The organism is Sinorhizobium sp. GQ132 (assembly GCF_059758575.1).
In genome coordinates this window covers 229,798-454,808 of record NZ_JCAXDX010000001.1, presented here as the reverse complement: position 1 = coordinate 454,808, position 225,011 = coordinate 229,798, and the positions used below count along the sequence as shown (strand labels likewise).

219 protein-coding genes, 1 tRNA gene and 3 pseudogenes (2 of these 223 only partly in view) are annotated in these 225,011 nt (G+C 62.7%); 143 read left to right on the top strand and 80 right to left on the bottom strand.

All coding sequences use genetic code 11. The features are described 5' to 3' along the window. Nucleotides 1-321, bottom strand: partial view of an L-threonate dehydrogenase gene (gene ltnD, locus AC6CIG_RS02095; RefSeq protein WP_127708088.1) — the 5' portion only. The gene continues 585 nt to the left of window position 1, outside the view; 321 of the gene's 906 nt are visible here — the first part of the coding sequence; it begins with the start codon at nt 319-321; the stop codon falls past the left edge of the window. Between the two features lie 142 nt (nt 322-463). Here ltnD and AC6CIG_RS02090 point away from each other — a divergent pair, with 142 nt between their 5' ends. From AC6CIG_RS02090 to AC6CIG_RS02050, 9 genes are all read left to right on the top strand, one after another. Beyond that, complete coding sequence (locus AC6CIG_RS02090; RefSeq protein WP_102761656.1) at nt 464-1,468, top strand: LacI family DNA-binding transcriptional regulator; 1,005 nt, start codon at nt 464-466, stop codon at nt 1,466-1,468. A gap of 15 nt (nt 1,469-1,483) precedes the next feature. Then, nucleotides 1,484-2,161, top strand: a complete 678-nt coding sequence (gene otnC, locus AC6CIG_RS02085) for a 3-oxo-tetronate 4-phosphate decarboxylase (RefSeq protein ID WP_102763629.1) — start codon at nt 1,484-1,486, stop codon at nt 2,159-2,161. A 189-nt stretch (nt 2,162-2,350) separates the two neighbouring features. Next, on the top strand, nt 2,351-3,115 hold the full coding sequence (locus AC6CIG_RS02080) for a FadR/GntR family transcriptional regulator (protein ID WP_102761658.1): 765 nt from the start codon (nt 2,351-2,353) through the stop codon (nt 3,113-3,115). A 43-nt stretch (nt 3,116-3,158) separates the two neighbouring features. After that, nucleotides 3,159-4,142 (top strand): D-erythronate dehydrogenase, encoded by a 984-nt coding sequence (gene denD, locus AC6CIG_RS02075; RefSeq protein WP_102763628.1) that lies wholly within the window; start codon nt 3,159-3,161, stop codon nt 4,140-4,142. 1 nt (nt 4,143) lies between these two features. Beyond that, entirely contained in the window at nt 4,144-4,920 is a 777-nt protein-coding gene (locus AC6CIG_RS02070; RefSeq protein WP_102763627.1) for an SDR family oxidoreductase, read from the top strand. A gap of 84 nt (nt 4,921-5,004) precedes the next feature. Beyond that, the gene (locus tag AC6CIG_RS02065) at nt 5,005-6,072 is read left to right on the top strand and encodes an ABC transporter ATP-binding protein (RefSeq protein ID WP_018096270.1); all 1,068 of its coding nucleotides are present in this window, start codon (nt 5,005-5,007) and stop codon (nt 6,070-6,072) included. Nucleotides 6,073-6,206: 134 nt separating this feature from the next. Next, nucleotides 6,207-7,511: an ABC transporter substrate-binding protein gene (locus AC6CIG_RS02060; protein WP_018096271.1), complete on the top strand. Its 1,305-nt coding sequence runs from the start codon at nt 6,207-6,209 to the stop codon at nt 7,509-7,511. An 88-nt stretch (nt 7,512-7,599) separates the two neighbouring features. Continuing rightward, nucleotides 7,600-8,532 (top strand): carbohydrate ABC transporter permease, encoded by a 933-nt coding sequence (locus AC6CIG_RS02055; RefSeq protein WP_010976183.1) that lies wholly within the window; start codon nt 7,600-7,602, stop codon nt 8,530-8,532. Nucleotides 8,533-8,545: 13 nt separating this feature from the next. Continuing rightward, nucleotides 8,546-9,445: a carbohydrate ABC transporter permease gene (locus tag AC6CIG_RS02050; protein WP_003526374.1), complete on the top strand. Its 900-nt coding sequence runs from the start codon at nt 8,546-8,548 to the stop codon at nt 9,443-9,445. A gap of 7 nt (nt 9,446-9,452) precedes the next feature. Here AC6CIG_RS02050 and AC6CIG_RS02045 read toward each other — a convergent pair whose 3' ends face one another. Continuing rightward, nucleotides 9,453-10,109, bottom strand: a complete 657-nt coding sequence (locus AC6CIG_RS02045; RefSeq protein WP_102761663.1) for a DUF6064 family protein — start codon at nt 10,107-10,109, stop codon at nt 9,453-9,455. Nucleotides 10,110-10,146: 37 nt separating this feature from the next. Next, nucleotides 10,147-11,061 carry an aldo/keto reductase gene (locus tag AC6CIG_RS02040; protein WP_127708086.1) on the bottom strand — a complete coding sequence of 305 codons (915 nt, stop codon included), beginning with the start codon at nt 11,059-11,061 and terminating at the stop codon, nt 10,147-10,149. A 313-nt stretch (nt 11,062-11,374) separates the two neighbouring features. Between AC6CIG_RS02040 and AC6CIG_RS02035 the strand changes: the two genes are divergently transcribed. Continuing rightward, nucleotides 11,375-11,896 carry a hypothetical protein gene (locus tag AC6CIG_RS02035; RefSeq protein ID WP_164866737.1) on the top strand — a complete coding sequence of 174 codons (522 nt, stop codon included), beginning with the start codon at nt 11,375-11,377 and terminating at the stop codon, nt 11,894-11,896. Nucleotides 11,897-12,556: 660 nt separating this feature from the next. Here AC6CIG_RS02035 and AC6CIG_RS02030 read toward each other — a convergent pair. Beyond that, a complete protein-coding gene (locus AC6CIG_RS02030) occupies nt 12,557-12,679 on the bottom strand; it encodes a hypothetical protein (protein WP_013850378.1) in 123 nt (40 codons plus the stop codon). Nucleotides 12,680-13,033: 354 nt separating this feature from the next. Between AC6CIG_RS02030 and asnB the strand changes: the two genes are divergently transcribed. The 9 genes from asnB (at nt 13,034) to AC6CIG_RS01985 (ending at nt 21,969) form a co-directional block, all read left to right on the top strand. Next, nucleotides 13,034-14,971, top strand: coding sequence for an asparagine synthase (glutamine-hydrolyzing) (asnB, locus tag AC6CIG_RS02025; RefSeq protein ID WP_498322135.1), 1,938 nt, complete (start codon nt 13,034-13,036; stop codon nt 14,969-14,971). A gap of 26 nt (nt 14,972-14,997) precedes the next feature. Further along, nucleotides 14,998-15,264 carry an acyl carrier protein gene (locus AC6CIG_RS02020; RefSeq protein ID WP_010976177.1) on the top strand — a complete coding sequence of 89 codons (267 nt, stop codon included), beginning with the start codon at nt 14,998-15,000 and terminating at the stop codon, nt 15,262-15,264. A gap of 27 nt (nt 15,265-15,291) precedes the next feature. Further along, nucleotides 15,292-16,839, top strand: coding sequence for a class I adenylate-forming enzyme family protein (locus tag AC6CIG_RS02015; protein ID WP_018099072.1), 1,548 nt, complete (start codon nt 15,292-15,294; stop codon nt 16,837-16,839). Beyond that, nucleotides 16,836-17,840: an NAD(+) synthase gene (nadE, locus tag AC6CIG_RS02010; protein WP_437416444.1), complete on the top strand. Its 1,005-nt coding sequence runs from the start codon at nt 16,836-16,838 to the stop codon at nt 17,838-17,840. The genes AC6CIG_RS02015 and nadE overlap by 4 nt, the downstream gene beginning before the upstream one ends. A 777-nt stretch (nt 17,841-18,617) precedes the next feature. Beyond that, a complete protein-coding gene (locus tag AC6CIG_RS02005) occupies nt 18,618-18,869 on the top strand; it encodes a YjiS-like domain-containing protein (protein WP_018099069.1) in 252 nt (83 codons plus the stop codon). A 319-nt stretch (nt 18,870-19,188) separates the two neighbouring features. Further along, the gene (gene minC, locus AC6CIG_RS02000) at nt 19,189-19,938 is read left to right on the top strand and encodes a septum site-determining protein MinC (RefSeq protein ID WP_018099068.1); all 750 of its coding nucleotides are present in this window, start codon (nt 19,189-19,191) and stop codon (nt 19,936-19,938) included. A 92-nt stretch (nt 19,939-20,030) separates the two neighbouring features. Continuing rightward, complete coding sequence (minD, locus tag AC6CIG_RS01995) at nt 20,031-20,846, top strand: septum site-determining protein MinD (RefSeq protein WP_003526353.1); 816 nt, start codon at nt 20,031-20,033, stop codon at nt 20,844-20,846. Further along, on the top strand, nt 20,843-21,106 hold the full coding sequence (gene minE / locus AC6CIG_RS01990; protein ID WP_003526351.1) for a cell division topological specificity factor MinE: 264 nt from the start codon (nt 20,843-20,845) through the stop codon (nt 21,104-21,106). Before minD ends, minE begins: the two co-directional genes overlap by 4 nt. A 392-nt stretch (nt 21,107-21,498) precedes the next feature. Continuing rightward, nucleotides 21,499-21,969 carry a hypothetical protein gene (locus tag AC6CIG_RS01985; RefSeq protein WP_498322132.1) on the top strand — a complete coding sequence of 157 codons (471 nt, stop codon included), beginning with the start codon at nt 21,499-21,501 and terminating at the stop codon, nt 21,967-21,969. On the opposite strand, the gene AC6CIG_RS01980 is transcribed toward AC6CIG_RS01985, so the two are convergent. Then, nucleotides 21,959-22,618, bottom strand: coding sequence for a response regulator (locus tag AC6CIG_RS01980; protein ID WP_102764556.1), 660 nt, complete (start codon nt 22,616-22,618; stop codon nt 21,959-21,961). The two genes, AC6CIG_RS01985 and AC6CIG_RS01980, sit on opposite strands and share 11 nt — an antisense overlap. After that, nucleotides 22,615-24,027 carry a sensor histidine kinase gene (locus AC6CIG_RS01975; RefSeq protein WP_018099065.1) on the bottom strand — a complete coding sequence of 471 codons (1,413 nt, stop codon included), beginning with the start codon at nt 24,025-24,027 and terminating at the stop codon, nt 22,615-22,617. Before AC6CIG_RS01975 ends, AC6CIG_RS01980 begins: the two co-directional genes overlap by 4 nt. A 275-nt stretch (nt 24,028-24,302) precedes the next feature. Here AC6CIG_RS01975 and AC6CIG_RS01970 point away from each other — a divergent pair, with 275 nt between their 5' ends. The 3 genes from AC6CIG_RS01970 to AC6CIG_RS01960 all read left to right on the top strand — a co-directional run bounded on the left by AC6CIG_RS01970 (nt 24,303) and on the right by AC6CIG_RS01960 (nt 26,894). Then, the gene (locus tag AC6CIG_RS01970) at nt 24,303-25,061 is read left to right on the top strand and encodes a hypothetical protein (protein WP_498322130.1); all 759 of its coding nucleotides are present in this window, start codon (nt 24,303-24,305) and stop codon (nt 25,059-25,061) included. Nucleotides 25,062-25,082: 21 nt separating this feature from the next. Then, nucleotides 25,083-25,904, top strand: a complete 822-nt coding sequence (locus AC6CIG_RS01965) for an EAL domain-containing protein (RefSeq protein ID WP_498322128.1) — start codon at nt 25,083-25,085, stop codon at nt 25,902-25,904. Nucleotides 25,905-26,162: 258 nt separating this feature from the next. Continuing rightward, nucleotides 26,163-26,894 carry a L,D-transpeptidase gene (locus AC6CIG_RS01960; protein ID WP_498322127.1) on the top strand — a complete coding sequence of 244 codons (732 nt, stop codon included), beginning with the start codon at nt 26,163-26,165 and terminating at the stop codon, nt 26,892-26,894. Between the two features lie 135 nt (nt 26,895-27,029). Here AC6CIG_RS01960 and AC6CIG_RS01955 read toward each other — a convergent pair whose 3' ends face one another. Next, nucleotides 27,030-28,151 (bottom strand): GNAT family protein, encoded by a 1,122-nt coding sequence (locus AC6CIG_RS01955; protein WP_018099061.1) that lies wholly within the window; start codon nt 28,149-28,151, stop codon nt 27,030-27,032. Further along, complete coding sequence (locus AC6CIG_RS01950; RefSeq protein WP_026169049.1) at nt 28,148-28,882, bottom strand: N5-glutamine methyltransferase family protein; 735 nt, start codon at nt 28,880-28,882, stop codon at nt 28,148-28,150. The genes AC6CIG_RS01955 and AC6CIG_RS01950 overlap by 4 nt, the downstream gene beginning before the upstream one ends. Before the next feature lie 217 nt (nt 28,883-29,099). Here AC6CIG_RS01950 and AC6CIG_RS01945 point away from each other — a divergent pair, with 217 nt between their 5' ends. Then, nucleotides 29,100-30,410 (top strand): lipopolysaccharide biosynthesis protein, encoded by a 1,311-nt coding sequence (locus AC6CIG_RS01945; RefSeq protein WP_498322125.1) that lies wholly within the window; start codon nt 29,100-29,102, stop codon nt 30,408-30,410. Further along, on the top strand, nt 30,407-31,552 hold the full coding sequence (locus AC6CIG_RS01940; RefSeq protein ID WP_018099059.1) for a hypothetical protein: 1,146 nt from the start codon (nt 30,407-30,409) through the stop codon (nt 31,550-31,552). Before AC6CIG_RS01945 ends, AC6CIG_RS01940 begins: the two co-directional genes overlap by 4 nt. A gap of 161 nt (nt 31,553-31,713) precedes the next feature. Here the strand turns inward: AC6CIG_RS01940 and AC6CIG_RS01935 are convergent, their stop codons facing one another. Further along, nucleotides 31,714-31,962: a FitA-like ribbon-helix-helix domain-containing protein gene (locus AC6CIG_RS01935; RefSeq protein WP_026169048.1), complete on the bottom strand. Its 249-nt coding sequence runs from the start codon at nt 31,960-31,962 to the stop codon at nt 31,714-31,716. A gap of 171 nt (nt 31,963-32,133) precedes the next feature. Here AC6CIG_RS01935 and AC6CIG_RS01930 point away from each other — a divergent pair, with 171 nt between their 5' ends. Next, nucleotides 32,134-33,036: a dihydrodipicolinate synthase family protein gene (locus tag AC6CIG_RS01930; protein WP_498322124.1), complete on the top strand. Its 903-nt coding sequence runs from the start codon at nt 32,134-32,136 to the stop codon at nt 33,034-33,036. A 52-nt stretch (nt 33,037-33,088) separates the two neighbouring features. Here the strand turns inward: AC6CIG_RS01930 and AC6CIG_RS01925 are convergent, their stop codons facing one another. Next, on the bottom strand, nt 33,089-33,565 hold the full coding sequence (locus AC6CIG_RS01925) for a LysE family translocator (protein ID WP_498322122.1): 477 nt from the start codon (nt 33,563-33,565) through the stop codon (nt 33,089-33,091). Nucleotides 33,566-33,945: 380 nt separating this feature from the next. Here AC6CIG_RS01925 and AC6CIG_RS01920 point away from each other — a divergent pair, with 380 nt between their 5' ends. The 8 genes from AC6CIG_RS01920 to AC6CIG_RS01885 all read left to right on the top strand — a co-directional run bounded on the left by AC6CIG_RS01920 (nt 33,946) and on the right by AC6CIG_RS01885 (nt 43,906). Beyond that, nucleotides 33,946-35,562 carry a GumC family protein gene (locus tag AC6CIG_RS01920; RefSeq protein ID WP_437407589.1) on the top strand — a complete coding sequence of 539 codons (1,617 nt, stop codon included), beginning with the start codon at nt 33,946-33,948 and terminating at the stop codon, nt 35,560-35,562. Nucleotides 35,563-35,574: 12 nt separating this feature from the next. Continuing rightward, on the top strand, nt 35,575-36,906 hold the full coding sequence (locus tag AC6CIG_RS01915) for an O-antigen ligase family protein (protein ID WP_498322120.1): 1,332 nt from the start codon (nt 35,575-35,577) through the stop codon (nt 36,904-36,906). Beyond that, nucleotides 36,899-37,654 (top strand): polysaccharide deacetylase family protein, encoded by a 756-nt coding sequence (locus tag AC6CIG_RS01910; RefSeq protein WP_437416441.1) that lies wholly within the window; start codon nt 36,899-36,901, stop codon nt 37,652-37,654. The genes AC6CIG_RS01915 and AC6CIG_RS01910 overlap by 8 nt, the downstream gene beginning before the upstream one ends. Before the next feature lie 10 nt (nt 37,655-37,664). Beyond that, on the top strand, nt 37,665-38,894 hold the full coding sequence (locus tag AC6CIG_RS01905) for a glycosyltransferase family 4 protein (protein ID WP_498322118.1): 1,230 nt from the start codon (nt 37,665-37,667) through the stop codon (nt 38,892-38,894). Nucleotides 38,895-39,121: 227 nt separating this feature from the next. After that, nucleotides 39,122-40,291, top strand: a complete 1,170-nt coding sequence (locus AC6CIG_RS01900) for a glycosyltransferase family 4 protein (RefSeq protein WP_498322426.1) — start codon at nt 39,122-39,124, stop codon at nt 40,289-40,291. After that, a complete protein-coding gene (locus tag AC6CIG_RS01895) occupies nt 40,288-40,677 on the top strand; it encodes a hypothetical protein (RefSeq protein ID WP_026169046.1) in 390 nt (129 codons plus the stop codon). Before AC6CIG_RS01900 ends, AC6CIG_RS01895 begins: the two co-directional genes overlap by 4 nt. Before the next feature lie 29 nt (nt 40,678-40,706). Then, nucleotides 40,707-41,750, top strand: coding sequence for a glycosyltransferase family 2 protein (locus tag AC6CIG_RS01890; protein WP_127709520.1), 1,044 nt, complete (start codon nt 40,707-40,709; stop codon nt 41,748-41,750). Next, nucleotides 41,747-43,906, top strand: a complete 2,160-nt coding sequence (locus tag AC6CIG_RS01885) for a glycoside hydrolase (RefSeq protein ID WP_498322117.1) — start codon at nt 41,747-41,749, stop codon at nt 43,904-43,906. The genes AC6CIG_RS01890 and AC6CIG_RS01885 overlap by 4 nt, the downstream gene beginning before the upstream one ends. A gap of 2 nt (nt 43,907-43,908) precedes the next feature. On the opposite strand, the gene AC6CIG_RS01880 is transcribed toward AC6CIG_RS01885, so the two are convergent. The 3 genes from AC6CIG_RS01880 to AC6CIG_RS01870 form a co-directional block, all read right to left on the bottom strand. After that, nucleotides 43,909-47,124, bottom strand: a complete 3,216-nt coding sequence (locus tag AC6CIG_RS01880; RefSeq protein ID WP_498322116.1) for an efflux RND transporter permease subunit — start codon at nt 47,122-47,124, stop codon at nt 43,909-43,911. Between the two features lie 3 nt (nt 47,125-47,127). Then, entirely contained in the window at nt 47,128-48,246 is a 1,119-nt protein-coding gene (locus AC6CIG_RS01875; protein WP_498322114.1) for an efflux RND transporter periplasmic adaptor subunit, read from the bottom strand. Nucleotides 48,247-48,575: 329 nt separating this feature from the next. Next, a complete protein-coding gene (locus AC6CIG_RS01870; protein ID WP_498322112.1) occupies nt 48,576-50,108 on the bottom strand; it encodes a M10 family metallopeptidase in 1,533 nt (510 codons plus the stop codon). Between the two features lie 94 nt (nt 50,109-50,202). On the opposite strand from AC6CIG_RS01870, the gene AC6CIG_RS01865 reads away from it, so the two are divergent. Further along, a complete protein-coding gene (locus AC6CIG_RS01865) occupies nt 50,203-50,460 on the top strand; it encodes a hypothetical protein (protein ID WP_498322111.1) in 258 nt (85 codons plus the stop codon). A 161-nt stretch (nt 50,461-50,621) separates the two neighbouring features. Here the strand turns inward: AC6CIG_RS01865 and ocd are convergent, their stop codons facing one another. Continuing rightward, complete coding sequence (gene ocd / locus AC6CIG_RS01860) at nt 50,622-51,689, bottom strand: ornithine cyclodeaminase (protein ID WP_498322110.1); 1,068 nt, start codon at nt 51,687-51,689, stop codon at nt 50,622-50,624. 126 nt (nt 51,690-51,815) lie between these two features. Here ocd and AC6CIG_RS01855 point away from each other — a divergent pair, with 126 nt between their 5' ends. From AC6CIG_RS01855 to AC6CIG_RS01845, 3 genes are all read left to right on the top strand, one after another. Then, a complete protein-coding gene (locus AC6CIG_RS01855; protein WP_018099044.1) occupies nt 51,816-52,277 on the top strand; it encodes an Lrp/AsnC family transcriptional regulator in 462 nt (153 codons plus the stop codon). Nucleotides 52,278-52,403: 126 nt separating this feature from the next. Then, nucleotides 52,404-52,973, top strand: a complete 570-nt coding sequence (locus AC6CIG_RS01850; RefSeq protein ID WP_152513730.1) for a DUF922 domain-containing Zn-dependent protease — start codon at nt 52,404-52,406, stop codon at nt 52,971-52,973. A gap of 242 nt (nt 52,974-53,215) precedes the next feature. Next, entirely contained in the window at nt 53,216-53,755 is a 540-nt protein-coding gene (locus AC6CIG_RS01845; protein ID WP_102761688.1) for a DUF992 domain-containing protein, read from the top strand. Here AC6CIG_RS01845 and AC6CIG_RS01840 read toward each other — a convergent pair. From AC6CIG_RS01840 to cyoA, 5 genes are all read right to left on the bottom strand, one after another. Then, nucleotides 53,739-54,536 (bottom strand): SURF1 family protein, encoded by a 798-nt coding sequence (locus tag AC6CIG_RS01840; protein WP_498322108.1) that lies wholly within the window; start codon nt 54,534-54,536, stop codon nt 53,739-53,741. The two genes, AC6CIG_RS01845 and AC6CIG_RS01840, sit on opposite strands and share 17 nt — an antisense overlap. A gap of 114 nt (nt 54,537-54,650) precedes the next feature. Then, entirely contained in the window at nt 54,651-55,052 is a 402-nt protein-coding gene (cyoD, locus tag AC6CIG_RS01835; RefSeq protein ID WP_102761690.1) for a cytochrome o ubiquinol oxidase subunit IV, read from the bottom strand. Beyond that, on the bottom strand, nt 55,049-55,681 hold the full coding sequence (cyoC, locus tag AC6CIG_RS01830) for a cytochrome o ubiquinol oxidase subunit III (RefSeq protein WP_437405841.1): 633 nt from the start codon (nt 55,679-55,681) through the stop codon (nt 55,049-55,051). The genes cyoD and cyoC overlap by 4 nt, the downstream gene beginning before the upstream one ends. Next, entirely contained in the window at nt 55,678-57,687 is a 2,010-nt protein-coding gene (gene cyoB, locus AC6CIG_RS01825; RefSeq protein ID WP_102761692.1) for a cytochrome o ubiquinol oxidase subunit I, read from the bottom strand. Before cyoB ends, cyoC begins: the two co-directional genes overlap by 4 nt. Nucleotides 57,688-57,724: 37 nt before the next feature. Further along, entirely contained in the window at nt 57,725-58,885 is a 1,161-nt protein-coding gene (gene cyoA / locus AC6CIG_RS01820; protein ID WP_498322107.1) for a ubiquinol oxidase subunit II, read from the bottom strand. A 298-nt stretch (nt 58,886-59,183) separates the two neighbouring features. Here cyoA and AC6CIG_RS01815 point away from each other — a divergent pair, with 298 nt between their 5' ends. The 3 genes from AC6CIG_RS01815 to AC6CIG_RS01805 all read left to right on the top strand — a co-directional run bounded on the left by AC6CIG_RS01815 (nt 59,184) and on the right by AC6CIG_RS01805 (nt 61,287). Further along, the gene (locus tag AC6CIG_RS01815) at nt 59,184-60,524 is read left to right on the top strand and encodes an MFS transporter (RefSeq protein WP_498322105.1); all 1,341 of its coding nucleotides are present in this window, start codon (nt 59,184-59,186) and stop codon (nt 60,522-60,524) included. Between the two features lie 202 nt (nt 60,525-60,726). After that, the gene (locus tag AC6CIG_RS01810) at nt 60,727-60,915 is read left to right on the top strand and encodes a DUF3008 family protein (RefSeq protein WP_003526298.1); all 189 of its coding nucleotides are present in this window, start codon (nt 60,727-60,729) and stop codon (nt 60,913-60,915) included. 213 nt (nt 60,916-61,128) lie between these two features. Further along, nucleotides 61,129-61,287 (top strand): hypothetical protein, encoded by a 159-nt coding sequence (locus AC6CIG_RS01805; RefSeq protein ID WP_018099036.1) that lies wholly within the window; start codon nt 61,129-61,131, stop codon nt 61,285-61,287. A gap of 38 nt (nt 61,288-61,325) precedes the next feature. Here the strand turns inward: AC6CIG_RS01805 and AC6CIG_RS01800 are convergent, their stop codons facing one another. Further along, nucleotides 61,326-61,847 carry a sigma-70 family RNA polymerase sigma factor gene (locus tag AC6CIG_RS01800; RefSeq protein WP_018099035.1) on the bottom strand — a complete coding sequence of 174 codons (522 nt, stop codon included), beginning with the start codon at nt 61,845-61,847 and terminating at the stop codon, nt 61,326-61,328. 232 nt (nt 61,848-62,079) lie between these two features. Between AC6CIG_RS01800 and AC6CIG_RS01795 the strand changes: the two genes are divergently transcribed. The 4 genes from AC6CIG_RS01795 (at nt 62,080) to AC6CIG_RS01780 (ending at nt 63,784) form a co-directional block, all read left to right on the top strand. Further along, nucleotides 62,080-62,361, top strand: coding sequence for a DUF1236 domain-containing protein (locus AC6CIG_RS01795; protein WP_018099034.1), 282 nt, complete (start codon nt 62,080-62,082; stop codon nt 62,359-62,361). 132 nt (nt 62,362-62,493) lie between these two features. Further along, on the top strand, nt 62,494-62,757 hold the full coding sequence (locus tag AC6CIG_RS01790) for a hypothetical protein (protein ID WP_102761696.1): 264 nt from the start codon (nt 62,494-62,496) through the stop codon (nt 62,755-62,757). 296 nt (nt 62,758-63,053) lie between these two features. Next, complete coding sequence (locus AC6CIG_RS01785) at nt 63,054-63,530, top strand: CBS domain-containing protein (protein ID WP_018099032.1); 477 nt, start codon at nt 63,054-63,056, stop codon at nt 63,528-63,530. Next, the gene (locus tag AC6CIG_RS01780) at nt 63,524-63,784 is read left to right on the top strand and encodes a DUF982 domain-containing protein (RefSeq protein ID WP_018099031.1); all 261 of its coding nucleotides are present in this window, start codon (nt 63,524-63,526) and stop codon (nt 63,782-63,784) included. The genes AC6CIG_RS01785 and AC6CIG_RS01780 overlap by 7 nt, the downstream gene beginning before the upstream one ends. Nucleotides 63,785-63,813: 29 nt before the next feature. On the opposite strand, the gene AC6CIG_RS01775 is transcribed toward AC6CIG_RS01780, so the two are convergent. From AC6CIG_RS01775 to AC6CIG_RS01745, 7 genes are all read right to left on the bottom strand, one after another. Beyond that, nucleotides 63,814-64,116: a DUF6074 family protein gene (locus AC6CIG_RS01775; RefSeq protein ID WP_018099030.1), complete on the bottom strand. Its 303-nt coding sequence runs from the start codon at nt 64,114-64,116 to the stop codon at nt 63,814-63,816. Between the two features lie 399 nt (nt 64,117-64,515). Further along, nucleotides 64,516-65,298 carry an SDR family oxidoreductase gene (locus AC6CIG_RS01770; RefSeq protein WP_102761698.1) on the bottom strand — a complete coding sequence of 261 codons (783 nt, stop codon included), beginning with the start codon at nt 65,296-65,298 and terminating at the stop codon, nt 64,516-64,518. Beyond that, nucleotides 65,295-65,666, bottom strand: coding sequence for a hypothetical protein (locus AC6CIG_RS01765; protein WP_164866837.1), 372 nt, complete (start codon nt 65,664-65,666; stop codon nt 65,295-65,297). Before AC6CIG_RS01765 ends, AC6CIG_RS01770 begins: the two co-directional genes overlap by 4 nt. Before the next feature lie 103 nt (nt 65,667-65,769). After that, the gene (locus AC6CIG_RS01760; protein WP_102761700.1) at nt 65,770-66,192 is read right to left on the bottom strand and encodes a low affinity iron permease family protein; all 423 of its coding nucleotides are present in this window, start codon (nt 66,190-66,192) and stop codon (nt 65,770-65,772) included. Between the two features lie 157 nt (nt 66,193-66,349). Beyond that, nucleotides 66,350-66,598, bottom strand: a complete 249-nt coding sequence (locus tag AC6CIG_RS01755) for a DUF982 domain-containing protein (RefSeq protein ID WP_013850416.1) — start codon at nt 66,596-66,598, stop codon at nt 66,350-66,352. Beyond that, the gene (locus AC6CIG_RS01750; RefSeq protein WP_003526277.1) at nt 66,576-66,857 is read right to left on the bottom strand and encodes a DUF982 domain-containing protein; all 282 of its coding nucleotides are present in this window, start codon (nt 66,855-66,857) and stop codon (nt 66,576-66,578) included. The genes AC6CIG_RS01755 and AC6CIG_RS01750 overlap by 23 nt, the downstream gene beginning before the upstream one ends. Before the next feature lie 109 nt (nt 66,858-66,966). Continuing rightward, nucleotides 66,967-67,218 carry a DUF982 domain-containing protein gene (locus AC6CIG_RS01745; protein WP_013850417.1) on the bottom strand — a complete coding sequence of 84 codons (252 nt, stop codon included), beginning with the start codon at nt 67,216-67,218 and terminating at the stop codon, nt 66,967-66,969. Between the two features lie 354 nt (nt 67,219-67,572). Between AC6CIG_RS01745 and AC6CIG_RS01740 the strand changes: the two genes are divergently transcribed. From AC6CIG_RS01740 to AC6CIG_RS01725, 4 genes are all read left to right on the top strand, one after another. Next, nucleotides 67,573-68,670, top strand: a complete 1,098-nt coding sequence (locus tag AC6CIG_RS01740; protein WP_498322101.1) for a DUF475 domain-containing protein — start codon at nt 67,573-67,575, stop codon at nt 68,668-68,670. A gap of 208 nt (nt 68,671-68,878) precedes the next feature. Further along, nucleotides 68,879-69,223 (top strand): hypothetical protein, encoded by a 345-nt coding sequence (locus AC6CIG_RS01735; RefSeq protein WP_411922935.1) that lies wholly within the window; start codon nt 68,879-68,881, stop codon nt 69,221-69,223. 257 nt (nt 69,224-69,480) lie between these two features. Further along, nucleotides 69,481-71,229: a type I secretion system permease/ATPase gene (locus tag AC6CIG_RS01730; protein WP_498322100.1), complete on the top strand. Its 1,749-nt coding sequence runs from the start codon at nt 69,481-69,483 to the stop codon at nt 71,227-71,229. Continuing rightward, nucleotides 71,226-72,545 (top strand): HlyD family type I secretion periplasmic adaptor subunit, encoded by a 1,320-nt coding sequence (locus AC6CIG_RS01725; RefSeq protein ID WP_018099024.1) that lies wholly within the window; start codon nt 71,226-71,228, stop codon nt 72,543-72,545. Before AC6CIG_RS01730 ends, AC6CIG_RS01725 begins: the two co-directional genes overlap by 4 nt. Nucleotides 72,546-72,649: 104 nt before the next feature. Here the strand turns inward: AC6CIG_RS01725 and AC6CIG_RS01720 are convergent, their stop codons facing one another. Continuing rightward, nucleotides 72,650-73,423, bottom strand: coding sequence for a GntR family transcriptional regulator (locus AC6CIG_RS01720; protein ID WP_498322098.1), 774 nt, complete (start codon nt 73,421-73,423; stop codon nt 72,650-72,652). Between the two features lie 212 nt (nt 73,424-73,635). Here AC6CIG_RS01720 and AC6CIG_RS01715 point away from each other — a divergent pair, with 212 nt between their 5' ends. From AC6CIG_RS01715 to AC6CIG_RS01670, 10 genes and pseudogenes are all read left to right on the top strand, one after another. Further along, nucleotides 73,636-75,021: a 6-phospho-beta-glucosidase gene (locus AC6CIG_RS01715; RefSeq protein ID WP_498322096.1), complete on the top strand. Its 1,386-nt coding sequence runs from the start codon at nt 73,636-73,638 to the stop codon at nt 75,019-75,021. After that, entirely contained in the window at nt 75,018-75,953 is a 936-nt protein-coding gene (locus AC6CIG_RS01710; protein ID WP_033047840.1) for a carbohydrate kinase family protein, read from the top strand. Before AC6CIG_RS01715 ends, AC6CIG_RS01710 begins: the two co-directional genes overlap by 4 nt. Nucleotides 75,954-75,988: 35 nt before the next feature. Continuing rightward, nucleotides 75,989-77,251, top strand: a complete 1,263-nt coding sequence (locus tag AC6CIG_RS01705; RefSeq protein ID WP_498322094.1) for an ABC transporter substrate-binding protein — start codon at nt 75,989-75,991, stop codon at nt 77,249-77,251. Nucleotides 77,252-77,341: 90 nt separating this feature from the next. Beyond that, on the top strand, nt 77,342-78,454 hold the full coding sequence (locus AC6CIG_RS01700; RefSeq protein WP_018099019.1) for an ABC transporter ATP-binding protein: 1,113 nt from the start codon (nt 77,342-77,344) through the stop codon (nt 78,452-78,454). Beyond that, nucleotides 78,451-79,344: a carbohydrate ABC transporter permease gene (locus AC6CIG_RS01695; protein ID WP_018099018.1), complete on the top strand. Its 894-nt coding sequence runs from the start codon at nt 78,451-78,453 to the stop codon at nt 79,342-79,344. Before AC6CIG_RS01700 ends, AC6CIG_RS01695 begins: the two co-directional genes overlap by 4 nt. A 10-nt stretch (nt 79,345-79,354) precedes the next feature. Next, nucleotides 79,355-80,230: a carbohydrate ABC transporter permease gene (locus AC6CIG_RS01690; protein WP_018099017.1), complete on the top strand. Its 876-nt coding sequence runs from the start codon at nt 79,355-79,357 to the stop codon at nt 80,228-80,230. 144 nt (nt 80,231-80,374) lie between these two features. Continuing rightward, on the top strand, nt 80,375-80,812 hold the full coding sequence (locus AC6CIG_RS01685) for a hypothetical protein (protein WP_018099016.1): 438 nt from the start codon (nt 80,375-80,377) through the stop codon (nt 80,810-80,812). Nucleotides 80,813-81,118: 306 nt separating this feature from the next. Beyond that, nucleotides 81,119-82,397: pseudogene (locus tag AC6CIG_RS01680) on the top strand (DUF763 domain-containing protein). A gap of 130 nt (nt 82,398-82,527) precedes the next feature. Beyond that, nucleotides 82,528-82,797: a hypothetical protein gene (locus AC6CIG_RS01675; protein ID WP_086017526.1), complete on the top strand. Its 270-nt coding sequence runs from the start codon at nt 82,528-82,530 to the stop codon at nt 82,795-82,797. Between the two features lie 78 nt (nt 82,798-82,875). Then, nucleotides 82,876-83,052, top strand: coding sequence for a hypothetical protein (locus tag AC6CIG_RS01670; RefSeq protein WP_498322092.1), 177 nt, complete (start codon nt 82,876-82,878; stop codon nt 83,050-83,052). Between the two features lie 9 nt (nt 83,053-83,061). Here AC6CIG_RS01670 and AC6CIG_RS01665 read toward each other — a convergent pair whose 3' ends face one another. After that, nucleotides 83,062-83,394 carry a hypothetical protein gene (locus tag AC6CIG_RS01665; protein WP_018099012.1) on the bottom strand — a complete coding sequence of 111 codons (333 nt, stop codon included), beginning with the start codon at nt 83,392-83,394 and terminating at the stop codon, nt 83,062-83,064. 141 nt (nt 83,395-83,535) lie between these two features. Here AC6CIG_RS01665 and AC6CIG_RS01660 point away from each other — a divergent pair, with 141 nt between their 5' ends. Next, the gene (locus AC6CIG_RS01660; protein ID WP_026169042.1) at nt 83,536-83,751 is read left to right on the top strand and encodes a hypothetical protein; all 216 of its coding nucleotides are present in this window, start codon (nt 83,536-83,538) and stop codon (nt 83,749-83,751) included. 17 nt (nt 83,752-83,768) lie between these two features. On the opposite strand, the gene AC6CIG_RS01655 is transcribed toward AC6CIG_RS01660, so the two are convergent. Further along, the gene (locus AC6CIG_RS01655) at nt 83,769-84,308 is read right to left on the bottom strand and encodes a cupin domain-containing protein (protein WP_498322090.1); all 540 of its coding nucleotides are present in this window, start codon (nt 84,306-84,308) and stop codon (nt 83,769-83,771) included. A gap of 140 nt (nt 84,309-84,448) precedes the next feature. Here AC6CIG_RS01655 and AC6CIG_RS01650 point away from each other — a divergent pair, with 140 nt between their 5' ends. Then, nucleotides 84,449-85,171, top strand: a complete 723-nt coding sequence (locus AC6CIG_RS01650) for a glutathione S-transferase (RefSeq protein WP_100671529.1) — start codon at nt 84,449-84,451, stop codon at nt 85,169-85,171. Between the two features lie 3 nt (nt 85,172-85,174). On the opposite strand, the gene AC6CIG_RS01645 is transcribed toward AC6CIG_RS01650, so the two are convergent. After that, on the bottom strand, nt 85,175-85,816 hold the full coding sequence (locus AC6CIG_RS01645; RefSeq protein WP_275599317.1) for a UdgX family uracil-DNA binding protein: 642 nt from the start codon (nt 85,814-85,816) through the stop codon (nt 85,175-85,177). 86 nt (nt 85,817-85,902) lie between these two features. Then, nucleotides 85,903-87,708, bottom strand: a complete 1,806-nt coding sequence (treZ, locus tag AC6CIG_RS01640) for a malto-oligosyltrehalose trehalohydrolase (protein ID WP_498322089.1) — start codon at nt 87,706-87,708, stop codon at nt 85,903-85,905. Nucleotides 87,709-87,850: 142 nt separating this feature from the next. On the opposite strand from treZ, the gene glgX reads away from it, so the two are divergent. Then, nucleotides 87,851-89,947: a glycogen debranching protein GlgX gene (gene glgX, locus AC6CIG_RS01635; protein WP_102761716.1), complete on the top strand. Its 2,097-nt coding sequence runs from the start codon at nt 87,851-87,853 to the stop codon at nt 89,945-89,947. Further along, nucleotides 89,940-91,082, top strand: a complete 1,143-nt coding sequence (locus AC6CIG_RS01630) for a DNA topoisomerase IB (protein ID WP_498322087.1) — start codon at nt 89,940-89,942, stop codon at nt 91,080-91,082. The genes glgX and AC6CIG_RS01630 overlap by 8 nt, the downstream gene beginning before the upstream one ends. A gap of 192 nt (nt 91,083-91,274) precedes the next feature. Here the strand turns inward: AC6CIG_RS01630 and AC6CIG_RS01625 are convergent, their stop codons facing one another. Beyond that, nucleotides 91,275-92,012 (bottom strand): BON domain-containing protein, encoded by a 738-nt coding sequence (locus AC6CIG_RS01625; protein ID WP_102761718.1) that lies wholly within the window; start codon nt 92,010-92,012, stop codon nt 91,275-91,277. Nucleotides 92,013-92,181: 169 nt separating this feature from the next. On the opposite strand from AC6CIG_RS01625, the gene AC6CIG_RS01620 reads away from it, so the two are divergent. The 4 genes from AC6CIG_RS01620 (at nt 92,182) to AC6CIG_RS01605 (ending at nt 93,696) form a co-directional block, all read left to right on the top strand. Then, nucleotides 92,182-92,346 (top strand): hypothetical protein, encoded by a 165-nt coding sequence (locus AC6CIG_RS01620; protein ID WP_018099003.1) that lies wholly within the window; start codon nt 92,182-92,184, stop codon nt 92,344-92,346. Nucleotides 92,347-92,440: 94 nt separating this feature from the next. Then, nucleotides 92,441-92,740, top strand: a complete 300-nt coding sequence (locus AC6CIG_RS01615) for a DUF2934 domain-containing protein (RefSeq protein ID WP_102761719.1) — start codon at nt 92,441-92,443, stop codon at nt 92,738-92,740. Between the two features lie 73 nt (nt 92,741-92,813). Continuing rightward, nucleotides 92,814-93,254: a CBS domain-containing protein gene (locus AC6CIG_RS01610; protein WP_010976090.1), complete on the top strand. Its 441-nt coding sequence runs from the start codon at nt 92,814-92,816 to the stop codon at nt 93,252-93,254. A 73-nt stretch (nt 93,255-93,327) separates the two neighbouring features. Then, entirely contained in the window at nt 93,328-93,696 is a 369-nt protein-coding gene (locus AC6CIG_RS01605; protein ID WP_018099001.1) for a hypothetical protein, read from the top strand. Nucleotides 93,697-93,812: 116 nt separating this feature from the next. On the opposite strand, the gene AC6CIG_RS01600 is transcribed toward AC6CIG_RS01605, so the two are convergent. Beyond that, nucleotides 93,813-94,247, bottom strand: a complete 435-nt coding sequence (locus AC6CIG_RS01600) for a DUF4168 domain-containing protein (RefSeq protein ID WP_100671545.1) — start codon at nt 94,245-94,247, stop codon at nt 93,813-93,815. 307 nt (nt 94,248-94,554) lie between these two features. On the opposite strand from AC6CIG_RS01600, the gene AC6CIG_RS01595 reads away from it, so the two are divergent. From AC6CIG_RS01595 to AC6CIG_RS01575, 5 genes are all read left to right on the top strand, one after another. After that, nucleotides 94,555-94,947: a RidA family protein gene (locus AC6CIG_RS01595; RefSeq protein ID WP_102761720.1), complete on the top strand. Its 393-nt coding sequence runs from the start codon at nt 94,555-94,557 to the stop codon at nt 94,945-94,947. Nucleotides 94,948-95,082: 135 nt separating this feature from the next. Then, nucleotides 95,083-96,081 (top strand): TRAP transporter substrate-binding protein, encoded by a 999-nt coding sequence (locus AC6CIG_RS01590; protein ID WP_102761721.1) that lies wholly within the window; start codon nt 95,083-95,085, stop codon nt 96,079-96,081. 84 nt (nt 96,082-96,165) lie between these two features. Next, nucleotides 96,166-96,642 carry a TRAP transporter small permease gene (locus AC6CIG_RS01585; RefSeq protein ID WP_102761722.1) on the top strand — a complete coding sequence of 159 codons (477 nt, stop codon included), beginning with the start codon at nt 96,166-96,168 and terminating at the stop codon, nt 96,640-96,642. Further along, nucleotides 96,639-97,919 carry a TRAP transporter large permease gene (locus tag AC6CIG_RS01580; RefSeq protein WP_102761723.1) on the top strand — a complete coding sequence of 427 codons (1,281 nt, stop codon included), beginning with the start codon at nt 96,639-96,641 and terminating at the stop codon, nt 97,917-97,919. Before AC6CIG_RS01585 ends, AC6CIG_RS01580 begins: the two co-directional genes overlap by 4 nt. 36 nt (nt 97,920-97,955) lie before the next feature. Beyond that, complete coding sequence (locus tag AC6CIG_RS01575; protein ID WP_102761724.1) at nt 97,956-99,200, top strand: Zn-dependent hydrolase; 1,245 nt, start codon at nt 97,956-97,958, stop codon at nt 99,198-99,200. Nucleotides 99,201-99,253: 53 nt separating this feature from the next. Here the strand turns inward: AC6CIG_RS01575 and AC6CIG_RS01570 are convergent, their stop codons facing one another. Continuing rightward, nucleotides 99,254-100,174, bottom strand: a complete 921-nt coding sequence (locus AC6CIG_RS01570; RefSeq protein ID WP_102761725.1) for a LysR family transcriptional regulator — start codon at nt 100,172-100,174, stop codon at nt 99,254-99,256. A 158-nt stretch (nt 100,175-100,332) separates the two neighbouring features. Beyond that, nucleotides 100,333-101,142: a class I SAM-dependent methyltransferase gene (locus AC6CIG_RS01565; RefSeq protein ID WP_498322082.1), complete on the bottom strand. Its 810-nt coding sequence runs from the start codon at nt 101,140-101,142 to the stop codon at nt 100,333-100,335. Nucleotides 101,143-101,247: 105 nt separating this feature from the next. On the opposite strand from AC6CIG_RS01565, the gene AC6CIG_RS01560 reads away from it, so the two are divergent. From AC6CIG_RS01560 to AC6CIG_RS01545, 4 genes are read left to right on the top strand one after another with little or no spacing between them, the layout of a single operon-like run. Continuing rightward, nucleotides 101,248-102,372 carry an ABC transporter substrate-binding protein gene (locus AC6CIG_RS01560; RefSeq protein ID WP_102761727.1) on the top strand — a complete coding sequence of 375 codons (1,125 nt, stop codon included), beginning with the start codon at nt 101,248-101,250 and terminating at the stop codon, nt 102,370-102,372. 53 nt (nt 102,373-102,425) lie between these two features. Beyond that, nucleotides 102,426-103,562 carry an ABC transporter substrate-binding protein gene (locus tag AC6CIG_RS01555; protein WP_102761728.1) on the top strand — a complete coding sequence of 379 codons (1,137 nt, stop codon included), beginning with the start codon at nt 102,426-102,428 and terminating at the stop codon, nt 103,560-103,562. Beyond that, a complete protein-coding gene (locus AC6CIG_RS01550) occupies nt 103,559-104,629 on the top strand; it encodes a FecCD family ABC transporter permease (protein WP_033047834.1) in 1,071 nt (356 codons plus the stop codon). Before AC6CIG_RS01555 ends, AC6CIG_RS01550 begins: the two co-directional genes overlap by 4 nt. Next, entirely contained in the window at nt 104,623-105,384 is a 762-nt protein-coding gene (locus AC6CIG_RS01545) for an ABC transporter ATP-binding protein (protein ID WP_018098989.1), read from the top strand. Before AC6CIG_RS01550 ends, AC6CIG_RS01545 begins: the two co-directional genes overlap by 7 nt. 24 nt (nt 105,385-105,408) lie before the next feature. Here AC6CIG_RS01545 and rfbC read toward each other — a convergent pair whose 3' ends face one another. Beyond that, a complete protein-coding gene (gene rfbC, locus AC6CIG_RS01540; RefSeq protein WP_102761729.1) occupies nt 105,409-105,948 on the bottom strand; it encodes a dTDP-4-dehydrorhamnose 3,5-epimerase in 540 nt (179 codons plus the stop codon). 201 nt (nt 105,949-106,149) lie between these two features. Here rfbC and AC6CIG_RS01535 point away from each other — a divergent pair, with 201 nt between their 5' ends. Genes AC6CIG_RS01535 through AC6CIG_RS01525 form a run of 3 tightly spaced genes read left to right on the top strand, consistent with a single transcriptional unit; the run spans nt 106,150 to nt 108,258 of the window. After that, nucleotides 106,150-106,638 (top strand): acyltransferase, encoded by a 489-nt coding sequence (locus tag AC6CIG_RS01535; protein ID WP_018098987.1) that lies wholly within the window; start codon nt 106,150-106,152, stop codon nt 106,636-106,638. Further along, nucleotides 106,638-107,480: an NAD-dependent epimerase/dehydratase family protein gene (locus tag AC6CIG_RS01530; protein WP_102761730.1), complete on the top strand. Its 843-nt coding sequence runs from the start codon at nt 106,638-106,640 to the stop codon at nt 107,478-107,480. The genes AC6CIG_RS01535 and AC6CIG_RS01530 overlap by 1 nt, the downstream gene beginning before the upstream one ends. Nucleotide 107,481: 1 nt before the next feature. Then, nucleotides 107,482-108,258, top strand: a complete 777-nt coding sequence (locus AC6CIG_RS01525) for a cephalosporin hydroxylase family protein (protein WP_102761731.1) — start codon at nt 107,482-107,484, stop codon at nt 108,256-108,258. 521 nt (nt 108,259-108,779) lie between these two features. On the opposite strand, the gene AC6CIG_RS01520 is transcribed toward AC6CIG_RS01525, so the two are convergent. Genes AC6CIG_RS01520 through rfbF form a run of 3 tightly spaced genes read right to left on the bottom strand, consistent with a single transcriptional unit; the run spans nt 108,780 to nt 111,853 of the window. Beyond that, nucleotides 108,780-110,012, bottom strand: a complete 1,233-nt coding sequence (locus AC6CIG_RS01520) for a class I SAM-dependent methyltransferase (protein ID WP_102761732.1) — start codon at nt 110,010-110,012, stop codon at nt 108,780-108,782. A gap of 6 nt (nt 110,013-110,018) precedes the next feature. Further along, a complete protein-coding gene (rfbG, locus tag AC6CIG_RS01515) occupies nt 110,019-111,089 on the bottom strand; it encodes a CDP-glucose 4,6-dehydratase (RefSeq protein ID WP_102761733.1) in 1,071 nt (356 codons plus the stop codon). Beyond that, complete coding sequence (rfbF, locus tag AC6CIG_RS01510) at nt 111,086-111,853, bottom strand: glucose-1-phosphate cytidylyltransferase (protein WP_026168955.1); 768 nt, start codon at nt 111,851-111,853, stop codon at nt 111,086-111,088. The genes rfbG and rfbF overlap by 4 nt, the downstream gene beginning before the upstream one ends. Before the next feature lie 242 nt (nt 111,854-112,095). On the opposite strand from rfbF, the gene AC6CIG_RS01505 reads away from it, so the two are divergent. From AC6CIG_RS01505 to AC6CIG_RS01485, 5 genes are all read left to right on the top strand, one after another. Further along, complete coding sequence (locus AC6CIG_RS01505; RefSeq protein WP_102761734.1) at nt 112,096-113,535, top strand: FAD-binding oxidoreductase; 1,440 nt, start codon at nt 112,096-112,098, stop codon at nt 113,533-113,535. Between the two features lie 42 nt (nt 113,536-113,577). Then, the gene (locus tag AC6CIG_RS01500; RefSeq protein ID WP_102761735.1) at nt 113,578-114,999 is read left to right on the top strand and encodes a pyridoxal phosphate-dependent decarboxylase family protein; all 1,422 of its coding nucleotides are present in this window, start codon (nt 113,578-113,580) and stop codon (nt 114,997-114,999) included. 168 nt (nt 115,000-115,167) lie between these two features. Further along, entirely contained in the window at nt 115,168-115,635 is a 468-nt protein-coding gene (locus AC6CIG_RS01495) for an EF-hand domain-containing protein (RefSeq protein WP_164866832.1), read from the top strand. Between the two features lie 81 nt (nt 115,636-115,716). Beyond that, nucleotides 115,717-116,082: a DUF488 domain-containing protein gene (locus AC6CIG_RS01490; protein ID WP_102761737.1), complete on the top strand. Its 366-nt coding sequence runs from the start codon at nt 115,717-115,719 to the stop codon at nt 116,080-116,082. 342 nt (nt 116,083-116,424) lie between these two features. Next, the gene (locus AC6CIG_RS01485; RefSeq protein WP_018098276.1) at nt 116,425-116,700 is read left to right on the top strand and encodes a hypothetical protein; all 276 of its coding nucleotides are present in this window, start codon (nt 116,425-116,427) and stop codon (nt 116,698-116,700) included. 332 nt (nt 116,701-117,032) lie between these two features. Here AC6CIG_RS01485 and AC6CIG_RS01480 read toward each other — a convergent pair whose 3' ends face one another. Then, a complete protein-coding gene (locus AC6CIG_RS01480) occupies nt 117,033-117,833 on the bottom strand; it encodes a class I SAM-dependent methyltransferase (RefSeq protein ID WP_018098277.1) in 801 nt (266 codons plus the stop codon). 336 nt (nt 117,834-118,169) lie between these two features. On the opposite strand from AC6CIG_RS01480, the gene AC6CIG_RS01475 reads away from it, so the two are divergent. The 4 genes from AC6CIG_RS01475 (at nt 118,170) to AC6CIG_RS01460 (ending at nt 122,815) form a co-directional block, all read left to right on the top strand. After that, a complete protein-coding gene (locus tag AC6CIG_RS01475) occupies nt 118,170-118,826 on the top strand; it encodes a hydrolase (RefSeq protein ID WP_146032664.1) in 657 nt (218 codons plus the stop codon). A gap of 138 nt (nt 118,827-118,964) precedes the next feature. Continuing rightward, entirely contained in the window at nt 118,965-119,213 is a 249-nt protein-coding gene (locus tag AC6CIG_RS01470) for a XapX domain-containing protein (protein ID WP_102761738.1), read from the top strand. Beyond that, nucleotides 119,210-121,147: an amidohydrolase gene (locus AC6CIG_RS01465; protein ID WP_102761739.1), complete on the top strand. Its 1,938-nt coding sequence runs from the start codon at nt 119,210-119,212 to the stop codon at nt 121,145-121,147. Before AC6CIG_RS01470 ends, AC6CIG_RS01465 begins: the two co-directional genes overlap by 4 nt. Before the next feature lie 78 nt (nt 121,148-121,225). Next, nucleotides 121,226-122,815 carry an MFS transporter gene (locus AC6CIG_RS01460; protein ID WP_437407604.1) on the top strand — a complete coding sequence of 530 codons (1,590 nt, stop codon included), beginning with the start codon at nt 121,226-121,228 and terminating at the stop codon, nt 122,813-122,815. 45 nt (nt 122,816-122,860) lie between these two features. Here AC6CIG_RS01460 and AC6CIG_RS01455 read toward each other — a convergent pair whose 3' ends face one another. The 4 genes from AC6CIG_RS01455 to AC6CIG_RS01440 all read right to left on the bottom strand — a co-directional run bounded on the left by AC6CIG_RS01455 (nt 122,861) and on the right by AC6CIG_RS01440 (nt 126,655). Continuing rightward, nucleotides 122,861-123,790: a LysR family transcriptional regulator gene (locus AC6CIG_RS01455; protein WP_102761741.1), complete on the bottom strand. Its 930-nt coding sequence runs from the start codon at nt 123,788-123,790 to the stop codon at nt 122,861-122,863. A 215-nt stretch (nt 123,791-124,005) separates the two neighbouring features. Continuing rightward, nucleotides 124,006-124,824, bottom strand: coding sequence for a non-homologous end joining protein Ku (gene ku / locus AC6CIG_RS01450; RefSeq protein WP_018098283.1), 819 nt, complete (start codon nt 124,822-124,824; stop codon nt 124,006-124,008). A gap of 122 nt (nt 124,825-124,946) precedes the next feature. Further along, nucleotides 124,947-125,831 carry a non-homologous end joining protein Ku gene (gene ku / locus AC6CIG_RS01445; RefSeq protein WP_102761742.1) on the bottom strand — a complete coding sequence of 295 codons (885 nt, stop codon included), beginning with the start codon at nt 125,829-125,831 and terminating at the stop codon, nt 124,947-124,949. Between the two features lie 170 nt (nt 125,832-126,001). Beyond that, nucleotides 126,002-126,655, bottom strand: coding sequence for a hydrolase (locus tag AC6CIG_RS01440; RefSeq protein WP_102761743.1), 654 nt, complete (start codon nt 126,653-126,655; stop codon nt 126,002-126,004). A 155-nt stretch (nt 126,656-126,810) separates the two neighbouring features. Here AC6CIG_RS01440 and AC6CIG_RS01435 point away from each other — a divergent pair, with 155 nt between their 5' ends. Together AC6CIG_RS01435 and AC6CIG_RS01430 are read left to right on the top strand one after the other, a co-directional pair. Further along, nucleotides 126,811-127,704 (top strand): LysR family transcriptional regulator, encoded by an 894-nt coding sequence (locus AC6CIG_RS01435; protein ID WP_102761744.1) that lies wholly within the window; start codon nt 126,811-126,813, stop codon nt 127,702-127,704. A 150-nt stretch (nt 127,705-127,854) separates the two neighbouring features. Next, nucleotides 127,855-128,985: a Fic family protein gene (locus AC6CIG_RS01430; RefSeq protein ID WP_102762459.1), complete on the top strand. Its 1,131-nt coding sequence runs from the start codon at nt 127,855-127,857 to the stop codon at nt 128,983-128,985. A gap of 403 nt (nt 128,986-129,388) precedes the next feature. On the opposite strand, the gene AC6CIG_RS01425 is transcribed toward AC6CIG_RS01430, so the two are convergent. The 5 genes and pseudogenes from AC6CIG_RS01425 to AC6CIG_RS01405 all read right to left on the bottom strand — a co-directional run bounded on the left by AC6CIG_RS01425 (nt 129,389) and on the right by AC6CIG_RS01405 (nt 131,273). After that, the gene (locus AC6CIG_RS01425; protein ID WP_280951616.1) at nt 129,389-129,493 is read right to left on the bottom strand and encodes a transposase; all 105 of its coding nucleotides are present in this window, start codon (nt 129,491-129,493) and stop codon (nt 129,389-129,391) included. 29 nt (nt 129,494-129,522) lie between these two features. Further along, entirely contained in the window at nt 129,523-129,906 is a 384-nt protein-coding gene (locus AC6CIG_RS01420; protein ID WP_280951617.1) for a transposase, read from the bottom strand. A gap of 70 nt (nt 129,907-129,976) precedes the next feature. Then, nucleotides 129,977-130,279, bottom strand: a complete 303-nt coding sequence (locus tag AC6CIG_RS01415) for an IS110 family transposase (RefSeq protein WP_245425136.1) — start codon at nt 130,277-130,279, stop codon at nt 129,977-129,979. Between the two features lie 259 nt (nt 130,280-130,538). Further along, nucleotides 130,539-131,006 (bottom strand): amidohydrolase family protein, encoded by a 468-nt coding sequence (locus AC6CIG_RS01410; protein ID WP_127709502.1) that lies wholly within the window; start codon nt 131,004-131,006, stop codon nt 130,539-130,541. Continuing rightward, nucleotides 130,945-131,273, bottom strand: a pseudogene (locus AC6CIG_RS01405) (DUF6065 family protein). Before AC6CIG_RS01405 ends, AC6CIG_RS01410 begins: the two are co-directional and overlap by 62 nt. Before the next feature lie 179 nt (nt 131,274-131,452). Here AC6CIG_RS01405 and AC6CIG_RS01400 point away from each other — a divergent pair. Then, on the top strand, nt 131,453-131,731 hold the full coding sequence (locus AC6CIG_RS01400) for a hypothetical protein (protein ID WP_498322075.1): 279 nt from the start codon (nt 131,453-131,455) through the stop codon (nt 131,729-131,731). A 47-nt stretch (nt 131,732-131,778) separates the two neighbouring features. Here AC6CIG_RS01400 and AC6CIG_RS01395 read toward each other — a convergent pair whose 3' ends face one another. The 6 genes from AC6CIG_RS01395 to xylF all read right to left on the bottom strand — a co-directional run bounded on the left by AC6CIG_RS01395 (nt 131,779) and on the right by xylF (nt 137,265). After that, on the bottom strand, nt 131,779-132,036 hold the full coding sequence (locus AC6CIG_RS01395) for a hypothetical protein (RefSeq protein ID WP_234841214.1): 258 nt from the start codon (nt 132,034-132,036) through the stop codon (nt 131,779-131,781). Between the two features lie 237 nt (nt 132,037-132,273). Next, on the bottom strand, nt 132,274-133,413 hold the full coding sequence (locus AC6CIG_RS01390; RefSeq protein ID WP_498322073.1) for a DUF6538 domain-containing protein: 1,140 nt from the start codon (nt 133,411-133,413) through the stop codon (nt 132,274-132,276). Between the two features lie 279 nt (nt 133,414-133,692). Further along, nucleotides 133,693-133,769: transfer RNA gene (locus AC6CIG_RS01385), tRNA-Arg, on the bottom strand. 181 nt (nt 133,770-133,950) lie between these two features. Continuing rightward, entirely contained in the window at nt 133,951-134,736 is a 786-nt protein-coding gene (locus tag AC6CIG_RS01380) for an ATP-binding cassette domain-containing protein (RefSeq protein ID WP_102762462.1), read from the bottom strand. Between the two features lie 14 nt (nt 134,737-134,750). Beyond that, nucleotides 134,751-136,112: a sugar ABC transporter permease gene (locus tag AC6CIG_RS01375; protein WP_080636707.1), complete on the bottom strand. Its 1,362-nt coding sequence runs from the start codon at nt 136,110-136,112 to the stop codon at nt 134,751-134,753. Nucleotides 136,113-136,227: 115 nt separating this feature from the next. Beyond that, nucleotides 136,228-137,265, bottom strand: coding sequence for a D-xylose ABC transporter substrate-binding protein (gene xylF, locus AC6CIG_RS01370; protein WP_102762463.1), 1,038 nt, complete (start codon nt 137,263-137,265; stop codon nt 136,228-136,230). A gap of 385 nt (nt 137,266-137,650) precedes the next feature. Here xylF and AC6CIG_RS01365 point away from each other — a divergent pair, with 385 nt between their 5' ends. Together AC6CIG_RS01365 and AC6CIG_RS01360 are read left to right on the top strand one after the other, a co-directional pair. Next, nucleotides 137,651-138,862: an ROK family transcriptional regulator gene (locus AC6CIG_RS01365; RefSeq protein ID WP_102762464.1), complete on the top strand. Its 1,212-nt coding sequence runs from the start codon at nt 137,651-137,653 to the stop codon at nt 138,860-138,862. A gap of 119 nt (nt 138,863-138,981) precedes the next feature. Next, nucleotides 138,982-141,345, top strand: a complete 2,364-nt coding sequence (locus AC6CIG_RS01360; protein WP_102764510.1) for a bifunctional diguanylate cyclase/phosphodiesterase — start codon at nt 138,982-138,984, stop codon at nt 141,343-141,345. A 64-nt stretch (nt 141,346-141,409) separates the two neighbouring features. On the opposite strand, the gene iolG is transcribed toward AC6CIG_RS01360, so the two are convergent. The 3 genes from iolG to AC6CIG_RS01345 form a co-directional block, all read right to left on the bottom strand. Beyond that, a complete protein-coding gene (gene iolG / locus AC6CIG_RS01355; RefSeq protein ID WP_102762466.1) occupies nt 141,410-142,402 on the bottom strand; it encodes an inositol 2-dehydrogenase in 993 nt (330 codons plus the stop codon). 282 nt (nt 142,403-142,684) lie between these two features. Further along, nucleotides 142,685-143,092 carry a type II toxin-antitoxin system VapC family toxin gene (locus AC6CIG_RS01350; RefSeq protein ID WP_102762467.1) on the bottom strand — a complete coding sequence of 136 codons (408 nt, stop codon included), beginning with the start codon at nt 143,090-143,092 and terminating at the stop codon, nt 142,685-142,687. Then, nucleotides 143,092-143,346, bottom strand: a complete 255-nt coding sequence (locus AC6CIG_RS01345; RefSeq protein ID WP_018098297.1) for a type II toxin-antitoxin system Phd/YefM family antitoxin — start codon at nt 143,344-143,346, stop codon at nt 143,092-143,094. Before AC6CIG_RS01345 ends, AC6CIG_RS01350 begins: the two co-directional genes overlap by 1 nt. A gap of 214 nt (nt 143,347-143,560) precedes the next feature. Here AC6CIG_RS01345 and AC6CIG_RS01340 point away from each other — a divergent pair, with 214 nt between their 5' ends. Next, nucleotides 143,561-143,803 (top strand): hypothetical protein, encoded by a 243-nt coding sequence (locus AC6CIG_RS01340; protein WP_026168958.1) that lies wholly within the window; start codon nt 143,561-143,563, stop codon nt 143,801-143,803. Between the two features lie 3 nt (nt 143,804-143,806). On the opposite strand, the gene AC6CIG_RS01335 is transcribed toward AC6CIG_RS01340, so the two are convergent. Continuing rightward, on the bottom strand, nt 143,807-144,259 hold the full coding sequence (locus AC6CIG_RS01335; protein WP_102762468.1) for a hypothetical protein: 453 nt from the start codon (nt 144,257-144,259) through the stop codon (nt 143,807-143,809). A 64-nt stretch (nt 144,260-144,323) separates the two neighbouring features. Then, nucleotides 144,324-145,304 carry a LysR family transcriptional regulator gene (locus AC6CIG_RS01330; RefSeq protein WP_100670719.1) on the bottom strand — a complete coding sequence of 327 codons (981 nt, stop codon included), beginning with the start codon at nt 145,302-145,304 and terminating at the stop codon, nt 144,324-144,326. 272 nt (nt 145,305-145,576) lie between these two features. Between AC6CIG_RS01330 and chvE the strand changes: the two genes are divergently transcribed. The 6 genes from chvE to araD all read left to right on the top strand — a co-directional run bounded on the left by chvE (nt 145,577) and on the right by araD (nt 154,030). Next, on the top strand, nt 145,577-146,644 hold the full coding sequence (gene chvE / locus AC6CIG_RS01325; RefSeq protein WP_100670072.1) for a multiple monosaccharide ABC transporter substrate-binding protein: 1,068 nt from the start codon (nt 145,577-145,579) through the stop codon (nt 146,642-146,644). A 191-nt stretch (nt 146,645-146,835) separates the two neighbouring features. After that, nucleotides 146,836-148,371, top strand: a complete 1,536-nt coding sequence (gene mmsA / locus AC6CIG_RS01320) for a multiple monosaccharide ABC transporter ATP-binding protein (protein WP_018098302.1) — start codon at nt 146,836-146,838, stop codon at nt 148,369-148,371. Further along, on the top strand, nt 148,371-149,585 hold the full coding sequence (gene mmsB, locus AC6CIG_RS01315) for a multiple monosaccharide ABC transporter permease (protein ID WP_018098303.1): 1,215 nt from the start codon (nt 148,371-148,373) through the stop codon (nt 149,583-149,585). Before mmsA ends, mmsB begins: the two co-directional genes overlap by 1 nt. A 146-nt stretch (nt 149,586-149,731) precedes the next feature. Then, entirely contained in the window at nt 149,732-150,727 is a 996-nt protein-coding gene (gene araD1 / locus AC6CIG_RS01310) for an AraD1 family protein (RefSeq protein WP_102762621.1), read from the top strand. A 72-nt stretch (nt 150,728-150,799) separates the two neighbouring features. Then, nucleotides 150,800-152,233, top strand: a complete 1,434-nt coding sequence (locus AC6CIG_RS01305) for an aldehyde dehydrogenase family protein (RefSeq protein ID WP_102762469.1) — start codon at nt 150,800-150,802, stop codon at nt 152,231-152,233. 57 nt (nt 152,234-152,290) lie between these two features. Further along, nucleotides 152,291-154,030, top strand: a complete 1,740-nt coding sequence (gene araD, locus AC6CIG_RS01300; RefSeq protein ID WP_018098306.1) for an L-arabinonate dehydratase — start codon at nt 152,291-152,293, stop codon at nt 154,028-154,030. 437 nt (nt 154,031-154,467) lie between these two features. Here the strand turns inward: araD and AC6CIG_RS01295 are convergent, their stop codons facing one another. The 4 genes from AC6CIG_RS01295 to AC6CIG_RS01280 all read right to left on the bottom strand — a co-directional run bounded on the left by AC6CIG_RS01295 (nt 154,468) and on the right by AC6CIG_RS01280 (nt 158,025). Next, complete coding sequence (locus AC6CIG_RS01295; RefSeq protein ID WP_102762470.1) at nt 154,468-155,286, bottom strand: transglutaminase family protein; 819 nt, start codon at nt 155,284-155,286, stop codon at nt 154,468-154,470. 16 nt (nt 155,287-155,302) lie between these two features. Next, nucleotides 155,303-156,244 carry an alpha-E domain-containing protein gene (locus AC6CIG_RS01290; protein ID WP_102762471.1) on the bottom strand — a complete coding sequence of 314 codons (942 nt, stop codon included), beginning with the start codon at nt 156,242-156,244 and terminating at the stop codon, nt 155,303-155,305. A 4-nt stretch (nt 156,245-156,248) separates the two neighbouring features. Continuing rightward, nucleotides 156,249-157,643: a circularly permuted type 2 ATP-grasp protein gene (locus AC6CIG_RS01285; protein ID WP_164866842.1), complete on the bottom strand. Its 1,395-nt coding sequence runs from the start codon at nt 157,641-157,643 to the stop codon at nt 156,249-156,251. A gap of 208 nt (nt 157,644-157,851) precedes the next feature. Then, nucleotides 157,852-158,025: a hypothetical protein gene (locus tag AC6CIG_RS01280; RefSeq protein ID WP_018098312.1), complete on the bottom strand. Its 174-nt coding sequence runs from the start codon at nt 158,023-158,025 to the stop codon at nt 157,852-157,854. Here AC6CIG_RS01280 and AC6CIG_RS01275 point away from each other — a divergent pair. The 3 genes and pseudogenes from AC6CIG_RS01275 (at nt 158,024) to AC6CIG_RS01265 (ending at nt 159,691) form a co-directional block, all read left to right on the top strand. Beyond that, on the top strand, nt 158,024-158,944 hold the full coding sequence (locus AC6CIG_RS01275) for a DMT family transporter (RefSeq protein ID WP_102762473.1): 921 nt from the start codon (nt 158,024-158,026) through the stop codon (nt 158,942-158,944). The genes AC6CIG_RS01280 and AC6CIG_RS01275 overlap by 2 nt on opposite strands. A gap of 97 nt (nt 158,945-159,041) precedes the next feature. Beyond that, nucleotides 159,042-159,239: pseudogene (locus AC6CIG_RS01270) on the top strand (efflux RND transporter permease subunit); the annotation flags it as partial. After that, nucleotides 159,236-159,691 (top strand): DUF411 domain-containing protein, encoded by a 456-nt coding sequence (locus AC6CIG_RS01265; protein WP_100670080.1) that lies wholly within the window; start codon nt 159,236-159,238, stop codon nt 159,689-159,691. The pseudogene AC6CIG_RS01270 and the gene AC6CIG_RS01265, both read left to right, overlap by 4 nt. Before the next feature lie 140 nt (nt 159,692-159,831). Here AC6CIG_RS01265 and AC6CIG_RS01260 read toward each other — a convergent pair whose 3' ends face one another. Beyond that, on the bottom strand, nt 159,832-161,346 hold the full coding sequence (locus tag AC6CIG_RS01260; RefSeq protein WP_102764509.1) for a DEAD/DEAH box helicase: 1,515 nt from the start codon (nt 161,344-161,346) through the stop codon (nt 159,832-159,834). A gap of 597 nt (nt 161,347-161,943) precedes the next feature. On the opposite strand from AC6CIG_RS01260, the gene AC6CIG_RS01255 reads away from it, so the two are divergent. Further along, nucleotides 161,944-162,396, top strand: a complete 453-nt coding sequence (locus AC6CIG_RS01255) for a host attachment protein (protein WP_102762475.1) — start codon at nt 161,944-161,946, stop codon at nt 162,394-162,396. 21 nt (nt 162,397-162,417) lie between these two features. On the opposite strand, the gene mnmC2 is transcribed toward AC6CIG_RS01255, so the two are convergent. Further along, nucleotides 162,418-163,137, bottom strand: a complete 720-nt coding sequence (gene mnmC2 / locus AC6CIG_RS01250) for a tRNA (5-methylaminomethyl-2-thiouridine)(34)-methyltransferase MnmC2 (RefSeq protein ID WP_102762476.1) — start codon at nt 163,135-163,137, stop codon at nt 162,418-162,420. Nucleotides 163,138-163,176: 39 nt separating this feature from the next. Here mnmC2 and AC6CIG_RS01245 point away from each other — a divergent pair, with 39 nt between their 5' ends. From AC6CIG_RS01245 to uraH, 6 genes are all read left to right on the top strand, one after another. Beyond that, nucleotides 163,177-164,307, top strand: a complete 1,131-nt coding sequence (locus AC6CIG_RS01245) for an NAD(P)/FAD-dependent oxidoreductase (RefSeq protein WP_102762477.1) — start codon at nt 163,177-163,179, stop codon at nt 164,305-164,307. A gap of 135 nt (nt 164,308-164,442) precedes the next feature. Continuing rightward, on the top strand, nt 164,443-165,240 hold the full coding sequence (locus tag AC6CIG_RS01240) for a DUF1045 domain-containing protein (protein ID WP_102762478.1): 798 nt from the start codon (nt 164,443-164,445) through the stop codon (nt 165,238-165,240). 78 nt (nt 165,241-165,318) lie between these two features. Next, nucleotides 165,319-166,248: an allantoinase PuuE gene (gene puuE / locus AC6CIG_RS01235; RefSeq protein WP_102762479.1), complete on the top strand. Its 930-nt coding sequence runs from the start codon at nt 165,319-165,321 to the stop codon at nt 166,246-166,248. After that, nucleotides 166,248-166,751 (top strand): 2-oxo-4-hydroxy-4-carboxy-5-ureidoimidazoline decarboxylase, encoded by a 504-nt coding sequence (uraD, locus tag AC6CIG_RS01230; RefSeq protein WP_102762480.1) that lies wholly within the window; start codon nt 166,248-166,250, stop codon nt 166,749-166,751. Before puuE ends, uraD begins: the two co-directional genes overlap by 1 nt. Nucleotides 166,752-166,847: 96 nt before the next feature. Continuing rightward, the gene (locus AC6CIG_RS01225; RefSeq protein ID WP_102762481.1) at nt 166,848-167,351 is read left to right on the top strand and encodes an ureidoglycolate lyase; all 504 of its coding nucleotides are present in this window, start codon (nt 166,848-166,850) and stop codon (nt 167,349-167,351) included. A gap of 5 nt (nt 167,352-167,356) precedes the next feature. Beyond that, nucleotides 167,357-167,719, top strand: a complete 363-nt coding sequence (gene uraH, locus AC6CIG_RS01220; RefSeq protein WP_102762482.1) for a hydroxyisourate hydrolase — start codon at nt 167,357-167,359, stop codon at nt 167,717-167,719. A 290-nt stretch (nt 167,720-168,009) separates the two neighbouring features. Here uraH and AC6CIG_RS01215 read toward each other — a convergent pair whose 3' ends face one another. The 7 genes from AC6CIG_RS01215 to AC6CIG_RS01185 form a co-directional block, all read right to left on the bottom strand. Further along, nucleotides 168,010-169,146, bottom strand: a complete 1,137-nt coding sequence (locus AC6CIG_RS01215; protein ID WP_102762483.1) for an alpha-hydroxy acid oxidase — start codon at nt 169,144-169,146, stop codon at nt 168,010-168,012. A 113-nt stretch (nt 169,147-169,259) separates the two neighbouring features. After that, nucleotides 169,260-170,576, bottom strand: a complete 1,317-nt coding sequence (gene guaD / locus AC6CIG_RS01210; protein WP_102762484.1) for a guanine deaminase — start codon at nt 170,574-170,576, stop codon at nt 169,260-169,262. After that, entirely contained in the window at nt 170,573-171,805 is a 1,233-nt protein-coding gene (locus AC6CIG_RS01205; protein WP_102764508.1) for a urate hydroxylase PuuD, read from the bottom strand. The genes guaD and AC6CIG_RS01205 overlap by 4 nt, the downstream gene beginning before the upstream one ends. 87 nt (nt 171,806-171,892) lie before the next feature. Then, nucleotides 171,893-172,792: a LysR substrate-binding domain-containing protein gene (locus tag AC6CIG_RS01200; RefSeq protein ID WP_164866828.1), complete on the bottom strand. Its 900-nt coding sequence runs from the start codon at nt 172,790-172,792 to the stop codon at nt 171,893-171,895. Nucleotides 172,793-173,119: 327 nt separating this feature from the next. Beyond that, nucleotides 173,120-175,453 (bottom strand): xanthine dehydrogenase molybdopterin binding subunit, encoded by a 2,334-nt coding sequence (gene xdhB / locus AC6CIG_RS01195; RefSeq protein ID WP_018098330.1) that lies wholly within the window; start codon nt 175,451-175,453, stop codon nt 173,120-173,122. Between the two features lie 192 nt (nt 175,454-175,645). Beyond that, entirely contained in the window at nt 175,646-177,133 is a 1,488-nt protein-coding gene (xdhA, locus tag AC6CIG_RS01190) for a xanthine dehydrogenase small subunit (protein WP_018098331.1), read from the bottom strand. A gap of 27 nt (nt 177,134-177,160) precedes the next feature. Beyond that, complete coding sequence (locus AC6CIG_RS01185; RefSeq protein WP_018098332.1) at nt 177,161-177,937, bottom strand: 3-hydroxybutyrate dehydrogenase; 777 nt, start codon at nt 177,935-177,937, stop codon at nt 177,161-177,163. 297 nt (nt 177,938-178,234) lie between these two features. Here AC6CIG_RS01185 and glpK point away from each other — a divergent pair, with 297 nt between their 5' ends. From glpK to bacA, 10 genes are all read left to right on the top strand, one after another. Next, complete coding sequence (gene glpK, locus AC6CIG_RS01180) at nt 178,235-179,728, top strand: glycerol kinase GlpK (protein WP_018098333.1); 1,494 nt, start codon at nt 178,235-178,237, stop codon at nt 179,726-179,728. A gap of 214 nt (nt 179,729-179,942) precedes the next feature. Continuing rightward, a complete protein-coding gene (locus tag AC6CIG_RS01175; protein ID WP_498322067.1) occupies nt 179,943-180,266 on the top strand; it encodes an ArsR/SmtB family transcription factor in 324 nt (107 codons plus the stop codon). Beyond that, the gene (locus AC6CIG_RS01170; protein WP_498322066.1) at nt 180,263-180,694 is read left to right on the top strand and encodes an SRPBCC family protein; all 432 of its coding nucleotides are present in this window, start codon (nt 180,263-180,265) and stop codon (nt 180,692-180,694) included. The genes AC6CIG_RS01175 and AC6CIG_RS01170 overlap by 4 nt, the downstream gene beginning before the upstream one ends. A 58-nt stretch (nt 180,695-180,752) precedes the next feature. Further along, the gene (locus AC6CIG_RS01165; RefSeq protein WP_498322064.1) at nt 180,753-180,974 is read left to right on the top strand and encodes a hypothetical protein; all 222 of its coding nucleotides are present in this window, start codon (nt 180,753-180,755) and stop codon (nt 180,972-180,974) included. 10 nt (nt 180,975-180,984) lie between these two features. Then, nucleotides 180,985-181,452 (top strand): DUF1801 domain-containing protein, encoded by a 468-nt coding sequence (locus AC6CIG_RS01160; protein ID WP_498322062.1) that lies wholly within the window; start codon nt 180,985-180,987, stop codon nt 181,450-181,452. 27 nt (nt 181,453-181,479) lie between these two features. Further along, the gene (locus AC6CIG_RS01155) at nt 181,480-181,911 is read left to right on the top strand and encodes a DUF1801 domain-containing protein (protein ID WP_018098337.1); all 432 of its coding nucleotides are present in this window, start codon (nt 181,480-181,482) and stop codon (nt 181,909-181,911) included. A 173-nt stretch (nt 181,912-182,084) separates the two neighbouring features. After that, complete coding sequence (locus AC6CIG_RS01150) at nt 182,085-183,128, top strand: LLM class flavin-dependent oxidoreductase (protein ID WP_102764507.1); 1,044 nt, start codon at nt 182,085-182,087, stop codon at nt 183,126-183,128. Nucleotides 183,129-183,200: 72 nt separating this feature from the next. Beyond that, nucleotides 183,201-183,950 carry a type I methionyl aminopeptidase gene (gene map / locus AC6CIG_RS01145; RefSeq protein WP_102764506.1) on the top strand — a complete coding sequence of 250 codons (750 nt, stop codon included), beginning with the start codon at nt 183,201-183,203 and terminating at the stop codon, nt 183,948-183,950. 168 nt (nt 183,951-184,118) lie between these two features. After that, a complete protein-coding gene (locus tag AC6CIG_RS01140; RefSeq protein ID WP_164866826.1) occupies nt 184,119-185,384 on the top strand; it encodes an MFS transporter in 1,266 nt (421 codons plus the stop codon). Between the two features lie 152 nt (nt 185,385-185,536). Further along, nucleotides 185,537-186,799, top strand: a complete 1,263-nt coding sequence (bacA, locus tag AC6CIG_RS01135; RefSeq protein WP_033047727.1) for a bacteroid development protein BacA — start codon at nt 185,537-185,539, stop codon at nt 186,797-186,799. A gap of 9 nt (nt 186,800-186,808) precedes the next feature. Here bacA and AC6CIG_RS01130 read toward each other — a convergent pair whose 3' ends face one another. Continuing rightward, a complete protein-coding gene (locus AC6CIG_RS01130) occupies nt 186,809-187,813 on the bottom strand; it encodes a polysaccharide deacetylase family protein (protein ID WP_498322061.1) in 1,005 nt (334 codons plus the stop codon). 159 nt (nt 187,814-187,972) lie between these two features. On the opposite strand from AC6CIG_RS01130, the gene AC6CIG_RS01125 reads away from it, so the two are divergent. The 4 genes from AC6CIG_RS01125 (at nt 187,973) to AC6CIG_RS01110 (ending at nt 191,641) form a co-directional block, all read left to right on the top strand. Beyond that, nucleotides 187,973-188,557, top strand: coding sequence for an NnrU family protein (locus AC6CIG_RS01125; protein WP_018098343.1), 585 nt, complete (start codon nt 187,973-187,975; stop codon nt 188,555-188,557). A gap of 86 nt (nt 188,558-188,643) precedes the next feature. Further along, nucleotides 188,644-189,312 (top strand): tetratricopeptide repeat protein, encoded by a 669-nt coding sequence (locus AC6CIG_RS01120; RefSeq protein WP_018098344.1) that lies wholly within the window; start codon nt 188,644-188,646, stop codon nt 189,310-189,312. A 118-nt stretch (nt 189,313-189,430) separates the two neighbouring features. Further along, nucleotides 189,431-190,861 carry a ribosome biogenesis GTPase Der gene (der, locus tag AC6CIG_RS01115; protein WP_018098345.1) on the top strand — a complete coding sequence of 477 codons (1,431 nt, stop codon included), beginning with the start codon at nt 189,431-189,433 and terminating at the stop codon, nt 190,859-190,861. 324 nt (nt 190,862-191,185) lie between these two features. After that, nucleotides 191,186-191,641, top strand: a complete 456-nt coding sequence (locus AC6CIG_RS01110) for an RrF2 family transcriptional regulator (RefSeq protein WP_033047739.1) — start codon at nt 191,186-191,188, stop codon at nt 191,639-191,641. A gap of 72 nt (nt 191,642-191,713) precedes the next feature. Here AC6CIG_RS01110 and AC6CIG_RS01105 read toward each other — a convergent pair whose 3' ends face one another. Then, nucleotides 191,714-192,910, bottom strand: coding sequence for an SfnB family sulfur acquisition oxidoreductase (locus AC6CIG_RS01105; protein ID WP_018098347.1), 1,197 nt, complete (start codon nt 192,908-192,910; stop codon nt 191,714-191,716). A 564-nt stretch (nt 192,911-193,474) separates the two neighbouring features. On the opposite strand from AC6CIG_RS01105, the gene AC6CIG_RS01100 reads away from it, so the two are divergent. The 5 genes from AC6CIG_RS01100 to AC6CIG_RS01080 all read left to right on the top strand — a co-directional run bounded on the left by AC6CIG_RS01100 (nt 193,475) and on the right by AC6CIG_RS01080 (nt 199,628). Then, entirely contained in the window at nt 193,475-194,878 is a 1,404-nt protein-coding gene (locus tag AC6CIG_RS01100) for an FAD/NAD(P)-binding protein (protein WP_102764504.1), read from the top strand. A 133-nt stretch (nt 194,879-195,011) separates the two neighbouring features. Continuing rightward, nucleotides 195,012-196,475: an FAD/NAD(P)-binding protein gene (locus AC6CIG_RS01095; RefSeq protein WP_102764513.1), complete on the top strand. Its 1,464-nt coding sequence runs from the start codon at nt 195,012-195,014 to the stop codon at nt 196,473-196,475. Between the two features lie 177 nt (nt 196,476-196,652). Beyond that, entirely contained in the window at nt 196,653-198,020 is a 1,368-nt protein-coding gene (locus AC6CIG_RS01090) for an NfeD family protein (protein WP_018098350.1), read from the top strand. A gap of 76 nt (nt 198,021-198,096) precedes the next feature. Next, entirely contained in the window at nt 198,097-198,867 is a 771-nt protein-coding gene (locus AC6CIG_RS01085) for a slipin family protein (RefSeq protein WP_018098351.1), read from the top strand. Nucleotides 198,868-199,142: 275 nt separating this feature from the next. Next, nucleotides 199,143-199,628: an NUDIX hydrolase gene (locus tag AC6CIG_RS01080; RefSeq protein ID WP_127709493.1), complete on the top strand. Its 486-nt coding sequence runs from the start codon at nt 199,143-199,145 to the stop codon at nt 199,626-199,628. Between the two features lie 24 nt (nt 199,629-199,652). On the opposite strand, the gene AC6CIG_RS01075 is transcribed toward AC6CIG_RS01080, so the two are convergent. The 4 genes from AC6CIG_RS01075 to nirB are packed head-to-tail and all read right to left on the bottom strand — an operon-like array spanning nt 199,653 to nt 206,219. Beyond that, nucleotides 199,653-200,783, bottom strand: coding sequence for a siroheme synthase family protein (locus AC6CIG_RS01075; RefSeq protein ID WP_018098353.1), 1,131 nt, complete (start codon nt 200,781-200,783; stop codon nt 199,653-199,655). Continuing rightward, nucleotides 200,755-203,412: a nitrate reductase gene (locus AC6CIG_RS01070; protein WP_127709491.1), complete on the bottom strand. Its 2,658-nt coding sequence runs from the start codon at nt 203,410-203,412 to the stop codon at nt 200,755-200,757. The genes AC6CIG_RS01075 and AC6CIG_RS01070 overlap by 29 nt, the downstream gene beginning before the upstream one ends. A gap of 2 nt (nt 203,413-203,414) precedes the next feature. Beyond that, nucleotides 203,415-203,753 carry a nitrite reductase small subunit NirD gene (nirD, locus tag AC6CIG_RS01065; RefSeq protein WP_018098355.1) on the bottom strand — a complete coding sequence of 113 codons (339 nt, stop codon included), beginning with the start codon at nt 203,751-203,753 and terminating at the stop codon, nt 203,415-203,417. Between the two features lie 3 nt (nt 203,754-203,756). Further along, nucleotides 203,757-206,219 (bottom strand): nitrite reductase large subunit NirB, encoded by a 2,463-nt coding sequence (gene nirB / locus AC6CIG_RS01060; protein WP_018098356.1) that lies wholly within the window; start codon nt 206,217-206,219, stop codon nt 203,757-203,759. Between the two features lie 738 nt (nt 206,220-206,957). On the opposite strand from nirB, the gene AC6CIG_RS01055 reads away from it, so the two are divergent. The 15 genes from AC6CIG_RS01055 to AC6CIG_RS00985 all read left to right on the top strand — a co-directional run. Continuing rightward, nucleotides 206,958-207,935, top strand: a complete 978-nt coding sequence (locus AC6CIG_RS01055; protein WP_102764500.1) for a C4-dicarboxylate TRAP transporter substrate-binding protein — start codon at nt 206,958-206,960, stop codon at nt 207,933-207,935. 168 nt (nt 207,936-208,103) lie between these two features. After that, nucleotides 208,104-208,616, top strand: coding sequence for a TRAP transporter small permease (locus AC6CIG_RS01050; RefSeq protein WP_026168964.1), 513 nt, complete (start codon nt 208,104-208,106; stop codon nt 208,614-208,616). Beyond that, nucleotides 208,613-209,926 carry a TRAP transporter large permease gene (locus tag AC6CIG_RS01045; protein ID WP_018098359.1) on the top strand — a complete coding sequence of 438 codons (1,314 nt, stop codon included), beginning with the start codon at nt 208,613-208,615 and terminating at the stop codon, nt 209,924-209,926. The genes AC6CIG_RS01050 and AC6CIG_RS01045 overlap by 4 nt, the downstream gene beginning before the upstream one ends. An 86-nt stretch (nt 209,927-210,012) precedes the next feature. After that, the gene (locus AC6CIG_RS01040; RefSeq protein WP_018098360.1) at nt 210,013-210,564 is read left to right on the top strand and encodes a MaoC family dehydratase; all 552 of its coding nucleotides are present in this window, start codon (nt 210,013-210,015) and stop codon (nt 210,562-210,564) included. A 243-nt stretch (nt 210,565-210,807) separates the two neighbouring features. Next, on the top strand, nt 210,808-211,875 hold the full coding sequence (locus AC6CIG_RS01035) for a LacI family DNA-binding transcriptional regulator (protein ID WP_498322055.1): 1,068 nt from the start codon (nt 210,808-210,810) through the stop codon (nt 211,873-211,875). Nucleotides 211,876-211,905: 30 nt separating this feature from the next. After that, nucleotides 211,906-212,652, top strand: a complete 747-nt coding sequence (locus AC6CIG_RS01030; protein ID WP_018098362.1) for a transporter substrate-binding domain-containing protein — start codon at nt 211,906-211,908, stop codon at nt 212,650-212,652. Between the two features lie 72 nt (nt 212,653-212,724). Further along, nucleotides 212,725-214,374: an amino acid ABC transporter permease gene (locus AC6CIG_RS01025; RefSeq protein ID WP_018098363.1), complete on the top strand. Its 1,650-nt coding sequence runs from the start codon at nt 212,725-212,727 to the stop codon at nt 214,372-214,374. A 25-nt stretch (nt 214,375-214,399) separates the two neighbouring features. Then, entirely contained in the window at nt 214,400-215,068 is a 669-nt protein-coding gene (locus AC6CIG_RS01020; protein ID WP_127709536.1) for an SDR family oxidoreductase, read from the top strand. Nucleotides 215,069-215,081: 13 nt separating this feature from the next. After that, the gene (locus AC6CIG_RS01015; RefSeq protein WP_127709489.1) at nt 215,082-218,108 is read left to right on the top strand and encodes an aminotransferase class III-fold pyridoxal phosphate-dependent enzyme; all 3,027 of its coding nucleotides are present in this window, start codon (nt 215,082-215,084) and stop codon (nt 218,106-218,108) included. Between the two features lie 105 nt (nt 218,109-218,213). Then, nucleotides 218,214-219,389, top strand: coding sequence for an ABC transporter ATP-binding protein (locus AC6CIG_RS01010; RefSeq protein ID WP_127709487.1), 1,176 nt, complete (start codon nt 218,214-218,216; stop codon nt 219,387-219,389). Continuing rightward, entirely contained in the window at nt 219,382-220,614 is a 1,233-nt protein-coding gene (locus AC6CIG_RS01005; RefSeq protein ID WP_018098367.1) for an ABC transporter substrate-binding protein, read from the top strand. The genes AC6CIG_RS01010 and AC6CIG_RS01005 overlap by 8 nt, the downstream gene beginning before the upstream one ends. Before the next feature lie 12 nt (nt 220,615-220,626). Continuing rightward, nucleotides 220,627-221,586: a carbohydrate ABC transporter permease gene (locus AC6CIG_RS01000; RefSeq protein ID WP_127709485.1), complete on the top strand. Its 960-nt coding sequence runs from the start codon at nt 220,627-220,629 to the stop codon at nt 221,584-221,586. Further along, a complete protein-coding gene (locus tag AC6CIG_RS00995; protein ID WP_498322051.1) occupies nt 221,579-222,391 on the top strand; it encodes a carbohydrate ABC transporter permease in 813 nt (270 codons plus the stop codon). Before AC6CIG_RS01000 ends, AC6CIG_RS00995 begins: the two co-directional genes overlap by 8 nt. Before the next feature lie 3 nt (nt 222,392-222,394). Next, nucleotides 222,395-224,131, top strand: coding sequence for an amylo-alpha-1,6-glucosidase (locus AC6CIG_RS00990; RefSeq protein WP_018098370.1), 1,737 nt, complete (start codon nt 222,395-222,397; stop codon nt 224,129-224,131). Further along, a protein-coding gene (locus tag AC6CIG_RS00985) for a LacI family DNA-binding transcriptional regulator (protein ID WP_018098371.1) crosses the window boundary here: on the top strand, nt 224,113-225,011 show its 5' portion. 136 nt of this gene lie beyond the right edge of the window; the window shows 899 of its 1,035 coding nt (coding positions 1-899); it begins with the start codon at nt 224,113-224,115; its stop codon lies beyond the right edge, outside the window. The genes AC6CIG_RS00990 and AC6CIG_RS00985 overlap by 19 nt, the downstream gene beginning before the upstream one ends.

Below are 225,011 nucleotides of genomic sequence, written 5' to 3'. Positions count from 1 at the left end.
CGCCAGGTCGCGCGCGATCGCCGGATCCATTGTCGCGGACGATATGAAGACGGCGCCGGGCTTCATCGCGTCTGCAACACCATCCCGGCCGAACAGAACGGCTTCGGTCTGCGCGCCGCTCACGACCACCGAAACGACGATGTCGGCGCCCGTCACGGCTTCGCCTGGCGTGCCCGCTCCGCGACCGCCTTCGGCAACGAAACGTTCCACTGCGGGCGGGGCAACGTCGTAGCCAGACACGTCGAGGCCCGCGCTTTTCAGCGAGCACGCCATTCCGAAGCCCATCGAGCCGAGCCCGAGCACTGCGATCTTCGATGCCATTTCGTCTCCTCCAGTTGCCGGTCACTCGTTCTAGGGATTATTGGCAGCGCTGCCAACCAATATTGGTAGCGCTGCCAAAAAAATCCGCCTACGAAGTCGATGAGAGCCGTGAACGGTCTCGTTAAACTGGAACAGGCGCGAAGTGGCGACGGACTTCAAGCAGCAGACACCCGTAACGCTCGCAGAGGTGGCGGAAGCCGCGGGCGTGGGTGAAAGCACGGTTTCCCGCGTGCTGCGCAATCACGGCTCGTTCTCCGGCAAGGCCCGCGAGCGCGTGTTGGATGCGGTCGAGCGGCTTGGCTACGTGCCGAACCGGATCGCCGGAACCTTGGCCTCGGCCGGGTCCCGCCTCGTCGCCTTCGTCATCCCGTCGCTCACCAACATCGTGTTCCCGGACGTGCTGCGGGGGGCAGGCGCCGTTCTGGAGGAAAATCGCTATCAGGCCGTCTTTTCCGTGACGGACTATGAGCCGGAGCGCGAGGAGGCCCTCGTCGCCGCCATGCTCGCCTGGCGGCCGACGGCGGTGATGCTTGCCGGCTTCGAGCATACGGAAGGCACGCTCAAGATGCTGCGGGCGAGCGGCTGTCGCGTCGTCGAACTGCTCGACATCGACGGGAGCGCCATAGACCTGGCGGTCGGCTTTTCCAATCGTGAGGCGGGTCGGGCGAGCGCCGAATTCCTGTTGAAGCGCGGTTATCGCCGGATCGGCTATGTCGGCCACGATCTCGACCGCGACACACGCGCCGGCAAACGCTTCGACGGCTTCCGTGAAGCGCTGAACCTGGCCGGCGTCGCCCTTGTGGATCGGGAAATCCGTCCGGGCGCTTCTTCGGTTGGAAGCGGGCGGACGGGGCTCGATCAGCTTCTTCGAAGGGCGCCGGGACTCGATGCGGTCTATTTCTCGAACGACGACATGGCGCTCGGCGGATATTTTCATTGTCTTGCATGCGCCATTTCCGTCCCAACCAGGCTCGCCCTTTTCGGCCATAACGGCCTCGATATCGGCCAGGCCACGCCGCAGCCTCTGACGACCATTCGCACGCCTCGCGTCGCGACGGGAAAGCTGGCGGCCGAGTTGGTCATCAACGATCACCCGTCTCACATCGCCGATCTTGGATTTGAACTGATGGAAGGCGATACAGCCTGAACGAAAGGACCACCAATGTCCGAAACGCGTCTTCGCGAGGAAATCTGCCGCTACGGCCGCTCTCTCTTCGAGCGGGGCCTGACCCCCGGCTCTTCCGGAAACATATCGATGAAACTCGATGACGGCGGCTGGCTGGTGACGCCCACCAATGCCTCGCTCGGCTTCCTCGATCCAGCGCGTATTTCGCGCCTCGATGCCGGCGGCCGGCTTGTCTCGGGCGACAAGCCGACCAAGGAGATCCCGCTTCATTCCGCCCTCTACGAGACTCGCGGCAGCGCCCGTGCCATCGTGCATCTCCATTCGACCCACGCGGTCGCGCTGACGATGCTGCCGGAGATCGATCCGCAAGCGGCCCTTCCGCCGATGACGCCCTATTACCTCATGCGGGCCGGGGAGACTGCGCTCGTGCCCTATTACCGCCCCGGAGACCCGGCCGTCGCCGATGCGATCCGCGGGCTTGCGGGCAAATATTCCTCCGTGCTGCTTTCCAATCACGGTCCCGTCGTCGCCGGCGACAGTCTGGAGGCCGCGGTCTTTGCGACGGAGGAACTGGAAGAGACCGCAAAGCTCTACCTGTTGCTGCGCAACCTCAATCCCCGCTATCTCAGCCCGCAGCAAGTCGCCGATCTTGCCAAAACCTTCAGCCTCGACCTGCCGTCGCTCGGCGACCATGAGGGACATGATCACGGATAGAGTGCCTCCTTGCATCTATTCACAACCGGGCTGGTTCCGCGTTTTGCCGCTCACACGGCGCCGCACAACGGCGCCGTGCATTATTGGTGCGCTGCCGCAACGAACATGTCTTGACCGCACCTTCCGACAAGCCCTCTATTCGTCATACTGATCTGCTGGACCAACCAGTGGATCAGTTGGGAGGCCGCGGTGAACGGAAGTCCAATCCTCACGCATATGCCGAAAGTCGGGAAGAGCCTCGAACGCCGTACCGCGCGCGACCTCATCGCCGACAAGCTTATGGTGCTGGTTGCGACCAACATGCTGAGGCCCGGCGACGTGCTGCCGGGCGAACGCGAGCTTGCGAGCGTGCTCCATGTGAGCCGCGAAACCGTGCGCGGCGCAATCCAGACGCTGGCGGCGCGCGGTGTGGTCGAGGTGTCGCAAGGAAGCCGAACCCGCGTCGGGAATGTCGATCTCAGCCATGTCACGGTGACGATCGCTTCTCCGAACGCGATCGACAGCTACGATCTCGAGGACGTTCACGCCGCAAGGCTCCATATCGAGTTGAAGGTGGTCGGCGACGCGGCCGAAAACATCGACGAAGAGGCGCTGCGCAAGCTTGACAGCCTTCTCGATGCGCAGAAGATCTGCGGTGACGACGCAATGCGCTTTCTGATCTGCGACCGCGAGTTCCACGTGGCGATCTACCGGGCCTGTGGCAATCCGCTGCTCTCCGATTTTGTCACCGACCTTTACACCTATATGATGGATTACCGGCGCAGCGCCATGTCACGGCCGGGAGCAATCGAAGCGAGCTACAAGGATCACAGCGACATCGTCGCCGCCTTGAGGCGGCATGACCGGGCGGCCGTCATTGCCGCCTTTCACCATCATCTGATCCGGATCTATGAAACGACGAAGGCTCTGCTGGCGGACGAGGAGGCAGACGGAACGAACAGAAAGTCAAGCTGAGCAGGACCGACCGGGTGGCTGAACAGGAGGAGGTTCGCCGAAAATGCATGTAATGGTCATAGGTGCCGCCGGCATGATCGGCCGGAAGCTGGTCGAAAGGCTGGCCGCGGAGCCCGGATGTCTGGGACGCGAGATCGCCAGCCTGACGTTGGCTGACGTGGCTGAGCCGCCCGTGCCTCCGGCGCTTTCGTCGCTTGCGACGACGCTTGCCATCGACCTGTCTACCGAGGGCAGCGCAGAGCGCCTGATCTCGTCGCGGCCCGACGTGATCTTCCACCTCGCGGCGATCGTCTCGGGAGAGGCGGAGGCCGACTTCGACAAAGGCTACCTGGTCAATCTCGACGGCACGCGTGCGCTCTTCGAGGCGATCCGCCGCGAGGGACAGCGCGAGCGCTACCTCCCGCGCGTCCTCTTCGCCTCCTCTATCGCCGTCTTCGGCCAGCCGTTCCCGGAAAAGATCGGCGACGAATTCCTCACGACGCCGCTCACCAGTTACGGGACGCAAAAGGCGATCTGCGAGCTGCTGCTCGCCGATTATACCCGCCGCGGCTTCTTCGACGGTATCGGCATTCGGCTGCCGACCATCTGCATACGGCCCGGAAAGCCGAACAAGGCCGCATCCGGCTTCTTTTCCAACATCCTGCGCGAGCCGCTCGTCGGCCAGGAGGCTATCCTGCCGGTGGACGAGAATGTCCGGCATTGGTTCGCGAGCCCGCGCTCGGCCGTGGGCTTCTTCATCCATGCGGCGCGAATGGATACCGATATCATCGGACCGCGGCGGAACCTCACCATGCCGGGGCTTTCGGCGCTGGTCGGCGAGGAGATAGAGGCGCTCGGCCGCATTGCCGGCCGGAAGGCCGTGGGCCTCATCCGCCGCGAACCGGACCCGGTGATCCGCACGATCGTCTCCGGCTGGGCGACCGACTTCGATGCTCGCCGTGCCCGAGAACTCGGCTTTACGGCCGAAAGCAATTTCGACGAGATCATCCGCATCCATATCGAAGACGAACTCGGAGGAAGGATCTGAGATGGCGCAGGCGAAGGGATCGGGCGAGGGCAGGATCGCGCTGGTCACGGGCGGCGGGACCGGTGTCGGCCGGGGCATAGCCCAGGCCTTGAGTGCGGAAGGCTACAGCGTCGTCATCACCGGCCGCCGTCCGGATGTACTCGAGGCCGCGGCCGGCGATATCGGCGGGCGGACTGCCAATATCGTCCGCGCGGTCGTCTGCGACGTCGGCGATCCGGATCAGGTCGCGGCTCTCTTCGCCGCCGTCCGGGCGGAATTCGGCCGGCTGGACCTCCTCGTCAACAATGCCGGCTCGAACGTGCCGCCCGTGCCCCTCGAAGAGGTGACCTTCGAACAGTGGAACGGTATCGTCGCGGCGAACCTGACGGGCGCCTTTCTGTGTACGCAACATGCCTTCCGGCTGATGAAGGCGCAGACGCCGCGCGGGGGCCGGATCATCAACAACGGCTCGATTTCCGCGCAGACGCCGCGGCCCAATTCGGCGCCCTATACCGCGACCAAGCACGCCATTACCGGCCTCACGAAATCGACGGCGCTCGATGGCCGGATGCACGACATCGCCTGCGGTCAGATCGACATAGGCAATGCTGCGACCGACATGACGGCACGGATGAGCACCGGCGTGCTGCAGGCCAATGGCGAGGTTGCGGCGGAGCCGACGATACCGATCGAGCACATCGCCGAGGCGGTCGTCTACATGGCGAGCCTGCCGCTCTCGGCCAATGTTCTAACAATGACCGTGATGGCGACCAGGATGCCGCTGGTCGGCCGCGGATAAAAAGAGGTTTTCAGCCTGGCGCGATCGCGCAAACGATGAATTTGGCGGCCGCAAGGGTAAAGATCAGTTCTGGGAGGAACGCAAATGGCAGGCGTGGATTTTGTCGATGTTCGGAAGTCCTTCGGTGCTTTCCCTGTCATCAAGGGCGTGAACATCGAGATCGAGGACGGCGAGTTCGTCATTCTCGTCGGCCCTTCCGGTTGCGGCAAATCCACCTTGCTGCGGATGCTGGCGGGTCTCGAAAACATCACCGCGGGCGAAATTCGCATCGGCAATCAGGTGGTCAACCGATTGCCGCCGAAGGATCGCGACATCGCCATGGTGTTCCAGAACTACGCGCTCTATCCGCATATGACTGTCGCCGACAACATGGCGTTCTCCCTGATGCTGGCAAGCAGACCCAAATCCGAGATCGACAAGCGCGTCGGCGTGGCGGCCGAAATCCTCGGCCTTTCGAAGCTGCTGGACCGTTATCCGCGTCAGCTTTCCGGCGGTCAGCGACAGCGTGTCGCCATGGGGCGGGCGATCGTGCGCGACCCGCAGGTGTTTCTCTTCGACGAACCGCTTTCCAATCTCGATGCGAAGCTGCGCGTCGCCATGCGCGCCGAGATCAAGGAATTGCATCAGCGGCTGAAAACCACGACCGTCTACGTGACGCACGACCAGATCGAGGCGATGACCATGGCCGACAAGATCGTCGTCATGCATGACGGCATCGTCGAGCAGATCGGCGCACCGCTCGAGCTCTACGACAACCCCGCCAATCTCTTCGTGGCCGGTTTCATCGGCTCGCCTGCGATGAACATGCTCAAGGGCCGCCTCGATCCGGACAATCCGAATGCCTTCCTCACCGCCGACGGAACGGCTCTGCCCGTGGCGCAGCCGGCGGCAGCGGCCCAAGGGCGCGATCTCGTCTACGGTCTCAGGCCCGAATACATGGCGCTCGACCCGAACGGGCTGCCGGCAGAAATCGCGGTGATCGAGCCGACCGGCTATGAGACGCAGCTGATCGCAAGGCTCGGCGGGCACGATGTGACCTGTGTTTTCCGCGAGAGGGTGAATGCCAAGCCCGGCGAAACGATCCATCTCGCGATCGATGCCGCGCATGTGCACTTGTTCGACGCCGGAACGGGACGGCGGCTGGTCGGCTGACGTCGCTGACGGAGGGAGGAGCCTTCGCGGCCCATAAAGATGCCAGGCAATCGCCGGCATCGCTCAAGCCGCATTCGCCAAGCGGGACGGTGAATGCCGGAGGAAGACGCTCCCGCATTTTGAGGAGGAGTAGCATGCCGATAAAGAGACGTGATTTTCTCGCAACCTCCGCCGCACTCGCCGGCGTTGCGGGTCTGGGCATCCGCCCGTCCTTCGCGCAGGCCGAGCCGAGCTACAAGCCGGAGGAGGGGGCAAGCCTCAGGCTTCTCAGATGGACGCCCTTCGTCAAGGGCGATGAAGACGCCTGGATCGCCAACACCAAGAAGTTCACCGAAGCCACGGGCGTCGAAGTCCGCATCGACAAGGAAAGCTGGGAGGACATCCGGCCGAAGGCGGCGGTTGCCGCCAATGTCGGCTCCGGTCCGGATATGGTGATGTGCTGGTTCGACGACGCACATCAATATCCCGACAAGCTCGTCGACCTGACGGAGCTCGCCGACTATCTCGGCAACAAATATGGAGGATGGTACGACGGCCTGAAGGGGTATGCGAGCCGCGACGGCCAGTTCATCGCCATGCCTCTGGCCGCGATCGGCAACGCCGTCTGCTACCGCGAGAGCCACATGAAGGCGGCCGGCTTCAGTGAATTCCCCAAGGACACGGCCGGCTTTCTCGAACTCTGCAAGGCCCTCAAGGCCAAGGGAACCCCGGCCGGTTTCCCCCACGGCAAAGCGGTCGGCGACGGCAACAACTACGCCCATTGGCTGCTGTGGAGCCATGGCGGCAAGATGGTCGACGAGAGCGGCAAGGTCACGATCAACAGCCCGGAGACGCTCGCAGCGGTCAACTACGCAAAGTCGCTATACGAGACCTTCATCCCGGGCACCGAAAGCTGGCTCGACATCAACAACAACCGCGCCTTCCTTGCGGGCCAGGTATCGCTGACGGCAAACGGCGTCTCGCTCTACTATGCGGCCAAGAAGGACGCGGCCCTTGCGGAGCTTGCGGCCGACATCCGCACGACCAACTTCCCCGTCGGTCCGGTCGGCCAGAGCGTCGAACTCCACCAGACGAGCTCGATCCTGCTCTTCAAGCACAGCAAGTATCCCGAGGCCGCCAAGGCCTATCTCAAGTTCATGATGGAAGCCGACCAGATGAACGCCTGGATCGAGGGATCGAGCGCCTATTGCTGCCAGCCGCTGAAGGCCTTTGCCGACAACCCGGTCTGGACCTCGGACCCGATCCACGCGCCCTATGCGCGCGCCTCGGAGACGCTGCGGCCGAACGGCTACGCCGGACCGCTCGGCTATGCCTCGGCAGGCGTAATGGCCGATTACGTCCTGGTCGACATGTTCGCCAGTGCGGTCACCGGCCAGGCAACGCCGGAAGACGCCATCATCGAGGCCGAACGGCGGGCGAACCGCTATTATCGCGTCTGACCCCCGCGGCCCACGGGCCGCCTCAAAGCCGGCAGCAAACGCTGCCGGCAAATGCCTCGAGATCCGTTCCTCCAGCCGGAGAAGCCCGATGTCCTCCATAACGCCGTCCGGAAAGCCATCCACCACGGCTTCGCTGATGCAGAACAACAATGTGCTCGGCTTCCTGTTTATGCTGCCGGCAGCCGTCTTCCTGATCTGCTTTCTGACCTATCCGCTCGGGCTGGGCGTCTGGCTCGGCTTCACCGACACACGCATAGGCCGCGACGGCGTCTTCATCGGGATCGAGAATTACGAGTTCCTGGCCCGGGATTCGGTCTTCTGGCTCTCGGTCTACAACACGCTGCTCTACACCTTCGTGGCGTCGATCCTGAAATTCGTGCTCGGACTCTGGCTGGCGCTGCTGCTGAACGAAAACCTGCCTTTCAAGTCCTTCTTCCGCGCGATCGTGCTCCTGCCCTGGGTCGTGCCGACGGTGCTTTCGGCGCTCGCCTTCTGGTGGATCTACGATTCGCAGTTTTCCATCATCTCCTGGTCGCTGATGCAGCTCGGGATCATCGACGGGCCGATCAACTTCCTGGGCGACCCGAACAACGCGCGCGCTTCCGTTATCGCCGCCAATGTATGGCGCGGCATTCCCTTCGTGGCGATCTCGCTTCTGGCCGGCCTGCAGACGATCCCGGCTTCGCTGCAGGAGGCAGCCTCGCTCGACGGCGCCACCAGCTGGCAGCGTTTCCGCTATGTAACCCTGCCGATGCTGACCCCGATCATCGCGGTCGTCATGACCTTCTCGGTGCTCTTCACCTTCACCGATTTCCAGCTGATCTACGTGCTGACCAAGGGCGGGCCGGTCAATGCAACCCACTTGATGGCGACGCTCTCGTTCCAGCGCGGCATTCCGGGCGGGCAGCTCGGGGAGGGGGCGGCGATCGCCGTCGCCATGATCCCCTTCCTGCTTGCCGCCATCATGTTCAGCTTCTTCGGTCTGCAACGCCGCAAATGGCAGCAGGGCGGCCAGGATTGAGCGGGAGGACAAAATGAACACGACCACACGAACCGACGACGAGGTGCTCACCGACACGGCCGAGGGCATGAGCTATCTGAACCGCCTGCCGCGGCGGATCGTCGTGCTTTACCTGCCGATGGCGGTCTTCGTCTTCGTATTGCTCTTCCCCTTCTACTGGATGGCGATCACGGCGGTGAAGCCGAACGCGCAGCTGACCGACTACAACAATTACAGTCCTTTCTGGGTGGTCCGTCCGACGCTCGACCACATCAAGTATCTGCTCTTCGAGACCTCCTATCCGGGCTGGCTCTGGAACACGATGCTGGTGGCCGTAGGCTCGACCATCCTGTCGCTGGCTGCATCGGTTTTCGCGGCCTATGCGATCGAGCGGGTGCGCTTCACCGGCGCGCGGCCCGTCGGGCTGCTAATCTTCCTCGCCTATCTGGTGCCGCCGTCGATCCTGTTCATTCCGCTCGCCTTCATCGTCTTCAAATTCGGCATCTACGATTCCAAGCTGGCGCTGATCTTCACCTATCCGACGTTCCTCATACCGTTCTGCACATGGCTCCTGATGGGCTATTTCCGCTCGATCCCCTTCGAACTGGAAGAAAGCGCGCTGGTGGACGGAGCCACGCGCTGGCAGATTTTGGTCAAGATCATCCTGCCGCTCGCCGTGCCGGGCCTGATATCGGCCGGCATCTTCGCCTTCACGCTCTCGTGGAACGAGTTCATCTACGCGCTGACATTCATCCAGTCCTCGGAAAACAAGACAGTACCGGTCGGCGTGCTGACGGAACTGGTGCGCGGCGACGTCTTCGAATGGGGCGCACTGATGGCGGGCGCACTCTTCGGTTCGCTGCCCGTGGTCATTCTCTACTCCTTCTTCGTCGATTATTACGTCTCGTCGATGACGGGAGCGGTGAAGGAGTGAGCTTCCGTCAACGTCTGACGACGAGGAGGACAGATGTCGCGACGATCACCGCGAATGGCACCCAGGCGCCTGCATCCTCCATGGCCAGAAGGGTGAGTGCGCTGAAGACGCACCAGAGGACTGGAATGGGCAGAAGCAGCCACAGCTTCTGCGGCATGAGCGCCAGGAGGGCGCCGAGGGTCACGGCAACGGTCGGGTCCGGCATTGCCCCGAAGATTTCGGCCGAGGCGGGCGCGCGGCCGGCAAGCAGCGGGCCGAAAGGATAGCCGAGCGAGCCGAAGACCATCAGGCCGATGCCGCCACGGCGGCGCAGTCTGTTCGCGGGCAATACGCCGCCTTGCGTCCACCGGACCGCGAGAAGCAGCAGACCGGCCTGCAGCATGAAGGCCGCCGTCGCATAGGACATTGCCCAGTTTATGGTGGAGTAACGCAGCCAGAGAAATTGCCACGCGCAGAAGAGCCAGGCCAGGGCGAGCGTCGCCATGGCCGCGGCGCGGGCGCGCCGTCCGTCCGTCGCAGTGGCGAAAAGGATGGCAAGCGCGCCCGCGACGAAGACCGGCTGAAGCGGCCAGAGTCCCTGATTGTAGCGTTCGACAAGGCGGAAATAGACGCGCGGCGAAAACATCAGGAAATCCGCGAGCGTGTAGGTCCCCCAGTCCGACATCACGTCAAATCCGTATCATGCGCGACAGGATCGTGCTTCACAGCGCCTCCACATAGGCGGCCATGCGGCGGCGCAACTTCTCGTCGGGCAGGATGCCTCTGGTAGCCTCCAGGTTCTCCCGTACATGGTCGACGCGCGTAGTCGCGGGGATTGCGCAGGTGACCGCCGGATGCGAAATGATGAACTTGAGGAGAAACTGCGCCCAGCTGCGGGCCCCGGTCTCGGCAAGCCAAGCCGGCAACGGTTCGTCTTCGACCTGTCGGATCAGATCGCCCTGTCGGAACGGCCGGTTGACGATCACGGCAATGCCCTTCTCCTGCGCCAGCGGCAAGATGCGCTCCTCCGCCTCGCGGTCGAGGATATTGTAGGTGACCTGGACGAAATCGATCGGCCGGGTCGCCATGACCTGCTCGATCTCGCGGTGCCTGCGCCCCTCCGAGGTGGTGATGCCGACATAGCGCAGCCGGCCTGCCGCCTTCATGTCGAAGAGCGCGGGCAGGTGCTCTTCCCAGGAGACGAGATTGTGAACCTGCATGAGATCGAATTTCTCGACGCCCCAGTATTCCTTCGATGCCTCGATCTGGGCGGCGCCTTCGCCGGGGTCCGATATCCAGACCTTTTCCGCCGAGAAGAGCCGCTTCGGATGTCCGAGCTTACGGAGGCCGTAGCCGATGGTCGGCTGGGACGATCCGTACATCGGCGAGGAATCGATCATCCGACCGCCGCCTTCGAAGAAGGCAGCGATCACGGCGGCACATTCGTCCATCAGGACGGGGTCGTCTCCGACGTTGAAAGTGATCCAGGTGCCGAGGCCGACCAGCGGCAGCGCTTCTTTGCTCTTCGGTATGACCCGCGTCGTGAGGTCGGCAGCCTGGCCCCACGCCCGCGGCATGAGCGGCAGCGACATACCGATACCTAGCCCCTGAACGACTGCGCGCCGCGTGAAGGTCATCGCTCGCTCCCTTCGACCTGAAGCTCTGAAGCCTGTGGCTCATGGGGCGGGATAATAGCCCCTGCGGCGCTACTCTGCAGCCACGAAGTCGTGAGCGCGGTGCAGTTAAAGACCGTGGAAGGATCGAGAGGCCGGCTCCGAGCACGGTGAATTCTGGCCGCCGAGCCTGAATTCGATCGCCGTGACGCTGCCCGGCGGACCGCTGGGTGTGTTTCGGCGGGCGCGGTGGTGCCGCCCGATATGGCGGAATTTCGGATCGTCGATAGTGGAACGCGATGATCGGTAATCTGGGGGACGAAGCGGACTAGCTCCTATGCGCATTCCGCGGAATCGCGGAGGGCTCCAGTTCATTGATACCGTCGATGCGCTGATCGTTCGCAGGAACGGCCTCGATCTCGAGATTGTGCTTTGCATGGCGCATGTGCTGCCATTCCTTCTCGAGGCGCAGGAATACGTCCGTCGGCATGAATTTTCTCTGCATTCGACCCTCCACGCGGCTGCGTCGAAGAACACGCAAGGAACTGCTTTGTTCCCGCGCCATTATGCAAAACGTGAAAATATAGCGTCCTGGTATGCCTCGAACTGGCCTGACCCGATAGGTGAACCCGCGCTGCTGCTGATCGGTTATGCGGCGGGGTCCACCTATCGTCCCCTCGAAACTGGTGAGGCCGCCTCCTCAATAGCATTCGGCGGTCGGCCTCAAGGCATACGCCTCAACCCGGATTTCACTCCCGGGGCGCGCTCGCGTCAAGGTTTAGCGTTTACTCAATTCGAGTTAGAAAAGATGTATCGGGCGCGTTTGCCTGCCGGGCAAGCCGAATGCGCGACGGCCTAAGTCCTGTTGAGATTCGGGCCACCCGCCGCTTGTTTGATCGCCTCATTCCTGTGCTCGTCACAGGAATCCAGCCAGGCCAAGTCTTTGGGCTGAAAGAACGTTTTCCGCGCCGCAGACGCGGCGCTGCTGGATCCCTGTGACGAGCACAGGGGGATGAGGTCGGAGAGGGTGCGGCCCCTCGGCGCGGTTCATAAACCGGGAAGATAGCGAGGCGGCGCGGAAAGTCGCCGGTCACGCCCGTGTACAGCGTCCCGCTTCGATTCTATGCCGGAATGTGGACGTGACCTTTCATTGCGGGACAGGTTGACCATCCCTCGCACATTCCCAAGCTGAAGTTGTGATAGCCGTACATCCCCGGTCCCTCATTCCTGTGCTTGTCACAGGAATCCAGCCAGACCAAGTCCTTGGGCTGAAAGAACTCTTCCGCGCCGCAGACGCGGCGCTGCTCTCATCCCTGTGACGAGCACAGGGACGAGGCAAAGGAGAGATTGCAGTCCACCGATACGCCTCCTACTGCGCCGCGCGTCTTATGAGACGCGCACGCTCGGCACTCAAGGAATTCAAGCGCATCGCCATGCGTGCCGACAAACCGACCAGAGCTTCAACGCCATTATCCATCTCGCAGCAGCCGTTATAAACTCGAAATGAATCTCAACAGGCCTAGATGGTCTGCAGCGTCCAGGATGCCGCGCCGGCGATAAGCCCAAGGGCGAGGGCAATGGCGATCGCATATCTCATCATCTTCATCCGACGTGTCCGCTCGCCGGTCCAATCGTAGCTCATCATGTGCTCCGAGATGTGCAGCTCAAACGTTAAGATTGGACGCTTTTTCTTAACAAAATGGAAACTACGCGGTTCCACGCCTCGGCCCCTGCAATGTGAAAGAACCTGGGCGGCGCGCGGTCCCGTTATCCATCCGTTCAGATTGCATGATTTGTTGGTGCGTCCAATTTTAGTAAAATATGCGTAAAAACGTATCAAAGTAAATGTGAATATTAGGCGGGCGAGGATGCGGTGATTATTATCGAGGTCAAGAAGACAATTTACCATTATTGAAAAAAGCCCCGCTGATTAACTATTCTCGCCGGTATTCAGTTTATATTTAGGGTGTCATTGCGGGCGTGAGAGCGAATAGGCATGTGCGGATTCGGCGGGTATTTTGGTTCAATACGGGACGGTAAGCCCCTTCTCGAGAGGATGACGGCCGCGATCGGCCACCGCGGGCCGGACGAGCTTGGGCTCTTCACCGTGCCGGGTGCGGGCCTCGGTCATGTTCGGCTGTCGATCGTGGGGCTCGGGGACGGCCAGCAGCCGATGTCCGACCCGAGCGGCGAGCTGACGATCGCCTTCAACGGCGAAATCTTCAACTATGTGGAGTTGCGCGACGACCTGCGCGCCAGGGGCCGCCGTTTCCGCACCTCCAGCGATACGGAGGTGATCCTCCATCTTTACGAAGAGATGGGCGCGGATTGTCTTTCCCTCCTCAACGGCGACTTCGCCTTTGCGATCTGGGACGCACGCCTACGCCGGATGGTGCTCGCGCGCGACCGCATGGGTGTGCGTCCACTGTTCCACACGTTGAAAGGCGGCACGCTCTATTTCGCATCCGAGGTCAAGGCGCTCCTCGAAGTTCCGGGGGTCTCCGCAGAGATCGACCCGATAGCGCTCGACCAGATATTCACCCTGTGGGCGCCGATCGCGCCGCGCACACCCTTCCGTGACATCCACGAGCTCGAGCCCGGGCATCTGATGATCGCCGATCAGAACGGCATCACGACACGGCCCTATTGGCAGCTCGATTATCCGGACCGCGACGAGCGCTCTGCCTACGCGGAGGAAAGCCGCGCTGCGGAGGAACTGCGCGCGCTCCTGACGGACGCGACGCGGATCCGCATGCGGGCCGATGTGCCCGTCGGAGCCTATCTTTCCGGCGGCCTCGATTCGTCCATAATCTCGGCGTTGGCGGCTGGGATGACGTCCCAAGGCTTGCGCACCTTCTCCGTCACCTTCGACAGCGCGGAGCATGACGAAAGCGCATTCCAGGAGGAGATGGCAGCGGCACTCGGAACCGAGCACAGGGCTGTCGCATGCCGCGCCGGTGACATCGCCAGGGACTTTCCCGATGTCATCCGCTTTACGGAGAAGCCGATCATCCGCACGGCGCCCGCACCGCTCTACAAATTGTCCGGCCTGGTGCGCGAGGCGGGTCTGAAAGTAGTGCTGACGGGCGAGGGCGCCGACGAGGTGTTCGCCGGTTATGATATCTTCAAGGAAGCGCGCGTCCGCCGTTTCTGCGGCCGGCAACCCGGCTCGCGCATCAGGCCGCACCTCTTCCGCAAGCTCTACCCCTATCTGCCCGGTTTGCAGCAGCAGTCGGCCGAGTATCTCGCCGCCTTTTTCGGCGCCGGCGACGTTGCCCTCGACGACCCGCTCTTTTCGCATCGGCCACGCCTCAAAGGCACGGCGGCAACCAAGATGTTCTTCTCCTCGGACCTGCGCGCCGAACTCAAGGGTTATGATGCGGCGGAAGAATTGGTCAGCCGGCTCCCCGCCGCCTTTGGCCGCTGGCATCCGCTGCATCAGGCCCAATATCTCGAAAGCCGCTTCCTGCTGCCCGGATATATTCTCTCGAGCCAAGGCGACCGCATGGCGATGGCGCATGGGATCGAGGGCCGTTTCCCGTTCCTCGACCACCGCCTCGTCGAATTCGCCGCAAAGCTGCCGCCGGACATGAAACTCAGAGGGCTCGTAGAGAAGCATATCCTGCGCGAAGCGACGAAAGATCTGCTGCCGCCGGCGATCGGCCGGCGGACGAAGCAGCCCTATCGCGCTCCGGACAGCCACTCCTTCAGCGGCGCGGGCGAACTCGATTACGTGCGGTCGGCCATGAGCGAGGACGCGGTCGCCGCCGGTGGGCTCTTCAACGCCAAAGCGGTAACGAAACTCTACGAGAAATGCCAGTCGCGCCCGGCCTCCGGTTTCCGCGACAACGCGGCCTTCGTCGGCGTCCTCTCGACGCAACTCTGGCTGCAGACATTCACCGGCACCAGCCTTCGCAAGGCTGAGGCCGCGTAAAAACCCTTGGAGAAAAGGAAAGTGGAATGACCCAAGCGATTAAGGACAAGGTCAAGGCATTCGTCATCGAGAACTTTCTCTTCGGCGACAGCGCATACGAACTCGCCGACGACGCTTCGCTGATCGAGAACGACATCATCGATTCGACCGGCGTTCTGGAACTGGTGGCCTTCATCGAAGACGATTTCGGGATCGTGATGGCCGATGCCGACATCGTCCCGCAAAATCTCGACTCGCTCGCGCGGATTTCGGCGTTCATCGAAGCGAAAGCCGCCGTGCCGGTCTCGGCGTAAGCGGCGAAGGGCGGGGGCATCACCATCATGCGGTTCGAGCAATTCCTCATCAGGAACGCCGCGGCAAACGGGGCAAAGACGGCGCTGGTCACCGATCGCCGGCGGCTAGGCTATGCCGAACTCGACGATCTTTCGAGCCGCCTCGCCGCCGCTCTTGCCGAAAGCGGCGTGAAGCGGAACGACCGGGTTCTCGTGTTCATGGACAATTGCTGGGAGGCGGCCGTCGCGATCTTCGCGATCCTCAAGACCGGTGCGACCTTCAGCCCGATCAATGCTTCGACCAAGGCGGACAAGCTTGCCTATATCGTCGCCGATTGCGAGGCGGCGGCTATCCTGACGCAGGCCAAGCTGATGCCGGTCGTTGCCGAGGCGCTGGCGCTTGCTCGGGGCCATGCGCCATTCGTCGCTTCGACCGCGGGTCCGGGGGGGCGCATCCCGGACGGTGCCGCTTCCTTTGAGGAGTGCCTCACGGTTGCGCCCGCACCCGTCCGCCACGGCGGCATCGACGTCGACCTCGGCATGCTGATCTATACCTCGGGGTCGACGGGCCGTCCCAAGGGCGTGATGATGACGCATCGCAATATCGATGCGGCTTCGGAGTCGATCACCTCCTATCTCCAGAACACGCCTGACGACATCATCCTGAACGTGCTGCCGCTCGCCTTCGACTACGGGCTCTATCAGCTGCTGATGGCGATCCGGCTCGGCGCGACGCTCGTACTCGAAAAGTCATTCGCCTTCCCGCAGGCGATCTTCGACCGTATCCGGACCGAAGGGGTTACCGGCTTCCCGCTGGTGCCGACCATGGCGGCAATGATCTTGCAGATGCGTGACCTCGAACCCGGCTTTCTCCCGAGCCTTCGTTTTCTCTCCAATACCGCGGCAGCACTGCCGCCGGCGCATATTGCCCGCCTGAGGGAGCTTTTCCCGGGCGCCCGGCTCTATTCCATGTACGGACTGACGGAATGCAAACGCTGCACCTATCTGCCGCCGGAAGAGCTCGACCGGCGGCCGGGTTCCGTCGGGATCGCGATACCGAACACCGAAGCCTTCGTGGTCGATGACGAGGGAAACCGGGTACCGCCCGGTGTACCTGGCGAACTGGTCATCCGCGGCCCGCATGTGATGCAGGGCTACTGGCGCAATGACGCCGCGACCGAGCGCATGCTCCGCCCCGGCCCTAATCCATGGGAAAAGGTGCTTCACACCGGTGACCTGTTCCGTACCGACGAGGAGGGTTTCCTCTATTTCGTCGGCCGCAAGGACGACATCATCAAGACGCGCGGCGAAAAGGTGGCGCCCAAGGAGGTCGAGACCGTGCTGCATGCGCATCCCGGAATTGCCGAGGCCGTGGTCATCGGTGTTCCCGATCCGGTGCTTGGGGCCGCGATCGGCGCTCTCGTCGTGTTGTCGGACCCGACGCTGACGGAGAAGGACATCATCCGTCATTGCAGCCGCCATCTCGAGGATTTCATGGTGCCGAAGATCGTCGAATTCCGCACCGAATTGCCGAAGACGGATACAGGAAAAGTGAGTCGCCGCCTTGCGGCCGAAACATTGGAGCCCGCAGAATGAATATCCGACCGGACCAGAACAGGCTCGTCTTCTCGGCCGACACGCTGAAAATCGACGAAGCTGCGGAAGCCGAACGTATAGTTGCCGGATTGCGGGCCCAGTTGCGCAGCCTGCGCAAACGCGGCCTCGTCCTCGGCCTTTCCGGCGGCATCGATTCGAGCGTCTCGGTCGCGCTGGCCGTGCGCGCCGTCGGTGCGAAGAACGTCTTCTGTCTCTTCATGCCGGAAAACGATTCCGATCCGGAAAGCCTGCACCTCGGCCGGCTGGTCGCCGAGAGGTTCGGTGTCGAGGCGGTGGTCGAGGACATCGGACCGACGCTCGACGCCATGGGCTGCTATCAGCGGCGTGACGCCTTCATTCGCGAACTCGTCCCGGATTACGGGCCGGGCTGGGCGTCGAAGATCGTCATCGCCAATGCGCTCGAAGGCGACGGCTACAACATTTCCTCGCTCGTGGTGCAGAACCCCGAGGGGAAGCAGACGAAGCTGCGCATGCCGCCTTCCGTCTATCTCGGCATCGTCGCCGCGACGAACATGAAGCAGCGCACCCGCAAACAGATCGAATACTACCATGCCGACCGGCTGAACTTTGCCGTGCTCGGTACGCCGAACAGGCTGGAATACGATCAGGGCTTCTTCGTCAAGAACGGCGATGGCGCGGCGGACGTCAAGCCGATCGCCCATCTTTACAAGTCGCAGGTCTATGCGCTTGCCGGTTATCTCGGCGTTCCCGAGGAAATCCGGCGCCGGCCGCCGACCACCGACACCTATTCGCTCGAGCAGACGCAGGAGGAGTTCTATTTCTCGCTGCCTTATGACCGAATGGATCTGTGCCTCTTCGGCCTCAACAACGGGCTCAGCGCCGACGAGGTCGGACGCGCGGCAAATCTGGGCGCGGCTCAGGTCGAGCGCGTCTGGGCGGATATTGCCGCCAAGCGCAAGGCCACGCGCTACCTGCATCTCGGGCCGCAGCTGGTGCAGCCGGTCGAGGAGATCGAGTAAGAATCCGATCGCACGCCCCGTCCCTGAACGGGGCGTGCGATCGGCCGGCTTTATTGAGAGGGTGCAGGTGTCGTCGGTGCCGGTGCCGGTTCTGTGGGCGCGGGCTCCGTCGTCGCGGGGGGAGTCGTTTCAGTCGCGGGGGGCGTTTCAGCCGTCCCGGGCATGAAGAATATGACCGCGAGAATGATAATCGCGAGCACGATAATGCCAATGATAACGTTGCGGTTCATGATGTTTTCTCCGCTGCTGACGATCATCTTCGATTGACTGCACGACGGCGAGTAGAGAAGCGGCCGCCCTGCGTTCAACCGGAGATGCGCCGTTAGGGTAACATGAGTCTCGCCAAGCAATAATAGATGCAGTTGAACGACGTGCCCTGCCGCACGGATGCGCCTTCTCATGGGAAGACTGTTGTATTCCCGCAACAGGGATGAAGCACCGATTGCAATTCGAAATTGAGTACTTGCCGATCGGCCGGTCTCGTGCGAGGATCACCTCATCCGCAATTCAAATCAGAGGAGGCGTAAGATGAATTCCAATCTCGTGTTTGTGCGCCTCTGTGGCGGAACGGCTATCGTGCCTTCGATGCGACGCGCATCTGGCTTCAGCCGCTACTGATCTGAGGCTCACAAGCCCGCATCTCCGCCATTTGGCGCTTCCCTTTTAACTGACGTGACCGGCTGACGGGACAATTGTTCGCATTGTTGCGTTCCGCATCCGCACGTCTTTTGATCCTCGAAAGGACCTGGCCGCATCATCGCGCCGGAACGGACAGTCATGCGTGAACCACAAGCAATAGTTGTCGAACCCCTCGCGGCGGCGGCCGATGAGCTTTACCGCAAATTCGGCGTCTGGAAGACCGCACGAGCACTGATGTCGGCCGCATGGAGGCGCCGTCAGGCACAAAACCAGATCTCTCACCTGTCGAATCGGATGCGCCGCGATATCGGCCTTCCGGAGGCGGAGGAGGAATTTCCCATCTGGGACACAGACGCCTTCATCCAGGCCGGGGCAAGGCGTCCGGATTGACCTGGAGGCAAGCCCTGAGAAGTGCGGGGGGAGAGGTTCACAGGGTTTCTCTCCCCCGATTTCGGCGGCAGCGGTCAATTCTTCCCGCATGGGAATCCCGCCTTCGTCAGCCCTGTGCAAGCTCCCCTCGTCACCATGCTGCCTAGAACTGGTCGCCGGTTCCGTCGAGTCTCATCTTGGACAGACGGTCTCGCGCGTGACGGAAATCTTCACGTCGTGCAGGGGCGAAACGGACCGAAGATCAGGCAAAGAAGGAGGCCCGGTTAACTGTTTGTTAACCATGGCTCGCCTACATCTTGGCAACCAAAAATTAACGAAGATGACCAAAGTGCTAACAGACGCTCGCTCGATCCGCATCAAGGGCCGCTCCTTCCTGGCGCTGGTGCTTTCCCCGGAACTGCCGCTCGACTGGTGGCTTGGCCGGCTCGATGACCTCGCTTCGCGTTCGGCGGGCTTCTTCCTGGGGCGCCCGGTGGTGCTCGACGTGGCGGATCTCGAGATCGACCGGAAACAGTTGAAGAGCCTGCTCGACGAGCTCGGCCAGCGCAATGTCAGGGTCATGGGGATCGAAGGCGGACGTCCCTCGCTTTTCGAGCCCGGGATGCCGCCTGCCATGAAGGGCGGCCGGCCGGCTCCCGATTTCGAAGTGCCCGAGGCCGATCCGGCCGATCCGCCGAAGGCCGGCAAGGGAAAGGCCGCTGCGCCGGTGACATCGGAGGACGTTCAGCCGGTTCGGGCGACGGCATCGATCATCGTCCGGGAACCGGTTCGGTCCGGACAGTCGGTCATCTTCCCGGAAGGCGACGTGACGGTGGTCGGCTCCGTCGCATCCGGCGCGGAGATCGTCGCAGGAGGTTCGGTCCATATCTACGGGACGCTTCGAGGGCGGGCGCTGGCAGGCTCGGTCGGAAACGCGTCTGCGCGCATCTTCTGCCGCCGACTCGAAGCGGAACTGCTGGCAATCGACGGCGTCTACAAGACGGCCGAGGACATGGCCCCCAATCTGCGGGGGCAGTCGGTCCAGCTGTGGCTGGAAGGCGATTCGATCATGGCAGAAAGACTGAACTGAGCCGGTCGCCGGCTGATTTATAGAATTAGAGCGGGGATGCGGGCGGAAACCGCTCGCAGTTTTCCTCCCGCTCTGACAACAGGAGCGGGAAGATGGCGAAAGTAGTTGTAGTTACATCTGGAAAGGGCGGCGTCGGCAAGACGACGTCAACCGCCGCACTGGGTGCGGCGCTGGCGCAGCGCAACGAGAAAACGGTCGTTGTCGATTTTGACGTCGGGCTGCGCAATCTCGACCTCGTCATGGGCGCCGAGCGCCGGGTCGTCTACGACCTCGTCAACGTGATCCAGGGCGACGCGAAGCTGCCGCAGGCGCTGATCCGCGACAAACGGCTCGACACCCTCTTCCTGCTGCCGGCATCGCAGACCCGCGACAAGGACAGCCTGACCCCCGAGGGCGTCGAGCGGGTGATGGAAGAGCTCAAGAAGCATTTCGACTGGATCATTTGCGACAGCCCGGCCGGGATAGAGCGCGGCGCGACGCTCGCGATGCGCCACGCCGACCTCGCCGTCATCGTCACCAATCCGGAAGTCTCCTCGGTCCGCGACTCCGATCGCATCATCGGCCTGCTCGATGCCAAGACCGAAAGGGCAGAGCGCGGAGAGCGGGTCGAGAAGCACCTGCTGCTGACGCGCTACGACGCCGTCCGCGCCGAGCGCGGCGACATGCTCAAGGTCGATGACGTTCTCGAGATCCTGTCCATCCCGCTCATCGGAATCGTTCCGGAGAGCATGGACGTTCTCAAGGCTTCCAACCTCGGTGCCCCGGTGACGCTCGCCGACAGCAGCAGCGCTCCGGCGCGCGCCTATCTGGATGCCGCGCGCCGCCTTGCGGGGGAAACGGTGCCGATGACCATTCCCGGCGAGAAGCGCGGCTTCCTGGGCAAGATATTCGGACGGAGGGCAGCATGAGCATTTTCCGTTTCTTCAGCAAGCAGACCTCGGCGCCGACGGCGCGCGAGCGCCTGCAGGTGCTGCTGGCGCATGAGCGGGCGTCGGTCGGCCAGTCGGACCTCGTTGCGGTGCTCCGGGAAGAAATTCTCGCGGTCATCGCCAAGCATGTCCAGGTCGACCGCGACAAGGTTAACGTCACGATGGAACGCGGCGAGCACGTCACCACGCTCGAAGTCGACATCGAAATCCCGATGAAAGCGGGCGTGCGGGCGGCCTGATCCGGCCGCGTCGGCCGGCCGCAGCGCCACCATGGCCCGGCCAGGTTGCGCGATGGAAACCGCATGGATATCCCTTCCTGCAGCCTCTCGTTCGGGAGGCTGCAGTACGGCTTTCGCCTGGCCACCGCGCCCCGTCGTCGGACTTTGGTCCGAATCATATCGGACGATCGTCCGGCCGGCGAAAGCGAAACGTCTGAGACACCCCGATTGCAGTTGACGCACCGGTCAGACCGTGACCAAAGATGGCGCAACAGCCGGCGAAAGCGAATGTCGAGCTTTCCCGGTGGACTGTTGTCGGGTCGGCGGCGACGCCGACGGTCGGTGATAGCGTCAAGGCATTCGCGAGACCGCGATCAGGCGCATCCCGGTAAAAACTCTTCAGGAGGAGCGTGATGGTCACGCGTCGAAACTTTCTTGCAGCACTGTGCTGGGTTTCGGTCGGCCTTCCCATCGCCGTATCGCCTTACAAAATCGCGCTGTCGGGCTCAGGCATTGAACTGGAACCGCAATCCGCTCTCGCCAAGGGAGGTGGTAGCGGCGGGCGCGGCGGTGGCGGCGGTGGCGGCGGCGGCGGAAGAGGCGGTGGCAATGGCGGTGGACGAGGCGGTGGCAACGGCGGCGGAAACGGGGGCGGCGGCGGAAACGGTAAGGGCGGCGGCAATTCGAATTCCGGCCGGGCAAGCGGAAGAGCAACGACGTCCGTAGAAGGGGGCGGCTCCATCCTGCGCGTACGTCACCGGGACGGCATCAGCGAGGTGATCGAAGGCGCCCGTTACATCATGAAGGATTCGCGCGGGCGCACGATTGTCAACCGGCGTGCAACGTCGGCCGACCGGAAACGGCTTCTGTCCTTCATTGACTGACCGGACGCCAGTCGAGCGCGTCGCGCAGTACCATGGCGGCCTCCGTCCGGTTGGCGACGTCGAGCTTCGCCATGATCTGCGTCATGTGATGTTTCACCGTTTTCTCGTGCAGATCGAGCTTTCGGGCAATCTGCTTGTTGCTCATTCCCGAGGCGACGAGGTGCAGGACCTCCTGTTCGCGCCGCGTCAGCTCGGCAACGAGGTTGGATTTGGCCGGTGCGGGATTGGCCAGCTGGCCCGTCAGCAGCTTGGCGGAAAGGGTGGGGGCGACATAGCTCTCGCCTGAGGCGACAGTGCGAATGACGTCCGCCAGCGCCCTCGCACCGATCCCCTTGAGAAGGTAACCTTTCGCGCCTTCCTTGAGAGCTGCAGCGACGTCGTCATTCGCCTCGGAAACGGTCAGCATGACGATCTTTTGTGAGGGCGCGACGCTCAGGATCGCCGGAATGGCGTTCAGCCCGCCGCCCGGCATGGAGATGTCGAGCAGCATCACATCAGGGTTGAAATTTTGCGCAATCGCGATCGCCTCGTCCCGCGACCCGCCTTCGGCGACGACCTCGAACCCGTCGATCTCCGACAGGCTCCGTGTCACACCCTCCCTGAACAAGGGGTGGTCATCGACCACGGCTACTCGAATTCCCGTCATCATGCCTGCTCCGTTTCCTCAAAACCGATCGACATCCGGACAATCGTGCCGGGCGCGTTGGGGTTGATCTCGAATGTTCCGCCGAGGCTCTCGACTCGGCCTTCAAGGCCCGCGAGGCCGAGGCTCGTCGGCCGTACGTCTTTGGGGTCGAAGCCCGGCCCGCCGTCTGCAACCTCGACGGTAACCTTGTCACCCTTCGTGCTCTGCGTCACGCGCTGCGCGATGCCGCCGCCGTGACGGTAGGCATTGTTAAGCGCTTCCTGCACGAAACGGTATATGCAGATCTTCGCCGATGCCGAAAGGCGCTCGGGCGGGTCGGTCATCGACAACTCCACGGTGGTTCCCGTTCGTTGTTCATGGGCGTGGACGCAGCGCTCCAGAATTTTCCTCAGGCCGGCGGTCTCTATCTGCGGCAGGACCAGCCCGCTGCACAGCGTTCTGATCTCGTTCATCGCTTCGTCGAGGCTGCCCTTGATGGCGGCGATCTCACGCTCGCGCAGTTCGGCGGGCGTCTTGGGGCTGACAAGCTTGTTGCTGTCCAGTCGCAGCGAAGCATAGGCCACGAGTTGCGCCGGCCCGTCATGCAGATCGGCGCCGATCCGCCGCAACAGGGTCTCGTTCAGCGCGGTCGCTCGCTGGGAGGCCTGGCGCAGGCGCCCGCGCAGTGTCTCGTTCTGCGCAAGCAGCGCCGAAAGCTCGTCGACGCGCTGCGCAAGCGCATGGCGCTGCTTCTCTATCGTTCTGCTGCCGCGCAGGACGATGGCCGAAAGGGCGATGAAGAAGGCGAGCGTGAAGCCGGCAACGGCGAGCCAAGTGTGAAGCCTCGCCCGATTGAGGCTCTGCTCGAATTCGTCGGCAATCTCGTGGAACTCCGAGACGGCGACCACCTCGCCGGACCAGGGTTGGAGAAGGGGATTGTAGATCTCCAGGAGAGGACTGCTCGAAAGGCGCTCCGTCTCGCCGTCGGCCTCGTCGAGAGGCATGAAACGAGCGACCATGCCGCCGTCGAATGCTGCCGTCAGCTCCGGACCCAGCTCATACTTCTGACCGACCATGGCCTTGTCGCTCGAATAGAGTACGGTGCCGTCGGCGCGCCAGAGGCGAAATGACGCAAGCCGATCACCCAAAGCGCCCTGCCCAAGCGTTTCGTCAAGCGCCCGTGCCACCGAATCGTCGAGCACCTGCGTCGTTTGCATGTCAGGCAGGAGCGGCGCAATCACGCTGTCGACATAGAGCGCCGTGGTGGCCGCGGAGTTGCGCGTCACGGCGTCCTCTATAAGGCTCGTCACGAAGGCGCCGACGACGAGCATCGCCGCAGCGGCTACCGAGCCACCGATAATGAGGAACTGCTTCGCCAGCGGCTGAGAGTTCCACCGTCTGATGAGGTCGTCGACGTGCACGAGAGATCTCACGATGGCCCGCTCAATTCGTCGCCGGCACTGCTGCGTTCTTTGCAACCGCCAAATTAGCATTTCCGGCCGGCCGGTCAACGCGCGCCATCCCTTACCCCTTGGTCATAGCGCATCTTGGGACTTTTGACGACCGAGCCCACGGACCTAAGTCCAATCAACCGGCGCATTGGTCCGGCGGCGGTGGAACCCGCACCAGTTGCACGCTATCGCTTAATCAATTGCAGCAGAAAATCGGCCGCAGCAACAACGGCCGCGACTTTCGATAGGAGGCCCTCATGCCTATTTCCAAATTCGTCGGACGAGGTCTTATTGCGCTGGCGCTCGCAGGCGCTCCCCTGGCGGGCCTTGCACCCGGCATGTCGGACATCGCATTCGCCAAGGGCGGCAATGGCAACGGTGGCGGCAATGGTGGCGGCGGCAACGGCAATGGTGGCGGCAATGGCGGCGGCCACGGCAATGGCGGCGGCCACGGCAAGAGCGGAAGCCACGGCAATAGCGGAAGCCACGCGAAAGCCCGATCCGATTCGGGCAGATCGGGCGGCGAGCGCGTGGGCACGCCGCGCTTCCTCCAGGACCTGTTCAAACAGGGCAGAAAGTCCGGAAAAGCGGCGACCGGCAAGTCCGGGAAGTCCGGCAAGGTCGTCAAGGCCAGGGCCACGGAAAAGGTTGTCCCGACGCCGAAGCCCAAGAATCCGCGGGCCGAAACGGCAAAGCTGAGCTCGCTCGGGCGGAACTATCACGCCTACCTGAACTCGAACGATCCGCGGATGGCGGCAATCTCCGCCTATGCGATCGCCTATGCCGAGTTTGAGGCGGAGTTCGGCTCGGACGTCATTCCGACCGATCCGGCTCTCAGCGATGAAGCGCTGCGCGAGGCGATTGCGAGCTTCACGAATGGCGGCGAAGTGACGGATGCGACACTTGAGGACGTCAAGGAAACGCTTGGCGTCGGATCGTCCGTCGGGAAGATAGACGATATTCGTGAGCACCTTCTCGACACGACGCCCGATGAGGACGTCGTGATCGAAAACTGACCGAGCGAGGCGCGTCGCCGGATGGAACATCTGAGAAGATTCGACCGTGTCGTCGGCGCCGTGACCCAAGCGATGCGGGAGGGGCGGATAGGCTTCTCGCTGCAGCAGGTCAATGCGGTCGACGATACGGGCGAGGTGCTCTATTCGGAATGCCTCGGCAGACTCGTAGAACGTGACGGAGCGGTCAGGACGAGCGAGGAATTCACTGCGTTTCTCGAAGCGTCGGGACGCGTTGCGTCATTCGATCGATACATGCTCGGTCTCGCATTCGAGTGGCTCGACTGCAATCCGTCAGGCGTTTTGGGTTGCGATATCTCGGCCGGGAACATTCTCGACGAGAACACTTGGTCGGAACTCTACGATCTGCTTTCGCGAAATCGGGAAATGGCCTCGCGCCTGGTTCTCGAAATAACGGAGTGCCTGCCGCTGGCTACCCTGCCGATGGCCGCGGAGTTCATCGAAGGCGCGCGCGAACTGGGCTACAGAATCGCCCTGGACAGTTTCGGAACGGGCCACTCGACGCCGGAATCGCTGTTGTCCGTCCCCGTCGACATCGTGAAACTAGACGCATTCTTCATCGGCCGCGGCCAGGGCCAGGGCAAGGGCGGGAGCAAGGGGTTCCTGCATCATTTGGTGGGGCTCGCTTCCTGCGTTGCGCCGACGGTGGTCGTCGACGGCATCGAGACCTACGGACAGCTCGAAGCCGTCAAAAAGGCCGGCGCAACGCATGTGCAGGGCTTCCTTCTGTCCGAGCCGACGCTTTACCCCGTCTATTGCGGCCAGCCGGCGCCGCTGCCGGCCGCCATACGCAGATCTGCGGGATCGCGGCAGCTGCATTCCTAGGCACGGTGCTTTCAGGCCGGGTCGACTAAAAGCATGAACCTGATCAAATCCAGGAATAGAGCGGAATGCGGGCGCAAAACCGCACACACCTCACCCCTCCAGCTGGCGGGCTGCCGACTTCGTCACTTCTAAACCTCCGACGACCCTCCGCGCGATGCTGCAGATATCGCACATGTGATTGGCCGTGAGTTTGGCAATCCAGGCGAGTCGGCTACACGTCTACACCCGACCCCTTTTCTCTCTTCGTACCTGCTTGAGATGTTTAGCAAAATTCAATTACGACGACGCACGCTTCTTCTGGGAGCGATCTCCGCAACAGCAGCCGTCGCGGGGTGCTCGACCTCTGCGCCGCAAGCCCAGCGCGCTCCCGTGCCGCGTCTGGTGAGCCGCCCGATCGGGGTGGCGAGCGATGCCGAACTGGAAGCCAGATATGCTGCCGTCGAAGATGGCGGACATTTCATTCCGGCAGTTCCCTATAGGGAGATGGATCCGAAATATTTTCGCCAGCGGGTGCCGGACCCCACCGGCGAACCGGCGGGGACGGTCGTCGTAGACACGCCCGGGCGGTTCCTCTACCTCATCGAGCCTGGCGGAACGGCGATGCGCTACGGCGTCGGAATTGGGCGCGAGGGCTTCGCCTGGCAGGGCGAAGGGATCATACACTGGCGCCAGCCCTGGCCGCGGTGGAAGCCTCCGGCCGATATGATCGCCCGCCGGCCGGAACTCGAAAAATACTCCGTCGAAAATGGCGGCATGGCCCCCGGCATAGACAATCCCTTGGGTGCCCGCGCGCTCTACATCTTCCAGAACGGGCAGGACACGCTGTACCGTCTGCACGGCACGCCGGAATGGAAATCGATCGGCAAGGCAGTTTCGTCAGGGTGCGTTCGGCTGGTGAACCAGGACGTCATCGATCTTTACAAGCGTGTACCCTATCACGCCAGGATCGTCGTCTATCAAAAGCCGCTCGCCGAGAAGCTTCAAGTCTAGCTGTCGAGATTCGGGATGCCCGCCGCGATTGTTTGAGGATTTTAGGCCGACCCGGCCTGAAATCATCGTGATTTAGAGCACTTCGAACGGCGCATCCCCGGACGCAAGACCGCTCTGCGCCTTCCTGGAAGTGCTTTAGATCCGGTTGAACGTCCCGCCGATCAGCCGGCTCCAGTGTTCCCCCGCCAGCCCGTTGATGAACCCTCGTGCGTGACGGAAAGCGTCGACGAGTTCCTCCTCGCGGGAGTGGACGACGGTCGAGGCGGCATGAACGAAGCCGATACGGCGGCCCATCATGGCTTCAAGCAGCGCCGGCTGGGTTCGACCGCGAACAGCAGCGGCGCCGCGCGCGGCCGCGTGCTCTATCAGGCAGTCAAGGATCGGCCCGGCCTGTCCCGGCTGGGCGAGGACCTGGAGAACCCTGGCAGTTCCGCCGGGCTGCAGGTGGTAGAAAAACGCTCCGACGGGCGCACCACTTCGCGTCCTGACGGCCGCAAGCACCGGCTCGCCGAATTCCGGCTTCTTCTCCGCGTCTTCGAGGATATGGTCTAGCTGACCCTCGGTCCAGGCCGGCTGCACGGCAAACTGCCTGGTCAATGGTGCGAAGAGCTCGGCAAAGCCATGCCGGTCGATGTCGGCGACCTGCAACGGTCCCTGGGGGGTGGCGGCCTCGGGCACGCCCGACCAGCGCAGCTCGCCGCGTCGCAACTTGCCGCGATGACGGCGGTCGAATGCATGAGCCAGCGGCCGGAGTGCGCGGGCGGGTCCGAACCGGCTCGCGACGAGATCGAGGCCGAAGGATGCGGGCCGGATGACGCGTATCCAGTCGAGGCTGTATTGCGGCAGCACGACGCCCCGCAGCTTCGTCCACATCTGCGTCGAAACTTCGCTCGCCGTTTCGCTGAAGGAAAGGTCCTGCGGTCCTGCAAGGAACGCTTTCAGCAGCCGCGCGCCGGCCATCGGATCGCTTTCGCGCCCTTCGACCATCAGCGAGCCGCAGATGGCGGCGCGCAATGCCCTGCCGCGATACGTCATGGCCAGAGTGTTCGCTCCGACGAAGCCGGAAATCCGGCCGTCATCGTTGCTATACACGAGCGGGCGTATTTCCGGGTCGTTGCCTGGGGCATCGATATAGAGTTGCCGAAGATATTCGATGAACGCAGGCGGCGGCTCCTCCGCGCTGTTGCGGAAGACCTTCTGGAAAAGCCGCGCGACAGCCGGGATATCCTCGGCTGCGAGCGAACGGATGTCGCTCATCTGTCTGCCCCGTCAGCCGCGGCGGCTGCCGCTGCATCGCCCAGCCTGCGCGCCAGTGCGACTCGTGGCTTTCCGGCCGAGTCCTCGGCGAATGTCACTGCCTCATAGGCCTTCGTTCGGGCGAGAAGCGCCGTGGCCTGGCGATCCTGTCCCTCTCCGAACTCGAAGAGAAGCCAGCCGCCCGGCTTTAGGAAGGCGGCGGCTTCGCGGATCAGCCGCTGATGGATGGATATGCCGTAGGGCCCGCCGTCGAACGCCTCCCGCGGCTCGCTTGCGAGAAGATGCGCGCTATCGCCCTCCAGTCGGGATGTCGAGATATAGGGCGGGTTGCAGACGATCATGTCGACGGCACCCGCGAGGTCCTCTCCCGCGAGGGCCGCGAACAGGTCGCCCTGGCGGATGACGACGCGGTCTCCAAGCGAGAGGCGCTCGACATTGCGCCGCGCAAGCGCGACCGTGCTGTCGGTGAGGTCGGCACCCCAGACACGCGCGAGCGGCACCTCCGCGGCGATCCCCAGAGCGAGGTTCCCGGATCCGCAGCACATGTCGATCACGGTCGCCGGTCCGGCGCGCTCGGTCAGGATCGCTGCTGCGTTCCGCCCGAGGAGTTCGGTCTCCTCCCTCGGCACGAGCACGTCCGGCGCCAGTTCGAGGTCGACGCCCATGAATCGTACGATCCGTGGCGCGCGACCCTCGGTCTGGCCGTCAAGATGATTGTCGCCCTGCAGCACGACGGCTCCTTCGGTTATCGGATGGGATGTCGGTCCGGCGCACACTAGCGCGTGCAGGTAAACGGAAGCTGAAATGCAGGGCGTCCGACAACACATGGCGTCACAAAGCTTATGTTAACCGGCCAATCACTTATCCTCGCTAGTGTGCGCCTCAATCGGCGAGGTGCGGGTCGCAGCCCGGTGCCGGCCCCTAAGTCTTTTTGTCAAGGCAGAACGGATGGTCTCGGAAGGTGTAACGGAACAGCGCGGTGACAGACCATTCCTGCCGATGGTCATGTCCTATCTCGCCTCCGGCGGCAGTCTGGTTCTCGGTTCTGCGGCGCAACTCCTTACCTTTGCCATCCTTGCCCGCTGGCTCGGCGTCCACGAGTTCAGCGTTTTCGTCGCAATTACTGCGGTCGCCAATATAGCCGTCCATCTCTGCGGGCTCGGGGCGATGGAATGCCTGGTGCGTCGGGTCGCGCGCGACCGCGCGATCTACCCGCAGATGCTCGGACACAATGTCATCCTGACGGTGGCGAGCGGGGCAGCCCTGGTCCTGTTGGGAGCGGTGGTCCTGCCGTTCTTCTTCACCCTTTCGCCGGATCCCGTGACGAACGTCGCCGTGATCACGCTGATGCTCGTCACCAATATCCTGCTGGTCCGGGTCATCGTGCTCACCGAGCAGATCTTTATCGCTCACACGGATTTTGCCTCCGCCAACAAGGTCGTCGTCGGTTTTGCGGCGGCGCGCACGGTTGCGGCGGCACTTGCCTGCATCGCCTTCGGCGTCACCAGCGTCGCATCCTGGGCGGTGTGGCAGTTTCTGTGCCATGTCCTCGTGGCGCTCTTGTGTATGCGGGCAATCCGGAGACTCGGTGCGCCGCGCTACCGCATCGTGCGGGAGGAACTCCCGCAAGGCCTTTACTTCAGCATTCCCTTCATCCTGCGTGCGCTGCGCCAGAATGCCGACCTGCTTGTCCTGAGCCTCGTCACCACCGCCGAGGTCGTCGCAAGCTACAGTGTCGCTCGCCGCATGCTGGAGAGCAGCTATCTTTCGGTGGAAGCGCTCAACCGGCTCATCTACCCGGGTTCGGCGAGGGCGACGGCGGCGGGGCTTCACCACGCCCTCCATCGGGTGCGCCGGGTGCTCGCTGCCGCAATCGTCATCAGCCTGGCTGCGGCCGTCACCGTCTTCGTTCTGGCGCCGGTCCTGCTCTACCTCTTCGGCAAGGACTATCTCTCGCTGGTCGGCTTCGTCAGAAGCCTCTGCTGGGTCGTGGTGCCGCTCGCTATGTGGTCCGTCGCGGTCGAGGCGCTCGGTGCCTCCGGCGCACACGCCGCCCGCGCGACCGTCATGGGGCTCGGCAGCATCGCCGGTGCCGGCCTTGCCGCATGGGCAAGCTGGTACGCCCCGCCGATGGGAACTTTCCTGTCCTTCTACGCAATCGAAATCGCGATGGTCGTCGCCTCCTGGAGCGTGTTCCTGCACTTCGTGCGGCGCGACCGCCGCCAGGCTGCGCTCACTCTTGGAGCGGGCGCCATATGACGATGGAGGCGAATGAACTACGCGTATCCGAGAGCGTGCCGGCCGATGCAGGGCAGCGCCGCGGTACGCGGCCCATGGCGCCCGACGACGTTCCGGCGGTCGGACGGCTTTTCAACAGGATTTTCCGAAGGCACGATCAGGCATCCGATGACCTCGGATGGTATCTCGAGACCGTCTTCTTCGGCAGCCCTCACTATTCTCCGGAACTCGGCAGCGTCGTGCACGAGAACGGTGCTAACGGCATAGACAGCGCCATACTCTCGGTACCGATGGCGTTTATGATCAATGGCCGCCCGACCATGGCCCGCCTTCTCTGTGCCTTCATGGCGGATGGCAAGGCCGGCGCCGTTGGAGCGGCACGTCTTGCGCGCACCATGCGGGCGGCTCGCCAGGACATGTGCTTCTCCGACAATGCGTCGCCGGTCAGCGCCGACCATTGGGTTGCGGGAGGCGGCATCGTCCTGCCGATCCAGAGCCTCGAATGGCAGCGCTCGTTTCTGCCGTTGACCGCGGCGGCGATCCTTGCGGGCCGTCACTTCCCAATCGCGCGCTCGCGTGTTCTCGTCGGCGTCCTCAGGCCGATTGACCGTGCACTGCGCCGGTTGCGGCCCTCCATGCGCCCGACGGCCGAGGGGGAATGCAGGAGCGAGGCAGCGGGCGTCGAAGAGTTCCTCCAATGCGCGAGCCCGATGCTGGAACGCTTTGCGATCCGCCCGGCCTGGTCGCCAGCCGAATTCGACTGGCTCGTGCGCGTCGCTTCGATGAACCGCAACCTCGGGACGCTCCAGTGCAGGAAAGTCGTTCTGCCGGACGGTCGCACGATCGGCGCCTTTCTTTTCTTCGGCAAGCAAGATGCCGCGGCCACGGTGCTCAATCTCGTCTGCGAGGAGGGGCGTGAACGCGACGTCGCCGCGGCGATGTTCGCGCAGCTCGATGCGGAAGGCTATGCCGTGGCGGTCGGCATGGCTCAGCCGTTCCTGATGAACGCTATCTCGCGCCAGCGATGGCTGTCATTCCGGCACCGCGGTTACTTCTGCATGGTGACCCGCCATGCGGACCTCAAGGAAGCGGCAGAGCGCAACGACATCTATATCGGCGGCCTCGCCTCGGAGACCTGGAGCCGGCTGCTGACGGATTTTTAGCGTTGGTATTTTCAGGGCCGATGATCCCAGGGATTGATGATAGTTACACCGGTGTCGGCGAAATCCGCGACATTACGGGTTGCCACGGAGGCGAGCCAGGCTCTACCGCGACGGAGAGGGTGGGTGCCAACAGCTCCGACGGCACATTGGTATCGAGATAATCACTCGGAGAAATCCGGTGCGTAGCGGATGGGCTCGCGCTGCGGAAGGTCAAGTGTGACGCCTGCGAGAGGCGCCATTCGGATGCGGATTACTGTAGCGAGATTGGCCGGTCGGTTTTCGGTAGTCGAAAGCGCGGCGCGAAGGATGTCCCGCGCTTCGTCCTCCATCGAACGCCCATGCTCGGCGGCGCGAATGCGCAGGCGCTTCTTGAGCCCGTCATCGAGGTTGCGGATGGTCATGTTCGCGATGCGGCTTCCTTTCTTCATTGATGGCAATTTATCGTTGACTGCAGCGGGCGGCAACACGCCTACGAGTGACCCGGAGCCGGCTGCCGACGGATTTTTGCTTGCATGTCTTGCGGGCGATCATTCGCGGTTATAGAGCGAGGCCTGTTCTGACGCAGTCGATGGGAAATGACGATGGCACCTGCGGCTTTTTTTGATGGCCTGTCAGCGTTCCCGCCCACACCCGCCGATGTGGGCGGCAAAGTTTCGGAAGAGGCGCTGTCGCGACTGCTCGAGCGTATCCGACTAGCACGCGCGGACTCGATTGGATTGCTCGGCAGTACAGGGGCTTACGCATTTCTCTCGCGCGGTGAACGGCGACGGGCAGTGGAGATCGCTGTGGAATGCGTGGGAGGCAGAGTTCCCCTCATCGTCGGCGTCGGCGCACTCAGGACCGACGAGGCTCAGGCGCTCGCGCGCGACGCGAAGGAAGCCGGGGCAGATGGACTTCTCTTGGCTCCCGTATCCTACACGCCTCTGACTGAGGAGGAAGTTTATCAGCATTTCGTTGCCGTTGCCGGCGTTTCCGACTTGCCGCTCTGCATCTACAATAATCCGGGCACGACCAAGTTCGTTTTCAGCGAGGAACTGATCATACGGCTCTCGAAGGTGCCGAATATTGCCGCAGTGAAGATGCCGTTGCCTGCCGACGGAGATTTCGCGGGTGAGATCGCTCGACTGCGTGCGAACACGTCTGCAGCTTTTGCTATCGGCTATAGCGGCGATTGGGGCGCAGCAGGTGCGCTCCTGTCCGGTGCTGATGCGTGGTTCAGTGTCGCGGGCGGGCTTTTGCCCGTGGCTGCAACGAAACTCACTCGGGCGGCGAAAGGGGGCGATCGCGCGGAAGCGCATCGGATCGACACCGCATTTCAACCCTTATGGGCACTGTTCAAGGAGTTCGGCAGTTTCCGCGTGATCTACGCTATCGGGAGCATCCTCGGGCTGTTTCAGGCATTGCCCCCGCGGCCGATTTTGCCGCTCGGACCTCGTGACAATGTACGGGTAGAGGAAGCTGTTCAGAAACTGATCGACTTTTAAGAGTGCTCTTGAGGAATTACGCTTTACCCGGAGGTGCTCCAGCCGGTCCTGATCATCGGTGAAGGGCGGGCGCGACTGGAGAAAGCAGCAACCGTATGCCAAGCGCGATCATGATGCTGCCCGCAATGCGCTGCTGCCACGCCACAAAGGCACTGCTGTGCGACAACCAATTGCTGAATGTGCCTGAGGTGAGGGCCACCGCACCAAGGACCAGCAGCCCGGTGGCTTTCATCGTCACTCCGAGGATGAAGAATTGCAGGGCCGGCGATCCGGCGGACGGTTCCACGAACTGCGGAAGGATCGCGAGCATAAAGGAAAGCGACGTCGGATTCGTCAGATTGCAGATCACACCCTGCCTGAAGGGGGCGAGAAGCGATGGAGACGTGGCGCGGCCCGGCGCTCCGGGCAGGAAGATCTTACTGCTGGCCGCCAAGAAACGCACCCCGACATAAATGAGATAGGCCGCTCCGATAAATTGCATGGCCTTGTAGAGGAGCGGCGAGGACGCCACGACCGTGGCAAGGCCCATAGCAAGCAAGGGTATCTGGCGAGGCCCGCCGCGACGCATCCGATAGCGGTTGCAAGCGCAGCCTGTCGGCCCTGGCCGATGCCGCGGCTGATGACAAGCATCATGTCCGGGCCGACTCCGGACAATTGATAGGCAAGCACGGCGGCCAGAAACGCGGCATAGCTGGTCAGGTCGGGCATCTACAGAAACTGTGGAAGCAGGTCGAAGTTCCCCAGCGGAAACGAACCAGTGCCCGTAGAGGAGCATCGGCCTGCCGAAAAGGTTACCGCCCGAACAGTTCCGCTTAACCGAATATTCACCCTGCCGGCCCTAAATCTGCATGGGGAATTGCTTATACGGCAATAAGCACCTTGGTGGCTCCGGGGGGATGGGGAAAGCGGATGTATCGGCGCAGCGAGCCCGAGGGATTGGGATTACGCCTTGAAAGGCCACATCAGCGCCTTCGCGCGGGCGGAGGGTCGTTGCTCGACCTCGTGCCCGCGGTAACGGAAGAGGCCGCCGCTCGCGAAGAGGCCCCCGCGGAGGCAGAGGATGGCGCCTCCGCCCGCGTGGTTGATATTCCCGGTCCCGCCCACCAGGCGCGCGCTCTTGAGGAGCAGCCGTCCTCCGTCGCGGATTTCTTCCCGCAACTCCACCTCCTGGGCAGCATCGGGGTCAATGATCTCATCGCGTGGCTGCGCAACGGCGCCCGCTGGATCGTGCTCGCGCTCGTCCTCTCGGTTGCCGCCGCCTTTGCCTATGCCGTGGCGGCGACGCCGCGATACACGGTCTATACCGATCTCGTGGTGGACCCTTCCAATCTCAACGTCGTCAGCGACGACGTCTTTACGACCAATCCTCAGCGCGACGCGCAGTTGTTGGAGGTCGAAAGCAAGCTCCGGATACTGACCTCGCGCAACGTCCTCCAACGCGTCATCGACGAGCTGCGGCTTGCGGACGATCCCGAATTCGTCAGGCCGACATTCCTCGACTGGATGAAGACGCTCATTGCCCCGCGGGACGCCAAGGCGGACAAGGAACTGGCGGCCATGCGCGCTCTGTCCGAGAGGGTCGAGGCGCGCCGGGAGGAACGTTCCTTCGTCGTGATCCTGAAGGTGTGGAGCGAAGACCCGGCCAAGGCAATCGCCCTTTCGGACGCGATCGTCGAGGCATTCGAGGCTGAACTCTTTCAGTCGGCCGCCGAGAGCGCCGGCCGGGTGGCGCAGAACCTGAACGAACGACTCGATGAGCTGCGGCGCAACGTCACCGAAGCGGAGAAGAGGGTCGAGGATTTCCGGCGTGAGAACGGCCTGCAATCCACCAATGGCGAGCTCGTCAGCAACCAGCTTTCGAGTGAGCTCAACACCCAGGTTCTCGACGGTCAGCAGCGTTTCATCCAGGCGGAAACGCGTTACAGGCAGATGAGTGCGGCCGTTGCCGAGGGCCAGACCGCCAGCGCCTCGGTGTTCGAGTCGGCAAACATGACCAATCTGCGCCAGCAGTATAATGCCTTGCAGCAGCAGATCGGCTCCATGCAGCTCACTTATGGCGAGCGGCATCCGCGGCTCGTTGCCGCGCGCTCGGAGCGCACGGCGCTGGAAGCGGCGATGAAGGATGAAGCCCGCCGCATTCTGGAGCGCGCGAAGGCCGACTTCGACCGGGAGCAAAAGGCGCTCGATGCGCTCCGCGGCAAGGCGGATGACGAAAAGTCGAACGTCTTCACCGATAACCAGGCCCAGGTGCAGCTTCGTGACCTCGAACGCGACGCGCGCAGCAAGGCGGCGATCTACGAAACCCATCTGGCACGCGCGCAGCAGATCACCGAACGCCAGCAGATCGACACCACGAATATTCGCGTCATCTCGCGGGCCCTGCCGCCCAATGCGCGAAGCTGGCCCCCGCGTACCTTGATCCTGCTGATCGGCGGCGCCGTTCTGGGTCTCGCAATCGGCATCGCCGCGGCACTTGCCCTCGGCTTCTGGAAATTCCTTCGCGGCAAGACCCACGTGGCTGCCTGAGGAGCCCGGGAGATGGATCGCGCGGGCTACGGAGAGGTCGAGCCGACGAATGCGGTAAAGACGCGTGTCGGTACCGTGCTGTTCATGGCGATCTTTCTGTTCTTCTGGATCTCCATCAATCCATTCGTGGATCTGACGGGCGAGGCGGTGCTGGACCCTTCCGCCGGCAATTCCAACCGGCTGAACCAGATCATCTCGCTCCTGCTTTTCACCGGAATGCTGGGCTACGGCCTGGTCCACCCTTTGCGGCAAACGATCCTGCAGCCGCGCGCGCTGCTGGCGATTCTCCTTTCTTGGTTCATCTTTGTTTCGCTGTTGTCGGCGCATCCGATGCTCGGCATCAAGGGTGCGATCCTCGCGTTGATGGTTACCGTCAATGCCAGCATCTACCTGTTGTTGCCCGCTTCGGAACGCCACTTCGCCAAGATGCTCGGCATCGGCATCCTCATCATGCTCGCGGTCGCCTACTACGGCATCGTCTTCAAGCCGTTGCTCGCGATCCATCAGGCGTCAGAACTGCGCGAGCCGATGAATGCCGGCCTGTGGCGCGGCCACTTTCCCCACAAGAACAGCGCCGCGGCTGCCATGGTGATCGCAGCCTTCATCGGCCTTTACGTCATGAACGTCTGGTCGAGGTTTGCCGGGATCGTCATCGTCGCGCTGTCCTTCGTCTTCCTCGTCAATACCGGGGGTAAGACGTCGACCGCAATGCTGCCGGCCATTCTGCTGCTCGCGCTCATATTCGAGAAGGTGCGCTTTCTCCGCCTCCCGATTGCCGTCGGCGGCGTCGGTGTTTTTAATCTCTTCGCGGTGGGCTCCGCCGTCTTCTCCCCGCTCGGCGAATTCATCAGCGGGCTCGGCATCGATGCGACCTTTACCAATCGCGCCGATATCTGGCGTTTCGCCTTCGGTGCGCTCGCCGAACAGCCTCTCACGGGCTATGGCTTCAAGGCCTTCTGGCAGACGGAAGAACTGGTCTATAGCGGCGGCTCGGTCGAGACCTGGGCCGTCGCTGCCGCCAACGGTCACAATTCCTATCTCGACATTGCCCTGATGACGGGCTTCCCGGGCCTCGCCCTGACCCTGATCTGGATCCTTTTCCTGCCGCTTCGAAAGATCGCCCGCATCGCTCCGGAGCGCGAGCATTCGCATCTGACGAGGCTGTTCGTCCGCATATGGCTCTACACGATCTTCAACGCCGGCCTCGAAAGTCTCTTCTTCGAGGGCGGGAGCCTTCTGTGGTTCACATTCATGGTCGCGCTCTATGGACTGTCGTTGCAGTCGAGCGCGGAACTGGCGGCTGCTCCTGCACGCGTTCGTCAGGGGAGGGTAGCGCATGCTTGAGAAGCTGAGCGGGCTCGGTCCGCTCGTCGACAGGCTGGCGAACCGGGCGATCTGGAAGCTGGCGGGAGCCCGGCGCCGGTTGGAGACGGAGGTTCCGCTCGTCTCCTTCACCTTCGACGATGTCCCCGACAGCGCACTTGGCGCGGGCGCAGCCATCCTCGAGAAGTATGGAGTCCGCGGCACCTTCTATATTGCGGGCGGGCTAGCCGGGCAGGTGGAGCCGGATCGAAGGCTGATCACGCCCGAAGGGTGCAGCGAGTTGCTCGCCCGCGGACACGAAATCGGCTGCCACACCTTCGCCCACCGGAGATTGCGTGACATTGCCGGCCTTGGCACCGATCTCGACCGTAATGCCGAGTACCTGAAGCAGGTCGGCGTTTCTCCGGCTGCATCGAATTTTGCTTTCCCCTACAACGCTGCCTGGCCGTTGGCACGGGCCGAGCTCCGCCGCCGCTACCGAACGTGCCGGGCAGGGGGCGAGGACATCAACCGCGGTGCCGTCGACCCGATGATGCTCAAGGGCGTCGAGATACGCCAGCCGGAGGATAGGGCGCGCGCGCTGACGCGCTGGATAGACGATGTCGCTGAGCGTCCCGGCTGGCTGATCTTCTTCACTCACGACATTGCCGCGCAGCCCACGAACTACGGCTGCACACCCGACACCTTCGACCATCTGGTCCGCTACGCCGCCGAAAAGGGATGCTGCATCCTGCCCGTCGACAGCGCCGCTGACCGGATCGGCTGGTAAGGAGGCTCTGGTGACCGGGAAGCGCCTTCTTGCGATCAACAACTATTTCTACCGCCGCGGCGGAGCGGAGGCGGTCTTCTTCGACCATATGAGCATGTTCGGCGAGATCGGCTGGGACATCGTTCCCTTCGCCATGCAGCATGATCTCAACGAATTCTCGCCCTGGTCGGATTATTTCGTCTCGGAGATAGAATACGGCCGCCGAACCGGTCTCCTGCGGAAGGCCGTCCAGGCGGCGAGCGTCATCTATTCGCTCGAGGCGCAGCGCAATCTCGGCCGGCTCATAGAACGCGCCCGCCCTTCGGTCGCCCACGCGCACAATGTCTATCATCACCTGTCGCCGGCGATCTTCTCGACCCTGAAAGCCGCCGGTATTCCGGTGGTGATGACGGTCCACGACCTGAAGCTCGCCTGCCCCTCCTACAAGATGCTGCGGGACGGCAGGGTATGCGAGGACTGTCGCGGCGGCAGGGTCTACAATGTCCTGCGTCATCGCTGCGTGAAGGGTTCCGCCCCTCTGAGCGCGGTGGTGCTCGCGGAAACGGTGCTGCACCGCTTGCTCGGGCTCTACCGCGGCAAGGTGGACAGGCTGGTCGTGCCAAGCCGCTTCTATCTGGAAAAGCTCGCCGAATGGGGTTGGCCGCGCGAGAAGATGGTTCATATCGCCAATTTCGTCGATGTCACGGCTCTTTCCGGTGATTGGCCGGAGGGCGATTATTTCGCCTTTGCCGGCCGGTTGGCGCCGGAAAAGGGCCTCACGACCCTGATCAAAGCGGCGGCTTTGTCCAACCAGCGGCTGGTCATCGCCGGCACCGGTCCGGAGGAGCAAACACTTCGCCGCCTCGCGGCCGAGCTCAAGGCGAACGTGACTTTCGCCGGCTATCTCTCGGGCGAGAAGCTGCACAGGCTGATCGGCGAGTCCCGCGCGCTCGTGCTGCCGTCGGAATGGTACGAAAACGCGCCGATCAGCGTGCTCGAAACCTACGCGCTCCGGCGCCCGGTGATCGGCGCGGCGATCGGCGGGATTCCGGAAATGGTCAGGGAAGGCGAGACCGGTCTGCTTGCGGCTCCGGGGGACGCCGGGGACCTCGCCAGAGCTCTGAGCGAAATGGCGGCACTTTCGCCGGCGGAACGCGCCCGCATGGGGGCGGCCGCCCGGTCCTGGGTCGCGAGCGAATTCTCCGCCGCCGCCTACCGCGAGAGGACGCTCGATCTATATGGGACGATCGGCGTCGCCTGAGGCTTCTCCTCCGTTCCTCATTCCTGTGACGAGCACATTCGCAACGCTCGCCCATCACCGTCTGTTTTTCGGTCAGACCTCTACGAATCTAATGACCGTCTTACCGGGATGGTAAGTCTTTTGCTCGTAAAAGATGCGAATTGGGTTATCGCTGGGGCGCAACAACCATGAGCAGAAGATCGGGGGTTTCCCGAGATCGACCTTCGGCAGGGCCGGATGCCTCGGCAATGCCGGGCGGGGCAACCGCGAGCATGCCTGCAAGCGCTTATCGTGCACTGCCGACAGAGCGCCGCCGCGTGATGATGCTCGGGCTTCGTGGCATTCCGAACGTTCAGGGCGGCGTCGAAAAGCACGTGGAGATGCTTGCAGGCAGGCTGGTCGCGCATGGTTGGGATGTCGAAGTCGTCGGACGACGGCGCTATCTTCCGGTTCCCGCGCCGCAATCGTGGAACCGAATTCGCGTCACTCCCCTCTGGTCTCCACGTATGATGGCGCTCGAGGCCATCGTCCATACCTTCCTCGGTGTATGCTATGCGGCGCTGCGGCGCCCGGATATCCTGCACATCCACGCCGTCGGCCCGGCGCTCCTGGTACCGCTCGCCCGGCTGATGCGCCTGAACGTCGTCGTGACCCACCACGGCTACGACTACGACCGACAGAAATGGGGGGCTTTCGCCAGGAGGATGTTGCGAGCGGGTGAACGCATGGGCATGCGGCTCGCGCAAGGCCGCATCGCAATCTCCAGGGATATCGCCGACACGATGGGCGAACGCTATCGCGTACCGGTGTCTTTGGTGCCGAATGGTGTCACCGTTTCGCGCCCCAGCGGCGAAACCGGCATTCTCGGCGAATTCCGTCTGTTGCGACGGCGCTATATCCTGCTTGCGGCGCGGCTTGTTCCGGAGAAGCGGCAGATCGATCTCATCCAGGCATATGCAAAACTTGAAAATAGCGGATTCGATCTCGTGCTTGCGGGCGGTGCGGAATTCGCGGGCGCCTACGAAGAGGAAGTACGGGTGCTGGCCAGCCGCGTGCCGGGCGTCGTCCTGACGGGGTTCCAGACTGGCGATCGCCTGGCGGAACTCTTCGCCAATGCGGCGCTCTTCGTGCTGCCGTCGAGCCATGAAGGCATGCCGATCGCGCTTCTGGAGGCGATGGCCCATGGTCTCCCGGTTCTGGCAAGCGACATCGTTGCCAACCGGCAGCTCGGTTTGCCCGCCGGCGATTATTTTCCGCTGGGGAACGTCGACGCGCTTTCGTCTGCCATCGCCGAAAAGATCGCCAATCCCCCCGACGAACAAGAGGTGCTCGCGCAGACCGAGCGCGTCGAAGCCGTCTATAGCTGGTCGAGCGTGGCACTGAAGACGCTCGACGTCTACCGAGCGGTGACGAAATGAATGTCAGGCGCATCGCATCAGTTCTTGCGTGGCTGCTTCTTGGCGTCATTGCCTATTCGACCCTCTCTCCGCTCGACCTGCGCCCGCACATGGGCAGCTCGGTGCAGGTTGAACGGTTCGGAGCATTCGGGCTGACGGGTCTCATGTTCGCGATCGCCTATCCCCGGCACGTGTTCGCCGTTCTGGCGGCTATGCTCGCGGCTGCAATCGGGCTGGAACTGACGCAGATGCTTGCCGCCGACCGCCATGCACGGTTGATCGACCTTTCGGTCAAAATGGCGGGGGCCGGCTGCGGCGTCGGCGCCGGCTGGCTGCTTGTCCGCCTTTGGTACCGGTTCCAGCCGAAAATCGCGGGCATGAACCAAAGCGCAAACCACCGCGGATAGACCTTCGCCGCGCGATTTTGGGGGCTCTCTTGACCATATCCATCATCATCAAGACGTTGAATGAAGAAAAGCGGATTGCCGCAACCGTCGAGAGCGCGCTCGCAGCGCTTCAGGACATGGGCGGCGAGGTCATCATCGCCGACAGCGGCTCCTGCGACCGCACGGTCGAGATCGCCTCGCAGTATCCCGTCATCATCGCCCAGATCGCCCCGCCCGCGCGACCGAGCTGCGGCATCGGCCCGCAGCTCGGCTTCCAGCATTCCCGCCATGATTACGTCTGTCTCATCGACGGCGACATGCTGCTCGATGCTGCCTTCCTCAAAGACGCCGTCCGCTTCCTGGCCGACAATCCGGCCATGGCGGGCGTTACCGGACATGTGGAGGAAATGCACATCTCGAACCTCGAATTCGCGCGTCGCGTCAGTCGCAATGCGCCGGAGAACCGGACGGGTCCGATCGATCGCATGAACGGCGGCGGGCTCTACAGGCGCAGTGCCGTCGAGGACGTCGGCTACCTCTCGGACCGCAACCTGCACGGCTACGAGGAATTCGATCTCGGCATTCGCCTCAGAAGTGCCGGGTGGGGGCTTTACCGGCTCGACCGCCGTTTCGTGCAGCACTTCGGCCACACGGTCAATTCCTACCGGCTGCTCGTTCGACGCTGGAAGACCAAATATCTTTACGGGATAGGCGAGCTTCTGCGCGCTTCTCTCGGCAAGCCCTATTTCTTTCAGCTGTTGCGGGAACTGCCGGAGCTGAAACTCTGGGCTCTCGTCTATCTCTGGTGGCTCGCCTGCCTCGGCCTGATCCTGCTGCTGCCCGATACGCTCACGGCCCTCGCCGCCGTCTGCGCGAGTTTCGCGGCCGCCGTTCTCGCCGTCAGCTTCCGAAAGGGCGGCTTCAGCATGGGCCTCTATACGGTCGTCGCCTGGTTCTTCCATGCGGCCGCCCTTCCTGTCGGCTTCCTGCGAAGCCGGCGGCTACCTGCCGAACCGATCGAAAGCACGATCCTCGCAAAGGCCCCTCTCGGGGAGTCCTCTCCCCGTGAACCGGTTCTCGGAAAGACGGCATGAGGAGGCCATCGCTCGCGGCGGCGCTGCTTTGCACGTGGCTGCCCCCGGCCGCAAGTGCCTCTGAATGGGTGCCGGTTCGCGAGGTCTCGCTCGAAGTCCGCGCCCGCAGTCCGCTCGATTTCTCGTCCTTGCTGCCGAACGCTTCGATCGACGCGAACAGCCGCCTCGTTGCAGGTCCGGATGGCCGGCTGGCCTTTGCCAGGGCGCCGGAACAACCGGTCAGAATGCTATGCGCGTCGCTCGCCTGGAGTCCGGCATCCGGCGGCTTTCCGGACCATGACGGCGCCGAGCGCTACGCCCGCCAGCTTGCGATGCACGGATACAACATCGCCCGGCTCCATTTCGTCGATGCCAGCCTTATGTTCGGCAGGCAGAAGGATTTCGATTTCGATCCGGAGACGCTGGATCGTGTCCACTACCTGCTGGCGGCGCTGAAGCGCAACGGCATCTACTGGATCATCGATGGACTTTCGTCTCCGCGCGGCGCCTACGGCGGCCACGACGACCGATGGGATGCAAACGGCGATCTCAAGCTCCGGCTGCATCTCGACGAAGAGGCCGTTGCGCACTGGAGCAAGCTGCAGGAGACGTTTCTCGCGAGCGTCAATCCCTATACGGGGACGGCGACCATCCGCGACGACGCGCTCGCGCTGGTGATCCTTGCCAATGAAAACGGCATGGAGTTCGACAGCGTCGTGCGTGAGCGGCCCGAAAAGCCCGCCTATGACGAGGCGCTGGCGGAACCATTCAACCGCTGGCTTTCGGCACGCTACGGCACCACGGAAGCGCTCGCGAGCGCCTGGGGAGATCTCGGTGCCGACGAGCGGGTCGAAACGGCATCGGTGAGGCTTCCCGCCAATCGCTACGCAGACGGTCCGCGGATGCGCGATCTTCAGGCCTTCTTCGTCGGGACCGAGCGCGCCTCCGCCGCACGCATGAGCCAGGTCCTGCGCGATTTGGGCTATCGCGGCCTGATCAGCACCTACAACAATTGGCCGACGGTGCAGACGGCGCTCAGCCGGCGCGATCTCGACGCCGTGACCATGAACACCTATCACGATTGGGTCGGGGGTTATTCTGCGGGAAGCGCCTTGACGCAGGCAAGTTCGCTTGCAGACGGCGCCAACTACATGCGCATGATCGCCGCGGCGCGGTGGCTTGGAAAACCTTTCATCGTCAGCGAATACGACCATCTCTTCTGGAACCGCTATCGCTACGAGGCGGGCCTGACAATGCCGGCCTACGCTGCACTCCAGGGCTGGGACGTGCTTTGCCGTCACGGCCACGGGCCGATCGCGCTCGCCTATGGCGAACCGTTTCCGCACAAGAAGGCGATGCTTCCCTATGCGATTGCGCTCGATCCCGTGGCGCGTGCCGGCGAGACGCTCAGCGCACTCGTCTTTCGTCGCGGCGACGTGACGACCTCCGCCATTACGATCCCCTTCCCAATTCGCGGCGAGGAGGATCTCGGCGAGGACATGCAGGCCCGCGAGCCGGAGCGACTGACCGATCTGGCGCTGGTCGGGCGCATCGGCCTGCTGCGGGCAGACCCGACCGGTGGAGAAAGCGGTGTCACGCAACCGCGCGACCGGGACGCCGGAACAATCCTTGCCGCACTCCGCGACGAACATATGCTCGCGACCGAAAATCGCACCGACACCACAAGCGGAGTCTACGAAAGCGATACAGGCCAGGTCCTGCTCGACCGCCGGGCAGGGCAGCTCCGTGTTTCGACGCCCGCTACGGAAGCTGCAGCCTTCTCCTCTCTGCGTGAACCGATCGATCTCGGTCTCATGCGCATCGGACAGGCGGACGGCAACGGTCTCGTGGCGCTTTCGGCTATCGACGCTGAAGGCACGCTTTCCGAAAGCCGGCGCCTTCTTTTGATCTTTGCAACCGATGCGCAGAACACCGGCATGGTCTTTCGCGACAGCGAAGAGAAGGTGATCGAGGATTTCGGCGCGCTGCCGGTGAGAATCCGGAAGGGCTATGTCGATCTCGAACTGGCACGAACCGCTGCCAGATGGAGCGTGTCACCGGTAGGCCTGGACGGCACCGTCTATCCGCCCGTCGACAGCGGCAGCGGGCGCGTCGCCTTCCGCCTCTCGAACGACACGCCCTATGGGCCCACTCCCTATTTTCTGGTGGAGATGTAGGCTCAGCCGGCAGCGCCCCGGTCGTGTCCGGCGGGCCGAGCCGGTTCGGCTCCCTTTTGGTGCCTGGCATCTTCTGCCGCATCGCCTGCCGTGTGTGACGACAGGCCGGCGAGCTTGTGGCCCCTCTCGCGCAGCCACTGGAATACGACATAGAGCGCCGGAATGATGAAAATTCCGAGGAGCGATGCGGCGAGCATGCCCCCGGCAACCCCCGTACCGACGGCACGGCGGCTGAGCATGCCGGCGCCCTCGGCCGTGACGAGCGGGATCAGCCCCATGATGAAGGCGAAGCTGGTCATCATCACCGCACGGAAACGGGTACGCGCGCCCTCCACAGCGGCATCGACGATCGGCACCCCCTTCTCCCGCTGGAACTTGGCGAATTCGACGATCAGGATCGCGTTCTTGGACGCGAGCGCGATCAGCACGACCAGGCCGATCTGGGCATAGATGTCGAAGGAGAGCCCTGCCAGCAGCACGGCGACGAGAGCGCCTGCTACGCCGACGGAGACCGAAAGCAGAACCGGTATGGGGATCGTCCAGCTTTCGTAAAGAGCCACGAGGAAGAGATAGGCGAAGAACAGGGCCAGCGCGAGGATCACCGTCGTCTGGCCCGCGGCTTCGAGTTCCTGCAGTGCCGTCCCCGTCCACTCGAAGCTGTAGCCCGGCGGCAGGGTGGCGGCGGAGACCTGTTCCATTGCGGCCAGCGCCTCCCCTGAGGAGACGCCCGGCGCCGGCTGGCCGTTGAGCGTGATGGAGCGGTAATTGTTGTACCGCACGATCGATTGCGGCCCGACGATGTAGTCCACGCGCGCGACCGAGGCCACCGGGACCATATCGCCCGCGGCATTGCGTACATGCAGCCGGGAGATGTCGTCGACCGCATCGCGATCCGCTTCGGCCGCCTGCATGGTGACTTTCCAGCTCCGGCCGAAAAGATTGAAGTCGTTGACGTAATAGGATCCGAGCGTGCCCTGCAGCGTCGCGAAAAGATCGCTCACAGAGACACCGAGCGCCTGCAGGCGATCGCGGTCGAGATCCAGATAGAGCTGCGGCGAGCTCGCGGAATAGGTGCTGAATGTAGGTCCGAGCTGCGGATTCTGGTTGGCGGCAACCATCAATCCGCCTGCCGTCGCGGCAAGCTCGGCCGGCGATCGGCCCTGGAGGTCAAGCAGCTGATACTCGAAGCCGGAGCCGGTGCCGAGACCGATAATGGGCGGCAGGTTGAAGGCGAAAACCTGGGCATTGCGGATTGCCGCACCCTTGGCCATCACCGTGCCGATCGCGGCATTGACAGATGCGCTTTCGCTCTGGCGTTCGGCGAAGGGCTTCATGGTCACGATCGCAAACGCGCTGCTGGATTTGGCGATTCCGTCGAGGAAACTGTAGCCGGTGACGGTCGTGACGTTCGCCACGCCCTCGATTTCACCGAGCATTGTTTCGACCTCGCGCACCACGGCGTCGGTCCTGTTGAAGGAGGCACCTTCCGGAAGGCGGATTTCGGTAAAGAAGGCGCCCTGATCCTCGCTGGGGAGGAACCCGGTCGGCACAACCCGGAACAGCCAGCCGCTGGCGCCGATCGCAACGGCAAGGAGGACCAAGCCGATGACGGCCCTGCGCGCAATGCCGCCTGCGACATGCGCATAGCCGTTGCGGGTACGGTCGATACCCCGCGAAATCCATCCGAGGACGCCGCGCTTCGGCCCATGATGGGGCTTCAGGAGGATCGCGCAGAGGGCCGGGCTGAGGGTCAGTGCGTTGATCGCGGAAATGACCATCGACACCGAGACGGCGACGGCGAACTGCTGGAAGAGCTGCCCGCTCAGGCCAGGAATGAATGCCACCGGTACGAATACCGAAAGCAGCACGAGCGTGATGGCGACGATCGCCCCGGTGATTTCCCCCATGGCGAGGCGCGCGGCCTGCGCCGCGCTCATGCCGGGGTTTTCCTCCATGACGCGCTCGACGTTTTCCACCACCACGATCGCATCGTCGACGACGATGCCGATGGCGAGCACCAGCGCCAGAAGCGAAACCGTGTTCAGCGAAAAGCCCATCGCCAGGATTACGGCGAAGGTGCCGACGAGCGCCACCGGGACGGCGATAAGCGGAATCAGTGTTGCGCGCCAATTGCCGAGAAAGAGGAAGACGACGACGATGACGAGTGCGAAGGCTTCGAACAGGGTGTGCTCGACATTCTCCACGCTCGCCTCGACGAAATCGGACGTGTCGTAGGAGACCGTATAGGTGAGCCCCTCCGGGAAGGCCTGGGCCAGGCGCTCCATCGCCTGCTGCACGCCCTCCGTGGCGGCGAGCGCATTGGCGCCCGGCGCCTGATAGGTGCCGATCATCGCCACGGGCTTGCCGTTGATGCGGGCGGTTGAGTCGGAGGTCACAGAACCCAGTTCGACGCGCGCGACGTCGCGGATGCGCACGAAGGACCCGTCCGCCTCTGCCCGAAGCACGACGTCCTCGAACTGGGCGGGGTCGGTGAGCCGGCCCTGCGTCTGTATGTTCAGCTGGAACAGCGGATCGTCGGTCATCGGCTGCGCGCCGATGCGGCCGATCGCCGCCTGGACGTTCTGGGTCTTGAGGGCGTTGACCACATCCGTCGGCGTCAGCCCCAGATTGGTCAGCCGATCGATGTCGAGGACGATCCGCATCGAATAGTCCTGGGCGCCGAAGAGCGTCGCGTCGCCGACCCCCGGCACGCGCTTGATCGTGTCGAGCACGTTGATCGTGGCGTAGTTCGAGAGGAACAGATTGTCGAACTCGTCATTCTCGCCGTGGATGGCGATCACCTGCATGAGCGAGGATGACTGCTTCTTGACGCTGACGCCGCTCTGCTTGACTTCGGCCGGCAGCACCGGCTCGGCAAGCGCGACGCGGTTCTGCACGTTGACGGTGGCGATATCCGGATCGGTGCCGACCGCAAAGGTCACCGTCAGCGAATAGGTCCCGTCGGCGCCGCTCGTCGATTTCATGTAGAGCATGTTGTCGACGCCGACGACCTTGCTTTCCAACGGCTGAGCGACGGTGGCCTCGACCACGTCGGCGCCTGCGCCGGGATAGCTCGCGGTCACGCTGACCTGCGGCGGGACGATATCGGGGAACTGTGCAATCGGCAGCCTCGTCAGGGCGATCAGCCCCGCGAGCGTGAGCACGATGGAAATGACCGCGGCAAAGCGCGGGCGATCGATGAATATCCCGGAGATCATGGCTCAGCCACCCGTCGTGGTTGCGGCGACGGCGTCCACCACGATGCCCGGCCGGACCTTGCCCACACCCTCGGTTATGACGTTTTCTCCCTCCTTCAGTCCCTTGGCGACGACGGCCTGGCCGCGGCTGGAGCGGCTGACGTCGACGCGGCGAAGCTCGACCTTGGAGTTGGCGTCGACCACCATGACGAAGGCGCCCTGCTGGTCGCGCTGGACCGCCTGTTGCGGTACGGCCAGCACGTCCTGCCGATCGGACTGCTCGAGAACGACCCTGACGAGCGTCCCGTCGAGAAGCGTGCCGCCGGGATTGGGAAACTCGGCGCGGACCGTAACGGTGTCGGTCCCTTGCGAGACCGTGCTCGCGACGAAGTCTATTGTGCCTTTCTCCGGGTAATCGGTACCGTTCGGAAGCGTGATGCTGACATTGGCGCCAGCCGACATCTCACCTTTTTCGACGCGCTCGCGGTAGGAGAAATAAAGGGATGTCGCGACGGGAAACTCGACATAGATCGGGTCGAGACGCGTCAGCGTCACGAGCGCTCCGCTGTCCGGCGTGACGAGGGCGCCGACATCGACGCTGGTCAGGCCGACGACGCCGTCGAACGGCGCGAGGATCTTCGTGTAGGAAAGATTGAGCTCGGCATTCTGCTTACTGCCCTTGAGGCGCAGTATATCGGCCTCGGCCTTTTTCAGTTGCGCATTCGCAGTGTCGAGCGTCGCCTGCGCGACCGTATTGGTGGAGATCAACCGCTGGGCACGGTCACGTTCGAGAACGGCGAGGTCCCGTTGAGCCTCCGCTGCCGCGATCGAACCGTCGATCTCCTGCAGCGCGGCGCGATAGGCACCGTCTTCCACCTGGTAAAGGACCGTTCCCGCCGAGACCTTCTGCCCATCCTCGAAATTGACCTTCTCGAGAAATCCGGACACGCGGGCGCGGATGTCCACCTTCTGAACAGCGACGACCTTGCCGGTCAGGTCGACGCTTTCGCGCAGGTCCATGACCGCGGCCGGCGCGACGGTAACCGAGGGAGGCGGCAGTTGCGCATTCGCATTTTGCGCCATGACGCTGCCGGCGAGCAGTCCGTAAGTCAGACCGGCAGCCAGGATTCTCGAAATACGCATGCAATGCTCCCCTCAAGCGGACCCCGCACGCGTCGCGTGGATCACACCATCTATCTCGGCTCAAGCCACCCCTTCACTTCGAACGGCGCAACTTGAAATTGCTTCTCTTTCTCATGCTAGCGGGGCTGCGGCAAATAGGGAAGCGGGTTTGTCACTGCAAATCAGGCCGATGGGATACTCCGATGCCCGTCGACGCCGGCCGCAGGCGTCGCGTCGAACGTCCTGCGGTGCCGCGCCCCCTGCAGCAGCGCGGCCACTTGCTTTCAAATGCAAGATGCGATGCTGCAAGGACTGGGTGGTCCTGCGTGTGTCCAGCCGGTTCAGGTGGTCTAGAGGACGAAATAGCCCTTCTGGAGGGTGACGGCATCATCCAGGTGAATCGCGAAATCCGCCTTCCTGTCGCCGTTCACATCGCCGTAGATATAAGTGTCGGAGACATCGCGGACATAGCGTAGCTCACCCTTCTTGCCGCCGAAGGCGGCGCTTCCGACGAAGACAAACGCCTGGTCGCCGGCGGAGGAGGTATTGGCATCGATCGCAGAGAGATCGATCCTGTCGGACTTTGCCGTGAAATCGAAAATGGTGTCGCGCCCGGACTTTGCGACCGTCGAATCGGAGAGCGCCTTGAACGTGAAGCTGTCGCTCCCGCTGCCCCCGTTCAGACGGTCCGCGCCCGCGGCGGCATAGAGCAGGTCGTTGCCGGATTCGCCGTAGAGCTTGTCGTTGCCTTTTCCGCCGTAGATTCTGTCGGAACCGGAGCCGCCATAGAGCGTGTCGTTGCCCGTGTCGCCGTTCAGCCTGTCATTGCCCCCGTAACCCCACAGCACATTGGCTGCCTGGTTGCCCATGATCGTGTCGCCGGACGAGCCTCCCTTGACGTTTTCGATCAGCGAGCGCGCATCGCCATGGTAAAGCAGCGCATTGAAAATGTTGCCGGCGGCAAAGCCGCCATTCGGGCCGCCGCCGAGCCAGGCCAGCTGGTCGATGCTGAAGGTCGAAGCGCTGCCCGGCCTGAGATCGATCTTGAGGGCGTTGGTATAGGCGCTCAAATCGTAAGTGTCGTTGCCGCCGCCGTCCCAGATGGTTGCGAAGATGCGGTTCGCGCCGGGCGAGATACCGGCTCCGGCGTTCACGAAAGTGGTGCCGCTGCCCGGCGTCCACTTATACACCGTATTGCCGGCATTGGTCGTGAAATCGGCGCCGTACATTTCCTGAAGCGCGGCGATGTCGGCCATCATGAAGGTCTGCGGCGCGCCGACCTGCTCGTAATAGTAGCCCTCGCCAGCGCCGATATAGCCGCGATAGGTCATGATCGAATATTCGATCGAGTCGTATCGTGCGGGCGAGGCGCCGTAGACGTCCCCTTCATGGCCGTGCTTCAGGCCGAGTGCGTGGCCGAGCTCGTGCAGGAGCGTGTGCCATGCGTAATTGCCCGCGACCGGCTTGCGGTAGTCGTCCGCCGTGCCGGCATAGGCCGTGCCGAACCAAATGTCGCCGCCGGAGGCATCGAGCGCAGGCAGGTAAGCATAGGCGGTGTCCGGCAGCCACGATTGCGCGAACCGGATCGTCGCGGTGCTGGCGCTTCCCGCCTTGAAGCTGGCATTGGTGAATCCTTCGACCGAAAAGCCGTCATTGGCCGCCGAACCGTAGGATTGCTCCATGGCGAAAAGCGCTGTTTTCGCCTGTGCCGCCGATATCGAAGTAAAACCGTAGTAGTTTTCGAACCCGTAGCCGTAGCTTCCGCGCCATGTCGGGAATGCGTAGGTTATCGTGCCGACCCATGCGTCTCCTGTTAGCAACGAATCAACGACGCTGCTTCCGGTTGCTTTGACGAATTTAAGAGACTTTCCGGTACCGCTCATTCGAAATTCCCGCTATTGTTGTATGTTCTGATTAGCAATTATCAGCGACATTGGCTACTATTATCGTAGGGATGCCGTAAAATTGGAGCGGTTCGTGACATTTCGCAAAATTGCGCAGTTGCTTCTGCTGGGATTTACGGCAATGTCTCCGGCCATGGCGCAAGGCGCGATGAAGCCAAGCGGAGCGGATATGCAGAAGCCACCCGACTACGAGCGGGCCGTGCGATCGGAGTTCGAGGCCGCACAGGCGGAAAATACGGTGGAGGCCTACGAGCGCTTCATCCGCCGTCATCCCGGCCATGCGCTCGTCGAGGATGCTCGAAAGGCGATGTTGCGTCTGCAGGCCAGGTGAAGCGGTGCCGCCCGGGCGGGGAATGGTCAACCTGTGACGCAATGAATCGCGCCAAGGGACCGCACCCTCTCTACCCTCATTCCTGTGTCCGGGCTAGACAACGAGCACGGGAATGAGGCGACCAAACAAGCGGCGGCGGGTGGCTCGAACCTCGACAGGGCTTAGACGGCTTCTTCGCTCTCTTTTGCCCGCAGCAGCATGCCGAACAGGTCGCGCGGGTCGTCCGGGTCGGCGATCATGTCGAGGTTCTGATAGAAGTCGGTTCCGGGGAGGCGATCGCGGACGTAGCGGAGCGCAGAGAAATCCTCGATCGCGAAGCCGACACTGTCGAAGAGGGTGATCTGGCGGGCGTCGCGCCGGCCCTGCGCCTCGCCCGTGACGACCTTCCAGAATTCAGTCACGGGAAAATCGGGTGCCATCTGCTGGATTTCGCCCTCGATCCGGGTCTGCGGCGGATATTCGACGAAGACGTCCGAGCGCTTCAGGATATCGCGATGCAATTCCGTCTTGCCGGGGCAATCGCCGCCGATTGCATTGATGTGGATGCCGGCGCCGACCATGTTGTCGGTGAGAATCGTGGCGAACTGCTTATCAGCCGTACAGGTGGTGACGATCTCGGCGCCTTCGATCGCTTCCTGGGCGGACCTGCAGGACACGATCTTCAGCCCGGAACCGTCGAGGTTGCGGGCGGCCTTTTCCGTTGCACGCGGGTCGATATCGTAAAGGCGGATGGTGTCGATGCCGCAGACGGCCTTCATCGCCAGGGCCTGGAACTCGGCCTGCGCGCCGTTGCCGATCATAGCCATGGTGCGTGCATTCTTCGGCGCCAGGTGCCGGGCAGCCATGGCCGAGGTTGCGGCAGTTCTAAGCGCCGTCAGTATCGTCATCTCGGTCAGCAGTGCCGGATAGCCCGTCGAAACCTCGGCGAGCAGCCCGAAAGCAGTCACCGTCTGCAGCCCCTCGGCGGTGTTCTTCGGGTGACCGTTGACATATTTGAAACTGTAGATCCTGCCGTCGGAGGTCGGCATCAGCTCGATCACGCCGTCGCGCGAGTGGCTGGCGACGCGCGGCGTCTTGTCGAAACTTTCCCAGCGGCGGAAATCCGCCTCGATGGCATCCGTGAGTTCCGCCAGAACCGTTTCCACACCGAGGTGATGCACGAGGCGCATCATGTTGTCGACGCTGACGAAGGGGACCATGGCCTTGGCTGAAGGAAGCGGGGAGAACATGGAGATTCCTCTTGGCGGCTTGCTGTACTCCAGGACAGGGTAGCGATTGCGCGCGCTGGTCGAAAGCGCAAAAATGTGCTATTTTCGGCACCGAATTGAGCGATTTTTCCAGTCGGATTGTGCAATATGAGCAGAACAGCGGTTGGCGATTCCGTCGTTGCAAAATACACCCCGGATGATCTGGACCGCCGGATCATTGCGCATCTGCGCGCCGACGGCCGGGCATCTCTTTCCAAACTTTCCGACGCGCTGGGTGTGGCGCGTGGCACCGTGCAAAATCGCCTGGATCGCCTGCTGGAGACCGGGACGCTTCTCGGATTCACGGTGCGCGTCAGGGAAGACTACGACCTGAACACGGTTCATGCGGTGATGATGATCGAGGTTGTGGGGAAGTCGACGACACAGGTTGTTCGCAAACTGCGCGGCATGCCGGAGATTTATACGCTGCACACCACCAACGGCAACTGGGATCTGGTCGCCAACATACGGGCAGCTAATCTCTCCGAATTCGACCGGATACTGCGCGAGGTGCGAATGATCGACGGCGTGGCCAACAGCGAGACCAGTCTCCTGTTGAGCAGCGTCTGACCGGCAGCTGCCGCGAAGGGGCAGATCGGGACGATTGAAAGCCGGGCCCATCCCCGTTAGGTTGCGCCCGCATTCAATGAAGGTTTCGTGGGGGGTGGCTTGGCGGGCCGTCGAACTTGTTTTCTGTTGGCCTGTCTTCTGCTGGTGCCGGCGGCCGCCCGCGGGGAATGGCGGGCGGTCGAAAAGACAGAGACTTACGCGATCACCGGGCAGTCCGGGCCGGAGCTCTATGCTTCCATCGGCGAACGAGGACCGCAGGTGGGCGGCCTCGGGCGCGCGATCGCCCATACGAGCTTCAAACTCACCTGGAGGCGGAAATATGAGGAGCGAGACGGGGCCTGCGTGCTCGCGTCGGCGCTGCCGAAGCTCACCATCACCTATACGCTGCCGAAGCTTGCCGGAAAGCTGCCGGCTAATATTGAGGGCCGCTGGCAGACCTTCATCGCCGGCGTGAGAAAGCATGAGCTGGTCCATGGCGACTTCATCAAGGAGATGGTGAGCGCCATCGAGGCCGCCACCGTGGGCCTCACCGTTGCCGACGATCCCCAATGCCGCAAGATCAAATCCGAAATGACGAAGCGGCTCGGCGAAATCTCCCGCATGCAAAGACAGAAGAGCCGCGACTTCGACAGGGCCGAGCTCAGCGACGGCGGCAATGTTCACCAGCTCATCCTCAATCTCGTCAACGGCGGCTGATGCGCGTGGCAAATCGTTTCGAGGCGTCGCGCTTCAGGCTTTGGCCGAAAGGCAACACTTCTGCGCAAAAGTAAGTTGTTGTCGAGCCTGCCTCCGAATCGTCTCAATGCAACGAAAACGTGAGCCCGCCTGAGTGGCAGGCATAGCGGCACGATAGCTTTCCGTGCGGCTGACATTACTGAATTTGTTTCGGACGATCGGCCGGGGTTTCTGCCGATCATGAGCCGAAAAGGAGAAGATGCATGAAAAAGACTCTCGCCAAGGCGTTTTTCGCGGTCACGATCGCGTTTGCCGCCGCGGGCGCCAATGCCGCCGATGCCGCCGATCTGACCTATCGGGAGCCGGCGCCGCCGCCGGCGGTGCAGGACGCGCGCGGCGGTGTGAAGATAGGCTATCTGGAATGCGACATCGGCGGCGGCGCCGGCTACGTGCTCGGTTCGTCCAAAGAGGTCGAGTGCGCTTTCCGGTCGCTGGGCGGCGACATGATCGAGGATCGCTACACGGGAGAAATTCGCAAACTCGGGATCGATGTGGGTTTCACGATGCGCAGCCGGTTGATCTGGGCCGTGTTCGCGCCGACGGCCGGCTACCACCATGGTTCTCTGAGCGGTATCTATAAGGGCGCGAGCGCCGAGGCGACGCTCGGTGCGGGCGTGGGGGCCAACGTCCTTGTCGGCGGCACCTCCGGCTCTATCCACCTCCAGACGGTCAGCGTTACCGGCCAGCTCGGTCTCAACGTCGCGGCCGCGGGCACATCGATGACCCTCAACTCCGCGAATTGATGTCTTGGCCGGCGCGGCCGTTACGCCGCGCCGGGGCCGATCTCCTCGCCGACCTCCACAAAATCACCAGCATACCCGCCGTCATGGCCGCGAGACCGTACCATGTGACGGCATAAACGAGGTGATTGTTGGCGAAGACGACGCGCGTCAGGCCTCCGACGGGAAGCCCGCCGCGATTGGGGACAGCATCCGCGTCGACAAAGTAGGGCGCGACCTCGGAGAGGCCGCGCGCCGCAGCGATCGCACCCACGTCGCGCGAATACCAACGGTTTTCCCCGGCCTTGTTCGACTGAAGGAGTGAACCGTTCGGCTCGTCCATGCGCATCAGGCCGGTGACCTTCGCCTCGCCCTCGATCTGGCCTTCCCGCCGCGTCGATGCCTCACGCCTCTCCGTCGGGACGAAGCCGCGGTTCACGAGCACGGTCGTCCCATCGGCAGCCGCAAGGGGCGTCACAACCCAATGGCCGGCACCGCGCTCGGTTGCGGCATAGACCAGCGTTTCCTTCTCGTGGAGGAAGCGGCCGTGGAGAGTGACGTGCCGGTATTCGTCTCGCGCGGCGCTGATGTTCGGCCAGTCGCTGCGGGGCGGCACAGGCACGGGTGCCGCCTGGACGCGCTCCTCGACCCGTGCGATCAGGTCGAGCTTCCAGGAGAGGCGTTTGAGCTGCCACGTGCCGAGCGCAGCAAAAGCCGCGATGAGCAGGAGGCCGAGGATGCTGAGGATCGCAAGAGAGAGCCGGGAGTGCTGTCGGGATGCGGCTTCGACTTGAGAATCTACCATTGCAAGGTTGTCATTGAATTCGATCTGCTGGCGCCCCTCATCCGCCTGCCGGCGCCTTCTCCCCGCAGGCGGTCGCAGGCGGGGAGAGGGTCCGGTGAGGGGCGAAGCTCCGCTTCACGGCATGTTCTTCATCATTTCCGGGCTCATCGGCATCATGTTCGTGTTCAGGTGATGCATGACCCAGAGCGATCCGGAAAGCGCGATGGCGACGAGAAGGATCGTGAAGATCAGCGCCATCATCGTCCAGCCGCCTTCCGAGCGGGTGTTCATGTGCAGGAAGAAGATCATGTGGACGACGATCTGGACGGCCCCGAGAGCCATGATGATCGTGGCGGTGAGGACGGCGCTGTCGAGAACGTCGGCCATTACCAGCCAGAAGGGGATCGCGGTCAGGATGACGGAGAGGACGAAGCCGGTCACGTAACTCTTCAGCGTTCCGTGTCCCGCGTCGTGACCATGGCTGTGGCCATGATGGGCCTCGAAAGCGTCCTCGTGCGAAGGTGCGTGCGTACTCATCCGAGAACTCCCATCAGATAGACGAAGGAAAAGACGCCGATCCAGACGACGTCGAGGAAGTGCCAGAACATCGAAAGGCACATGAGGCGGCGCTTGTTTTCCGGGATCAGCCCGCGCTTTGCGACCTGCGCCATGAGCACGAACATCCAGACGATGCCGGCGGTCACGTGCAGACCGTGCGTGCCGACGAGCGTGAAGAAGGAGGACAGGAAGGCGCTGCGCTGCGGTCCGGCGCCCTCATGGATCAGATGCGCGAATTCGTAGAGCTCGAGCCCGACGAAGGCGATGCCGAAGAGCGCGGTGACCGCCATCCAGGCGAGCGTCGCTTTTTTCTCGTAACGTTCCATCGCCAGCATGGCGAAGCCGTAGGTGATCGAGGAAAAAAGCAGCATCGACGTGTTCACCGCGACGAGCGGCAGGTCGAAGAGATCGGCGGGCGAGGGGCCTGCGGCATAGTTGCGGCCGAGAACCGCATGGGTGGCGAAGAGAACCGCGAAGATCAGGCAGTCGCTCATCAGATAGAGCCAGAAGCCGAGCATCGTGCTCCCTTCGGGGTGATGTTCCTCCGTCAGGTAGAAGGTCGGCGCCTCGTCCGCATCACGCGCGCGTTCGGTACGGAACTCGGTCATGCTTGCACCTCGGCGGCAAGCACTTCTGTGCGCTTGCCCTCTGTGTCGGCGACGACGTTTGCAGGAATGTGGAAGTCGCGGTCATAGTTGAAGGTGTGACCGACGGCGATCACCACCATGGCGACGAAGGAGAGGATCACCAGCCACCACATGTACCAGACCATGGCGAAGGCGAAGACGACGCTGATCGCCCCGAGGATGACGCCTGTGCCGGTGTTCTTCGGCATGTGGATCGGCTTGAAGCCTGCAAGCGGCCGGCTGTGGCCGCGCTTTTTCATGTCCCACCAGGAGTCCTGATCGTGGACGAGCGGGGTGAAGGCGAAATTGTAATCCGGTGGTGGCGAGGCGGTCGACCATTCGAGCGTGCGCCCGTCCCAGGGGTCGCCGGTCGTGTCGCGCAGTTCTTCGCGCCTGACGAAACTGACGACGAGCTGGATCAGCATCGACAGGATGCCGAGCGCGATCAGGAAGGCGCCGAAGGCCGCGATGACGAACCAGATCTGCAGCGAGGGATCCTCGAACTGGCTGACGCGGCGCGTGACCCCCATGAGCCCGAGCACGTAGAGCGGCATGAAGGCGAAGTAGAAGCCGGTCAGCCAGAACCAGAAGGACATCTTGCCCCAGAACGGATCGAGCCTGAATCCGAAAGCCTTCGGGAACCAGTAGACGACGCCTGCCATCAGCCCGAAGACGACGCCGCCTATGATGACGTTGTGGAAGTGGGCGATGAGGAACAGCGAATTGTGCAGCACGAAATCGGCAGGCGGAACGGCAAGCAGAACGCCGGTCATGCCGCCGAGCACGAAGGTCACCATGAAACCGAGGGTCCAGAGCATCGGCACCTCGTAGCGGATGCGGCCGCGATACATGGTGAAGAGCCAGTTGAACATCTTCGCTCCGGTCGGGATCGAGATGATCATCGTCGTGATTCCGAAGAAGGCATTGACGCTCGCACCCGAGCCCATGGTGAAGAAGTGGTGCAGCCAGACGATGTAGGAGAGGATGGTGATGACGACCGTTGCATAGACCATCGAGGCATAGCCGAAGAGCCGCTTGCCGCAGAAGGTCGCGACGACTTCCGAGAAAATGCCGAAGGCCGGCAGGATGAGGATGTAGACCTCCGGATGGCCCCAGATCCAGATGAGGTTGACATACATCATCGGATTGCCGCCGAGGTCGTTGGTGAAGAAGTTCGTGCCGGCGTACCGATCGAGCGTAAGCAGCGCCAGCGTCGCGGTCAGCACCGGGAAGGTGGCGACGATCAGCACGTTGGTGCAGAGCGAGGTCCAGGTGAAGACCGGCATCTTCATCATCGTCATCCCGGGGGCGCGCATCTTCACGATGGTGGCGATGAGGTTTATCCCCGACAGGGTCGTTCCGATGCCGGCGACCTGCAGGCCCCAGATGTAATAGTCGACCCCGACGCCGGGGCTGTAGTCAGCGCCCGACAGCGGCGGATAGGCAAGCCATCCGGTCCGCGCGAACTCGCCGACGAAGAGCGAGAGCATGATGATGATCGCGCCGGCCGTCGTCATCCAGAAGCTGAAATTGTTGAGGAAGGGGAAGGAGACGTCGCGGGCGCCGATCTGCAGCGGCACGACGAAGTTCATCAGCCCCGTCACGAAGGGCATCGCCATGAAGAAGATCATGATGACCCCGTGTGCGGTGAAGACCTGGTCATAATGATGCGGCGGCAGGTAGCCTTCCGAGCCGCCGAAGGCCATCGCCTGCTGCAGCCGCATCATGATCGCGTCGGAAAATCCGCGCAGCAGCATCACCAGCGCGAGGATGATGTACATGATGCCGATCTTCTTGTGGTCGACGCTCGTCAGCCAGTCGCGCCAGAGCGTCCCCCAGAAGCGGTAATAGGTGATGAGCCCGATCAGCGCGATGCCGCCGAGCGCGACCGCGAGAAAGGTCACGACGAGGATCGGCTCGTGATAAGGGATTGCGTCGAGGGTAAGCCGGCCGAAGATGAGCTTCAGAAAATCTGGATCGGAGAACATGGGAAACCTGTTCAATCGTTGGCGCAACGCGCCGTGTTCAATGGTTGAGCTGCGGCGGTGCCGGATCGCTCTCATGGTTCATGCCCGGCATCGAGTGTCCCTCGTGTCCCCCCATGGGCATATCGTGCTGCATCGACTCCTCTTCGCCGGTGCCCTGCGGCTCCTGCTGGCTGCGCGCAGGTGTGCCCGTTGCCGGGTGCGTTGCGGCCGGCGCTCCTTCCGCAAGGGAATGCCTGTTGTCGTATTCCAGCTTTTTCCGGTTCTCGGCGCTCTCCTTGCCGGCGCCCCCCGTCATGTCGATGTGCATCATCTCCTCCATGCACATCTTGCCGGGTGCGACGCATAGGTTGAGGATTGCCCGATACAAGCCGTCCTCGACCGCGGCGTAATAGCGGACCGGCTCCCTTTCGCTCGGCTTTTCGAGCTTCAGATAGGCGTCGCGGTTGAGCGCGGTCCCCTGCGCCTTCACCCGCGCCACCCAATCGTCGAAGCCCTGCCGGTCGAGCCCGTGGAACTTGAAACGCATGTGGGAGAAGCCGTCGCCACTGTAATTGGCCGAGAAGCCTTCGTATTCGCCCGGCTTGTTGATCACCGCGTGGAGCTTCGTTTCCATGCCCGGCATCGCATAGATCTGGCCGGCAAGGGCCGGAATATAGAAGGAGTTCATCACCGAGGAAGCGGTGATCTTGAAGTGGATCGGAACGTCGACCGGGGCTGCGAGCTCGTTGACGGTCGCGACCCCGAGGTCGGGATAGAAGAACAGCCATTTCCAGTCGAGCGCCACGACCTCGACGGTCAGCGGTCTGGCGTCCGCGGGTATCGCCCTTTCCGCATCCAGCCGGTCGAGCGGCCGATAGGGGTCGAGCTTGTGCGTGCTGATCCAGGTGATCGCCCCGAGCGCGATGATGATCGCAAGCGGTGCCGACCAGATCACCACCTCGAGCGCCGTCGAGTGGTGCCACTCCGGATCGTAGGTGGCGCTGGTGTTGGACCGGCGATACCGCCAGGCGAAGAAAAGCGTCAGGAATACGACCGGGACGATGATCAGCAGCATGAGGAACGTCGATATGACGATCAGATCGCGTTGCTGCGCAGCGATATCGCCGGACGGCGACATCACCACCATGTCGCATCCCGCCATCACGAAGAACAGCGGCAAAACGGCGAGGCGGCGGGAAAACTTCAACAGTTCTGGCACGGCTCGAAGCTCTATTTGTTTCGACGGCTCTGCGACTAAAGTAGAGTGGATGGGAAAGGTATGAGGTCGATGGTCGCACTGCAGCAATCCGCCGCAGTCGTTTTGCGGCGCAGCATCTTCCGCCGCTTGCAGGTAGTGAGGACGTGAAACGCAATATTTCGCGTTTCTCCCCTTGATATGAGCGGTTGATTGGTCAAGATCCCTCCAAGGGGGCCTTGCGCTCTCACCTTGAGAGTACGAGCGGGTGCGGCGGAACACCGCATGTTCCTAGCCCCCGTGCGAGCGCGGGAGGCGTTTAATGAGCAGTGCAATGCAACAGTCCCTGGGACCGTCGTCTTCTTCGATGGAGCGCGACGCGCGGCGCATTCACGACGACACCTCCGTATCTGCCGGCAATATCGCCATCGGCGTGGTTATCGGCCGGGCAGCGGAATTCTTCGACTTCTTCGTCTATGGCATCGCCTCGGTGGTCGTCTTTCCGCAGCTCTTCTTTCCTTTCGCCCCGGATCGGCTGACGGCAACGCTCTACTCCTTCGCCATTTTTTCGCTTGCCTTCGTTGCAAGGCCGGTCGGTTCGCTGGTCTTCATGGCCATCGACCGCACTTACGGTCGAGGCGTCAAGCTGACGATCGCTCTTTTCCTCCTCGGCGGCTCGACGGCATCGATCGCCTTCCTGCCGGGCTATGCGACACTCGGCGCCTGGTCTATCGCGCTGCTTGCCGTCTTTCGTCTCGGTCAGGGATTTGCGCTTGGCGGCGCCTGGGACGGGCTCGCCTCGCTTCTCGCTCTGAACGCGCCGCAGCACCATCGCGGCTGGTACGCGATGATTCCGCAGCTGGGCGCGCCCCTTGGCTTCATGCTCGCCAGCGCCCTCTTCGCCTATTTTCTCGTTTCGATTTCCGAGGCGGACTTCCTCGCCTGGGGTTGGCGCTACCCGTTCTTCGTAGCCTTTGCGATCAACGTCGTCGCGTTGTTCACGCGCCTGCGGCTCGTCATGACGAAGGAATTCGGAACGCTGCTCGACATGCACGAGCTTCAGGCGGCCCGGGTCACGGAAGTGCTCAGGGTAAATGGAGGCAACGTCCTCATCGGCGCCTTCGTCCCGCTTGCAAGCTTCGCTCTCTTCCATCTGGTGACCGTATTTCCGCTCAGCTGGGTGGAAATCTACACGGATCACGGCGCAAGTTCGTTCCTGATGGTGCAGTTCCTCGGCGCGGTCTGCGGCATCCTCGCCATCGTCGCTTCCGGGCTGATTGCCGATCGCATCGGCCGGCGCAATCACCTCGGAATTTGTGCGGTCCTGATCGCGATTTTCAGCTTCGTCGCCCCGATGCTGCTCCAGGCTGGCGCCACCGGTCGCGACGTCTTCGTGATCGTCGGTTTCACGATCCTCGGCCTCTCCTTCGGCCAGGCCGCCGGAGCCGTCGCGTCGCGCTTCGGCAAGGCGTACCGCTATACGGGGGCGGCGCTCACCTCGGACCTGTCCTGGTTGATCGGCGCAGGCTTTGCGCCGCTGGTGGCACTAGGGCTGACCAGCCGCTTCGGGCTCGCCTTCGCGGGCTACTATCTTCTCTCCGGCGCTCTTTGCACGGTCCTCGCGCTGGTCTTCAGCAAGAAGCTCGAGATCGACAACGAATAGAGCGAAGGAGAGAGGGTCGGAAAGCCCCTTCGTTTCCGTCCCGCCATGCACCCCCGAGCTTCCGTCATTGTTTCCGCTTGAACCGTAAAGCTGGCTCGAGCGGCGGAACATAATCGAGTCTCGCCGGTTCCGGCAGCGACGCGTGCGGGAGCGAACTCCGTGCATTGCGGTGAGTGCCATGCACCGAAAGGAGAAAGGAGCCATGCCTGCAAAATCGAAGGCGCAGCAGAAGGCTGCCGGCGCGGCCCTTGCCGCCAAACGAGGCGAAAAGAAGAAGAGCGAACTCAAGGGCGCCTCCAGGGGCATGGAAGAGTCCATGACCGAGAAGGAACTCGAGGAAATGGCATCGACCAAGCGCAAAGGAAAGAAGGAACACGTCTCGGACAAGTAACCGCGCATGCTGAAAGCGCATTGCGCTTGCGGAACGCGTCGGTAAACGGTATTCGGGCCGAGGTATAAAGTTCCCGGTTTGCCCTCACGGTCGGAAGAATGTTTCAGCTCACCATGGCTGTAGCCCTTTCACGCCCGCCGTTTTGATGATGTACAGCGCCGAGCGGGAACAATATTCTGTAGCAGGATCCGGGTCGTGGTTAAGGACGGGCGAATGGACGATAGCAGGGTTTCCGCGGATGCGGACGCGGAAAAAGCCGTTGATGAGCGGATTGCGTCGCTCGTCCAGAAGATGCGCAAGGAAGCAGTCCCGGAGCGACTTCTCGAACTGGCGCGGGAGTTGCAAAAGGCCCTTGACGAGCGGAAGCGCTGACCGGAAGCCGGTTTGCTCTCGTTGAGCCGCTCGTCCGCTCAGTTCAGCGGATTGCCGTGCATTTGCGCCGTCAGTTCGTCACGTGCCCGGCTGAGCCGGCTCTTGATCGTACCGATCGCGCAGTCGCATATGTCAGCGGCTTCCTTATAGCTCATGCCGAATCCGGCAACGAGCACGAGGACCTCGCGGTGCTCCGGTGAAAGAGCCCCAAGCGCGCTGCGCAGCTCGCCGTTGAGGACGGACCACTCCTGCGACGGCGCCGTTGGAATCGGCAATTCGGCGCAATTGGTGCTCCCCGGGCTTTCCCGCGTGCGGATCTTGTACTGAGTACGAAATGCATTTCGCATGATCGTGAACAGCCAGGACTTGAGGCTCGTACCGGGCTCGAACTGCTCGATGCTTCTTAACGCCCGGAACAATGTCTCCTGAACGAGGTCGTCGGCCTCGAACGACGCTGACGTGAACGTTCGAGCGAACGCCCGCAGAGCGGGAATCAGATCGACGACTTGCTCCTCAAGCAGCGGTGATTGTTGCGATGCGTGACCGCCGATAGCAGGCATGTCGAATATTGCCCTTCTGCCTATGAAGATTTCTCTAGGTGACGTTGGGAAATGCCTTTCCGGCCCTTTGGTTCCTGAGAGGCGGGGGATATTTCCCCGACACGCTCAATGCGGCATCTGATCGCGCGGCCGTACACCGGGAGAGATCTCCACCGCTCGACCACGGGAACCAAAAGCGACATTACCAGTTTGAGTGGTCTAGGGACATTCAGTTGAGTGGAAGGAGAACGCCATGAAGAGATTTGCATCTATGACTGCCGCACTGCTTTTGATCGGTTCATCGGCCGTCGCGCAGACGACAGTCGTCCTGCCGGGCGAAGTGAGAACCTACGTGATGGAGCAGAACACGCCTTCTATCACCTATGAAGGCGAGATTGTCGTCGGGCAACCGATTCCGGAAACAGTGGAGATCCACACGATCCCGGACCAGCCCGATTTTGCCTATGCGATCGTCAACGAAAAGCGCGTCGTGGTAAATCCGAAGACGCACACGGTCGTGGAAGTCTTGGAGTAGCATTGCGTCTCTGACGGAGACGCGGCGCTGGAGGTGCGCAGCATGCATGCGCAAGTCTGCTTCGTGCGGCTCCTGTCCCTGAATCACGAGCGTGGCGGTATGCGCCGCCACGCAAGCCGTTGAGGGCGATAGATGGAAAATCAAAGCATCGAGTTTCGCCTGGCGGCGCACAGAGAAATCCTCGTTGCCGTTCTATCCGCGCTTTACCGCCACAAGGACGTCTGGGCGGAAATCAACCGCGCCCTGGAAGAGGTGCCCATCGTTCAGGATCATGAGGAAGATCCCGGCGTCGTACCCTCGGAAGCCTTTGCCAGGCAGAACGCCATGACGTCGGAAATCGCTTCCATCCTGCAGGATGCGAGGGACCGAACGGATCTGGACCCTGAGCCGCCTTGAGACGCCTGCCGGGGCAATTAAACCGGAACCCCTTCTACCTTCGTGCGTTAATCGAAAGGCTGCGTTTTCAGCCCCCGCATGTCCACGCAAGAGAAGGGAGCGTATCGTGCGCGTTCGACTGAAACAGAAGCGTCCGAACTTTGCCCGGCCGCCTGAAAATCCAAATCCGAAGAAATCCGGGCGGAATACCTGGCAACCTCAGGTCATTGGCCCTTACCGTGTCGACCTCACTCCAAAGAAGTCGACCGCAGATGAGGTGGCAATTCCGGCCTCGATCAATGGGAGGAGCCTCATCGATGGCCGGCCATGAGGACAAGATGGTCCGTGTGCGGGACGTAATGTCTCGACAGGTTTTCACCGTTTCTCCCACCGATACGGCGCAGTCCGTCGCCCGGCTCATGGCCGAGACAGGGGTTGGCGCGGTGCCGGTGGAAACGCCGGGTGTCGGAACGATCCTCGGGATCGTCACCGATCGGGATATCGTTACCTCCGTTGTCGCGCAGGGGCTGTCCAGTTCCACGGCCGTGTTCGAGTTCATGACAGTCGCTGCCGAATCCTGCGAGGAGGACGACAGCCTCTTGCTTGCCGCCCAGAAAATGCACGACCTGCGCATCCGGCGCCTCGTCGTCGTCAACGGGAAGCGACACGCGGCCGGTATCGTGGCTCTTGCGGACATCAGCCGGGTCAATCCGGAACTCGGCGGTCTCGTTCTCGAGGGAATCAACCGGCCCGCGCCCGTCGATAACCAGCTTGAAGGAATGTCGACATGCTGACGCAGGATCGCCTCTGGAGCGAGGCGGTGATTCTCGAGGCCGGTGAGAACCGCGTGCTACGGGTACAGAGCACCCGCGACGCTTTTCTTTGCCTCAAAAATCACTGGCCGGTTGCCGACGGAGACGCAAAGCGCGAGGCCTTTGCAGCATGCGAGCGCGTGATCGACGGCGATGACGAGCCCGATGTCGCACGTGCCGCCTTCATCAAGGCCGCCGAGGAAGCGCAGTTCAGCGTACACAGCTGGACCGGGTGATTTAATCCGGCGTTACAAAGATCGAGGCATCATGGGCGGCTGTCGGAGCGGTTCCGGGCCGCAGGCTCCTGATAGCGTTCGGCGATAGCAATCTGGACTTCCGCCTGGAACGCGAGGACCTCGTTTCGTATATCGTCCTCCCGTAGACCCAGTGCGGAAAGCTGCTCGGCGAGCTTTCGGCACTCGCTCTTCCAGTAGTGGACGGCAGCGGGCCCGTGTATCAGATCGAGTTCGCGTGCGCAGCGCTCGACATCGCCTGCGCGTGCCGCCAAAGGAAACGCGACCACTTCGCCGCCCCGGACCATGGCTCGTTCACCAAACTCAGCTGCCATCGAATCACCCCACGTTCATCACCAGCCACCTCTATCGGCTAGATGGTTAACGATTCATTCGCCGCCATCGCTTGCCCTCGTCGGCGGTATCGTCCGGGAAAATACGGACGCGACAACATTATCCGGTGCGAAGGGAACAAACGCATCGCTGCACGGTTTGATAGTCGGACCGCGTGGAATCAAGTTCCCTCTCCGCAAAGCCCCTACGGATCCACGCGCTCCTCAATAATAACGAACAAAATACTGGGCCCCGCCGCCCCGGGCGGGGCCCTTTCCTGTGCGGCTTTGCGTGTGGAAGTGTCGCGAGGGGAACGCATCTCGGGCGAGACCGGGAAAGACGGCCGGCGAGCGAGCGCGGAACGCATTCTTGTCGATCATGATCGGTGACGAGGGGAGGAACTATCGCAGCAGGCCCTGGCCGCCGTCGATCCAGACGGGGCTTCCGGTCACGTGGCGCGCGCGCTCGGAGACGAGAAAACGGATAAGCTCCGCCACGTCTTCGCTGCGTCCCGGTTGCCCGTCGGTGATAGGCACCTGCCCCTCCGGCCATTCGACGGGAATTGCCGTTTCCGCTTCGTGGCGCAGCTTGGTGTTCTCGTTGATGTTCGTCTCAATCTCGCCGGGGCAAACGGCGTTGACCCGGATGTGGTGCTTGCCGAGCTCCAGCGCCAATTGCTGAACGATCGCGACCTGCGCCGCCTTCGTGGCAGTGTAGGCCGTGGCGCCCGGTGTCGTGAAGGTGCGGGTGCCATTGATCGACGAAACGACCACGATGGCGCCGCCTCCGCGCTGTTTCAGGTAGGGGACCGTCAAATGCAGGGTCAGGAACGTGCCGCGCAGGTTGACGGCGATCGTCTCGTCCCATTCGAAAGGCTTCAGGTCATCGATCGGCGCCCACACGCCGTTGATGCCGGCATTGGCGACGACGATATCCAGTTGGCCGAACTTGAGCACGAGATCTCTGACTGCGTTGCGCATCTGCAGCTCGTCGGAGATATCCGCCTCCAGCGCGATCGCCTGTCCGCCGGCACCGACGATCTCATCGGCGACTTCCTCCACCTCCATGCGGGTGCGCCCCAGCGCTCCTACCTTCACGCCGTCTGCGGCAAGCGCAAACGCGGTGGCTCGGCCGATGCCGGACCCGGCACCGGTGATCAAGGCGACGGGCGAGGACTGGTTCATGGCTGGCCGTTCTTCGCGCGGTCGGTCGGGATGGTGGAAACCGTAACGGATACCGGATCGCTGGCGGGGAATGTGTCCTCGAGGCCCTCGTCGAGCTGCCTTTCCATTTCATCCGTGTCTTTCGCGCCGCGTGCGCTGCGGTGGATTTTCGAGGTCTCCTGGGACTCCTCGATCGCGCTGCAATCGGCAGACGCGAACTCACGCATGACGGCTTGCGCCTTTTCGATGGCGTTGAGCCGATTGAGGTTTGCGGCCGCGTCGTTGCGCATCGTGACCGAAACGATCTCGCCGCCGTCGCCGACGAATTCGACCGTGAAGCCGGCTTTCCCGGCCTGTTCGGGGATCACCTGTGTACCTACAAGATGCATACGGCACCTCCTCGCTCGCTGCGGCGCTTCCATGCCGCATTGGGTTATGCGGTTGCCCGCCATTCGTCAGGCAAACGGATGCGGTGTGTTTTGGTTCCGACGCCTAGCTCCGGACCGGCGGCCGCCGGCTGAGAACGTCCGCGACCTTTTCCCGAAGCGTATGATCGTCTTCGTCGTGAGCGTGCTGCTGGAGTATCTCGCCCAGGCGTTTCAGCTCTTTCTCGTCGAGCCTTTCAATGCCTACGTAACGGTTCTCAGCCGAGCTGGTCAGAATGAGCTCGTCGAGCTTCGTCTGAAGCGCCCGGCCGTCCCGGTTCTGCGTGTTCTGAAGGACGAAGACCATCAGGAAGGTGACGATCGTCGTGCCGGTATTGACGACGAGTTGCCACGTCTGGGAGAAACCGAAGATCGGGCCTGTGAGGGCCCATACGGCTATCAATACAAGGGCGAGGACAAAGACGGCGGGGCGCCCGGCATACTCCGCCACCGTACTTGCAAACCTGCTGAAACCATTGGCCTTTGGCATCGGATATCCCACGTTTGTTGATCCGCTGATCAACACGTAAGCAGGCGAAGAGTTCCCATTCGACGCCAAGCTCCGTCAGGCGCGCAACGCTTCGTAGGCACGTTGAATCGGGTGCGCGCGGGAAGCCGCATGCGGTGTCCTCCCGCTCATATATCGGTCAGCTTACGATATTGACCTGCGCCTCTTTCGCGGCAGCGACGAAGGCCGCCCGCGCGACATAGGCGGGGGACTCGCGTTCGAGCACCGCCATGCAAATGTCGATTGCCGCCTGGTAAGCCTGGCCATGGCTGACCGGCCATCGCTTCGTCAGCAACTCGACCGCCTGTCGGGTGTTCGACACCATGTGGATCTGCGGATCATCGGGCATCCGCACGGGGACGCATTCATTCCAAGGGCCGGGGTCCATGACCTTCCTCCTGCAGCGGCACGACCGTCAGAAAGGCCTCCCGCAAAGCGGCGATGAAAGCAGCCCGCGCATCTTCCGGCCTCTTTCTGCGCTTGAGCGCCGCATTGCATGCACGGATGGCGCATCCATAATAGGCGCCGTCCCGCACCGGCCACTCGCTTTGCAGGCAGTGCATCGCGTCGAGCGGGCCGACAACCGTGCGGCACCTGCCGTCGAGCATGTTGATATTGACGGGCTTGCTCCATGGAATCTCGTACATCGTTCTGCCTCGCCCAATCCGAAGGCTGCCAGCACGGCGCCTCCCGCGTCCCACTCCGAAACTCGATCGACCGCGTCTTTCAACGCGTTGGAATCTGAATTGTCCTGGTCTAATGGCTGCGGATCGAAATATGTGCCTCTTCCGCTGCCTTTATAAACGCCCTGCGGGCCCTTTCGGTCTTTACCTTGCCGTCCAGAGCCTGGAGGCATACGCGCTTGGCTGCGGCCAGGGCCGGGCCATCCCGGCGCGGCCATCGCTGCAACAGGCATTCTACGGCCTCGCGCGTGCTTTTCACGTCGCGATATTTGCCCTCGGTTCCGAGTTCCAATTCGACACTCTTATCCCACCAGAAACAATGCATGACGCTAGCCTCGCGGGGTTGTTGCCGGCTGGAAACGAAACTTGGGAAACGGGCTTTTGGTTCCGCTGCGAGCACGCGCCTGCCCCTTGACGCAAGGCGCGGCATCGCTAAGTAAGAGACGTCCCGCTCTTGGACATCGGAATGCGGGATGAACATTGGTGCCGGGCCCCTCTGGCGAGAGTTTACGGCGCTCTCGTGATGTCGGTACCGCCAGCAAGTCACGCCGGCGGATATAGCTACCATGAAAACTGATCTCATGCCTCACGCATGTGCCCATACGGCCGTGCGTTTTTTCGTCTCCGGAAATCTCCCTTTCGCCCACGCTTCCACAGCGCGTGGAGGGGAGGTTCGCCGATGACCGGATCCAGCGCACAGACAACCGCCCTCGGTTATTTCAAATGGGCGTTCATCGTTACGGCTGCCGGGCTTCTGCTCGGCGGATGGCTCGGCTGGCAGTCGACCGGCACCATCGGCGGAATGATGACGGTGTTCTTCATCTGCACCGTGCTTGCCGTCCTGGAAATCTCGTTGTCCTTCGACAACGCCATCGTCAATGCCAACAAGCTCAAGGACATGACTCCCGTCTGGCAGCAGCGCTTCCTGACCTGGGGCATCCTCATCGCCGTTTTCGGGATGCGCATCGTCTTTCCGCTGCTGATCGTGGTCATCGCCGCGGGTATCGGTCCGATCGATGCCGTAATTCTCGCAGCCGCCCGGCCCGAGGAGTATTCCCGGATCATGCACGAGGCGCATCTGCCGATCGCCGCATTTGGCGGTACGTTCCTGATGATGGTCGGTCTCACCTATTTCTTCGATCATGAGAAGGACGTTCACTGGATTGCATGGCTGGAGAGCCGGATGGCACGCTTTGCGACCATCAAAGGCGTCGAAATTGCCTTCGTGCTGGCGCTCATACTCGGCTTTTCGAGGCTGCTCGAAGCGGAAGAAGCCGTGGTCTTCGTTCATGCCTGCGTTTACGGCCTCCTTACCTTCCTGGCCGTCGAGGTGGTCGGCGGTCTGCTCGACGCCTCGCAGCAGACGATGAGCGCTGCGGCGAAGGGGGGCTTCGGGGCTTTCCTTTATCTGGAAGTGCTCGACGCCAGCTTCTCCTTCGACGGGGTGATCGGCGCTTTCGCTTTGACCCAGAACCTTTTCATCATCGCCATCGGGCTCGGCATCGGGGCGATGTATGTCCGCTCCATGACGATCATGCTGGTCGAGAAGGGCACGCTCAGTGAATACCGTTACCTGGAGCACGGCGCTTTCTACGCTATCCTGATCCTTTCCGTGGTCATGTACTTCCAGACGCTGATCCACATTCCCGAAGTCATTACCGGCCTCGGCGGGGCGGGCCTCATCGGTCTTTCGCTCTGGTCTTCGATCCGGCACAATAGGCGGGAAATGGAGCAGGTCGAGGGCGACACGGGCGGGCGCAGACGCCTCGAGGCCTAAGCCAAGCACGGGTCATTGGATCCATCCGGCCGAAAGGTCTCATCAGGACGAGGAACGACCCGGTGGATATTCCGCCGGGTCGTTCTTTTTTTCGTGCGCCGCATTTTCTCCCGCCTTGCCGGAAAAGTGCCAAAGTCTTGGGCAATTGGGGCCGGCCCTGCCGGCCGCGAGTCCCTGCGCCGTCGGGCTGAAGAAATTGCGCGGAGGAATGCTTGTGAACGCCAGTCCGAACGATCTTGCCCTGATTGCGGTGATGCGCCGGTATTTTTCGCTGAAGGAGGAGGCGGGCGCCTTGAAGGGGCGGCTCGAGGCCGCCCGCAGGAGCGCCGGCGACGAGATAGGCCGCTTCTATGATCCGCGCACCAATGCGACGCACGCGGACGAGATTCTCGCATGGCATCGGCTCCGGCGGGAAATGGAGGAACTGATGAGCCTTGCCGCGACATGGGGAAGGGGCGGCAGCATCGAGGGAAGCTCTCTGGCAGCGACGGCCGAGCCGATCCCTCCGACGGTGTCCGCCCCTCTGGCAGAGGCCGCAGCTTCGATGGAGTGATGGCGCGAGTGCCGGCAGCAAAGCGCGGGATTCGCAGTGACCGGTAGTCAATTAAGCAAGTTTGGCGTACATCATTATATTTTCGGGAACAACTCTTCCTTGCGAGCTTTGGAAGTATGAGCCGGCACGATCCAGACAACGGGACAAAAAAGCGTCGATGCGGATGGCCGGTCTGCGGTGTTCGGCGGCGGATGAAGAGAAAAGGAGCCGCATGCACCTGAAACCCGATAGCGAGATATCAGCCGGTGCCTGAGTTCATGGCTACATCCAAGGGCAGGAATGCCGATCCAGCCGCCGCACTACGCGATTGCCGGGCGGCCTTTATCGGCGTCGGCATCGCCAGCGCGCTCGTCAATCTTCTCTATCTCACCGGTTCGTTCTTCATGCTCGAAGTCTACGACCGGATCCTGCCGAGCCGCAGCATTCCGTCGTTGATTGCCCTCTCTCTCCTCGCGCTGTTGCTCTATGCCTTTCAGGGAGCCTTCGAGCTCATCCGCGGGCGGATGCTGGTACGCATCGCCGGCGCCCTCGACGAGAGCCTGAACGGACGCATCTACCGCGCCATCGTGAAGGCGCCGTTGAAGCTCAGAATGCAGGGAGACGGCCTCCAGGCGCTGCGCGACTTCGATCAGGTCCGGTCGTTCCTGTCGGGCGTCGGTCCGGCCGCGCTCTTCGACCTGCCCTGGCTGCCTTTCTACATCGCGATTTGCTTTCTTTTTCACCCGGTCATCGGGTTGATCGCGATCATCGGCGGGTTGATCCTGACGTTGCTCACCTATCTCACCAACCGCGGCACGCAGGCGCCTGCCAAGAAAGCGTCCGAAGCCGGAGGGCTGCGCAACGCCTTCGCTCAGGCGTCCCAGCGCAATGCCGAAGTGGTGCATGCCATGGGCATGTCCGCGCGGCTCACTGCGCTGTGGGAGCGCCGCAATACGGAATTCCGCGACGAGAACCGGCGTACATCCGACATCGGCAACGGCTATGGCGCGTTGTCGAAGGTTTTCCGCATGGCGCTGCAATCCGGCGTTCTGGCGGCTGGCGCCGTTCTGGTGATCCGGGGCGAAGCTTCGCCCGGCATCATCATCGCCGGCTCGATCCTGACGGCCCGGGCTCTTGCGCCCGTGGAACTTGCGATCGGCAACTGGCGCGGTCTTGTCGCGGCACGTCAGAGCTGGCAGCGTCTCAAGGAATTGCTCAAAGCCCTGCCGGAGGCCGACGCGCCGCTCCAGCTTCCGGACCCGCGCGAACGCCTCACGGTGGAGGGGCTGGCAAGCGGTCCGCCCGCGGCACAGCGCCTCATCGTCTCTGATGTGAACTTCACCGTCCGTGCCGGCGGCGCCGTCGGCGTGATCGGCCCGAGTGCTTCGGGAAAATCGTCTTTGGCGCGCGCCATCCTCGGCATCTGGCCCGCCTATCGCGGTTCCGTTCGGCTCGACGGCGCGGCGCTCGACCAGTGGGACAGCGACGCGCTCGGCAAACATGTCGGATACCTGCCGCAGGACGTGGAACTGTTCGCCGGGACGATCGCGCAGAACATCTGCCGCTTTGCCGAAGACGCGACATCGGAGGCGATCGTCGCCGCCGCGAAGGCGGCGCGTGTCAACGATCTGATCCTGCGCCTGCCGAACGGCTATGACACCGAGATCGGCGATGGCGGCATGACGCTTTCGGCTGGCCAGCGGCAACGGGTGGCTCTGGCGAGGGCCCTTTACCGCGATCCCTTCTTCGTCGTTCTCGACGAGCCGAATTCCAATCTCGATGCGGAGGGCGAGCAGGCGCTGAGCGAAGCGATCATGAGCGTGCGCAGCCGCGGCGGCATCGTCATCGTCGTCGCCCATCGGCCGAGCGCGCTTGCAAGCGTCGATCTCGTGCTGATGATGAACGAGGGTCGCATGCAGGCCTTCGGGCCGAAGGAGCAGGTTCTCGGCCAGGTGCTTCGCCCGCAACAGGTGGAGCGACAGAATGCCCTGAAAGTCGTTACGGAAGGGCAGGAGGCGAAGCAATGAAGGGCTGGATCCAGCAGCAGAAGCCGACTGCACGCCGGTCGCTCTCCCGGCATTTGATCGGCGTCTCGGTCCTTGCGCTCGCCCTCGTTGCCGGCGTCGGCGGCTGGGCCGCGACGACGGAGCTGTCGAGCGCCATCGTTGCCGGCGGCGTCGTGATCGTCGACGACAACGTCAAGAAAGTCCAGCATCTGACCGGTGGCATTGTCGGCGAACTCCTGGTCAAGGAAGGCGATCGGGTCGAGGCGGGCCAGGTGCTGATCCGCCTGGACGGTACGACCGTGCGCGCCAATCTGGCGATCATCGAAAGCACGCTGGCGCAGTTCTACGCCCGACGCGCCCGGCTGCAGGCGGAGCGGATCGGCGCCGCATCCTTCGAAATCGAGGAGGATCTTGCCGAGTTCATCCCCGGCACGGCGGCGGCGAAGCTCATAGAGGGCGAACAGCGGCTCTTTGACAGCCGCCGGTCGGCGCTTTCCGGCATGAAGGGACAGCTCGAATCGCGAAAGGCGCAGCTCGCCGATGAGGTCGAGGGGCTCACTGTGCAGTTGAACGCGATCGAGGAGGCGCTGAAGCTGATTGCGGAGGAGCTGACCGGAGTCGATTCGCTTTTCGGCCAGGGCCTCGTGCCTATGCAGCGGGTAACGACGCTGAAGCGCCAGAGGGCGGAGCTGGAGGGTGGGCGCGGCAGGCACATCGCCGCCCGGGCCCAGGCGCGCGGCAAGTCGAGCGAGATCGACCTGCAGATCCTGCAGTTGGACGAGGACCGGCGCAGCGAGATATCGAAGGAACTGACGGACGTCGAGGCGAAGATCGCCGAATATGAGGAGCGCCGCACCGCCGCGACCGACCAGCTGCGCCGCCTCGATATCACCGCGCCGCTTCCCGGGCGCATTTACCAACTGGCGATCCATACCGTCAACGGCGTCATCAATCCGGGCGAAACGCTGATGCTTGTCGTGCCCGAGGCCGAGGACCTGACGGTCGAGGCGAAGGTCGCGACCCACGACATCGACCAGATCCGTGTCGGCCAGCCGGTCGAAATCCGCTTCAGCGCCTTCAACCAGCGCACCACGCCGGAGGTCGAAGCCGAAGTCGTGACCGTCGCTCCTGATCTCGTCACGGACGAGCGCACCGGCGCCAGCTACTACCCGCTGCGCATCCGGCCGAAAGCGGAGAGCCTCGCCAAGCTGAAGGGCCTTTCGCTCTATCCGGGCATGCCGGCCGAGGTGTTCATCAAGATCGCCGACCGGACGGTGATCTCCTATCTGACCAAGCCCCTTACCGACCAGATGCGGCATGCCTTCCGGGAAGATTGAGATCGGCGCCGGGCGGTATTGGACATTTCCTGGAATTGCTCAACCGCTTTGAAACTACGCACTTCCGGATGGGAACCGCTACACACTTCCCGGAAGTGCTCTGGCTAGAAGCGCCGGTGCGACTGCCTCAGCGAAAGCGGATAGCGCGTCGGATGATAGGCTGCCGCGCTGATATTGACGGTACGGTTGTGATTGTCATAGGCGATCTGATCGAGCGTCAGGACGGCCGCCGGCCGCTCGAGTTGGAGCAGGGACGCCTCCAGGTCGGATGCAAGCCTCGCGCTCAAGGTCGATTGTCCGCGCGTCGGGACGATGCCGTAGCGGTTCTCGAATTCGCCGTAAAGCGACCTGTTCTCGACCGTCCAGTCGATGTCGAGAATGCCGGGCGCGAGCGAGGCGGAGAACCAGTCCCGCTGCACGACCACCGGTAAGTCGTCGAGAAGGCGCAGCCTCTCGAGAAAGACCACTTCGGCGCCGGTCGGCAGTGAAAGCGGTCTTGCGACCTCCGGATCGGCCCGGACGATCTCCGCCTTGAGGAGCCGCATGCCGGGCTTGCGATTGTTTGCATGGGCCGTCTGGGTGAAGCTGCGAACGACTTCCAGTTCGTAAAACGGCGCGGGCGCTGTCACGTAGATGCCCTTTCCAGGCCGCGTCTGCAGGTAGCCGAGATTTTCGAGTTCCTTGATCGCCTGGCGCACGGTGATGCGGCTGACGCCGTAGGCGGCCACCAGTTCCCGCTCGGAAGGGAGCTTATCGTTCACCGACAGCTCGCGCCGCTCGATCATGCCTTTCAGAAGGTTTCGTAGCTGCGCGTAAAGCGCATCCGGATGGTTGCGATCGATGGGGCTTTCGTCCGGTAGGTTCGCTTGTCGTGCCATGCTCTCTTGTTTCAGCCGCCGGTTTCCGGATGTTCTTTTGCATTGCACCTGTCCGGACCGAAGACAAGTACCAAGCGGCTTTTCGGATCGCCGGCAGGCGCCGCTGACTACTCCGGCGATCGGCAGTGGAACCGGGAAAACGGCTTCTGCCCGAATTGACATAACTGGTTATATCCAGTAGCGATACCACGATCGGAACGGCGGAGTAAAGAATGAAACTGACCTTGATCGGCGGCGGCGGAGTCCGAGCACCCCTTTTTGTCGGTTCGGCGCTGAGGCGCGCGGAGAGAAGCGGCCTGACCGAGATCTGCCTGCAGGACATCAACGAGCGCAAACTCGAGCTTTTCGGGCGTATAAGCCAGGAACTGGCGCGGCGTATGCAATCCCCGGTCCGGATCACCATGGCGGCCGACGCAGAACGCGCGCTCGACGGCGCGGCCTATGTGGTGACGACGGTTCGCCCCGGCAACGAGGATGGGCGTATCAAGGACGAGCGCATCGCCCTGGCCCACGGGGTGCTTGGTCAGGAAACCACCGGTCCCGGCGGGTTCGCCATGGCCCTCCGCAGCATTCCGGTCATTCTGAAATATGCCGAGATCCTGAAGAAGGTCAGTCCCGATGCGTGGCTGTTCAACTTCACCAATCCGGCGGGGCTCGTGACTCAGGCGCTGCAGAACGAGGGCTATCATCGTACCGTCGGCATCTGTGACGGGGCGAACGGTGCGCAGGAGGCGCTGGCGCACTGGTACAAGGTGCAGCAGAACGACGTGCGCTGCGAGGTCTATGGGCTCAACCATCTGTCCTTTACCAGGCGCGCGACGATTGACGGCAAGGAAGTCCTTCAGCCGCTGCTCGATGACGACGGCTTTCTTCGCTCCACCTCGCAGCGCATGTTCGATGCGAGCCTCATCAGAAGCCAGCGCAACTGGATCAACGAATATCTCTACTACTACTATTATGCGGAGAAGGCGGTCGAGGCGCTCAAGGCCGATGCACGCACGCGCGGCGAGGAGGTCAAGGACCTGAACGCAGCGCTGATCACGCGGCTTAGCGCGATGGATCTGAATACCGGCGCCGATGCGGCGCTCACCGCCTATTACGCTTACGAGCGGCGCCGCAACGCCACCTATATGCATTATGCGCTGACGGACGCCCCCAGCATGGAAGAGGCCGACCGGCTGGTCGAAGGCCTTGCCGCCGCGGAGACGGGAGAGGAGGGCGAGGGCTATGCCGGCGTCGCGCTCAATCTGGTCGATGCGCTTGAGACCGGCAAACCCTGCTATACCGGCCTCAACGTGCGCAACGAAGGCGCAATCGAAGGCTTGCGGGACGACGATGTCGTGGAGGTGAGCTGCGTGGTCGATGGCGAAGGTATCCGGCCGCTGAAGATCGGTGCGATGCCGGAAGCGCAGTCGCAGCTCGTCCACAATGTGAAGCGCTACGAACGGCTGGCCGTGCGGGCGATCAGGGAACGCAGCCGCGATCTTGCGGTCCAGGCGCTCATGGCTCACCCCCTTGTGCTTTCCTATTCGCGCGCCGTGCCTCTGGTCGATGAGTATCTGGCGGCACACGCCGAGTTCGCAGGGGGATGGTCGTGATCGGCGCCGGCCCCGGCCCCGGTTCACGCAATGACGTGATGGTGGTCGGAGAATACTACTTCGACCTGATCTTCCGTGGCCTCCCGGAGGTGCCGAAGATCAGCGCCGATCTCTGGGCGGAGGAATTCGAGTGGGTGCCGGGTGCCGCCTATTCGACGGCGCTGGCATTCGCGCGGCTCGGAACGAGTGCCGGTTGGTGGTGCCAGTTCGGCAACGATATCTTCAGCCGCATGATCCTCGAGGAAGCGCGCCGCGAGAATATCGACGATCGCCTCTTCATCCATATCGACAGGCCGCTGCGCCGCGTGAGTGCAGCCTTTTCTTTCGCGCATGACCGCGGCTTCATCAGCTATGCCGAAGAGCCGGACCCCTTGCCGACGCCGGAGGATCTGGCGCGGATCAGGCCGCGCATACTGCTTCTGCAGGGGTTTTCGCTCGACAATGAAAGACGGCGCCTGATCGAGGCCGCGCGCGAACTCGGGATCACCGTCTGTTCGGACTGCCAGCATGTCGACTACCGGCTCTCGACGCCCGGAATGGAGGACATGCTGGGACTGATCGACGTCTTTCTGCCGAACGCATCGGAAGCGAAGGCGCTGACGGGCGAGGAGGACGTGGAGCATGCGCTGTCGTCGATCGCCCGCTTCTGCCCGACCGTCGTGATCAAGTGCGGAGCGGACGGAGCGATCGCTTCCTCCAAGGGCCGGACGACCCGCGTGCCGGCGCTTGCCGTCGAGGTCTTCGATACGACGGGCGCAGGCGACAGTTTCAACGCCGGCTTCGTTCACGGGCTCCTTACCGAGCCTGACATCGGCGGCGCGATCGAGCTCGGCGTGATCTGCGGCTCGCTGGCCGTGACGGGATATGGCGGCCGCAACCTGCCTTTCAAAGAGGATCTGATGAAATATCGGCGGCGGGAGGCCGCGATATAGCTTGCATTCACAAGCGAACAAACGAGGGAACGAACATGAAGCATATGTTGAAAACACTCGCAGGCATGACCGTTTTTGCCGTCGCATCGGCCTTTCCGGCAAAGGCGGACACCGTGTCGATGTTCTGTTCGGCGACCGATTACGAACTTTGCGAGAAGGCCGTCCAGAAATGGACGAAAGACACCGGGCACGAGGTGAAGCTCAACCGGATGCCGCAGAACCTCGACGACGCCATTCCGATCTATCAGCAATTGTTTGCGGCCCAGTCGTCCGACATGGACGTCCTCTATATCGACGTCATCTGGCTCGGCATGTTCAAGGATCATCTCCTCGATCTGACCTCTCTCGTACCCGAGAACGAGGTGACGGCGCATTTCGCCCCTGCCGCGGATGCGGCGCGCCTCGACGGCAAGCTCCTGTCGATGCCCTTCTATATCGATACGGGCCTCATGTTCTACCGCAAGGACCTTCTGGAGAAATACGGCAAGCAGCCCCCGAAGACCTGGGATGAGCTGACGGCGACAGCCAAGGAGATCCAGGACGCGGAGCGCAAGGCCGGCAGCCCGGACATCTGGGGCTATTCCTGGCAGGGCAGGAGCTATGAGGGCCTGACATGCGATGCTCTGGAGTGGATCGCTTCCGCCGGCGGCGGCACCATTCTTTCCGACGACGGCGAGGTGACGATCAACAATCCGCAGACGGAGGCGGCGCTCACCCGTGCCCGAGGCTGGATCGGTACGATCTCGCCCGAGGGGGTCTTGAACTATGACGAGGAAAACTCACGTGCCCTCTTCGAGAGCGGCAATGCCGTCTTCCACCGCAACTGGCCCTATGTTTGGGGAACGTCGCAGGCCGAGGGTGGCAAGCTCGTCGGCAAGGTCGGAGTGAGCGCGCTTCCCGTCGGTGCGGAAGGGCAGAAGTCGAGCGGCGCGCTCGGCACGGCCTATCTCGGCGTCTCCAAATATTCCAAGAAGCCGGAGCTTGCCGCGGAGCTGCTGCGCTATATGGTCGGCGCGGAAGACCAGAAGATGCGTGCGATCGAAGGCGGCTACAATCCGACCGTCGAGGCGCTCTACGAGGACGCCGATGTGCTGGCTAAGATCCCCTTCCTGGGCATGGCGAAGACTGCCTTCGAGGAATCGGTCGCACGTCCGTCGGCTGCGACAGGCAAGAACTATAACCGCGTTTCCCGCACCTTCTACCGGGCCGTACACGACATCATCTCCGGCAAGGACGATGTCGCCAAGGAACTCGCCGACCTCGAGCGCCGCCTCGAGCGCGACGTGAAGGCGAAATGACGAGAGCTCGCCCTCGGCCCGGCCGGGGGCGCCTCATCGAAACCGGCTGCGTTCCACGCGCTGCCGCGAAAGGCCTGGAAGGGAAATGGAATGGCTTCGGTCTCCCTGAAGAACGTCAGCAAGACCTTCGGCACCTATGACGTGATCCGCTCCATCGATCTCGAGATCGAGGACGGGGAGTTCGTCGTCTTCGTCGGCCCATCCGGTTGCGGGAAGTCGACGCTTCTGCGACTGATCGCCGGCCTCGTGCCGGTTTCCGGCGGCGACGTGTTTATCGGCGGCGACCAAGTGACGGACGTGCCGGCGTCCAAACGTGGACTGGCCTTCGTCTTCCAATCATACGCGCTCTACCCGCATATGAATGTGGCGCGAAACATCGGCTTTGCGTTGGAAACGGCGCGGCTCGGCAAGGATGAAATCCGTCGCCGTGTCGCCAGGGTCGCGGACATGCTGAAGATCGGTCACCTGCTCGAGCGTCGGCCGCGCCAGCTTTCCGGCGGTCAGCGGCAACGCGTGGCGATCGGCCGGGCGCTGGTCGGCCAACCGGAAGTCTTCCTCTTCGACGAGCCGCTTTCCAATCTCGACGCGGACCTGCGCATGGAAATGCGCTTCGAGATCGCCAAGCTGCACGCCGACGTCAAGACGACGATGATCTATGTCACCCACGACCAGACGGAAGCGATGACGCTCGCCGACCGGATCGTCATTCTCAACCACGGGCAGATCGAGCAGGTGGGGCGGCCGCGCGAGCTTTACGACCGGCCGGAAAATCGCTTCGTTGCCGGCTTCCTCGGCAGCCCGAGAATGAATTTCGCCCCGCTCGAAGCGGCCGGCCCCGCCGCTACGGTTCTGAGGGGGGCTGGCGGCTTCGCCTACGCCGTAGAATATGCCGCGGCTGAAGGACGGCCTGCGGAAATCGGCTTGCGGCCGGAGGCTTTGAAGCTTGTCGGTGCCGACACGAAAGGCGCGATCCGCGGAACCTTCGAGCGGATCGAGGACCTCGGCTATGAATATGTCTGCTATGTGCGGCTCACCGAGACGCTGGTCTGGACGGTCCGTTCGACGGGAAGTCCACCGCAAGTCGCCCCCGGCGACCCCGTCGGCCTGAGCTGGCAACCGGAAAGTCTCTACCTCTTCGGAGAGGATGGCCGGCGCATCGATCACCGCGCGAGCGTTCCATTGGCCCTTGGAGCCTCGTCGTGAACGCTGCCCGCCGGATGGAGCGGCAGCAACGCCGCACCGCATGGATATTCCTGCTCCCGTTGCTGCTGACGCTGGCGGCCGTGGCGATATGGCCGCTCGCCCGCAGCATTTTCTTCTCCTTCACCGACGCTTATCTCGATGCCCCTTCGGATTACGGATTCGTGGGTTTCGAGAATTTCGTGGAAGTCGCCGAAGACCCGGTGTTCTGGGGCGCAGTCAGGAACACGCTCGTCTTCACGCTCGTATCCGTCGGGTTGGAGACGCTTCTCGGACTTGCGATCGCCTTGCTCCTTCACCGCGCTTTTCCCGGCCGCGGCATCGTGCGGGCGGCGATCCTCATTCCCTGGGCGATGCCGATGGTCGTCTCGGCCCGGATCTGGGAATGGATGCTCAACGATCAGTTCGGCCTCATCAACAAGCTCCTGGTCGCGTTGGGACTCGTCGAAAAGGGCGTCGCCTGGACAGCCGATCCTTCGCTGATCCTCGGGACGGTGATCTTCATCGACGTCTGGGTGACGACGCCCTTCATGGTGCTCCTCATTCTTGCCGGCCTGCAACTGATCCCCGAGGAAATCTACGAGGCAGCGGACGTTTCCGGCGTGCCGCACTGGAAACGCTTCTGGTCCATAACCTTGCCGCTCGCGACCCCGGCGATCGGTGTCGCGATACTCTTCCGCGCGCTCGACGCGCTCCGCATGTTCGATCTGAGCTACGTGCTTGCGGCCAACAACGAAAACACGATGACGATGTCGATCTATGCGCGCGACCAGCTCATCAGCTTTCAGGACCTCGGCCTTGGAGCCGCTGCTTCCACCTGGGTGTTCATGATCATCGGGCTGATCGCCATCGTCATCGTCGGGCTTTTGCGCCTCGATCGGGCGACGGGCTGAGGGGGTATCGATGACGGTGAGCACAGCCACGACGAGACGCTATTCGAACGCGACTTACCGGACCTTGCGCCGCATCAAGACGGCCGGACTCTATGCCGGCGTGGCGGCCGTCCTCGTCTACATGCTGTTTCCCTATTACTGGGCGATCGTCTCCTCGACCAAGACGGGGCAGGCGCTTTACCAGTTCACTCTGCTGCCGGCGCTCGATTTCAGCAACTACAGGCAATTGTTCGACAATCCGGTATTCATGGGCGCGCTCGTCAATTCCGGCGTGGTCGCGCTTGTCAGCACGGCGATCTCCCTCGTCATCGGCATTCTTGCAGCTTACGCGCTCGGCCGCCTGCATTTTCCTCCGGGCCGCATCGTTCTGATCGCCGTTCTCATGATCTCGGTCTTCCCGCAAGTGGTGGTGCTTTCCGGAATGTTCGAGGTGATCGGATGGCTCGGGCTCTACAACCGGCCGTCGGCCCTGATCGTTTCCTATCTCATTCTCACCTTGCCCTTTACGACATGGATCCTGACGAGCTTCATTCGGGACCTGCCGAACGAATTGGAGGAGGCGGCGCTCATCGACGGCTGTTCGCGCCTGCGCATCCTCACCCATGTGCTGCTGCCTCTGATGGGGCCTGCGATTGCCAGCACCGGTCTGCTTTCGTTCATCCTCGCATGGAACGAATTCCTTTTCGCGCTCACCTTCATTCTGACCGACGAGAACCGGACGGTTCCGGTCGCGATCGGCCTTCTGACGGGCAGCAGCCGCTATGAATATCCGTTCGGCCAGATCATGGCCGCGTCCGTCACGGTGACGCTGCCGCTGCTCGTTCTCGTCCTGATCTTCCAGCGCAAGATCGTGGCGGGGCTGACGTCCGGCGCCGTCAAGGGGTGACGAGCGCCGCCGCGTGCGGCGCCATGCGCCAAATTTGGCATGATCTATTTTCGTGATTGGACTTCCCGACCGGTTGGAGTCACGCTGATAAGGCCTACGAGGTGGAAATTGGGGGACCAACTATCGTAAGAGTAGGAGGTCGCAATGAAGCACCAAGCAATCGAGCAGTTACAGGGCGTCGCCGAGGTCAAGCAGGACCTGCCGCGACGGACGTTATCGCGCAAGGAGCGCCTTGAGCGTTGGGCGGAACTCCTGGAACGTGATCCTCACAGACGCCTTTCGACGCTGCACGAAACAGAGTATCAGCCGGCGAGAGTCCGCGCGGCCATGCGCGGCGACGGTTCGCCGATCTCCGTCGCCTTCGAGGATCCGGTCTTCCGGACCGCCGGGATGGAGAACGACAGCTACGGCGAAGCGAGGCGGTTTTTCGAGCTGAGCGACGAGCAATTACATAAGGTCATCTGCTATTGCCATTTCGGCGCGACGGTCAGCGCATCGACGGCCGCCCGCCACATCCGCGCAATGCTTGTCGAGAAACAGCCAGGCCTGTTTGCTCGGTTGCGCCAGATGTTTGTCGGCTAGGGCAGGCGACGGCATATCGAGGGTCGTGATCGAAGGCGGCCGCCGGAGGAGGCGGGCCGCAGTGCGAAGGCTTAACCGCTCGCACTGCGGTGCTCCCATCGCCTCCGGCTGGCGGATTGCCTTCGATCCGCGGCGTCGTCCTCCGAGGGCTTGGGTTCGCACTCGTTCTCAAGGTTGTCTTCGTGCGCGGCGCGTCCTCGTGCCTGCGTTTTTCGCTTCGTGCTCCAATTTCCACTATGTTAAGTGGGTCGGCGCGGCGCGTGATGGCGACGCGCCCTGTCGGTCGGGACGTAGAACGGAAACACTATGGCTCAAAGAGCAGGCAATGCGGATCTCCCGCTGCATGGCGGCCGCGTGCCGCGATGGCTCGGCGACCGTATGACGCGCCTCGGCGCGCTGGTCACCGAAGCGGTGGTTCATCACTATGGACGCGACGAGTTTCTAAGGCGGCTTGCGCATCCGTTCTGGTTCCAGTCCTTCGGTGCCGTCATGGGCATGGACTGGCATTCCTCTGGTATCACCACGAGCGTCATCGGTGCGTTGAAACGCGGTCTTACCCCGCTTGCCGGCGAGTTGGGCATCCATGTCTGCGGCGGCCGCGGCCAGCACTCCCGCAAGACGCCGGGCGAACTCATATCGATCGGCGATCGTGTCGGTTTCGATGGCGGCGCATTGGCAGAAGCGAGCCGCCTCGTCGCCAAGGTCGACAGTGCGGCCGTTCAGGACGGCTTCGATCTCTACCTGCACGGTTTCGTCGTCACGGACGATGCCAGGTGGGTGGTCGTCCAGCAGGGCATGAACGGCGACCGCCGGCAGGCGAGGCGCTATCACTGGCTCTCGGAGGGCCTGACAAGCTTCGTCGACGCGCCGCATAGCGCGATCGAAGGCAGAGAACAGGGCGAGATCGTCAATCTGGTCGACCGCCGCGCCGCCGCATCGAGGACTGCGCAGCTCGATCTCCTCCAGTCATTCGGGCCCGACGGGCTCTTGCGCGAGGTCGCCCGGATCGAGTCTCGGGGGGGTTCCTGTGGCCTCGCCGGCACAGCCGATGCTGCCGCATCTCTTCATGCCTGCCCATCACGATGTACGCGAAAGCGATGTCAATCTCCGGCGCCTTCACGGCAACTTCGCCGCCGCCGCCGACCGTGGTCCGGCGGATTTCAAGGACCTGCTGCTGGTGCCGGGCGTGGGCGCGCGGACGGTCAAGGCGCTGGCGATGGTCGCGGAGGTGGTCCACGGGACGCCTTGCAGGTTCTCGGACCCTGCCCGCTTTTCGCTCGCCCATGGCGGCAAGGACCGCCATCCGTTCCCCGTGCCGTTGAAAGTCTACGACGAGACGATCAGGATCATGAAGTCCGCGGTCAGCAAGGGCCGCCTCGGGCGCGAAGAAGAGCTTGCGGCTCTGAAGCGGCTCGACGAGCAATCGCGCCGGCTGGAGCGCTACGTCACCGGCCCCGACCTCAAGGAGATCGTCGCGGGCGAATTCAGGGACTCCGCGCGTTTCGGCGGGCGCAGCATATTCGGCTGGGAACCGCACGACGACGAGGCAACCGCCGCGGAGCCAAGCGACCGCGCACGGCGCTGAGGCGGAACAATAAGCGCAGCGATCGATTTACACAGCTGGGGCGCGTTGAGCGCACACCGCTTTCGCTGCCGCTGAGGATGGCGCTTCGGACACGGAGGCGCCGCCGGCATGCCAGTTGATGGAGTTTCCGATGACCGCTGCGATGACTACGATCGACCACGACACGATCCGCAATTGGATAGAAGCCCGCAAGGGGCAGCCGGCGCGCGTTAAGGGCGCGACCGAAGGCGGTGGTGGTCTGCTTCGCGTTGATTTCGGCAAACCGGAAGACACGCTGGAGAAAATTTCCTGGGACGAATTCTTCAAGATCTTCGACGACGAGAACCTGGCCTTCCTCCATCAGGACATGACTGACGACGGGCAACCCAGCCGCTTCTGTAAATTCATTAACCGGGACTGACCCGAAGACGGATCTCGGAGGAGGAAGCGGAAGGAGCACTTGGGGCCGGAATGCCTTTACGGCGGAAAGGATCTCGCGATGCTTGCGATCAAAAAACCGGAACCCGCGACGGAACGCGAAGGGCGCCCTGTGCCTCCTTTTACCGGCATCGAGCCGGCGCCTGCAAAAATCCGGGAGCCTTCGGCCGACGATTGCGAGCGCCTTGATGACCCGGATTCGCTCTTCTGGCGCGGCGTATGGATGACCGTGTTTTAGGTCCGGCAACTAGGCGTTACCGCCAAGTGTCTGCTCGATCTCTTCGAGACGCGCGGTCAGTCGCTTGATCTCGTCGCGCTTTTCGGCAACCACGTCCTTTGCTGTTTCGAGCCTGTCGCCTCCGGGCACCGTGCCTACGGCCGTGTGGGTCTCGGTTGCGATGGCGTCGATTTCGGCTTGTAGCCGGGCGATTCGCTCGCGTAGTTCGTCGAGTTGGTTCTCGACCCGCGGCGCGCTCTTCCGATCTCGCCCCCATGCGTCGATCGGCTCGTCGACGCTCGGTGGGTCGAGCGGGCGCGCATCAGCCCCCGGGCGCGGTTCTCCATGTTTGTTCGTGCTCATGACTGAACTCCCGTAAGCGTCATCAACTCGAAAGCGACGTCTATGTTCCGTCGGCGGCGCAGACCGTCGCAGCAATCGGCGGGCAGCATGGAACTTCCCGCGACGGCTGCCGTTTTCCTTATCGCCACCTGGGAGGGTTCCATGCATTCCGAAGAATACCTCGAGCTTCACTACGATCTGCTGAGCCACAGGGCGCTCCTGTCGTGTGGCCGTAAGGCATACGTGCTGCCGGACATCTACGAGACCAAGGAAATGGCACAGATCGCTGCCCAGAAATTCGCCTGGGAGAAACTGGGACTGAAAGAGCGGGCAGCGGGCTGCCGCACCGCCGCCGATCTCCCGGTCTGGCTGCGCTGACGAACTGCAGCAAGTGATCAGTGGCCCTGTGCTTCGCCGAGACCGCGCCCCGCATGCATGGCGGACTGCCACACGGTGACCGCAGGTCCTTCTGCGCCGAGAATGGGGTCCAGGCTCGGCAGCGGCACCGAGGCGATTGCCTTGCGGTCATCCGCGGTCGCGGGCTCGCTCTGGATCTCGGCATCCTGACCCGGCGGATAGCCGCCGACGACCAGGAAATCCACGCTAGCCTCGTTCCGGCGGTGGCCCGTACCCGCCGGGAGGAGGATGACGTCGCCGGCTGCGACCTCGATCTCCTGTCCCTCCGGCCCTCCGATCAGCAGTCGTGCCCGGCCTTCCGCGATTCCGAGAACCTCGTGCGCACCGCAATGGTAATGGTGATGGGCAAAGACGCCGTTGCGCCACAGGCCGCGCCAACCATTGGCCTGGAAGCGTTCCTCTATCCGTGCGGCTCCCTTTTCGGTAACGTCGACCGCTTGACGATAGACCAGGACCGGCAGGCGCGGGTTGTTCGGTACGCCGCCGCTTTCGGCGAACATGAGCTCTTCGATTTTCATTGGTTTTCTCCTCGGCGCAGGGATGTTCCGTTCCCTGCCGAACCGGAACGAATTGCGCGGCTGTATGTTTCCTTCAATCGTGCTCAGAAAAGACTCCGGCCGCGAACAAAGATGAATGCTGGCAAAGAAGGGGACCTTTCATGCCATACAAGCTCTATTACTGGGACGGCATTCCCGGCCGCGGTGAATTCGTGCGCCTCGCGCTGGAGGAGGCCGGCGCGGATTACGTCGACATTGCCCGCCAGCCAGGCGGCACGAATGAAATGCTGAAGCTTATGAAGGAGCCCGGTGAGGCCGCCGCTCCCTTCGCTCCCCCGTTCCTCGTCGATGGCGACCTCGTCATAAGCCACGTCGCCAACATCCTTTTTTATCTCGGGCCGAGGCTCGGTCTTGTTGCCGAGGACGAGGGACTTCGAACCCTCACCAATGGTCTGCAGCTGACGATCACCGATTTCGTTGCGGAGATTCACGACACGCATCATCCGATCGCCCTGTCTCTCTATTTCGAGGACCAAAAGCCCGAAGCGCTAAGGCGGTCGGCCGATTTCCTCTCCGAGCGCCTGCCGAAGTTTCTCGGCTATTTCGAACGCGTGCTCACACAGAACCCCAAGGGGCCGAGCCATATGGTCTCGGACCGGTTGAGCTACGTCGATCTTTCGCTTTTTCAGGTGATCGAAGGCCTCCGCTATGCCTTTCCCAAGGCGATGGATGCCTATGAGGCAAACATTCCCGGACTGGTCGCCTTGCATGATGCCGTTCGTGCACGCCCGAGAATTCTGAGCTATCTGGCCTCGGAGCGGCGGCTCGCCTTCAACGAATCCTGCGTCTTCCGCCACTATCCGGAACTCGACCGGCAGTCCTGACCGTCAACCGGTGCGAGCCTTGACCTTGGCGAGATCGTCGACAAACCGGGCGCGTTCCGCTTCGGGGTCGGATCTGCCTCGGATTCTCAGAAGATAAGAGGGGTGGATGGTCACGAGAACGGAGAAGCCCCCGGGCGCCGTCAGAAGCTCGCCGCGGTTTCTGGTGACACCCACGCTTCGCCCGAGCAGGGACATCAGCGCCGTGGCCCCGAGCGCGACGACGATTTCGGGGCGGAGCTCATCGAGTTCGGCGCCGAGCCACCAGGCGCAGGCCTGAATCTCACCGGCATTCGGCCGCGAATGCAGCCGGCGCTTGCCGCGCTGTTCGAATTTGAAGTGTTTGACGGCATTGGTGAGATAGCACTCCGACCGATCGATGCCGGCTTCGTGCAGGCATTCGTCCAGGACGCGCCCGGCGGGTCCGACGAAGGGGCGCCCGGCAAGGTCCTCGCGGTCGCCGGGCTGTTCGCCGACGAGCACGACACGGGCGTCGACCGGGCCCTCGCCGAAGACCAGTTGGGTGGCGTTCTTGTAGAGGTCGCAGCGCTCGCAACCCTCCGCCTGCCGCCGCAGAGAGGCAATCGTCTTTGCCTCGGCGTGTTCGCCGGCAAGGGCCGGTCCAAGCTTCGCAGGCTGTTTCGGCATCGTTCCTCGAGGCGCTCCCCCTTTATACTCGCCGCGGCGTCTAACCGTGAGGCTCAAGGCATGTTCCCCTGTCTGCCGATGGCGTGTCACCGCGCAATGGCGACGGCGATGCCTGGACCGGCCAACTCGCTGCCGTCGACGGTCTCGCCCCCGGACGTGTCGCTCGTGAAGATCGGCTGACCGCGTATTGCGGGAACGGCCTGTGTCTCCTGCAAAAGATTGACGCGCAGTTCCAGGCAAGCCTCCCCGAACTGCCAGTCGACGGCGATGATGCCGTCCTTGGTCTCGTATGCACGGCAATCCGGTACGGCGGTGCCGGCGATCAGCGGCACGATGTGCCGCTGCCTTATCCCGGCGAGGTCGCGCATATAGGCAAGATATCGCTCGCCGGCAGGGCTTGTCGCGCGGCTCCAACGCAGCTTTGAGCCGGCAAAGACGGCCGGGTCAAGCGGATCGGGCAGATCATCCATCGTCTTGCCCTCTGGAAGGCCGCCGAAATTTTCGGCTTCGTCCCGGCGTCCCAGCCGGATAGCCTCGGCTATTTCCCCCTGGTAGTCGGCGAAGAAACAGAAGGGCTGCGTCTCGCCGTATTCTTCACCCATGAACAGGAGAGGGATTTGCGGCGTCAGCATGTGCATCGCCGCCAAAACGCGCAGCCTGTCCTCCTGGAGGAGCGAGGCGAGACGTTCGCCGAAGGCGCGGTTGCCGATCTGGTCGTGGTTCTGCAGGAAATTTACGCGGCCTTGCGGCGGCACGCGGGCTCGGCTCCCCTCAGGAGAGAAATTGTCATCCTTTGCCGGCACGGCGAAGCCATCGGCCAACGCGCTGCGGATCTTGCCCCAGGGCTCGTCGGCGAAGGGGCGATAGTGGCCCTTGGTTTCGCCGGTCGCCACGACGTGGAGAGCATTGTGAAGATCGTCGTTCCATCCCGCATCGAAGAGCATGCGCGTGCCGCTCGCGTCGCGCTGCAGAAGGCTTCTTCGGCGGTGAGCGTCTTCCAGCACCAGGTGGATCTGGCGCTCGGCGAACGTTTCCCGAACCTCGTGCTCCAGCGCGAGGAGAAAATGCGGCCGGGTCGTATCGCGGATCTGTTCGGTCGCATCGAGACGCAATCCGTCGAAACGGAATTCGCCGAGCCAGTAGAGCGCGTTCTCGATGAAGTAGCGCCGGACCGCTTCCTCCTCGAAGGCGATCGACGCTCCCCACGGTGTCGGGCGATCCTTATTGAAGAAGCGGCTCGCATAGCGGGAAAGGTAATTTCCCTCCGGCCCGAAGTGGTTGTAAACGACATCGAGCAGGACCGTCAGACCGAGCGAATGGGCCGCATCCACGAGCGCCTTCAGGTCATCCGGCTTGCCGTAGGCATTATGCGGAGCATAGTGCAGCACGCCGTCGTAACCCCAGCCCCGCACACCGGGGAATTGCGCGACGGGCATGATCTCGATCGCGGTGATTCCGGCCCCGGCCAGATGCGGCAAGCGCTCGATTGCAGCGCGGAAGGTGCCCTCCGGCGTGAAGCAGCCGACATGCAACTCCGAAATGACCGTCTCCTCCCAGGGCCTGCCGCGCCAGGAGGAAGCCTGCCATTCATAGGCGGCGTGATCGACGACGATCGACCTACCGGAAGCTTCCCGCTCCTGTGCCGAGGAGGCGGGATCGGCGACCTCGGTGCCGTCGGCAAGGCGGAAGCAATAGCGCTCCCCCGCCTTCGCCTCCAGCGTGATTTCGAACCAGCCGCCATCGAGTGACTGCATCTTATGCGCGGCCCCGCCGAGAACCAGATCGACGTCCCGCTCGTCGGGTGCCCACAAACGAAACCGGCATGTGTCGCCGTCGATGAAATTCGCGCCCCAGCTGTTTCTGAAATGTGCACGTGTCGAGTTCGCCGGCATCGATATGTCCCTCGAGATGAAAGGCGAGGAACTGGCCAAGGGCGGGGAAAGTTCCCCCGGCACTCGTCCGGGAACAGGAACAAATGCCTGCCCGTTGCGTTGCATCAAAGCTGCCGGGCAAGGCGGTAGAGGGCGCGACTGAATGAACCTGACTTTTTCCGAACTCGATTTCATAAAACCTGAACTCGGTGCAGAATACACCGGGCAAGGGACCCATTTTGCGGTTTTCTCGGCGCATGCGGAGAAGATCGAGCTCTGCCTGTTTTCCCCGGACGGGCGCCAGGAAACGGCGCGCATGCCGCTGCCGAAGCGCGAGGGCGACATCTGGTCCGGTTACATCGAGGGTATCGGTCCCGGCACCCTCTACGGCTACCGCGCCCACGGACCTTACGATCCGCACAATGGTCACCGCTTCAATCCGAACAAGCTGCTGCTCGATCCCTACGCCAAGCTGGTCGCGGGTGAGCTCATCTGGGACGATGCGCTCTTCGGATACACGATCGGCAGCCCCGAGGGCGATCTTTCCTTCGACGAGCGCGACAGCGCCCCCTTCATGGTGAAGGGCGTCGTTCAGGACCCGACTTTCGACTGGGCGGGCGAAGAAGCGATCCGCCGTCCCTGGACGGAAACGATCATCTACGAGACGCATGTCCGCGGCATGACCATGACGCATCCCGGCGTGCCGGACGAGCTGCGTGGCACGTTCCTCGGCATGGCGAGCGATCCGATCATCGAGCACCTGACGAAGCTCGGCGTTTCGGCGATCGAATTGATGCCGGTGCAATATTTCCTCGACGACCGTTACCTGGTAGAGCGGAATCTCAGAAACTATTGGGGATATCAGACGCTCGGATTCTTCGCTCCGCACGAGCGCTATCTCAAGGGCGACCGCTTTACAGAATTCAAGACGATGGTGAAGCGGTTTCATTCCGTCGGCATCGAGGTTCTGATGGATGTCGTCTACAACCATACGGCGGAGGGCTCGGAACGGGGCCCGACCTTGAGCTTCCGGGGGCTCGACAATTTCAGCTATTACCGTCAGTCGCCGGACGAGCCGCGCCACACCTACGACACGACCGGTACCGGCAACACGCTCAACGTTGCCCATCCCCTGGTGCTGCGCATGGTCCTCGACAGCCTGCGTTACTGGGTGGGAGTGATGCATATCGACGGCTTCCGCTTCGATCTCGCAAGCACGCTCGGCCGCGAATACATGGAGTTCGATCGCGAGGGCGGCTTCTTCGACGCGATCCGGCAGGATCCTATCCTGGCGGGTGTGAAGCTGATCGCCGAACCCTGGGACGTCGGCGAGGGCGGCTATCAGCTCGGCGGCTTCCCACCGCCGTTCCGCGAATGGAACGACCGGTTCCGCGACGACGTCCGGCGCTTCTGGAAGGGAGACGGCGGCATGGTTCCGGTGCTTGCCGAGCGCATTCTCGGTTCGCCCGTGCAGTTCAGGCACTCGGACCGTGCAGCGACCTCGTCGATCAACCTGGTGAGTGCCCATGACGGCTTCACCCTGATGGACACGGTCTCCTACGGCGAAAAGCACAACGAGGCGAACGGCGAGGAGAACCGGGACGGTCACTCCGACAATCATTCCGACAACATGGGCGCCGAGGGCCCGACCGACAACGGGGAGATCATCAAGGCGCGCAAACGGCGGCGGGCGGCCATGCTCGCCACCCTGATGATCAGCCAGGGCGTGCCGATGGTGCTCGGCGGCGACGAGTTGGGAAACAGCCAGCAGGGCAACAACAACGCCTATTGCCAGGATAACGAGATCGGCTGGCTCGATTGGAGCGGAGCGGAGGACGGCTTCGTGGATTTCTGCCGCAAGCTCCTCGCCTTCCGCAAGGACCATCCTGTCTTGCGGCAGGAGCGATTCCTCGACGGAGAGCCCGACGAGAATGGACGGGTCGAAATCGCCTGGTACAAGGCGGATGGCAGTCCCATGGACGAGGGCGCCTGGCACGACGCCGAGCTCCGCCTGATTTGCGCCTATATATGCCGCGTCGGGCAGGGCGAAGCTTCGCCGGCCGGCGAGATCGTCCTCGTGCTCAATGCAGGCGGTGATTGCGAGATAGCCCTTCCCCGCGGAAACGGAAGCAGGCGCTGGCTACGCGTGCTCGACACGGCAGCCGAAGAACCGTTCGGCACGTGCGCCAGCGCGGATCGCGACACTATCCCGGCGCAGAGCGTCGTCGCCTTCGTCCCGCAGGAGGGAGGCAATGGTTAGAGCAACGATGGTCGACGTGCTCGAACCTCCGCCTTGCGTGATCGCGAATGGTCCGCGGAACGTGGCGGCGGCCGGTCTCGTGCCCGAGGAAACCGGGCTCGTCTATGTCAGCGACAGCGAGCCGGGCATCCGGCGGCAAAGGCGTGGCAAGGGGTTTGTCTACCGAATGCCGGACGGCTCGATCGTTACCGATCCGTCGATCAAAAGCCGCATAGCGGCGCTGGGCCTGCCGCCTGCCTATGAAGACGTCTGGATCTGCCTCGAAGAACGGGGGCATCTGCAGGCCACGGGCTACGATGCACGCGGACGAAAACAGTACCGCTATCACAGCGCGTGGCAGGCTCTCAGGAGCGCCGACAAATTCGCGCAACTGGTGGAATTCGGTAAGGCGTTGCCCAGGATACGCCGCACGATACGGCGCCACATGCAGGGTGACGTGGAAAACATGCAAACCGTGCTCGCGGCGCTGGTCGCCCTGCTGGACGAAGCCCATCTGCGCACCGGCAACCAGGCTTACGTGCAGGCCAATGGGAGCTATGGTGCCACGACGCTTTTGAAGCGGCATCTCAGGCTGGGCGACGGCTTCGTAGAGCTGAAATTCATCGGCAAGGGCGGCAAGCGCGTCCAGCGGCTGCTACGCCGCCCCAAATTGCAGCGGTTGCTCGAAGAGATCGCGGATCTGCCGGGCAGGCAGCTTTTCGTCTGGAAGGATGAAAACGACGCCCTGCGGCCGGTCGATTCCGGCCGGCTCAACCGGTACCTTTCAGAGGTGGCCGGAACAGCGGTTTCGGCAAAGACATTCCGGACCTGGGGCGGCACTCTCGCGGCTTTCACGGCCGCTCGCACCTCGATCGAACATGGTGAGTGGCCGACGATCAAACAGATGAGCGAAGCGGCGGCGTCCGTTCTTCACAACACGCCCGCCATCAGCCGGAGCAGCTACATTCATCCGGATGTGCTCGCTCTCGCCGACAAGTCGGCCTCGATCTCCGCGCGACAGCTTCAGGCGCGCGGGCGCTCGGACAGCGAACTGCGTGTGGAGGAACAACGCTTGCTGAGTTTTCTTCGGCGCTCGGCGCACTCGAGGGCGCGGCAGGCAAGATCTGCCGCGGAGCAGCGACGCGCTTCCAACTAAGGGCTGTTTAGGTTCACGGTGCCGACCGTGCGCCATTGATCGTAGCCGATCAATGGACAAAAACATGCAGCAGCTAAGACGCGCGGCGCTGCAGGAAACTTTTCCGAGGACTGAAATCTCTCCGCCTCGTCCCTGTGACGAGCACAGGGACGAGGCGAGCAAACACCCTCCGCTCTCACGCCCACAATCGCCTCAACTAAGATCGGTAAGGTTCGGGTTCTGCTGAATAGTGCCGGTATCCGCCGTCTCGATGCGCAGGTTGTTTTGCACATTCGTGACTCCAGATACATTCTCTGCACAGTCCTCGGCGCGGCGCTTCGCCCATTTGGAGCTCACCGAACCATTGAGCTGTACTTCGCCGTTCGACACGCTCACTTCGATGTTGGAGGCGTCGAGAGCGCCGTCGTCACTCAGGCGGTCGCTGACATCTTCCTGGATGCGGCCGTCGGTGCGCCTGTAGCCTTTCGGGCCCTTGCCGCGGTGCCGGTCCATCTCCCGCCTGCGTTCGGCATCTTCGTCACCGAACCAGGAAGCGACCTCGTCGCTGGCGCGGTCGAGAAAATCGCGGTCGTGGCGATAGTCGCGCGTTTCGCCGTAACCTCCGTAGCCGCGGTAACGGCCCTCGCCGCGATAGCCATAACCGGGGCCGTGATAATCCCTGAAATAGCGCTCGCGGCCCCTACGATCGTAGTCGTCGTCGCTCCAGCGTTCGCGTTCGCCGCCGCGGTAGCTCCCGGTCGGCCAGTTCATCGAGCTCTCGTAGTCGGCGCCACGCGGCTCGACATCTTCGTCGAAGCGGCTGCGCGCCCGACCGCGGCGCTCGGATCCATAGTTGTAAGGGTCGCGCTGGCGCTCGTTCTCCCAGTCGCGGCGGGCCCAATCGCGACGGCCGTAGGGATCGTATCTGCCATAGTCCGGATGTCTGGGCATGGGCTCTCTCCTGGCTTTTGCTCTTGCTGATGTTGGGTCAAACCCACGATCGCCCCAAAGGGTTCCGCGCTTCGCCCCCGTTCGCTGCGCCGCCGGCGGAACAATCGCGCACGGTCGGGATTGTCCCCGAAAGAGGGGTGTCGCCCCCGCATGCCCAAGGGAGACGAAAATGCCGAACCCGCGTCAGCCGGAGCCGGTACCGGAGCCGCCGCCGCCGGACTTGCCGCCCTGGTATCCCGAGCCGCCGATCGAGGAGCCCGATCCGGACCGCCTTCCGGATGAAATTCCGGTCCCTAATCCGGACGAAAATCCGGAGCCGCCAAAGCACATTTGAAGGTCCCGCGCGGATGGCGCCGCGGGCGGAACAAATGGACGGTCGCGCCGTTTGAAACTCGCCATCAACGAAGTCCAGCGGCGAGGTAAGGGACATGGACGAGCGAAGGGACACGGACAGCGAACGCGAAGAGCTCATCAGGCGCAGAGCCTATGCGATCTGGGAGCAGGAGGGCCGGCCGGACGGGCAGCATCAGCGCCACTGGGAGCAGGCCGCCAGAGAAATGCAGGGATCTGAAACGCAGGGACCGGAAACGCAGAGAGACGGCCCCGCGCCGGAGAGCGGGGGCCAGGCCAACGGCAGCAGGCGGCGCGAAAAGCAGACCGCGGCGGGGGCTGGGGCGCCCGCTTCGCCCGAAGGAAATCCGGCGGCCCGCCCGGACGGCGGGCGCTGAGCGGCCGTAACGGCGGCTCGAGCCTTCCCGGGCAGCCGATGAAACCGCCGACGAAACGTGAAGGAGAAAACAAATGCGTGTATCGGAGATCATGACAAGAGACGTTCATCTTGCAAGCCCCAACGACACCATAACGGCTGTTGCGCGGCAGATGGCGGAAAACGATATCGGCTTCATGCCGGTCGGAGACGATGACCGCCTGATCGGCATGATAACGGACAGAGACATCGTCGTGCGCGGCGTTGCCGATGGTATGGACCCGCAGGCACGGGTGGCCGACATCATGACCACGGACGTGAAATATTGCTTCGACGACGATGAGGTGGACGATGTCGCGCGCAACATGGGCGACATCCAGGTTCGACGGCTGCCCGTGGTGAACCATGACAAGCAGTTGGTCGGGATCGTTTCGCTTGCCGACGCGGCCCGCGAACAGCCGCAAATGGCCGGCACCGGCCTGAAGGGCGTGACCGAACCCGGTGGATCCCACAACCAGTCCAACCGAAGCGGCTGAACGGTCCGGCGGTTGGGCACGGATGGGGGCGCGATGGCGCCCCCTTTCTCATTTTGCAGAAGGGAGGCCGACTATGGCAGGGAAACAGGAAAGCATGCCGATCCGGACTGGTCTCGCTCCCGGCGGTGCCGCGGAGCCCGACGATCACGTCGCCGATGCCGGCGATGCAGGAAGCGGTGCGCCCTATCTCGGCGAGGTGGATCGGGCGCGCCCCGACCCGCCACAGCCGCATCCGCGCAATCTTAGTGGAGGCGACGGAAAGGTCGCGATGACGCTTACGAATACGCCGACCGAAGCGGGCGTCGAAGCGAACGACGCCACTGGCGGCGAATACTGGAATCGGGTGCTCGGCGACAATACGAACGCCGGCACGCTGCGTTTCCTCGCCGCTGTGGGACTGTTCGTTCTGATAGCCGCGGCACTGTTCTGGCTCGTGAGCTGAAGAGCTCGGATCGTTTCACGCAATGGTGAAACGATCTAAGTCTTTGAAATGCGCAACTCCGGACAGAAAATCGCCACGCGATCTTCTCGGAGCTGCTCAAAGGGTCGAAGCCGTGCTTATTGCTGCTGCGGCTGCTGCGGCGTGGACGTCTGGAGCTTTTCCTGAACCTTCTGGGCAAGCGCCGGATCACTCTGCGCAGCCTTGAGGATCGTCGTATACTCCTCCACCGACATGTTCGGCGCGGTCTCTACGGCCTTCACCATTTCCTGACTGGCTTCGTTCTGCAGCTTCGCCTTCGCAGCCTCGTCGGTGGTAGCCCCGATTTTCGTGGAGTACTCCTGCCTTACCTTGTCGACCTGAAGATAGGCCACTGCAAAGGCCTCGATCTTCTGATCGCTGATCGGGGCGCCTGTGCCGCCGGCGTCGGGTTGGGTCTGTGTCGGCTGCGCCTGTTGCGCCTGCGCGATTTCCAGAGCCGAAGCCGGGCTGAGAAGCATTAAGCTGGAGGCTGCAACGGTCAGCGATGCAACGAGTGTATAGCGAGTAATCATGTTCTGTCCTCCATGACGTGCATGACTTGATCGGCAGCAATACCGCCTTGCTCGTTCGCTCCGCCGTCGAAACGACGCAAGCGACTCGGGGAGCATGTACGCCCCGGAAGTGCTCGGTGCGGCGACGACGGGGCAATTTGCTGACCATTAGGCGGCAGCTTTGTGGCTCCCTCCGGGGCCATGTGGAACAAGATGCAGGGGCTTGGAACGCAATATACGCTACGGCTATACATTGCTCGAAACGTGGCGCGAACGGTATCTCCCACACGACCGGGTACGATCTGCGCCGATAAAAGGGTCATGCGACATGAAGCACGAAATCATTGAAATCCCTGTGATTTCCGAAGCAATCCGAAGACTGGGCGCGCCGACCTCCGCGTTGACCTGCGTCGGCGGTCTTCTCTATACGTGCGGGATGCCGCCGATCGACCTGAACACAGGCGAGATCGTCAGGGGGGACATGACCGTCCAGACGCGCGCCTGCATGGACGCGCTCTCGTTCACCCTCCGCCATGCTGGCTCCTCGCTCGACAATGTCTTCAAATCGCTCGTCTTTATCACCGATAACGATTTGGCGGCGGAGATGAATGCGGTTTATCGCGCGTATTTTCCGGGCGGCTTTCCGGCCCGCAGTTGTGTGGCGATCAAGCCTTGGACGCATTTCGATATTGAGATCGAATGTATCGCCACCGTGGAGTGATGCGATCTTTTCTCACAGGAAATCGCAGCCACTCCCATAAGCGGACTCAATGTTTGTCATTGAGTCCGGCTATTTGCGTTGCGGGCATCATGCCCGCCTAATATGCCCAGAATAAACGCAACAAATGAGGGCGCTATGAAACTGGGCATTTCGAAAATTTCCCGCGGTCTTGCCGCCACCGTGATCGCTGGCATCGTCGGACTTTCCGCTCATACGGCTGCCATGGCCGAAACAACGATCCGTCTCGGCCACGTGCTTGCCGACACCCATAGCTGGCACAAGGCCTCGACGGACTTCGCCAAGGAGGTCTCGGAGAAGACGGAAGGCCGCGTCAAGATCGAGATCTTCCCCTCCGGCCAACTCGGCACGGAGAAGGAAGTCATCGAGGGCATGCAGATCGGCACCATCCAGGGCGGCCTGATCGGCAGCGGCTCCTTCCAGTTCGTCGAACCGAAGTTCGGCATCATCGAAATGCCCTATGCCTGGACCAGTCGCGAACAGGCTTTTGCCGCGCTCGACGGCAAGCTCGGCACAGCGCTTGCCGATCTGCTTCGGCCGAAGGGCATCGAGGTTCTCGCCTGGTGGGAAAACGGCTTCCGCAACATCACCAACAACAAGCATCCGATCGTCAAGCCGGCCGATCTCGCCGGCATCAAGATCCGCGTAACGCCGGACAAGGTTCGGCTTGCGACGTTCGAACGTCTCGGCGCGCAGCCGGCGCCGCTGGCCTTCGGCGAGCTATACTCGGCCCTGCAGCAGGGCGTGTTCGACGCCCAGGAAAATCCGCTCTCGATCATCGATGCCTCGTCGTTCTACGAAGTACAGAAATACGTTTCGATGACCGGCCACATCTGGGGCGCCGCATGCCTGACGGTGTCGAGCATGACCTGGGCGCAGGTTTCCCCCGAGGACCAGGCCATCGTGAAGGAAGCGGCCGTCAAGTGGGGCAACGCTCAGCGCCAGATGGTTGCCGATAACGAGGTCGCGCTGATCGAGAAGCTGAAATCGAAAGGCATGCAGTTCAACGAGGTGGACAAGGCTGCCTTCGTCGACGCCCTGAAGCCGATCTGGGAAAGCGAGAAGGACGTTTTCGGTCCCGAGCTGCTTGAAGTCATGGACAGCTATCGCAAGTGATGCGGTCGTCCTGCCCGCCGGTTGCGGGCAGGACGTTTCCCATCGCCGGGCCATGTCCGTCCGTCCACATCCAGCGAGGCTTCCATGCAAGACGCATCGACACCGCGCCCGCGGATTTCCAATGCCATAGACAACGTAGCCCGCGCGGCGGGCGGCCTGGCCATCGCCACCTTCACCGCCATCATCGTCTACGTCGTCATTTGCCGTTATGCCCTTTCCTTCACACCGCGCTGGTCGGAGGAGATCCCGCGTCTTCTCTTGGTCTGGGTGACGTTCATCGGTGCGGTTTCCGCCTTCGTCCGCAACACGCATCTTTGCGCCGGCCTGACGGACCTGCTCGTTGCGCCCGGCCGGTTCCGTTCCTTCCTGGCCGTACTCGCGCGTCTGGCATCCCTCCTGTTCCTGGTCGTCGTCATCTGGTCCGGATGGAAGATAACGGTGCTGACATGGTCGCATGAAACCACGGTCCTGAGCTGGCCCGCCGGGCTCGTCTATCTCGCGCTGCCGGTCACCGGCGCCACCGCCCTCGTTGCCCTCGTTGCCGCGGAACTGCGCAAATGAGCCTTGCCCTTCTCGTCCTCTTTGCGGTCTTCATTCTTTTGCTCCTGATCGATGCACCGATCGCGATTGCGCTTGCGCTTTCCTCGGTCGCTTATCTGCTGGTCGGCGATGTCTTGCCGCTGATGGTGGTCGCGCAGCGCATGGTCGCGGGGATCGACAGCTTCACGCTGCTTGCAATCCCGCTTTTCCTGCTTGCCGGTTTGCTGATGGTGCATGGGGGGCTCGCCCCGAGGATCGTCAATCTCTGCGCGGCTGTCGTGGGACAGCGGACGGGTGGTCTCGCCATCGTGATGATTGCCGCCTGCATGATGTTCGGCTCGCTCTCGGGATCGGGTGTCGCGGACGTGGTGGCGATCGGTTCCATGCTGCTGCCGGCCATGAAGGAGCGCGGCTACGATCCGGGCTTCTCGGCCGCAGGTCTCGGCTGCGCCGGTTCGCTTGGCACGGTCATTCCGCCGTCTATTGTCCTGATCGTCTACGGAACGGCGACCGGAACGTCGATCGGGCAGCTTTTCATTCACTCCATCGGTCCAGGTATCCTGCTCGGGCTCGGGTTGATGGTCGTCGCGTGGTGGATTTCCCGCAAAAACGGTTGGAAGGGCGGGGAACCGTTCAGCTGGACTCGGCTGGGCACCGCTGTGCGCGAATCCGTGCTTGCCCTGCTCGCGCCGGTCATCATCGTCGGCGGCATCCGCTTCGGCATCTTCACACCGACGGAGGCGGCGGGCATCGGCGTCGCCTATGCGCTGCTCGTCGGGGCTTTCGTCTATCGCCAGCTGACGCTCGCCAAGGTCTTCGGCCTCTTGCGCGACACGACGGAAATGACCGGTTCCATCCTCATCGTCATCGCGGCCGCCTCGGTCTTCGGCTGGATCCTGACGGTCGAGCAGGTTCCGCAGCTCGTCGTCAATGCCATCACCGGCGCGACCGAGAGCGCCACGGTCGCTCTCATACTGATGATGGCCGCGGTCCTGGTCCTTGGCACTTTTATGGAATCGATCGCCATCATCCTCATCCTGGCGCCCGTTTTCCTGCCGGTGCTGCGGGTCTTCGAGATCGACCCGGTCTATTTTGGCGTACTCCTGACCATCAACCTGGCGATCGGCGCCAACACACCGCCACTCGGCATCGACCTGATGGCCGCGTGCCGCACCGGTGGCATTCCGATGTCGGCGTCCTTCCGCTACCTGCTGCCGTTCATCGGCGTCATGGCGCTCATCATGTTCCTCCTCATTCTCTTCCCGGGGCTGATGACACTGATGTCGCTCGGAATGTGAGCCGCTTCGTCCGCAATTGCATTTGAAAGGTGAACCATGTCGTTCGCATCGAACACCCGTGCCAACATCGATCGCTTCTGGTCGACCATCGAGACTTCCGCCGAAATCGGCCAGGGGCGGCCGGGCGGTCTCGCCCGCCTCACGCTGACGGACGATGATCGCAGAATGCGCGACCTGTTCGTCAACTGGTGTCGTGATGCAGGGCTGAGCGTCGAGATCGATGAACTCGGCAACATCTTCGGGCGGCGCGAAGGAAGCGACCCGTCGCTGCCGCCGGTGCTGATCGGCAGCCATCTCGATACCCAGATCAACGGTGGTCGCTTCGATGGGATTGCCGGCGTTCTTTCCGGACTAGAGGTGATCCGTACGCTGAACGACGTCGGTCACGTCACCCGCCGTCCGATCGTCGTCGTCAACTGGACGAATGAGGAGGGAGCGCGCTTCTCGCCGCCCATGGTTGCTTCCGGCTGCTTCGTCGGGGCCTATGACGGGGACTGGGTCAAAGAGCTCGTCTCCGACGACGGAGCGCGTTTTGGCGCCGAGCTCGAGCGCATCGGTTACAACGGAAACAAGCCCTGTCGTGCCGGTGAGATCGATGCCTATTACGAACTGCATATCGAGCAAGGGCCGATCCTCGACCTCGAGCAACGCGATATCGGAGTGGTGACGGGCGGATATCCGAGCTACGGGATGAGGGTGCGCTTTACGGGAAAGACGGCGCATACCGGCCCGACGCCGATGGACCTGCGCCGCAATGCGCTGATCGCGGGCGCACGCTGGCTGACTGCCGTGGACGACATCGGCTGGGACTTTGCCGTCGGCGACGGCAAGGCGACAGGCGCCCGGCTGGCGGCGTGGCCGAACAAACCGGGTATCCTCTCCGACACGGCCCAAGCGATCTGCGACGTTCGCCATCCCGATGCGGCGACCGCGCGCGTCATGGGTGAAAAGATGCGCCGTGCCGTCTTCGAAAGCGCCGCCCGCGCCGGCTGCGACGCGGTCATAGAGGACGAGTGGTTTTGGGGCGGGGACATTTTCGATCACGCGATGGTGGATGGAATCCGGGCGGAAGCGGTCCGGATGGGCTACGACTGGCGTGACATCCAGTCCCAGGCCGGCCACGATGCCTATTTCCTCGCGCGACATTGCCCGACGGCAATGATCTTCACGCCCTGCAAGGGCGGCATCACCCACAACAACGAGGAAGACTGCGACCGCGACGATCTTGCGCCGGGCCTCAATGTCCTGTTGCACGCGGTCGTGGCGCGCGCCGACCGCTGATCGATCGGAGCACTTCCAGGAAGATTGCGTACCGGCTTTCCGCCGGGACGCCCTCAGTGCATTTCCGGGTAGAGCGAACGTAGCTCCTGCATCAGGTCGATGAAATGTTGCTCGGCGCGGGAATAGTCACCTTCCGGGTGCGTCACCAGAAACACGTCCGCGCCGAGCGGATAACCCTTGATTTCGAGCGGCCAGAGAAGTCCGCTCGCGACTTCGTCGTGAACGGCCGTCAACGGGAGAATTCCGATCCCGAGGCCGGCGACGATCATGCGTCTCACCTCCTCGAGATTTGGGCTTTGCCCGCTTATCCGTTCGCCGAGACCGAGGCTTTGGCTGAGGACCGCCATCGGCTCGAGACCCATGCCTTCGGTGGCGCAGGTAAAGGAAACAAAGGATTCCTGCCGCAATTCCCTCTTCTCCACCTCCTTACGGCCGAAGAGGGGATGCTCAGCGCCGCAATAGACGCTGAATTCTTCGCGAAACAGCAACTGACAATTCAGGCTGAAGACGGGGCGCGACAGGAGACATAATCCTATTCCGCATTTCTCCGTCTGAATCCGCTTGACCGTGTCCTGGCTGTTCTGGACCTCCATCACCCAGGTTACGGAGGGATAGCGCTGATGGTAGAGACGCAACGCCTCGTTTATGAGCGGGGACTCGAGGTTCGAGATGATCTGGATGCGCACCTCGCCGAACTCCTCGGCGGTTCTTTCCTGCGTGAGCTGGCCAATCCGCTCGACGGCACGGAAGATCTCACTGCATTCCTCGTAGATTTTCTGTCCCCGGGCCGTCAGCTCGAACTTGCGGCTGCCGCGAAGAACGAGCTGACAGGCCAACTGCTCCTCCAGTCGTTGCAGCGCCTGACTGACCGATGGCTGGCTCATGTTCAGCCGGGCCGCTGCCCGCGTGAGGCTTCGCTCTTCGGCGATCATGAAAAACGACCGCAGGAGATTGAGATTGAGATCTGTCGACATCGTACGGGCCTATCCATTTGCAACTCCACTCACGTGGGTCGGCACCAGCTGCTGAACCACGATGGCAGTGCAGCTTCCCGGAGAGATAGAGCACCGACACGTCGAAGCTCAAGAGTGCTGAATTGGCCGGCCGCCGCGCGCAGCCTAGTAGGCCGGCATCAGATCACGGGTTTGCTTGCGCGGATAGCAAAGCGATGCTGGCTTCTGCGCGCAAGGCCCTTGAACAGATTCCAGTTCTTTGCCTGCATCCGGTGTATCTCTCCGAGATCGGTATCGACGGTGATGTCGGCGAAACCGGCGGCCCGCAGCAATTCGACGACGGCCTCGGCGCGCGCTCCTTGCGAGAAGTGGACGCGGGCAAGAATGCTTCGATGCGTTTCCAGCATCTCGCGCGGCTGTGATGGCGCCTCGGGTCTGAGAAGGCCGACACGCTGCCCCCAGGCGTTGAGCGACGAAAAGAACCGCTCGAGCCGGGTCGAATTAACGAAATCGCCGTCGACGACGAGAATCCTGCCGCCGGGCTTGAGGACGCGAAGCCATTCCCTGAAGGCTGCGGCCGGGTCCACCAGCGTCCATACGAGATGCCGGTTCACGACGACGTCATAATGGTCGTCCGGCTCCATGGTATTTTCCGCGTCGCCAATGCGGAAGGAAATATCGCGTCCGCGGCTCTTCGCTTTTTGCCGCGCGCGTTCCAGCATCGGCTCGGCCCAGTCGATACCCGCCACCCGGAAGCCGAGATCGTCGAGAAGGTGCGAGACCACTCCGGTCCCGCTCGCAAGATCGAGCGCAGAGCGACCGGCTCCCTCGCCGAGATGGCGCAGGATGAGCCGATGCCAGGCGGCGCGTTCCTCCTCGGAAAAAATCTCGTGGCCGGGAGAGAGATCGAAAGTGGCCGCACGTTGCGACCAATAGGCTTTGATTTCGTCGCGAAGATCATAATTGGGCCGCGTTGCCACGTCGCTCATTTTCAGTCCCGGTATCGTCTGTTTGGAAGCGTTCTAAAAGATATATGTTGACTGGTAAAGTCATGAAATATTAGAAGGCACCGAATTTCGAAGGAGCAGGGAACGATGAAGGTTTTCAACATGGTGGCCGCTGCCGCCGCAGGTTTCTGCACGCTTGTTTCGAGCGCCGCGTTCGCCGACGCCATCAAGGTAACCGATGTCACCGGTCGCGAGGTCGAAGTCAATGTGCCGGTCGAGCATGTGATCCTCGGAGAGGGGCGACAGATCTACTTTGTCGGCGCTCTCGACAAGGACGAGCCGTTCAAGCGGGTCGTCGGCTGGCGCGACGACCTCACCAAGGCGGATCCCGAGACATACGCCGCCTTTCTCGAGAAGTTTCCCGATATTGCCAAGCTGCCGACCTTCGGCGGCATGAAGGACGGCACCTTCGACGTTGAGCAGGCGGTGGCGCTGAAGCCGGACGTCATGCTGATGAATATCGACGCAAAGACCGCAACCGAGGAAGCGGGCTACATCGAGAAGCTCGAAAAAGTCGGCATTCCGCTCGTCTATGTCGATTTCCGCGAAAAGCCGATGGAGAACACCGAACCGAGCATGCGCCTTATCGGCAAGCTGTTCGGTGAGGAGGCAAAGGCCGAGGAATTCATCAAGTTCCGTGCCGACAGCATCGCCAAGGTGACCGATACCCTCGCCAAGGCCGATCCGAAAAAGCCGCTCGTGTTCATGGAGCGCGCCGGGGGCTATTCGGATGACTGCTGCATGTCGTTCGGCAACGAGAACTTCGGCAAGATGGTCGAGCTCGCAGGCGGCGTGAACATGGCGAAGGACATCATTCCTGGCACCTTCGGCACCGTCAATCCGGAGCAGGTCATCGCGTCCAATCCCGACCAGATCATCATCACGGGCGGCAACTGGGAGGGTTACGTTCCTGGCGGGGCCTGGGTCGGTGTCGGCTACGGCGCGGACGAGAAGGAGGCGCAGCGCAAGCTCGATGCCCTCACCACGCGTCCTGCCTTCACCGGTGTGAAGGCGGTCAAGGACGGCAATGTCCATGCCATCTGGCATCAGTTCTACAACAACCCCTACCAGTTCGTGGCCATACAGCAGATAGCGAAGTGGCTGCATCCGGATCTGTTCAAGGATCTCGATCCGGAGGCGACGTTCAAGGAACTGCACGAGCGCTTCCTGCCATTGCCCTACAAGAGCGGCTACTTCGTCTCCCTGAAGTAAGGCTCCAAGTTCGGAAGGCGTCAGCCTTCCGATTTCCCGTTCGCGAGGTTCCGATGCGGATACTGAGGAAGGCTCTTCTTGCGCTTGCCGCCGTGGCATTTGCCGCGGCGCCGGTGACCGCGGCGGAAATCACCGACGTTACCGGACGAAAGATCGAACTCGATCTCCCGGCAAAACGGATATTGCTGGGAGAGGCGCGCCAGATTCACATCGCGGCGGCACTCAAGCGCGAATCCGTCTTCGATACGATCGTCGGCTGGCGCGACGACCTGATCAAGAAGGATCCGGACTCGTATGCGGGTTACCTCGAGCGCTTTCCGAAGATCGAAAAGCTGCCGCGTTTCGGTTACATCCCGAGCGGTGATTTCAGCCTGGAGGCGGCAATCGCGCTCAAGCCCGATGTGCTGACGCTCAATCTCGAAGCCGAAGAAGCAGTCGAGGAGTCGGGCTTCATCGAAAAGGCGGCAGCCGCGGGCATAGCCGTGGTCTATCTCGACTTCCGGGTGGACCCGTCGAAGAACAGTGAGAAATCCATCCGGATTCTGGGCCAGCTCTTCGGCGCGGAGACACGGGCGGACGAGTTCATCGAGTACCGGCGCGCCCAGGTCGCTGTCGTGAGCGAGCGGCTGGCCAAAGCCGGAGCGGTCGACCGCCCCACGGTCTTCATCGAGCGCTCGCCCGGAATAACGGGTGAGACGGCATGCTGTCGGACCTTCGGCCCGGCGAATTTCGGCGAGATGGTCGAAAAGGCCGGCGGTCACAATATCGGATCCGACGTATTCACGACCACGTTCGGCGATCTCAATCCCGAGCAGCTCGTCGTCGCGAATCCCGAGCATGTGATCGTCACCGGCAGCAACTGGTCGGCCGAGTCGGACCTGAACCAGTTCGTGAGCGTCGGACGCGGCGCCGATCCAGCGGCGGCACGGGAGCGGCTGAAGGGCCTGATGCAGCGGCCGGCTTTTGCGAACCTCGAAGCGGTGAGGGTTGGCAGGGTCTATGCCGCCTGGCACCAGTTCTATGGCGCGCCCTATGAGTTCGTGCCGATCCAGCAATTCGCCAAATGGTTCCATCCGGACCTTTTTGCGGATATCGATCCGGACCGGACCTTCCGTGAATTCCATGAGAAATTCCTTCCGGTTGCCTATCGGCCGGGCTATTTCGTGTCGCTCACCGACGGAGAGAAATGATGGCCGCTATCGCCGAGGAGACCGCAGGCATCGAAGGGCGCGGTCGGTACCGCGCTCTCGTCTTTCGCCGGCTCTTCATGCTGTCGGGACTCGTCGCCGCCCTGTTCATCTCCGTCGCCGTCGACATGGCGCTCGGCCCGGCCAATTATTCCCTTTCGGACGTTCTGACGGCCCTGTTTCATGCCGAGACGGTAACCGATCAGCTTCGCGTCGTGATCTGGGACATACGCATGCCCATCGCGCTGATGGCCGTGACGGTCGGCGCCTCGCTCTCTCTCGCCGGCGCGCAGATGCAGACGATCCTGGCCAATCCGCTGGCAAGTCCGTTCACGCTGGGCATCTCGGCCGCGGCCGGCTTTGGCGCGGCGCTCGGCCTCGTCGCGGGCGTTGCCGTCTTCCCGGTCGCCGTTCAGTACATGGTGCCGCTCAATGCCTTCCTGATGGCTATGATAGCGGCGCTCTTCATCCATTTCGCCTCCACCATGCGCGGGGTCACCGTCGAAACGATCGTCCTTCTGGGCATCGCGCTCGTCTTCACCTTCAACGCCGCGCTGTCGCTGCTCGAATATCTCGCTTCAGAACAGGCGCTTGCGGCGGTCGTTTTCTGGACGATGGGCAGCCTCACCAAAGCGACATGGCCGAAGGTCTGGGTCACGGCCGCCGTACTGCTCGTCGCGGTGCCGGTCTTCGCACGCCGCGCCTGGGCGCTGACGGCGCTCCGGCTCGGCGACGACAAGGCGGCGAGCTTCGGCATCAATGTCCGCCGCCTCAGGCTCGAAACGATGCTGACGGTCAGCCTGCTCGCGGCGATCCCGGTGTCCTTCGTCGGAACGATCGGTTTCGTCGGTCTCGTCGGACCGCATATCGCCCGCATGCTCGTCGGCGAAGACCAGCGGTTCTTCCTGCCGGCCTCCGTCCTTTGCGGCGCGCTGCTGCTCTCCGTAACGTCGGTGGTCAGCAAGATGATCATTCCCGGAGCGGTGCTGCCGATCGGCATCATCACCGCGCTCGTCGGCGTACCCTTCTTCTTCGTGCTGATTTTCACCAACAGGAAGCGCGCATGGTAAGCCTCGCCCTCAAGGATGTCGGCGCCACCTATGGCCGGCGTGTGGTCCTTTCCGACATCAACACAGGCACTTTGAGGGGCGGGCAACTCACCGCCGTCATCGGTCCGAACGCGGCCGGGAAGTCGACGCTGTTCAAGCGGATCGCCGGCCTTGCCGCCGGTCCGGGCCTCGTCCATCTTTCCGATACGGCCAAGGGCGCGGAAGCAATCTGCTACATGCCGCAGGATACCGGCGCCAATGCCGTCCTGACGGTCTACGAGTCGGTGCTGCTTTCCGCCAAACAGGGTTCGGGCTGGAAGGTCAAGGACGGCGAACTGGCGGAAATCGACCGCGTGCTTGCGGCGCTCAAGATCGAGGATCTCGCCTTTCGCGGCCTTGGCGAACTTTCCGGAGGGCAGCGCCAGCTCGTCTCCATCGCGCAGGCGCTGGTGCGCAAGCCCGAGGTCCTGCTGATGGACGAGCCGACTTCGGCGCTCGACCTCTTCCGCCAGATCGAGGTGCTCGGCTTCATGAAGCGGCTCGCCGCTCAATCCGGCATGGCGGTGCTGATCGCCCTGCACGACCTGAACCACGCGCTGCGCTATTGCGAGGATACGATCGTGATCAGCGGGGGATCGGTCGTGGCCAGCGGCCCGACCCATGCCGTCGTCACCGCCGACATGCTGAAAACGGTCTATCGCGTCGAGGCGCGCGTCGAAGCCTGTTCTCGCGGGCGGCCGGTCATCATCGTCGACGACTCCCTCGCCTTCGGGTGAAGTGCCGCCGCTGCGGCAGCGGCCTCAAGCGGAGATAAAGGCAAAGGCACGGTCGCGCTCCGACATCTGTGCAACTTCGAGCGGCCAGGAAATGGCGAGGTGCGGGTCGAGCGGATTGAGCCCGCCTTCCGCTTCGGGCGCATAGGGCTTGTCATGCAGGTAGACGAGTTCGCAATTCTCGCTCAGCGTCTGAAAGCCATGGGCAAACCCGCCGGGGATCATCATCGAGCGGGCATTCTCCGCGCTCAGGATTTCACCGTGCCATTGCAGATAAGTGGGCGAATCCGGCCTGATGTCGACGGCGACATCGAATACGGTGCCGGCCAGGCACGAGACGAACTTCGCCTCGTCATGGGGTGGCCGCTGGAAGTGCATGCCCCGGATCGTGCCCTTCGCTCGCGTCAGCGTGTGGTTGATCTGCGCGATCGTTCCGTCAGCGCCGAAATCGCGCAATTCGTCCCGGCAGAAGAAGCGTGAGAAAAAGCCGCGTTCGTCGCCGGTTTGCTTGCGCTCGACGACCGTGAGGCCGGCGAGAGACGTGGAGAGACGATTGAAGCGCGACATGAATTCCTCGATACAGCGTTCCCGACCGTTGCTTCTTGCACGATCCGGCGTTGACGCGGCAAGCGCTAACTGGAAAAGAGGACACCGAGACAACCCTCTATCGCGCCGAGCTTCTCATCAGATGCGCAAAGGTTGGAGCGGGATGCGGGCGGAAAACCGCACACACTTTCCTCATCCCGCTCTCGAAATATCGGAGTCATTATGATCGAGGTGCATCCCTCGGCTAAGATCAGCCCCCTCTGCGATATCGAGGATTCCGTGCGGGGCACACGAATCGTCGTCGGAGAAGCGTCGGTCATCGACAGCTTCGTCAAGATCAAACCGGTGGGCGGCACCGGCGACCTCACGATCGGCCGCTTCTGTTACGTCAACAGCGGCTGCGTCTTCTATACCGGTAACGGCATAAGCATCGCCGACAATGTTTTGATCGCGGCCAATTGTACCTTCGCTCCGGTCAATCACGCCTATGGCGACCGGGATCGCCTGATCCGGGAACAGGGCTTCCTGCCGAGCCGCGGCGGCATCGTCGTCGAGGAGGATGTCTGGATCGGGGCGAATTCGGTGATCCTCGACGGCGCCCTGTTGCGCAAGGGCTGTGTCATCGCTGCCGGGTCCATCGTGCGCGGCGAGGTCGAAGCCTACACCGTCTGCGGCGGCAATCCGCTGAGGCGGCTGGGGGTGCGATCGTGATGTTCACGGTTTTCGGCGGTTCCGGTTTCGTCGGGCGCAATCTCGTCCGCCGATTGCGCGAACGGGGTGCCGAGGTGCGTGTTCCCTCCCGCGCCGACATGCCGGCCTTCGGCGAGGATCTCGGCCATGTCATCTATGCCATCGGCCTTACGGCCGATTTCCGCACTCGGCCATTCGACACGATCGAAGCGCATGTCTCGCTCGCAGCGAAGGTCCTGCGTGAGAACGCGTTTTCGTCCTTTCTCTATCTCTCGTCCACTCGAGTCTATGCCGGCAGCGAGGATACGCGCGAGGAAGCCCGGCTGTCGGTCTCGCCTCTCGATCCTTCGGATCTCTACAATCTCTCCAAGTTGACGGGGGAAGCGATCTGCCTCGCCTCCGGCCGCGAGAAGGTGCGGATCGCGCGCTTGTCGAACGTCGTCGGGCCTGACGAGGCGAAGTCGGACACGTTCCTCGGCGCGCTGTGCCGCGAGGCGGGCAGCGGCCATATCCAGCTCCAAACCGCGCTCGATTCGAGCAAGGACTATATCTGGATCGACGATGCCGTGGACCTCCTCTTGCGGATCGCGCAGGAGGGCCGCAATTCCGTCTACAACGTCGCAAGCGGCCGTCAGACGAGCCACGCCGAGTGGTGCGCAGCCATCCAATCCCGGACGAAATGCTCCTTAGCTGTGGACGACGGTGCGCCGACAGTTTCATTCGCATCGATCTCTGTCGACAGGTCGAAGGAGGAGTTCGCTTTTGCCGCAGCACCTGTGCTAGAGCGCATCGCAGAAATCCTGGGCGAGGGAGAGCCGGATACCGGTTGCCACCCGCGGCCCTTCAGAAGAAGCAGGATCTGACATGGACCCTATCGAACAATTCCGCACCGAGCGGGCGGCCGCGATCGACGGCTACGGCCGTGACGGCGATTTCCAGGCGCTGTCGAACCAGTGGCGCGAAGCTTCTATGGCGAAGCGTTACGTCTATAATTTCGATTGGCTGGGGCGCCCGATCATTCAGTATCCGCAGGATATCCTGGCGATGCAGGAACTGATCTGGGCGACGCGTCCCGATCTGGTGATCGAGACGGGGATCGCGCATGGAGGCTCGGTGATCATGAGCGCCTCGCTGCTCGCCATGCTCGACATGTGCGATGCGATCGAGGCGGGCGTTTCATTCGACCCCGGCCGGTCCAAGCGCAAGGTCATCGGCATCGACATCGACATCCGCGCCCACAACCGCGCGGCGATCGAGAGCCATCCGATGGCGAGCCGCATCCAGATGTTCGAGGGATCGTCCATCGATCCGGACATTGTCGCGCAGGTGCGTGAGGCGTCGGTCGGCTACAGCCGCGTCATGGTATGCCTCGATTCCATGCATACCCATGCGCATGTGCTCGCCGAACTCGAAGCCTATGCGCCGATGGTGACGGCCGGCTGCTATTGCGTGGTCTTCGACACTCTGGTCGAAGACATGCCCGCGGGATTCTTCGACGACCGCCCCTGGGACGTGGGCGACAATCCGAAGACCGCCGTGCATGAGTATCTGAAATCGCATCCTGAGTTCGAGATCGACCGGTCGGTTCAGAACAAGTTGATGGTGACCGTTGCGCCGGATGGCTTCCTTAAGAGGCTTTGACAGGTCCGCTTCTGATCTAGGATCGACCTAAGTCATCGTGATCGATTCAAGAGGTTAGAGCGGGATGCGGGCGGAAAACCGCACTCACTTTCCAAAGTCCGTTGAGATCGGATACCCGCGTCCGCTTGTTTGACTTCCTCATTCCTGTGCTCGTCACAGGAATCCAGCCAGGCCAAGCCCTTGGGCTGAAAGAACGCTTCCCGCGCCGCAGACGCGGCGCTGCTCTCATCCCTGTGACGAGCACAGGGATGAGGGGAGGAGAGGTTGCAGTCCTCCGATACGTTTCCTACAGCGCCGCGTCTTATGAGACGCGCAAAGGTCGCTGTAGCACTTTGAGCTGCTGCATGTTTTTGTCCATTGATCGGCTACGATCAATGGACACATGCAGTGGCGCACGGTCGGTACTCAATGAATTCGCACGCATCGCCATGCGCGCCGACAAAACCGACCAGAGCTTCAACGCCATTTCCATCTCGCGGCAGCCGTCATAAACTCAAAATGGATCTCTTACAGGCCTTAGACTAGATCACCCGCACTTCCGGAATGGCGACGACGAAGCGGCCGCCCCAGGAACGGATATAGGCGTGGGCGGCGACGATCTCGTCGGTCAGGTTCCAGGGCAGGATGACGATATAATCGGGTTTTTCAGCCTCGATCCTGGCGGGATCGTAGATCGGAATGTGGCTGCCGGGCGAGAGCTTGCCCTGCTTCAGATCGTTGCGGTCGACGATGAAGTCGATATCCGACGCGGTGACCCCGCAGACGTTCAGGAAGGTGTTGCCCTTTGCTGCAGCGCCGTACGCCGCTACGCGCTTGTTTTCGCTTCTGGCCTGCGCGAGAAACGCGCGGAATCCATCGCAGACCGCGGCGATGCGCCTCCCGAAGGCGGCGTAGGTGGGCATCTGCGTGAGCCCGGCGCTTTCCTCCTCGGCCCGTACTTCGGCGAGCTTCGCGGTCGCAGGTCTGTTTCCGGACACCGCCTGGGCGTAAACGCGCAGCGAGCCTCCATGGGTCGGCAGTTCCTCGACATCGAAGACCTTCAGCCCGCAAGCGGCGAAGATACGTTCGACGGCCGCGAGCGAGAGGTAGGAATAGTGCTCGTGATAGATCGTGTCGAATTGGATGCCTTCGATCAGCCGCAGGAGGTGCGGAAACTCGAAGGTAGCGACGCCGTCCGGCTTCAGGAGGATCGCAAAGCCGCTGACGAAATCCGCGATATCCGGCACATGGGCGAGAACATTGTTGGCGGCGGTGAGATCGGCGCGGATGCCGCGGGCGACGAGCGCGTTGGCCGTGTCACGGCCGAAGAAGGCGACATGGGTCGGCACGTTGCGGCCTTCGGCGATCCTCGCGGCATTGGCCGCCGGCTCGACGCCGAGCACGGGAATTTGCTTGGCCGCGAAATATTGCAGCAGGTAGCCGTCGTTCGACGCGACTTCCACCACCTGCGAGCTGCCGTCGAGAGCGAAGCGTTCGGTCATCGCCTCTGAATAACGGCGCGCATGGTCGAGCCAGCTCGTCGAGAATGACGAGAGATAGTGGTAGTCGGCGTTGAAGATTTCGTCCGCCGGGACCGTCTCGGTGGTCTGGACGAGCAGGCATTCGGAACAGACCATCACCTTCAGCGGAAAAGCCTTCTCCCGGGCGATCGCCTCCTCGGTCGGCTCGAGAAACGAGTTGGACCAGGGTGTCGCCCCGAGGTCGGCCACGACGGTTTCAAGCGGGGTCGAGCAGAAGCGGCAGGAGTGGGACATCGTGGATCAAAGGCCTTTCGTGAATGCTTCTATCTGGTCGAGCGTGAGTTGACGCGCAGCTTCGCCGCGGCGCCAACCGTCGTACCAGCGCGCGGTCCACTCGATCGCCTGCTTCTGGGCGAGGCGCGGGCGCCATGCGAGGTTCTCGCCGGCGAGAGCCGGATCGAGGCCGAGCGTCTGCATCTCGCGCGGTTGCTCGAGCGCCGAGACGTCGTCCCATTCGGGGTCGAGCCCCATCGCGGCCTGCACGGCGTTCGCCACGTCGCGCACGGGGATCGCCGGCTCGGATGGCGAGGGGCCGAAATTCAGCGCATCGACATCGCTCTCGCCCTCGTAGAGTGCCTCGGCAAAGAGAAAATAGCCGTTGAGACAATCAAGCACGTGCTGCCAGGGACGCGTCGCGAGCGGGCTGCGAATATTGAGTCGCGAGCCGGATAGGGCGGCGCGCACGACGTCCGGCACGAGCCGGTCGTCGGAGAAATCGCCGCCGCCGATCACATTGCCGCCTCGTGCCGTGGCGACACGAATGCCGCGCTCCTTAAGGTAGGCGCTGCGCCAGGTTGCGACGGCAAGCTCGCAGGCTGCCTTGGAGCCCGAATAGGGGTCATGCCCGCCAAGCGTATCGCTCTCCCGGAAATGCCGCCCGCTCTCGTCGTTGCGGTAGACCTTGTCGGTCGTCACGACGAGGACGGCCTTCACCGAAGGCGTCGCACGGGCCGCTTCGAGCAGCCGGACCGTGCCCATGACATTGACGTCGAAAGTCTCAGCAGGCTCCGCATAGCTTTCGCGGACCAGCGGCTGCGCCGCCATGTGCAGGACGATCTCCGGTTCGCTCTTGCGTGCGATCGTCGCGAGCGCTTCACCGTCGCGAATGTCGCCGAATTGACCGCCCGGTGCTCCGTTCGGATGCAACAGGTCGTGGAGCGACGGCCGAGAGGCGGGCGGCAGTGCATAGCCGGTCACATGCGCGCCCATCTCCTTGAGCCACACACCCGCCCAGCTTCCCTTGAAGCCCGTATGGCCGGTCAGCAGGACGCGCTTTCCCGCCCAGAATCCCGGATCAGGGAGACGGCTCATGCCCAGACTTTCCAGGGCGCGCGGTTTTGCTGCCAGAGCTCTTCGAGCTGGGTCTTGTCGCGCAGCGTGTCCATCGGGCGCCAGAAACCTTCATGCGGGAAAGCCATCAGCTGCCCGTCGCGCGCCAGGCCCTCGAGCGGCGCGCTTTCGAAGGGGACGTGATCTCCCGCGATGCGGTCGAGCACGGAGCGATTAAGAACGAAAAAACCGCCATTGATGCGGCCGTTGTCGCCGGCCGGTTTCTCGGTAAAGCTCATGACCTGCCCGGCTTCGGTGGCGAGCGCACCATAGCGCCCCGGCGGCACCACGCTCGTCACGGTCGCCTCGCGGCCGTGACGCAAATGGAATTCGGTGAGCGCGCGGATATCGACATCGGCGACGCCGTCGCCATAGGTCAGGCAGAAGGTCTCGCCGAGATAGCCGGCGACACGCTTCAAGCGGCCGCCGGTCATGGACTCCGGTCCCGTATCGACCAGCGTCACCCGCCAGGGTTCGGCACTCTTCGTGTGATAGGCTGTCTCGCCCGTCGTCATGTCGAAGGTGACGTCGGAGGAATGCAGGATATAGTTGGAGAAGTACTCCTTGATCATGTAGCCGCGATAGCCGAGGCAGATCACGAAATCCGAAAAGCCGTAATGGCTGTAGATCTTCATGATGTGCCAGAGGATCGGGCGCCCGCCGATCTCGATCATAGGCTTCGGCCTGAGGTGGCTCTCCTCCGAAATGCGGGTGCCGTATCCGCCGGCGAGAATGACCACCTTCATGCCCACGACTTCCCTCTCCATACTGCCTTCGACCGCCATTTCGCGGATTGCCGCGCCGGCGGTTCATTGGAGCATTTTAGCCGCGATTGCAAGAATCGCGCTGGCGGGAAGCCGTGTTGGCGCCCTGCAAGCTAACCCCAAAGGACTAGGGGCGGCGACCGCGGGTCTGCTTGCCGGGTTTAGGGCAAAGGCGCAGAATGCCCGCCGCTGGGGGCAATGGTTCACCGCGGGAGGAGCGAATCATGAACGACATGAGCCTCATCAATCTGCAAAACGGAATAACAATGATCAGCGCCGCGGCAATCGAGGCATTTGCCGCGCGCCTTCGCGGGCGCGTCCTGATTGCGACCGACGCCGCCTATGACGAGGCGCGCACGATCTGGAACGGCATGATCGACAGAAGGCCCGGGCTGATCGTGCAATGCGCCGGAGCGGCCGACGTCGTCAATGCGGTGCGCTTTGCTGCGGAGAACCGGTTGCTCGTCGCGGTGCGCGGCGGCGGTCACAACATCGCCGGCAACGCGGTCTGCGACGGCGGCATGGTGATCGACCTCACGCCGATGAAATCGGTGCGGGTCGATGCGACGACGAAGACGGCCTGGGTCGAGCCGGGGGCGACGCTTGCCGATCTCGACGTGGAGACGCAGGCCTTCCGTCTTGCATTGCCGACCGGCATCAACTCGACGACCGGTATCGCCGGCCTGACGCTCGGCGGCGGGTTCGGCTGGATCACGCGCAAATTCGGATTGACGATCGACAACCTGCTATCGGCCGATGTGGTCACGGCCAATGGCGAACTGGTGCGCGCGAGCCCCACCGAGCACCGCGACCTGTTCTGGGCCATCAGGGGCGGCGGCGGCAATTTCGGGGTCGTGACGGCCTTCGAATTCCGCCTGCACGAACTCGGCCCCGACGTGCTCTCCGGGCTCGTCGTCCATCCCTTTGCCGAAGCCGAAAGCGTGCTGCAGCAATACAGGCAGGCGCTCGAAAATGCGCCGGACGAACTCACCTGCTGGGTGGTGATGCGCCAGGCGCCGCCGCTGCCCTTCATACCGGCCGAATGGCACGGCAAGGAGGTCGTCGTGCTCGCCATGTGCTATTGCGGCGATCTCGAAGCGGGCGAGAAGGCAGTGGCGGAGCTGCGGGCGATCGGCAATCCGATTGCCGACGTGGTATCGCCGCATCCCTTCGTCGGCTGGCAGCAGGCTTTCGACCCCTTACTCGCTCCGGGTGCCCGCAACTACTGGAAGAGCCACGACTTCATGGAGCTTTCCGATCAGGCGATCGGCATTCTCACCGAATCGATCCGGCAGTTGCCGGGCCCGGAATGCGAGGTATTCATCGCCCATGTCGGCGGCGCCGCCGGCCGCGTTGCGGCAGAGGAAACCGCTTTCCCGCAGCGCAACTCGCACTTCGTCATGAACGTGCACGGCCGATGGCGGGACGCGGCGATGGACCAGGCCTGCATCGACTGGGCGCGGCATCTCTTCGAAGCAGCAAAGCCCTATGCCGCCGGCACGGCCTACGTCAATTTCATGCCTGAAGACGAGATGGACCGGGTCGAGGCGGCCTACGGCGCGAACTATGGCCGGCTCGTCGAGGTCAAGCGGCATTACGACCCGCTCAATCTCTTCCGGATGAACCAGAACGTCCGGCCGATAGAGGAACGCGGGGCGGCCTGAAGCGGGTGGCCTCGTTCGTAAGGCAACGCCTGGAGGCAGTTCATGAAGGAGCAAACGACCCGCGAAATTCTTCAACGCGCGGCGGAGCACGCCGCGCGTTTCCGCGACAAAATTACGGAGCTGCCGCAGCGGCCGGAGCAATCGTATCCCGCCGCATTGAAGATGTTTCGGGAAGCTCTGCCGGAACGGGGAAGCGCCGGTACCATAGTGATCGACGAGCTTGCCGCGAAAGCGGAGCCGGGGCTTCACGCGATGACGGGGCCACGCTTCTTCGGCTGGGTCATCGGCGGTTCGCATCCGGTCGGGGTTGCGGCCGACTGGATGACGAGCGCCTGGGGACAGAATGCCGGCAACCATCACGCGGCGCCGGCCGCAGCCGCCGCCGAGGCAATCGCGGCCAACTGGCTGCTCGATCTTCTCGACCTCCCGCGGGAGAGTTCCGTCGGCTTTGCGACCGGCGCGACGCTCGCCAATTTCATCTGCCTTGCCGCAGCGCGCGGAGAGGTGCTGCGGCAGGTCGGATGGGACGTCGAGGCGCAGGGCCTCTTCGGCGCGCCGCCGGTCGCTGTGCTGATCGGCGACGACGCGCATGCGACGGTCTTTTCGGCGCTGCAGTTCCTGGGCTTCGGGCACGACCGCGTGCTGCGCGTCCGGACCGACGACATGGGTCGCATCACCGGACCGGCTTTCGCCGAGGCAGCGGCGCAGGTCTCCGGTCCCTGCATTGCGATCCTGCAGGCAGGACAGATCAATACCGGTGCCTTCGACGACTTCGCCGGCATCATGCCGATTGCCCGCGACCTGGGCGCCTGGGTTCATGTCGACGGCGCCTTCGGCCTCTGGGCGCGCGCCACTCCCGGAAAGCGCGGGCTCACCGACGGGATCGACGAAGCACATTCCTGGGCGACCGATGGCCACAAATGGCTGCAGACCCCCTATGACTGCGGATATGCCATCATCCGCGATCAGGAAGCGCATCGCCGGGCGATGACGATCGCCGCGAGCTACCTGCCGCCGACCACCGAGGGCGAGCGGGACCCGAGCCATTTCGTGCCCGAACTGTCGCGCCGAGCCCGCGGTTTTGCCACCTGGACGATGATCAAGCATCTGGGACGCGAAGGCATCGCCGCCATGGTCGACCGGCATTGCCGCGTCGCCCGCGCCATCGCCGGGCGGCTGAGCGGCGAAGACGGCATAAACGTCCTGAATGAGGTGGTCCTCAATCAGGTCCTGGTACGTTTCGAAGCGGCGATGCCGGGCGATGAAGGCGACCGGATGACCCAGGCGACGATCGCCAGGCTGCAGGCCGACGGCATCCTGTTCGCCGGCGGCGCGGTCTGGCGCGGCCGCAAGGTGATGCGGCTCTCGGTCATCTCCTGGCTGACGGACGACCGCGCCGGCGAGAGGACCGCCGGGGCGATCATCGCTGCCTGGCGCGCCGTTCGTGATGACACTGAGGTGTAAGGCGTTTTTGCCCGGCACCGAAAGAAGGGCGGCCGGTATCGGAACCTCTCCACGCCCTTGCGGTTAGCAGGCGATGGGGCGGCTGTTTTATGCGGCGAAGCCGCCGCGCCGTCTGAGGACAATGCAGCCGCTACCGCACACCGACGTGCAACTCGAGGAGGAGCTCACATGTCACTGATGAAATTTCCGACCGTGACGGCCCTTGCCGCCATCATGGCCATCAGCGCCGCAACGAGCACTGCCGCCCAGGCACCCGCTCCGATTCCGCCCGCAGGAGAAATGCCGGCCCAGGACCAGGGCATTGAACCCGATATGCAACCCGGCGATCAGGGGGGCGGTGGAAGCGTCACCCAAGGCGATCAGCCAGACATGATGCGCGAGGACATGATACGTGGCGACGGGAAGCGCGGCGACCGGATGCGGCATCGCGACCGGATGCGGGGCATGATGATGCACCGGCAGACGATGCACCGTCAGATGATGAAAATCATGTTCGCCATCACCGATGCGGACAATGACGGCGCCCTTTCCTTCGAGGAGATCAGCACGATCCACAAGCGGGTTTTCGACAAGGTCGATATCAACCGCGACGGCAAGGTCACGCCGGAAGAGATACAGGGCTTCTTCCACGATTAGGAAGGCTCCGCTACGCTGGATGAAAGCAGTTTTCCTCCCCGGGACGGTTGCGGCCGCCCCGGCACGTATGGTGGGGACCCTATGGCATCACTCCAGTTGAAGCGTGTCTACCAGGCGCCCGGCGCGTCCGACGGTACGCGCATCCTCGTCGACCGGCTCTGGCCGCGCGGCGTCGCCAAGGAAAAGGCCGGCATCGACCTCTGGCTCAAGGACATCGCGCCGAGCGACGCGCTGCGCAAGCGGTTTCATGGGAAGCCGCAGGATTGGGATGCGTTCTGCGTCGCCTATGCGGAGGAGCTCGAGAGCGGGGCCGCGCAGGCGGCGGTAGCGGAGTTGCGCGAACGATGGAAAGAGGGGCCGCTGACGCTGCTTTATGCCGCGCGTGACGAGGCGCACAACAATGCGGTTGCGCTGAAGGCGTGGCTGGAGCGGGGAGGGGTCTCTTAGCCCCTATGATTTCAGGCCGGATCGGCCTAGAATCGTAACCGATTCTGGTAAGCAGGGCGGCATAGGGGCGGAAAACAGCACACAGTTCGCCTCGCCTCGCCTCGTCGCTCCGAAGACGTGGACAGTGACCACCCTTGTTCACGCGACATTCCGTCCGAGGTTGCCGGTATCAACCCGGGCATGCGGTAGCCGCATAGTAGCCATTCCTTGCATTCGCCGTGCCTGATACCGATTTATGCAATGAAAGCTTCGACCCGTACTCCAACAATAAACGTGGCATACGTCCGCCCGGGCGACCGGCCGCGCCTGCGGAGGCCGCCTTAACGACCAAAGGAGCCAGCAATGCGGGATTCTGCCAAGACCCTGAATGAGATGACGCCTCGCGAGCGCGCAAACCTGATGACCCTTGTCGCGGACGCACTTGAAGCCACCGCGGACGAGGCACAGGAAATCGGCGATGATCGGTTTGCAGCAAACTCGATCAGTCTCGCCAGAATTATCAGCGGTTGCGCCGAAGACGTCGCGACAATGGATTTGCCGGCCGCGGAACTTCTTTTGCAGCACGGTATCTCGCTGATCGCCCTGTTCCGGCGTCAAGCGCCGCCTGTTCTGCATTAAGGCCTGTTGAGCAGCTCAAAGTGCTACGGCGACCTTTGCGCGTCTCACAAGACGCGCGGCGCTGTAGGAAACGTATCGGAGGACTGCAATCTCTCCTCCGTCCTCATCCCTTGTGCTCGTCACAGGGATCCAGCAGCGCCGCGTCTGCGGCGCGGGAGCGTTCTTTCAGCCCAAGGACTTGGTCTGGCTGGATTCCTGTGACAAGCACAGGAATGAGGAACTCAAACAAGCCGCCGCGGGTGGCCCGAATCTCAACAGGCATTAGTTCATGTGCTATGCTGGCCAGGCGGACCGGCTGAGAATGCCGGTGCACGCGATCGCGAGCGGCTCGATCACGGAACGGTGCCCCGGCAGGCCCAGGCGACGTTCGCAAAGGAGCGCGGACCGTCGGGCCGTCCGGCTTCGTAGGCGTCGCGCACGGCGGCACTGGTGCGTGACCGCTCCTCCGCATCGAGCGTTGCCACATATTTTCCGAGCGGCCCTTCGCCCGCGCCGATCGGCGCCCAGTAATCGTCGAAGTTCCGGTAATCCATGCGGATCATCAGCTCGGTTTCCGCAACGTTTGCGAGACCCTGCTCGACAAATGTCCGCTTCATTTCTCCCGGCCGCATCATCGGCTGGGAGCAGTAGCGGGCGCGAAGTGCGCGCCCGCCTTCGCCGAGCGCCGCCACCGTGTCGACCATCATGCGCATGCCGGGCATTCCGCCGAAATGGTCCCACACCGCCGCCGCGACGACGCCGCCGGGACGCACCGCGCGGCGCATCTCGGCCACGGCCTTGCCTGCTTCGGGTACGAAGTGGAGCACGAGAAGGGCGAAGGCGCGGTCGAAGGTCCGGTCTTCGAACGGCAGGGCGCAGGCATCCGCTTCTCTTATCTTTATGCGCGGATCGGTGTTGCGCCGGATCGCCTCCTCCACGAAGACGGGCGAATAGTCGATCGCGGCGATCTCTTCGAGCCTGGCGGCGTCGGCGAGTGCGAAGGTGAGACTGCCGGTTCCGCAGCCGACATCCAGAACCTTCTCTCCATCGGCGACGCCGGCAAAATCTATGAATTTCGGCGCAAGCTTCCGGCTCCAGCGGCCCATGAGCTGCTCATAACCGGCTGCATCATGCACGTTGAAGCTTGATGTCATAAGGGCCTCCCTCGCCGCGGGGAGCTAATCTAAACCTGTGAGAAGGGGTTGCCAAGGCGGCACGCATCACGCGCTTCGGCAGACCTGCGCCGTGCAGCTGCTGGGGGCGACGTGCTGATTTCTGAAGAAGCTCAAAGCCGCCGAGAGTCCGGCAACCGAACGAACTGAAGCCTATTTTTTCCTGCTGATGCTGCTTTTCAATTTTCTAGAACGAAAGCAGAGAAATTATACAACTACATGCACGCTCCGTCCCTTTGTAAATCATGGATCACGGTCTCGGCCCTGAAGAATTCGGGTCGGCCGAAACGAGTTAACAGCAGGAGATCTACGATGAGCATCACCGCCACCACGACGCCCGGCAAGACGTTGCTGTCCCCGACCGATCATGCGCTCGTCCTTATCGACTTCCAGTCGCAGATGGCGTTTGCGACCAAGTCCATCGCGCCGGAACTGCTTCGCAACAACGCGGCCCTCATTTCCCGCGCGGCAGCCGGCTTCGAGGTGCCCACCATCCTCACGACCGTCGCCGAAAAGAGCTTCTCGGGCCCGATGTTTGCGGAAGTCACGGACGCCTTTCCCGGCCAGCGGCTTCTTGACCGTACCTCGATGAACACCTGGGAGGATGCGGCCGTCATCGAGGAGGTGAACCGTATCGGCAAGGATCGGATCGTGTTCGCCGGCCTCTGGACGTCTGTTTGCATCGTCGGCCCGACGCTATCGGCGCTCGACCAAGGCTTTGAAGTCTATGTGATCACCGATGCCTGCGGCGATGTCTCGGCCGAGGCCCACGAGCGTGCGGTGGAGCGCATGGTCCAGGCCGGGGCCCGCCCGGTGACCTCGGTGCAATACCTTCTCGAATTGCAGCGCGACTGGGCCCGGGCCGACACCTACGAGCTCACGACCGGCATCGCGAAGAAGTGGGGCGGCGCCTATGGCATCGGGATCACCTATGCCAAGGCCATGTTCGGTGCCTCCGAGGGCGGTCACGGCTAGAGCGGAATGAGGAAAGGCGATCCTCGGCGCCGCAATCCGGCGGCAGGCCGACCGTGGTCCTCGGAAAGCGCGCGCCGCCTTCCGGGGGCGGGCGGAGCCATCCCGGAATCGATCTAAACGCAGGGAAGGAGAGACCGCATGAAGATCTACCTGCTCTCGCTCGGCGCCGGCCTGCTGGTGGGCGTAGTCTATAGTCTGCTCGGCGTCCGCTCGCCGGCGCCGCCCGTCGTCGCCCTCGTCGGTTTGTTCGGCATGCTGCTCGGCGAGCAGATGCTACCGATCGCCAAGCGTGCCTTCGCCGGACAGGGCGTGACTTCTTTCGTCAAGACCGGGTGCGCCGAGCACGTGCTCGGACCGATGCCTCACAATCGGGAGAAGGACTCATGAGCTTCACCCGTCGCCAGACCATCGCCGGCGTCGCCGCGGCGGCGCTCTCCTCGCCATTCCGCGCCTATGCCAAGGAGACTCCCATGCCCAATAATGACCTGGTCCTCGTCAACGCCAAGGTGACCACGCTCGATCGTCAAAACCCGTCCGCCATGGCCATAGCGATCCGCAACGGGCGTTTCCTGGCGGTCGGTCCCGAAGCCGAGGCGCGGGCCGCAGCACCCGATGCAAGCATCATCGACGTGAAAGGGCGCCGCGTCATTCCGGGGTTGATCGACAGCCACACGCACGTCATCCGTGGTGGGTTGAACTACAATATGGAGCTGCGCTGGGATGGCGTGCCCAGCCTCGCTGAGGCGATGGCGATGCTCAAGGAGCAGGTCGACCGGACGCCTGCGCCGCAATGGGTGCGTGTCGTGGGAGGTTTTACCGAACACCAGTTCGCGGAGAAGCGTCTGCCGACCATCGGCGAACTGAACGCAGCCGCGCCGGATACGCCGGTTTTCATCCTCCACCTCTACGACCGGGCGCTGTTGAATGCGGCGGCGCTGCGCGTTGTCGGCTACACGAAGGATACGCCCAATCCGCCCGGCGGCGAGATCCTGCGCGATACGGCCGGCAATCCGACCGGCCTTCTGCTCGCTCAGCCGAACGCGACGATCCTCTATTCGACGCTCGCCAAGGGGCCGAAGCTGCCGCCCGAATACCAGCTCAACTCGACCCGCCACTTCATGCGCGAGATCAATGCGCTTGGCGTCACCAGCGTAATCGACGCCGGCGGGGGCTTCCAGAACTACCCCGATGACTATGAGATCGTTGAAAGGCTGCACCGCGACGGCCAGCTTACCGTCCGCATCAGCTACAATCTCTTCACGCAGAAGCCCAAGCAGGAACTCGCCGATTTCTCCTCCTGGGTGAAGCAGGTCTCACCGGGTGAGGGAGATGACAGTTACCGGCATAACGGTGCCGGCGAGATGCTGGTTTACTCAGCGGCCGACTTCGAGGATTTCCGCGTCGAGCGGCCGGAGATGCCGCCGAATATGGAGGCTGACCTCGAGCCGGTCATTCGCCTGCTGGCGGAGAACCGCTGGCCGTGGAGGCTCCATGCCACCTATGACGAGACGATCGGCCGCGCGCTCGATGTCTTCGAGAAGGTGAATCGGGACATCCCGTTCACCGGCATCAACTGGTTCTTCGATCATGCCGAGACGATCAGCGATCGCAATATCGACCGCATCGCCGCGCTTGGCGGTGGCATCGCCGTGCAGCATCGCATGGCCTATCAGGGCGAGTATTTCGTCGAGCGCTACGGCGCGAAGGCGGCCGAACGCACGCCGCCGATCCGGAGAATGATGCAGGCAGGGATTCCCGTCGGCGCCGGAACCGACGCGACGCGGGTGGCGAGCTACAATCCCTGGGTGTCGCTCTCCTGGCTGGTGACGTCAAAGACCGTCGGCGGTCTGCGTCTTTATCCGCAAGCCAATCGCCTCGACCGCGAGACCGCGCTTCGGCTCTGGACCGAGGCCAACACCTGGTTCTCCGGCGAGCAAGGCAAGAAAGGCCAGATAAAGGTGGGGCAACTTGCCGATCTGGCTGTGCTCTCCGACGACTATTTCGCTGTGCCGGATGACGACATCGTGCATCTGCGGTCAGTGCTCACTCTTCTCGGCGGTAAGGTTGTGCATGGGGACGGCGAATACACCCCGCTTGCGCCGGAGCTTCCGAAACCGATGCCCGACTGGTCGCCGGTCAGCACCTTCGGCGGCTACCATAAGACGCCGGAGGCGCGCGCCAAGTTGTCGCTGCGCTGCGGATGCGCGAACGGCTGTGCCGTGCATGGCCACGACCACGCCGCCGCGCTCGGCGCCAGTGTTCCCACGGCCGATTCCAGAACGTTCTGGGGTGCATTTGGCTGCGGTTGTTGGGCAGTGTGACGTGACAGGCAATACGCTCCTCGAGCTGTCGCTTGATCGGGGAACTCATTTCGATTCCAGCCGTCGGACGGAGCTGACATGACTGCACACCAATCTGCCGCGGCAAGTAAGGCCGGCCCGCTGAGCTTTCCGGTTTTCCGGGCGCTGTGGATCGCAACCATCGTTTCCAACATCGGCACATGGATGCACGATGTCGGCGCCGGCTGGCTGATGACCTCGCTGTCGCCGAGTCCTCTGCTGGTTGCGCTCGTGCAGGCAGCGACCACCTTGCCGATGTTCCTGCTCTCGCTGCCGGCAGGCGCGCTGGCCGATACTGTCGATCGACGTCGCATGCTGCTGGCGAGCCAGACGCTCGGTCTGGTTGCCGCGGCAGTTCTGGCCGGGCTGACCTGGCAGGACCTGACGACGCCCTATGTGTTGCTGGCCGCCACATTGGTGCTAGGGATATCCGCCGCCCTTACCGCGCCCGTCTTCCAGGCGATTGTACCGGAACTGGTCGATCAGCCCACGCTGCCGGATGCGGTCGCACTCAACAGCCTTGGGATCAATATCGCCCGCGCGATCGGCCCGGCGCTCGGTGGTGTGATCGTTGCCGTGGCCGGAACCGCCGCTGTCTTTGCGCTCAATGCCCTATCGGTCATTGCGGTGCTCGTCGTGCTCATCAGATGGAAGCGTCCGGCCGACTCGCATGCCCTGCCGCCGGAGCACTTCGTCGGTGCGCTGAAGGCCGGATATCGCTATGCCCGGCATGCGCCGGCACTTCGTCTGGTGCTCGTCCGCGCCGTCGGCTTCTTCGTCTTCAGCAGCGCGCTGTGGGCCATGCTGCCGCTGGTCGCGCGGCGCGGTCTGGGGCTCGACGCAGCCGGATATGGCGCCCTGCTCGGCTGCATGGGTGCCGGAGCGGTTGTCGGGGCATTGCTGCTCAAGAAGCTGCGCCGGCATGTTCCTGCCAACACGCTCTCCATCGGCGCGACGCTGCTCTTCGCTCTGGCCACCCTGTTGCTGGCGATCACGTCGAACGCCTGGGCGGCGGGCGTCGTCATGGCGATTGCCGGCCTTGCATGGATCGCCATGCTGACATCTCTCAACGTCGCCGCGCAGATGGCCTCGCCCGGCTGGGTGAAAGCGCGAGCGCTTGCTGTCTATCTTCTCGTCTTCCAGGGAGCCATGACGGGCGGCAGTGTCCTGTGGGGCTCGGTCGCCGCACGGACCGATGTCACGACGGCGCTTGCCATCGCGGCAATCGGCCAGGCGGCGGCACTCGTTCTCGCGGCGATCTGGCGTCTTCCCAGGGATGCAGGCGTCGACTTGGCGCCCTCGCACCACTGGGCTGAACCCGTGGTCTCGGTACAGCCCGCCGGCGACCGCGGACCAGTTCTGGTCGAGATCGAGTATCGGATTGCACCCGAGAGGACGGCCGAGTTCGTTGCGGCCCTGCGTCGCTTCCGATCGGTACGGCAACGCGACGGAGCGATCCGCTGGGATGTGTGGGAAGACGTTGCCGAACCCGGGCGGGTTGTCGAGAGCTTCGTGGTCGAAAGCTGGCTGGAGCATCAGCGCCAGCACGCCCGCGTCACCCATGCCGATCAGATCGACCAGCAGACGCTCAACGCCTTTCATATCGGTGATCACCCGCCGATCGTGCGTCATCTGCTGAGACCATTGTAATCTTCACCCGAGACCACACCGGACGGGAACGCTTCTCCCGGTGCTCTAAATGTCGGAAAGTCCGGCTTCCTCGATGTCAGCGGCTCCGAGCGTCACGAACTGGTTCAGCAGCCACGCCGCGGCCGGTCCCGGCGGGGTATCCCGGCGCCAGATGCCGCCGAACCGGTAGATGCCACCCCTGTGGTCCGGCATGGAAAGCCGGAGCAACGCGCCGCTTGCCAGATCGGGTCGTATGAGTGGAAGAGGCATGTTTCCCCAGCCGATTCCCTCGCGCAGCAGCGCATGCTTCACGCCAAGATCCGCAAGCCGCCACGTACGCGGGCTGTGCACGAAAAAGTCCCGGCCTGCGGTAAAAGGGGAACGGTCCGTCAGCACAAGCTGGACGTGGTCGCGGGCATCGCCCGGCGCTATCCGCTCCATGCGCCCGAGCGGGTGATGGGGTGCCGCCACCGGGACCATTGATACGGAGCCTGCCGCGATGCACTCCACGCCTCGAACGCCGGTCGCTAAGGGACCGGAGATGCCGATCATGGCCTTGTGGTCCAGTACTGCCGCAGTCACCGCTCCGAGCGCCTCGACATGCAGTCGCAGCGATACCGTCGGAAAGGCTTCGGCGAAGGCTCGCAGCACCTTTCCCAGCCGCTCCGTCGGCAGCATCACGTCGACGGCCATATCCACTTCTGCTTCCAGGCCGTCATGCAGCGCCTTGACCTTGGCGCGCAGGCCCTCGATGCCCTCGGCGAGGCCACGCGCTTCGGCGAGCACTGCGCGCCCGGCGGCCGTGAGTTGCGGTTTGCGCGTGCCCTTGCGCTCGAACAGCTCGAGTCCGAGCTGCGCTTCGAGATTGGCCACGCCATAGGTTATCACAGAGACGGCGCGGTTGAGCCTGCGCGCGGCCCCGGCAAAGCTTCCGCTATCGACCACCGCCAGAAAGACGCGGAGCTGCTCGAAGGTCGGAGTTCCTGGATTCGACACTTTCCAACTTTCTGGAACAATACGAAGAAAACCATTCAATTATACCCAGCATATCGGCAAGGCTACACTTGCGATAGCCGCCGCACGGATGGCTGCGACCGCCCTGATAACCGCGGAGCGCAGGCCAACCTGGTTGACGACCTGGCGATGTTGGATGAACCGTTGTTGCCACCCTCGCGGTACCCGGATCGCTCCGGCAACGCAGGCCGCTCGACTCAAGACTTCTTGCCTCCGGGTTTCTTTTTCTCCAGGCTTCCCTTGAGCGCCGCCATGAGGTCGATGACGTTCCCGGCATGGACCGGCTCTCCCTCCTTGCCTTTCGGCTTGGCTACCTTCTTCGCAGACTTCCGCTTGCTTTCTATGATTTCGAGCAGCTTTTCCTGAACGGGATCGCTGACCATATCCGGGTTCCATGGCTTGCTGCGTTCTTCGATCAGCGAGGTGACGAGGCTCATCAGCTTCGGATCGTCATCCCCATCGCCAATATCGGCGAAATAAGTCTCCGGCTTGCGCACCTCGTCGCCATAGCGAAGGGTCCATACGATGATGCCTTTGCCGCACGGTTCCAGCATCACGGCGCGTTCGCGCCGGCCGATCACGAGCCGGGAAATGCCGGCGACCTTCTCGGCTACCATGGCGTCGCGGATCACGCTGAAAGCTTCGTGGCCGACCTCGTCCGAGGGCGTAAGGTAGTGAGGCTTCTCCAGCCAGATCCATTCTATCGCCTCGCGCGGAACGAACTTCTCGATGTCGATCGTCCTGGCGCTTTCGAGCGCCACGCTCTCAAGTTCTTCGTCCTCGATTACCAGGAAGTCGTTTTCGCCGCGCTCGTAACCTTTCACCTCGTCGTCGTCGTCGACCTCTTTGCCGGTCACTGCATCGACGTACCGGGAGACGACACGGTTGTTGGACTTGCGGTTGAGCGTGTGGAAGCGGACCTTCTCGGACTCGCTGGTCGCCGGCATCATCGAAACGGGGCAGGTGACGAGCGAGAGTTTCAGGTAGCCTTTCCAATATGGACGCGGGGGCGCCATCGTTCACCTCCCTGGATCATGATTGTTTTTAGGCCGGTTCGACCTGAAAACATGCACGTGACCGGTTCCAACAGGTAGAGCGGGATGCGGGCGAAAAATCGCAATACTTTCCTCATCCCGCTCTAGCTTGCGCGGCGGCGCTGGGCGGGCGCGCTCTTTGCAGCCGTTTTCGCCTTGGTCTTTGCCGCGCTTTCCTTGCTCGCGCGCTTCTTCGATGCCGCCGGCGGCTTTTTCATCCCGGCGCTCTGGCGGAGCGCCTCAAGCAGATCATTGGCTTTCGAGACCTTCGGCGGTGCGCGTTTCGGCAGCGACTTGCCTTCAAGCTTTGCCTTGATCAGTTCGGCGAGCGCAGCCTCGTAGCGGTCGTCAAATTCTTCGGCCGAGAAGGTGCCCTTCTTCATGCCGATGATGTGCTTGGCAAGATCGAGCATCTCGCCCTCGATCTTGATGTCCGGAATCTCCTTGAAGGCCTCCTTGGCGCTCCGAACCTCGTAGTCGAAGTTCAGGGTCGTAGCGATCAGGCCCTTGTCGTGCGGTCGAAGCAGAACGGTGCGCATGCGGCGGAAAAGGACCGTTTGGGCGATTGCGGCGACCTTCTTCTTGCGCATGCCTTCGCGAAGCAAGGCAAATGCGTCGGTGCCCATCTTGTCGGGTGTCAGATAATACGGCTTGTCGAAATAGACCTTGTCGACGTCGTCGCAGGTAATGAATGCCTGGACCCGCAACGTCTTGTCGCTCTCCGGAACGGCGGAGGCGACTTCCTCCGGCTCGAGCACCACATATCGCTCGTCGCCGATCTCGTAGCCCTTGACCTGATCTTCCTTTTCCACCGGCTTGCCGGAGACACTGTCGACGAACTCGCGCCGTACCCGGTTTCCGGTTTCGCGGTTGACCGTGTGGAAGGCGATCCGGTCGGAGGTCGATGTGGCGGTGTACAGCGCCACCGGCGCAGTGACTTCACCAAATCGGAGGTAGCCCTTCCATTGGGCTCGTGCCGAGACTGCCATGGCTAACTCCCTGTATATCCGGGGAGTCAACCGAATCGCATTCCGCTTTGTTCCGGTACGGAGCGAATCTCTCGGAAGATTTACGCAGCTCAGCAGAATGGGGATGACGAGGCTCGACGAACGATCGGCTCACAAAGCGTCGTTCAAGATTCTCGTCATCCCCGCTCGGATCAGTCCGCGTCCCGTGGTACCGGCGTGTTGAGCAGTTGCTGCTCCCACAGGAAGGCGATGCCGCTGCCGGCGGCATGCTGCACAAGCACCTCCGAAAGCTCGGCGGCATGCTCCGTGCGGGCCCAGTCGCGCTGCCATTCCGCAGCCACCGACAGCCACGTCATCATGTTTGCGCCAGCCATGATCATGCGCTGGATCGCGACCTCATGGGCCTCGACCGATGTGCCGCCGGATGCATCGGTGACAACCGTCACGTCCCAACCTTCGCCGAGCGCCTGGATCGTCGGCATCGCAACGCATATCTCGGTCCACAGGCCCGCGATGATGATCTGCTTGCGTCCGGTGGCCTTGACCGCGTCCACGACCTTCTCATCCTCCCAGGTGTTGATGAACGTTCGATCGATCACCTCTTGGCCGGGAAACACGTCAGTGATCTGGGGGAAGATACGGCCGCCCCGGTCAGCGATCACGCTCGTCAGAATCGTGGGCACGCCGAAGGCCTTGGCGGCCTTCGCCAGAGCCGCCGCATTGTTGACCACCATCTGCGGCTCGTGGCTGTTCACGTTTGTGAGCTGATAGGGCTGGTGGTCGATCAGAACGAGGACCGAGTCTTCGGGTCGAAGAAGCGAATCAAGTCCGTTACGAGGGGTCATCAAGACTTCCTTTCTCTGCCGCTATGGACGGCAACGGGTTTCACGGGAGACATGCGCCAGCGGGCGACGTTGCCTGGACTCAATTTGCTGTTCCTTGTGGTGGTGCGATAGTGCCATAGTCAGACAAGCTGTGTCGCGAAACGAGGAACGCCGGATTGGATATCGAGGATCTACAGACATTCGTGGCAGTGGCCGATGCCGGGGGCGTATCGGCTGCCGCGCGCCGGCTCGGCGTCTCCAAATCGATCGTCAGTCGGCGGCTCTTTCGGATTGAAGCGGAGCTTGGGGTCCAGCTTCTTGCACGAACGACCCGCGGCGCCGCGCTTACAGAAGCGGGAGTGACGTTCAGAGATCATGCGGCCCGAGCCAGCGCCGAGATCGATGCGGCCAGGGAAACGATCCTCCCTACCGGTGATTTGCGTGGCCGCCTGAGGGTTGCCATGCCGCTTTCTTTCGGCCCGACCCACTTCGCCCCCGTGCTTGCGGAAATGGCGCAACAACACCCGCAGCTGCACATCCATACCTCCTACAGCGATCGCTTCGTCGATCTCATCTCCGAAGGTTTCGATTGCGCGATCCGGGTTGGTTACCTTCAGGACTCCAACCTCATCGCGAAGCGCGTCGGACCGATCTATGGAAAGCTTGTCGCAAGCCCGGCCTATATCGAAGCGCACGGTTCACCTGAGACGCCGGAGCAACTGGTCAACCATCAGGCCCTGATGCAGGGAACGGAAACCTGGCAGTTCATGGATGGCAGCCGGATTGTCACGGTTCAGCCGCAGGGCAGGTTCAAGGCCGACAACGCTATGGCGCTTGCCGCTGCCGCCGCGGCAGGACTCGGCATCGCCTGGCTCCCCGATTGCATCACACACGAATATGTGGCCTCCGGCGCGCTCGTCCCGGTCATGAGGCGCTACCCCCCACCTTCGGCGGGCGCGTATGTCGTCCGACCGCCGGGTCAGCACCCCGCGCGGAAAGTCCGTGTTCTCGTAGAAATGCTGATCGAGTACTTCGCACGAAATCCGGACGTTTGGGGCCTCGGCCGTTAGAACACGAACGGGCGAAGCGCTTTGTCAATGAATTCGACGGTCGCTCTGCTGCGAGCTTCTTTACCGCCTAACACCGTTGAGCGATAGAATAGCTTGCTATCACTCAAATATTGTTGGTATTGTGAGTTATAAAAAGGCGCCCTATAACTCATGATCTGGAACTGGCAGCAGGTCAATTGGCCAAAACTCACGTTTGACGCGGCAGCGATTGAACCGCTCGAAAAGCAATTCCTGTTGCGCTCGGGCGAATTCATTGGTGCGTATCGGCATATCCGACCGGATGAGCGAGACATGCTCCGCATCGAGCTTATCAGCGATGAAGCCTTGAAAACCTCGGAAATCGAGGGTGAGATGCTCAATCGCGACAGCCTGCAATCCTCACTCCGTAATCAATTTGGTCTCGGTATCGATGACCAGCATATTCCGCCGCAAGAGCGCGGTATCGCGGAAATGATGGTCGATCTCTATCAAGGTTTTGCCAATCCGCTTTCCGACGAGGCGCTTTTTGCCTGGCACAGGATGGTCATGGCCGGGGAGCGGCGCATTGAAACCATCGGGGCGTACCGCGCCCATAGCGACCCGATGCAGGTGATATCGGGTAGTATCGGCCGGCCCAAAATCCATTTTGAAGCACCGCCATCCAAACAGATACCGACCGAGATGGAGAGGTTCATTGCCTGGTTCAATCGGACGGCACCTGATGGGGATGCACCACTATCGCCTCTGATCCGCAGCGGGATGGCGCATATCTATTTCGAGAGCATTCATCCGTTCGAGGACGGCAATGGCCGAATAGGGCGTGCGCTCTCTGAAAAGGCTCTGGCGCAAAGCCTAGGGCAACCCAGCCTGATTTCTCTGGCCTTTACCATCGAGCGGAACCGAAAGCGTTATTACGATATGCTTGAGGCGAGTAACAAAGGCACGGAAATAACCGACTGGCTCGTCTATTTTGCGCAAACGGTTCTGGAAGCCCAACAGACCACGATGCGGCGGGTCAATTTCTACATTGCCAAAGCACATTTTTACGGGCGGCTTGGCGGCCAACTTAACGAGCGGCAAAGCAAAGCGATTGCCCGCATGTTCCGCGAGGGGATCAACGGTTTCAAGGGTGGGCTGAGCGCTGAAAATTACATCAGCATCACCAAGGCGTCACGCGCGACCGCCACGCGTGATCTGCACGAGTTGGTGGAAATCGGCGGACTGACCAGAACGGGAGAACGCCGCTACACGCGCTACCACCTCAATATCGATGCCGATAGTGAGGAGGTCGGCTCACGATGAGATCGTGTCCCGGGAGTTCTCTAATCGCGGTTGTCAAGTTGATCGCCGAGGGCGTCACAGGTCAGGCTCATGGTTCTCTTCGAGGTCGGCACTTTGGCCGCCTCATCATGGCGTTGGATAGGCTCGGTCGACCAATGTGTTGTTCGCGGTTGCCTGTATCAGACAGCATCGCATTCCTGGGATCGGTCTTGACCGCGCCATCGTCCTGACCGGACGATCTCGCTGATCTCAGCTAATCATGGACATCACTGTAATGATGCCAGATCGCCCGGCTCTTGCGATGACCAACGGAAGGGTTCACCCGATATCCACATTGCGTGAAGGATCACGGCCAGCTTTCGGGCTACAGCTACCTTAGCTTTTCGATAGCCGCCACGCCGCGCGATGCGAAACCCCCAGCTCTTCAAAGCGAGGACCGCGGAATACGCGTCAGCAGCGCATTGGCTGCCTCATACAGGCTGCGTCGGAGAAAGTCGTCGCCCCGTTTCGAAACGCGCCCGGATCTCATCGTCTCACCGGAGGCATAGATGCGAGGTGTTAGACCAAGGTAGGCCCGGCGCTGGACGATCGTTTGAATTGTGTCGGATCATCAATGGTTGCGGCGAAGCCGAGCGCAGTGATAACTCCCACACCAGGAACCGACATCAGCCGTCTGACGACCTTGTTCTGCCGCGCTATCAAGCGAACCTTCGCCTCGAGATGACGGATCTGCTCAAGGATGTTGGCACGTGCCCGCATCAATGCTTCCACGACAGCCTGGATTGTTGGCGACGCATCGAGCTCGCCATCGATGATTTCCTCGGCACGCTTGACGAACCCACCAACCCGTTTGCCAAACAGGATACCAAAGGTGCGAAGGACACCTCTGATCTGGTTTTCCAGGTCGCAGCGGGTTCGCACAAATTTGGCTACGAGTGGCAAGGAGTGCCCGAGCTTCGTGGCTTGCCGTTGACTTGATATGAACGCTCTTGCACCAACCCGTACGAACGATCTACGCCAGGCCAATGGCGTCGTTGCGGTCCGTCTTGGCAGGCATCATCTTTAAGGGCGCATTGGCATGGCGAGCATCCATGCAGACGATGGGAACGCCGCGTTCCTTCAATCCATTCCATAGCCAGACCGACAGGGGACCGGTTTCCAGTCCTGCACGGGTTACCGCGAACGGCTCAAGCGCTTCACTAATCGCCTCTGGGCACGATGCCATCTTCCGTTCGGCAACAGTCTTGCCCTCCTCATCAACGATGCAGATTGAGGTCGTTTGCTGGCTGACATCCAGTCCGGCATAATACTTCATGGCGGTTCTCCTCATCGCTTCGGCACACTGAACACAGTTGACAAGGGACAGTGTGGAGAGCCGCCGCCTCGAAGGCTAGGCCCTGAGCGATTACGCTATGTGGTGGTGTGGTGTAGATGACGGCTTGGTCGCCGTGCTCTCCGGCATTGGCCGGGGGCCCACCCAAGACCATAAGGATGTCGCCGGCGACACATTTGCTGAAGAGGGTCAGGGCCGCTTCTCAATTGCGATCAGGGACACCTGATCCGCGCAGCTCCCATTATGCTGTCAGCGTATTCTTATAGATGCGTCCATCCTTCATTATAATCTTCAGGTTCGCATCCGGATCGGCGATCAGTTTGATGTCAGCGATCGGGTCGCCGTCGACGAGGAGGATATCAGCATAAGCATCCGCTTCGATCACACCGATCCTACCGGGATAAGGATTGCGCGGGCAGGACATCGCCAGCAATGCGGCATTCGAGCTGGTCGCCATAGTGAGGATCTCGTCATTCGAATACCAACGGGACATCGTGGCGAGGATGGCGCCCTGATGTTTGGTCATCGTGGGGTTGGACAGAATGTCCGTGCCCCAAGCTGTCTTGAGCCTGTACTTCTTCGCCAGCTGAAAAATAGGAGAATTTCTCCAGATGATCGATCGCCCTGATCCTCCGGTTCCACCGTGCCTATCGTTTTGCCCTGAACGGCGCCAGCCGAAGCTTGCTTCGATGGTCGTCGGGCGCATCATCGCCCGAGGGATACTTCCCTCGAAAATAGGTCTTTTGCCACTTCTTCCTCGCCGCCTCGGAATCCGGATTGGACAGCGTAGCGTTGAACTGGAAGCGGCCGGCCGCCCATGCCGCGTGTTCGGCCTCGAGCTCAGGGTTCTCCGAGAGCCTAGCCATCCGCGGATCGAGGTTTTCGAGTTCCCGTCGCGCCACCGAAAGACGTGGCAGAACGGTTCGCCTTCCTCGAAATAGACGCGCTGCGCCGCGCGGGTGAACTGCCAGTTCATCGTGAAGGTGTAGGGCGTTAGAGGCTGAGACGCTTCCCTTCTAAGGCGGCGTATTCTCATATCGATACTACGGCGCGGTTCATATTTCAGCCCGTGCTAATTGTAGGATTCAACAATTTCCAATGCCCACATTTGGACTATACCTGCGCGCGTGATTACTGAAAGAGGTATCGCTTCGAATGGAAGATGTAACGTTGTACGCGTATCAGATTTCACCGCCAAATGACCAGTTGCTCTACTTTGCGGAAACGCTTGAGGAATGCCGAGCCGCCGCGTTGGAGCAACGTCAAGAATTGAAAGAGGGTGATCCCGACGACGAGCATGAAGCCATGGCAATTTACCGCTGTTTGGTGCGGATGCCCGATCAGCAAACGTTGCTTCGCATTCTGAACGAGGAAACTAGCCCCATCGAAGCTTGTGTCGTTGAGCGCAAATTGGTTGCGCTGGTCACGGAATAAATAAAGCCCCCGAAGCCGGGAGCTATGAGCGGTAATCGCCAATCATTTCAAGTGCTGCTCTTCAACACTCTACTGCTGTTCGTCAACTCGTTGATCGTGTCTTGGTACTCATCGATGATATGAAGTCTTTCCTTCGCTATCTTGGACAAGAGGGCGTACTCTTCTTTTTGCCCCTCAATCTGAGCCCTGCTTTCGGAAAGCTCTTCGGAAAGCACGTCAAGGCGCTCTTGGATTGCTTTATGCTTCTTCCCTAAAACTCTGTTGAAGAGAATTACCGTCAACAGCGCCGTGCCAAGCAGGCTCAACGCGAGAGTTCCGTACGACAACGTGATCAATTGGCACCGTCTCCAAACCCGATAGGGCTTCCCGCAACATTTCACCCGTAAAAAATTAGGGTATTTACCTCGCGAGGTCTATACCTTCACGTGTGACGGGAGAAAACAATCGCGTGAATGGAGTGCGCTTGCCGATCAAGTCGGTTCACACGGTCGGTTCGTTCCGTGCTCGCATGGTTCTGATAAGATGATAGCCGCCCCATACGGCTATCCAAATGAGCCAAACCACCCGCACCCACCAGTTAAAAGCGGCGGCGGGTGCCCATAGCTCGCGAGCGAAATACACGATACCGAGAACGAAGAATACGCGATGACATTGCTGAGGTGCGGGGGAGCAACCGGTTCAACAGTCAATTCCAGTTCTCCTTTCCGTCCGGCGCGAATCCGTCGTTGACAGATAATGCTCCGTCGGATGCCGGCAAAATCTTCACCTGCAGCGTCCTCAAGTGGACCTGAACAACAGCGCCGGCCTTCTTGGCCGTCTGAAGAATCCGCTCCAGGTCGGCTTGTCTGAACGCGCCTACTCATTGCCGCTTTAGTGCTGCGAGCCGGAGCCGGGCAGCCTCTTTCGCAGAGATGGTTTGCGGTGTTACCCGTCTCGACAGCGCCATTGCTTTCAATCTTGGCGTACTCAAAAGGATTGGTCTTGGTCGGGTAGTCCGATTGGAAAACCTTCCGCACGAACATGCCCACGTGCTGAAGCTTCTTCTGAGCCGTCTCAAGCTCGATTTCTTCGTTTGCCACCCGATGTGTGAGCTTTGCGGCGAAGTCAAATGCTTCCTTTGAGGTCATATTGACCACGTCGATTTCGCCCATGATGGCGACAAAATCGGTAGCCGCCGCCTTGTACCGGTTCACCTTCTTTTCACGCGCCCGCGTATCCAGTCCAAGGAACTTGTCCCCCGACCTTTCAACGAACCGGTCAAACAGTTCAAGCATGTTCAAGGCGGGTGGTTCGACCGCACCGCCAATAGCCGCCACTTCCGCAATGTCGGGGTTCTTGATCTTCTCCAATGCCTCAATACCCCGGCTCATCATCGCGACATAATCTTGAACGGATGCCGCTTCGATGGCTTCGGGTGTGTGGTACTGGATACCGAGTCTTTCGCTCGTCTGCTGGATCAGCGGCATGGTGAGCGGCGTTGAGTCGGAAATTTCGTCAGCCTTAAACAGCTTCATGTACTGGTCGAGAAGGGCAGCGGCTTTGACAATCGCTTCCTTTCGGTCCTTTGTTCCCAAGGTTACCCAAAATTCTCGCTTGCCGAACTTCGCCCGTTTGGCTTTGGGAACTGTAATGCGGAAGCTGTACTTTCCGTTCTTTCGCGGAACGATGTAATCAAGACTCATGATGTGGTGACCGTGCTGAAATAGAAGTGGTGCTGAAATGCCGGACTTATGCAGCAACCGCGTCAGCGGAGTCAACAAGTATTTGATAACACTTGAAAATTCCTGGAATTTGATTTGAAAACAAATTCTCTATGCTTGCGAGAGCGCAAGTGCGGAACAATTTTCCACGGGGGTGCTGGTTCGCCGCTGTTGAAGGGGCAAAAACGTAGCAAAACGTAGCAGAAAAACGTAGCAAAACCGCCGTTTTCTGACCTAAGTCATTGATTTTAGTGTACATAGTGGCGCACCCGACAGGATTCGAACCTGTGACCTTTGGAATCGGAATCCAACACTCTATCCAGCTGAGCTACGGGTGCATCCGTTTGGCGGCAGGGCCGCCGAAGCAGGCTGTGTGCGGTTCTTAGCCTAGCTTGCGCGCCGCTTCAATGGTGATTGACGGGGTTTGCAGCGGAAATTTGCGTTTGGTGCCTGGGGGAGGCGGCTTTTGCGAAGAAAATGCCGCGCCCGTCGACGCGGCATTGGCGGGTTTGTACCACCTCACGCCATCTGCATGGCGCCGGGGCCGGGGACGGCCTTGGGGGGTACCTTGCCCATGATGATCATGCCGAGCACCTCGTCCTTGGTCACGTCCTCGGTGCGGGCGTGGCCGACGACCTGGCCGTTCTTCATGACGGAGACGCGATCGGCGAGGTCGAAGACGTCGTGGATGTCGTGGCTGATCAGGAAGATGCCGATGCCCTCGCGCTTCAATTGCTTGATGAGCTCGCCGACCTGCGCGGTTTCCTGCGGCCCGAGTGCCGCGGTCGGCTCGTCCATGATCAGGATCCGGGCGTCGAAGAGGATGGCGCGGGCGATCGCCACCGATTGCCGCTGGCCGCCGGAGAGCGCCTTCACCGGTTCCTTGAAGCGCTGGAAGTTGGGGTTGAGCCGGCCCATCACTTCGCGGGCCTTGGCTTCCATCGCCACGTCGTCGAGCGTGCCCCAGGGGGTGCGCAGTTCGCGGCCGAGATAGAGATTGGCGGCAGCGTCGACGTTGTCGGCGACGGCGAGCGTCTGGTAGATCGTCTCGATGCCGTATTTCTTGGCGTCGCGCGGATTGTTGATCTCGGCCGGTTCGCCGTTGATCAGGATCTCGCCGGCATCGCGCTTGTAGGCGCCGGAGAGAATCTTGATGAGCGTCGACTTGCCGGCGCCGTTATGGCCGAGGAGGGCGACCACCTCGCCCGGATAGAGGTCGACGGAGGCATCGTCCACCGCATGGATGCCGCCGAAGGAGATGGAAATGTTCTTCATTTCCACGAGCGGAGTGCGTTGTTCAGTCATGTTCGAACTCCTGATTATTTTGCGCGGGCGCGGTAGACGGTGTCGAGCCAGACGGCGGTGACGAGCACGACGCCGACGACGATGCGCTGGAAGGGCGTATCGATTCCCAGAAGGACCATGCCCGACTGCAGGGATTGCATGACGAGCGCGCCGATCATCGCGCCGGCGATGGTGCCGACGCCGCCGGCCAGCGAGGTCCCGCCGATGACGGCGGCAGCGATCGTGTAGAGCTCGTCGAGTTCGCCCTGGGCATTGGTCGCGGCGTTGAGGCGCGCCGTCGAGATGGCCGCCGCAATGGCGCAGAGCACGCCCATCAGCGTGAAGATCTTGACGGTGACCCAGCGCGTCTTGATGCCGGCGAGCTCGGCCGCTTCGGGGTTGCCGCCGAGCGCGAAGACGTAGCGGCCGAAACGCAGGCGGGTGGCGATGAAGGTCATGACGATACCGACGACGATCGCCACCAAAACGGGAATGGCGATGCCGTGCGAGATCTGCAGGCCGCCGTCCGGCCAGGCGATGCCGTTCGCATCGGCATATCTGCGGGCGATATTCACCGGCCAGTAATAATGGTTGGCCACGGCAACGGCGCCAAGCACCAGAGCGCAGCCGAGGATTGCCAGGAAATACTCGGCCCAGACGGGGCGCAGCGGGAAGCCGAAGCGCTTGCGCTGCTTGCGCGAATTCAAAATGGCGCCGACGATGGCGATACAGGCGAGAAAGCCGACGATCCAGCTGGCCGTCGCGCCAATGGAGCCCTCGGTGCCGCCACCCATGAGACGGAAGGTGGCGTCCATCGGGGCAACCGTCTGGCCGCTTGTCACGAACCAGGTGGCGCCGCGCCAGACCAGGAGGCCGCCGAGCGTCACGATGAAGGCGGGAACGTTGAGGAAGGCGACGATCGATCCGTGAAGCGCGCCGATGGCGCCGCCGACCGCGATGCCGCAGGCAAGGGTGATCGCCCAGATGGCGGGATGGCCGAGCCCGAGATATTGCGGCAGGACCTGCGCCTGCAGGACGCCCATGATCATGCCGCAGAAGCCGAGCACGGAGCCGACCGAGAGGTCGATGTTGCGGGTGACGATGACCAGCACCATGCCGGTCGCCATGACGGCGACGGACGAGGTCTGGACGGTCAGGTTCCACAGGTTGCGCGGCTTGAGGAACAGACCGTCGAACAGTCCGCCGGTCATCACCTGGAAACCGAGCCATATGATGACCAACGCGCCGACCATGCCGAGCAGCCGGGTATCGATTTCGGTGGCACGGAAGAAGCGTTTCACCGGGTTTTCGTCCGTCGTGCGGGCGCGGCCGGCTTGCGTGCCCGGTATCTGATCGGCCCCTGTCTGGTTGGCTTTTGTGATGTCGGCCATGGCCATGCCATCCCCCACTTATCTGTCGATGTCGTTCGGTCCGCTTCGCACCTTGCAAGAGCGCCGCAACGGTGTGCGTTGCGGCGCTCTTGAAGATCAGAGATCGGCCATGTCGTTGCGGTTATTTGCAGGCAGCAACGTCGCTCTTGGCGCCCTGGCAGGCTTCTTCCTTGGAAATCCAGCCGGCGTCGATGACGACGTTCAGATTGTCCTTGGTGATCGCCAGCGGCGCGAGAAAGACGGACTTCATGGCGACGCCCTTCGGCCCGCCGTTGAAGGTCTGTACGCCTTCGACTTCGTCCATGGTTTTGCCGCCGGCAAGCGCCACGGCGATTTCGGCTGCCTTCTTGCCGAGCTCGCGGGAGTCCTTCCAGACCGAAACCGTCTGCGTGCCGAGCGCCACGCGGTTCAGCGCAGCCTTGTCGGCATCCTGGCCGGAAACCGGAACCGAGCCGGCAAGGCCCTGGGCGTCGAGTGCCGCGATCGCGCCGCCGGCAGTGCCGTCGTTGGAGGCCACGACCGCGTCGATCTTGTTGTCGTTGGCGGTCAGGAACTGCTCCATGTTCTTCTGGGCGTTCTCCGGCTTCCAGCCGTCGGTATAGGCTTCGCCGACGTTTTTGATCTTGCCCGCGTCGATCGCCTCCTTCAGGATTTCCAACTGCCCGGAGAAGAGGAAATCGGCGTTCGGATCGGCGGAGGAGCCTTTGATGAAGACGAAGTTGCCTTCCGGCTTCTGCTTGAATACCTCGCGCGCCTGCAGGCGGCCGACTTCCTTGTTGTCGAAGGTGATGTAGAAGGCGTCGGGATTTTCGATCAGGCGATCATAGCCGACGACCGGAATTCCCTCGGCGGCTGCCTTCTCGATGGCCGGGCCGATTGCGTCGGAGTCCTGCGCAAGCACGATGAGCGCGTTGGCGCCCTGGGCGATCAGCGACTCGATGTCGGTGAGCTGCTTGGCGGCGGAAGACTGCGCGTCGGCCGAGATATATTTGTCGCCGGAAGCTTCGAGCGCGGCCTTGATGGCTGCCTCGTCGGTCTTCCAGCGCTCTTCCTGGAAATTGGACCACGAAACGCCGATGACCAGATCCTTGGCGATCGCCGCGGAATGCATGGACGTTATGATGGCAGCCCCCGCCAACAGCTTCAAAATGGATTTCATCCTATCCTCCCAAATGGCCCGGCCGCGCGCACGAACCTCCCGCACGCATCCCCGACGAGCCTCCAGATGCTGTCGCTATCGCGTCGCCGCGTTTTTTCTCGACAGTCGAGAAAATAAATGTCAGAGTTTCCGCAAGCTGTCAACAAGGCCGCCGCAGCGTGTGAATCATTGCCACAGCACGTTGAAATCGCTGCGTAAATCATGAACGCGCCTTGTCTTGCAGGCCGCCAAATGCTTTGGGAAGGGCATGTCTTCGAGGGACCCGCTACCGCTGATGCATGTTTCGATTGATCGCGCAGGTTCAGGGATTGAACATGCGGCACCCTGAAGAGCGACAGCGCCCTTCGAGCGCCTCGTCGGGCGCGCGGCGCTGCAAGGGTAAACGATGCTGACCAAATCCAGCACCGAGCTTGTGCGTCAGCAGAACAGTGCCCTGGTTCTCTCGGCGCTCCGCCGTAAAGGATCACTTTCCCACACGGAGATTGCGGCACAGACGGGTCTTGCCTCGGCGACGATCTCCGTCATCACCGCTGAGTTGGAGCGGTCCGGGATCATCGCCAAGACCGAGCAGCACGTCCAGGTCGGCCGCGGCCGCCCGCGGGTTCTCTTCGAGCCGAGACGCGGCTGCGGCTACGTGGTCGTCGTGCGCATTTCCTCCGACGTCGTGCAATATTCGCTTGCGGACTATGGCGGCATCCTGCTCGACCGTTTCGAGGATCCGCGCAGCCACGACCTCCGCGGCACCGCCGTTTTCGGGGAGGTTCTGGCAGCAGCGCTCGAACGCCTGCTCGTCCGCTCGAATATATCGAAGGACGAGGTGCTTGCCATTTCGATCAGCAGCAAGGGGCTCGTGGCCGGCGACGGCGCGCGGCTCATCTGGTCGCCGGTTTTCGGCAACGAGCAACTCGACTTCGTGGAACTGCTCCGGCCCGCCTGGCGCGCGCGGATCATGCTCAGCAACGAGTCGCTGTTGGTGGCGCACGCCCTCGCGGTAAGAGAAGAGGAAAGCGAGAGCGGCTTCCATGCGCTTGCGGCCGTTTCGCTCGGCCACAGCATCGGCCTCGGGCTTGCCAGAAGGGGCAGGTCCGGCGAGCTCGATGTCTCGGCACCGAATTTCGGTCACATGCTGCATCAGCCGTCCGCGGGGCTTTGCCGCTGCGGCAGCTATGGCTGCATCGAGGCGGCAGCGGGCTTCTACGGGATACTGCGCACGGCCTTCGAGGTGCCCTCCGACACCATACCGGCGAAGTTCGTTCCGCCTTCGGAGATGGACAAGATCGCCGCGAGCGCGCGCCAGGGAAACCGGATGGCCGGCTATGCCTTCCGCCAGGCCGGCTTGGCGCTCGGCAACGGCATTTCGCGGATGCTCAGTCTCTATGAGCCGATGCCGATCTTCGTGACGGGGCCGGGCACGCGCTATTTCGATCTTCTGGAGAAGGGACTGGAGGAGGGCCTCGCGCAATCACTGCAGGTCCGCCTGCAGGGCATGCCGCAGATAAGGGTGGTCCCGGACGAGCAGCGGCTCGTTTTCGACGGTCATATCGATCGGGCGCTCGGCGCGATCGACGGCGACATTGCAGCAGCAGGACATCCGTGAGGCGGCGGGTCTGCCGGGTCGGCGCCGCAGAGTTCCGGCAGACGCGAGTGCTGTGCAGACTTCAATTTACGGTTATTTAGAGTCTCGTTGCCAAGCTGTCTTCCGCGTGGGGGACGGCGATGTTTTCAGTGATTGCATGCATACGCGATGATCATGACTGGCGCCTGATCGTGGTGGCGACGGTCGTCTGTCTGGCCGGCAGCGTCGCGACGATGCTGCTTCTCGAGCGCGCCCGGCGCAGCGCAGGCAGTCAGCGGCGCCTCTGGATTGCAGTCTGCGCCTTTGCCTGCGGCATCGGCGTATGGTCGACGCATTTCATCGCGATGCTCGCCTATGACGGGGGAATCCCCATCGCCTATGGGGCCAAAGGCACGAGCTTTTCCATCGCGGTCGCGATCGCGGCGTCCTGGATTGCCTTCTCGGTAGGCCTGGCCGGAGGCTCGCGCCATGCTCCGGCCGTGGGCGGTTTGCTGCTCGGGCTCGGAATCGCCGCCATGCACGTGGCCGGCATGCGTGCCATAGAGGTGCAGGGACGGGTCGCATTCGATCCGGAAACGAGTTTCGCCGCCGTTCTTCTCGGCACGTCGATCGCCACGCTCGCCTTGCATTCGTTCGAGGCGCTGCGCGGCGTGCGCGGGCTCGCCGCATCCATCCTGCTTCTGGTGGTGGCGATATGCGTCCTGCACTTCACGTCGATGAGCGGCGTCGTCCTGATCCCCGACCCGAGCGTCGCGGCAACGGACGTCTTCGATCCGTTCTGGCTCGCGGGGGGTGTCATCGCCGCATCAACCACGCTCATTCTCATGGCCTTCGGCGCTCTCTTCGTCGACAGGCACCTGACGGACCTCAAGGGGCTCGCCAATGCCTCGCTGGAGGGCATGGTGATCCTTCGCGGCGGCGAGGTCATCGAAGTTAACGAACGATTCGTCACTCTCTGTGGTCGAAAGCCCGCCGAGCTCATCGGCAGGCAACGGCGGGAGCTGTTCGCCGAAGCGCCCGGAAGACGCAGCCCGCACGACCTTGGCGCCGGAGAGGGGGCAAGCGAGGGAGAGCTCCTTCACGCGGACGGCGGATACGTGCCCGTCGAAAGGGTCTGCCGAACGATCGAATACAAGGGCCGGCAATGCGATGTGATCTTCGTGCGGGATCTGACGGCGCGCAAGGATGCCGAACGGACGATAGAACACCTCGCTCACCACGATGCGCTGACGGATCTTTCCAATCGAAGCTCCTTTGACCGCCGCCTGAAACAGGCCCTGGCCGCCGCCGTCCACCACAATGAAGCGCTGGCGGTCCTGTGTCTCGACCTTGATCGCTTCAAGGCCGTGAACGACATTTTCGGCCACGGGGAAGGCGACCGTATCCTCAGGAAGGTGGCCGATATCCTCCGGGCGGCGGCAGGAGAGGCCGACACGATCGCGCGACTGGGCGGCGACGAGTTCGCCATCGTCCAGAGCGGAGCGGCGCAGCCGGAAGCCGCGCGACTCTTGGCGGACCGTATCCTCAAGCTCTTTTCGGAAGAGATGGATACGCGGCGCGATCCGATGGCGGTCGGGGTCAGCATCGGCGTAGCGATCTGTCCGGGCGACGGCACCACCGCGGAGCGGCTCTACGGCAATGCCGATACGGCGCTCTATCGGGCCAAGCAGACCGGCAAGGGCATTGCCTGCTTCTTCGACGCCGAAATGGACGAAGCCGTGCGCACGCGCCGGCAGATCGAGAACGATTTGAGGCATGCGGTCGTCAGGCGGCAGCTCTTCCTCGAATATCAGCCGCTTGTCGATGTGCGGGACGACCGGATCGTCGGTTACGAGGCGCTGTTGCGCTGGCGCCATCCCGATCGCGGTCTCGTCGGCCCGAATGTGTTCATTCCTATTGCCGAAGAGAGCGGCTCGATCATTCAGATCGGCGAATGGGTGCTGGAAGAGGCCTGCATGGAGGCGGTGCGCTGGCACCAGCCGCTGCCGGTCTCGGTCAATGTCTCACCGGTGCAATTCCTCCTCCCGAACCTTTTCGACCGGATCGAATCCATTCTGTTGCGGACGGGGCTGGAGCCGAGGCGGCTCGAACTGGAAATCACCGAAGCCGCGCTGATGCATAACCGCGACGACGTCCTCGCAACTCTCGTCCGGCTGCGCCTCCTTGGCGCCAGGATCGTGATGGACGACTTCGGCACCGGGCACTCCTCGCTCAGCAATCTCCAGACGTTTCCATTCGACAAGCTCAAGATCGACTGCAGCTTCACCGCCTCGCTCGACAAGGACCCGGCAGCCCATGCCATAATCCGCGCGATCATCGCGCTCGGCCACAGCCTCAACCTTCCGGTCGTCACCGAAGGCGTCGAAACGGAGCGGCAGAGACAGATCATCGTCGACGAGGGTTGCCGGCACATCCAGGGCTTTCTGACCGGCCGACCCGGGCTGGCACCGAGCGTGGACGCGGCCTCATCATCCTCCACGGTGCCGCATCGGATGGGGGCCTGAAGCGCGATGAGACGAAAAGGGCCGGGCACCGCCCGGCCTGTCTTTTCAATAGGGCGGCAGGTCGTCAGGCGATGCTGATCTGGCGCTTTTCCTCAACGGAGCGGACTGCCGCATCGGCGAGCGCCAGCGCGGCAAGGCCGTCCTTGCCCGACGGGGCGATCTCGGCGCCTTTTTCTATTGCGGCGATGAAGCTTTCGATCTCGTTGGCGTAGGCTTCCGTGTAGCGCGTCATGAAGAAATCGTGCAGCGGCGGGCGCGTGTAGCCTTCGCCGGTCGCGATCTCGATCGAAACGGGGCGCTGGTTTTCAGCGGCGACGGCGCCCTTGGAGCCGTGAACCTCGATACGCTGGTCGTAACCATAGGTGGCGCGGCGCGAGTTCGAGATGATCGCCTGCTTGCCGGATGCCGTCTGCAGGATGACCGAGACGCTGTCATAGTCGCCGGCTTCGCCGATCGCCTTGTCGACGAGCACGGCCGCAGTCGCGGTGACGGAAACGGGCTCCTCGCCCAGCAGGAAACGCGCCATGTCGAAATCATGGATCGTCATGTCCCGGAAGATCCCGCCCGAACGCTTGATGTAGTCGACCGGCGGCGCACCGGGATCGCGCGAGGTGATCGTCACCATCTCGACCTCGCCGATGCGCCCGTCGTCGATCGCCTTGCGTACGGCCATGAAATGCGGGTCGAAACGACGGTTGAAGCCGACCATCAGCTTGGCCTTGGTCTCGGATACGACCTTCAGGCAGCCCCTGACGCGCTCGACGTCGAGATCGATCGGCTTCTCGCAGAAGATTGCCTTGCCGGCACGGGCGAAGCGCTCGATCAGATCGGCATGGGTATCCGTCGGCGTGCAGATCACCACGGCGTCGATGTCGCCGGCGGCCTCGATCGCATCGATCGTCCGGACTTCGCAGCCATAGGCGCCGGCGATCGCTTCCGCGGCGGCCGGAAAGGCATCCGCCACCGCGACGAGGCGGGCATCGGCATTGCCGCTGACGGCTTTCGCATGAACCTTGCCGATACGCCCGGCGCCCAGAAGACCAAATCTCACTGTCATCACTGTCGTCCTTGAATTCCGGTGCGCGACCGGGTTGGCACACGATGATTGACGCTCATCGCGCAAAGGCGTCGCGGGCCATCCGCGGAGGAACTGGAATGAAACGGCTAATTATTGCCTATGCGGAATATTTATTCCAATCGGCTTGGCGCCGTCAAGTGTCAACCGCGGTCGGTTCACCGGTCCGGCCCCAAGTCCTCACCCCGGCCCTGATCGAGCGAAAGAGGTCCGGCCGGGAGAGACCGGCTTCTGGCGGTTGCGGGCGGCCCGTTGCCGAGCCGCTCACGCCGGTGTCTCCCAAGGATTGATCACGGACGCGCCCGTGTCTTCAAAATCCCTGACGTTGCGCGTGACGAGGATCAGATCGTGGACGATCGCGGTCGCGGCGAGGAGCCCGTCAATATCGCCACGCGACCGAATCGCGGCGATGCGGCCCCATTCGACGGCGATCTGGTCGGTCACCGGAAGGATGCGGTCGCCATGGTCGTGGCGCAGCTTGCGCAGCCATTCGGTGAGGTGAGCGGCAGCCTTCGGATCCGACTTCTGTTTCAGTGCGATGCCGCGCATGATCTCGCCAAGGGTCAGGGCACTCAGATGGATGCTGAGCGGATCGACGGAACGCAACCAGGACAGCGCCTGCGGCGTGCCGCGTCGCGCCTCCGAAACGATGTTGGTGTCAACCAGATACATCAGAAGGCCACGCCGCGACTCGGCGTTTTGGCGCGCGCTTCGATGGCATCGGCGAGCTCATCGTCCCAAGGGGGACCGCCAAGCAGATCGTCGACCAGGGTCGGCCGGCCGGCGCGCAGAGCGTCATAGTCGCGGGCGGACAGCACCACGGCCGTGCGCTCGCCACGCAGCGTGACGATCTGCGGCCCTTCGTTGCGCGCCTTCTGCACCACTTTCGAGAAGTGGTTCTTCGCGTCCTGCAGCTGCCAATCCATTATTTTGCTCCAACCTAGCTAGCCTGTCTAGCTTATAGGCCCGTTTGCCAACGATTTGAAGTGCCGCTCTGTTACGAGCAGCGGAAATGCGGAAATCGTCCGCTTCGTTCTGCGCCGCCGAACGGCAGATCTCTGCGCGCTTTTGCTGCATTTGCTCTCATTGCGGAAATGTGCAGTAGATGAATTCGATATCAAGTCTCCCAGAGGAACCAGGATGATCAAATTCATCGATCCGGATCACCCCTTCTATCGTCCCTTGTGGATCCGGCTGCTGATCATCGTGTTCTGCGCCGTGTGGACGGCGGTGGAATTCTACGGCGGGCAGGTGATGTGGGGGACGATCTTTATGGTCGTGACCGCCTATGCGGGCGCGTCCCTTCTCCTCTTTTACCGACCGAAGGAGGAGAGCCAGAGCAAAGGCGAAGCCGCCGGCGACACCACCGACGGAACGAACTGACGCTTATCCAGTCACCTTCCGCCCTTCGATCCGCCTCAAAGCCTCGTCGATAAGCATGTTAGCAAGCTTCATGCGCAAGGTCGCATTGAGCCGCGCTTCCACCGGCAGCCTGTCGGGATGATTCGCCGCGGCGAAACGCCTCCGCTTGGCGGCGAGCGTCAGCGCGGTTTCCGTTTCGCCCAGCGCGAGCTCGGAGGCGACCTCCGCAAGGCCTGTGCGCTTCAGATGATCGGGCATGGAGAACGGTTCGGATCGTTCCTCCGCCGCCACTGCGCGATAGGCCTGCTCCACCGCGCTGCGGGATGCCCAGGTGTGGGCCGCGTTTTCGGCAACGAAGCCCGGCGCCGCGCCGATGGCGGTGCCCCGCCATCCGTCGCTGGCCTCGTCCGACAGCCCGTCGTCCTGCTCGGCCTTGAGGCGCTCGAGCACCGAGTGGAATACCGACATGCCGAACATCAAGTCTCTCCGGACAGGCACTGAGTTGGCCGGAGCTTGCGATATCAAGATTATGCGGACCTGATCACGCCCTGCTCTGCTTCAGGATCAGATCGTAAAGCAGCTTTGCGCTCGGGGGGAGGGCCCGACCTTCGGCGGTGATCAGCCCATAGGGTTTGATGCGGATCGCAAATTCGGTCGGCAAAATCCGGATCTCGCCGGCTTCCGTGCCGTTGCCCGCGACCAGCCTGGCGACGTCGAGCGCAACGGGAGCGATCGCATTGGTGTTCCGCACGATCGACAGCGTCAGGATGGTCGATGAAGTATTGATGACCGTCGCCGGAAGCCGGACGCCGGCGGAAGCGAAACTGTCTTCGACCGCGCGTCGAAGCAGTGTACCGGGCGGCTGGAACACCCAGTCGTAGCCTGGGAGGTCGTGGGCGCTGGCCGACGCCTTGTCCAACAGCGGGTGGCCCTCCCGGACGATGAGGCAGACCTCCTCGAAACCGATTTCGACCAGGTTGAACAGCCGCGGATTGAGGTCGTCGGGGATCCGCCCGACGATGAAATCGTGCCGCGCCGCCAGAAGCTCCCGCGTCAGCACGTTGCTGTTGTCGATCTGAACGTTGATCTCGATGCCGGGATAGGCCGTCGACACCTGGCGGATCGCCGGCACTGCGAGATTGAGCCCCGGGCCGGTGACCGATCCGAGCGAAACCGACCCGCCGCTGCCGGTCTTCAGCTCGTTGATCTCGCGCGCAGCCTCGCGCAACTCGAGGAAGATGGTGCGGGCCCGGCGTGCCAGCGCCTCGCCGTAGCGGGTCAGTTCGACGCCGCGCGCCACCCGCTCGCATATCGGCGCCTTCACGATCGCTTCGATCTCCGCCAGCATGCGTGAGGCTGCCGGCTGCGAAATCCCAAGCGAGTCGGCCGCGGCGCTGATGCGCCGATGGTCGTCGATCGCCAGGATGAGCCGCAAGTGGTTGATCTTCAAGCCGGAGCGGAAAAGCCCCGTCTCCAGCAGTTCTCCCGTAAGCCCGGCTGCATTCTGCCTGCCATCGAGCATCGCATTGGGTTCCGTTTTCAAGAGTTTCAAAAATCACACTCTTTTAGAGCGATATATCAATTTTGGTATGCATGCAAAGCGATATTGTATTTGACAGTTATGGCAATTGATTCCAGTTTCCCAGCATATGCGCCAGCGCATGCGGGAGTATGATAAGACGGGGAGGGCTTCCTTTATCTTGAACCACCGCCGGGGGTCACGCTCGCGACGGTGGTCGCTGCGCATAGACGGAGGCCCCGTGCCTGCCGGTTCAACACTCAGGGAGAGATCTGATGAAATTCTTTACTTCGCTTCTCGCGGCTGCGGCGATCACGGTCGCTGGCTTCGCCGCGCCGGCAGTCGCCCAGGAAAAGGGCATGGTCGGCATCTCCATGCCGACCAAGACGTCGACGCGCTGGATCTCCGACGGCGAGACCATGGAGAAGCTGTTCAAGGAAGCCGGCTATACGCCGGACCTGCAGTTCGCCGACGATGACATTCCGAACCAGTTGGCGCAAATCGAGAACATGGTGACCAAGGGCGCGAAGGTTCTCGTCATCGGCGCCATCGACGGCACGACGCTCTCCGACATCCTGCAGAAGGCGGCCGATGCCGGCGTCAAGGTCATCGCCTATGACCGCCTGATCCGCGATTCCGGCAATGTCGACTATTACGCCACCTTCGACAACTTCCAGGTCGGCGTGCTGCAGGCGACCTCGCTCGTCGAAGGCCTGAAACTCGACAGTGCCACCGAGCCGAAGAACATCGAACTTTTCGGCGGCTCGCCGGACGACAACAACGCCTTCTTCTTCTACGACGGCGCGATGTCCGTTCTGCAGCCTCTGATCGACAGCGGCAAGATCGTCGTCAAGTCCGGCCAGATGGGCATGGACCAGGTCGGCACGCTGCGCTGGGACGGCGCCGTGGCCCAGGCCCGCATGGAAAATCTTCTGTCGTCCGCCTATACCGACGCGAAGGTCGATGGCGTTCTGTCGCCCTATGATGGTCTGTCGATCGGCATCATTTCGGCTCTGAAGGGCGTCGGTTACGGCTCCGGCGACATGCCGATGCCGATCGTCACCGGTCAGGACGCCGAACTGCCGTCGGTCAAGTCGATCCTCGCCGGCGAACAGTATTCCACGGTCTTCAAGGACACCCGTGAACTCGCCAAGGTCACCGTCAACATGGTCAACGCGATCATGGATGGCAAGGAGCCTGAGGTCAACGACACGAAGACCTACGAAAACGGCGTCAAGGTCGTTCCGTCCTACCTCCTGAAGCCCGTTTCCGTCGACAAGTCCAATGCCAAGGAGGTTCTCGTCGGTTCCGGCTACTACACGGAAGATCAGCTCAACAACTGATGCGGCGAACCGGGAGGGTGCGCGACAAGCTCGCGCACCCTCTTAATCCAGGCGGCATGCGTCTCGTCGCAATGTCGCTGTAGCACTTTGGCCCGCCGCGTGGTTTTATTTCGTATCGGAGCCGGTCGAAAGAACCGCGCAGCACGGGAGAGCGCCTGCAGTCTCTCCGACTGCAGCTGGAATGGCTGAGTATGGACAATATCATTCTTGAAATGCGGGGCATCACGAAGACGTTTCCGGGCGTCAAGGCCCTGGACAATGTCTCGTTCAAGGTCCGCGAAGGCGAGATCCACGCGCTTGTCGGGGAAAACGGCGCCGGCAAGTCGACCTTGATGAAGGTGCTGAGCGGCGTCTATCCGGCCGGTACCTATGAGGGCGAGATCCATTACGACGGCGAGCCTCGCCGGTTCAGCACGATCTCGGACAGCGAAGAGCTCGGCATCATCATCATCCATCAGGAACTGGCGCTCGTTCCGCTGCTTTCGATCGCCGAGAACATCTTTCTCGGCAACGAGGTGGCCGAAAAGGGCGTCATTCACTGGCCGCAGACCTTTGCCCGCACCCAGGAACTCCTGAAGAAAGTGGGCCTGAACGAGTCTCCCACGACGCTGATCACCGACATCGGCGTCGGCAAGCAGCAGCTGGTGGAGATTGCCAAGGCGCTTTCGAAGAAAGTCCGCCTGCTGATCCTCGACGAGCCGACCGCATCCCTCAACGAAAACGACTCCGACGCGCTTTTGAAGCTGCTCATGGAGTTCCGCAGCCAGGGCATGACGTCGATCATCATCTCTCACAAGCTCAACGAGATTAAGAAGGTTGCCGATCAGATCACCATCCTGCGCGACGGCGGAACGGTAGAGACGCTCGACTGTCATAAGGAAGACATCAGCGAGGACCGGATCATCAACGGCATGGTCGGCCGGGCCATGGAAGACCGCTATCCGCCGCGCGAACCGAAGATCGGCGACACGCTGCTCGAGGTGAAGAACTGGAACGTCTATCATCAGCATCACCGCGACCGGCAGTTTCTGCACGACGTCAGCTTCAAGGTGCGCGCCGGCGAGGTCGTCGGCATCGCCGGACTGATGGGCGCCGGACGCACCGAGACGGCGATGAGCCTCTTCGGCAAGTCCTGGGGCCACAAGATCACCGGCGAGGTGACGATGCATGGCCGGCCGGTGGACGTGAGCACGATTCCCAAGGCCATCAAGGCCGGTCTCGCCTATGTAACGGAGGACCGCAAGCAGCTCGGTCTCGTGCTGATCAACAACATCATGCACAACACCACGCTCGCCAACCTGCACGCGGTCGCATCGAACGGCGTCATCGACGAGCGCAAGGAACGCAAGGTCGCCGCCGAGTATCGCTCGAAGCTCCGCATCCGTTCCCATTCGATCTATCAGGAGACGGTCAATCTCTCCGGCGGGAACCAGCAGAAGGTCGTCCTGTCCAAGTGGCTGTTCACCAACCCCGAAGTCCTCATACTCGATGAGCCGACGCGCGGTATCGATATCGGCGCGAAGTATGAGATCTACACCATCATCAACCAGCTCGCGGCCGAGGGCAAAGGCATCCTGATGATCTCGTCGGAGATGCCGGAGCTGCTCGGGACCTGCGATCGCATCTATGTCATGAACGAGGGGCGCATAGTGGCCGAGCTTTCCAAGGAGGAAGCAAGCCAGGAATCGATCATGCGCGCCATCATGCGTTCAGGGGAGAAACACTAATGGTCGCCGATACGAGCACCGAAACCACCAAACCGTCGATCGGTGACTACCTCAGGAACAACATTCGCGAATACGGCCTGCTGGTCGCGCTCGTCATCATCATGCTGTTCTTCCAGTTCGTCACCAACGGCGTCCTCTTCAGGCCCGTCAACATCACGAACCTGGTGCTGCAGAACTCGTTCATCGTCATCATGGCGCTGGGCATGCTGTTGATCATCGTTGCCGGGCACATCGATCTGTCGGTCGGCTCCATCGTGGCCTTCATCGGCGCGATTTCGGCGATCATGCTCGTCAAATGGGGCTTGCCTGCCTTCGTGGTCATTCCCGCCTGCCTGATCGTCGGCGGCATCATGGGCGCGGCGCAGGGCTACTGGGTCGCCTATCAGAAGATTCCGGCCTTCATCGTCACGCTGGCCGGCATGCTGGTGTTCCGGGGAATGACCTATGTGGTCCTCGGCGGCCGCCCGATCGGACCGTTTCCGAAGGACTTCCAGATTCTCTCGACCGGATTCATTCCCGACTTCCTTTATTTCCTCAACCCGAGCCCGGAGACGATCAAGAACATGGTCGCGCTGGTCGCCGTGCTGTTGCTCGTCGGCTATGCGATCTTTGCCGGGATTCGCAACCGCCGGATCAACGACCAGCACGGCACGGAGAACGAGCCGTTCGCCTTCTTCGCGATCCAGATGGCGGTCATCAGCCTGGTGGCCCTGTTCCTCGGCTTCCAGCTTTCGACCTATCGGGGCCTGCCCAACGTCCTGGTCGTCATGGGCGTGCTGATCGCCGTCTATACCTTCGTCACCACGCGCTCGACGATCGGCCGGCGGATATACGCGATGGGTGGCAACGAGAAGGCGACCAAGCTCTCCGGCATCAATACCGAGCGGCTGACCTTCTACGCCTTCGTGAACATGGGCGCGCTCGCGGCGCTTGCCGGCATGATCATCACCGCGCGTCTGAATTCGGCGACCCCGAAGGCCGGGGTCGGCTTCGAACTCGACGTGATCGCGGCCTGCTTCATCGGCGGGGCGTCTGCCTCGGGTGGCGTCGGCAAGATCACCGGTGCGGTGATCGGCGCTTTCATCATGGGCGTGATGAACAACGGCATGTCCATCATGGGCATCGGCATCGACTACCAGCAATTGATCAAGGGCCTCGTGCTGCTCGCAGCCGTGTTCTTCGACGTTTACAACAAGAACAAGGGCAAGGGCTGACCGGCTTCCGCTCGGCCCCCGATGATCGCAACAGAAAAACGCGGCATGTTTGCCGTAACCGGGTGGCGTAAGCCCCTCTCGGGCGAAGCGTTGCTTTTCCGCAAGGGAAGGCATTGTGGGAGCCAATTCATCAGGAAGGACAGAACGTGCTGATTTCTCAGGTCAGGAAAGAAGACGGTTCGGTTATCGTCGCCGTGCGGGCCCCGGGCGAGACGGCGCGTGCCGTCAGGGGAGCGGAGAGCGTCTATGCTCTGGCGATGGAAGCGGCCAATAGCGGCAGGAGCCTCAGGGACGTCGTCGACGCCAAGGGCCTTGGCGAAACGATCGATCTCGAGGAAGCCTATTCCCAGGGGCGGCTGCTTTCCCCGATCACGCATCCCGATCCCGCCCATCTGCATCTGACGGGGACCGGGCTCACGCATCTTGGCTCCGCTGCAACCCGCGACGCGATGCACAAGAAGGCGACGGAAGCCGCCGAGGAAACGCTGACCGACTCGATGAAGATGTTCCGCATGGGGCTCGAAGGCGGCAAGCCGAAGTCCGGTGAGAAGGGCGTGCAGCCGGAATGGTTCTACAAGGGCAACGGTACCACGGCTGTGGCCCCCGGCGAGCCGCTCGTGTCTCCGTCCTTTGCCGAGGATGGCGGAGAAGAGCCCGAAATGGCCGGCATCTATGTGATCTCCGACAAGGGCGAACCCTTCCGGCTCGGCTTTGCGGTTGCCAACGAGTTCTCAGATCACAAGACCGAGCGGGTCAATTATCTGTGGCTCGCACATTCGAAGCTCAGACAGGCGAGCTTCGGACCGGAAATCCGCATCGGCGCGGCTCCAGAGGATATTCGCGGGGCATCGCGCATCCTTCGGGGCGGCAAGGTGCTGTGGGAGAAGCCTTTCCTTTCCGGTGAGGCGAACATGTCGCACAGCTTCGCCAATCTCGAATATCACCATTTCAAGTACGGCCTCTTCCGTGCACCGGGAGACATCCACGTCCACATGTTCGGCACGGCGACGCTCTCTTTCGGCGACGGCATCCGCACGGAGGAGGGAGACGTATTCGAGATCGAAGCCAAGGAATTCGGCCTGCCACTGCGCAATCCGCTGGCGATCGCGGCGGAGGAAGAGGTCGCTGTCCACCAGCTCTGACATATCTCCAATGGCAAGCGCGAGGCAGTGACCGCGGCCGCTTGCGGCAAGAAGACAAGGAGGCTGAAGCCCATGACACTTCACCAGAACCTGATCGCCGGCGAATGGGTCGGCGGAGACGGCGTTGCGAACATCAATCCGTCGAACACCGATGATGTCGTCGGCGAATATGCACGCGCCAGCGCCGAAGACGCGAAAGCCGCGATCGCCGCGGCCAAGGCCGCCTTTCCCGCCTGGTCGCGCTCCGGCATTCTCGAACGCCATGCGATCCTGAAGAAGACCGCCGACGAGATCCTGGCGCGCAAGGACGAGCTCGGGCGCCTCCTTTCTCGAGAAGAGGGCAAGACGCTCGCCGAAGGTATCGGAGAGACGGTGCGCGCCGGCCAGATCTTCGAGTTCTTTGCCGGGGAAACCCTGCGTCTTGCGGGTGAGGTCGTCCCGTCGGTCCGGCCGGGGATCGGCGTCGAGATCACCCGCGACCCGGTCGGCGTCGTCGGCATCATCACGCCCTGGAACTTCCCGATCGCCATTCCCGCCTGGAAGATCGCCCCGGCTTTGGCTTACGGCAACACCGTCGTCTTCAAGCCGGCAGAGCTGGTACCGGGCTGTTCGTGGGCGATCGTCGATATCCTCCATCGCGCGGGTCTGCCGAAGGGCGTCCTGAACCTCGTCATGGGCAAGGGCTCCGTCGTCGGCCAGGCAATGCTCGACAGCCCCGACGTCAACGCCATCACCTTCACCGGCTCGACCGCCACCGGGAAGCGGGTGGCCGTCGCCTCGGTCGAACATAACCGCAAGTACCAGCTGGAGATGGGCGGCAAGAACCCGTTCGTCGTGCTCGACGATGCCGATCTGTCCGTCGCCGTGGAAGCGGCGGTCAACTCCGCCTTCTTCTCGACCGGCCAGCGCTGCACCGCCTCCTCGCGCATCATCGTTACCGAGGGCATTCACGACCGGTTCGTCGCCGCGATGGGTGAGCGGATCAAGGGTCTCGTCGTCGACGACGCGCTGAAGGCCGGCACCCATATCGGTCCGGTGGTCGATCAGAGCCAGCTCAACCAGGACACCGACTATATCGCCATCGGCAAGCAGGAGGGCGCCAAGCTCGCCTTCGGCGGCGAGGTGATCTCGCGCGACACGCCCGGCTTCTATCTGCAGCCGGCGCTGTTTACCGAGGCGACCAACCAGATGCGCATCTCGCGCGAGGAAATCTTCGGGCCGGTCGCGGCCGTCATCCGCGTCAAGGATTACGACGAGGCGCTCACTGTTGCCAACGACACGCCGTTCGGCCTGTCTTCGGGCATCGCCACCACCAGCCTGAAGCATGCGACGCACTTCAAGCGCAATGCCGAAGCCGGCATGGTGATGGTCAACCTGCCGACGGCGGGGGTCGATTTCCACGTGCCGTTCGGCGGCCGCAAGGCTTCCTCCTACGGCCCGCGCGAGCAGGGCAAATACGCCGCAGAGTTCTACACCAACGTCAAGACAGCCTACACGCTTGCCTGAAGAAACCGGGCGTAAAGCCGGCATGTCCAGCCCGCGCAGGGCGCAAGGAAGGAAGAAATGAAGAAGAAAGCTGAGTGGCCGCGCAAGCTCCGTTCGCAGGAGTGGTTCGGCGGTACTGGCAAGAATGCCATCATGCATCGCTCCTGGATGAAGAACCAGGGGCTTCCCGCCGACACCTTCGACGGGCGGCCGATCATCGGCATCTGCAACACCTGGTCCGAGCTCACGCCCTGCAATGCGCATCTGCGCGACCTCGCCGAGCGTGTGAAGCGCGGGGTTTACGAGGCGGGGGGCTTCCCGGTGGAATTCCCGGTCTTCTCGACCGGTGAAAGCACGTTGCGCCCAACGGCGATGATGTTCCGCAACCTGGCGGCGATGGATGTCGAAGAATCGATCCGCGGCAATCCGGTCGATGGCGTCGTCCTGCTCGGCGGCTGCGACAAGACCACGCCCAGCCTGTTGATGGGTGCGGCAAGCGTGGACATTCCGGCGATCGTCGTATCCGGCGGACCCATGCTCAATGGAAAGTGGCGCGGCAAGGACGTCGGGTCCGGCACGGCGATCTGGCAGTTTTCCGAAATGGTGAAGTCCGGCGAGATGTCGCTGGAGGAGTTCATGGACGCCGAGCAGGGCATGGCCCGTTCCGCGGGAAGCTGTATGACCATGGGCACGGCCTCGACCATGGCGTCGATGGCCGAAGCGCTCGGCATGACGCTTTCCGGCAATGCGGCCATTCCCGCGGTCGATGCGCGCCGCCGGGTGATTTCGCAGCTTACCGGCCGCCGCATCGTCGAAATGGTCAAGGAGGACCTGAAGCCCTCCGACATCCTGACCAAGGAGGCATTCGAGAACGCGATCCGCGTCAACGGCGCCGTCGGCGGCTCGACCAATGCGGTGCTGCATCTGCTCGCGCTTGCGGGCCGTGTCGGCGTCGATCTTTCGCTGGACGATTGGGACAGGCTCGGCCGCGATGTGCCGACCATCGTTAACCTGCAGCCCTCCGGCAAATATCTGATGGAGGAGTTCTATTATGCCGGCGGTCTGCCGGTCGTGATCAAGGCGGTCGCGGAGATGGGCCTCCTGCACAACGATGCCATCACCGTCAGCGGCGACACGATCTGGAACGACGTCAAGGCCGTCGTGAACTACAACGAGGACGTGATCCTGCCGCGGGAAAAGGCGCTGACGAAATCGGGCGGCATCGCCGTCCTGCGCGGCAATCTGGCGCCGCGCGGTGCTGTTCTAAAACCTTCGGCCGCCTCGCCGCACCTTATGCAGCACAAGGGCCGTGCGGTCGTATTCGAAAGCATCGAGGACTATCACGCACGCATCAACCGTGAGGATCTCGACATCGACGAGACCTGCATCATGGTACTGAAATATTGCGGTCCCAAGGGCTATCCGGGCATGGCCGAGGTCGGCAATATGGGCCTGCCGCCGAAGGTATTGAAGAAGGGGATCACCGACATGATCCGCATTTCCGATGCGCGCATGTCGGGTACGGCCTACGGCACCGTCATCCTTCATACCGCGCCGGAAGCTGCGGAAGGCGGACCCCTGGCGCTCGTCGAGAATGGCGACATGATCGAGGTCGACATCCCGAACCGCACGCTGCATCTCCATGTTTCCGACGAGGAACTTGCACGACGCCGTGCGGCCTGGGTATCGCCGGTAAAACCGCTCACGGGCGGCTATGGCGGTCTCTATCTCAAGACCGTAATGCAGGCGGATTCCGGCGCCGATCTGGACTTCCTTGTCGGCGCGCGTGGATCGGTGGTCGAGCGCGACAGCCACTGATGCGATGAACCGCGGCGGAGCGTTCGGGTACGAGTCTCCGCCGCAACCTCATCACCGAACGGGGCGGTTGCGTACTGCGCCGCCTCGACAAGTTGTGGGATGGGCACCCCGGCCAAACTCCGATCGCAGCTTTCAACGCCATGTCCCCCAACGAGCGGCGCACGGTACTGAAGCGCTGCCGTGATGTCGTCAGTGGCGGCTATGACCGGGGACTGGTCGCTCTTTGCCGGATCCTGCAGTCGACTGCATCGCGGTAAGTGGAGCTTGGAGGCCTGCCTGGATCCTTTCCCGCGTTCAATGAAACGGGAAATGATCCAGGTACTTCCACAACAGAGCATTTCAATGGAAACACTGAAATGCTCTATCCATTTTGATCGACGCACTTGCGGACGGAAATCCCGTTACACACTTCTCCCGGAAGTGCTCTAAGGGCCGCTTCAATTCTGAGCTTGGCTCTGTCCTTGTTGCTCGACCGTCACGGCCACCTTCAGGGTCTCGGTGCCTGTACCGTGCACCAGTCCCGAAACCGGCGAAGCATCGCGGTAACATAGTCCCGAGGCGATGCGGACATAGCGGTCGTCCGGGCAGACCTTGTTGGCGGGATCGAACCCGACCCAGCCAAGGCCTGCAATGTGCACGTCGGCCCAGGCGTGGCTTGCGGTCTGCTGCGGATGATCCTCCATCATGAGATAGCCGGAGACGTAGCGTGCCGGCAGGCCAAGGGTGCGCGCGGCGGAGATCAGGATATGGGCATGATCCTGGCATACGCCCTTGCCGCGCTCCAGCGCCTCCTCGGCGGAGGTCCCGACCTGGGTCTCGCCCGGTTCGTAGCGTACGGTCTCGTGAATGATCGCCATAAGCGCGTGCATGCGCTCGAGTTCAGTGGCGCCTCCGGCGGCTTTCGCGAGCTCGCGGATCCGCTTGCCCGGCTTGGTCAGCGGGGTTTCGCGGGCGTAGAGCCACAGCGGTACATAGGACTGGTGAGCGCCGAATACGCCGGCCCGGTCTTCCGTTTCGACTTCGCCTCTCGCCTCTACGCAAAGGGTCGTTCGATCGGCGTCGACGCTGACGAGATGCGTGCGGTTGCCGAACTGGTCGTCATAGCTCACTTCGATGGCTGCCCCGTCCACCAGCGTCTTCCAGTTCCGCACCGTCTGGCCCGGCAGATTCACCGGCGTAAGGCGCAGTCGCTGCAATGCGTATTGTACCGGTTGGTCGTAATGATACTCGGTCGTGTGGCTGATTTTCAGATACATCTACGCCCCCTGAAGCTCATTGATAGAACCGGTAACCATCTGAGATTTCCCGGCCGAGGCGATTGTTCTGGCTGATGAACTCCTTGAGATATTGGTGTAGCCCCTGATCCATGATTTCCGCGATCGACTGGCTGCGCAGCAAGCCGAGCGTCTGCTCGGCGGTCTCGTGGGCCGCGTGCCGCTCGCCGTATTCGCGCGCGAGATAACCGAGATTGGAGACGAGCTTGTCGTAGCAATAGGCCAGCGAGCGCGGCATGCGGCCGTTTGCGATCAGGAAGTCGGCAATATTTGCGGGCCTGAGTTCGGCATCATAGACCCAGCCATAGGAGCGGTGTGCGGAGACCGAGCGCAGGATCGATTCCCACTGGACGTTGTCCATGGACGATCCGACCGCGGAGACTGCCGGCAGTAGCACGTAATATTTGACGTCGAGGATGCGTGCGGTGTTGTCGGCCCTCTCGATGAAGGTGCCGATGCGAGAGAAGTTGAAGATCTCGTTCCTGAGCATCGTGCCGTGGAAGGCGCCCCGGATAAGCCCGGCCCGCCGTTTGATCGTATCGATGATCTCCGGCATGTCGGTGGTCTTTGCCCTCCTGGCGAGGATCCCCTTCATTTCGATCCAGCATTCGTTGATCGCTTCCCATGTCTCGCGCGTGAGCGCAGTGCGGACCATGCGGGCGTTGTTGCGCCCGGCCTCGATGCACGACATCACGCTTGACGGGTTGGCGCGGTCACGCAGGAGGAAGTCGATCGCGTCGCCGCTGGTCAATCCTTCGTGGATCTGGTCATAGAGCTCTCGCACGTCCGCGCTTTGCAGCACCCCGTCCCAGTCGTCTTCGGCCGATTCGCTGCGCGTGAGCGACATGCGCAATCCGGCATCGATGAGGCGGGCGCTGTTCTCCGCGCGCTCGATATAGCGGAACATCCAGTAGAGGCCGTTCGCAGTCCTTCCCAGCATGGCCTCAGTCCTCCAGCACCCAGGTATCCTTGGTCCCGCCGCCCTGGCTGGAATTCACCACCAGGGAGCCTTCTTTCAAGGCCACGCGGGTCAGGCCGCCCGGAATGATCTGAACCTTGTCGGAGACGAGCACATAGGGACGCAGATCGACGTGGCGCGGCGCAATGCCCTTTTTGACCATGATGGGCACCGTCGAGAGCGACAATGTCGGCTGGGCGATGTAGTTGCCGGGGCGGGATTTGAGCTTCTCGGCAAAGGCTGCACATTCCATTTTTGTCGCGGTCGGGCCGACGAGCATGCCGTAGCCGCCGGAGCCGTGAACCTCCTTGACGACGAGCTCGGCGAGATGCTCGAGCACGTATTTGAGGCTCTCCGGTTCCGAGCAGCGCCAGGTGGGCACGTTCTCGAGCAGGGGTTTGCGGCCGGTATAGAACTCGACGATTTCCGGCATGTAGGAATAGATCGCCTTGTCGTCGGAAATGCCGGTGCCGGGGGCATTGGCGATGGTGATGTTGCCGGCGCGATAGACATCCATGATCCCCGGTATCCCGAGGGCGGAATCCGGGCGGAAGGTGAGGGGGTCGAGGAAATCGTCGTCGACGCGCCGGTAAAGTACGTCGATCGCCTCGTAGCCGCGCGTCGTGCGCATCTTCACCCTGCCGTCGATGACGCGCAGGTCCGAGCCCTCCACCAGTTCGACGCCCATCATATCCGCCAGGAACGCGTGCTCGTAGAAGGCCGAGTTGTAGATCCCGGGCGTGAGGACGGCAACGCGCGGCTTGCCCTCGCAGCCGGCCGGAGCGAGCGAGGAAAGGCTCTGGCGAAGCAGATTGGGATAATTCTCCACCGGCCGCACGCGGTTCTGGTGAAACAGCTCCGGAAACATCTGCATCATGGTTTCGCGGTTTTCCAGCATGTAGCTGACGCCGGAGGGCGTGCGGGCATTGTCCTCCAGAACATAGTACTGGTCTTCGCCGGTGCGTACGATGTCGGTCCCGACGATGTGAGTGTAGACGCCGCCCGGCGGCCGGAAGCCGATCATCTGCGGGAGGAAGGCGTCGTTCTTCTCGATCAGTTCGCGCGGGATGCGACCGGCGCGGATGATCTCCTGCTTGTGATAGATGTCGTCGAGAAAGGCGTTGAGCGCGATGACGCGCTGTTCGATGCCTTGGGCGAGCCGGCGCCATTCGCGCCCGGAGATGATGCGGGGTATGAGATCGAAGGGAATCAGTTTTTCGGAGGAATCCGCGTGTCCGTAGACTGCGAAGGTGATGCCCGTCTTGCGAAAAATCTTTTCGGCTTCCTTCGATTTCGCGATGAGCCGGTTTCTGTCCTGACTGGCATACCATTGATGATAGGTCGAATATGGCTGGCGCGGACTGCTGTCCGCATTGATCATTTCGTCAAATACCAAAGGCGTGATCCCCTTATTTTCGACCATTTGAATACAACGCAGAGTGCAATGCAAGAAGCGTGCACATTTGCGATCGAAGAATTTGGCGGGTGGCGGCGCGGCCGTTTTCAGCGTTTCCGGGCGAAAACCGGGGCAGCGGCACGCACAGCCCGGACTTCGGGCTGCGCAGAAAAAACAGGCTGATGCCCGGATTTTAGGCCCATGGTATTCGCGAAAACGCGTTCAGCAGGTTGTGGAGCGGCCATTCCGATTCGCTGATAGTATCGATCAGAAAAATTCCTTTGACCGGGCGCTGTCGCCGCTCTATCGCGGCAGCGGCGATCCTGCCCGGATCGTCCCCTATCCATTTGCTCAGGAACGATTTCATGCTCGCCCGCCTGGCCCCGGCCATCTTCGTGCTGCTCTGGTCGACAGGCTGGGTCGTTGCAAAATATGCGGCTATCTTCGCCGATCCGCTGACCTTCCTGGCGCTGCGCTATAGCTTCGCCATTCTGCTCTTCATCGGCTTCTGTCTCCTGAGCGGCGCGCGCTGGCCCCGCTCGGCGACGGCGATCGGCCATGCCGTCGTGTCCGGCGTCTTTCTCCACGGCCTCTATCTCGGTGCCGTATGGTGGGCGATCGGGCAGGGTGTGCCCGCGGCGATCTCCGGCATCATTGCCGGCTTGCAACCCCTGATGACGGCTGCGATCGCGCCTTGGCTGATCGGCGAGAAGCTGGCGGGCCAGCAGAAGCTGGGCCTTATCCTCGGCTTTTGCGGCATCGCGCTTGCGGTTGCGCCGAAAATGCTGGCGATCGACTCGGCCGCAACGCCGATCCACCTGCTGCCGCTGGCCGTCAACGTTCTCGGCATGGCCGCCGTCACCTACGGGACGCTCTATCAGAAACGGTACCTGCAGACTGGCGACATCCGGTCGATTGCAGCGTTGCAATACGTGGGAGCGCTCCTCGTGACCATCCCTCTGGCGCTCATGCTCGAGGACCTGCGGGTCACCTGGAATATCGAACTTGTCGCGGCGCTCGCCTGGTCGGTGCTGGGCCTCTCGATGGGAGCGATCGCACTCCTGCTCTATCTCATTCGGCGCGGGCAGGTATCGCGCGCGGCATCGCTGATTTATCTGGTGCCGCCGCTTGCCGCCGGCGAGGCGGCCCTGTTCTTCGGAGAAGCGCTGACCTGGCCCATGATCATCGGCACGGTAATTGCCGTCACAGGGGTCTATCTCACCAACCGCAAGCCGGCCAACGGAACAGCCGCGAGCGACAGCGCAAAGGAAGCGCAGGCGGTTTGACGAACGCGATGACGGGGTGCACTCGAAGCCCTGTCGATCGCACCGCCCGGTATCGTCGGCCGCAACTCATGGTCGGGGCGGTCGAACGGGTCCGGCCGGGTCCGGGTCGGAGGTCATGCAGCGGATCGCTGTCCCGATGATCGGCGGAATGGTATCCTCAACGATCCTCACCTTGGTGGTCATTCCGGCCGTTTATGGCGTCGTGAAGGGCTGGCGGCTGCCCTCACCGGGTGCATCGACGAAAGCCGACCATTTCAATGCCGCACAACACGCGTACAATGGAGAGCAGCGATGAGAAGAAGAGCGTTTCTGATTTCCGCGGCCGCGACCGCGTCGGTTTGGATGATCGGGCCAGCCTTGGCAGCCGGGCGTGAAATGGTCGTCTACAAGGACCCCAATTGCGGCTGCTGCCATGAGTGGGCCGCGGCGATGAAGGGAGCCGGCTTCCAGGTAAAGATCGAGAACGTCGACGACCTGTCTGCGATCAAGCAGCGCCATGCGATCCCGGATGAGATGCAGGGTTGCCATACCGCCGTGGTCGGCGGTTATTACGTGGAGGGCCACGTGCCGCTCGATGCCGTCGAAAGGCTTCTCGCCGAGCGTCCAGACATTGCCGGCATCGCGGTCCCGGGCATGCCCGTCGGATCGCTAGGCATGGGAGACGACCCTCGCGCATCCTATGACGTGTTCGCGGTGAACAGGGACGGCACCAGCGCGATCTACCAGTCCGTCAGGCCCAAGGGCTGACCGGCGCAGGTGATGCAGGGTGTCGAAACGGCGGGGATCTACCCGCCGTTTCGACGACGCTTGGCGCCTAAGAGCGTCCAATGCATTGAAGCACCAAACATTCTAAGTCTTTGACGCTACGCACTTATCCTCGAAGTGCTCTAGCGCTGATGGCCGCGACCGTCGGCACGCTGCGGTCGATTGCCGCCGCCATTACGTTCGCCGGACTGTTCGCTTCCGCGGCGGCCGGCCTGCTGCGGTCCGGGCCGCCCATGGTGCTTCTGCGCCTTGTGATTGCGGTGGCCTTCCGGCCTTCCGTCCGCCGGTCCATGCCCGGCAGCGCGCTGGTCGCGGCGCTCGTGCGAGCGCTCGTCGCGCAGCAGGTCGTCGCCGGCGAATCCGCCCGCTGCCGCCTGGCGCTGCGGCCGATCGCGGCGAGGTCCGCCCTGGCGCTGTCCTGCGCCATTGCCGCGAGGCTGGCCGTTACCGCGAGGCTGACCGTTGCCGCGGCCGCCACGGCCCTTGGAGGGGCGGGCCTGGTCGGCCGGCGCTTCGCCGCTGGCGACAGCGATCTGGATGCCCATCAGCTTTTCGATGTCACGGAGCAGGCGGATTTCGTCCGGCGCGCAGAAGGCGATCGCGATGCCGTCGCGGCCGTTGCGGGCCGTACGGCCGATACGGTGCACATAGGCGTCGGGCACTTCCGGCAGGTCGTAGTTGTAGACGTGGGTGACGCCCGGAATGTCGATCCCGCGGGCGGCCACGTCCGTCGCCACGAGCACGCGGATCTCACCGTCGCGGAATGACTTCAGCGCACGCTCCCGCTGACCCTGGCTCTTGTTGCCATGGATCGAGGCGGCCTTGAAGCCGACATGGTCGAGATGCTTCATCAACTTCTCGGCGCCATGCTTGGTGCGGCTGAAAATCAGCGACAGCCCATCGGGATTGGCAGTCAGAGTCTGCTTCAGGATCGTCGTCTTCAGGTCCTTGCCGGGGACGAAATGCACATATTGTTCGACCTTGTCGGCGGCTTTGCCCGGAGGCGAGACTTCGACCTTGACCGGGTCGGTCAGGTATTCGCCGGCAAGCTCGGCAATCAGCTTGGGCATGGTTGCCGAGAAGAGCAGCGTCTGACGGTTCTTCGGCACCAGCTTGGAAATCTTGCGCAGGTCATGGATGAAGCCGAGGTCAAGCATCTGGTCGGCCTCGTCGAGAACGAGATAGCGAGCCTGGGTCAGCGTCACCGCCTTGCGCGAAACGAGGTCGAGCAGGCGGCCAGGGGTCGCGACGAGAATGTCGACGCCACGGGCGAGCTGTTCGGTCTGCTTGTTGATCGAAACGCCACCGACGACGAGGCCGATCTTCAGCGGGCTCTTCTTCACGAAAAGCTTCAGGTTGGTCGCGATCTGATTCACCAGTTCGCGCGTGGGGGCAAGCACGAGCGCGCGGATGTTGCGCGGATCGGGGCGTCTGCCATCGGCGACGAGCTTTTCGATCATCGGCAGGCCGAATGCAGCGGTCTTGCCGGTGCCCGTCTGCGCAAGGCCGATGAGGTCATGGTCTTTCAGGACCAGCGGAATGGCTTGAGCCTGGATGGGCGTCGGCTTTTCGAAACCATTGGCGGAGAGTGTCGCCACAATGTGCTCGGAGAGCCCAAGCTCTTTGAAAGTGGTCAATGCATATACCTTTCGGGGCGCCAAACGCTCTCGCCGGAACAGCAGGATGCGGTTCCGGTGTCATCTGGCGTCAAGAACCCCGCGTGAATTGGGAACTTGTGGGTTAATAGAAAATCGTCAGGCGCCTGTGCTGCCGCGGAGGGCGGCGATGTTTCGCGCTTTTCCTTCTTCACGGCTTCGAAGTGATGCCGAGGGCGCGCTCACGCGGCGGCCGGAAGGTGACGCAGGCCTTAGATCGTTGTTTTGCGCCGGAAAGTCAAGCTGCATCTTTTCGCAGGTGCGAAAGCATGCCGTCTCGTCGCGCCGGCAGGCGAAACGTCGCCCCCGGCGAAAGGGCATGGACCACACGCCGGCATCCGCGGCGACAGCCGGCAAAGAAGCAGCACGTCACCTATGTTCCCCTTGCAGAAGAAGGGCCTGAGCGTACAATCTAGCCGCTTGACCTCGCCGATTGTCGGCTGCTGACGGGCTGGTGATGCGAGCGGGCCGCGCGACACGGCATGCGCAGATATTCGGCGGCAAGGAACCTGACGCGGCCTCAGCCGTTCTGTCCGTGAACCTCGCCAACCTATCTGCCATCTACACGGGGAGACAATAGTGCGGAACCGGATCTGGATTTTGACAGCCGATGGAAACACGGCGCGCATCGTGAAGGACGTCAACCTGCTGAAGGATGGCAGGCAGCAGCCGGAGGAGGAGACATTTCAAATCGAGACCAAGCGTCGCCAGGACATCATGGCCGACAAACCCGGACGCAGCCATTCGTCCGTCGGTCACGGCCGTTCGGCAATGGAATATAGCAGCGACCCCGTACGCGAGGAGCAACATCGCTTCGCCGTGGAAATCGCCGGGAAGCTCGACCACTATGCCCACGACCAGGCCTTCGAAAATCTCGTGATCTGCGCGGCACCAAGGACGCTCGGCGACCTGAGGAAGCTGCTCTCTCACCAGGTCAAGGAAAAGACCCTTGCCGAGATCGACCGCAATTGCGTCGCCGTTCCGACCGATCAGTTGATCGCGACGGTCAAGTCCGTAGTCTTCCCCGGATAAGCACGTCCGGATTCGGGCAAATCAGGCTTTGTCACCGCGCAGCATCTCCCGCTTGCCGGCAAAGCCGGGACGACGTTCGACGGTGAAACCCGCCGCCGCCAGGTTGCGGCGGACGAAGCCGGCTGCGGCATAGGTCGCGAAGCTGCCGCCTGAGACGGTCCTGTCGAATACCAGCCGCATGAGTTCTTCCGACCACATGTCCGGATTGCGAGAGGGTGCGAAACCGTCGAGATACCAGGCGTCGAAGTCCGGAGGGGAGGCTGACACGCCGTCGAACGCCGTGCCGATCACCACGGTAAGCCGAACCTCTTCGCTGAATGCGATGTCGATCTGGCCGGCCGGGTTCGTGGGCCAATTGGCAACGAGCGCCTGCCGCTCTTCGTCGATTTCCGGCCAATGCGCCAGCGCCCGGCCGATCTCCACCGCTTGCATGGGAAAGCGCTCGAAGGAAACGAAATGGAGGCTCCTGGCCGCGGCCGGCGATTGTTTCCAGCGGCGCCAGGTTTCGCAGAAATTGAGCCCCGTGCCGAAGCCGAGTTCGCCGATCGTGAACGGGCCGCCCGCCTGCCAGCGTTCCGGCAGCCGGTTGCCGGCAAGAAAGACGTGGCCGCATTCGAGCCGTCCGTCGGTGCGGCAATAAAAGTGATCGCCAAATTCCTTCGAATAGGGCATATCGCCCTCGTGCCATTCGAGGTTTTGCCGCGAGGGTGAAGGGCTCTGGCCGGGATCGGTTCCTGTCATGGTGAACCCGATAATTCTCCGGCCCGGGAAGGTCAATCGATGTGCGAAGTTTTGATCGTGGGCGGCGGCGTCATGGGGCTCTGGGCCGCCGTGATGGCCGCCCGCGCCGGGTTCGCGACGCGGCTCCTCGAGCGCAGGCTGATCGGTTCCGGCGCGAGTGGCGGTCTCCTCGGCGCGCTCATGCCGCATATGCCCGACCGGTGGAACGAGAAGAAGCAGTTCCAGTTCGATGCCCTGGTGTCGCTCGAAGGCGAGATTGCCGAGCTTGAAACAGCCACGGGCCTCTCGGCAGGCTATCGTCGCTGCGGCCGTGTCATGCCCCTCGGTAAGCCGCATCTGCGGGAGATCGCCCTTGGTCGCGAGCAGGATGCGGCGCAGAATTGGCATACTCCGGCACGCCCGTTCCATTGGCAAGTCCGCGATGCCGATGCAGTCGGTTGGCCGGCCGCCGATGCGGCGCCCTTCGGTGTCGTCAATGACACGCTGGCCGCCCGGTTGGCGCCGCGCAGCCTGCTTGCGATGCTGCGGGCTGCCTTGGACCAGTTTCCGCATGTCCGATGCGAGGAAGGGGCGGAAGTCGTCTCGCTCGACCCGGCGCTCGGCCGGCTTGCGCTAGCCGACGGGCGCGATTTGGCCTTTGAGCGCCTGATCCTCGCCGCGGGCGTCGAAAGCTTCTCCTTCATCGACGGTTTGACCCAGCCGCGGCTGGCGCCGAGCGGCGGTGCGGTCAAAGGACAGGCGGCGCTGTTGCGCGCCGACATCGATCCGGCCCTGCCCATCATCTTTGCCGACGGTCTCTATGTCGTCCCGCATGAAAGCGGCCACGTGGCGGTCGGCAGCACCAGCGAGAACCGATTCGAGGAACCCTTTTCCACCGATGGCCAGCTCGATGCACTGCTTGCCCGCGCAACGGCTCTTGCGCCCGCATTGCGCGGCGCTCCGGTGGTCGAGCGCTGGGCGGGCCTGCGCCCCAGATCTACGGGGCGCGAACCCATGGTCGGCCGTCACCCCGATCACGAAAGGGTCTTCGTGTTGACGGGCGGCTTCAAGGTGAGCTTCGGATTGGCGCATGCTCTGGCGCGATCCGTGGTCGACGAGATTGCCGGCCGTCCAGCCGTCGCGCTTCCGGATACGTTCCATTGTGCGCACCATATCGCGGCATTGCGATAGGCGAGGCAGGCTTCACGACCCCGTTACGGCCGGCCAAATTCGTCAATCTGTCACGCAAATCACTTAACACGCCGCCATTGGACCTCGAACGGGATGCGGGCCATTCCGCCTTCACGGACTTCCGGAGCTTGCGCCATGCGCTATGCGATCTGTTTCACCCCGCCGATGGGAGACCCGCTTTCTGCGGCGGCTGCCAGCTGGCTCGGCCGCAGCGTCTATTCCGGGGAGGCCGTGGAACTGCCGTCGATTGCCGGCCTCGCCGTTTCGGAGATGGCCTTCTACACGGCCGTTCCACGCCGCTTCGGCTTTCATGCGATGATCATGGCGCCCTTCCGCCTGAAGCCGGATATGGACGAAGCGCAATTGCTCAAGGCGATGATGCTCTTCACGAGCGGGGAGACGCCGTTTCAAATCGAGCGGCTGGAGGTTGCACGCCTCAGCCAGTGCTGGGGGTTGATGCCGGAGGTGCCCAGCCAGTCGATGCATCTGCTCGCCGCCCGCGTCCTGCAGGCGCTGGACCGGTTCCGCGCTCCGCTGAGTGAAGACGATATCGAGCGGGCGGACCCGGACAGGCTCACGGCTCCGCAATTCACCAATCTGCATCGCTGGGGCGATCCCCATGTGATGGACGAATATCGTTTCCACATGCCGCTGACCGGCCCCCTGAACGCCGATGTGGGGCGGCGGGTTGAGGCCCCCTTGCGCGGATTGTTCGAACCGCTGCTGACCGAACCGCTCCTGATCGGCAGCCTCGCTCTGTTCATCGAGCACGAGCCCGGAGCGCCGATGCGCGTGCATTCGCAGCATCCGCTTGGAAAGATTTCCGCGCGCCCGCGCGCCAAGGCAGGACTGTCGATCGGGCAGCGCCCCGGCCCCGACACTCGGGCCACGCCGCCGGTCGCGCTGACCGCCTCGCTTCCCGGCGGGCGGTAACTTCGGAATCGCCATTTTTCCCATCTCGACAATCCGGTGCGGGATGCTACCGTTCCGGAAAAGTCGAAGGGTGAAATCATGTCCGAGAATTCCTATCCGCGCGACCTCGTCGGCTATGGACGCAGGCCGCCTGAGGTGCGTTGGCCGGGCGACGCCAATATCGCCGTGCAGTTCGTGCTGAACTATGAGGAGGGCGGCGAAAGCTGCATCCTCGACGGCGATCCGGCGTCCGAATGTCTGCTGTCGGAGATCGTCGGCGCTCAGCCATGGGCTGGACAGCGCAACCTCAATATGGAGTCGATCTACGAATACGGCGCCCGCGCGGGCTTCTGGCGGTTGTGGCGGATGTTCACGAGCCGGGGCGTGACGCTGACGGTTTATGGCGTGACGCTCGCCATGGCACGCAATCTGGAAGCCGTCGCCGCCATGAAGGAGGCCGGCTGGGAGATCGCCAGCCACGGCCTGCGCTGGCTCGAATACAAGGACGTTCCCGAAGACATCGAGCGCCAGCACATCCGCGAGGTCGTGCGGCTGCACACCGAACTGACCGGCGAGCGTCCGCTCGGCATCTATCAGGGCAAGCCCTCGGCAAACACGCTCAAGCTCGTACTGGAGGAGGGCGGCTTCCTCTATTCCTGCGATTCCTATGCCGACGAGCTTCCCTATTGGGTCCCCGGACTGACGCCGGGCAATCCGCATCTCATCATTCCCTATACGCTCGACGCCAACGACATGCGTTTCGCGACCAATCAGGGTTTCAACTCCGGCGACCAGTTCTTCACCTATCTCAAGGACACGTTCGACGTGCTCTATGCGGAGGGCAAGGAAGGCAGCCCGAAAATGATGAATATCGGCCTGCACTGCCGCCTGGTCGGGCGTCCCGGTCGCGCTGCGGCGCTCGCGCGGTTCATCGACTATGTGATGTCCCACGACAAGGTCTGGGTGCCGCGCCGCATCGACATCGCGCGCCACTGGTACGAACATCACAAACCCAACGGTACGCGCTGATGTCGGGGCGCGATGATTTCATCCAACGCTTCGGCGGCATCTTCGAGCACTCGCCCTGGGTGGCGGAACGCGCCTATGATCGTGCGGCTTCCTCCGGCTTGACCGCCGGCAATGTCCATTCGGCGCTCTGCAACGCATTCCGTGCGGCTTCCCCGGCCGAACGACTCCGGGTATTGCGGGCTCATCCCGATCTCGCAGGCAAGCTCGCGGTGGCCGGCGAGCTCACGGCCGATTCGAAAGCCGAGCAGGCGTCTGCCGGTCTCGACCGGCTCTCCGCCGAAGAGCATGCGCGCTTCACCGGGCTGAACACGACCTACACCAGGAAATTCGGCTTTCCTTTCATCATCGCGGTGAAGGGGCTGACCAAGGAAGACATCCTCGCCGCTTTCGAGAGGCGCATTGACAATTCCAAGGAAGAGGAATTTGAAACGGCCTGTGCCGAGGTGGAGCGGATCGCCCGCCTGCGGCTCCGATCCATGCTTCCGGGAGACGACAATGCCTGACACCATTCCTGATCTGTCCGACCGCGCGACGGGGATGACGCGTTCAGCGTCCGAGCCTTCGGGCGCCAGCGCACAGAGAGCCGGAACGGCAGGCTGATGTCGCATATGCTTTCGATCGAGCCTCTGACCAGGGAGGCTTTCGCGCCGTTCGGCAGCATCATCGAGGCCGACCCGGCCTCGATGCGCTTCATCAACGGCGGCAATACCGAGCGGTTTCACGCGCTCGCACGTGTCGATGCGGCGGGAGAGGGCGCCGGCGTCATCATCAACATCTTTCGCGGGCAGCCCCGGGCATTTCCCTATTCCGTGACGATGATGGAGCGCCACCCGCTCGGCAGCCAGAGCTTTTCGCCGCTTCGGGACCGGCCGTGGCTGGTTGTGGTCGCCGAGGATGAAGGCGACCGTCCCGGCCGGCCGAGGGTCTTCCTCGCGAATGGCAGCCAGGGCGTCAATTACGGCCGCAATGTCTGGCATCATCCGTTGATGTCAGTGGGCGCCGTCAGCGAGTTCATGGTCGTCGACCGCGAGGGGCCGGGCAACAACCTGGAAGAGTTCCATTACGACGAGGCTTTCGTCATTCCCGATCCATCCAAAGGGTGAACGCGATGAGCAAGTCAGGCCGTCTGACGACCCATGTTCTCGACACCGCGCTCGGCAGACCCGCCCACGGACTGAAGATCGATCTCTACCGGCTCGAAGGCGATGCGCGGCACCTGATCCGTACGGTCCATACCAATAGTGACGGCCGCGTCGACGAGCCGCTCATGACGGGGGGCGGGTTTGCGACCGGCACCTACGAACTGGTCTTCCATGCCGGCGACTATTTAAGGTCAACCGGCGTGACGCTTCCGCATCCCGCCTTTCTCGAGCTCGTTCCCCTGCGCTTCGGCATTGCAGATGCCGACAGCCATTACCACGTGCCGCTGCTGCTCTCGCCCTACGGCTATTCCACCTATCGCGGCAGTTGATAACGCGTCGGCGGATAAGCTCGCTGCCACCGAGCGGCTGATGTAGCTGGAGGTGGGCGCCGCTACGATGGGCGCCGTTTGCGCATTGGCTTGCGCTTCAATGGAGCGATGGCGCGAGGTTCGAGGGTCACGCCATCAACCGGCCCCGGGTGAAGAGGGCTCCGGCTTCGCCGGGGTCAAGGCAGGTGACATAGGCTTTCTGATGATATTGCCCAACTGCTGATCGTGCGGTTCCGCCCTAAGTCTTTGAAGCTACGCACTCCCGACGGACCGCACGCTTCCTGCACCTGCTACTCGGCGATGATGTCGCGGCCGACCTCCGCGATGCGGCGTTTGCCGCAGAGCGCCATGGTCGTATCCATCTCCTTGCGGATGATGTCGAGCGCGAGCGTGACGCCTTCCTTGCCGAGCGCGCCAAGGCCGTAGAGGAACGGGCGGCCGATATAGGTGCCTTTCGCACCGAGCGCGATCGCCTTCAAGACGTCCTGGCCGGAACGAATGCCGCCGTCGAGGTGTACCTCGATCTGGTCGCCGACGGCGTCGACGATGCGCGGCAACATGCTGATCGAGGAATGCGCGCCATCGAGCTGACGGCCGCCATGGTTAGAGACAATGATCGCGTCGGCGCCGGTCTTAGCCGCCATTTTCGCGTCTTCCGGATCGAGAATGCCCTTGAGGATCAGCGGACCGCCCCAGCGCTCCTTGATCCACTCGACGTCCTTCCAGGAAAGCTGCGGGTCGAACTGCTCGTTCGTCCAGGCCTGAAGCGAGGAGAGGTTGGTTACGCTCTTGGCGTGGCCGAGAATGTTGCGGAAGGTGCGGCGGTTGGTGCCGAGCATCTTCATGCACCAGCCGGGCCGCGTCGCCATCATCCAGAGGTGTTTCGGCGTCAGTCGCGGCGGCGCGGACAGGCCGTTGCGAAGGTCCTTATGGCGCTGGCCGAGGATCTGCAGGTCGAGCGTCAGGACCAGCGCGGAACACTTCGCGGCCTTGGCCCGGTCGATCAGATTGAGCACGAATTCGCGCTCGCGCATGACATAGAGCTGGAACCAGAACGGCTTCGTCGTCACCGAGGCGACGTCCTCGATCGAGCAGATGCTCATGGTCGACAGCGTAAACGGGACGCCGAAAGCCTCGGCCGCCTGGGCCGCCAGCATCTCGCCGTCGGCATGCTGCATGCCCGTCAGGCCGGTGGGGGCGAGCGCGACCGGCATCGAGACCTTCTGGCCGATCATCGTCGTTTCGAGCGACCGGTCGGACATGTCGACCAGCACCCGCTGACGCAGCTTGATCCCGGCGAAATCCTCCTCGTTGGCGCGGTAGGTTCCCTCCGTCCATGCGCCGCTGTCCGCATAATCGAAGAAAAGCTTCGGCACGCGCCGTCTGGCCAGGGCCTTGAGGTCCCGTATTTCGAGAATCTGCGTCATGGATCGGCCTCATCGAGTGAATGACAGGCGAGCCCTTATCATGATTTCGGAGGACTTGTAATAGACGCAGAAAACAAGAGGTCAAAAAATATTACCTCTTGTTTCAGGGCTGCTCAATCTGCGCCAAGGGTTGATTTGCAAGGTCTTCCGGCGACGTAGGTCTCGACCACGGCGCGGTCGTCGCCCATCGTCTGCAGCAGAAAGAGCTCGTCGGCCAGCGAATTGACCACTTCGGCCCTGAGCGCCATTGCGGGCGTCGCCGCCATGTCGAGCACCGTAAGGTCCGCATCGGATCCGGGCTCGAGCGTGCCGATGCGGTCGGCGAGAGACAGTGCCTCGGCATTGCCGCGGGTCATCATGTAGAAGCTGTCGAAGGGGTTCAGCCTTTCGCCCTGCAACTGCAGGATCTTGTAGGCCTCGTCGAGCGTCTTCAGCATCGAGTAGCTGGTGCCGCCGCCGATGTCCGAGGCGACGGAAACGCGCACCGGTTTTTGGCGGCGCTTCAGCGCCCGCAGCGGAAACAGGCCGGAACCGAGGAAAAGATTGGACGTCGGACAGAAGACGGCCACAGAGCCGGTCTCGCTCATCGCATCCGCCTCGCGTTCGGAGAGGTGGATGCAATGACCGAACAGGCTTTTCGGTCCCAGCAGACCATAGCGGGCGTAGACGTCGGTATAGTCGGTCGCCTCCGGATAGAGTTGCGAGGTATAGGCGATTTCGTCGCGGTTCTCCGAGAGATGCGTCTGCACATGCAGGTCGGGAAACTCGCCGACGAGCGACTTTGCGACCTCCATCTGCTCCGGCGTCGAGGTGATGGCGAAACGGGGGGTGATCGCCACATGGTTGCGGCCCTTGCCATGCCAGTCGGCGATGACGGCGCGGGTCTCGTCATAACTCATTTCCGGCGTGTCCAGCAGGCCCTGAGGCGCATTGCGGTCCATCATCACCTTGCCGGCAACCATGCACATGCCGCGCTTCAGGCTCTCGGCGAAGAAGGCGTCGGCGGAAGTCTTGTGCACCGAACAATAGGCCGTCGCCGTCGTCGTGCCGTGGCGGATCATCTCGTCGAAGAAATGGCGGGCGATCCGCTCCGCATGCGCCGTTTCGACGAAGCGGCATTCCTCGGGAAAGGTGTAGGTGTTCAGCCATTCGAGCAGATCGGCCGCGTAAGAAGCCATTACCTGCATCTGCGGAAAATGCAGATGCGTGTCTATGAGCCCCGGCACGATCAGATGCGGCCGGTGATCGAGCTCGGAGACATCCTCGGGCGCTGCCGCCTTGACCGCTGCATAGGCGCCGGATGCCATGATCACGCCGTTCTCGACGAGAAGGGCGCCGTCGCTTTCGTAAGCATAGGCAGCACTGTCTTCGATGCCTTGAGGTTCGCGATGGAAGCTCAGCAGGCGGCCGCGAATGAGGGTGGATGTCATCGTGTCTCCCCGACGGCGCTTTCGAACCAGGCCGTCACCAACCTGCGCTCTTCCACCGTCATGTCGCTTATGTTGCCGGGCGGCATGGCATGGCTGCGCCCCGCCTGGATATAGATTTCCCGCGCACGGGCAGCAATTTCGGCGTCGCTTTCGAGCATGACGCCGTTGGGAGCCCGAACGATTCCTTCATAGACCGGATCGGCCGCGTGGCACATGCTGCAGCGGGTCGAGATCGTTTCCCGGACTGCGGGGAAATGCGCATTTTCCGCAAAGCGCCGGAAGGCCGGTGCCGTCTCGGCTCGTTCTTCTCCCGTCAGTATTTTCGGCGCCGTCGAGAGCCACATGATCAGGATGAACAGGAGTGTGGTGACGAGCCAGGTCCAGCTAGGCTTGCCCTTGCGCGCATGCGTGGTGTTGAACCAATGACGGATCGTCACGCCCATGAGGAAGACGAGCGCCGCGATGATCCAGTTGAAGGCCGTCGCGAAGGCGAGCGGATAGTGGTTCGAGAGCATGAAGAAGATGACGGGGAGCGTCAGGTAGTTGTTGTGCAGCGAGCGCTGCTTCGCCTGCGCCCCGAGCCGTGGATCCGGCGTGCGGCCGGCGATCAGGTCGGCGACCACGATCTTCTGGTTGGGGATGATGATCAGGAAGACGTTGGCCGACATGATGGTGGCGGTGAAGGCGCCGAGATGCAGGAAAGCCGCGCGGCCGGTGAAGACCTGGGTATAGCCCCAGGCCATGGCGACCAGGACCAGATAGAGCAGCGCCATCAGTCCCCAGGTGCTCTTCCCGATCGGCGATTTGCAGAGAAGGTCATAGAGGACCCAGCCGAGACCGAGCGAGGCGAGCGAGATCAGGATGGCGGTGGTGGCCGAAATGTCCAGGACATGCCGGTCTATGAGGAAGAGGTCGGCGCCCCCGTAATAGACGATGCAGAGCATGGCGAAGCCCGAGAGCCAGGTCGCGTAGGACTCCCACTTGAACCAGGTGAGGTGCTCCGGCATGGCGGCTGGCGCCACGAGATATTTCTGGATGTGGTAGAAGCCTCCGCCGTGGACCTGCCACTCCTCGCCATAGGCGCCCGGAGGCAGATGATCGCGTTTTACGAGACCGAGATCGAGCGCGATGAAATAGAAGGACGAGCCGATCCAGGCGATGGCGGTGACGACATGCAGCCAGCGGACGGCGAAGGCCAGCCATTCCCAGGCAATGGCGAATTCATACATTCGGGGTCCCTTTTCTCTCCGTTGACGCAGCTTGCGAGAAAAAGCCGAAACGGGAAAGGGGCGTTCTCGGCAATCCACTCTGCAGGTTCAGGCGCCGCAATCCTGATTGAACTCCGAAAGAATCCAGTCGCGAAAATTGCGGATCTTCGGGACATTGCGTCGGGCATGCGGATAGACCAGCCAATAGTCGTGGCCATCGCTGCCGCGCAAATCGAAGGGTTGATAAAGCCGACCGAGCGCGACGTCATCGGTATAGAATTGAGGAGTGAGGATCGCAACGCCTTGCCCGGCGATCGCGGCGCCTGCTTCGAAGGACTGGGCGCCGAGCCGTGTCGGAACCCGACCGTCGAGGTCCGCGTCGTGGACGCCGGCAGCGCGAAACCACTGCGGCCACCAGCGGTCTTGAGGGTCGATGATGCGCAGCTTCAGGAGGTCCCGCGGTTCATTCACGCCGCCGATCGTCGCGGCGAGCGCGGGACTGAGCATCGGCGTAAATTCCACTTTCATCAGCCGATGGCTGACGAGACCCGGCCAAACGCCCAACCCGGACCGGATTGCGACGTCCACTGCCTCCTTGCTGAAGTCGATCATCGCATCATTCGCCGACAGCCGAACGGCCATGTTCGGCTGGGCGAGCTGGAAGGTGCCGATATGGCGGGCGAGCCATTGCGAGGCGAAGGTCGCAGTCGAACTGATGAGCAGGGAGGACGCCGCGTCGCCGCGCGCGGAGGCGACCGCCTCCTGCATCAGTTCGAAGGCTTCCGTCACCTTCGGCGCCAGGCGTTGGCCGACTTCGGTCAGTGCGATCTGGCGGGGACGCCTCAGGAACAGCGGCTCGCCGACGCTCTCTTCGATGAGTTTGATCTGGTAGCTGACGGCCGTCTGGGTCATGCCGAGCTCGTTGCCGGCCTTGGTGAAGCTGCCGAGCCGGGCGGCGGCTTCGAAGACCCTCAGCGCATTCAGCGGGAACTGCTTCGACATCTTCATGGATAAGGTCTCTTGATGCATACAGACGGATGTTCGATTGGAATTCGAGCATCTTTCCCGGCATCCTGCAAGTCAACTTCACCGCTTGCAAAGGGTGCTCAGATGTCTTGCGATACATTGGAATATACTGAAAGAAAACCGCTCCTCTCGTTGAACGGAGCGATGCGGCTTGCCGCATCCGCCCTGCGGCGGGTGCGAGGGCGCAGCGCGCGGCTCGATCTGGAATCGACATCCGATTACATGAAGAGAGATTTGGGCTTCATGGATGGTCGCGAACCGCGGCCCGACGATGAAATCCTGCGATAGGGGGAATATCCTCGAGGCGGTTCAGGTCCCTCTAAGTCGCTCCACCGCCATCAGGACACGCTCGGGCGTTGCCGGCGTATCGAGCCGGGGGCACTCGCGATAGTCGGCGACGCTGGCGACGGCCATCGACAGGGCCTCGACCACCGAGATCGGCAGCATGAGGGGCGGCTCTCCCACGGCCTTCGACCTGCCGATCGTCTTTTCCGCGTTTTCCGACCATTCGGCGAGGCGCACGTTGAAGATCTTCGGCCGATCCGAGGCAAGGGGTATCTTGTAGGTCGAGGGCGCATGCGTCCTCAGCCGTCCCTTCTCGTCCCACCAGAGCTCTTCCGTTGTGAGCCAGCCCATCCCCTGGACGAAGCCGCCCTCGATCTGGCCGAGATCGATCGCCGGATTGAGTGAACGGCCCACGTCATGCAGCACGTCGACGCGATCGACCATGTATTCGCCTGTCAGCGTATCGATTGAGACCTCGGAAACGGCCGCGCCATAGGCAAAGTAGTAGAAGGGTGTGCCGCGGCCGGCGGCCCTGTCCCAGTGGATGCCAGGCGTCGCATAGAAGCCGGCGGCGGAGAGCTGGACACGTGCACCGTAGGCTTCCTGCACGAACTGTGCAAAGGGCACGAGCTCGTCACCGATCCTGACATGATTGGCGATGAAGGTGACGTTTTCGGCCGTCGTCTGCCATCGCTCGGCCGCAAAGGCGACGAGCCGCTCCTTGAGCTGACGCGCAGCGTCGAAGGCAGCCATGCCGTTGAGGTCGGAGCCGGAGGAGGCGGCGGTCGCAGACGTATTCGGCACCTTGCCGGTCGTCGTCGCGGTTATCTTCACCCGGTCGATGTCTATCTGGAAACTGTCTGCAAGGACCTGCGCCACTTTCGTATAGACGCCCTGACCCATTTCGGTGCCGCCGTGGTTGAGGTGGACCGAACCGTCCGTGTAGATGTGGACGAGGGCGCCGGCCTGATTCAGATGGGTGAGGGTGAAGGAGATGCCGAATTTCACCGGCGTCAACGCAATCCCCTTGCGGATCACGCGGCTCGATCTGTTGAATTCGATGATCGCCGCCCGGCGCGCCTGATAGTCGGCGCTCGCTTCCAGCTCATCGACGATCCGGCCGATGATGTTGTCTTCGATCTTCTGGTGATAGGGCGTGACGTTGCGGCCGGAATGCGCGTCGCCATAGAAGTTCAGCTTGCGGATTTCGAGCGAGTCCTTCCCGAGGGCGTAAGCGATCTCCTCGATTATCCGCTCGCCGCCGAGCATGCCCTGCGGCCCGCCGAAGCCGCGAAAGGCAGTGTTGGAGACCGTATTGGTCTTAAGTGGTTGCGAGGTGAGCTTCACATGCGGATAGAAGTAGGCGTTGTCCGCATGGAAAAGGGCGCGGTCGGTGACCGGGCCGGAGAGATCGGCGGAGAAGCCGCATCGCGCGGCATAATTCGCCTGGACCGCCTGGATGCGTCCCACCTCATCGAAGCCGACATCGTAATCGACCAGGAAGTCATGCCGCTTGCCGGTGGCGGTCATGTCGTCGTCCCGGTCCGGGCGGAACTTGACGGCGCGGCGAAGCTTGCGCGCGGCGACGGCGGCGAGTGCCGCAAACTGATTGCCCTGCGTCTCCTTGCCGCCGAAGCCGCCGCCCATGCGGCGGACATTCACCGTGACGGCGTTGGATGGAACGCCAAGTACTTGCGCGACCATACGTTGGACTTCGCTCGGATGCTGCGTCGACACCCAGACTGTCATTTCGTCATCCTCGCCGGGAATAGCGAGCGCGATATGGCCTTCCAGATAGAAGTGCTCCTGGCCACCAATTCGCATGTGCCCCTGGATGCGGCGGGGCGCCCGCTCCAGCTCGCCTTCGGCGTCGCCGCGCTCGAGTGTCAGCGGGGGGGTCACCAGTTCGCCGCCGGTTGCCACGGCATCGATGACATCGATCGCCGGCAGGAAGTCACGATAGGTGATCATGGCGAGCCGCGCGGCGCGGCGGGCGATGTCGCGCGTTTCGGCGATGACCGCGAAGGCCGGCTGGCCATGAAACTCCACCCGCCCGTCGGCTAGCACCGGCTCGTCGTGCAGATGGGTGGGGCTGATGTCGTTGGAATGCGGCATGTCCCTGGCGGTGATCACGCAAACGACGCCGGGCACTGCGGCGACGTCGGAGAGGTCCATCTCCAGGATTTCCGCATGCGCCCGGTCCGTGAGGCCGAGCGCGCCATGCAGCGTGCCGGCGGGTTCCGGCATGTCGTCGATATAATCGGCGGTGCCCGCCACATGCTTGTGGGCGCTGTCGTGACGGAGCGGTGCGTGCATCGGGCCGGTGATGGTGCTGACTTCGAGGGTGGACTTATCCATGCCGCGAGCTCCCATGCATGGAGAGGCCCCTCACCCGGCCAGCCGGCCGCCTTCTCGCCGTTTCGACGGGAAGAAGGGACGTTGCCGCGCCGCCCTCGTCTCTCCCCGCCTGCGGGGAGAGAATTAGGGTGAGGGGCCATTCCCACCAACCGGTGAGGGGCAATCTCGACTCGCCAATATCGCGACAGGCGCTCATGCCACCTCCTCGAACCGCTGAAGCTGCACCGTTTCCCCCATGCTCTCGAGAAAGAAGCGCATCAGCAGGTTTTTCGCCGCCAGCATGCGGTAGGCGCCGGTGGCGCGCCAGTCGGTGATCGGCTGGTAATCGGTCTCGAAGGCGGCTTGCGCCTTACGGATCGTCTCCTCGTTCCATTGCTGACCGACAAGGGCGGCTTCGACGGTCTTCGCCCGCTTCGGCGTTGCCGCCATGCCACCGAAGGCTATTCGTGCGCCTTTCACCCGGTCGCCGTCGAACGCCATGCGGAAGGCGCCGAGCAGGGCGGAAATATCCTCGTCGCGGCGCTTCGAGACCTTGTAGGCGGCAAAACGCTCGTCCGCGGGCAGAGCCGGGACGAAGAGGCTCTCGACGAATTCTCCGGGCCTGCGATCCTGCTTTCCATAGGCGATGAAGAAATCCTCGAGCGGAAGCGTGCGCTGACCGTCCTTCGAGCGCAGGGTAACCGTCGCGCCGAGAACGATCAGGGGCGGCGGGCTGTCGCCGATCGGCGAGCCATTGGCGATATTGCCGCCGATCGTGCCCATGTTGCGCACCTGGTCGCCGCCGATGCGGTCGAGCAGCCGGCCGAAGGACGGATAGGCTGAGGAAAGGGCCTCGTGCGCCGCCGTATAGCTTACGCCTGCACCGATCGTCAGCCCTGCTTTCGAGCTTTCGACCCGCTGCAGTTCGGCGATGCCGTTGATGAAGACCACCGGATTGAGCGAGCGCATCTGCTTCGTCACCCAGAGCCCGACATCGGTGCAGCCGGCGACGATCGTCGCGCTCGGATGATCCGAGAGAACGCCTGCAAGATCCGCAGCATCCACGGGTACGATCAGACAGTCCGCGCCGTTGCGGACGACGATCCTCTCCGTTTGCCCCAGCGCCTGGAGGCGCGCCGTAACCGCTTCCCGCGCGCGGGTGATCGGGTCGAAGAGAGCGGCCGGGCGCTCCGCCGCCGCGGCTTCCGCCGCGCGCACGATCGGTTCGTAGCCGGTACAGCGACAGAGATTGCCCTGCAGCGCCTTTTCTATCGCCGCGCGGCTTGGTTTTTCAGTGGTAAGCCAGAGCCCGTAAAGCGACATCACGATCCCCGGAGTGCAGAAGCCGCATTGGGAACCGTGAAAATCCACCAGTGCCTGCTGCACCGGATGAAGCGTGCCGTCTGCGGCGGCCAGGTGCTCGACCGTCACCACATGCGTGGCATTCAGCGATCCTGTGAAGCGGATGCAGGCGTTGACGCTTTCATAGACGAGGTTTTCGGCTCCGCCGCCGTCCCCCGAAAGCCGGCCGATGAGCACCGTACAGGCGCCGCAATCGCCCTCCGCGCAGCCTTCCTTGGTGCCGGTGAGGCGCCGCTCCAGCCTCAGAAAATCGAGCAGCGTCGCTGTCGGCGCCACGTCGGAAAGGGCGATCTCGGTGTCGTTCAGGATGAAGCGGATGCTCTCGGATGCCTGTGCCATGCCACTTCCTTGTCCCTGAGCCGTCGATTACTGCGCCGTCCAGCCGCCATCCATCGAGACATGCGTGCCGGTGATCTGGGCGGCATCGTCGCTTGCAAGATAAAGCGCCAGGGAGGCAACCTGTTCGACGGTAATGAACTTTTTCGTCGGCTGTCCCTTGAGCATCACCTCGTTGATCACCTGCTCCTCGGTGATGCCGCGCGTTCTCGCCTGATCCGGTATCTGCTTTTCGACGAGCGGCGTCAGAACGTAGCCGGGGCAGATCGAGTTCACACTGATGCCGTTCTCCGCCACCTCCAGCGCCACGGTCTTCGTCAACCCCATGATACCATGCTTGGCGGCGACATAGGCGGACTTGAAGGGGGAGGCCACGAGGCCGTGTGCGGACGCGATATTGATGATCCGGCCCCAGCCTTTTCTCTTCATCGGCGGAATGGCGGCGCGAATAGTGTGAAAGGAGGAGGAGAGGTTGACGGCGATGATCCGGTCCCATTGCTCGACCGGAAAATCCTCGATCTTTTCGACGAACTGCACGCCCGCATTGTTGACGAGGATATCGGCGCCGCCGAAGCGATCGGCAACCGTCGCCATCATGTCGGCAATTTCGGAGGGCTTGGTCATGTCGGCCGGGTGATGAAGCACCGTACCGGAGCTCAGGCCTGCGACTTCGTCCGTGACGGTCCTGATCTCGTCCGGTGCACCGAAGCCGTTCAGGACGATATTGGCGCCGGTCTTTGCCAGGGTCCGGGCGATCGCCAATCCGATGCCGCTCGTGGAACCCGTTATCACCGCAGTTCTGGTCATTCCCGCTCTCTCCGTCCTGATGCCGCACAGGTTATTGCGACGCAACAGCATCAGCCTACGCGCAAATGCGCGGCAGTGACAATTGTGTTTTTCCGCCCGGCGAAGCAGAGTCCCTGTCCGCGGGAGCACTTGGCAAAAGTTGCGTTTTGTTTTCGTTTGACATTCGTTTTTCTATCGTATTGAAGTCGTTCGAATGTCGCCCTCGAGGAAGGGCGAGGGGGCGGTATAAGGAAAGCGTATGCGGGCTTCCGCTCGCATTCCGGTCGGCCTTTTCAATCGCGTGCCGAGGAGGGGCATATGGGCGGATTTATTCTCGCGATCGATCAGGGCACGACGTCGACGCGCTCGATCGTTTTCGACGGCAACCAGAAAATCGCAGGCGTCGGGCAGAAAGAGTTCAAGCAGCACTTTCCGAAATCTGGCTGGGTGGAGCACGACCCGGAGGAGATCTGGCAGACGGTCGTCAGCACGGTCAAGGAGGCGATCCAGAAGGCCGGCATCACCGCGAACGATGTTGCCGCGATCGGCATCACCAATCAGCGGGAGACTGTGGTCGTCTGGGACCGCGAGACCGGCAAGCCGATCCACAATGCCATCGTCTGGCAGGATCGCCGTACTGCCGTATTCTGCGACAAGCTCAAGAAGAAGGGACTGGAAAAGACCTTCGTCAAGAAGACCGGCCTGCTGCTCGATCCCTATTTTTCGGGAACGAAGCTCAACTGGCTGCTTTCCAATGTGAAGGGTGCGCAGGCGCGCGCCGCCAGGGGCGAACTCTGCTTCGGCACCATCGACACCTTTCTGATCTGGCGGCTGACGGGCGGCAAGTGCTTCTGCACCGACGCGACGAATGCCTCGCGTACCCTCTTATACAATATCGCCGAGAATGCCTGGGACGAGGAGCTCACCGACATTCTGCGCGTGCCGAAGGAGATGCTGCCCGAAGTGAAGGACTGCGCGGCCGACTTCGGCGTCACGGAGCCCTCCCTCTTCGGCGCCGCGATCCCGATCCTCGGCGTTGCCGGCGACCAGCAAGCGGCAACGATCGGCCAGGCCTGCTTCAAGCCGGGCATGCTGAAATCCACCTATGGTACGGGCTGCTTCGCCTTGCTCAACACCGGCAAGGACATGGTCCGCTCGAAGAACCGTCTCCTGACCACCATTGCCTACCGCCTCGACGGCGAAACGACCTACGCGCTCGAAGGCTCGATCTTCGTGGCCGGTGCTGCGGTACAGTGGCTGCGCGACGGGCTCAAGGTGATCAAGGCGGCCCCCGATACGGGCTCGCTTGCCGAAAGCGCCGATCCCTCGCAGGAGGTCTATCTCGTGCCGGCCTTCACCGGCCTCGGAGCGCCCCATTGGGATCCGGATGCGCGGGGCGCGATCTTCGGCATGACGCGCAATACCGGCCCGGCAGAGTTTGCGCGGGCGGCACTCGAGGCGGTCTGCTACCAGACCCGCGACCTGCTGGAGGCCATGCACAAGGATTGGCGCCGCAACGGCAATGATACGGTCCTGCGCGTCGATGGCGGCATGGTCGCCTCCGACTGGACGATGCAGCGCCTTTCGGATCTGCTCGACGCTCCGGTCGACCGCCCGGTGATTCTCGAAACAACGGCGCTTGGCGTCGCCTGGCTTGCGGGCAGCCGCGCCGGCGTCTGGCCGAACCAGGAGGCGTTCGCCAAGTCCTGGGCCCGCGACCGCCGTTTCGAACCGGATATGGACGAGGCCACGCGCAAGGTGAAGCTCAAGGGCTGGCGCAGCGCGGTCAAGCGGACGTTGATTGCGGCTTGAATAGGCCGCTGTCTGTCTACGATGCGAAGGCGGCACCCCTCCTCTGCCCGGCAGGGTAGGGGTAGGATATCGATCACAATTCAACGCATCGCTATCAGGGTATTGTTTCCGGTGCTCCGTGGTAAGCTGGGTAAGGTTTCGAACGAACGCCCTTGACTCATTCATAGCTCGTTGGCTATAGATAAATTTATAGCCAACCGGGTATATATCCCAGATGTCCGACACGCACGACATGCTCTTCAGAACGCTTGCCGATCCCACTCGGCGGGCTCTCTTCGAGCGGCTGTGCCGCGAAGGGGAAAGGACGGTCGGGGCTCTGACGGCTCGCGCAGGTGTCTCGCAGCCGGTCGTCTCCAAACATCTCGGCGTCCTGAAGCAGGCTGGGTTGGTGCGCGACCGCCACGAAGGCCGCCACACCTATTATAGCGCGCAACTCGGTGCGCTCGCTCCGCTGGTCGACTGGACGCGTGACATGGCCGGTTTCTGGCAGAGCCGCTTCGACGATCTCGAAGACCTATTGAAAAGGATGGACCAATGAACGAAACGCCGAGCGAAACACGTTCCGTCGTCGTCGAGCGGGAGATCGCTCATCCGCCGGAGAAGATCTGGCGCGCGCTCACCCAACCACACCTGATGGAGGAGTGGCTGATGAAGAACGATTTCAGTCCTGTCGTCGGGCACCGTTTCAACCTGCGCGGCGAGTGGGGTGGCGTGTTGGACTGCGAGGTCCTCGTCGTGGAGCCGAACAAAAAACTGAGCTACGCCTGGAATTTCGCCCATGAGGATCCGGCCTACGACTTGAAGAGCGTGGTGACCTTCACCCTCGTCCCGACAAGCACGGGAACCCAGCTGCGCATGGAGCAGGTTGGATTCCGGCCGGATCAGCGGCAGGCCTATGGCGGCGCCAGGGCCGGATGGCAGCAGTTCTTCGAAAATCTGGAGCGCGTTCTCGCGGGTATGAACTGAAACCCGACCGTCGGGCCGGTGCGGGCTCGCTCGCTTCATGTCAATGGGAGATCATTCAATGGATTGGAACGCCTGGATACGTCAGATCCACCGGTGGTTGTCCATCGTCTTCACGGTAACCGTCATCGCCAACTTCGCGGCCATGGGATTGGGAGAACCTCCTGCATGGGCGGTCTATTCCCCGCTGCTGCCGCTCTTCCTGCTGCTGTTCACCGGCCTCTATATGTTCGTGCTACCCTATGCCGCGAGGAGGCGCAGCGGCCGGCCCGCGGCGCAATGAGGTGAAGACGATGGTCGGCAAGACGCCCGGGAAGAGCAGGAATTTTGCGAAGAAGGCCGCCGCCGAGCCGGCCTCGGGACGGCCGACCCTGCTTTCGGGCGGCAACCCCCAGATCGCGAAGGGCTATGGCGATGCTCCCGTGCAGGCCTACATCACGGCGATGCCGGGCTGGAAGAGCGATGTCGGGCGGCGCCTCGATGCTCTGATTGTTGAGGCCGTTCCCGGCGTGCACAAGGCGGTCAAGTGGAACTCGCCTTTCTACGGTGTCGAGGACAATGCCTGGTTTCTCAGCTTCCACTGCTTCACCAAATACATCAAGGTGACGTTCTTCCGCGGCGCTGCGCTCGATCCTGTGCCGCCTGGCAAGTCCAAATATCCGGAAGTACGCTACCTCGATGTTTACGAGGGGCAACTCGACGAAGCTCAATTCTCCGCCTGGGTAAGGCAAGCCAGCCGATTGCCCGGCGAACGTATGTGAGCCACAACCATCAGGAAAGTGAAGACCATGGAGAACAGGACGAGCGGTTCGAACGAAGCGACTCCCTCCAAACTGATAGATGCTAAAATCGATGCTCTTGACGATTGGCGCGGCGAGACGCTCGCCAGGATCCGGAAACTCATCCAGCAGGCCGACCCGGATGTGATCGAGGAAGTAAAGTGGAGAGGGGTCCCCGTGTGGGAACACGCCGGGATAATCTGCACCGGCGAAGTCTACAAGGCGGTCGTGAAGACGACCTTTGCCAAAGGTGCCTCGCTGGAAGACCCTTCGGGCCTTTTCAACTCCAGCCTGGAAGGCAATACGCGGCGCGCGATCGATTTCCGTGAGGGCGAGAAGATCGATGAAGAGGCGTTCATCGCGCTCGTTCGTGCCGCGGTGGCGCTGAACACATCAGCACGCACAGGCGCCCGTTCGCAGAAGAAGCCGAAGAGCGCCTGACCCCAGCGGACATCAGCGGGAAACAGTGCGTTTCCCAAAGGCGCATTTGCGACCTGGTCCTGCGCAGATTATCTCTAGCCTCACGCTAGATCCAATAAGTTGAGGCGCGGAATGCGGGCGGGGAGCCTCACACACTTTTCCTCATCGCGCGCAGACCTCGCAGGAAGCCAGTCATGGAACTCGGACTCTATACATTCGCCGACGTCGATCCGAACGCAGCCGACAAGGGAGCCGAGGGGCGCCGGCGTCTGGCCGATCTCCTGGAGGAGATCGAGCTTGCCGATCAGGTGGGCCTCGACGTTTTCGGCCTCGGCGAACATCACCGGCCCGACTATGCGGCGTCGGCACCGGCGGTGATCCTCGCGGCGGCCGCCGCACGCACCAGCCGCATCCGGCTGACGAGCGCGGTCACGGTGTTGAGCTCCGACGATCCCGTCCGCGTCTTCCAGCAATTCGCCACCCTCGACCTCCTGTCGAACGGACGCGCCGAGATCATGGCCGGACGTGGCTCCTTCATCGAATCATTCCCGCTCTTCGGCCAGTCGCTGGACGATTACGACCAGCTTTTCGCCGAAAAGCTCGATCTCCTTTTGGCGCTGCGCGATCGTGAAAGGGTCACCTGGTCGGGTGCGCTGAGATCTCCGATCAACGATCGGGGCGTCTATCCGCGCCCGCTGCAGGACCCGCTGCCGCTCTGGATTGCGGTCGGCGGAACGCCGCAGTCGGTTGCGCGTGCCGGTGCGCTCGGCGTGCCGATGGCGCTTGCCATCATCGGCGGCGAACCGGCACGGTTTGCGCCGCTCTTCCAGCTCTACCGCGAAGCTGCGCGCCGTTCGGGGCAGGATCCGTCGAAGCTGAAGACGAGCATCAACGTCCACGGCTTCATCGCCGATAGCACGCAAGAAGCTGCAGATCAGTTCTATGGGCCGCAGGCCGAGGTGATGAACCGCATCGGACGCGAACGCGGCTGGGGGCCGACCAACCGAGCCCATTTCGATCAGGCGATCAGCCCGACGGGCAATCTCTTCCTCGGCGATCCGGAAACCGTTGCCAGGAAGATCGTTGCGCATCGGAAGCTCTTCGGAAACGACCGCTTCCTGCTGCAGATGGCGATCGGCCCGATGCCGCATGACCGGATCCTGCACGGCATCGAGCTTTACGGCACCAAGGTCGCGCCTCTGGTACGCGAGATGCTGGCGGAGGAGCGCGCTTCCTAAGCCGACCGCTTCCGGCGGCACTGGCATATGCGGCGTCGTAGCGCTAAATGTGGCCGCGAAAGCGAGACATCCATGACCCTCAACAACGACGAAGACCTCGAAAGGCTGAAGGAAATCGGCCGGATTTGCGCCAATGCGCTACAGGCGATGGGCGAGGCGCTGGAACCCGGCATAACCACGGCCGAGCTCGACGCGATCGGCCGCAAGGTGCTGGAGGAGGCAGGCGCCCGTTCGGCACCCGAGCTTTGCTATGATTTCCCCGGCGCGACCTGCATCAGCGTCAACGAGGAGATCGCCCACGGCATACCCGGCCGCCGGGTGATCCAGCCGGGCGATCTCGTCAATATCGACGTTTCCGCCGAAAAGGGCGGGCTCTTCGCCGATACGGGGGCGTCCTTTCCCGTGCCGCCGGTCAAGACCGAGATCGACCGGCTCTGCCGCGACGGCAAGCGGGCGATGTGGGTGGGTTTGAAACAGGTCAAGCCAGGCCAGTCGCTTGCCGCGATCGGCAATTCGATCGGCGAGTTCGCGCGCAAGAACCGCTACTCCCTCGTCGCCAATCTGGCGAGCCACGGCATCGGCCGGTCGCTGCACGAGGAACCGAGCGAAATTGCAACCTGGCCGGACCCGTCCGAGCGCCGGCGGATGACCGAGGGCATGGTCTTCACGGTCGAACCCTTCCTGTCCATGGGGGCGCAATGGGCTGAAGGAGGCAACGACGACTGGACCCTCTACAGCGAACCTCGCGCACCGACTGTCCAATATGAGCACACGGTGGTCGTCACCCGCAGCGGGCCGCTGGTCGTGACGCTGCCGGCTTAGGCAACTTAGGAGAAGTGTGCGACGGAAGGCTCTCCCCCTCTGCCCGGCAGGGCAGAGGGGGGTATCACACCCGCTCCCGCTTTTCTCAGCGCAGATCATTCGATTCCATCAATGAACCGTTCAATTATAATGATTTGCCGCTCTCTTGCTGCGATGCAATAAGGGGGCATGAGCACTCTCCAGAGACGGCAGGACCGCGAACCGGCGCCCAGGCACTCGACAGAGCCGAGCGGCTTTGAGTCCGCCGGCAGCGGCTCGAGCGGAAGTCTCGCAGCGACCGCGATCGCCGGTGCGGTCGCCATGGCGGTGGCCATGGGCTTCGGCCGGTTCTCCTATACGCCCATCCTGCCGGCGATGATGATCGACACCGGCCTTTCTCCTGCTGATGCAGGCCTGGTCGCCTCGGCGAATTTCATCGGATATCTCGCAGGCGCGGTGCTTGCCGGCTATGGCTGGGCGCAGGGCCGCGAGCGCGGGGTCGGCCTCGCGGCTCTCGTCGCGACGACCGTGCTGCTTGCCGCCATGGGACTTACGTCCTCGGTGCTTGCCTACGCAATCATTCGCTTTCTTGCGGGTCTGGTGAGCGCCTTTGCGATGATTTTCATCTCGGGGATAGTGCTGGGGCAGGGGCTCGCTGCCAGATCCGAGCACGTGCCTTCGGTGCATTTCGGCGGCGTCGGTTTCGGCATCGCGCTTTCCTCCGTCGTGGTCTGGATCGCGCCGCTCGCAGGCATCGCGGACCTTTCGAAGTCGCAGGCCGACTGGTTCGCTGGCGGTCTGGTCGCGCTGGCGGGTACGGTTCTGGTGGCCGCGATGCTGCCGTCGAGCCGTCACGCCGCCATCGGCGGTCCACCGGAGGCGCGGCTCGTCCGCTCTCGGCCGCTCATGACGATGACGCTGACCTACGGCCTTTTCGGGTTCGGCTACGTGATCACTGCCACGTTCCTCGTTGCAATGGCCCGCGACGCGAGCGGCGGCCACAGCATCGAGTTTCTTTCCTGGCTGATCACCGGAGTCAGCGCCGCCCTGTCGGTTTATCTCTGGCGCTTCGCCATGCCGCGTCTCGGATTGGCCGGGGTCTATGCGGCCGGATTGCTGGTCGAGGCGGCAGGCCTCATTCTGACGGTTTCGTTGCCTTCCCCCTTTGCGCCGCTCGTCGGCGGGCTGATGCTGGGCGCCACCTTCATGATGGTCACGGCCTATGGACTGCAGATCGGACGACAACTCGCCCCCGAAAGTCCGCGCCGGGCCCTCGCCTTCATGACCGCTGCCTTCGGGGTCGGCCAGATCGTCGGGCCGCTGGTCGCCGGTTGGCTTGCCGAGCGCACCGGAAGTTACGCTTTGCCGACCCTGGTGGCGGCCGTCGTTCTCATGATCTGCGGGATCGTCGTCCTCGCCGAATTGCGCCGGATAAGTGAAGCCCTGGCACGATGACGGGTCCTCACTAAGCCGGGCAGGCAGCGTCGGCAGCCACATGAAATAACAGTAACATTCGCATTCCGTAATTGTTGCGCAATGTGATTTGCCCTAGTTTCGGCGCATCAGGAGGCAAGTCCTTGACCTCCCCGAAACGAGAGTGCCGTCCCTTGTTCCAATCCTTCTTTCCCAAGCCGAAGCTGTTTTTCATATCTTCCGCCGTCTGGAGCCTGCTCGCCGTCCTTGCCTGGTATGCCGGGGGGCGGGACATTGGCGCCTACGTGGGCTTGCCGCCGCTTCCTCCAGGACAGGAACCCGTCATCGGCGTTTCCGTTTTCTGGTCGACCCCCTTTCTCTGGTTTTACATCTATTATGCGGTGGTCTCAGGATTGTTCGCCGCGTTCTGGTTCGCCTACAGCCCGCATCGGTGGCAGTATTGGTCGGTACTCGGCACGGCGCTGATCATTTTCAATACCTATTTTTCGGTTCAGGTCAGCGTCGCGATCAACGCGTGGTACGGCCCGTTCTATGATTTGATCCAGCAGGCGCTGGCGCGTACGGCGCCGGTCACCGCAGGGCAGCTCTATTCGGGAATGGTCGGATTTTCGGGCATTGCCTTCGTGGCGGTGACGGTCGGTGTGCTCAACCTCTTTTTCGTCAGCCATTACATCTTTCGCTGGCGTACGGCGATGAACGAATTTTATGTCGCGCATTGGCCCAGACTGCGCCACGTCGAAGGCGCATCGCAGCGTGTGCAAGAGGACACAATGCGCTTCTCCAGCACAGTCGAGAGGCTGGGTGTCGGTCTTGTCAGTTCTATCATGACGCTGATCGCCTTTCTCCCGGTTCTCTTCAAGTTTTCCGAACAGGTGAACGTCTTGCCCATTGTCGGCGAGATACCGCACGCCCTTGTCTGGGCGGCCGTATTCTGGTCGGTCTTTGGTACGGTGTTCCTGGCCGCAGTCGGCATCAAGCTTCCGGGACTGGAATTTCGCAATCAGCGCGTCGAAGCCGCATACCGGAAGGAACTGGTCTATGGCGAGGACCATGAAGACCGCGCCGATCCGATAACGCTCGCGCAGCTCTTCGACAACGTCAGGCGCAACTATTTTCGCCTGTATTTCCATTACATGTACTTCAATATTGCCCGCATTTTCTACCTGCAGGCCGACAATCTCTTTGGCACTTTCGTGCTGGTCCCGGCAATCGTGGCGGGAAAGCTCACACTCGGCGTCATGAACCAGGTGCTGAATGTGTTCGGGCAGGTGCGGGAGTCATTCCAGTATCTCGTCAATTCCTGGACGACCATCGTCGAGCTGCTGTCGATCTACAAACGCCTCAAAGCCTTCGAGGCGGTGCTGGTCGACGAGCCGCTGCCGGAGATCGACCGGCAGTTCATCGACGCTGGCGGTCAGGAAGAGCTGGCTCTGTAACGGCGGGCATCAGAAGGCGGAGCGATCCGCCTTCTTTCTTGCAACCTCGATCATCGGCAACGCCTCGGCATAGCTGACGCAGGCGACGTCCGGCTTGTTGCAGGTCTCCGAGAGAAAGCGATCGAGCGCCCGCCAATAGGCGCCGCCGTTCATCTCGACGAAGTGGAAGCCGAGCTGAAGAGGGATCCGCTCGCCTTCATATTCCTTCAGGAAGGCATTGCGGAACGCCGCAAGCGTCCGCTCCTCGAAGCGGACGCTGTCCTTTCTGTTCTCGACTCCCATCGAATGGCGGACGAAGAGATTGTAGTCCATGCCGATAACCGGCCGGTGGGAAGGGCCTTCGGGAATGAGCGGCAGGCCGAAGCGCGGCAGACCGTCGGCGAAGCTGGGCCAGCCGGGCCCTTTGGTGACGAGGCCCGCATCATAGCTGAAACCGAACGCTTCGAGTGCAGGCACCAGGCCGTCGCTGAGTGACAGATAGGGGGCGCGAAAGCCCTTTATGCCGTTCTTCGCGAAATCGGCCCAGCCTTCCGGCTCGGCTTCCGGCTTGCCGGCCCTCTTCCAGGCTTCGGCGAGCGCCGCGCGGAACGCTGAAAACTCCCGCTCCCAATCGGCCTTGCTCCAGCCTTTGCCGTCGAAATGGCCGCAGGCGTGGCTGCCGAGGTCGTGACCATCGCGATGCGCCTGCCAGATATGGCCGACGCGGATCGCGATCTCTTTGCGGCTTTGCGCGAAGCCGACATTCGAGCGTCCCTGCTTCTGTCCGGGCGCCCGGTAGATCTGCTTCCCGTCGGCCTTCGTCATCAGGAAGGTGCAGGAGAGGAAATAGGTGAAATGCGCGCCCGTTCGCCTTGCCAGGGCAAGGCTTTTCTCCCAAAGCGCATTGTCGTGCGCGCCGTCGAAGGAAATGACGACGAGCTGTTTTCCGTTCGGCGACGGGGGTGCCGGCGGCGGATCGGCGAGGGCGAGAGCGGGAAAAAGAGCGAGTGATAAAGCCAGGAAAATACGAATCATGTTTCAACTGTGACGTTTGGTTTCGTCGCAGTTGTCCGGAAATTGCGGCAATCCTTTGATTGGGCTGGAAAATCGGCGCTATCGAAGGTAGTGCGTAGTCAGGTGGATCGGCAAAGCGCGGCGCTGTAGCGGTCCGATATCTCGAACAAGCGGTGACCCATGGCCATACTCGTTCTCGGCATCATCATATTTCTCGGCATGCACCTCGTCCGCGTGGTTGCGCCCGGCTTTCGTGCCGGCATTATCGAAAGCCGCGGCAAGGGCACATGGATGGGGCTCTATACGATCGTCAGCCTCGTCGGCCTCTGTCTGATCATCTACGGTTTTGGTCAGGCGCGTGGCGAAACGGGCATGCTCTACGATCCGCCGATATTCCTGCGCCATATCGCCCTTCTGCTGATGCTCGTCGCCTTCATCGTGCTTGCCGCCGGCTTCCTGCCGGCTGGCCGCATCGCCGTCGCGCTCAAGCATCCGCAGGTCCTCTCGATCAAGATATGGGCGCTGGCGCACCTCCTTGCGAATGGCGAGACGTCCTCGGTTCTGCTTTTCGGTTCCTTTCTCGCCTGGGCGGTGATCCTGCGCATCTCGTTGAAACGGCGCGAGCGCGCCGGTGAGAAGGTGCTTCCCGTGTTTAAATCGACGCGCAACGACGTATTGGCGGTTCTTATCGGCCTCGTCGCCTTTGTACTCTTCGTCTGGAAGCTGCATGAGCTTCTGATAGGCGTTCAGCCGGTCGTTCTCTAAATGTCGATCTCCCCCTTACATAAGGCGTAAAATCGGGTAGAACGCGCCAACTTCTTCACATCAGGGCCGGGCGGCCGGGACGGGACATGGTAAACCAGGACGATAGCTTTATCCGCGAGGTCAATGACGAACTCCGTTCGGACCAGATGAAGGCCGTCTGGACGCGCTTCGGCGGTATCATCATCGGGGTTGCCGTTCTGATCGTGCTCGGCACCGTCGGCAAGGTCGGATACGATTATTGGCAGGAGGCCTCTTCGTCGCAATCGGGCGACACCTTCCTCGCGGCGCTCAACCTTGCCCGGGAGAACAAGTCGGACGAGGCGCTCGCCGCTCTGACCGAGCTCGAAAAGGACGGTTACGGATCCTATCCGGTTCTGGCGCAGTTGCGCCTTGCGACGCTGCAGGCGCAAAAGGGTGAAACGGATGCGGCAGTCGCGGCGTTCTCCGAGATCGGCAGGGATACGCGTATTCCGGCCGCGCTCCGCGATGCGGCGCGGCTGCGTGCGGCCTATCTGCTTATCGACGCAGGGTCCTACGAGCAGGTGTCCTCCGAGGTCGAGCAACTGGCCGTTCCGCAGAACGCCATGCGTCATTCGGCGCGCGAGGCGCTCGGCCTTTCGGCCTACAAGGCAGGTGACTATACCAAGGCGAAGAGCTGGTTCCAGCAGATCGTCGACGATGCGCAAAGCCCGCGCGGCGTCATGAATCGGGCGCAGATGCTGCTGGATGTGATCGCGTCGACAGGCAAGGCCTGACGCAGGCATGTCGCCCAAAAGTGCGCAGCGGTTTTGGGAGAACGACATGCACAAAAACAGAAACTTGAAGCGCGTCGCGTGACCACTGAACGCGAGGCGCTTTAGCACGGATGTCAAGATGAGCTTCACCGTCGCCATTATCGGGCGCCCCAATGTCGGCAAGTCCACCTTGTTCAACCGCCTGGTTGGCAAGAAGCTGGCGCTCGTCGACGATACGCCGGGGGTTACCCGCGACCGGCGTCCGGGCGACGCGAAGCTGGTCGACCTCAAGTTCCGCATCATCGATACGGCCGGTCTCGAGGAATCGTCACCAGACAGCCTGCAGGGGCGGATGTGGGCGCAGACGGAGGCGGCCATCGACGAGGCGGATCTCTCGCTCTTCGTCGTCGATGCCAAGGCCGGCCTGACACCGGCAGATCAAACGCTCGGCGAGATGCTGCGCCGCCGGGGCAAGCCCGTCGTCGTCGTCGCCAACAAGTCCGAGGCCCGGGGCTCCGAAGGCGGATTCTACGACGCCTTCACGCTCGGCCTCGGCGAACCCTGCCCGATCTCGGCCGAACACGGCCAGGGCATGCTCGACCTGCGTGACGCGATCGTCGCCGCACTCGGCGAGGAGAGGGCGTTCCCGCCGGCGGAAGACGTTGCCGAGACGAATGTGGATATCCGCCCCGTTGCCGGTGAAGGTACCGAGGACGAGGAGGTCGAGCCCGCCTATGATGAGACCAAGCCGCTTCGGGTGGCGATCGTGGGCCGGCCGAATGCCGGAAAATCGACTCTGATCAACCGGTTCCTTGGCGAAGACCGGCTGCTGACGGGGCCGGAGGCCGGCATTACCCGCGACTCCATTTCTGTCGAATGGGACTGGCGCGGCCGCACCATAAAGATGTTCGATACGGCCGGCATGCGCCGCAAGGCGAAGGTTCAGGAGAAGCTCGAAAAGCTTTCGGTTGCGGATGCGCTGCGGGCGATCCGCTTCGCCGAGACCGTCGTCATCGTCTTCGACGCCACGATCCCTTTCGAGAAGCAGGACCTGCAGATCGTCGATCTGGTGCTGCGCGAGGGGCGTGCAGCCGTGCTTGCCTTCAACAAATGGGATCTGGTCGAGAACTGGCAGGCACTGCTTGTAGATTTGCGCGAAAAGACCGAGCGGCTGTTGCCGCAGGCGCGCGGCATCCGTGCAGTGCCGATTTCCGGGCACACCGGCTACGGCCTCGACCGTCTTATGCAGGCCATCATAGAAACGGACAAGGTCTGGAACCGGCGCATCTCCACGGCGCGCCTCAACCGGTGGCTGGAAACGCAGCAGGTGCAGCATCCCCCGCCGGCCGTCTCGGGCCGCCGCCTCAAGCTCAAATACATGACGCAGGTCAAGGCGCGGCCACCGGGTTTCATGATTTCCTGTACACGTCCCGAGGCGGTGCCGGAATCCTACACCCGCTACCTCATCAACGGCTTGCGAAACGACTTCGACCTGCCGGGCGTGCCGATCCGCGTGCATTTCCGCGCGTCGGAAAATCCCTTCGAGTCGAAGGCACGCAAAAGGCGCTGAGAGCTCCGGCGGCAGCAAAAGAACTCACGATTCGTTTCGCACTGCGGCGCTTTTTGATGCCATCTACCGCTCTAATAGAGTAAATCTATGTAGCAGGTGAATTGATTTCCTTGCCGCCAAATTAGGCTTGATCTATAACTGAATCCTAGGATGCCGACGTTGGCGAGCCGTGGCAGATTGGCTCGGCAGGCTGGGAAACGGCACTTGGCTCGGCGAGAATTGGACGATCCGCGTCGTCGGGATCGATGTGTCTGGGGCGCGGTCGCGGATGAAGATCGCGTGCTTTTCTCGTTTGCCGCGATCCGTCTCGAAAGCGATGTTCTCATGCTGACAAAAAAAGGAAAGTACGGTTTGAAGGCGATGGTCGATCTTGCCCAGCTTCAGCCGGGCGAAACGGCTTTCATCACGGAAATCGCCGTTCGCAACAACTTGCCGAAGAAGTTTCTCGACACGATCATGCTCGAACTCAGGAATGCCGGCTTTCTTCGCTCGAAGAAAGGCCCCGGCGGCGGCTACGCGCTGGCGCGGCCCGCATCCGAGATCCGCGTCGGTCAGGTGATCCGCACGCTTGACGGGCCGCTGGCGCCGATCCGTTGTGCGAGCCGCACCGCCTATGAAGTCTGCGATGACTGTTCGGATCCGGAAACCTGTCACGTGCGCCGTTCGATGATCGTCGTGCGCGATGCCGTGGCCGACATTCTCGACAACATGACGCTCGCGCAATTTGCAGCAAGCGAGAGAGAGGCCGCCGTAGCGCCGCTTCTCAGCGAAGCGGGCTGAGCGCGGAGGGTGCGGTCCCCCCGCGGCAGACTTAGGTGTACGTCCGTTCCTCATCAATGCGAGCGTTCATCCTCACAGTGACCCGCTGCGCGGCTTTACGCCCTTGAGGTGGTAGTTGCCGACAAGGTGATGTTTCCAGCGCACCGGGTCCTGCAGCGTGTGAGCGCGGGCGTTGCGCCAATAGCGGTCGAGATTGAGCGCAACTTTCGCAGAGGCGGAGCCGGCGAGATCGAAAAGCGCATTGGCTGCCTCCAGCGCGGCCGCGGCGGCAAGGACCTTGGCGGCGGTAACCGAGAGGCTGGCTTCGACCGCGTGTTCCTCGGTCGGATCGACCTGAGCGGTATCGACCTTGCGACCGGCATGCTCGATGAGCGCGGTGGCGGCCTCGATGCGTATTGCGACTTCGCCGACCCTTGCGATCGTCAAAGCATCCTCCGATGCCCGCTCCAGCACATCGCTCTTGGTTGCTGCCGCGTTGCGGACGAGATCGAGGGTCTCTCGGAACGCTGCCCGCGCGATACCGAGATCGACGCCGGCATGGATGATCTCGCCGACGGAACCGATCGTATTCGGTCGCTCGAAGCCGCGGTGATGCGGCACGACAGAACCGAGATCCACGTGAACGTCTTCGAGGACCACCGTGCCGCTGCCGGTGACGCGCTGCCCGAAACTGTCCCAGTCGTCGATGATCCGGACGCCGTCCGTCGCGCGCGGAACGAACGACATGGTCATGCGGCCGGCGGGATCGAGCGCGGAGATGGCGAGCCAGTCGGCGAAGAGAGCGCCCGTGGAATATTGCTTCCGGCCGTTGATCTGGTACCCGGCGCCATTCCCGGTGATCCGGGCTTTTTCGTCGCCGCTTTCCGAAAGTGCGCTGCCGAAGCGGTCGCCTGCCATGGCGCGCCCGAAGAAGAACCGCTTCTGTTCTTCGGTGGCATGCTGACGCAGCGCCTCGAGGACGTAAAAGTGGCCTTGCGGGATCTGACCAATGGAGCTGTCGGCCTCCGCCAGGATCGCCGTTATCTCGGCAAGCACGACGTTGGAGACGTCGATGCCCTCGTATTCCGATGGAATGCTGATCGCCAGCAGTCCCGATTGGGCCAACTGGTCGAGTTCGTCGTGAGGAAGGACGCGCTCCAGATCGCGCTCGATGGCGCGGTCGGAGAACCGGAGCGCGAGCTCCCTTGCAATCGCCAGGGCCTCTTCCTCGCTTTCGATGCGGTGCGGCGTCGGCTTGGTCTTTCCGGCGAATTGCGAGATGTTCCCCATCCTTGTCCCTCCGTGGAGCATTGCCGCCGCCCCTTAGTATGGAGCAGGCGCTATTTTCTTCCAGTCCCTCCAGGAGGCGGTCGCGCAGGTGGACACCCGGTAGGGGCTCGCTTTGGAAAATGAAAAATGCCAAGCAGAATCAATGAATTGTGTGTAACGACGGCGCGCCGTCGCCGTTACCTTTAGAAAAATAGCTTGCCGTTGGGGGCATTTGCAATAGAATACAAAAATTATAGACTACTTCCGAAAAGGATGACCATCTGGCCGAAACGCTGCTGCATGTTTCTTACGTCGGAGCCGATTTGAGGGTACAACATGCAAGAATTGGAAGTCCTGCAGCGGTCATTGCGCGCGCTAGGCGGTATTCGACCGGAGTTTTATTTCGCTTGAAGCGGGAGGGAGGCGGCGCAAGGCGTTCTTTGGCTGGCGCGTCGTCCCGGAAAATCCCGACGGGCGAGCGGTATACGAGCCCGTGAAATTCATCAGAGCTTTTGTGTGTCTCGAAGTCCTGCTTAAGAGTTGCCCCGACCACGGAGCGACAGCCAGCTCGCGAAAGGAGCTCACATGACCGTTCGTGGATTGTTTGCCGGCAGGTCAGCGGCGGCCGCCTCGTCCTCGCAGCCGGAAATTGCAATCGTCGGCCGTGGATTTTCCGGCATCATGATGGCGATCGCGCTGATGAAGTCGATGCGGGGATCTTTTCACCTCACCATGTACGACCCGCATCCATCGATCAGCGGCGGCCAGGCTTTTTCCGCGGCGCAGCGCTGCGAGATCCTCAACAGCCGGGTGCGCGACCTCTCGGTCGCGGCTGGCCAGCCCGACGATTTCAACGACTGGCTTTGCGCCAATGATGAGTTCCGAACAGCCGTTCCGGCGGCCATTCCCGGCTTTCGGCAGATTTTCGTGCCGAAAGGAATCTTCAGCGACTACGTGCATCAACGCTTTTCCGAGGCGCTTGCCCGACGTTCCGACATCACGGTGAGGTTTTCCCACGAGCAGGTCACAGGTTTGCGCCAACTCGCAAGCGGTCGCTTCAGTCTTGTGCGTGACGGCGGACATGACGCATGCGACATCGTCATTCTTGCAACGGGCTTCGGCGTGCATCCGCGCGACCTCGAGGTTTCTGACGAGGAGCGACCGCTTGTGCGGACGCGCCGCCTCGTCGACCCGCGCCACGCGGTCCTGCTCGGCAGCGGCATTCGCGTGGTCGACCAGCTTTTCCAGATGCGCGATAACGGTTATGCGGGAGAAATCACGCTCGTTTCGCGCCACGGCTTCCTGCCGCAGGCGCATACGCAGCTCGCAGCAGCCCCGAGTTTCCCGGTCGATCCGATGCCGCAGGGCCTGCGCCGGATCGTTCGGTTCGTGCGTCAGGCCTGCGCCGAAGCCGAGGCGAAGGGGCAAAGCTGGCAGTCGGCCATGAACGGCCTGCGCCGGCGGGCGCGCTCGCTCTGGCAATCGCTCTCGGCGCAGGAAAAGCGGCAGTTCAACCGCCACCTGCGGGCCATCTACGACAGCCACAGAAATCGCCTCCCGGCGGCTGTCCACGCGCGGCTGCAGCAGGAACTTGCCGAGGGGCGGACCGTGCTTCGCCGCGGACGGGCGGGGCGGCGCCTGCCGGAAGGCATCATGGTGCGCTGGGCGGGTCGGCATGCCGAGGAACTGCTCAGGGCAGATCAGGTGATCGATTGCCGCTGTTCCGCCCCGGAGCTTGATACGCCCTTGCTACGGAGTCTTTTTGCGGGTGGGCTTGCCGAACCCGATGAACTCGAGCTCGGCATCGCGGTCAGTCCGACGGGAGAAGTCTTGAGCCCGTCCGGACGCACGCCGAACCTCTTCGCGATCGGTCCGCTCGGATTGGGAAGCCTGCCCGACATCGACCTGGTCCCTGAGATCGTTGCCCAGACCTATGCGGCAGCACGGCTTATCGCGACAGGCAAGCGGCTGGCGCTGAAAGCCGGATAGACAGGACCGCGGCGGCCGGAATGGCGGCCGACGAATGCCGGTCATCCGGCCCGCTGCAGAAAGTAGCGGTCAGGCAAATTCAAACGGTAGACTCAACGACGACAGGGTCGTCGCTGCGCAGCAGGTCTTCGATATGACGGATGCCGTCGGCCATTACCTCACGCGCCCCACCGTCGCAATCATCGGCGGCGGCTTCACCGGTGCCGTGGTCGCGACGCACCTGGCGCGGGCTCGCGCCATGGATGGCTGGCAGATTTCCGTCTTCGAGCCGCGGGAGCGGCTGGGATGCGGCCTCGCCTATGATACCGCGGAGCCCGCGCATCGCGTCAATGTCCCGGCCGCACGCATGAGCATCGATCCGGGCGATCCCGACCATTTCATGCGCTGGCTCGAGCTTCGGGGCGAACCGCGCGACGATCCCGAGGCGCTTGCCTGCGACGGCCATCTCTATCCCGCCCGGCAGCTCTTCGGCCGCTATGTCGCCGAGACGGTCGCGCCGTTCCTGGAACACGGGCGCATCGCACACCATCGGGAGAGAGTGATATCCGTCGAGCGTCAGGGAGCGGCCTGGGCGGTTCGCGGCGACGGCGGGACGCTAAGCCGCGCCGACGTGCTGGTGGTGGCGACGACGCACCCGGCTCCGGAGGCTCCCGCAGGCGTAGGCGCCATCCTCACGGGGCACCCCCGCTACGTGCCGGATTCGACCGAGCCCGGCACGCTCGACAGAATCCGGGCCGGTGACCGCGTGCTGATCATCGGGACCGGGCTGACTTCGGCCGATGTGATCGCCACCCTGCGCAGAGGCGGGCATAAGGGGCCGATCACCGCCTTTTCCCGGCGGGGTCTGCGTTCTCGTGGACATGCCGACCGGGCGCAGGACCCCTATGGCGACTTCATCTCACGGCCTTGGAGATCGGCCGCGGCGTTGCTCTCCCAGGTGCGCCGGACGATCCGCGATGCGGAAGCCGAGGGCTTTACATGGCATGCCGTCCTCGATGCCCTCAGAGCACAAGGCGGCGAGATCTGGCGCAATCTGCCGATGAGCGAGCGGCGGCGGCTTGTCCGTCACGTGCGGCCTTTCTGGGACGTGCACCGTTTTCGTGTAGCTCCGCAAATCGATGCGGTCGTGAGCGCGGGGCTGAGGGACGGCGATATACGCGTCCTCGCCGGCTCGATCGCTCACATGGCGCGCGTCGGCGAGAATGTCGCGGTCACTTTCCGGAAGCGGCGGGCTGGCGGAAGGGAAGAAGGGGAATTCGACGCCGTGGTGATCACCACCGGCCCGGCGCACCGGTCGATCCTGCAAAGCCAATCCTGGCTGGATTCGCTCGGAGCCGCAGGTTATCTGCGCCCCGATACGGTTGGGCTGGGCCTCGCCTGCAGCGAAACGAGCAGGGCGCTCGACAGCGAAAGCAGGGAGGTGGACGACCTCTTCGTCGCCGGTCCTCTCGCCCGCGGCACCTTTGGCGAACTTATGGGCCTGCCGCAGGTCAACGACCACGCCATTTTCGTGGCGGCGCAGATAGCCGCGCTGGCGCAGGCGCGCCGAGTGCACCCGCGCGCGCCTCCGCGCTCGGCCGCGGCGCCGGCCCGCTGACCCAGCGGCGAGGACGATGCAACTTCTGCGGCAGCATGCATGCGGCATCGCTTACGCTTTCCGCGATTCTGCACTATATTAGGATGTGTCGATTTCGACGAAAGGTGGAGCGGGCGAGGTGGTTTGCAGCTATCCGCCAGTGCCCGCAGACGAGAAGCCGTGAGGTATCGACGGCGAATGGCCCGCATCCTCATCCTGTTGTTCAGTCTCCTGTCGGCCTTCACATTTCCTGTCACGCCGGTGCCCGGAGCCGAGCGCACGGCAATCGTCCTGCACGTCAACGGCGCCATCAGTCCCGCCGCGGCAGAATATGTGACGCGCGGTCTTCAACAGGCCAGGGATCGCGGTGCCGCGCTGGTGGTCCTGCAGATGGACACGCCCGGCGGACTGGATACGTCGATGCGCGACATCATACGCGCCATCCTCGATTCGCCCGTGCCGGTCGCGAGTTTCGTCGCGCCCAGCGGAGCGCGGGCAGCAAGCGCCGGCACCTATATCCTTTATGCGAGCCACATTGCGGCCATGGCCCCGGGGACGAATCTGGGCGCCGCGACGCCGATCGCCATCGGCGGAGGACTGTTTGGCAATGACGAGCAGGAAGGCGAAGAAAAGACGGGCAAGCCGGACGAGCCCGAACCGCGCAAACCGGCCGATGCCGGTGAAGCGAAACTCATCAACGATGCGGTCGCCTATATCCGCGGCCTGGCGGAATTGCGCAACCGCAACGTCGATTGGGCGGAGCGGGCCGTGCGCGAGGCTGCGAGCCTTTCCTCCGCCGCAGCCGCGCGCGAGCAGGTCATCGACTTCACCGCCGTCAGCGTCGACGACCTTTTGAAGCAGGCCCACGGCCGCCCCGTCCGCATCGGCCAATCCGACGTTCGGCTCGATACGTCCGGGCTCGCCATAGAGGATCTTCCGCCGGATTGGCGGACGCGGCTGCTGTCGGTGATCACCAACCCGAACGTCGCCCTCCTCCTGATGATGGTCGGAATCTACGGGCTCATCTTCGAGTTTCTCGCGCCCGGCACAGTGGTGCCGGGTACAATCGGCGGCATCAGCCTCCTGCTCGGTCTCTACGCGCTTGCGGTGCTGCCGGTGAGCTATGCCGGCGTCGGCCTCATCCTCCTCGGGGCGGGGCTGCTGGTGGCGGAGGCGCATGCGCCGTCATTCGGCGTGCTCGGCCTCGGCGGCACCGTGGCCCTGGTCTTGGGCGCTGCCATTCTCTTCGACACGGACATGCCCGGACTGCAGGTGTCCTGGCCTGCACTGAGCGGTATTGCGATAGCCAGTCTGGCGTTCAGCCTGCTGGTCGCGCGCCTCGCCCTTGTTTCGCGCCGGTACAGGGTCGCCACCGGCGCGGAAGAGATGATCGGCATTTCCGGCAAGGTCGACAGTTGGGCGGGCGCGGACGGCTATGTGATCGCCCACGGCGAGCGATGGAGAGCCGTCAGCAGTGAACCGCTTGGACCGGGCGAGGACGTCATGGTCGTCGGCCGGGAGGGCCTCACGCTCAAGGTGGCGCGCAAACCGGCTGGAGCGGGATGATGAAAAGCATGCGCGGTTTGCCGCCCGCGTCCCGCACCAACTCCCCAATCGACCACGGGGGAAAAGGAGACCGCTCATGACCTGGCTTGGAAATCTTGCGCCCTTTGCCGCCGCGCTCCTGTTCCTGCTGATCGTCATCGCCTTTGCGATCAGGATCCTCAGGGAATATGAACGCGGCGTGATCTTCACGCTCGGCCGTTTCACCGGCGTCAAGGGACCGGGGCTGATCCTGCTCCTCCCCTATGTGCAGCAGATGGTGCGCGTCGATCTCAGGACCCGTGTTCTCGACGTGCCCAGCCAGGACGTGATCTCGCGCGACAATGTTTCAGTGCGGGTCAGCGCTGTGATCTATTTCCGCGTCATCGACGCGGAGAAATCGACGATCCAGGTCGAGGATTTCATGGCCGCGACGAGCCAGCTCGCCCAGACGACGCTGAGATCCGTGCTCGGCAAGCACGATCTGGACGAGATGCTCGCGGAGCGCGACCGTCTGAACGAGGACATTCAGAAGATCCTCGACGTGCAGACGGACGCATGGGGCATCAAGGTCGCTACCGTCGAGATCAAGCATGTCGACATCAACGAATCGATGATCCGGGCGATCGCGCGCCAGGCCGAGGCCGAACGCGAAAGGCGCGCCAAGGTGATCAATGCCGAGGGCGAGCAGCAGGCCGCGGCGAAACTGCTGGAAGCGGCAGAAATTCTCGCCCGGAAACCCCAGGCCATGCAGCTGCGCTATCTCAGCACGTTGAATGTCATCGCCGGCGAAAAGAACTCGACGATAATCTTCCCGTTCCCGATGGAGATCGCCGACATGCTGGCGACGAAGAAGGAGGGTTCCTCCTAGTGCCTGTCGAGATCAGACCCGCGGCGGCTTGTTGATCGCCTCATTCCTGTGCTTGTCACAGGAATCCAGCCAGACCAAGTCCTTGGGCTGAAAGAAACGCTTCACGCGCCGCAGACGTGGCGCTGCTGGATCCCTGTGACGAGCACAGGATGAGGGGCGGAGAGATTGCAGGTCGCTGTAGCACTTTGAGCTGCTGCATGCTTTTGTCCATTGATCGGCTACAATCAATGGACACATGGATTGGCGCACGGTGCCGCTTCAGACAGAGGTCGAAAATGCCGAAGAGAAGTGCGGGCGTTCTGCTTTATCGATACGAGGCGGGCAACCTCCTGGTTCTGCTCGTCCATCCGGGTGGGCCTTTCTGGATGAACAGGGATCTCGGCGCCTGGTCGATCCCGAAGGGTGAGTATGATGCCGATGAAGAGCCGGAAGCCGCTGCGCGCCGGGAGTTCCTCGAGGAGACCGGCATCGCGATAACCGGCCCCTTGGAGCTTCTCGGCGAGGAGCGCCAGAAGGGCGGCAAACTCGTCACCGCCTATGCGCATGAGAGCGAATTCGACGTTGCCAGCCTGCGCAGCAACGTGTTCGAGACAGAGTGGCCGCCACGCAGCGGCAGGATGCAGGTCTTCCCGGAGGTCGACCGCGCCGGATGGTTCACGCTCGAAGAGGCGCGCGGCAAGATAAATGTTTCGCAACGGCCGTTCATCGATCGGCTGGAGGCTTCGCGGAACGCCAACCGCTCCGCGGGTTCCGCCTCCTGAGCTGTTGCGTACGCCCGATCTGCATCAATGGGCAGCGCGCAGGCCCGGCTGCGAGACTTCCCTCCCGCGGAAGGCCACCTGGATTACATCGGAACGGCAAGGTGCCGCCTCGACACCCGGCACGATCTCGACAGGAATTCCAAGGCTCTCAAGCGCTGCGATCTCCTCGACGGCACCGGCAAGCGCCATCGGGTTCCCGGACCGAAGGCGCACCACGCGTTTCCCTTCCCCGACGAGGGCCGCGATGTCTCTGCTATCCGTGGCGCTCGGCGCGACGGGGACGCGCCTTGCCTCCCGGCGCGCCAGTTCCAGGACGTCGTCAGGGATCCGTTCGTCAAAGAGGATCACGTCGGCGGCTTGCAGGGCGCGAATTGCCTTCAAGGTGAGGAGTTCCGCGTCGCCGGGGCCGGCGCCGACGATGGTGACGCGGCCGATGGCGGAGGGGCGCGTGACCAGACGATCCACCTCCGCCATCAGCCGCGTCTCTACACCCTCCTCCGGTGTATCCAGAAAGACCCTGTCGACGAAGCGCTCCCAGAAGGCGCGGCGCGCGGCACCGGGTTTCAGGCGCGCGTTCACGCGGTCGCGGATCGCGTGCGCCACCGTTGCCCACCGTTTGAGTGCCGGCGGCAGCAGGGCCTCGATCCGCCGGCGGATCGCCTGTGCCAAGATCGGTGCCGCGCCATCCGTTGAGATCGCAACGACCACGGGCGAGCGGTTCACGATCGATCCGAACTGAAACGCGCAGAAAGCAGGCTTGTCGATGACGTTGACGGGCACGCCGGCGCTCCGAGCGGCTCGAAAGAATGCTTCTGCGTCGGCCTGGTCGTCGCAATCGGCAATGGCGAGTGCGACATCTCGAAAAACACCCTCATGCCACGCCTGGTCGTGGTGAACGAGCAAGCCGTGTTCATGCGCGGGCCCACGGGCGAGGAGGTCGAGGAAGAGATCGCTCAGCGACGTCCGCGGCGCGTAGACGTGAACTTCCGCGCCGCAGGCCGCCAGCAGTTCGGCCTTCCAGGCGGCCGCATCGCTGCCGCCGGCGACAACGGCCCGTTTGCCGTTCAGGGGCCAGAAGAGCGGCAGCGTCGCGAGTGCGGTCACGCGCTGAGGCTTTTGGGCCGGCTCACTCAGCAGCGAGGGTGAGGCAGCCATTTATGATCCCCCTGATCTCGGCGCGGCAGGAGCCGCAATTGGTGCCGGCGCTGAGCCTCTCGCCCACCGCTTCGACGCTATGGCAACCGTCGCGGACGGCCGCAGTGATCTGGTTGACTCCGACGCTGAAGCACGAGCAGACGGTCGCGCCCGGATCGGGCGTATCGGCGCCCGGGCGCCCGGCGGTGACGGCAAAGCGCTTGGCGAGGTTGTGGTGCGAAGCGCCGAGCTGCGATACCGCCCAGCTGCGCGCCACGGCGACCGGCCGCGGAGAAAGGAACAGGCTGGCGAGCAGCCGGTCCCCTTCGAAAAAGGCCAGGCGAAGCTCGCCGGAGGTGCGGTCCGTATAGCCGATCGGTTCGATCTCGGCGGCGATCGCAAAGGTCTTCCGGCACCAGTCGAGCCAGTCGGCATTCGTTTCGGCGAAGGCGAGTTCCACCCGCCACCCGCCCTCGGCTCTGGCGAGCGCCCAATAGGCGGCGTCGAGTTCCCTTGGTTTACGCGCCGAAACCGCGAAGCCATAGGCGGCAGCCGCAAAGCGGCTCGCGCGGATCGGCATGTTCTTCGACGCAGGCTGGCCGGAGACCGGGTCGGTTACCGGCGCAACCAGCGCATCGATCCGCGCCCTGGAGGCGAACTGGTCGTTCCAATGCATGGGCACGAAGAGATTGCCCTCCGCCTGCCGGTCGGTGACCAGCGCCCGGACGATCGCCGCGCCGTGCGGACTTTCCAGAGTGACGAGGTCGGCGTCGCTGATGCCGACCGCCTGTGCGTCACCCGGATGAATCTCGACGAAGGGCTCGGCGAGATGACCCGACAACCTGGCGCTCTTGCCCGTGCGCGTCATGGTGTGCCAGTGGTCGCGCACCCGGCCGGTGTTGAGCGTGAAGCGGAAGGCATCGTCGGCGCTTCTTGGCCGTGGCACCTCGACGGCGACGAAGCGCGCGCGGCCATCCGGATGATAGAATTCGCCCTCGGCAAAGAACCGCCTTTCGTGCGGCGCGCTGCCCTTGGGCTGCGGCCACTGAAACGGCTTCAGGCCGTCATAGGCAGGGCCTTCGATCTCGGCGTGGGCGCTGATGTCGAAGTCGCGGCGTCCGTCGTTTTCGAAGCCCGAAAGCGAGGCATGCTCGGCGAAGATCTCGGCTGGTGAAACATGGGCGAAGGCCGCGGCGAAGCCCATGCGCCTGCCGACTCCGGCGAGTTGCCACCAGTCGGGCCGCGCTTCGCCGGGAGCTGCGAGAAAGGCGCGCTGACGCGAGATGCGGCGCTCGGAATTGGTGACCGTACCGTCCTTCTCGCCCCAGCCGAGCGAGGGCAGGAGCACGTGGGCGTGCCGGGCGGTGTCGGTGTCTCTCATGATGTCGGAGACGACCACGAAGGGACAGGCTTTGATCGCCGCTTCGACGGCATCGGCGTCGGGCATCGAGACGACCGGGTTGGTCGCCATGATCCACAGCGCCTTGATGCGCCCGTCGGCGACGGCGCGGAACATATCGACCGCCTTGAGGCCGGGCCTGCTCGCGACTGCCGGCGCGCCCCAGAAGCGCCGTACCTTGTCCCGGTGGAGTGATTTTTCGATGTCCATATGGGCGGCAAGCATGTTTGCCAGGCCCCCGACCTCCCGCCCGCCCATCGCATTGGGCTGCCCGGTCAGCGAGAAGGGCCCCATGCCCGGCCGGCCGATGCGCCCGGTCGCAAGATGGCAGTTGATGATGGCGTTGACCTTGTCGGTCCCGGCAGCGGACTGGTTAACCCCCTGGCTATAGCAGGTCACGACCTTTTCGGTCGTCTCGAAAAGACGGAAAAATGCATGAAGCTGCGTCGGCGTCAGCCCGGTCGTCTTGGAAAGTGACGGGGGATCGAGCCTCGATGCGGCCGCGACGGCCTCGTCGAAGCCGCCCGTGTAATTCGAAACGTAGTTCCGGTCGACCGCACCGCTTGCGGCGAGATGGGCAAGCAGCCCGCTGAAGAGGGCGACGTCTCCGTCGGATGCGATCGCCAGATGCATGTCGGCGATGTCCGCCGTCATCGTGCGGCGGGGGTCGATGACGACGATCTTCATCTCCGGGCGGTTTGCCTTGGCTGCGGAGAGGCGTTGATAGAGCACCGGGTGGCACCAGGCGAGATTGGAGCCCGTCAGCACCACGAGATCGGCGAGTTCCAGGTCCTCGTAAACGCCCGGCACGGTGTCGGAACCGAAGGCCCGGCGGTGGCCCGCGACGGAGGAGGACATGCAGAGCCGGGAGTTGGTATCGATATTCGCCGAGCCGATGAAACCCTTCATCAACTTGTTGGCGATGTAATAGTCCTCCGTCAGCAATTGTCCCGAGACGTAGAAGGCAACCGAATCGGGACCGTGATTGGCGATACTGTGCGAAAAGCGTTCGGCAACGAGATCGAGCGCCTCGCTCCAGCCTGCGCGACGGCCGCCGATTTCCGGATGAAGGAGGCGGCCGTCGAGATCGAGGGTCTCGGCGAGTGCCGACCCTTTCGAACAGAGCCTGCCGAAATTGGCCGGATGTTCCGGATCGCCCTTGACGCTCACTGCACCGTCATCACCCACGCGGGCAATGACGCCGCAACCGACACCGCAATAGGGACAGGTGGTCTTGACCTCTTGCGCCATGCTTATTCCGCCGCTGCCAGCGAGAGGCTCTCAAGAGCGACGAACAGCGCGCCATTGTCGTTGCGGATGGGGATCGTGCGCACCTCGCCCTCGTCGGCACCGAGCGCCTTGCCGGTCTCGAGCGAGATCACCCAGTTGTGCAGCGGGCAGGTGACGGCCGTGCCGTGCACGATGCCCTGGGAAAGAGGGCCCCCTTTATGCGGGCAATGGTCCTCGATCGCAAAGACCTCGTTCTCGGCGGTCCGGAAGACGGCGATCTTGCCGTTGGGCGTCCTGACGCAGCGGGCCCCACGCAGCGGGATATCGTCGATGTCGCCGATTGCAATCCAGTTCATGTTCATCGGTCACTCCGCTGCCTGATTGAAGCCGACCGTCGCCATCGGCCGGAACTCGTGCTTGTCCTTGCCGGAGACACGCTCCGACCAGGGATCGACCTGGGCGAATTTCTGGCTGAAGACGAAGCGGTCGAAATAGGCCCTGCGCTTTTCCGCATCCTCCATGATCTGCCGGCGGATCTCGTCCAGTCCGATGCGCTTTGCCCATTTGTAGATGCGCTCGAGATAGCGGGCCTGTTCGCGATACATCTGCGTCAGCGCGACGATATGTTCGAGCGCCTCGTCCTCGGTCCTGACCAGACCCAGAACCTCGGTGCCCTTGATGTCGAGGCCGGCGGCCCCTGCGAAATGGATCTCGAAGCCGGAGTCGACGCAGATGACCCCGACGTCCTTGCAGGTCGCCTCCGCGCAGTTGCGCGGGCAGCCGGAGACGGCCATCTTCAGCTTGGCCGGCGTCCAGGAGCCCCACATGAATTTCTCGATGCGGATACCGAGGCCGGTCGAATCCTGTGTGCCGAAGCGGCACCAATCGGAGCCGACGCAGGTCTTCACCGTTCTGAGCCCCTTGGCGTAGGCCTGACCCGAAACGAAGCCCGCCTGACCGAGATCGGCCCAGACGGCGGGCAGATCCTCCTTCTCGATGCCGAGCAGATCGATACGCTGACCGCCGGTCACCTTCACCAGCGGCACGTTGAACTTGTCGACGACATCGGCGATGGCGCGAAGTTCCTTCGCATTGGTGACGCCGCCCCACATGCGGGGTACGACGGAATAGGTGCCGTCCTTCTGGATATTGGCGTGGACACGCTCGTTGATGAAGCGCGACTGGTAATCGTCCGCATATTCGTCCGGCCAATCGCAGACGAGATAGTAGTTGAGCGCCGGGCGACACTTGGCGCAGCCGCAGGAGGTCTTCCATTCCAGTTCCTGCATGACGGCGGGAATGGATTTCAGCTTCTTCGCCTTGATCAGGCGCCGCACGTCGTCATGGCCGAGATCCGTGCAGGTGCACATCGGCTGCACCGCAGCCGGATTGTAGGTGTCGCCGAGCGTCAGCGACATGATCTGCTCGACCAGGCCGGTGCAGGAACCGCACGAGGCGGAAGCCTTGGTATGGGCGCGCACGTCGTCGAGCGAGGTCAGGCCCTTGGAGACGATCGCTCCGACGATCTTGCCCTTGCACACGCCGTTGCAGCCGCAGATTTCCGCATCATCCGGCAAGGCTGCAACGGCCGCCGTAGGGTCCAGCGGAGATCCCCCCTGATAGGCCTGGCCGAAGATGAGGGTGTCGCGCATTTCGGAGATATCCGTGCCGCGCTTCAAAAGGTCGTTGAACCAGGCTCCGTCGGCGGTGTCGCCGTAGAGCACGGTACCGATGATGCGGTTGTCTTTCAGTACGAGCCGCTTGTAGATGCCGGCGGTGGCATCGCGCAGTACGATCTCTTCGCGTCCGTCGGCATCGGCGAAGTCGCCGACCGAATAGAGGTTGATGCCCGTCACCTTCAATTTTGTCGGCGTGTCGGAATGCGCGAAGGCGGCGCGGCGGTCGCCGGCGAGGTGGGAGGCGGCGACGCGCGCCATTTCGTAAAGGGGCGCGACGAGGCCGTAGACCATGCCGCCGACTTCGGCACACTCGCCGAGCGCCATGATGTCCCCGTCGGACGTCTGCATTCCGGCGTCGACGACGATGCCGCGATTGACGGCCAGCCCGGCCTCCTTGGCAAGACCGGCATTCGGCCGGATGCCGACAGCCATCACCACCAGCGTCGCCGGAATGATCCGGCCATCGTCGAGCTCGATGCCCTGGACCTTCTCCTCGCCGAGGATGCGTTTCGTGTTCGCCTTGGTGACGACCTTGATGCCGCGTTCTTCGACGGCCTTCTGCAGGAGGTAGCCTGCGGCCGGATCGAGCTGGCGTTCCATCAGTGTCGGCATGACGTGCAGAACGGTGACGTCCATGCCGCGCGCCTGAAGACCAGCTGCCGCCTCCAGCCCGAGCAGGCCGCCACCGATGACGACGGCCTTTTCGCGCGATTGCGCCGCGAGCAGCATCGCCTGCACATCGTCTAGGTCGCGATAGGTGATGACGCCGCGCAGTTCCTTGCCCGGCACAGGGATGATGAAGGGCACCGAACCGGTGGCGATCACCAGCTTGTCATAGCTTTCCGTAACGCCGTGGTCGGAAGTGACGGTCTTGGCGTCGCGATCGATCGCAACGATTTTGTGGCCCTTGTAGAGGGTGATGCCGTGCTTGATGTACCATCCATCGCCATGGATGATGATTTCTTCATACTCCTTCTCACCGGATAGCACCGGCGAAAGCATGATGCGGTCGTAATTGACGCGCGGCTCGGCGTTGAAGATCGTCACGGCATAACGCCCGGGCGCCTTTTCGAAGAGCTCTTCCAGCATCCGGCCCGGAGCCATGCCGTTGCCGACGATGACGAGTTTCTCGAGTGCAGTTTCAGTCATGTGGTCACTCCGCAGCTTTTACGAAGCGGGCGCTCATAGAAGAATTCGAGCAGTGCTTCGCGGCAGTTCAGGTCGGTTCGATTTGGCCGGCCGAAAACCGGCATAAAAAAACGCCGCTCGGAAATTTGCGCTCCGGGACCGGGAGGAAACCCTTACGGAGGCAAAGACCTTGCGACGTCGGTGTCTTCGGCAGGCGTATGCGGCGCCTGGGCTCGCTTCAGTCGCCGTTGACCGAAGCAGGTGTAGAGATGCAAATGCCATGCCAGATCTCCGCCCGCCGGCCATCGCCTTGAAAAATCTGCAAAAGGCGGAAAACGCCCTTTGTCTTCGAAGTAAGCCCGTTGATTTAAAAATAAGCCGTTTGCGTGCAGTGATGAAATTTTGTGCGGTTCGCGTTGATCAGCCGATTGTGCACCTGTCTCGCCGCGCCCGTTCTTGCCTAACGCCGTCATCCTTCAGCTTGACCTTGGTCAGGGATGACGCTGTGAGAAGCCGGAGGATCGCGGGCTGAAGAAGGATTGACTGCAGGCGCTCCAGATCCCGACGGTCCAAAAAATTTATTTGGGAATGGATTGTTCGCGCAATCTGGAACCCTGGCGATGTGAAAAGCCTGAAGGTTTTCTTTGTCCTCATGGCCTTTGAGCGACGATTCACGGCTTGACGCCATTCGTTCATTTGTGAATATATTATTCAAACTTGTGAAAGTCCGGAGGCGGAGTCCGGAATAGGGAGGACAGCATGAAGACCTTGATCGCTGCGGCCGTAATGGCTGCATTGTCGTTCTGCGGCATTGCCAACGCGCAGGAATACAGCCTGCGATTTTCGACCTCGCAGGTGAATCCGGACGAGCCGATCATCAAGGCCATGAAAACCTATGCCGAGCGTGTCGGTGAGCGCTCCGGCGGACGCATCGCCATTACCGTCATGACGGGCGATCAGCTCGGCGCGCAGAAAAAAGTCAACGAGATGGTCATGAGCGGCGCAAGCCTGCTCAGCGCCACCGACTATGGTCAGCTCGGCCAGTTCGTGCCGGATCTATCGATCCTTGCCGGCCCCTATGTCTATCCGGATCTGGCGGCGACGGACCGTCTCTTCGCTTCGGATCTCTATAGGGACCTTTCCAGCAAGCTGGAGGCGCGGGGCATCAAGATCATCATGCCGAACGGCCTGTTCGGCTACCGCCACATCATCGCCAACAAACCGGTTCGCTCACCCGCGGACCTGGCCGGCGTCACCATTCGCGTGCCCTCCTCGCCGATCATGATGGCGACTTTCGGCAATTACGGTGCAAGGCCGACGGAATTGCCGTGGGGAGACGTCTACAATGCGTTGCAGACCGGGGTTGTCGACGCGGCCGAAGGCCCCTTCGGCTCGATAGCCGGAGCGAAGCTGAACGAGACCCGCAAGGTCATTTCGAAAACCGGCCACCAGATCATGTTCACGGCCTGGGTGGCTTCCAGCCAGCTCTTCAACAGCCTGCCCGAAGACCTGCAGAAGATTCTTCTGGAGGAAGGGCAGACAATTGCCAAAGAGCTTACGCAGATGACGCTGGACACGGACGATGCCTATGCAAAGCAGCTCGCCTCCTCCGGCGTCGAGATCGTGACCGATGTCGACATTCCGGCATTCATCGAGGCCTCGCGTGCAGCCTATGAGAAGGTGCCGAACATCACGCCCGGCATCTACGATCAGGTGCAAAAGGCGATGGCAGAGTAGGAGACGCCGTTTCGAGCGGGATGCGGGCGGAGAGACCGTATACACGTCATCCCGCTCTTGGACGCTGCTGCCGCGGGGGGCCGTCTTCGCCGGCCGGATCGCGCTCCGAACGTCAATCGGGCCCTGCATCGACGCCAGCTCGGATTGCCCCTCAACAATCGAGGCATCATGGAAAGCTCACGCCCGCCGGAGGAGATAATTCCTCTCATCAGCCTGCGCCGCGCCGATGAGGCAATCGGCGTCGTGGCGCTCCTCGTCATCGTCTTCTCGATCCTCTGGGGGGTCGTCAGCCGTTATGTCTTCCCCCAGCCGGCCGCCTGGACCTATGAGCTGGCGATGATGGCCTTCGCCTATCTCGTCTTCTTCGGTGCCGTCGCCGGCGTCCGTCTCGGCACGCACGCGGCGATCGACGTGCTTGTCGCGGCTCTCCCGGACAGCTGGCGAAAAGCCGTCGCCTGGTTCAACTATCTGCTGCTGGCACTCTTCTTCATCGTCATGACCATCCTCTTCGCGTGGCAGGCCTGGATCTCACGCAATGTGCATACGATCGCACTCGATCTGTCGCGCAGCCTGTCCTATGCGCCTCTGGCGCTCGCCTCTGCCGGGATGTTCGTCCAGCATCTGATCGTCGAGAGGCCCTGGACCGTCCGTCAGCATCGCAATTTGGAATCGTTGATATGACCCTGTTCCATTTGGCCGGTCCCTCGCTTCTCGTCGTCGTCCTGTTCTTGCTGTCGACGCCGATCACCTGGGCCATGGCGATCGGAGCGTTCGCTTTCTTCCTCATCAATATGGACATGATCCCGCTCGCCAATTTCGCCCAGGAAATGGCGGAGGGCAGCCAGTCCGTGTCCTTGTTGGCGCTGCCGCTGTTCGTTCTTGCCGGCTGCATCATGAACGCGTCCGGCATCACCCGGCGCCTTTTGGCGCTTGCGGACGTGCTTGTCGGCCACATGACGGGCGCGCTGGCGCAGATGTGCACCGTGCTCGGCACCTTGCTCGGCGGACTTACCGCATCTGCAAATGCCGATGCGGCGATGCTCGCCAAGACGCTCGGCGTCGAGATGTCGCAACGGGGCTACAGCCGGGCCTTTGCCGCGGTCATCACATCGTCGGCGGCCATCATCACCAGCCTCATTCCGCCGTCGATCGGTCTTATCGTCTATGGTTTTCTCGCGGAGACGTCCATCGGCCGGCTCTTCGCAGCGGGTGTGGTGCCTGGCCTCGTGCTGGCGACCGGGCTCATGGTCACCACCTATTTCATCGCGCGCAAGCGCGGTTACAAGCCGTTGCGCAAGGAGCGCGCCACCCGCGCGGAGGGCATCCGGGCGCTGATCGACGGGCTCTGGGCGCTGTCGATCCCGGTGGTGATCTTCGCCGGTACGCGATACGGTCTTTTCACGACCACAGAAGCCGGTGCGGTGGTCGTCGTCTATGTGCTCTTCGTCGCCGTGTTCGGTTACCGCGAATTCACCTTCCGCCAGATCCCGGAGGTGCTTGCCGAGGCGGTGCGCGATTCGGCCGTGGTCATGATCATGATCTGCGCGGCGGCAGCCTTCGGTTTCTATCTCGCCTGGGAGCAGGTGCCGCAGGCCATGTCCGGCTGGCTCGGCGAAGCCACCGACAATCCGCTCCTGATGCTGCTCCTCATCAACGTCCTGCTGATCGTCATCGGCACGGCGATCGAGGGGTCGGCGGCACTGATCATTCTGACGCCGATGCTGATTCCGATCATCGATGGCGTCGGCATCGATCGCGTGCATTTCGGCGTCGTGTTTATCACGAACCTGACCATCGCCGGCATCACGCCGCCAGTCGGGGGATTGATGTACATTTCGTCCATGGTGCTGAAAGTGCCGATGATGGCCTATGCCCGCGAGGTGCTGCCATACTTGGCGATGATGATGGTCATTCTCGTCATGCTGAGCATGTTCCCCCAGCTGTCGCTTTGGCTGCCGAACCTGGTCTATGGGACGACGGCGGTCCAATAGCGCGACGAAATACGGCCTCTGCGCCATTGTGGCGCATAGGCCGGAAACGGTTCCGATAATCCCGACTTCTTACGCAGGTACTGACCATGGATGAGTTCACGCCCACCGTCGGAGTTTCTTCGACACGTCCCGCCGACATGCCGGAAGACCATGCCGCCTTGCCGGTCTGGAACGCCGAAAACTGGTTCTACGAGGATTGGCCCGTCGGTCAGCGCATCCGGTCGTTACGCCGCACGATTGGCGAGAGCGATAGCCACCTCTTCAATACCCTGGTCGTCGACATCCATCCTTATGTCCAGGATCAGATGTTTGCGGAGCGGGAAGGCATCTTCGGCCGTCGCCTCGTTGCCGGCGCCTTCGTGTTCTCGGCCGGTCTCGGCCTCGTCGCCACCAACTGCGTCAACGCCTTTTCCTATGGCTACGACAAGCTCCGGTTCATCAAGCCGGTCTTCATCGATGACACCATCTACACGATCCGGACCAACATGGAAAAAACGCCCCGCTACAAAGACCTCGGGCTCATTCGCGCCAGCTACCAGGTCTTTAAGAACGAGGGCGAGCTGGTGCTCTACTGCGAGCATCTGCAAACGGTGAAATACAAGAACCCGGCGGATTTTGCCGGCAAGACAGAGAAGTAGAAAACAGAAACCGAAGAAAACGAGCGTTCGCTTGCCGGCGTCGCTGTAGTCGGCATGAGCTCGTTTCCCTCGGAATCCTGTCGCGCCGCCGGGTCTCGTAGCGCAACCTTTATCCAAAAATCCGCTCGCCGACATATTCCATCAATCGCATGTACTCATGCGAACACGGAATAAAAACGTTTATATTTTTCGTTGAAATCGTTTTTATCAGCTGATACGGCTTTCGTCGGGAGGCCGCCGATCATGGAAAACACGCAGTCGCCGCGCGTACGGCCGGGGATCAAGGCTTTGGCCGAGGCTACGGGCTATTCCATTGCAACGGTGTCGAAGGCGCTCAACGGCTCTCCCATGGTTGCCCCGGCCACGAAGGCGCTCATCCATCGTGCCGCTGCGGAGATCGGCTATCGTGCCAACGCCCGCGGCATGGCGCTGAGGACCGGCCGGACCTGCCAGGCTGCCGTGCTCATGCCGGTAACGGCTGCGCGCGACTATGAATGGGATGGCGTCGAATATACCCAGATCCTCAGCGGCATCAGTCAGGCGCTGGAAGGCAGCGACTATCGCATGTCGGTCCATGTCGTGCGCAATGTGGAGGACGGCTGCGAGGCGGCGCGCCGGGTCATCGATGAGGGTCTGGCGGACGGACTGATATTCTCAGGCATACGCGCCGACGACCCGCGCATCGATCTTCTGGTCGAGAGCCGATTTCCCTTCGTCTCTCTCGGTCGCTGTCGGAAGCCCCTCGATTACGCACATGTCGACATCGACAACGAGTGGGCGGCCCATGCGGCGACCGCCCGGCTGATCGCCGGCGGACACCGGCGGATCGCGCTCGTCAATCCGCTCAGGCATCTCTCCTACGCCGAGGACAGGGTGGACGGCTTCATGCGGGCTTTTCGCGAGACGGGGCTACCGCCGTCCGACGATCTGATCGCCGAAGGCGATCTCTCTACCCAGTTCGGCCGCGAGAGCGCGCTCGGTCTTCTCGACGCGGCGCGGCCGCCGACGGCCTTCGTCTGCAGCAACGAGTCGACCACGCTCGGCGTGCTTTCGGGCCTGGGCTCGCGTGGACGGCGGATCGGCGTCGATGTCGACGTGGTCGCCTATGACGACATCAATGTCAGCGCCTATTTCACGCCGCCGATCACGACCTTCTATCAGCCCATCGAGATACTCGGGCGAACCCTCGGGGAGTTTCTGCTGCGGCGCATGGCGGGAGAGGACGCGCAAACGTTGAAGCAGGTTTTCAGGCCAACGCTGATCGAGAGGCAGCCCGACAATCTCGGCGGGCGCCTGGCGCAGTCGGCGTAGGAAAAGAATTCACAACGGAGGAGAACCAAGGTGAAAACACTTGTAATTGGACTTGCGATCGCGGCCCTCGCCTCAGGCGGCGCGGCGTCCGCCGATCTCGGGGGGAAGCTGCTGAAGGTCGGCTCGGACACGACCTCGCCGCCGATGGAGAGCGTCGATCCCGCGACAGGCCAGATCGTCGGTTTCGATATCGACGTGGTGAATGCGATCTGCGCAAAGATCAACTGCCAGGCGGAATTCGTGACCACCGGTTGGGACGGCATTTTCGCAGCGCTCGATCAGGGCAACTTCGATCTCGTCGCCTCGGGCGTGTCGATCACCGAGGAACGCAAGAAGGCCATGGATTTCTCCGATCCCTACATCGTCAACAGCCAGGCGGTGCTGATGCGGGTCGAGGACCAGGGCGTGTCGCTGGAAGACTTCAAGTCGAAGGGGAAGAAGCTCTCCGCTCAGGCCAACACCACGGATGCGCAGGTCGCCGAAGGGGTGGTCGGCAAAGAAAACGTCGTCGCCTATGACAGCTTCAGCGCCGCGATCATCGCGCTCAAGAACAAAGATGTCGACGGCGTCGTCATCAACGGGGCCAATGCTGCCGCTTACGAACGCGAGTTCGTCGGCGAACTCGTGGTCGCGATCCGGGACCTCGAATCCGATCCGCTCGGCCTCGTCTTCCGCAAGGGCGATGCCAACGTCGCCGCCTTCAACGAAGGACTGAAGATGATCCGCGACGACGGCACGCTGGATCAGCTCGTCAACAGATACTGGGGCGTGAAGTAACCTCATCCGAGCACCCCGGAGCGGTTCTGCGCTCCGGGGCCGAATTTCTGCGCAGAATCCCCGGAGGGATGAATGTCGTTCCTGAGAAGCGTGCGGCCCAGCAATCTGATCATTCTGACAGCGCTGCCGTTCATCATCTATCTTTTCGCCTCCTCCGGTGACTACCAACGTTCGCTGAGAGCCATTCTCGGAGTCGAGAACGGCTCGTCCGCCTTCGTACCTGGCTTCCTTGCCCTGCTCGTCGCCTTCGGCTCGGGTATCGCCGTTCTCGTCTTTTCGCGCGCCAAGGCGCCGCGGCCGCGGCTGGCGCTCGCTGCCGCCGTGCTCAATCTCGCTGCGGCGGCCATCTTGCTTCTGAGCGACGCCGTTCATCCCTACCTTGCGTCGGTCGTCGCCAATGCCGTCGATCCCTTCACGTCCGATCTCGTCGTGAAGGGGCTTAGCCCCCGGCGATTGACGGACGCCGCGGACATGACCCTGCGCGGCATCGAAACCGTGCTTTTTCCGGCCTACTTCGCGCTGACCCTGTTCGGCTCCATGCTTTTCTTCGGTGCCGGCAAGGCGTCTGCGCGGGAAAGCATCCTGCATCGCGCAGGAGCGTGGAGCATCGGCCTCGTCAACGGTACGGGGCTCCTGTTCATCCTCTTCTTTGCGCATATCGCCTTTGCCGCCGGCGTGGCGACCACGGTCCGCGCGGCCATTGCCGCCTATCTTCTCGCTGCGATCATCGGCCTCATCTGGGTCGGATTGCTTCAGTTGCATTATACGGCGCGCACCAGCCTCTTCTTCGCGCTCGCGACCCTCGGCCTGGTGCTCGTCGCCGCCTGGTTCCTGTTGCAGCCTCGCACGCCCTATGTGCTTGCGGGGCGGCTCGACGGCAGGGTCGCGATCGTCAGCAACACGCCGTCCGGCCTCATAGGCGCGGTGCGCTTCGGCCAATATCCGGGCGCGCCCGCTGAAGAGGCGGCGGTACGAACCTTCCTTGGCCCGGCGGAGGCAGTCGCGGCGATGGAAAAGGACGAGGTGACGGCCGCGCTTCTGCCGGCCGAAGCCCTGCCCGGGGGCTTGCCGCTCCTTTGGGAAACGGCGGCTTTGAACGATCGAGACCGGGCCGCAGGCATAACTTTTGCCGTCCTGGCAATCATCCTCGGTCTGCTCACCTTCGGCGGCTATCTGCACCGTCGTCATCCCCTGGCGATCGGCTCGGAATTCGTCGTCGATACGATCCGCGGCATTCCGATGCTGGTGATCGTGCTCTATGTCGGCCTGCCCTTGAGCGGCGCGTTGAAGGATGTGACGCAGGGCGTGCTCGATCCGCCGAATCTGATGCGCGGCATCGTCGCCATGGCGCTTGCCTATTCCGCCTATCTGGCGGAAATCTTCCGCTCCGGCATCAACGCCATCCCGGTCGGCCAGATCGAAGCGGCGCGCAGCATCGGGCTCAACCGGTGGCAGACGGCGCGGCTGGTGGTCCTGCCGCAGGCGTTCCGGATCATCATTCCACCGCTCGGCAACGAGCTGATCGCGATCCTCAAGGACACGTCGCTCCTGTCGATTCTGTCGATCCGCGACATCACCCAGCGCATGCGCGAGTTCCAGTCGGCGAGTTTCCTGCCCTTTGCGCCCTATAACTCGGCAGCCATCTTCTACATCTTCCTGACGCTCGCGGCGGCGAGCCTCATCAACATGATCGAGCGGAAATATGACATCAAGCATCGATAGGAGACGGGAAGAGGGGCCGCGCACGGTGCTGATCACCGGTGCATCGCGGGGCCTGGGTCAGGAACTTGCACGGCAATATGCAGCCGCCGGCTGGCAGGTGATCGCCTGCGTCCGCCAACCGTCGGCGAGGGATGGGGAAACCGGCATCGAACGTCGGATACTCGATGTCACGGACGCGAGGTCGATGGCGGCGCTTGCCGAAAGCCTCGGCGAGCAGCCGATCGATGTCCTCATCAACAATGCCGGAGTCCGCGGCGACACGGGCGGACTGTCGACCGTCAGGCCCGAGGATTTCCTGGAGGTCATGCGCGTCAATGCCCTGGCGCCGATCCTGATCGTGCAGGCGCTGCTGCGAAATCTCCTCGCTGGCGGCGATCGCATCGTCGCCAATATCAGCAGCCGCGCAGGATCGCTCGCCGAGGGCACGCTCGACGATGACGAAGGAGACTATGCCTATCGTTGCTCGAAAGCGGCGCTGAACATGGCCACGGTCAAGCTCGCCCAGGATTTGCGCCCCCACCGGGTCACCGTGCTGTCGCTCCACCCCGGCTGGGTCAGAACCGATATGGGCGGCCATCAGGCGAGCGTGCCGGTTGCGGAAAGCGCCGCCGGCCTGAAGGCGATCATCGACCGGGCCGGGCTCGCCGAGAGCGGCAGCTTCCGGGCCTTCGACGGAAGAACGGTATCGTGGTGAAGCGAGTGGGACGATGACGACGAGCGAGTTCAAGAACGTGCAGGAAATCGAAGCAATCGAAGCGCTGCTCGCCCGCGAATACGGCGTCGCGGGAGAAACCGTGGCGCTGCCCGGCGAGCACGATCTCAATTTCCGCATTCAGGCGAGCGACGGTCGCGCGTTCCTCCTGAAACTGCATGCCCTCGGCGCGCCCGAGGAGCTCGACATGCAGATTGCCGTTCTCGACCATCTCGCGCGCGAGGCGACGGATCTGCCCGTCTCGAAGGCCCTGCCGAGCCGCTCCGGTGTCTCGTTCATCCGCGTCGAATTCAAAGGAGAGCGTGTCGCACGTCTGCTGACGTGGCTGCCCGGGGAGATCTGGGCACGAGCCGCCAACCGCACGAGCAACAGCGTCGAGACTCTTGGGGCGCTGCTCGGCAAGCTCGACCGCAGCCTCGCCGGTTTCTCGCATCCCGGCGCCAGGAGAGAGTACGCCTGGGATATCGCACGGGCGGAAATGCACCTCGCCAACGTCGTTCTGATCGAGGATGTGGAGAAGCGGAGCGCGGTTCGCGCGATCCTCGATCACTTCGTCTCCACCGTGCTGCCGCGCCTTGAGGCGTGCCCCCGGCAGGTCATCCACAACGATGCCAATGACTATAACGTGCTCGTCGGCGCCGACGGCTGCGTCAGCGGACTGCTCGACTTCGGCGATATGGTCGAGAGCTATCGGGTGGTGGAAGTGGCCGTCGCCTCCGCCTATGCGCTGATCGGCACGCCGGATCCGATCGGCGCCATCGCGCGGCTGGCGGGCGCCTATCACGGCGTCAATCCGCTCGGCGAAACGGAGGCCGAGCTGATCTTCGATCTCGTGCGCACCCGCTACGCCGTCAGCATGTGCATGGCGGCAAGGCAGATCCGCGACAACCCCGAGAACACCTATCTGCTCGTCAGCCAGGAGGACGTCTGGCGCGAACTGAAACGCCTCGAACAAGAGAACCGCTCGTTCGCCATCGCCCGCCTTCGCGACGCCTGCGGCTTCGCACCCATCCCGAGGGCCGCACGGGTGGTGCGGTGGCTGGAGCGCAATGCGCATGATTTTTCGGGCGTCATCAAGCCGGGCATTGCAAGACCGAAGGCAGCCGTCTTCGATTTTTCGGCGAACAGCCCGGAGAACTGGGCAGGTCTCGACAAGGACGTGGCGCAAGCGCGCATCGACGCCCATATTCATGCGGAGGGGGCGGATTTCGGCCTTGGCCTCTACGGGGAGGACAGAGCGGTCTACAAGGGTGACGCCTACCAGGCGACTGCAAGCCTGCGCCGCACGATTCATCTCGGCATCGATCTCTTCGCTCCCGCCAACGAGCCGGTGCATGCACCCTTCGCCGGCAAGGTCGCCTTCTACCATGACGACGCGGTCCCTTACGGTTTCGGGCCGACAATTCTGCTCGAACACACGACGGGCGAGGGCGACACGTTCTGGACGCTCTACGGGCATCTCTCGCGTGAAAGCGCCTCACGGCTTTCGATCGGCCAGCCGGTCGCCAGGGGCGAAGCTTTCGCGACCCTGGGGGATCGCGCCGAAAACGGCGGCTGGGTTCCGCACCTGCATTTCCAGATCGTCACCGATCATCTCGGCCTCGAGGGCCGCATCCACGGCGTCGGAGTCAGAGAGCAGTGGCAGGTCTGGCGGGAGATCAGCCCCGATCCGAGCGTCGTGCTCGGCCTTTCCGTTCCGGCGTCGGTGATTGTCGAGCGCGACAAGGCGTTCCTGGTGCGCGAACGCCAGCGCCGCATCGGTCGTTCCTTAAGCATCGCCTACGGCGCGGCGCCTCTGAAGATCGTCGCCGGCGAGGGCGCCTACCTGATCGATGACGAGGGCAGGCGCTGGCTCGACATGGTCAACAATGTCTGCCATGTCGGCCATTGCCATCCACGCGTCGTGAAGGCGGCGCAGATGCAGATGGCGCGGCTCAATACCAATTCGCGCTATCTGCATGACAGTCTGGTGGAATATTCTCGACGGCTTGCGGCGCTCTTCCCTGATCCGCTGAACGTCTGCTTCTTCGTCAATTCCGGCAGCGAAGCCAACGATCTCGCGATCCGGCTGGCGCGCGCCTATACCGGCAACCGCGACGTCATCACCGTCGATCACGCCTATCACGGCCATCTGACGAGCCTGATCGATGTCAGTCCCTATAAATTCGCGGGCAAGGGCGGGGAAGGGCGGCCGGCGCATGTGCGGGTTGCCGAGATGCCGGACCTCTATCGGGGACGCTATCGCTATGGCGATACGGACGCGGGGCGCAAATATGCCGAGGACGTGCAGCGGCAGATCGATGCGCTGGCGGCGGAAGGGCGCAAACCCGCGCTCTTCTTCAGCGAGGGCATTCTCGGCACGGGCGGCCAACTGGTTCTGCCGGATGGCTATCTCAGCGAGGCCTATGCGCATGTGCGTGCGGCCGGCGGGCTGTGCCTCGCGGACGAGGTTCAGGTGGGGTTCGGCCGCGTCGGCAGTCACATGTGGGCGCATGAGACGCAAGGAGTCGTGCCCGACATCGTCACCATGGGCAAGCCGATCGGCAACGGCCACCCGATGGCGGCTGTGGTGACCACCGAGGCGATTGCTGCGGCCTTTGCAAACGGAATGGAATATTTCAACACCTTCGGCGGAAATCCGGTATCGGCCGAGATCGGCCTCGCCGTACTCGACGTCATCCGGGACGAGCGCCTGATGCACCATTGCGCGGTCGTCGGAAACCGTCTGATGGATGGAACGCGCGAACTCGCCAGCCGCCACACGATCATCGGCGACGTGCGCGGCTATGGTCTCTTCAACGGCATCGAGCTCGTGCGCGATCGCGACACCCTCGAACCGGCCGCAGCGGAGCTCGACTTCGTCATTGCCGAAATGAAGGACAGGCACCGCATCCTGCTGTCGAGCGAGGGACCGCAGCACAACGTACTGAAGATCAAGCCGCCCGCGCCCTTCAGCGCGGACGATTGCGACCGTTTCCTCGATGCCCTCGACGCGGTGCTGGCGCGGGTAAAGGCCGGCTGACGAAAGTTTTCCCTTTACAACGAAGTTAAACGTTTTTATTTTTGATAAAAACGTTTAACAGGCTGACGAGCAGGCGGTTTATCCGCCGCCTGTCGGGAGGAGAGTTTGGCCGCTATTCGCATCGACAATCTTCGCAAGTCCTTCGGCTCGCATGAAATTCTGAAGGGCATCGATCTCGAGATCGCCAGCGGCGAGTTCGTCTGCTTTCTGGGGCCGTCCGGCTGCGGCAAGAGCACGCTCCTGCGCTCGATCGCGGGACTTGAAAATCTCGACGTGGGATCGATCCGTCTCGGCGAGCGCAACATCACCGATCTTCCGTCCGCCAGGCGCGACATCGCCATGGTCTTCCAGAACTACGCGCTCTATCCGCATATGAACGTGCGCAAGAATCTTTCCTTCGGCCTTGCGCTGAACGGCATGAAGCGAAACGAGATCGAGCGGCGTGTCAACAATGCGGCCGAAATTCTGAGGATCACGGAGCTCCTGGACCGCAAGCCCCGCCAGCTTTCCGGCGGCCAACGCCAGCGTGTGGCGATCGGCAGGGCGATCGTGCGCGAGCCGAAGCTCTTCCTGCTCGATGAGCCGCTCTCCAACCTCGATGCCGGTTTGAGGGTGACGATGCGCGTCGAACTGGCGTCGCTGCACGAACGCCTCGGCGTGACGATGATCTATGTGACGCATGACCAGGTCGAGGCCATGACTCTCTCCGACCGGGTCGTGGTGCTCGACAAGGGACGCGTCAGCCAGTTCGGCACGCCGCTCGAACTGTTCTACCGTCCGGCAAATATCTTCGTCGCCGGCTTCATCGGCTCGCCGCGGATGAATTTCCTGCCGGCGGGTGTCGCGGAGCAGGGCGCAACCGGCGTGACGCTTGCCGGAGGCGGCTTATCGCGGCCGGTGACACTCGATACGTGTTCGTCCGAACCGATCGACCGGGTTCGTCCGGTCACCCTGGGAATTCGCCCCGACAAACTCGAACTGACCTCGCCGGAGGAGGCGCATCTCGCTGGCACGGTGAGGCTCGTCGAGCGGCTCGGCACCGAAAGTCACGTTCACATCCGTGTCGAGGGCGGTGGTGATCTGACTGCCGTGGTGCGCGGCACCCATCCCGTCGCGAGCCGAGATCAAGTTCATCTCCGCCTTCCCCCCGAGCACTGCCATCTGTTCGATGCAGAAGGCACGGCGATCGCGAGGCGGCTCGATCCGGAGACGAAGGCACTTATCGATAACGAGAAGGCAAGGGGCGCGCGTGCGCCGGTTTTGGAGGAGAGACATGCCTGATATGAAAACGACGATCATCGGATCGCTTCTGGCCCTGTCGGTTGCCGGCGCGGCGACTGCGCGCGCAGAGGAGGTCTTGCGTTTCGCGACCTGGGACACGGGCGAGAGCCTTGCCATCCAGCAGGCCATCGCCAAAAAATTCGAAGCAAAGCACCCGGGCGTGAAGGTTCAAGTCGAGCCCTATGCCGAGGGCTACGACCAGAAGCTCGTCGCCGCCTTCGGCGCGGGCAATCCGCCCGATGTCATGTATATGTGGAACTTCCCGCAATACTACACGTCGCTGATGCCGCTCGATGAGCTGATCGCGCGCGACTCGGCCGAGATCAAGCCGGACGATTTTCCGGAAGGCCTGATGAACACGGCACGTATCGAAGGCAAGACCTACGGCATGCCCTCGGGTTTCACCACCCAGGTCGTCTTCTACAACAAGGAAATGTTCGCAAAGGCGGGTGTGGAAGAGCCGAAGGAGGGCTGGACCTGGGACGATCTGCGCGCCAAGGCAGCCAAGTTCCGCGACAAGGCCGGCAAGGTTTACGGGTTCGCCGTCGACGCCAAGCCGGACCCCTATGATTTCGAGCAGTTCCTCTGGTCGAACGGCACGAAATACATCTCGGACGACGGCAAGGAGATCGACGGCTACATGAACAGCGACGCGGCCGCCGCGGTGCTCGGCATGTTCGCCGACATGGCCAGGAAAGAAGAAGCCGTGACACTGCACCTCGGAGACGAAACGGGAGGTGACACGCTGTTCCAGGGCGGCAAGATCGCCATGTTCCAGAGCGCCATGTGGGACAAGGCAGATATCGATGCCGCCGGCTTCAGCTATGGCGTCGCACCGCTGCCGACATTCGGCGACCGCCCAGCCCATTCGGCACTCGGCGTTTCGGCGATCTCCATCGCCAAGGACGCCGCCCATCCCGACCTCGCCTGGGAATTCGTGAAATTCTTCTCCTCGCCCGAGTCGGTCGCGATGCGGGTCAACGACCTGCCGGTGCGCAAGAGCGTGGCCGAGGCGAAAGGGATGACGAAGGACCCTGTCTACAAGCCCTTCTTCGATATTCTCGCCACCTCAAACACCGAAAGGCACGCCTATCTGAAGAACGCCAACTGGAGCAAGATCCAGGACAATCTGGCGCGCGCTATCGAGGCGACGATGATCGAGCAGGGCAATGCCAAGGCCCATCTCGACGATGCGGTCAAGCGCTCCAAGCGCCTGCTGAAGTAAGGAGTGCGGGGGATGGACATGGCCGCCCATGCTGAACCGAAGGTGGATGTCGTTCGGCGCAGACGAGCGAATGCCGGAAGGCATCTTGCGCCCTTCCTGTTCATCTCCCCATGGATCCTCGGATTCCTCTTCTTCACCCTCGGCCCGCTCTGCTTCTCGCTGACGATGAGCTTTTTCGACTGGCCCGTCGTCGGCGAGCGCACCTTCGTCGGACTCGACAACTACCGCTCCATGTTCATGGAGGATCCGCAATTCCGGGAGAGCCTTTGGATCACGGTGAAGTTCGCGGCGATCTACGTGCCGTTCAACATCGTCATGTCGCTTCTGCTGGCGCTGTTGCTGCACCATGCGACTTTCGCCAGCGGCTTCTTTCGCACGGTGTTCTATTTGCCGAGCGTGATCTCGGGCGTTGCGCTTGTGACGATCTGGAGCTGGATCTACAGCAGGGAATACGGGCTGCTGAACTTCATGCTGTCGCTCGTCGGCATCGATGGACCGAACTGGCTCGGCGATCCCAGCCTGGCCCTCGTCGCCATCATCGTCGCAAGCCTCTGGGGCCTCGGCGGTACGATGCTGATCCTTCTGACCGGTCTCAAGGCCATTCCGAAAGAGCTCTATGAGGCCGCGACCGTCTCGGGCGTTCCGGGCTGGGCGCAGATGCTGTTCATCACCCTGCCGATGCTCGGGCCGATGCTGATCTTCACCTTCATCACCTCGATCATCTCCGCATTCCAGCAGCTGACGACAGCGCTTCTGCTGACGAAGGGCGGCCCTCTCGGATCCACCTATTTCTTTGCCATGTACATCTACGACAACGCCTTCAAATATTTCGACATGGGCTATGCCGCCGCGGGGTCCTGGGTGATGTTCGCGATCGTGCTGACACTCAGCCTGGTCGTCATGCGCTGGTCCGCCGCATGGGTCTATTACGAGGGCGAGGTCCGGCCGGCCGATGGAGACCGCGATGCGTAAGACAGTCCTCTATGCGACGCTGATCCTGCTGTCCGCCCTGTTCATCGCGCCGTTCTACTGGACCTTCATGACGGCGGTCAAAAGCACGGCGGAGCTATATCAGTTCCCACCGGTCCTCTGGCCGTCCGAGTGGCACTGGGAGAATTTCGCAGCCGCCTGGAACAAGCAGCCCTTCGGCACCTATCTTTCGAACTCGCTGATCGTCGTGGTCCTTTCGACGGTCGGCCAGCTTCTGTCGAGTTCGCTCGTCGCCTTCGGCTTCGCCCGCTTTCGGTTTCCCGTACGCGACGCCCTGTTCGTGCTGCTGCTCGCGACCATGATGATACCCTGGGACGTGAAGATGATCCCGCTCTACATGGAATTCAACATGCTGGGCTGGATCAACACGCTCAAACCACTGATCGTCCCGGCCTATTTCGCCGACGCCTTCTTCGTCTTCCTGCTCCGCCAATACATCATGACGATACCGATGGAGATCGACGAGGCTGCCCGCATGGACGGTGCCAACAGTTTCGACATCTACTGGCGCATCCATCTGCCTCTGATGCTGCCGGCCCTGGTGCTGGTCGGTACCTTCCATTTCATGAATGCGTGGAACGACTATCTGGGGCCACTGATCTTCCTCAACGATCAGTCGAAATACACGCTCACCCTCGGGCTTTCGATGTTCAAGGGCCTGCATGAGATCGACGTCACCTCGATCGCGGCGATCACCGTCATCCTCTGCCTTCCGCCGCTCGCCCTCTTCTTCCTGGCGCAGCGCTATATCATGGATGGAGCCGTCGGCTCTTCGGTGAAGGGATAGGCGATGCTGTTCGACATCGACCATGTTCCTTTCAGCCGAAAGGGGCGCTTCCTGACGCTGTCGACCATGCGTGTTCCCGGGCGCGACGGCGAGCGTGCGCTTTATCTCAGATGCGTCAGCGGCGGCGATGAGCGTCCTTCGCTTGGACGGCTGTGCCGGGTCGAGTTGCTGGACGGGAACGGTCGACCGGCGGCGGCGCGCTTCGAACTGTCGCCGGACCAGCTTGTGGCGCGGACCGGCGAGGGCATCGTCCGCTTCGTCATCGGAGACGGCGAACGCTTGCACATTCGCGGCGAGAATGCCGGCGTGCGTTTCCATGTCGAAGGATCGCGCTACGATTATGTCTACCGCACGCCCGGCGGCGAATACTGTCTCGTGGCAGCAAGTGAGAACGTGAAACTCATTCCGCGGGCCTGTCTCGGTGATCTGGCCGTTTCCGGCAAATGGGACAGGGACCGGTCCACCGACGTTTCCTTCACGCTCTCGGGCGAGGGGACATTCGAGGGCGATGTCGATTTCTTTCGCGCCCTCCCGCCGCCGAAAAGCCCCGGCAGCTTCGAGGTGGCGCATGCAGCCGTCGCAGCCGAGTTCAGCGCCTGGTATCGATCGATCCCGGCGGGTGTCCCCGGACAGGAGGAAGCGCAACGCCTCGCGGCCTATCTCCTCTGGGCGAATACCGTGCCGGCCGAAGGCGTTCTGACCCGGCCGGCGATCTACATGTCGAAAAACGCCATGATCAACATCTGGAGCTGGGACAATGCCTTTTCGGCACTTGGCGTGGCCGGCTTCGACGAAGAGCTCGCCTTCGACCAGTTCGCAGCGATCTTCGACCATCAGGACGCTTCCGGCCTGCTGCCGGACTACGTGAACGACCGCGAAGCGCTCTTCGCCTTCACCAAGCCCCCGGTTCACGGCTGGGCCGTGTCCTGCCTGGCGCGCGAAAATCCCGCCTTCCTGACACCGGAGCGACGGGCCTATCTGCGCGATGCGATCGGCAGGCAGGTCTCCTACTGGCTGACCCACGGCCGCGCGGGCGGCGGCGTGCTGCCGAGCTACTTCCACGGCAATGACAGCGGCTGGGACAATGCGAGTTTCTTTGCCGAAGGCGGCCCGGTTCTGTCACCCGACCTTCCGGTCTTCCTCATCCTGGCCTGCGAGGCGCTTGCCAACCTGCTGGAGGACGATACGGAAAAGGCAGCCCGATGGCTTCGCACCGCAGACGAACTTCAAGCGCTCCTCGTCGGCACGCTCTGGACCGGCGAGACCTTTGCCGCGCGTCTTGCCGCCGACCCAAAACGAATTCTCCCTGGGGATAGTCTGATCCAGTTCATGCCGCTGCTGCTGGGCTCCCGCTTGCCCGGAACGATGTGCCGCCAGCTCGTCGCCCGGCTGGTGGAAGGCGCATTCATCACCGATTGGGGCCCGGCGACGGAGAGCCCTCGGAGTTCCTATTACGAGGACGATGGCTATTGGCGCGGGCCTATCTGGGCGCCGACGACCTATCTCCTCTGGGACGGACTGCGCCGCCAGGGGGAGCGTGCATTGGCCCGGGAAATCGCGCAGAGGTTCTGTGCACTTGCCAATGCACACGGTATGGCCGAAAACTTCGACGCGCGCTCGGGCAGGGGCCTTCGGGATCGGGCATTCGCCTGGACGTCCGCAGTCTACCTGCTGCTGGCGCAATCCCTCCGCGACAAAACCGGTGAAGAGTTGAAGCCGTCATGCAGCGACCGACCATAAAGACGATAGCGCGGGAGACGGGACTGTCGATTGCGACGGTCTCCAAGGCTCTGAAGCATTCTCCGCAGGTTCGCCCGGAGACGAGGGCCATCGTGCTCGATGCGGCCGAGCGCGTGGGCTACGAGCTCAATCTTCATGGCGTGCAGCTGCGCACCGGCAAGACCTATCAGGTTGCCGCCATCATGACGGCGCCAGGCCCGAAGGAAAACGAATGGGAGGGCGTGGAATATGCGCAGCTCCTCAGCGGTATTTCCTGGGCGCTGGAAGAAAGCCCCTATCGCGTCTCGCTCTACGCCGTGCGCGACTTCGAGGAAAGCCAGGAAACGATCAGGCAGATCGTTGCGATGAAGAAGGCCGACGGCATCATCATTTCGGGCACGCGCGCCGACGATCCGCGTATCCGGTTGATGCAGGAAGCGGAGTTCCCCTTCGTGACCTACGGCATGAGCATCCACAATGCGCCGCACGCCTATGTCGACGCCGACAACGCACAGATGATCCGCCTGTCCATGGCGCGGCTGATCGAGCGTGGCCACAGGCGCATCGCGCTGCTCAATCCGAAAGAGCAGTTCACCTACGGTGTCGTTCGCCTGGAAAGCTATCGCAAAGCGCTCGAAGAGGCAGGCCTGTCCTACGATGCCGCGCTCGTCGCTCATGGTCGGCTGACGCCCGCATTCGGCAGGGAGAATGTGGTGGCCATGTCTGCGCTCGCCGATCCTCCCACCGCCTATATCTGTGCCAACGAAGCTACTGCGCTCGGCGCCTTTTCCGGCTTCCATGCGCGCGGGCTGGTGCATGGGCGTGACGCGGTCATCAATGCGACCGACGACCTGAACGTCAGCCAGTATTTCGCACCGCCGATCACGAGCTACTACCTGCC

Bases quoted from the DNA above. Each gene is read 5' to 3' on its own strand.
- otnC (WP_102763629.1), top strand. From the start codon at position 1,484: ATGTCCGAAACGCGTCTTCGCGAGGAAATCTGCCGCTACGGCCGCTCT.
- denD (WP_102763628.1), top strand. From the start codon at position 3,159: ATGCATGTAATGGTCATAGGTGCCGCCGGCATGATCGGCCGGAAGCTG.
- AC6CIG_RS02070 (WP_102763627.1), top strand. From the start codon at position 4,144: ATGGCGCAGGCGAAGGGATCGGGCGAGGGCAGGATCGCGCTGGTCACG.
- AC6CIG_RS02065 (WP_018096270.1), top strand. From the start codon at position 5,005: ATGGCAGGCGTGGATTTTGTCGATGTTCGGAAGTCCTTCGGTGCTTTC.
- AC6CIG_RS02060 (WP_018096271.1), top strand. From the start codon at position 6,207: ATGCCGATAAAGAGACGTGATTTTCTCGCAACCTCCGCCGCACTCGCC.
- AC6CIG_RS02055 (WP_010976183.1), top strand. From the start codon at position 7,600: ATGTCCTCCATAACGCCGTCCGGAAAGCCATCCACCACGGCTTCGCTG.
- AC6CIG_RS02050 (WP_003526374.1), top strand. From the start codon at position 8,546: ATGAACACGACCACACGAACCGACGACGAGGTGCTCACCGACACGGCC.
- AC6CIG_RS02045 (WP_102761663.1), bottom strand. From the start codon at position 10,109: ATGTCGGACTGGGGGACCTACACGCTCGCGGATTTCCTGATGTTTTCG.
- AC6CIG_RS02040 (WP_127708086.1), bottom strand. From the start codon at position 11,061: ATGACCTTCACGCGGCGCGCAGTCGTTCAGGGGCTAGGTATCGGTATG.
- AC6CIG_RS02035 (WP_164866737.1), top strand. From the start codon at position 11,375: ATGCGCATTCCGCGGAATCGCGGAGGGCTCCAGTTCATTGATACCGTC.
- AC6CIG_RS02030 (WP_013850378.1), bottom strand. From the start codon at position 12,679: ATGAGCTACGATTGGACCGGCGAGCGGACACGTCGGATGAAGATGATG.
- asnB (WP_498322135.1), top strand. From the start codon at position 13,034: ATGTGCGGATTCGGCGGGTATTTTGGTTCAATACGGGACGGTAAGCCC.
- AC6CIG_RS02020 (WP_010976177.1), top strand. From the start codon at position 14,998: ATGACCCAAGCGATTAAGGACAAGGTCAAGGCATTCGTCATCGAGAAC.
- AC6CIG_RS02015 (WP_018099072.1), top strand. From the start codon at position 15,292: ATGCGGTTCGAGCAATTCCTCATCAGGAACGCCGCGGCAAACGGGGCA.
- nadE (WP_437416444.1), top strand. From the start codon at position 16,836: ATGAATATCCGACCGGACCAGAACAGGCTCGTCTTCTCGGCCGACACG.
- AC6CIG_RS02005 (WP_018099069.1), top strand. From the start codon at position 18,618: ATGCGTGAACCACAAGCAATAGTTGTCGAACCCCTCGCGGCGGCGGCC.
- minC (WP_018099068.1), top strand. From the start codon at position 19,189: ATGACCAAAGTGCTAACAGACGCTCGCTCGATCCGCATCAAGGGCCGC.
- minD (WP_003526353.1), top strand. From the start codon at position 20,031: ATGGCGAAAGTAGTTGTAGTTACATCTGGAAAGGGCGGCGTCGGCAAG.
- minE (WP_003526351.1), top strand. From the start codon at position 20,843: ATGAGCATTTTCCGTTTCTTCAGCAAGCAGACCTCGGCGCCGACGGCG.
- AC6CIG_RS01985 (WP_498322132.1), top strand. From the start codon at position 21,499: ATGGTCACGCGTCGAAACTTTCTTGCAGCACTGTGCTGGGTTTCGGTC.
- AC6CIG_RS01980 (WP_102764556.1), bottom strand. From the start codon at position 22,618: ATGATGACGGGAATTCGAGTAGCCGTGGTCGATGACCACCCCTTGTTC.
- AC6CIG_RS01970 (WP_498322130.1), top strand. From the start codon at position 24,303: ATGCCTATTTCCAAATTCGTCGGACGAGGTCTTATTGCGCTGGCGCTC.
- AC6CIG_RS01965 (WP_498322128.1), top strand. From the start codon at position 25,083: ATGGAACATCTGAGAAGATTCGACCGTGTCGTCGGCGCCGTGACCCAA.
- AC6CIG_RS01960 (WP_498322127.1), top strand. From the start codon at position 26,163: ATGTTTAGCAAAATTCAATTACGACGACGCACGCTTCTTCTGGGAGCG.
- AC6CIG_RS01955 (WP_018099061.1), bottom strand. From the start codon at position 28,151: ATGAGCGACATCCGTTCGCTCGCAGCCGAGGATATCCCGGCTGTCGCG.
- AC6CIG_RS01945 (WP_498322125.1), top strand. From the start codon at position 29,100: ATGGTCTCGGAAGGTGTAACGGAACAGCGCGGTGACAGACCATTCCTG.
- AC6CIG_RS01940 (WP_018099059.1), top strand. From the start codon at position 30,407: ATGACGATGGAGGCGAATGAACTACGCGTATCCGAGAGCGTGCCGGCC.
- AC6CIG_RS01930 (WP_498322124.1), top strand. From the start codon at position 32,134: ATGGCACCTGCGGCTTTTTTTGATGGCCTGTCAGCGTTCCCGCCCACA.
- AC6CIG_RS01925 (WP_498322122.1), bottom strand. From the start codon at position 33,565: ATGGGCCTTGCCACGGTCGTGGCGTCCTCGCCGCTCCTCTACAAGGCC.
- AC6CIG_RS01920 (WP_437407589.1), top strand. From the start codon at position 33,946: ATGTATCGGCGCAGCGAGCCCGAGGGATTGGGATTACGCCTTGAAAGG.
- AC6CIG_RS01915 (WP_498322120.1), top strand. From the start codon at position 35,575: ATGGATCGCGCGGGCTACGGAGAGGTCGAGCCGACGAATGCGGTAAAG.
- AC6CIG_RS01910 (WP_437416441.1), top strand. From the start codon at position 36,899: ATGCTTGAGAAGCTGAGCGGGCTCGGTCCGCTCGTCGACAGGCTGGCG.
- AC6CIG_RS01900 (WP_498322426.1), top strand. From the start codon at position 39,122: ATGCCGGGCGGGGCAACCGCGAGCATGCCTGCAAGCGCTTATCGTGCA.
- AC6CIG_RS01895 (WP_026169046.1), top strand. From the start codon at position 40,288: ATGAATGTCAGGCGCATCGCATCAGTTCTTGCGTGGCTGCTTCTTGGC.
- AC6CIG_RS01885 (WP_498322117.1), top strand. From the start codon at position 41,747: ATGAGGAGGCCATCGCTCGCGGCGGCGCTGCTTTGCACGTGGCTGCCC.
- AC6CIG_RS01880 (WP_498322116.1), bottom strand. From the start codon at position 47,124: ATGATCTCCGGGATATTCATCGATCGCCCGCGCTTTGCCGCGGTCATT.
- AC6CIG_RS01875 (WP_498322114.1), bottom strand. From the start codon at position 48,246: ATGCGTATTTCGAGAATCCTGGCTGCCGGTCTGACTTACGGACTGCTC.
- AC6CIG_RS01870 (WP_498322112.1), bottom strand. From the start codon at position 50,108: ATGAGCGGTACCGGAAAGTCTCTTAAATTCGTCAAAGCAACCGGAAGC.
- ocd (WP_498322110.1), bottom strand. From the start codon at position 51,689: ATGTTCTCCCCGCTTCCTTCAGCCAAGGCCATGGTCCCCTTCGTCAGC.
- AC6CIG_RS01855 (WP_018099044.1), top strand. From the start codon at position 51,816: ATGAGCAGAACAGCGGTTGGCGATTCCGTCGTTGCAAAATACACCCCG.
- AC6CIG_RS01845 (WP_102761688.1), top strand. From the start codon at position 53,216: ATGAAAAAGACTCTCGCCAAGGCGTTTTTCGCGGTCACGATCGCGTTT.
- AC6CIG_RS01840 (WP_498322108.1), bottom strand. From the start codon at position 54,536: ATGGTAGATTCTCAAGTCGAAGCCGCATCCCGACAGCACTCCCGGCTC.
- cyoD (WP_102761690.1), bottom strand. From the start codon at position 55,052: ATGAGTACGCACGCACCTTCGCACGAGGACGCTTTCGAGGCCCATCAT.
- cyoC (WP_437405841.1), bottom strand. From the start codon at position 55,681: ATGACCGAGTTCCGTACCGAACGCGCGCGTGATGCGGACGAGGCGCCG.
- cyoB (WP_102761692.1), bottom strand. From the start codon at position 57,687: ATGTTCTCCGATCCAGATTTTCTGAAGCTCATCTTCGGCCGGCTTACC.
- AC6CIG_RS01815 (WP_498322105.1), top strand. From the start codon at position 59,184: ATGAGCAGTGCAATGCAACAGTCCCTGGGACCGTCGTCTTCTTCGATG.
- AC6CIG_RS01810 (WP_003526298.1), top strand. From the start codon at position 60,727: ATGCCTGCAAAATCGAAGGCGCAGCAGAAGGCTGCCGGCGCGGCCCTT.
- AC6CIG_RS01805 (WP_018099036.1), top strand. From the start codon at position 61,129: ATGGACGATAGCAGGGTTTCCGCGGATGCGGACGCGGAAAAAGCCGTT.
- AC6CIG_RS01800 (WP_018099035.1), bottom strand. From the start codon at position 61,847: ATGCCTGCTATCGGCGGTCACGCATCGCAACAATCACCGCTGCTTGAG.
- AC6CIG_RS01795 (WP_018099034.1), top strand. From the start codon at position 62,080: ATGAAGAGATTTGCATCTATGACTGCCGCACTGCTTTTGATCGGTTCA.
- AC6CIG_RS01790 (WP_102761696.1), top strand. From the start codon at position 62,494: ATGGAAAATCAAAGCATCGAGTTTCGCCTGGCGGCGCACAGAGAAATC.
- AC6CIG_RS01785 (WP_018099032.1), top strand. From the start codon at position 63,054: ATGGCCGGCCATGAGGACAAGATGGTCCGTGTGCGGGACGTAATGTCT.
- AC6CIG_RS01780 (WP_018099031.1), top strand. From the start codon at position 63,524: ATGCTGACGCAGGATCGCCTCTGGAGCGAGGCGGTGATTCTCGAGGCC.
- AC6CIG_RS01775 (WP_018099030.1), bottom strand. From the start codon at position 64,116: ATGGCAGCTGAGTTTGGTGAACGAGCCATGGTCCGGGGCGGCGAAGTG.
- AC6CIG_RS01770 (WP_102761698.1), bottom strand. From the start codon at position 65,298: ATGAACCAGTCCTCGCCCGTCGCCTTGATCACCGGTGCCGGGTCCGGC.
- AC6CIG_RS01765 (WP_164866837.1), bottom strand. From the start codon at position 65,666: ATGCATCTTGTAGGTACACAGGTGATCCCCGAACAGGCCGGGAAAGCC.
- AC6CIG_RS01760 (WP_102761700.1), bottom strand. From the start codon at position 66,192: ATGCCAAAGGCCAATGGTTTCAGCAGGTTTGCAAGTACGGTGGCGGAG.
- AC6CIG_RS01755 (WP_013850416.1), bottom strand. From the start codon at position 66,598: ATGGACCCCGGCCCTTGGAATGAATGCGTCCCCGTGCGGATGCCCGAT.
- AC6CIG_RS01750 (WP_003526277.1), bottom strand. From the start codon at position 66,857: ATGTACGAGATTCCATGGAGCAAGCCCGTCAATATCAACATGCTCGAC.
- AC6CIG_RS01745 (WP_013850417.1), bottom strand. From the start codon at position 67,218: ATGCATTGTTTCTGGTGGGATAAGAGTGTCGAATTGGAACTCGGAACC.
- AC6CIG_RS01740 (WP_498322101.1), top strand. From the start codon at position 67,573: ATGACCGGATCCAGCGCACAGACAACCGCCCTCGGTTATTTCAAATGG.
- AC6CIG_RS01735 (WP_411922935.1), top strand. From the start codon at position 68,879: ATGCTTGTGAACGCCAGTCCGAACGATCTTGCCCTGATTGCGGTGATG.
- AC6CIG_RS01730 (WP_498322100.1), top strand. From the start codon at position 69,481: ATGGCTACATCCAAGGGCAGGAATGCCGATCCAGCCGCCGCACTACGC.
- AC6CIG_RS01725 (WP_018099024.1), top strand. From the start codon at position 71,226: ATGAAGGGCTGGATCCAGCAGCAGAAGCCGACTGCACGCCGGTCGCTC.
- AC6CIG_RS01720 (WP_498322098.1), bottom strand. From the start codon at position 73,423: ATGGCACGACAAGCGAACCTACCGGACGAAAGCCCCATCGATCGCAAC.
- AC6CIG_RS01715 (WP_498322096.1), top strand. From the start codon at position 73,636: ATGAAACTGACCTTGATCGGCGGCGGCGGAGTCCGAGCACCCCTTTTT.
- AC6CIG_RS01705 (WP_498322094.1), top strand. From the start codon at position 75,989: ATGAAGCATATGTTGAAAACACTCGCAGGCATGACCGTTTTTGCCGTC.
- AC6CIG_RS01700 (WP_018099019.1), top strand. From the start codon at position 77,342: ATGGCTTCGGTCTCCCTGAAGAACGTCAGCAAGACCTTCGGCACCTAT.
- AC6CIG_RS01690 (WP_018099017.1), top strand. From the start codon at position 79,355: ATGACGGTGAGCACAGCCACGACGAGACGCTATTCGAACGCGACTTAC.
- AC6CIG_RS01685 (WP_018099016.1), top strand. From the start codon at position 80,375: ATGAAGCACCAAGCAATCGAGCAGTTACAGGGCGTCGCCGAGGTCAAG.
- AC6CIG_RS01675 (WP_086017526.1), top strand. From the start codon at position 82,528: ATGACCGCTGCGATGACTACGATCGACCACGACACGATCCGCAATTGG.
- AC6CIG_RS01670 (WP_498322092.1), top strand. From the start codon at position 82,876: ATGCTTGCGATCAAAAAACCGGAACCCGCGACGGAACGCGAAGGGCGC.
- AC6CIG_RS01665 (WP_018099012.1), bottom strand. From the start codon at position 83,394: ATGAGCACGAACAAACATGGAGAACCGCGCCCGGGGGCTGATGCGCGC.
- AC6CIG_RS01660 (WP_026169042.1), top strand. From the start codon at position 83,536: ATGCATTCCGAAGAATACCTCGAGCTTCACTACGATCTGCTGAGCCAC.
- AC6CIG_RS01655 (WP_498322090.1), bottom strand. From the start codon at position 84,308: ATGAAAATCGAAGAGCTCATGTTCGCCGAAAGCGGCGGCGTACCGAAC.
- AC6CIG_RS01650 (WP_100671529.1), top strand. From the start codon at position 84,449: ATGCCATACAAGCTCTATTACTGGGACGGCATTCCCGGCCGCGGTGAA.
- AC6CIG_RS01645 (WP_275599317.1), bottom strand. From the start codon at position 85,816: ATGCCGAAACAGCCTGCGAAGCTTGGACCGGCCCTTGCCGGCGAACAC.
- treZ (WP_498322089.1), bottom strand. From the start codon at position 87,708: ATGCCGGCGAACTCGACACGTGCACATTTCAGAAACAGCTGGGGCGCG.
- glgX (WP_102761716.1), top strand. From the start codon at position 87,851: ATGAACCTGACTTTTTCCGAACTCGATTTCATAAAACCTGAACTCGGT.
- AC6CIG_RS01630 (WP_498322087.1), top strand. From the start codon at position 89,940: ATGGTTAGAGCAACGATGGTCGACGTGCTCGAACCTCCGCCTTGCGTG.
- AC6CIG_RS01625 (WP_102761718.1), bottom strand. From the start codon at position 92,012: ATGCCCAGACATCCGGACTATGGCAGATACGATCCCTACGGCCGTCGC.
- AC6CIG_RS01620 (WP_018099003.1), top strand. From the start codon at position 92,182: ATGCCGAACCCGCGTCAGCCGGAGCCGGTACCGGAGCCGCCGCCGCCG.
- AC6CIG_RS01615 (WP_102761719.1), top strand. From the start codon at position 92,441: ATGGACGAGCGAAGGGACACGGACAGCGAACGCGAAGAGCTCATCAGG.
- AC6CIG_RS01610 (WP_010976090.1), top strand. From the start codon at position 92,814: ATGCGTGTATCGGAGATCATGACAAGAGACGTTCATCTTGCAAGCCCC.
- AC6CIG_RS01605 (WP_018099001.1), top strand. From the start codon at position 93,328: ATGGCAGGGAAACAGGAAAGCATGCCGATCCGGACTGGTCTCGCTCCC.
- AC6CIG_RS01600 (WP_100671545.1), bottom strand. From the start codon at position 94,247: ATGATTACTCGCTATACACTCGTTGCATCGCTGACCGTTGCAGCCTCC.
- AC6CIG_RS01595 (WP_102761720.1), top strand. From the start codon at position 94,555: ATGAAGCACGAAATCATTGAAATCCCTGTGATTTCCGAAGCAATCCGA.
- AC6CIG_RS01590 (WP_102761721.1), top strand. From the start codon at position 95,083: ATGAAACTGGGCATTTCGAAAATTTCCCGCGGTCTTGCCGCCACCGTG.
- AC6CIG_RS01585 (WP_102761722.1), top strand. From the start codon at position 96,166: ATGCAAGACGCATCGACACCGCGCCCGCGGATTTCCAATGCCATAGAC.
- AC6CIG_RS01580 (WP_102761723.1), top strand. From the start codon at position 96,639: ATGAGCCTTGCCCTTCTCGTCCTCTTTGCGGTCTTCATTCTTTTGCTC.
- AC6CIG_RS01575 (WP_102761724.1), top strand. From the start codon at position 97,956: ATGTCGTTCGCATCGAACACCCGTGCCAACATCGATCGCTTCTGGTCG.
- AC6CIG_RS01570 (WP_102761725.1), bottom strand. From the start codon at position 100,174: ATGTCGACAGATCTCAATCTCAATCTCCTGCGGTCGTTTTTCATGATC.
- AC6CIG_RS01565 (WP_498322082.1), bottom strand. From the start codon at position 101,142: ATGAGCGACGTGGCAACGCGGCCCAATTATGATCTTCGCGACGAAATC.
- AC6CIG_RS01560 (WP_102761727.1), top strand. From the start codon at position 101,248: ATGAAGGTTTTCAACATGGTGGCCGCTGCCGCCGCAGGTTTCTGCACG.
- AC6CIG_RS01555 (WP_102761728.1), top strand. From the start codon at position 102,426: ATGCGGATACTGAGGAAGGCTCTTCTTGCGCTTGCCGCCGTGGCATTT.
- AC6CIG_RS01550 (WP_033047834.1), top strand. From the start codon at position 103,559: ATGATGGCCGCTATCGCCGAGGAGACCGCAGGCATCGAAGGGCGCGGT.
- AC6CIG_RS01545 (WP_018098989.1), top strand. From the start codon at position 104,623: ATGGTAAGCCTCGCCCTCAAGGATGTCGGCGCCACCTATGGCCGGCGT.
- rfbC (WP_102761729.1), bottom strand. From the start codon at position 105,948: ATGTCGCGCTTCAATCGTCTCTCCACGTCTCTCGCCGGCCTCACGGTC.
- AC6CIG_RS01535 (WP_018098987.1), top strand. From the start codon at position 106,150: ATGATCGAGGTGCATCCCTCGGCTAAGATCAGCCCCCTCTGCGATATC.
- AC6CIG_RS01530 (WP_102761730.1), top strand. From the start codon at position 106,638: ATGTTCACGGTTTTCGGCGGTTCCGGTTTCGTCGGGCGCAATCTCGTC.
- AC6CIG_RS01525 (WP_102761731.1), top strand. From the start codon at position 107,482: ATGGACCCTATCGAACAATTCCGCACCGAGCGGGCGGCCGCGATCGAC.
- AC6CIG_RS01520 (WP_102761732.1), bottom strand. From the start codon at position 110,012: ATGTCCCACTCCTGCCGCTTCTGCTCGACCCCGCTTGAAACCGTCGTG.
- rfbG (WP_102761733.1), bottom strand. From the start codon at position 111,089: ATGAGCCGTCTCCCTGATCCGGGATTCTGGGCGGGAAAGCGCGTCCTG.
- rfbF (WP_026168955.1), bottom strand. From the start codon at position 111,853: ATGAAGGTGGTCATTCTCGCCGGCGGATACGGCACCCGCATTTCGGAG.
- AC6CIG_RS01505 (WP_102761734.1), top strand. From the start codon at position 112,096: ATGAACGACATGAGCCTCATCAATCTGCAAAACGGAATAACAATGATC.
- AC6CIG_RS01500 (WP_102761735.1), top strand. From the start codon at position 113,578: ATGAAGGAGCAAACGACCCGCGAAATTCTTCAACGCGCGGCGGAGCAC.
- AC6CIG_RS01495 (WP_164866832.1), top strand. From the start codon at position 115,168: ATGTCACTGATGAAATTTCCGACCGTGACGGCCCTTGCCGCCATCATG.
- AC6CIG_RS01490 (WP_102761737.1), top strand. From the start codon at position 115,717: ATGGCATCACTCCAGTTGAAGCGTGTCTACCAGGCGCCCGGCGCGTCC.
- AC6CIG_RS01485 (WP_018098276.1), top strand. From the start codon at position 116,425: ATGCGGGATTCTGCCAAGACCCTGAATGAGATGACGCCTCGCGAGCGC.
- AC6CIG_RS01480 (WP_018098277.1), bottom strand. From the start codon at position 117,833: ATGACATCAAGCTTCAACGTGCATGATGCAGCCGGTTATGAGCAGCTC.
- AC6CIG_RS01470 (WP_102761738.1), top strand. From the start codon at position 118,965: ATGAAGATCTACCTGCTCTCGCTCGGCGCCGGCCTGCTGGTGGGCGTA.
- AC6CIG_RS01465 (WP_102761739.1), top strand. From the start codon at position 119,210: ATGAGCTTCACCCGTCGCCAGACCATCGCCGGCGTCGCCGCGGCGGCG.
- AC6CIG_RS01460 (WP_437407604.1), top strand. From the start codon at position 121,226: ATGACTGCACACCAATCTGCCGCGGCAAGTAAGGCCGGCCCGCTGAGC.
- ku (WP_018098283.1), bottom strand. From the start codon at position 124,824: ATGGCGCCCCCGCGTCCATATTGGAAAGGCTACCTGAAACTCTCGCTC.
- ku (WP_102761742.1), bottom strand. From the start codon at position 125,831: ATGGCAGTCTCGGCACGAGCCCAATGGAAGGGCTACCTCCGATTTGGT.
- AC6CIG_RS01440 (WP_102761743.1), bottom strand. From the start codon at position 126,655: ATGACCCCTCGTAACGGACTTGATTCGCTTCTTCGACCCGAAGACTCG.
- AC6CIG_RS01430 (WP_102762459.1), top strand. From the start codon at position 127,855: ATGATCTGGAACTGGCAGCAGGTCAATTGGCCAAAACTCACGTTTGAC.
- AC6CIG_RS01425 (WP_280951616.1), bottom strand. From the start codon at position 129,493: ATGAGATCCGGGCGCGTTTCGAAACGGGGCGACGACTTTCTCCGACGC.
- AC6CIG_RS01415 (WP_245425136.1), bottom strand. From the start codon at position 130,279: ATGAAGTATTATGCCGGACTGGATGTCAGCCAGCAAACGACCTCAATC.
- AC6CIG_RS01410 (WP_127709502.1), bottom strand. From the start codon at position 131,006: ATGATGCGCCCGACGACCATCGAAGCAAGCTTCGGCTGGCGCCGTTCA.
- AC6CIG_RS01400 (WP_498322075.1), top strand. From the start codon at position 131,453: ATGGAAGATGTAACGTTGTACGCGTATCAGATTTCACCGCCAAATGAC.
- AC6CIG_RS01390 (WP_498322073.1), bottom strand. From the start codon at position 133,413: ATGAGTCTTGATTACATCGTTCCGCGAAAGAACGGAAAGTACAGCTTC.
- AC6CIG_RS01380 (WP_102762462.1), bottom strand. From the start codon at position 134,736: ATGACTGAACAACGCACTCCGCTCGTGGAAATGAAGAACATTTCCATC.
- AC6CIG_RS01375 (WP_080636707.1), bottom strand. From the start codon at position 136,112: ATGGCCATGGCCGACATCACAAAAGCCAACCAGACAGGGGCCGATCAG.
- xylF (WP_102762463.1), bottom strand. From the start codon at position 137,265: ATGAAATCCATTTTGAAGCTGTTGGCGGGGGCTGCCATCATAACGTCC.
- AC6CIG_RS01365 (WP_102762464.1), top strand. From the start codon at position 137,651: ATGCTGACCAAATCCAGCACCGAGCTTGTGCGTCAGCAGAACAGTGCC.
- AC6CIG_RS01360 (WP_102764510.1), top strand. From the start codon at position 138,982: ATGTTTTCAGTGATTGCATGCATACGCGATGATCATGACTGGCGCCTG.
- iolG (WP_102762466.1), bottom strand. From the start codon at position 142,402: ATGACAGTGAGATTTGGTCTTCTGGGCGCCGGGCGTATCGGCAAGGTT.
- AC6CIG_RS01350 (WP_102762467.1), bottom strand. From the start codon at position 143,092: ATGTATCTGGTTGACACCAACATCGTTTCGGAGGCGCGACGCGGCACG.
- AC6CIG_RS01345 (WP_018098297.1), bottom strand. From the start codon at position 143,346: ATGGATTGGCAGCTGCAGGACGCGAAGAACCACTTCTCGAAAGTGGTG.
- AC6CIG_RS01340 (WP_026168958.1), top strand. From the start codon at position 143,561: ATGATCAAATTCATCGATCCGGATCACCCCTTCTATCGTCCCTTGTGG.
- AC6CIG_RS01335 (WP_102762468.1), bottom strand. From the start codon at position 144,259: ATGTTCGGCATGTCGGTATTCCACTCGGTGCTCGAGCGCCTCAAGGCC.
- AC6CIG_RS01330 (WP_100670719.1), bottom strand. From the start codon at position 145,304: ATGCTCGATGGCAGGCAGAATGCAGCCGGGCTTACGGGAGAACTGCTG.
- chvE (WP_100670072.1), top strand. From the start codon at position 145,577: ATGAAATTCTTTACTTCGCTTCTCGCGGCTGCGGCGATCACGGTCGCT.
- mmsA (WP_018098302.1), top strand. From the start codon at position 146,836: ATGGACAATATCATTCTTGAAATGCGGGGCATCACGAAGACGTTTCCG.
- mmsB (WP_018098303.1), top strand. From the start codon at position 148,371: ATGGTCGCCGATACGAGCACCGAAACCACCAAACCGTCGATCGGTGAC.
- AC6CIG_RS01305 (WP_102762469.1), top strand. From the start codon at position 150,800: ATGACACTTCACCAGAACCTGATCGCCGGCGAATGGGTCGGCGGAGAC.
- araD (WP_018098306.1), top strand. From the start codon at position 152,291: ATGAAGAAGAAAGCTGAGTGGCCGCGCAAGCTCCGTTCGCAGGAGTGG.
- AC6CIG_RS01295 (WP_102762470.1), bottom strand. From the start codon at position 155,286: ATGTATCTGAAAATCAGCCACACGACCGAGTATCATTACGACCAACCG.
- AC6CIG_RS01290 (WP_102762471.1), bottom strand. From the start codon at position 156,244: ATGCTGGGAAGGACTGCGAACGGCCTCTACTGGATGTTCCGCTATATC.
- AC6CIG_RS01285 (WP_164866842.1), bottom strand. From the start codon at position 157,643: ATGATCAATGCGGACAGCAGTCCGCGCCAGCCATATTCGACCTATCAT.
- AC6CIG_RS01275 (WP_102762473.1), top strand. From the start codon at position 158,024: ATGCTCGCCCGCCTGGCCCCGGCCATCTTCGTGCTGCTCTGGTCGACA.
- AC6CIG_RS01280 (WP_018098312.1), bottom strand. From the start codon at position 158,025: ATGAAATCGTTCCTGAGCAAATGGATAGGGGACGATCCGGGCAGGATC.
- AC6CIG_RS01265 (WP_100670080.1), top strand. From the start codon at position 159,236: ATGAGAAGAAGAGCGTTTCTGATTTCCGCGGCCGCGACCGCGTCGGTT.
- mnmC2 (WP_102762476.1), bottom strand. From the start codon at position 163,137: ATGACAGGAACCGATCCCGGCCAGAGCCCTTCACCCTCGCGGCAAAAC.
- AC6CIG_RS01245 (WP_102762477.1), top strand. From the start codon at position 163,177: ATGTGCGAAGTTTTGATCGTGGGCGGCGGCGTCATGGGGCTCTGGGCC.
- AC6CIG_RS01240 (WP_102762478.1), top strand. From the start codon at position 164,443: ATGCGCTATGCGATCTGTTTCACCCCGCCGATGGGAGACCCGCTTTCT.
- puuE (WP_102762479.1), top strand. From the start codon at position 165,319: ATGTCCGAGAATTCCTATCCGCGCGACCTCGTCGGCTATGGACGCAGG.
- uraD (WP_102762480.1), top strand. From the start codon at position 166,248: ATGTCGGGGCGCGATGATTTCATCCAACGCTTCGGCGGCATCTTCGAG.
- AC6CIG_RS01225 (WP_102762481.1), top strand. From the start codon at position 166,848: ATGTCGCATATGCTTTCGATCGAGCCTCTGACCAGGGAGGCTTTCGCG.
- uraH (WP_102762482.1), top strand. From the start codon at position 167,357: ATGAGCAAGTCAGGCCGTCTGACGACCCATGTTCTCGACACCGCGCTC.
- AC6CIG_RS01215 (WP_102762483.1), bottom strand. From the start codon at position 169,146: ATGACGCAGATTCTCGAAATACGGGACCTCAAGGCCCTGGCCAGACGG.
- guaD (WP_102762484.1), bottom strand. From the start codon at position 170,576: ATGACATCCACCCTCATTCGCGGCCGCCTGCTGAGCTTCCATCGCGAA.
- AC6CIG_RS01205 (WP_102764508.1), bottom strand. From the start codon at position 171,805: ATGTATGAATTCGCCATTGCCTGGGAATGGCTGGCCTTCGCCGTCCGC.
- AC6CIG_RS01200 (WP_164866828.1), bottom strand. From the start codon at position 172,792: ATGAAGATGTCGAAGCAGTTCCCGCTGAATGCGCTGAGGGTCTTCGAA.
- xdhB (WP_018098330.1), bottom strand. From the start codon at position 175,453: ATGGATAAGTCCACCCTCGAAGTCAGCACCATCACCGGCCCGATGCAC.
- xdhA (WP_018098331.1), bottom strand. From the start codon at position 177,133: ATGGCACAGGCATCCGAGAGCATCCGCTTCATCCTGAACGACACCGAG.
- AC6CIG_RS01185 (WP_018098332.1), bottom strand. From the start codon at position 177,937: ATGACCAGAACTGCGGTGATAACGGGTTCCACGAGCGGCATCGGATTG.
- glpK (WP_018098333.1), top strand. From the start codon at position 178,235: ATGGGCGGATTTATTCTCGCGATCGATCAGGGCACGACGTCGACGCGC.
- AC6CIG_RS01175 (WP_498322067.1), top strand. From the start codon at position 179,943: ATGTCCGACACGCACGACATGCTCTTCAGAACGCTTGCCGATCCCACT.
- AC6CIG_RS01170 (WP_498322066.1), top strand. From the start codon at position 180,263: ATGAACGAAACGCCGAGCGAAACACGTTCCGTCGTCGTCGAGCGGGAG.
- AC6CIG_RS01165 (WP_498322064.1), top strand. From the start codon at position 180,753: ATGGATTGGAACGCCTGGATACGTCAGATCCACCGGTGGTTGTCCATC.
- AC6CIG_RS01160 (WP_498322062.1), top strand. From the start codon at position 180,985: ATGGTCGGCAAGACGCCCGGGAAGAGCAGGAATTTTGCGAAGAAGGCC.
- AC6CIG_RS01155 (WP_018098337.1), top strand. From the start codon at position 181,480: ATGGAGAACAGGACGAGCGGTTCGAACGAAGCGACTCCCTCCAAACTG.
- AC6CIG_RS01150 (WP_102764507.1), top strand. From the start codon at position 182,085: ATGGAACTCGGACTCTATACATTCGCCGACGTCGATCCGAACGCAGCC.
- map (WP_102764506.1), top strand. From the start codon at position 183,201: ATGACCCTCAACAACGACGAAGACCTCGAAAGGCTGAAGGAAATCGGC.
- AC6CIG_RS01140 (WP_164866826.1), top strand. From the start codon at position 184,119: ATGAGCACTCTCCAGAGACGGCAGGACCGCGAACCGGCGCCCAGGCAC.
- AC6CIG_RS01130 (WP_498322061.1), bottom strand. From the start codon at position 187,813: ATGATTCGTATTTTCCTGGCTTTATCACTCGCTCTTTTTCCCGCTCTC.
- AC6CIG_RS01125 (WP_018098343.1), top strand. From the start codon at position 187,973: ATGGCCATACTCGTTCTCGGCATCATCATATTTCTCGGCATGCACCTC.
- AC6CIG_RS01120 (WP_018098344.1), top strand. From the start codon at position 188,644: ATGGTAAACCAGGACGATAGCTTTATCCGCGAGGTCAATGACGAACTC.
- der (WP_018098345.1), top strand. From the start codon at position 189,431: ATGAGCTTCACCGTCGCCATTATCGGGCGCCCCAATGTCGGCAAGTCC.
- AC6CIG_RS01110 (WP_033047739.1), top strand. From the start codon at position 191,186: ATGCTGACAAAAAAAGGAAAGTACGGTTTGAAGGCGATGGTCGATCTT.
- AC6CIG_RS01105 (WP_018098347.1), bottom strand. From the start codon at position 192,910: ATGGGGAACATCTCGCAATTCGCCGGAAAGACCAAGCCGACGCCGCAC.
- AC6CIG_RS01100 (WP_102764504.1), top strand. From the start codon at position 193,475: ATGACCGTTCGTGGATTGTTTGCCGGCAGGTCAGCGGCGGCCGCCTCG.
- AC6CIG_RS01095 (WP_102764513.1), top strand. From the start codon at position 195,012: ATGACGGATGCCGTCGGCCATTACCTCACGCGCCCCACCGTCGCAATC.
- AC6CIG_RS01090 (WP_018098350.1), top strand. From the start codon at position 196,653: ATGGCCCGCATCCTCATCCTGTTGTTCAGTCTCCTGTCGGCCTTCACA.
- AC6CIG_RS01085 (WP_018098351.1), top strand. From the start codon at position 198,097: ATGACCTGGCTTGGAAATCTTGCGCCCTTTGCCGCCGCGCTCCTGTTC.
- AC6CIG_RS01080 (WP_127709493.1), top strand. From the start codon at position 199,143: ATGCCGAAGAGAAGTGCGGGCGTTCTGCTTTATCGATACGAGGCGGGC.
- AC6CIG_RS01075 (WP_018098353.1), bottom strand. From the start codon at position 200,783: ATGGCTGCCTCACCCTCGCTGCTGAGTGAGCCGGCCCAAAAGCCTCAG.
- AC6CIG_RS01070 (WP_127709491.1), bottom strand. From the start codon at position 203,412: ATGGCGCAAGAGGTCAAGACCACCTGTCCCTATTGCGGTGTCGGTTGC.
- nirD (WP_018098355.1), bottom strand. From the start codon at position 203,753: ATGAACATGAACTGGATTGCAATCGGCGACATCGACGATATCCCGCTG.
- nirB (WP_018098356.1), bottom strand. From the start codon at position 206,219: ATGACTGAAACTGCACTCGAGAAACTCGTCATCGTCGGCAACGGCATG.
- AC6CIG_RS01055 (WP_102764500.1), top strand. From the start codon at position 206,958: ATGAAGACCTTGATCGCTGCGGCCGTAATGGCTGCATTGTCGTTCTGC.
- AC6CIG_RS01050 (WP_026168964.1), top strand. From the start codon at position 208,104: ATGGAAAGCTCACGCCCGCCGGAGGAGATAATTCCTCTCATCAGCCTG.
- AC6CIG_RS01045 (WP_018098359.1), top strand. From the start codon at position 208,613: ATGACCCTGTTCCATTTGGCCGGTCCCTCGCTTCTCGTCGTCGTCCTG.
- AC6CIG_RS01040 (WP_018098360.1), top strand. From the start codon at position 210,013: ATGGATGAGTTCACGCCCACCGTCGGAGTTTCTTCGACACGTCCCGCC.
- AC6CIG_RS01035 (WP_498322055.1), top strand. From the start codon at position 210,808: ATGGAAAACACGCAGTCGCCGCGCGTACGGCCGGGGATCAAGGCTTTG.
- AC6CIG_RS01025 (WP_018098363.1), top strand. From the start codon at position 212,725: ATGTCGTTCCTGAGAAGCGTGCGGCCCAGCAATCTGATCATTCTGACA.
- AC6CIG_RS01015 (WP_127709489.1), top strand. From the start codon at position 215,082: ATGACGACGAGCGAGTTCAAGAACGTGCAGGAAATCGAAGCAATCGAA.
- AC6CIG_RS01005 (WP_018098367.1), top strand. From the start codon at position 219,382: ATGCCTGATATGAAAACGACGATCATCGGATCGCTTCTGGCCCTGTCG.
- AC6CIG_RS01000 (WP_127709485.1), top strand. From the start codon at position 220,627: ATGGACATGGCCGCCCATGCTGAACCGAAGGTGGATGTCGTTCGGCGC.
- AC6CIG_RS00995 (WP_498322051.1), top strand. From the start codon at position 221,579: ATGCGTAAGACAGTCCTCTATGCGACGCTGATCCTGCTGTCCGCCCTG.
- AC6CIG_RS00990 (WP_018098370.1), top strand. From the start codon at position 222,395: ATGCTGTTCGACATCGACCATGTTCCTTTCAGCCGAAAGGGGCGCTTC.